The sequence below is a fragment of the Bradyrhizobium sp. SZCCHNS30572 genome (assembly GCF_032484415.1).
In the GTDB taxonomy this organism is placed as follows: Bacteria; Pseudomonadota; Alphaproteobacteria; order Rhizobiales; family Xanthobacteraceae; genus Bradyrhizobium.
Window position 1 is genome coordinate 114,281 of sequence record NZ_JAUESY010000011.1, and the last position, 224,094, is coordinate 338,374.

The 224,094-nt window shown below is 65.8% G+C and carries 212 protein-coding genes and 1 riboswitch (2 of these 213 only partly in view); of the genes, 106 read left to right on the plus strand and 106 right to left on the minus strand.

Going from position 1 to position 224,094, the window contains the following annotated elements; genetic code table 11:
• Positions 1-59, minus strand: the 5' portion of a protein-coding gene (locus QX048_RS29515) for a YbhN family protein (RefSeq protein ID WP_315712684.1). 1,033 nt of this gene lie to the left of the window's left edge; the window shows 59 of its 1,092 coding nt (coding positions 1-59); the start codon lies at positions 57-59; the stop codon falls past the left edge of the window.
• Between the two features lie 370 nt (positions 60-429).
• Here QX048_RS29515 and QX048_RS29520 point away from each other — a divergent pair, with 370 nt between their 5' ends.
• Positions 430-936, plus strand: coding sequence for a ferritin-like domain-containing protein (locus tag QX048_RS29520; RefSeq protein ID WP_315712683.1), 507 nt, complete (start codon positions 430-432; stop codon positions 934-936).
• A 74-nt stretch (positions 937-1,010) separates the two neighbouring features.
• On the opposite strand, the gene QX048_RS29525 is transcribed toward QX048_RS29520, so the two are convergent.
• The gene (locus QX048_RS29525; RefSeq protein ID WP_315738812.1) at positions 1,011-1,445 is read right to left on the minus strand and encodes a hypothetical protein; all 435 of its coding nucleotides are present in this window, start codon (positions 1,443-1,445) and stop codon (positions 1,011-1,013) included.
• A 48-nt stretch (positions 1,446-1,493) separates the two neighbouring features.
• Between QX048_RS29525 and QX048_RS29530 the strand changes: the two genes are divergently transcribed.
• Both QX048_RS29530 and QX048_RS29535 read left to right on the plus strand, forming a co-directional pair.
• Entirely contained in the window at positions 1,494-2,084 is a 591-nt protein-coding gene (locus tag QX048_RS29530) for a hypothetical protein (RefSeq protein ID WP_409999284.1), read from the plus strand.
• An 89-nt stretch (positions 2,085-2,173) separates the two neighbouring features.
• Positions 2,174-2,761, plus strand: a complete 588-nt coding sequence (locus QX048_RS29535; protein ID WP_315753158.1) for a YdcF family protein — start codon at positions 2,174-2,176, stop codon at positions 2,759-2,761.
• 52 nt (positions 2,762-2,813) lie between these two features.
• On the opposite strand, the gene QX048_RS29540 is transcribed toward QX048_RS29535, so the two are convergent.
• The gene (locus QX048_RS29540; RefSeq protein ID WP_315828157.1) at positions 2,814-3,149 is read right to left on the minus strand and encodes a hypothetical protein; all 336 of its coding nucleotides are present in this window, start codon (positions 3,147-3,149) and stop codon (positions 2,814-2,816) included.
• A gap of 184 nt (positions 3,150-3,333) precedes the next feature.
• On the opposite strand from QX048_RS29540, the gene QX048_RS29545 reads away from it, so the two are divergent.
• A complete protein-coding gene (locus tag QX048_RS29545; protein ID WP_315828156.1) occupies positions 3,334-3,597 on the plus strand; it encodes a hypothetical protein in 264 nt (87 codons plus the stop codon).
• A 493-nt stretch (positions 3,598-4,090) separates the two neighbouring features.
• On the opposite strand, the gene QX048_RS29550 is transcribed toward QX048_RS29545, so the two are convergent.
• Together QX048_RS29550 and QX048_RS29555 are read right to left on the minus strand one after the other, a co-directional pair.
• Positions 4,091-4,516: a universal stress protein gene (locus tag QX048_RS29550; protein ID WP_315712676.1), complete on the minus strand. Its 426-nt coding sequence runs from the start codon at positions 4,514-4,516 to the stop codon at positions 4,091-4,093.
• A gap of 53 nt (positions 4,517-4,569) precedes the next feature.
• The gene (locus QX048_RS29555) at positions 4,570-5,112 is read right to left on the minus strand and encodes a histidine phosphatase family protein (RefSeq protein WP_315712675.1); all 543 of its coding nucleotides are present in this window, start codon (positions 5,110-5,112) and stop codon (positions 4,570-4,572) included.
• A 105-nt stretch (positions 5,113-5,217) separates the two neighbouring features.
• Here QX048_RS29555 and QX048_RS29560 point away from each other — a divergent pair, with 105 nt between their 5' ends.
• The 10 genes from QX048_RS29560 (at position 5,218) to QX048_RS29605 (ending at position 20,321) form a co-directional block, all read left to right on the plus strand.
• Positions 5,218-6,645, plus strand: a complete 1,428-nt coding sequence (locus tag QX048_RS29560; RefSeq protein WP_315828155.1) for an FAD-binding oxidoreductase — start codon at positions 5,218-5,220, stop codon at positions 6,643-6,645.
• 97 nt (positions 6,646-6,742) lie between these two features.
• The gene (gene msrB, locus QX048_RS29565; RefSeq protein WP_315712673.1) at positions 6,743-7,246 is read left to right on the plus strand and encodes a peptide-methionine (R)-S-oxide reductase MsrB; all 504 of its coding nucleotides are present in this window, start codon (positions 6,743-6,745) and stop codon (positions 7,244-7,246) included.
• A 295-nt stretch (positions 7,247-7,541) separates the two neighbouring features.
• Positions 7,542-9,344, plus strand: coding sequence for a flagellar hook-basal body complex protein (locus QX048_RS29570; protein ID WP_315712671.1), 1,803 nt, complete (start codon positions 7,542-7,544; stop codon positions 9,342-9,344).
• 44 nt (positions 9,345-9,388) lie between these two features.
• Entirely contained in the window at positions 9,389-11,251 is a 1,863-nt protein-coding gene (flgK, locus tag QX048_RS29575; protein WP_315712670.1) for a flagellar hook-associated protein FlgK, read from the plus strand.
• Positions 11,252-11,266: 15 nt separating this feature from the next.
• Positions 11,267-13,138, plus strand: coding sequence for a flagellar protein (locus tag QX048_RS29580; RefSeq protein WP_315828154.1), 1,872 nt, complete (start codon positions 11,267-11,269; stop codon positions 13,136-13,138).
• A 92-nt stretch (positions 13,139-13,230) separates the two neighbouring features.
• The gene (locus QX048_RS29585) at positions 13,231-14,037 is read left to right on the plus strand and encodes a hypothetical protein (protein WP_315712667.1); all 807 of its coding nucleotides are present in this window, start codon (positions 13,231-13,233) and stop codon (positions 14,035-14,037) included.
• Positions 14,038-14,048: 11 nt separating this feature from the next.
• Positions 14,049-15,677, plus strand: coding sequence for a hypothetical protein (locus QX048_RS29590; RefSeq protein WP_315828153.1), 1,629 nt, complete (start codon positions 14,049-14,051; stop codon positions 15,675-15,677).
• A gap of 52 nt (positions 15,678-15,729) precedes the next feature.
• Complete coding sequence (locus QX048_RS29595; RefSeq protein WP_315828216.1) at positions 15,730-16,920, plus strand: hypothetical protein; 1,191 nt, start codon at positions 15,730-15,732, stop codon at positions 16,918-16,920.
• Between the two features lie 68 nt (positions 16,921-16,988).
• Positions 16,989-18,425, plus strand: a complete 1,437-nt coding sequence (locus QX048_RS29600) for an aspartate aminotransferase family protein (protein WP_315828215.1) — start codon at positions 16,989-16,991, stop codon at positions 18,423-18,425.
• A 345-nt stretch (positions 18,426-18,770) separates the two neighbouring features.
• Positions 18,771-20,321, plus strand: a complete 1,551-nt coding sequence (locus QX048_RS29605) for a flagellin (RefSeq protein WP_315715995.1) — start codon at positions 18,771-18,773, stop codon at positions 20,319-20,321.
• Between the two features lie 175 nt (positions 20,322-20,496).
• Here QX048_RS29605 and flbT read toward each other — a convergent pair whose 3' ends face one another.
• The gene (gene flbT / locus QX048_RS29610; protein ID WP_315715996.1) at positions 20,497-20,922 is read right to left on the minus strand and encodes a flagellar biosynthesis repressor FlbT; all 426 of its coding nucleotides are present in this window, start codon (positions 20,920-20,922) and stop codon (positions 20,497-20,499) included.
• A 388-nt stretch (positions 20,923-21,310) separates the two neighbouring features.
• Between flbT and QX048_RS29615 the strand changes: the two genes are divergently transcribed.
• The 4 genes from QX048_RS29615 to QX048_RS29630 all read left to right on the plus strand — a co-directional run bounded on the left by QX048_RS29615 (position 21,311) and on the right by QX048_RS29630 (position 25,620).
• Complete coding sequence (locus QX048_RS29615; protein ID WP_316171187.1) at positions 21,311-22,858, plus strand: flagellin; 1,548 nt, start codon at positions 21,311-21,313, stop codon at positions 22,856-22,858.
• A gap of 227 nt (positions 22,859-23,085) precedes the next feature.
• Complete coding sequence (locus QX048_RS29620) at positions 23,086-24,657, plus strand: flagellin (protein WP_315715998.1); 1,572 nt, start codon at positions 23,086-23,088, stop codon at positions 24,655-24,657.
• Positions 24,658-25,028: 371 nt separating this feature from the next.
• Positions 25,029-25,394 (plus strand): flagellar biosynthesis regulator FlaF, encoded by a 366-nt coding sequence (flaF, locus tag QX048_RS29625; RefSeq protein ID WP_315715999.1) that lies wholly within the window; start codon positions 25,029-25,031, stop codon positions 25,392-25,394.
• 31 nt (positions 25,395-25,425) lie between these two features.
• Positions 25,426-25,620 (plus strand): hypothetical protein, encoded by a 195-nt coding sequence (locus QX048_RS29630; protein WP_315828151.1) that lies wholly within the window; start codon positions 25,426-25,428, stop codon positions 25,618-25,620.
• Positions 25,621-25,710: 90 nt separating this feature from the next.
• On the opposite strand, the gene QX048_RS29635 is transcribed toward QX048_RS29630, so the two are convergent.
• From QX048_RS29635 to QX048_RS29650, 4 genes are all read right to left on the minus strand, one after another.
• On the minus strand, positions 25,711-26,097 hold the full coding sequence (locus QX048_RS29635) for a hypothetical protein (RefSeq protein ID WP_315828150.1): 387 nt from the start codon (positions 26,095-26,097) through the stop codon (positions 25,711-25,713).
• A gap of 206 nt (positions 26,098-26,303) precedes the next feature.
• Entirely contained in the window at positions 26,304-26,789 is a 486-nt protein-coding gene (locus QX048_RS29640; protein ID WP_315716002.1) for a hypothetical protein, read from the minus strand.
• A gap of 56 nt (positions 26,790-26,845) precedes the next feature.
• Positions 26,846-27,232 (minus strand): flagellar assembly peptidoglycan hydrolase FlgJ, encoded by a 387-nt coding sequence (flgJ, locus tag QX048_RS29645; protein ID WP_315716003.1) that lies wholly within the window; start codon positions 27,230-27,232, stop codon positions 26,846-26,848.
• Positions 27,232-28,356 (minus strand): flagellar basal body P-ring protein FlgI, encoded by a 1,125-nt coding sequence (locus tag QX048_RS29650; protein WP_315828149.1) that lies wholly within the window; start codon positions 28,354-28,356, stop codon positions 27,232-27,234. The genes flgJ and QX048_RS29650 overlap by 1 nt, the downstream gene beginning before the upstream one ends.
• A gap of 269 nt (positions 28,357-28,625) precedes the next feature.
• On the opposite strand from QX048_RS29650, the gene QX048_RS29655 reads away from it, so the two are divergent.
• On the plus strand, positions 28,626-29,039 hold the full coding sequence (locus QX048_RS29655; protein WP_315738785.1) for a flagellar assembly protein FliX: 414 nt from the start codon (positions 28,626-28,628) through the stop codon (positions 29,037-29,039).
• Between the two features lie 14 nt (positions 29,040-29,053).
• On the opposite strand, the gene QX048_RS29660 is transcribed toward QX048_RS29655, so the two are convergent.
• Positions 29,054-29,428, minus strand: coding sequence for a helix-turn-helix domain-containing protein (locus QX048_RS29660; RefSeq protein WP_315716006.1), 375 nt, complete (start codon positions 29,426-29,428; stop codon positions 29,054-29,056).
• 144 nt (positions 29,429-29,572) lie between these two features.
• Between QX048_RS29660 and QX048_RS29665 the strand changes: the two genes are divergently transcribed.
• The 4 genes from QX048_RS29665 (at position 29,573) to QX048_RS29680 (ending at position 34,151) form a co-directional block, all read left to right on the plus strand.
• Positions 29,573-30,184: an NAD(P)-dependent oxidoreductase gene (locus QX048_RS29665; RefSeq protein ID WP_315828148.1), complete on the plus strand. Its 612-nt coding sequence runs from the start codon at positions 29,573-29,575 to the stop codon at positions 30,182-30,184.
• A gap of 228 nt (positions 30,185-30,412) precedes the next feature.
• On the plus strand, positions 30,413-30,778 hold the full coding sequence (dksA, locus tag QX048_RS29670; RefSeq protein WP_170323279.1) for an RNA polymerase-binding protein DksA: 366 nt from the start codon (positions 30,413-30,415) through the stop codon (positions 30,776-30,778).
• Between the two features lie 228 nt (positions 30,779-31,006).
• Positions 31,007-33,103, plus strand: coding sequence for a sensor histidine kinase (locus QX048_RS29675; RefSeq protein ID WP_316194700.1), 2,097 nt, complete (start codon positions 31,007-31,009; stop codon positions 33,101-33,103).
• A 256-nt stretch (positions 33,104-33,359) separates the two neighbouring features.
• Positions 33,360-34,151 carry a 2-keto-4-pentenoate hydratase gene (locus QX048_RS29680; RefSeq protein ID WP_315828146.1) on the plus strand — a complete coding sequence of 264 codons (792 nt, stop codon included), beginning with the start codon at positions 33,360-33,362 and terminating at the stop codon, positions 34,149-34,151.
• A gap of 357 nt (positions 34,152-34,508) precedes the next feature.
• On the opposite strand, the gene flgH is transcribed toward QX048_RS29680, so the two are convergent.
• From flgH to flgF, 4 genes are read right to left on the minus strand one after another with little or no spacing between them, the layout of a single operon-like run.
• Positions 34,509-35,288 carry a flagellar basal body L-ring protein FlgH gene (gene flgH, locus QX048_RS29685; protein WP_315828145.1) on the minus strand — a complete coding sequence of 260 codons (780 nt, stop codon included), beginning with the start codon at positions 35,286-35,288 and terminating at the stop codon, positions 34,509-34,511.
• A 5-nt stretch (positions 35,289-35,293) separates the two neighbouring features.
• Positions 35,294-36,361, minus strand: a complete 1,068-nt coding sequence (gene flgA, locus QX048_RS29690; protein ID WP_315828214.1) for a flagellar basal body P-ring formation chaperone FlgA — start codon at positions 36,359-36,361, stop codon at positions 35,294-35,296.
• A gap of 19 nt (positions 36,362-36,380) precedes the next feature.
• Entirely contained in the window at positions 36,381-37,169 is a 789-nt protein-coding gene (flgG, locus tag QX048_RS29695) for a flagellar basal-body rod protein FlgG (protein WP_315716012.1), read from the minus strand.
• 22 nt (positions 37,170-37,191) lie between these two features.
• Positions 37,192-37,956, minus strand: coding sequence for a flagellar basal-body rod protein FlgF (gene flgF / locus QX048_RS29700; RefSeq protein WP_315828144.1), 765 nt, complete (start codon positions 37,954-37,956; stop codon positions 37,192-37,194).
• A 377-nt stretch (positions 37,957-38,333) separates the two neighbouring features.
• Between flgF and fliL the strand changes: the two genes are divergently transcribed.
• The 5 genes from fliL to QX048_RS29725 all read left to right on the plus strand — a co-directional run bounded on the left by fliL (position 38,334) and on the right by QX048_RS29725 (position 45,153).
• Positions 38,334-38,828, plus strand: coding sequence for a flagellar basal body-associated protein FliL (gene fliL / locus QX048_RS29705; protein WP_315716014.1), 495 nt, complete (start codon positions 38,334-38,336; stop codon positions 38,826-38,828).
• Between the two features lie 20 nt (positions 38,829-38,848).
• Positions 38,849-40,051 carry a flagellar motor switch protein FliM gene (gene fliM / locus QX048_RS29710; RefSeq protein ID WP_315716015.1) on the plus strand — a complete coding sequence of 401 codons (1,203 nt, stop codon included), beginning with the start codon at positions 38,849-38,851 and terminating at the stop codon, positions 40,049-40,051.
• On the plus strand, positions 40,048-40,533 hold the full coding sequence (locus tag QX048_RS29715) for a DUF6468 domain-containing protein (protein WP_315753139.1): 486 nt from the start codon (positions 40,048-40,050) through the stop codon (positions 40,531-40,533). The genes fliM and QX048_RS29715 overlap by 4 nt, the downstream gene beginning before the upstream one ends.
• Entirely contained in the window at positions 40,530-41,300 is a 771-nt protein-coding gene (locus QX048_RS29720; protein ID WP_315716017.1) for a flagellar protein FlbB, read from the plus strand. Before QX048_RS29715 ends, QX048_RS29720 begins: the two co-directional genes overlap by 4 nt.
• A 103-nt stretch (positions 41,301-41,403) precedes the next feature.
• Positions 41,404-45,153, plus strand: coding sequence for a tetratricopeptide repeat protein (locus QX048_RS29725; RefSeq protein ID WP_315828143.1), 3,750 nt, complete (start codon positions 41,404-41,406; stop codon positions 45,151-45,153).
• A 157-nt stretch (positions 45,154-45,310) separates the two neighbouring features.
• Here the strand turns inward: QX048_RS29725 and QX048_RS29730 are convergent, their stop codons facing one another.
• Positions 45,311-45,718: a helix-turn-helix domain-containing protein gene (locus QX048_RS29730; RefSeq protein ID WP_315716019.1), complete on the minus strand. Its 408-nt coding sequence runs from the start codon at positions 45,716-45,718 to the stop codon at positions 45,311-45,313.
• 66 nt (positions 45,719-45,784) lie between these two features.
• On the opposite strand from QX048_RS29730, the gene QX048_RS29735 reads away from it, so the two are divergent.
• A complete protein-coding gene (locus QX048_RS29735; RefSeq protein WP_315828142.1) occupies positions 45,785-46,447 on the plus strand; it encodes a cation transporter in 663 nt (220 codons plus the stop codon).
• A 64-nt stretch (positions 46,448-46,511) separates the two neighbouring features.
• Here the strand turns inward: QX048_RS29735 and fliP are convergent, their stop codons facing one another.
• Complete coding sequence (gene fliP / locus QX048_RS29740) at positions 46,512-47,264, minus strand: flagellar type III secretion system pore protein FliP (protein WP_315716020.1); 753 nt, start codon at positions 47,262-47,264, stop codon at positions 46,512-46,514.
• Positions 47,261-48,328 (minus strand): flagellar biosynthetic protein FliO, encoded by a 1,068-nt coding sequence (locus QX048_RS29745; RefSeq protein WP_315828141.1) that lies wholly within the window; start codon positions 48,326-48,328, stop codon positions 47,261-47,263. The genes fliP and QX048_RS29745 overlap by 4 nt, the downstream gene beginning before the upstream one ends.
• Positions 48,329-48,684: 356 nt before the next feature.
• On the opposite strand from QX048_RS29745, the gene flgB reads away from it, so the two are divergent.
• The 11 genes from flgB (at position 48,685) to QX048_RS29800 (ending at position 58,006) form a co-directional block, all read left to right on the plus strand.
• Positions 48,685-49,092 (plus strand): flagellar basal body rod protein FlgB, encoded by a 408-nt coding sequence (flgB, locus tag QX048_RS29750; RefSeq protein ID WP_315716022.1) that lies wholly within the window; start codon positions 48,685-48,687, stop codon positions 49,090-49,092.
• A gap of 29 nt (positions 49,093-49,121) precedes the next feature.
• The gene (gene flgC / locus QX048_RS29755) at positions 49,122-49,547 is read left to right on the plus strand and encodes a flagellar basal body rod protein FlgC (RefSeq protein WP_315716023.1); all 426 of its coding nucleotides are present in this window, start codon (positions 49,122-49,124) and stop codon (positions 49,545-49,547) included.
• Between the two features lie 16 nt (positions 49,548-49,563).
• Positions 49,564-49,920, plus strand: a complete 357-nt coding sequence (gene fliE / locus QX048_RS29760) for a flagellar hook-basal body complex protein FliE (RefSeq protein ID WP_315716024.1) — start codon at positions 49,564-49,566, stop codon at positions 49,918-49,920.
• A gap of 126 nt (positions 49,921-50,046) precedes the next feature.
• Entirely contained in the window at positions 50,047-50,310 is a 264-nt protein-coding gene (gene fliQ, locus QX048_RS29765) for a flagellar biosynthesis protein FliQ (RefSeq protein WP_008965881.1), read from the plus strand.
• 233 nt (positions 50,311-50,543) lie between these two features.
• A complete protein-coding gene (gene fliR / locus QX048_RS29770) occupies positions 50,544-51,311 on the plus strand; it encodes a flagellar biosynthetic protein FliR (RefSeq protein ID WP_315753134.1) in 768 nt (255 codons plus the stop codon).
• Between the two features lie 12 nt (positions 51,312-51,323).
• A complete protein-coding gene (flhB, locus tag QX048_RS29775; protein WP_315828140.1) occupies positions 51,324-52,403 on the plus strand; it encodes a flagellar biosynthesis protein FlhB in 1,080 nt (359 codons plus the stop codon).
• Positions 52,404-52,558: 155 nt separating this feature from the next.
• Positions 52,559-55,126: a cell cycle histidine kinase CckA gene (gene cckA, locus QX048_RS29780; protein ID WP_316159575.1), complete on the plus strand. Its 2,568-nt coding sequence runs from the start codon at positions 52,559-52,561 to the stop codon at positions 55,124-55,126.
• A 167-nt stretch (positions 55,127-55,293) separates the two neighbouring features.
• Positions 55,294-56,256 (plus strand): Tim44 domain-containing protein, encoded by a 963-nt coding sequence (locus tag QX048_RS29785; RefSeq protein ID WP_315828213.1) that lies wholly within the window; start codon positions 55,294-55,296, stop codon positions 56,254-56,256.
• Between the two features lie 219 nt (positions 56,257-56,475).
• Complete coding sequence (locus tag QX048_RS29790) at positions 56,476-57,180, plus strand: glutathione S-transferase (RefSeq protein ID WP_315828138.1); 705 nt, start codon at positions 56,476-56,478, stop codon at positions 57,178-57,180.
• 59 nt (positions 57,181-57,239) lie between these two features.
• Entirely contained in the window at positions 57,240-57,566 is a 327-nt protein-coding gene (locus tag QX048_RS29795; protein ID WP_315716031.1) for a metalloregulator ArsR/SmtB family transcription factor, read from the plus strand.
• The gene (locus QX048_RS29800; protein WP_315753130.1) at positions 57,566-58,006 is read left to right on the plus strand and encodes an SRPBCC domain-containing protein; all 441 of its coding nucleotides are present in this window, start codon (positions 57,566-57,568) and stop codon (positions 58,004-58,006) included. The genes QX048_RS29795 and QX048_RS29800 overlap by 1 nt, the downstream gene beginning before the upstream one ends.
• Positions 58,007-58,048: 42 nt before the next feature.
• Here the strand turns inward: QX048_RS29800 and QX048_RS29805 are convergent, their stop codons facing one another.
• The 4 genes from QX048_RS29805 to QX048_RS29820 all read right to left on the minus strand — a co-directional run bounded on the left by QX048_RS29805 (position 58,049) and on the right by QX048_RS29820 (position 60,159).
• Complete coding sequence (locus QX048_RS29805; protein ID WP_315716033.1) at positions 58,049-58,273, minus strand: hypothetical protein; 225 nt, start codon at positions 58,271-58,273, stop codon at positions 58,049-58,051.
• Between the two features lie 161 nt (positions 58,274-58,434).
• Positions 58,435-58,914, minus strand: coding sequence for a hypothetical protein (locus tag QX048_RS29810; protein WP_315828137.1), 480 nt, complete (start codon positions 58,912-58,914; stop codon positions 58,435-58,437).
• Positions 58,915-59,057: 143 nt separating this feature from the next.
• On the minus strand, positions 59,058-59,375 hold the full coding sequence (locus QX048_RS29815) for a hypothetical protein (RefSeq protein ID WP_315828136.1): 318 nt from the start codon (positions 59,373-59,375) through the stop codon (positions 59,058-59,060).
• Between the two features lie 103 nt (positions 59,376-59,478).
• Positions 59,479-60,159, minus strand: coding sequence for an alpha/beta hydrolase (locus QX048_RS29820; RefSeq protein WP_315828135.1), 681 nt, complete (start codon positions 60,157-60,159; stop codon positions 59,479-59,481).
• A gap of 116 nt (positions 60,160-60,275) precedes the next feature.
• Here QX048_RS29820 and QX048_RS29825 point away from each other — a divergent pair, with 116 nt between their 5' ends.
• Together QX048_RS29825 and QX048_RS29830 are read left to right on the plus strand one after the other, a co-directional pair.
• A complete protein-coding gene (locus tag QX048_RS29825; protein WP_315828134.1) occupies positions 60,276-61,931 on the plus strand; it encodes a fumarate hydratase in 1,656 nt (551 codons plus the stop codon).
• 416 nt (positions 61,932-62,347) lie between these two features.
• Positions 62,348-63,028, plus strand: coding sequence for a DUF429 domain-containing protein (locus QX048_RS29830; RefSeq protein ID WP_315828133.1), 681 nt, complete (start codon positions 62,348-62,350; stop codon positions 63,026-63,028).
• 130 nt (positions 63,029-63,158) lie between these two features.
• Here the strand turns inward: QX048_RS29830 and QX048_RS29835 are convergent, their stop codons facing one another.
• From QX048_RS29835 to QX048_RS29855, 5 genes are all read right to left on the minus strand, one after another.
• The gene (locus tag QX048_RS29835) at positions 63,159-63,677 is read right to left on the minus strand and encodes a hypothetical protein (protein WP_315756542.1); all 519 of its coding nucleotides are present in this window, start codon (positions 63,675-63,677) and stop codon (positions 63,159-63,161) included.
• Between the two features lie 1,225 nt (positions 63,678-64,902).
• Positions 64,903-65,199 carry a hypothetical protein gene (locus QX048_RS29840; protein WP_315753123.1) on the minus strand — a complete coding sequence of 99 codons (297 nt, stop codon included), beginning with the start codon at positions 65,197-65,199 and terminating at the stop codon, positions 64,903-64,905.
• Positions 65,200-65,319: 120 nt separating this feature from the next.
• Positions 65,320-65,871: a septation protein IspZ gene (locus QX048_RS29845; protein ID WP_315753122.1), complete on the minus strand. Its 552-nt coding sequence runs from the start codon at positions 65,869-65,871 to the stop codon at positions 65,320-65,322.
• Positions 65,872-65,896: 25 nt separating this feature from the next.
• Positions 65,897-66,481, minus strand: a complete 585-nt coding sequence (locus QX048_RS29850; RefSeq protein ID WP_315828219.1) for a hypothetical protein — start codon at positions 66,479-66,481, stop codon at positions 65,897-65,899.
• Positions 66,482-66,599: 118 nt separating this feature from the next.
• Positions 66,600-68,027: a carotenoid oxygenase family protein gene (locus QX048_RS29855; protein WP_315828220.1), complete on the minus strand. Its 1,428-nt coding sequence runs from the start codon at positions 68,025-68,027 to the stop codon at positions 66,600-66,602.
• A 136-nt stretch (positions 68,028-68,163) separates the two neighbouring features.
• Here QX048_RS29855 and QX048_RS29860 point away from each other — a divergent pair, with 136 nt between their 5' ends.
• Together QX048_RS29860 and QX048_RS29865 are read left to right on the plus strand one after the other, a co-directional pair.
• On the plus strand, positions 68,164-68,880 hold the full coding sequence (locus tag QX048_RS29860) for a TetR/AcrR family transcriptional regulator (RefSeq protein WP_315716048.1): 717 nt from the start codon (positions 68,164-68,166) through the stop codon (positions 68,878-68,880).
• Between the two features lie 35 nt (positions 68,881-68,915).
• Entirely contained in the window at positions 68,916-69,221 is a 306-nt protein-coding gene (locus tag QX048_RS29865; protein WP_315828221.1) for a hypothetical protein, read from the plus strand.
• Here QX048_RS29865 and QX048_RS29870 read toward each other — a convergent pair.
• Positions 69,218-69,787 carry a hypothetical protein gene (locus QX048_RS29870; protein WP_409999285.1) on the minus strand — a complete coding sequence of 190 codons (570 nt, stop codon included), beginning with the start codon at positions 69,785-69,787 and terminating at the stop codon, positions 69,218-69,220. The genes QX048_RS29865 and QX048_RS29870 overlap by 4 nt on opposite strands.
• Before the next feature lie 199 nt (positions 69,788-69,986).
• On the opposite strand from QX048_RS29870, the gene QX048_RS29875 reads away from it, so the two are divergent.
• On the plus strand, positions 69,987-70,652 hold the full coding sequence (locus tag QX048_RS29875) for an SET domain-containing protein (RefSeq protein ID WP_315753117.1): 666 nt from the start codon (positions 69,987-69,989) through the stop codon (positions 70,650-70,652).
• A gap of 25 nt (positions 70,653-70,677) precedes the next feature.
• On the opposite strand, the gene QX048_RS29880 is transcribed toward QX048_RS29875, so the two are convergent.
• The 3 genes from QX048_RS29880 to QX048_RS29890 form a co-directional block, all read right to left on the minus strand.
• Positions 70,678-71,295 (minus strand): class I SAM-dependent methyltransferase, encoded by a 618-nt coding sequence (locus tag QX048_RS29880; protein WP_315828222.1) that lies wholly within the window; start codon positions 71,293-71,295, stop codon positions 70,678-70,680.
• A gap of 120 nt (positions 71,296-71,415) precedes the next feature.
• Positions 71,416-71,814: a hypothetical protein gene (locus QX048_RS29885; RefSeq protein ID WP_315828223.1), complete on the minus strand. Its 399-nt coding sequence runs from the start codon at positions 71,812-71,814 to the stop codon at positions 71,416-71,418.
• 27 nt (positions 71,815-71,841) lie between these two features.
• A complete protein-coding gene (locus tag QX048_RS29890) occupies positions 71,842-72,066 on the minus strand; it encodes a hypothetical protein (RefSeq protein WP_315716053.1) in 225 nt (74 codons plus the stop codon).
• Between the two features lie 100 nt (positions 72,067-72,166).
• On the opposite strand from QX048_RS29890, the gene QX048_RS29895 reads away from it, so the two are divergent.
• Both QX048_RS29895 and QX048_RS29900 read left to right on the plus strand, forming a co-directional pair.
• Positions 72,167-72,985, plus strand: coding sequence for a helix-turn-helix transcriptional regulator (locus QX048_RS29895; protein WP_315716054.1), 819 nt, complete (start codon positions 72,167-72,169; stop codon positions 72,983-72,985).
• Positions 72,986-73,051: 66 nt separating this feature from the next.
• Positions 73,052-73,717 carry a DsbA family oxidoreductase gene (locus tag QX048_RS29900; RefSeq protein ID WP_315716055.1) on the plus strand — a complete coding sequence of 222 codons (666 nt, stop codon included), beginning with the start codon at positions 73,052-73,054 and terminating at the stop codon, positions 73,715-73,717.
• On the opposite strand, the gene QX048_RS29905 is transcribed toward QX048_RS29900, so the two are convergent.
• The 3 genes from QX048_RS29905 to QX048_RS29915 all read right to left on the minus strand — a co-directional run bounded on the left by QX048_RS29905 (position 73,695) and on the right by QX048_RS29915 (position 76,745).
• The gene (locus tag QX048_RS29905; protein WP_315828225.1) at positions 73,695-74,930 is read right to left on the minus strand and encodes a GNAT family N-acetyltransferase; all 1,236 of its coding nucleotides are present in this window, start codon (positions 74,928-74,930) and stop codon (positions 73,695-73,697) included. The two genes, QX048_RS29900 and QX048_RS29905, sit on opposite strands and share 23 nt — an antisense overlap.
• 137 nt (positions 74,931-75,067) lie before the next feature.
• Positions 75,068-76,114, minus strand: a complete 1,047-nt coding sequence (locus QX048_RS29910; protein WP_315716057.1) for an HD-GYP domain-containing protein — start codon at positions 76,112-76,114, stop codon at positions 75,068-75,070.
• Positions 76,115-76,322: 208 nt separating this feature from the next.
• Positions 76,323-76,745, minus strand: coding sequence for a hypothetical protein (locus QX048_RS29915; RefSeq protein ID WP_315828226.1), 423 nt, complete (start codon positions 76,743-76,745; stop codon positions 76,323-76,325).
• Positions 76,746-76,967: 222 nt separating this feature from the next.
• Between QX048_RS29915 and QX048_RS29920 the strand changes: the two genes are divergently transcribed.
• Together QX048_RS29920 and QX048_RS29925 are read left to right on the plus strand one after the other, a co-directional pair.
• Positions 76,968-78,479, plus strand: coding sequence for a caspase family protein (locus tag QX048_RS29920; RefSeq protein ID WP_315828227.1), 1,512 nt, complete (start codon positions 76,968-76,970; stop codon positions 78,477-78,479).
• A gap of 228 nt (positions 78,480-78,707) precedes the next feature.
• The gene (locus QX048_RS29925; protein ID WP_315828228.1) at positions 78,708-80,732 is read left to right on the plus strand and encodes a pyrroloquinoline quinone-dependent dehydrogenase; all 2,025 of its coding nucleotides are present in this window, start codon (positions 78,708-78,710) and stop codon (positions 80,730-80,732) included.
• A 15-nt stretch (positions 80,733-80,747) separates the two neighbouring features.
• Here QX048_RS29925 and QX048_RS29930 read toward each other — a convergent pair whose 3' ends face one another.
• Together QX048_RS29930 and QX048_RS29935 are read right to left on the minus strand one after the other, a co-directional pair.
• Positions 80,748-80,999 (minus strand): PilZ domain-containing protein, encoded by a 252-nt coding sequence (locus QX048_RS29930; RefSeq protein WP_315716061.1) that lies wholly within the window; start codon positions 80,997-80,999, stop codon positions 80,748-80,750.
• A gap of 144 nt (positions 81,000-81,143) precedes the next feature.
• The gene (locus QX048_RS29935; RefSeq protein ID WP_409977944.1) at positions 81,144-81,602 is read right to left on the minus strand and encodes a PaaI family thioesterase; all 459 of its coding nucleotides are present in this window, start codon (positions 81,600-81,602) and stop codon (positions 81,144-81,146) included.
• Positions 81,603-81,862: 260 nt separating this feature from the next.
• Here QX048_RS29935 and QX048_RS29940 point away from each other — a divergent pair, with 260 nt between their 5' ends.
• Complete coding sequence (locus QX048_RS29940; RefSeq protein ID WP_315716062.1) at positions 81,863-82,159, plus strand: hypothetical protein; 297 nt, start codon at positions 81,863-81,865, stop codon at positions 82,157-82,159.
• Positions 82,160-82,279: 120 nt separating this feature from the next.
• Entirely contained in the window at positions 82,280-82,525 is a 246-nt protein-coding gene (locus tag QX048_RS29945; RefSeq protein ID WP_315828229.1) for a hypothetical protein, read from the plus strand.
• A gap of 18 nt (positions 82,526-82,543) precedes the next feature.
• Here the strand turns inward: QX048_RS29945 and QX048_RS29950 are convergent, their stop codons facing one another.
• From QX048_RS29950 to QX048_RS29960, 3 genes are all read right to left on the minus strand, one after another.
• Positions 82,544-82,681 carry a hypothetical protein gene (locus QX048_RS29950; protein WP_315828230.1) on the minus strand — a complete coding sequence of 46 codons (138 nt, stop codon included), beginning with the start codon at positions 82,679-82,681 and terminating at the stop codon, positions 82,544-82,546.
• A gap of 183 nt (positions 82,682-82,864) precedes the next feature.
• The gene (locus tag QX048_RS29955) at positions 82,865-83,104 is read right to left on the minus strand and encodes a DUF6894 family protein (protein ID WP_012045383.1); all 240 of its coding nucleotides are present in this window, start codon (positions 83,102-83,104) and stop codon (positions 82,865-82,867) included.
• 1,261 nt (positions 83,105-84,365) lie between these two features.
• On the minus strand, positions 84,366-84,659 hold the full coding sequence (locus QX048_RS29960) for a hypothetical protein (protein ID WP_315716194.1): 294 nt from the start codon (positions 84,657-84,659) through the stop codon (positions 84,366-84,368).
• A gap of 583 nt (positions 84,660-85,242) precedes the next feature.
• Here QX048_RS29960 and recA point away from each other — a divergent pair.
• Both recA and QX048_RS29970 read left to right on the plus strand, forming a co-directional pair.
• Positions 85,243-86,337: a recombinase RecA gene (recA, locus tag QX048_RS29965; RefSeq protein WP_315828231.1), complete on the plus strand. Its 1,095-nt coding sequence runs from the start codon at positions 85,243-85,245 to the stop codon at positions 86,335-86,337.
• A 296-nt stretch (positions 86,338-86,633) separates the two neighbouring features.
• Positions 86,634-87,713, plus strand: coding sequence for a DUF1835 domain-containing protein (locus QX048_RS29970; RefSeq protein WP_315828232.1), 1,080 nt, complete (start codon positions 86,634-86,636; stop codon positions 87,711-87,713).
• On the opposite strand, the gene gcvP is transcribed toward QX048_RS29970, so the two are convergent.
• The 3 genes from gcvP to gcvT form a co-directional block, all read right to left on the minus strand.
• Positions 87,692-90,565 carry an aminomethyl-transferring glycine dehydrogenase gene (gene gcvP / locus QX048_RS29975; protein ID WP_315828233.1) on the minus strand — a complete coding sequence of 958 codons (2,874 nt, stop codon included), beginning with the start codon at positions 90,563-90,565 and terminating at the stop codon, positions 87,692-87,694. The genes QX048_RS29970 and gcvP overlap by 22 nt on opposite strands.
• A 154-nt stretch (positions 90,566-90,719) precedes the next feature.
• Positions 90,720-91,085: a glycine cleavage system protein GcvH gene (gcvH, locus tag QX048_RS29980; RefSeq protein WP_315716067.1), complete on the minus strand. Its 366-nt coding sequence runs from the start codon at positions 91,083-91,085 to the stop codon at positions 90,720-90,722.
• A 9-nt stretch (positions 91,086-91,094) separates the two neighbouring features.
• Positions 91,095-92,243: a glycine cleavage system aminomethyltransferase GcvT gene (gene gcvT / locus QX048_RS29985; protein ID WP_315828234.1), complete on the minus strand. Its 1,149-nt coding sequence runs from the start codon at positions 92,241-92,243 to the stop codon at positions 91,095-91,097.
• Positions 92,244-92,388: 145 nt separating this feature from the next.
• Positions 92,389-92,499, minus strand: a riboswitch (glycine riboswitch).
• Positions 92,500-92,680: 181 nt separating this feature from the next.
• Here gcvT and alaS point away from each other — a divergent pair.
• The 3 genes from alaS to QX048_RS30000 all read left to right on the plus strand — a co-directional run bounded on the left by alaS (position 92,681) and on the right by QX048_RS30000 (position 97,262).
• Complete coding sequence (gene alaS, locus QX048_RS29990; protein ID WP_315753149.1) at positions 92,681-95,377, plus strand: alanine--tRNA ligase; 2,697 nt, start codon at positions 92,681-92,683, stop codon at positions 95,375-95,377.
• Positions 95,378-95,379: 2 nt separating this feature from the next.
• On the plus strand, positions 95,380-96,609 hold the full coding sequence (locus QX048_RS29995; protein ID WP_315828235.1) for a cyclic nucleotide-gated ion channel: 1,230 nt from the start codon (positions 95,380-95,382) through the stop codon (positions 96,607-96,609).
• A gap of 521 nt (positions 96,610-97,130) precedes the next feature.
• Complete coding sequence (locus tag QX048_RS30000) at positions 97,131-97,262, plus strand: hypothetical protein (RefSeq protein ID WP_315828236.1); 132 nt, start codon at positions 97,131-97,133, stop codon at positions 97,260-97,262.
• Between the two features lie 178 nt (positions 97,263-97,440).
• Here QX048_RS30000 and QX048_RS30005 read toward each other — a convergent pair whose 3' ends face one another.
• On the minus strand, positions 97,441-98,079 hold the full coding sequence (locus tag QX048_RS30005) for a leucine-rich repeat domain-containing protein (RefSeq protein WP_315716071.1): 639 nt from the start codon (positions 98,077-98,079) through the stop codon (positions 97,441-97,443).
• Positions 98,080-99,042: 963 nt separating this feature from the next.
• Between QX048_RS30005 and QX048_RS30010 the strand changes: the two genes are divergently transcribed.
• Positions 99,043-100,392, plus strand: coding sequence for a carbohydrate porin (locus QX048_RS30010; RefSeq protein ID WP_315828237.1), 1,350 nt, complete (start codon positions 99,043-99,045; stop codon positions 100,390-100,392).
• A 196-nt stretch (positions 100,393-100,588) separates the two neighbouring features.
• Positions 100,589-101,788, plus strand: a complete 1,200-nt coding sequence (locus QX048_RS30015; RefSeq protein WP_315753104.1) for an adenylate/guanylate cyclase domain-containing protein — start codon at positions 100,589-100,591, stop codon at positions 101,786-101,788.
• A 34-nt stretch (positions 101,789-101,822) separates the two neighbouring features.
• Here QX048_RS30015 and QX048_RS30020 read toward each other — a convergent pair whose 3' ends face one another.
• The 7 genes from QX048_RS30020 to QX048_RS30050 form a co-directional block, all read right to left on the minus strand.
• Positions 101,823-102,215 (minus strand): hypothetical protein, encoded by a 393-nt coding sequence (locus tag QX048_RS30020; protein WP_315716076.1) that lies wholly within the window; start codon positions 102,213-102,215, stop codon positions 101,823-101,825.
• Positions 102,200-102,517, minus strand: coding sequence for a DUF3303 domain-containing protein (locus QX048_RS30025; protein WP_315828238.1), 318 nt, complete (start codon positions 102,515-102,517; stop codon positions 102,200-102,202). The genes QX048_RS30020 and QX048_RS30025 overlap by 16 nt, the downstream gene beginning before the upstream one ends.
• 38 nt (positions 102,518-102,555) lie before the next feature.
• Entirely contained in the window at positions 102,556-103,134 is a 579-nt protein-coding gene (locus tag QX048_RS30030) for a hypothetical protein (protein ID WP_315828239.1), read from the minus strand.
• Positions 103,135-103,243: 109 nt separating this feature from the next.
• A complete protein-coding gene (locus QX048_RS30035; protein WP_315828240.1) occupies positions 103,244-104,908 on the minus strand; it encodes a caspase family protein in 1,665 nt (554 codons plus the stop codon).
• Positions 104,909-104,993: 85 nt separating this feature from the next.
• Complete coding sequence (locus QX048_RS30040) at positions 104,994-106,412, minus strand: TolC family outer membrane protein (RefSeq protein WP_315753100.1); 1,419 nt, start codon at positions 106,410-106,412, stop codon at positions 104,994-104,996.
• Positions 106,413-106,660: 248 nt separating this feature from the next.
• Positions 106,661-107,440 carry an enoyl-CoA hydratase gene (locus tag QX048_RS30045; protein ID WP_315828241.1) on the minus strand — a complete coding sequence of 260 codons (780 nt, stop codon included), beginning with the start codon at positions 107,438-107,440 and terminating at the stop codon, positions 106,661-106,663.
• 84 nt (positions 107,441-107,524) lie between these two features.
• A complete protein-coding gene (locus tag QX048_RS30050; RefSeq protein WP_315828242.1) occupies positions 107,525-107,914 on the minus strand; it encodes a hypothetical protein in 390 nt (129 codons plus the stop codon).
• Positions 107,915-108,238: 324 nt separating this feature from the next.
• Here QX048_RS30050 and QX048_RS30055 point away from each other — a divergent pair, with 324 nt between their 5' ends.
• The gene (locus QX048_RS30055) at positions 108,239-108,784 is read left to right on the plus strand and encodes a sigma-70 family RNA polymerase sigma factor (protein ID WP_315753097.1); all 546 of its coding nucleotides are present in this window, start codon (positions 108,239-108,241) and stop codon (positions 108,782-108,784) included.
• A gap of 2 nt (positions 108,785-108,786) precedes the next feature.
• Complete coding sequence (locus tag QX048_RS30060) at positions 108,787-109,425, plus strand: DUF1109 domain-containing protein (RefSeq protein WP_315753096.1); 639 nt, start codon at positions 108,787-108,789, stop codon at positions 109,423-109,425.
• Positions 109,426-109,437: 12 nt separating this feature from the next.
• On the opposite strand, the gene QX048_RS30065 is transcribed toward QX048_RS30060, so the two are convergent.
• Positions 109,438-110,547 carry a DUF2336 domain-containing protein gene (locus QX048_RS30065; protein WP_315753095.1) on the minus strand — a complete coding sequence of 370 codons (1,110 nt, stop codon included), beginning with the start codon at positions 110,545-110,547 and terminating at the stop codon, positions 109,438-109,440.
• Positions 110,544-111,707 (minus strand): GGDEF domain-containing protein, encoded by a 1,164-nt coding sequence (locus tag QX048_RS30070; protein ID WP_315753094.1) that lies wholly within the window; start codon positions 111,705-111,707, stop codon positions 110,544-110,546. The genes QX048_RS30065 and QX048_RS30070 overlap by 4 nt, the downstream gene beginning before the upstream one ends.
• A gap of 322 nt (positions 111,708-112,029) precedes the next feature.
• Here QX048_RS30070 and QX048_RS30075 point away from each other — a divergent pair, with 322 nt between their 5' ends.
• The 4 genes from QX048_RS30075 (at position 112,030) to QX048_RS30090 (ending at position 116,211) form a co-directional block, all read left to right on the plus strand.
• Positions 112,030-112,599 carry a sigma-70 family RNA polymerase sigma factor gene (locus tag QX048_RS30075; RefSeq protein ID WP_315828243.1) on the plus strand — a complete coding sequence of 190 codons (570 nt, stop codon included), beginning with the start codon at positions 112,030-112,032 and terminating at the stop codon, positions 112,597-112,599.
• On the plus strand, positions 112,596-113,438 hold the full coding sequence (locus tag QX048_RS30080; protein ID WP_315716086.1) for a hypothetical protein: 843 nt from the start codon (positions 112,596-112,598) through the stop codon (positions 113,436-113,438). Before QX048_RS30075 ends, QX048_RS30080 begins: the two co-directional genes overlap by 4 nt.
• Before the next feature lie 75 nt (positions 113,439-113,513).
• The gene (locus QX048_RS30085) at positions 113,514-115,115 is read left to right on the plus strand and encodes a S8 family serine peptidase (protein ID WP_315828288.1); all 1,602 of its coding nucleotides are present in this window, start codon (positions 113,514-113,516) and stop codon (positions 115,113-115,115) included.
• A gap of 469 nt (positions 115,116-115,584) precedes the next feature.
• Positions 115,585-116,211, plus strand: a complete 627-nt coding sequence (locus QX048_RS30090) for a TIGR03809 family protein (protein WP_315828244.1) — start codon at positions 115,585-115,587, stop codon at positions 116,209-116,211.
• A gap of 4 nt (positions 116,212-116,215) precedes the next feature.
• Here the strand turns inward: QX048_RS30090 and QX048_RS30095 are convergent, their stop codons facing one another.
• Positions 116,216-117,589 carry a TIGR03808 family TAT-translocated repetitive protein gene (locus QX048_RS30095; RefSeq protein WP_315828245.1) on the minus strand — a complete coding sequence of 458 codons (1,374 nt, stop codon included), beginning with the start codon at positions 117,587-117,589 and terminating at the stop codon, positions 116,216-116,218.
• 228 nt (positions 117,590-117,817) lie between these two features.
• Here QX048_RS30095 and QX048_RS30100 point away from each other — a divergent pair, with 228 nt between their 5' ends.
• Positions 117,818-118,105 (plus strand): GlsB/YeaQ/YmgE family stress response membrane protein, encoded by a 288-nt coding sequence (locus QX048_RS30100; RefSeq protein WP_315716090.1) that lies wholly within the window; start codon positions 117,818-117,820, stop codon positions 118,103-118,105.
• Positions 118,106-118,145: 40 nt separating this feature from the next.
• Here QX048_RS30100 and QX048_RS30105 read toward each other — a convergent pair whose 3' ends face one another.
• From QX048_RS30105 to QX048_RS30160, 12 genes are all read right to left on the minus strand, one after another.
• Positions 118,146-118,802, minus strand: a complete 657-nt coding sequence (locus tag QX048_RS30105; RefSeq protein ID WP_315828246.1) for a pyroglutamyl-peptidase I — start codon at positions 118,800-118,802, stop codon at positions 118,146-118,148.
• Positions 118,799-119,788 (minus strand): methylmalonyl Co-A mutase-associated GTPase MeaB, encoded by a 990-nt coding sequence (meaB, locus tag QX048_RS30110; RefSeq protein WP_316191366.1) that lies wholly within the window; start codon positions 119,786-119,788, stop codon positions 118,799-118,801. Before meaB ends, QX048_RS30105 begins: the two co-directional genes overlap by 4 nt.
• A gap of 35 nt (positions 119,789-119,823) precedes the next feature.
• On the minus strand, positions 119,824-120,597 hold the full coding sequence (locus QX048_RS30115) for an RsiV family protein (RefSeq protein WP_315828247.1): 774 nt from the start codon (positions 120,595-120,597) through the stop codon (positions 119,824-119,826).
• A 201-nt stretch (positions 120,598-120,798) separates the two neighbouring features.
• On the minus strand, positions 120,799-122,955 hold the full coding sequence (scpA, locus tag QX048_RS30120; RefSeq protein ID WP_315753089.1) for a methylmalonyl-CoA mutase: 2,157 nt from the start codon (positions 122,953-122,955) through the stop codon (positions 120,799-120,801).
• A complete protein-coding gene (locus QX048_RS30125) occupies positions 122,952-123,104 on the minus strand; it encodes a hypothetical protein (RefSeq protein ID WP_315753088.1) in 153 nt (50 codons plus the stop codon). Before QX048_RS30125 ends, scpA begins: the two co-directional genes overlap by 4 nt.
• A 33-nt stretch (positions 123,105-123,137) precedes the next feature.
• Entirely contained in the window at positions 123,138-123,602 is a 465-nt protein-coding gene (locus QX048_RS30130) for a GFA family protein (RefSeq protein ID WP_315753087.1), read from the minus strand.
• 2 nt (positions 123,603-123,604) lie between these two features.
• Positions 123,605-125,467 (minus strand): methylmalonyl-CoA mutase subunit beta, encoded by a 1,863-nt coding sequence (locus tag QX048_RS30135; RefSeq protein WP_315828248.1) that lies wholly within the window; start codon positions 125,465-125,467, stop codon positions 123,605-123,607.
• A 100-nt stretch (positions 125,468-125,567) separates the two neighbouring features.
• Complete coding sequence (gene folK, locus QX048_RS30140) at positions 125,568-126,059, minus strand: 2-amino-4-hydroxy-6-hydroxymethyldihydropteridine diphosphokinase (RefSeq protein WP_315828289.1); 492 nt, start codon at positions 126,057-126,059, stop codon at positions 125,568-125,570.
• Positions 126,060-126,064: 5 nt separating this feature from the next.
• Positions 126,065-126,433 carry a dihydroneopterin aldolase gene (gene folB / locus QX048_RS30145; protein WP_315828249.1) on the minus strand — a complete coding sequence of 123 codons (369 nt, stop codon included), beginning with the start codon at positions 126,431-126,433 and terminating at the stop codon, positions 126,065-126,067.
• Entirely contained in the window at positions 126,430-127,287 is an 858-nt protein-coding gene (gene folP, locus QX048_RS30150) for a dihydropteroate synthase (protein ID WP_315716099.1), read from the minus strand. Before folP ends, folB begins: the two co-directional genes overlap by 4 nt.
• Positions 127,288-127,362: 75 nt before the next feature.
• Positions 127,363-127,770 (minus strand): DUF4332 domain-containing protein, encoded by a 408-nt coding sequence (locus tag QX048_RS30155; RefSeq protein ID WP_315716100.1) that lies wholly within the window; start codon positions 127,768-127,770, stop codon positions 127,363-127,365.
• A gap of 68 nt (positions 127,771-127,838) precedes the next feature.
• Positions 127,839-128,045, minus strand: coding sequence for a hypothetical protein (locus tag QX048_RS30160; protein WP_315828250.1), 207 nt, complete (start codon positions 128,043-128,045; stop codon positions 127,839-127,841).
• Positions 128,046-128,379: 334 nt separating this feature from the next.
• Here QX048_RS30160 and QX048_RS30165 point away from each other — a divergent pair, with 334 nt between their 5' ends.
• Together QX048_RS30165 and QX048_RS30170 are read left to right on the plus strand one after the other, a co-directional pair.
• The gene (locus QX048_RS30165; protein WP_315828251.1) at positions 128,380-129,990 is read left to right on the plus strand and encodes a helicase HerA-like domain-containing protein; all 1,611 of its coding nucleotides are present in this window, start codon (positions 128,380-128,382) and stop codon (positions 129,988-129,990) included.
• A 159-nt stretch (positions 129,991-130,149) separates the two neighbouring features.
• Positions 130,150-131,553, plus strand: a complete 1,404-nt coding sequence (locus QX048_RS30170) for a M20/M25/M40 family metallo-hydrolase (RefSeq protein WP_315828252.1) — start codon at positions 130,150-130,152, stop codon at positions 131,551-131,553.
• A 59-nt stretch (positions 131,554-131,612) separates the two neighbouring features.
• Here the strand turns inward: QX048_RS30170 and QX048_RS30175 are convergent, their stop codons facing one another.
• A complete protein-coding gene (locus QX048_RS30175) occupies positions 131,613-132,824 on the minus strand; it encodes a GGDEF domain-containing protein (protein ID WP_315768141.1) in 1,212 nt (403 codons plus the stop codon).
• A gap of 145 nt (positions 132,825-132,969) precedes the next feature.
• On the minus strand, positions 132,970-134,064 hold the full coding sequence (locus QX048_RS30180) for a trypsin-like peptidase domain-containing protein (RefSeq protein WP_315716105.1): 1,095 nt from the start codon (positions 134,062-134,064) through the stop codon (positions 132,970-132,972).
• Between the two features lie 222 nt (positions 134,065-134,286).
• Here QX048_RS30180 and groES point away from each other — a divergent pair, with 222 nt between their 5' ends.
• The 5 genes from groES to QX048_RS30205 all read left to right on the plus strand — a co-directional run bounded on the left by groES (position 134,287) and on the right by QX048_RS30205 (position 138,082).
• Positions 134,287-134,601: a co-chaperone GroES gene (gene groES, locus QX048_RS30185; RefSeq protein WP_315828253.1), complete on the plus strand. Its 315-nt coding sequence runs from the start codon at positions 134,287-134,289 to the stop codon at positions 134,599-134,601.
• A gap of 42 nt (positions 134,602-134,643) precedes the next feature.
• Positions 134,644-136,266, plus strand: coding sequence for a chaperonin GroEL (groL, locus tag QX048_RS30190; RefSeq protein WP_315828254.1), 1,623 nt, complete (start codon positions 134,644-134,646; stop codon positions 136,264-136,266).
• A 261-nt stretch (positions 136,267-136,527) separates the two neighbouring features.
• Positions 136,528-136,758, plus strand: a complete 231-nt coding sequence (locus QX048_RS30195; protein ID WP_315716108.1) for a hypothetical protein — start codon at positions 136,528-136,530, stop codon at positions 136,756-136,758.
• Positions 136,759-137,008: 250 nt separating this feature from the next.
• Positions 137,009-137,458, plus strand: a complete 450-nt coding sequence (locus QX048_RS30200) for an Hsp20 family protein (RefSeq protein ID WP_315716109.1) — start codon at positions 137,009-137,011, stop codon at positions 137,456-137,458.
• A gap of 90 nt (positions 137,459-137,548) precedes the next feature.
• Complete coding sequence (locus tag QX048_RS30205) at positions 137,549-138,082, plus strand: hypothetical protein (RefSeq protein ID WP_315828255.1); 534 nt, start codon at positions 137,549-137,551, stop codon at positions 138,080-138,082.
• A 108-nt stretch (positions 138,083-138,190) separates the two neighbouring features.
• Here the strand turns inward: QX048_RS30205 and QX048_RS30210 are convergent, their stop codons facing one another.
• Both QX048_RS30210 and QX048_RS30215 read right to left on the minus strand, forming a co-directional pair.
• Positions 138,191-138,970: a class II aldolase/adducin family protein gene (locus QX048_RS30210; RefSeq protein WP_315828256.1), complete on the minus strand. Its 780-nt coding sequence runs from the start codon at positions 138,968-138,970 to the stop codon at positions 138,191-138,193.
• Positions 138,971-139,075: 105 nt separating this feature from the next.
• Positions 139,076-140,728, minus strand: a complete 1,653-nt coding sequence (locus QX048_RS30215; protein WP_315716112.1) for a glycosyltransferase family 39 protein — start codon at positions 140,726-140,728, stop codon at positions 139,076-139,078.
• A 441-nt stretch (positions 140,729-141,169) separates the two neighbouring features.
• Here QX048_RS30215 and QX048_RS30220 point away from each other — a divergent pair, with 441 nt between their 5' ends.
• Positions 141,170-142,090 (plus strand): hypothetical protein, encoded by a 921-nt coding sequence (locus tag QX048_RS30220; RefSeq protein WP_315716113.1) that lies wholly within the window; start codon positions 141,170-141,172, stop codon positions 142,088-142,090.
• 230 nt (positions 142,091-142,320) lie between these two features.
• Entirely contained in the window at positions 142,321-142,737 is a 417-nt protein-coding gene (locus QX048_RS30225; RefSeq protein WP_315716114.1) for a MucR family transcriptional regulator, read from the plus strand.
• 9 nt (positions 142,738-142,746) lie between these two features.
• On the opposite strand, the gene QX048_RS30230 is transcribed toward QX048_RS30225, so the two are convergent.
• Both QX048_RS30230 and QX048_RS30235 read right to left on the minus strand, forming a co-directional pair.
• Positions 142,747-143,172, minus strand: coding sequence for a SufE family protein (locus tag QX048_RS30230; RefSeq protein ID WP_315753075.1), 426 nt, complete (start codon positions 143,170-143,172; stop codon positions 142,747-142,749).
• 74 nt (positions 143,173-143,246) lie between these two features.
• Positions 143,247-143,708 (minus strand): DUF5330 domain-containing protein, encoded by a 462-nt coding sequence (locus QX048_RS30235; protein WP_315753074.1) that lies wholly within the window; start codon positions 143,706-143,708, stop codon positions 143,247-143,249.
• 451 nt (positions 143,709-144,159) lie between these two features.
• On the opposite strand from QX048_RS30235, the gene QX048_RS30240 reads away from it, so the two are divergent.
• The 3 genes from QX048_RS30240 to QX048_RS30250 are packed head-to-tail and all read left to right on the plus strand — an operon-like array spanning position 144,160 to position 147,003.
• Positions 144,160-145,923, plus strand: coding sequence for a PAS domain-containing sensor histidine kinase (locus tag QX048_RS30240; protein WP_315828257.1), 1,764 nt, complete (start codon positions 144,160-144,162; stop codon positions 145,921-145,923).
• Positions 145,916-146,602: a peptidoglycan-binding domain-containing protein gene (locus QX048_RS30245; protein ID WP_315828258.1), complete on the plus strand. Its 687-nt coding sequence runs from the start codon at positions 145,916-145,918 to the stop codon at positions 146,600-146,602. Before QX048_RS30240 ends, QX048_RS30245 begins: the two co-directional genes overlap by 8 nt.
• A gap of 50 nt (positions 146,603-146,652) precedes the next feature.
• The gene (locus QX048_RS30250) at positions 146,653-147,003 is read left to right on the plus strand and encodes a DUF1491 family protein (RefSeq protein ID WP_315716119.1); all 351 of its coding nucleotides are present in this window, start codon (positions 146,653-146,655) and stop codon (positions 147,001-147,003) included.
• A gap of 32 nt (positions 147,004-147,035) precedes the next feature.
• On the opposite strand, the gene QX048_RS30255 is transcribed toward QX048_RS30250, so the two are convergent.
• Positions 147,036-147,989: a DUF2336 domain-containing protein gene (locus tag QX048_RS30255; RefSeq protein ID WP_315828259.1), complete on the minus strand. Its 954-nt coding sequence runs from the start codon at positions 147,987-147,989 to the stop codon at positions 147,036-147,038.
• Positions 147,990-148,387: 398 nt separating this feature from the next.
• Here QX048_RS30255 and QX048_RS30260 point away from each other — a divergent pair, with 398 nt between their 5' ends.
• Both QX048_RS30260 and QX048_RS30265 read left to right on the plus strand, forming a co-directional pair.
• The gene (locus QX048_RS30260) at positions 148,388-148,576 is read left to right on the plus strand and encodes a hypothetical protein (protein WP_315716121.1); all 189 of its coding nucleotides are present in this window, start codon (positions 148,388-148,390) and stop codon (positions 148,574-148,576) included.
• Between the two features lie 19 nt (positions 148,577-148,595).
• Entirely contained in the window at positions 148,596-149,357 is a 762-nt protein-coding gene (locus QX048_RS30265) for a hypothetical protein (RefSeq protein ID WP_315828260.1), read from the plus strand.
• On the opposite strand, the gene QX048_RS30270 is transcribed toward QX048_RS30265, so the two are convergent.
• On the minus strand, positions 149,354-150,253 hold the full coding sequence (locus tag QX048_RS30270) for a LysR family transcriptional regulator (RefSeq protein WP_315828261.1): 900 nt from the start codon (positions 150,251-150,253) through the stop codon (positions 149,354-149,356). The genes QX048_RS30265 and QX048_RS30270 overlap by 4 nt on opposite strands.
• Before the next feature lie 97 nt (positions 150,254-150,350).
• On the opposite strand from QX048_RS30270, the gene QX048_RS30275 reads away from it, so the two are divergent.
• Entirely contained in the window at positions 150,351-151,199 is an 849-nt protein-coding gene (locus QX048_RS30275) for an MBL fold metallo-hydrolase (RefSeq protein WP_315828262.1), read from the plus strand.
• Here QX048_RS30275 and QX048_RS30280 read toward each other — a convergent pair.
• The 5 genes from QX048_RS30280 to QX048_RS30300 form a co-directional block, all read right to left on the minus strand.
• Positions 151,186-152,676, minus strand: coding sequence for an acetyl-CoA hydrolase/transferase family protein (locus QX048_RS30280; RefSeq protein WP_315753069.1), 1,491 nt, complete (start codon positions 152,674-152,676; stop codon positions 151,186-151,188). The two genes, QX048_RS30275 and QX048_RS30280, sit on opposite strands and share 14 nt — an antisense overlap.
• A 108-nt stretch (positions 152,677-152,784) precedes the next feature.
• Positions 152,785-153,288: a CYTH domain-containing protein gene (locus tag QX048_RS30285; protein WP_315828263.1), complete on the minus strand. Its 504-nt coding sequence runs from the start codon at positions 153,286-153,288 to the stop codon at positions 152,785-152,787.
• A gap of 119 nt (positions 153,289-153,407) precedes the next feature.
• Positions 153,408-153,992 (minus strand): DUF1254 domain-containing protein, encoded by a 585-nt coding sequence (locus tag QX048_RS30290; RefSeq protein ID WP_315716127.1) that lies wholly within the window; start codon positions 153,990-153,992, stop codon positions 153,408-153,410.
• The gene (locus QX048_RS30295; protein ID WP_315716128.1) at positions 153,989-154,570 is read right to left on the minus strand and encodes a DUF1214 domain-containing protein; all 582 of its coding nucleotides are present in this window, start codon (positions 154,568-154,570) and stop codon (positions 153,989-153,991) included. The genes QX048_RS30290 and QX048_RS30295 overlap by 4 nt, the downstream gene beginning before the upstream one ends.
• Positions 154,571-154,584: 14 nt before the next feature.
• Entirely contained in the window at positions 154,585-156,864 is a 2,280-nt protein-coding gene (locus QX048_RS30300) for a PBP1A family penicillin-binding protein (RefSeq protein WP_315828264.1), read from the minus strand.
• A gap of 342 nt (positions 156,865-157,206) precedes the next feature.
• Between QX048_RS30300 and QX048_RS30305 the strand changes: the two genes are divergently transcribed.
• Entirely contained in the window at positions 157,207-157,719 is a 513-nt protein-coding gene (locus tag QX048_RS30305; RefSeq protein ID WP_315739849.1) for a YcgN family cysteine cluster protein, read from the plus strand.
• Positions 157,720-157,887: 168 nt separating this feature from the next.
• The gene (locus tag QX048_RS30310; protein ID WP_315753065.1) at positions 157,888-159,471 is read left to right on the plus strand and encodes an MDR family MFS transporter; all 1,584 of its coding nucleotides are present in this window, start codon (positions 157,888-157,890) and stop codon (positions 159,469-159,471) included.
• Between the two features lie 195 nt (positions 159,472-159,666).
• On the opposite strand, the gene QX048_RS30315 is transcribed toward QX048_RS30310, so the two are convergent.
• The 4 genes from QX048_RS30315 to QX048_RS30330 form a co-directional block, all read right to left on the minus strand.
• Positions 159,667-161,406, minus strand: coding sequence for a cell envelope biogenesis protein TolA (locus QX048_RS30315; RefSeq protein ID WP_315828265.1), 1,740 nt, complete (start codon positions 161,404-161,406; stop codon positions 159,667-159,669).
• A 12-nt stretch (positions 161,407-161,418) separates the two neighbouring features.
• Positions 161,419-163,536, minus strand: coding sequence for an OmpA family protein (locus QX048_RS30320; protein WP_316200820.1), 2,118 nt, complete (start codon positions 163,534-163,536; stop codon positions 161,419-161,421).
• Between the two features lie 258 nt (positions 163,537-163,794).
• Positions 163,795-165,387: an MBL fold metallo-hydrolase gene (locus QX048_RS30325; protein ID WP_315828267.1), complete on the minus strand. Its 1,593-nt coding sequence runs from the start codon at positions 165,385-165,387 to the stop codon at positions 163,795-163,797.
• Between the two features lie 46 nt (positions 165,388-165,433).
• Positions 165,434-166,966, minus strand: a complete 1,533-nt coding sequence (locus QX048_RS30330) for a thymidine phosphorylase family protein (protein WP_315753061.1) — start codon at positions 166,964-166,966, stop codon at positions 165,434-165,436.
• A gap of 382 nt (positions 166,967-167,348) precedes the next feature.
• Between QX048_RS30330 and QX048_RS30335 the strand changes: the two genes are divergently transcribed.
• Positions 167,349-167,513, plus strand: coding sequence for a Flp family type IVb pilin (locus QX048_RS30335; RefSeq protein ID WP_315716136.1), 165 nt, complete (start codon positions 167,349-167,351; stop codon positions 167,511-167,513).
• A gap of 214 nt (positions 167,514-167,727) precedes the next feature.
• On the opposite strand, the gene QX048_RS30340 is transcribed toward QX048_RS30335, so the two are convergent.
• The 4 genes from QX048_RS30340 to QX048_RS30355 all read right to left on the minus strand — a co-directional run bounded on the left by QX048_RS30340 (position 167,728) and on the right by QX048_RS30355 (position 172,076).
• Positions 167,728-169,224, minus strand: coding sequence for a porin (locus tag QX048_RS30340; RefSeq protein WP_315753059.1), 1,497 nt, complete (start codon positions 169,222-169,224; stop codon positions 167,728-167,730).
• A complete protein-coding gene (locus QX048_RS30345) occupies positions 169,221-169,571 on the minus strand; it encodes a hypothetical protein (protein WP_315828269.1) in 351 nt (116 codons plus the stop codon). Before QX048_RS30345 ends, QX048_RS30340 begins: the two co-directional genes overlap by 4 nt.
• 60 nt (positions 169,572-169,631) lie before the next feature.
• A complete protein-coding gene (locus QX048_RS30350; RefSeq protein ID WP_315753057.1) occupies positions 169,632-170,633 on the minus strand; it encodes a LysR family transcriptional regulator in 1,002 nt (333 codons plus the stop codon).
• Between the two features lie 468 nt (positions 170,634-171,101).
• Complete coding sequence (locus QX048_RS30355) at positions 171,102-172,076, minus strand: Ku protein (RefSeq protein ID WP_315828270.1); 975 nt, start codon at positions 172,074-172,076, stop codon at positions 171,102-171,104.
• A 255-nt stretch (positions 172,077-172,331) separates the two neighbouring features.
• Here QX048_RS30355 and QX048_RS30360 point away from each other — a divergent pair, with 255 nt between their 5' ends.
• The 11 genes from QX048_RS30360 (at position 172,332) to QX048_RS30410 (ending at position 185,331) form a co-directional block, all read left to right on the plus strand.
• The gene (locus tag QX048_RS30360) at positions 172,332-172,484 is read left to right on the plus strand and encodes a hypothetical protein (protein ID WP_315753054.1); all 153 of its coding nucleotides are present in this window, start codon (positions 172,332-172,334) and stop codon (positions 172,482-172,484) included.
• A gap of 274 nt (positions 172,485-172,758) precedes the next feature.
• Entirely contained in the window at positions 172,759-173,433 is a 675-nt protein-coding gene (locus tag QX048_RS30365; RefSeq protein WP_006614547.1) for a response regulator transcription factor, read from the plus strand.
• A gap of 62 nt (positions 173,434-173,495) precedes the next feature.
• Entirely contained in the window at positions 173,496-174,872 is a 1,377-nt protein-coding gene (locus QX048_RS30370) for a sensor histidine kinase (protein WP_315716143.1), read from the plus strand.
• A gap of 110 nt (positions 174,873-174,982) precedes the next feature.
• The gene (locus QX048_RS30375) at positions 174,983-176,449 is read left to right on the plus strand and encodes a hypothetical protein (RefSeq protein WP_315828271.1); all 1,467 of its coding nucleotides are present in this window, start codon (positions 174,983-174,985) and stop codon (positions 176,447-176,449) included.
• A 106-nt stretch (positions 176,450-176,555) separates the two neighbouring features.
• On the plus strand, positions 176,556-176,825 hold the full coding sequence (locus tag QX048_RS30380; protein WP_315716145.1) for a hypothetical protein: 270 nt from the start codon (positions 176,556-176,558) through the stop codon (positions 176,823-176,825).
• A 138-nt stretch (positions 176,826-176,963) separates the two neighbouring features.
• Positions 176,964-178,067: a c-type cytochrome biogenesis protein CcmI gene (gene ccmI, locus QX048_RS30385; RefSeq protein ID WP_315828272.1), complete on the plus strand. Its 1,104-nt coding sequence runs from the start codon at positions 176,964-176,966 to the stop codon at positions 178,065-178,067.
• 31 nt (positions 178,068-178,098) lie between these two features.
• A complete protein-coding gene (gene ccmE, locus QX048_RS30390; protein WP_315716147.1) occupies positions 178,099-178,617 on the plus strand; it encodes a cytochrome c maturation protein CcmE in 519 nt (172 codons plus the stop codon).
• Positions 178,614-180,593 (plus strand): heme lyase CcmF/NrfE family subunit, encoded by a 1,980-nt coding sequence (locus QX048_RS30395; protein ID WP_315828273.1) that lies wholly within the window; start codon positions 178,614-178,616, stop codon positions 180,591-180,593. The genes ccmE and QX048_RS30395 overlap by 4 nt, the downstream gene beginning before the upstream one ends.
• Before the next feature lie 5 nt (positions 180,594-180,598).
• A complete protein-coding gene (locus tag QX048_RS30400) occupies positions 180,599-181,084 on the plus strand; it encodes a cytochrome c-type biogenesis protein (RefSeq protein WP_316167013.1) in 486 nt (161 codons plus the stop codon).
• 330 nt (positions 181,085-181,414) lie between these two features.
• The gene (locus QX048_RS30405; RefSeq protein ID WP_315828275.1) at positions 181,415-182,758 is read left to right on the plus strand and encodes a HAMP domain-containing methyl-accepting chemotaxis protein; all 1,344 of its coding nucleotides are present in this window, start codon (positions 181,415-181,417) and stop codon (positions 182,756-182,758) included.
• A 569-nt stretch (positions 182,759-183,327) separates the two neighbouring features.
• Positions 183,328-185,331 carry a methyl-accepting chemotaxis protein gene (locus QX048_RS30410; protein ID WP_316200821.1) on the plus strand — a complete coding sequence of 668 codons (2,004 nt, stop codon included), beginning with the start codon at positions 183,328-183,330 and terminating at the stop codon, positions 185,329-185,331.
• A gap of 393 nt (positions 185,332-185,724) precedes the next feature.
• Here QX048_RS30410 and QX048_RS30415 read toward each other — a convergent pair whose 3' ends face one another.
• Positions 185,725-186,444: a hypothetical protein gene (locus QX048_RS30415; RefSeq protein WP_316200822.1), complete on the minus strand. Its 720-nt coding sequence runs from the start codon at positions 186,442-186,444 to the stop codon at positions 185,725-185,727.
• 1,153 nt (positions 186,445-187,597) lie between these two features.
• On the opposite strand from QX048_RS30415, the gene QX048_RS30420 reads away from it, so the two are divergent.
• From QX048_RS30420 to QX048_RS30435, 4 genes are all read left to right on the plus strand, one after another.
• The gene (locus QX048_RS30420; RefSeq protein ID WP_316194734.1) at positions 187,598-189,181 is read left to right on the plus strand and encodes a Do family serine endopeptidase; all 1,584 of its coding nucleotides are present in this window, start codon (positions 187,598-187,600) and stop codon (positions 189,179-189,181) included.
• Between the two features lie 285 nt (positions 189,182-189,466).
• Complete coding sequence (locus QX048_RS30425; RefSeq protein ID WP_315716199.1) at positions 189,467-190,147, plus strand: response regulator transcription factor; 681 nt, start codon at positions 189,467-189,469, stop codon at positions 190,145-190,147.
• A complete protein-coding gene (locus QX048_RS30430) occupies positions 190,131-191,591 on the plus strand; it encodes a sensor histidine kinase (RefSeq protein ID WP_316200823.1) in 1,461 nt (486 codons plus the stop codon). Before QX048_RS30425 ends, QX048_RS30430 begins: the two co-directional genes overlap by 17 nt.
• The gene (locus QX048_RS30435) at positions 191,588-194,545 is read left to right on the plus strand and encodes a bifunctional [glutamine synthetase] adenylyltransferase/[glutamine synthetase]-adenylyl-L-tyrosine phosphorylase (RefSeq protein ID WP_316200824.1); all 2,958 of its coding nucleotides are present in this window, start codon (positions 191,588-191,590) and stop codon (positions 194,543-194,545) included. The genes QX048_RS30430 and QX048_RS30435 overlap by 4 nt, the downstream gene beginning before the upstream one ends.
• Positions 194,546-194,578: 33 nt before the next feature.
• Here QX048_RS30435 and QX048_RS30440 read toward each other — a convergent pair whose 3' ends face one another.
• From QX048_RS30440 to QX048_RS30460, 5 genes are read right to left on the minus strand one after another with little or no spacing between them, the layout of a single operon-like run.
• Positions 194,579-194,821, minus strand: a complete 243-nt coding sequence (locus tag QX048_RS30440) for a formate dehydrogenase subunit delta (RefSeq protein WP_315716156.1) — start codon at positions 194,819-194,821, stop codon at positions 194,579-194,581.
• Positions 194,811-195,659 carry a formate dehydrogenase accessory sulfurtransferase FdhD gene (gene fdhD, locus QX048_RS30445; RefSeq protein ID WP_315768114.1) on the minus strand — a complete coding sequence of 283 codons (849 nt, stop codon included), beginning with the start codon at positions 195,657-195,659 and terminating at the stop codon, positions 194,811-194,813. The genes QX048_RS30440 and fdhD overlap by 11 nt, the downstream gene beginning before the upstream one ends.
• 1 nt (position 195,660) lies before the next feature.
• Entirely contained in the window at positions 195,661-198,540 is a 2,880-nt protein-coding gene (fdhF, locus tag QX048_RS30450) for a formate dehydrogenase subunit alpha (RefSeq protein WP_315768112.1), read from the minus strand.
• Between the two features lie 25 nt (positions 198,541-198,565).
• The gene (locus tag QX048_RS30455; RefSeq protein ID WP_315753040.1) at positions 198,566-200,122 is read right to left on the minus strand and encodes an NADH-quinone oxidoreductase subunit NuoF; all 1,557 of its coding nucleotides are present in this window, start codon (positions 200,120-200,122) and stop codon (positions 198,566-198,568) included.
• Positions 200,119-200,595, minus strand: a complete 477-nt coding sequence (locus QX048_RS30460; RefSeq protein ID WP_315753146.1) for a formate dehydrogenase subunit gamma — start codon at positions 200,593-200,595, stop codon at positions 200,119-200,121. The genes QX048_RS30455 and QX048_RS30460 overlap by 4 nt, the downstream gene beginning before the upstream one ends.
• A 261-nt stretch (positions 200,596-200,856) precedes the next feature.
• Between QX048_RS30460 and QX048_RS30465 the strand changes: the two genes are divergently transcribed.
• Complete coding sequence (locus tag QX048_RS30465) at positions 200,857-201,750, plus strand: LysR family transcriptional regulator (protein ID WP_315716160.1); 894 nt, start codon at positions 200,857-200,859, stop codon at positions 201,748-201,750.
• A 206-nt stretch (positions 201,751-201,956) separates the two neighbouring features.
• Here the strand turns inward: QX048_RS30465 and QX048_RS30470 are convergent, their stop codons facing one another.
• The 4 genes from QX048_RS30470 to QX048_RS30485 form a co-directional block, all read right to left on the minus strand.
• A complete protein-coding gene (locus tag QX048_RS30470) occupies positions 201,957-202,298 on the minus strand; it encodes an antibiotic biosynthesis monooxygenase (protein WP_315828279.1) in 342 nt (113 codons plus the stop codon).
• 114 nt (positions 202,299-202,412) lie between these two features.
• Positions 202,413-202,925, minus strand: a complete 513-nt coding sequence (locus QX048_RS30475) for an isoprenylcysteine carboxyl methyltransferase family protein (protein WP_315828280.1) — start codon at positions 202,923-202,925, stop codon at positions 202,413-202,415.
• Positions 202,926-203,233: 308 nt separating this feature from the next.
• A complete protein-coding gene (locus QX048_RS30480; protein WP_315753037.1) occupies positions 203,234-205,558 on the minus strand; it encodes a PAS domain-containing sensor histidine kinase in 2,325 nt (774 codons plus the stop codon).
• Positions 205,559-205,765: 207 nt separating this feature from the next.
• Entirely contained in the window at positions 205,766-207,079 is a 1,314-nt protein-coding gene (locus tag QX048_RS30485; protein WP_315753035.1) for a cation diffusion facilitator family transporter, read from the minus strand.
• Here QX048_RS30485 and QX048_RS30490 point away from each other — a divergent pair.
• Positions 207,060-207,188, plus strand: a complete 129-nt coding sequence (locus QX048_RS30490; RefSeq protein WP_315716165.1) for a hypothetical protein — start codon at positions 207,060-207,062, stop codon at positions 207,186-207,188. The two genes, QX048_RS30485 and QX048_RS30490, sit on opposite strands and share 20 nt — an antisense overlap.
• Before the next feature lie 74 nt (positions 207,189-207,262).
• Here the strand turns inward: QX048_RS30490 and QX048_RS30495 are convergent, their stop codons facing one another.
• The 8 genes from QX048_RS30495 to QX048_RS30530 form a co-directional block, all read right to left on the minus strand.
• Positions 207,263-208,231 (minus strand): zinc-binding dehydrogenase, encoded by a 969-nt coding sequence (locus tag QX048_RS30495; protein ID WP_315828281.1) that lies wholly within the window; start codon positions 208,229-208,231, stop codon positions 207,263-207,265.
• 137 nt (positions 208,232-208,368) lie between these two features.
• A complete protein-coding gene (locus QX048_RS30500; RefSeq protein ID WP_015665845.1) occupies positions 208,369-208,788 on the minus strand; it encodes a CBS domain-containing protein in 420 nt (139 codons plus the stop codon).
• A gap of 227 nt (positions 208,789-209,015) precedes the next feature.
• Complete coding sequence (gene oxlT, locus QX048_RS30505) at positions 209,016-210,335, minus strand: oxalate/formate MFS antiporter (protein ID WP_315716168.1); 1,320 nt, start codon at positions 210,333-210,335, stop codon at positions 209,016-209,018.
• Positions 210,336-210,578: 243 nt separating this feature from the next.
• Complete coding sequence (gene oxlT, locus QX048_RS30510) at positions 210,579-211,865, minus strand: oxalate/formate MFS antiporter (RefSeq protein WP_315716169.1); 1,287 nt, start codon at positions 211,863-211,865, stop codon at positions 210,579-210,581.
• Between the two features lie 208 nt (positions 211,866-212,073).
• Complete coding sequence (locus tag QX048_RS30515) at positions 212,074-213,573, minus strand: tripartite tricarboxylate transporter permease (protein ID WP_315828282.1); 1,500 nt, start codon at positions 213,571-213,573, stop codon at positions 212,074-212,076.
• Positions 213,574-213,614: 41 nt separating this feature from the next.
• A complete protein-coding gene (locus tag QX048_RS30520; protein WP_315828283.1) occupies positions 213,615-214,109 on the minus strand; it encodes a tripartite tricarboxylate transporter TctB family protein in 495 nt (164 codons plus the stop codon).
• Positions 214,110-214,118: 9 nt separating this feature from the next.
• Positions 214,119-215,117 (minus strand): tripartite tricarboxylate transporter substrate binding protein, encoded by a 999-nt coding sequence (locus tag QX048_RS30525; RefSeq protein ID WP_315828284.1) that lies wholly within the window; start codon positions 215,115-215,117, stop codon positions 214,119-214,121.
• Positions 215,118-215,507: 390 nt separating this feature from the next.
• Entirely contained in the window at positions 215,508-215,645 is a 138-nt protein-coding gene (locus QX048_RS30530; RefSeq protein WP_315716173.1) for a hypothetical protein, read from the minus strand.
• Between the two features lie 483 nt (positions 215,646-216,128).
• Between QX048_RS30530 and QX048_RS30535 the strand changes: the two genes are divergently transcribed.
• Positions 216,129-216,605, plus strand: a complete 477-nt coding sequence (locus tag QX048_RS30535; protein ID WP_315753028.1) for a peptidoglycan-binding domain-containing protein — start codon at positions 216,129-216,131, stop codon at positions 216,603-216,605.
• Between the two features lie 306 nt (positions 216,606-216,911).
• Here the strand turns inward: QX048_RS30535 and QX048_RS30540 are convergent, their stop codons facing one another.
• On the minus strand, positions 216,912-217,454 hold the full coding sequence (locus QX048_RS30540; protein ID WP_315828285.1) for an ATP-binding protein: 543 nt from the start codon (positions 217,452-217,454) through the stop codon (positions 216,912-216,914).
• Between QX048_RS30540 and QX048_RS30545 the strand changes: the two genes are divergently transcribed.
• From QX048_RS30545 to QX048_RS30560, 4 genes are all read left to right on the plus strand, one after another.
• Complete coding sequence (locus QX048_RS30545; protein WP_315828286.1) at positions 217,438-217,881, plus strand: hypothetical protein; 444 nt, start codon at positions 217,438-217,440, stop codon at positions 217,879-217,881. The two genes, QX048_RS30540 and QX048_RS30545, sit on opposite strands and share 17 nt — an antisense overlap.
• 2,053 nt (positions 217,882-219,934) lie before the next feature.
• Positions 219,935-221,071 (plus strand): HWE histidine kinase domain-containing protein, encoded by a 1,137-nt coding sequence (locus QX048_RS30550; RefSeq protein ID WP_410051891.1) that lies wholly within the window; start codon positions 219,935-219,937, stop codon positions 221,069-221,071.
• Between the two features lie 87 nt (positions 221,072-221,158).
• Positions 221,159-221,890: a PRC-barrel domain-containing protein gene (locus QX048_RS30555; protein WP_315828658.1), complete on the plus strand. Its 732-nt coding sequence runs from the start codon at positions 221,159-221,161 to the stop codon at positions 221,888-221,890.
• A 6-nt stretch (positions 221,891-221,896) separates the two neighbouring features.
• Entirely contained in the window at positions 221,897-222,175 is a 279-nt protein-coding gene (locus QX048_RS30560; RefSeq protein WP_316159569.1) for a hypothetical protein, read from the plus strand.
• On the opposite strand, the gene QX048_RS30565 is transcribed toward QX048_RS30560, so the two are convergent.
• Positions 222,165-223,604 carry an IS1182 family transposase gene (locus tag QX048_RS30565; RefSeq protein WP_316241296.1) on the minus strand — a complete coding sequence of 480 codons (1,440 nt, stop codon included), beginning with the start codon at positions 223,602-223,604 and terminating at the stop codon, positions 222,165-222,167. The two genes, QX048_RS30560 and QX048_RS30565, sit on opposite strands and share 11 nt — an antisense overlap.
• Positions 223,605-223,814: 210 nt before the next feature.
• On the opposite strand from QX048_RS30565, the gene QX048_RS30570 reads away from it, so the two are divergent.
• On the plus strand, positions 223,815-224,094 hold the beginning of the coding sequence (locus QX048_RS30570; RefSeq protein WP_315828568.1) for a hypothetical protein. It continues 320 nt past the right edge of the window; the window shows 280 of its 600 coding nt (coding positions 1-280); it begins with the start codon at positions 223,815-223,817; its stop codon lies off the right edge, out of view.

The window sequence follows — 224,094 nt, forward strand, 5'->3', positions numbered from 1 at the left end:
CGCTTCCAGCCGATCCATTTCTTGAAGCCACGCCCAAGCGTGGTCAGCAGGCGCTGCATTCATCCTCCCGGCGGGGCGGTACTAGATCTTGGAAAAGAGGCGAAACCATTGATCGATAGGCGGGCAATTCGTGACAGCTTGTTCCTTATGCTAAAATGCGCGCCTTGTGCAGTCCTTGACACAGCTCAGCTCCGACCCATGCGGCGCAGGTCTGTCACACTCCGGTCACATAGCTGGCGGCCCGTCCGCCTCAATTCGGTCCAACTGGTCACCCGCGCGGTTCACGAGAACCCTCGCCCCTGCGATCGGTTCGGCAGGGCCGGTACGCCGGAACAACCGCCGTAGCCGCCGGTTAGCGCACAGCGAACATGGCGACGATCGGTCGGGGGAGGGACCTGCCATGTTCCGAACCGAGAGGACGTGAAACAAATGGGACTGTTCACCAAGGACATCAAGACGATGAACGATCTGTTCGTTCATCAGCTGCAGGACATCTATTACGCCGAGAACCAGCTCGTCAAAGCGCTGCCGAAGATGGCGGACAAGGCGACGGATCAGAAGCTCAAGCAGGGTTTTCTGACCCATCTCGACGAAACCAGGACGCATGTGAAGCGGCTCGAGCAGGTGTTCGAGATGCACGGCATTGCGCCCAAGGCGGTCGACTGTCCGGCGATCGACGGCATCATCGAGGAGGCCGAGGAGGTCGCCGGCGAGGTCGCAGACAAGACGGTGCTCGACGCCGCCCTGATCAATGCCGGCCAGGCGGCGGAGCACTATGAGATCACCCGCTATGGCAGCCTGATCGCCTGGGCCAAGCAACTCGGCCGCAGCGACTGTGCCGCCGTCCTGCAGAAGACGCTCGACGAGGAGAAGGCGACCGACATGAAGTTGACCAAGCTCGCCGAGACCAGTGTCAATCTGCGCGCCGCGAGCTGATCGCGTCACCTGCCGATGAGACAAAACGCCGCGCGGACATCCCGCGCGGCGTCGTCGCATCCGGATGCCACGCGTCAGCTCTTCCTCAGCGCGAAATTGGCGCCGCAGAACGCCATCAGGGCGCCGAGGCAGAGCGCGGCGAGGCCGGCCAGCACACCCGAGGCCGACGGCACCGGGCTCGGGCCGGAGATCGCCTGGCCGATGCCGGCCAGCATCAGCACGCCGACCACGACCAGGAAGTTGCGCATCCGCTGCGGGATCTCGCCCGATACCGCGCTGTGCATGATGTTGGCGATGAAATAGCCCGAGGAGAAGCCGACGGTGGCGATCAGCCACCAGGCGATCGCCGATCCCGCCGGCATGAAGGCGCCGCTCTCGGTCTGCCACAGGCCGCCGAGATCGAGCCCGTAGCGGGCGCCGAGCATGTGCACGGCCAGCGCCAGCAGCACGCCGGCGGCCATCGCCCCGGCCAGGATCAGGTGGCGCGGAAAATAGATCGTTTCGCTCATGCTCCGCTTGTAGGATAAGGCGCGCGCCACACGCAACAGGACCGATCCATTTCCGAGCGCACCACCACGGCCGGCGATGATGCGATCCGCTACGCCTACAAGGCGTCGCTGATCGGGGCCGCGCACCAGTTCGAGCTGACCGGGCAGGGGCTGTCGTGGCGGTTCGCCGGCCGGACCGGCCTGTGGCCGTACGCCGACATCGCCGCGATCCGGCTGTCCTACCGACCGGTGTCGATGCAGGCGAAGCGTTTTCGGGCCGACATCACCCATCGCGATGGCCGCCGCCTCAGCATCATCTCCGTCTCGTGGCAGACGGCGGCCCTGATGGCGCCGCAGAGCGAGGCCTACCGCGCCTTCATCGTCGGCCTGCATGCGCGGCTCGCCTTCAGCGGCAGCAACGCGCGGCTGACTGCGGGCCTCGGCCGCTTCACCTACGGCGCGGCGCTCGCCGCGATTGCGCTGCTAGCCGTGGCGATGGCCGGGCTTCTGGTGCGCGCGCTCGTCATCGCCGAATGGTCGGGCGCGTTGTTCCTGATCGGCTTCGCCGCGCTGTTCGCCTGGTATGTCGGCGGCTTCATCACCCGCAACAGGCCGCGCAGCTACACGTTCACGGAGATTCCGGCCGCGCTGCTGCCGTGATCACGCAACCTCATCGCCGGTCACCGAATGTGATCATGCAGATTTCGCGCACCATGCCAGAGTGAGCGAGTCGCCTTCGGAGTGGGACGATGCAGGATCGCGCGCTGCGCAGACCGGATGACGCCGAGATCGCCGCGGTCAACGCGCGGCATTTCGCCGATACGCCGCTGCGGCCGGCCGATCTCCTGTTCGTGTTCGGGACCCGCGTCGACGAGGAGCTGCGTGCCGAGACGGCGGTGAAGCTGTGGCAGCAGGGCTACTTCCGCCACGCCATCGTCAGCGGCGGGATCACGCCGGGCGCTGATCTTTCGGAGTGTACGCTGATCAAGGCCGCCATGGTGAGGCGCGGCATTCCGGCCGAGCGCATCCTCGAAGAGCACCACGCCACGAATACCGGCGAGAACGTCGCGCTCGCGCTGCCGGTGATCGACGCCGCGCTCGGCCTCGCCAATGTCGGCAGCGTGATCTGCCTCGGCAACAGCTGGACCGCGCGGCGCTACGCGATGACCCTGCAGCGATACTGGCCCGAGGTGGAGAAGATGCTGCTCACGGTCGACGGCTTCGGCATCCCGCGCCATCTCTGGCACACCCATCCCGAATTCCGCCGTCGCGTGCTCAGCGAATGGGACAAGATCGAACCTTATAAGGCGAAGGGCTTCATCGCGGAGTGGCCGTGACGGGGTCACTCGCGGAATGCTAACGCGCATTGCGAAGCAGAAGCCTCTCGTGTCAGGAGCGCACGCGGATGGAGGCATAAGCCTCATCGGTCCAGCCAAACTCGCGTACGCAAACTATGTCGCAACCTTCCAGCTTGGCGATCGCAGTCGCTTCGACCGTAAAGTCTTCGCCCGCAAGTAACGTTGGACCGCGAGGAGCCGGAATTTTCCTCAGCGTGTGAGAAATCGCGCGGCTGGTCACGACCCCATCAGGGAATTTCAGGACAACGGCATATCTGCGCACTTGAGGGTTCGCAGAGAATTGCTTGGCCAGCTTCGGGCCAATGGCCTTCTTTATGGACGGAGTATCAGCCGCAACGTCATAGATAATAGCGGGCTTTAGTGGCATCTTGTCTCGCGCCAGATAGCACCAATTTGCGTCCCATCCGTATCATGCCACTGGTCGAATGTCGCGTTTGAATCTTATGGGGGGTCTTCGGGCGGCGACGAGGATGTCCGCTCGCGGGCTTGATCGGGAGTCGTCGTTTTGGGGACGGTGCCTTCGACCCGTTGGGTAATTCGTCAGCCTAGGCATGTTGAAAAACGAAGCAGGCATATCAAGGCGTACGGTTCTTCTACTTTGGCACGCCCGACCACGCGATGATGCTCTCGATGAGAACGATACCGATAACAAGCTCATTGGGGTTTACAGAAGCGCTGCCGAGGCGGATGCCGCAAGAAAGCGCAAGCTTCAATTCGAGGGCTTTCGCGACTATCCCGATTGTTTCGTTGTCGACGAATATGTAGTCGATAGGGACGCTTGGAGCGAAGGGTTCGTCACCGGTGCCGCCGGCTGAGTGAGACCGTGGGGTGGGCAAAGACATCGTGTGGCGCAAGCCACGCGATGTTGTGCCCACCAAGCAACTTTCCGCGCAAGACGGTGGGCACGGCGCGTTCAGATAGCACGGACAAACAGGCTGTCTCGGACGCGCCTTTGCCCACCCTACGCACTGTGGTGTTTGTCGCGAACCAAGTTCAATGACTCAATTTTTTGATGCAGATCGGTTGGCCATTGGGGACAGGAGTGCAATCCCAATCCGGACCAAATCCGGTATTCGGCTTAGAATTCGGAAACCAGTAGAAGCTGGAAACGAGAAGGCAAAGCAGAGCGAGGATGAACAGAATACCCAATACGTCACCGCGCCTTGGATAAGGCAGAGGCCATCTCATGAGAGTGTCCTCAGTCCGCATTTCGGTCGGGCAATAGGATCGAGAAACACCCAATGCGATAGCAATAGCTGCGAAGAGGGAATTGTTCTACGCGCAGTATGCGTTGGAGGAGGCCGCCACTCACGGCCTCACCACCAGCACCGAGCACTTCGCGTAGCGCACGACATGCCCGGCATTGCTGCCGAGGAAGTAGGTGCGCATCGCCGGGCGGTGCGAGGTCATCACGATCAGGTCGGCGTTGACCTTGGCCGCCTCCTCGAGGATCTCGTGATAGATGCCGCCCTGGCGTACCGTGTAGCTGATGCGCTCGGCCGGGATGCCGGATTCGCGCGCCACGATCGACAGCGCTTCCTCGGCGGTCTCGCGCTGCTGCGCATCGAAATCGGCCGGGACGTATTCGGCGAGCATCACCGGCGTCATCGGCATCACGTTGAGCAGATGCACCGTGCCGCTCCAGGTCTGCGCCAGCGTGGCCGCGGTGGCGATGGCCGGCTTGGCGAGGTCGGTGTCGGCCAGATCGATCGGCACCAGAATCGAGTTGAACATCGAAGGTCCTCCTCTCTGCCCGCCGGCATTACGCGCCGGACCCGACCTGCCTGTCAATCGACCGAGCCGTGCTTGAGCAGCTTTGGCGTGACGAACCTCAGGAGATGGCCGCGGGTGAAGCTGATGTCGCCCCAATCGTCGGTGTCGAAATCGAGCACCGCGAGTCCCGCGGTCGGCATGTTGCGCATCAGCTCGTGGCGGGCCTCGGAATCGCCCTCGCCGGTCAGCGCCAGCGCCAGCTCGTGCATGCCGGGATTGTGCCCGACGAGCAGGAGCTGCTTCGGATCATGCGCTGCCGCAAGGCGGATGTGATGCAGCATCTGCATCGGCTCGGCGCCGTAGAGCTCGGGAACGGTCTCGACCTGCGGGGGTGGGACGCGGTCCTTCATCGCCGCGAGCGCGAGGTCCCAGGTCTGCTGCGCCCGAACCGCGGTCGAGACCAGCACCAGCTCCGGCACCGGCGGGTGGCTGGCGATGAAATCGCCGATCATGGCGGCATCCTGGTGCCCGCGCTCGTCGAGACGGCGGTCCTGGTCGCGGCCGGTCGGCGCGTCAGTCTCGGTCTTGGCGTGGCGCAGCAGCATCAATCGGCGCATGGAATTCCGTCTCGAATCGTTCAGGCTGGGTCAGCCTGTACCACGTCTCTTTATCGCCATTAAAAGCGTCATGACGTCCGGCGCAGGGTTCGCTAAGAAAACGCCATGAACGAGACTTCCACAAGCGTGAACGATGATGCGGATGCCGCAGGTGCACACGGCCGCACCAGGCTGAATTTCGACCTCGATGTCGACGTCTGCGTCGTCGGGGCGGGATTGGCCGGCTTGACGGTGGCGTCGTGCGCGGCCCGGCAGGGGGCGAGCGTCGCGGTGCTGGAAGGCCGCCAGGTCGGATGGAACGCATCCGGTCACATGATCGGCACGGTCATGCCCGGGTTCGACCTGCCGCTGCCGGATCTGATCGAGCGCGTCGGGCTCGCGCATGCCCGGGCGCTATGGGCGTTGTCCTGGTCCGGTGCCGAGTTCATCCGCGCCCAGGCCACCGCGGCGATGCCGGGCATCGGACTCAGCGAAGGCGCGCTCGAAGTCTCCAATGTCGACGCCGGCGACGCCTTGATCCGCCGCCTCCAGATGCTGCACGAGGATTTCGACACCGAGGTCGAGGGCTGGCAGGTCGAGCGCGTCAGGACCGAGCTCAAGACCGACCGCTACTTCCATGGCGTCCATTACCCCAAGGCGTTCCAGCTCGACGGCCGCAGGTACGTTCACGCGCTGGCGCGGCTCGCGCACCGGGCCGGGGCAAGGATCTTCGAGGACACGCCGGTGGTCAGCATCGACGCGTCGGGCGTGCGCAAGCGCATCGTGACGCCGTCGGCGCGGATGCGCGCCTCGCACATCGTGCTCGCCGGCAACATCCATCTCGGCGCGCCGCTGCAGAAGCTGTCCGATACGCTGCTGCCGGTGTGGCGCTATGGCGGCGTCACCGCGCCGCTCGGCGAGCGGCTGGCTGATGCGATCGCCTTCCGGGGCTCGGTCAGCGACACCGACGGCATCGATCATTTCCGCGTCGTCGACGGCGACCGGCTGATGTGGGCGAGCCCGGAGACGACCTGGGACGCCAGGCCCAGCGGATTTGCCGCGGCGCTGCAGCGCCGGATCCGCACGGTGTTCCCGCAACTCGGCCGCGTCGAGATCGCCGAGACCTTTGGCGGCGTCACCGGCCAGACCGTGCACGGCATGCCGCAGATCGGCCAGCTCCGCAAAGGCCTGTGGGTCGCGAGCGGCTTCGGCCGGCAGGGGCTCAACACCTCGGCGATGGCCGGGCAGTTGATCGCGCAGGCGATCCTCGCTGGCGACGACCGCTGGAAGCTCTTCTCGCCGTTCGAATTGGTCTGGGCCGGCGGCGTCAGCGGCCGGGTCGCCGGCCATGTCGTCAATCTGTGGATCCGGGGCCGCGCCGCCGCGGCCGGGACGCTGGCGCGGCACCGCGAGCGCGTCCGCGCGCAGGAGCGTGTGCGCGAGATCAGGGCGGCCGAAGCGCGGCGCCGGGCGGCCGAGCGGCCCGGCTCGCGGCTGCCGCTGCGGCCGCAGCCGTCCGATCTGAACCGCCGTCCCGACGCCGGGGAGGGCTGACACCTCGCAAGAAAGTGAGCCGTCGCGCCCGCGCCCGACGTAACTTCGCGGGATCCCGTCCGTAGATCCGGTAACCCATCGCCGCACGGAGACGTCCATGATCAACCGCCGCATGATGTTCACCACCGCCGCCGGATTGTTCGGCTTCGCCGCCCTGCGCTGGCTCGGCGGTTCCGCGCCGGCCCGCGCCGCCGAGAAGTTCGAGATCGAGAAGACCGAGGCCGAGTGGCGCGCGCAATTGACGCCGCAGCAATACGAGATCCTGCGCGAGGAGGGCACCGAGCGGCCCTGGACCAGCCCGCTGCTGAAGGAGCATCGCAAGGGCACCTTCGCCTGCGCCGGCTGCGACCTGCCGCTGTTCTCCTCCGACACCAAGTTCGACAGCGGCACCGGCTGGCCGAGCTTCTTCAAGCCGCTCGACAATGCCGTGGCGACCCGCCAGGACAAGACCTACGGCATGGTCCGCACCGAGGTGCATTGCCGCCGCTGCGGCGGCCATCTCGGCCATGTGTTCGACGACGGCCCCAAGCCGACCGGCCTGCGCTACTGCATGGACGGGCTCTCGCTCACGTTCCACCCGGCAAATCCGTCGTCGACCTGACAGGAATTTGCGCCAGAATATTCCGGCTCGTCCGTTCAAGGCTCGATGGGGGTCTTCAGGACGCGCCGGCAGCCGTGACGAGTGGTCGTGCCGGAGCGCGATTTGGCGCGTCCGGCCCGGCAAGAACTGCCGGCTCGGCAATTGTTCACCAGTTTTGACGCCGCTTTTTTTACGTTGTTGTTTTCCAACACGCTGATTTCACAGCATTTTCGCATCTGGCACAGCGATTGCGACAGCTCTCCACGAAACGCGGTGCGGGCCGACCCGCCACCGGCATCACAGTGGAGAGATTGGTATGGGTATCTTCGACGCGATGAACACTTCGGTGAGCGGTCTGTCCGCTCAATCATTCGCGCTGCAGAATATTTCCGGTAACATCGCGAACGCGTCGACCGTCGGCTACAAGGGCATCGGCACCAGCTTCGAAGACCTCATTCCCAACGCGACCAACCCGACGCGCCAGAACGCCGGCGGCGTCACCGCCTTCGCCAAGGCCACCATCACCACCCAGGGCACCGTCTCGACGTCCTCGGTCGCCACCAACATGGCGATCAACGGCGACGGCTTCTTCAACGTGCAGAAGGCCTCCTCGGTCGTCGATAACGTGCCGGTCTTCACCGGCGTCACCAACTACACCCGCCGCGGCGACTTCCAGCTCAACGCCAACGGCAACCTGATCAACGGCGCCGGCTATTACCTGATGGGCGTTGCGGTCGATCCGAAGACCGGCAACGCCACCGGCAACGTGCCGACCGTGCTGCAATTCGCCAACAATTTCGTGCCGGCGCAGGCGACCACCGCAATCCAGTACGCCGCCAACCTGCCGACGCAGCCGAAGACCGCCGCGAGCGGCAACGCTGCGACCGGCACGCTGGTCGCGGCCGGCGGCCTCAACTCGGCCGACCTCTCCAACGTGCCGCTGCCGGTCGGCACCAATTTCTACGCCGACTCCACCGTCACCGGCGCCACCGCCGTGAACAAGGTGCCGGCGCAGATCACGACCTCGACATTGTTGAGCGGCGCCAGCGGCGACTCGATCTCGAGCAATTTCACCACCGGCGACACCATCACCATGACCGGCAGCGCCGGCGACGTCGTCACCTTCACCTTCGTCGCCTCCGGCGCCTCGGGTACCCAGATCAATGTCGGCGACTCCGTCGGCACGCTGCTGGCGAAGATCGCGGCCGTCACCGGCGTGCAGCCGACCATCACCGCCGGCAAGATCACGCTGCATTCCGGCAGCGGCGAGGACTGGAACTTGAGCAGTGCCTCGCCGGGTTTCACCGCGCTCGGCCTCACGTCACCCGTGGCACTGACGCGCACGGCGAGTCCCGGCACCGGCATCGTGATCGGCAACGATCTCACCAACTTCAACAACGAGACGATCTCGGGCGGCGCGGTCACGGCCTACAACTCGTCGGGCACGCCGGTGAACGTGCAGCTGCGCTGGGGCAAGGTCGACAGCTCGACGCTCGGCACGGGCCACAAGGACACCTGGAACCTGTTCTACCAGACCAACTCCAGCGCCACTGGCTCGACCGTGGCCTGGCAGAACGTCGGCACCAATTTCACGTTCGCCTCCGACGGCTCGCTGGTGTCGCCGACGACCTCCAACATCTCCATTCCCAACGTCGTGGTCGACGGCACCACGCTCGGCACCGTCAGCCTCAACATCTCCTCGGGCGCGCTGACGCAATATGCGAGCACGATCGGCTCGGCGACGATCAACCAGATCAATCAGAACGGCTTCGCCGCCGGCCAGCTGCAGTCGGTCGCCGTCAACAACAGCGGCGTCGTCACCGGCACCTTCTCCAACGGCCAGACCATCAACCTGGCGCAGGTCACGCTGTCGCATTTCAACGGCACCAACTACCTGAAGGCGCTCGACGGCGGCGCCTACGAGGCGACCGACCAGTCCGGCCAGGCCATCATCGGCGCGACCGGCAAGATCTCGGGCGGCTCACTGGAAGGCTCCAACACCGACATCGCCGACGAGTTCACCAAGCTGATCGTGACCCAGCAGGCCTATTCGGCCAACACCAAGGTGATCACGACGGCCAATTCGATGGTGCAGGATCTTCTGAACGTGCTGCGCTGATCGCGCTGAGACGTGGCAGTTGAATTGACATAAGGCTACCGAACATGGGTTTGAGTTCTGCCCTCGCCACCGCGATGTCCGGCCTGCGCTCGACGCAGGCCGCGCTCTCGATCATCTCATCGAACGTCGCCAACGCGAACACGCCCGGCTACGTCGCGCAGAACCCGAACCAGATCGAGGTCGCCAGCGGCGGCTTCGGCTCGACGGTGACGACGACGGGCGTCAACCGTCAGCTCGACTTGTTCGTCCAGAACCAGCTCCGCACCGAGACCTCGGGTGGGACCTATGCCAATCAGATGGCCAACATCCTGAGCCAGCTGCAGACCGTGTACGGTACGCCCGGTGGCAGCGGCACGCTCGAGACGGCGCTGAACAATTTCACCACGGCGCTGCAGTCGCTGTCGAACAATCCGAGCAACCAGTCGGCGCAGTCGGTGGCGCTGTCGGCGGCGCAGGGCGTGGCGCTGCAGCTCAACGCGACCACCAAGGGCATCCAGACCCTGCGCACCAATGTCGAGCAGGACATCGGCAATTCGGTCACGCAGGCCAACGCGGCGATCAAGCAGATCGCGACGCTCAACACGCAGCTGCAGGGCCTCGACAGCTCCGACCCGCTGGCGGCGACCCTGCAGGACCAGCGCGACAACGCGATCAACACGCTTGCCAAATATGTCGATATCCGCGTCGTGTCCGACCCGACCAACGGCACGAGCATATTCACCAATTCGGGCATCCAGCTGGTCGGCGCGGGCCTCAGCTCCGAGTTCACCTTCTCGTCGCCGGGGACGCTCGACGCCACCTCGCTCTACAACAGCGATCCGACCAAGACCGGCGTCGGGCAGCTCAACATCAAGCTGTCGAACGGCGTGTCGCTCGACGTCGTGTCGAACAATCTCCTGAACTCGGGTCAGATCGCGGCCGACCTCAAGCTGCGCGACCAGACCCTGGTGCAGGCGCAGACCCAGGTCGACCAGCTCGCGGCGACGATGGCCTCGGCGCTGTCCGACAAGACCACGGCGGGTACCGCGGTGGCGGGACCTCCGGCCGGCTTCGACGTCTCGACCAGCGGGCTGCTGGCGGGCAACACCATCAACCTGACCTACACGGATTCGAGCAACGTCCAGCGCCAGGTCAAGATCGTCAACGTCAACGATCCCGCGGCGCTGCCGCTGAAGAACGCCTCCGGCGCCAACCCGTCCTATGTCGGCGTCGACTTCTCGCTCGGCATGGCCTCGGTGGTGTCGCAGCTCAACAGCGCGCTCGGTGGCGCGCATCTGCAGTTTTCCAATCCCTCCGGCACCACGCTGCGGATCACCGATGACGGCACCAGCCAGGCGGCGGTCAAGGCGGCCTCGGCCACCACCACGGTGCAGACGCTCGCCAGCGGCAACGCCCAACTGCCGGTTTTCACTGACGGCGGCGCGCTCTACACCGGCGCAATCACCTCGACCGGCTCGCAGATGACGGGGCTCGCGGGAAGGCTCAACGTCAACCCGGCATTGCTGAACGATCCGACCAAGCTGTCGACCTACTCGACCTCGCCGCAGACCGCGGCCGGCGACGCGACGCGACCGGACTTCCTGTTCGCGCAGCTCACCTCGGCGACCTTCAGCTACTCGCCAACCACCGGCCTCGGCTCGGCGGCGCAGCCATTCCAGGGCACGGTGTCCGGCTATCTGCAGCAGTTCGTCAGCCAGCAGGGCAGTGCCTCGACGCTGGCGACCCAGCTCAGCCAGGGCCAGGCCGTCGTGGTCAGCACGCTGAAGGAGAAGTTCCAGGGCACGGCGGGGGTCAACATGGACAGCGAGATGTCCAACCTGATCCAGGTCCAGAACACCTATGCGGCCAACGCCCATATCATGTCGGTCGTGCAAAGCATGATGCAGAGCCTGCTCCAGGCATTTTAGTGAGGCGCGTGTAAGATGTCGATCAGCAGTGTCAACTACGGAAATTCTCTGCTCGGCCTGTCCGTGCGGAACATCTCGAACCAGCTCGCGGACCTTTCCACGCAGCTCTCGAGCGGCGTCAAGGCGAACAACTACGCCGGCATGGGCCCCGACGAGGGCTTCGCGATCGCGGCGCGGGCGCAGCTCTCGAACATCTCGGCCTTCACGCTGACGATGACCCACGTCAATACCGTGATCGGCGCGGTCAATACCTCGCTGCAGTCGCTGTCCAAGATTCATGACCAGGTCCAGAGTGGCGCCTCGGCGACGCCGCAGAACCTGACCAGCACCGGCCAGACCACGGGACAATTGACGGCGCTGTCCAACCTGTCGGCCATCACCGGCATCCTCAACACCCAGGTCGGCGATCGCTACATCTTCTCCGGCAGCGCCACCGACCGGCCGGCGATCGCATCGGCCGACGACATCCTGAACGGCACCACGACGCAGGCCGGCCTGAAGCAGGTCATCGCCGAGCGGCAGCAGGCCGATCTCGGGCTCAACGGTCTCGGGCGTCTGAACCTGTCGGCGTCGGCCACGATGCCGATCACGCTGGCGGAGGACGTCGCCGGCTCTCCGTTCGGCTTCAAGCTGAGCGGCGTCACCTCGTCGCTGACCAATGCCACGGTGACCGGACCGTCCGGCTCGCCCGCGGGCATCTCGGTCGATCTCACCGCCGGCAATCCGAATGCGGGCGACCAGATCAGCTTCACCTTCAAGCTGCCCGACGGCACCTCGGAATCGATCAAGCTGACGGCGTCCACCACGACGCCGGCGCCGACCAATACGTTCGCCATCGGCGCCACGCCGGCGGCCACCTCCGCCAATCTCAATGCGGCGCTCAACACGGCGCTGTCGACGCTGGCCAATACCTCGCTGACCGCCGCCTCGGCGGTCGTCGCCGGTGACAACTTCTTCAACACGGCGAGCGCCGTGTCGGGAACGGTGGTCAACAACAAGCTCGCAACGCCGGCGCCGATCACGGGAGCGACGCTGCTGTCGGGCGGGGCGGGCTCCGACTCGATCGCGACCAGCTTTGCGACCGGCGACACCATCACCGTCAACGGGCAGACGCTGACCTTCGTCGCCTCCGGCGCCAGCGGCAACAACCAGATCAATGTCGGCGACAGCGTGCAGACGCTGCTGTCGAAGATCGATACGCTCAGCGGCACGTCGACGCCGTCGACGGTCAGCGGCGGCGTGATCACCTTGCGCACCAACGACGCCGCCGGCTTCTCGGTGTCGAGCTCGAACGCGGGTGCGTTCGGGGCGCTCGGCTTCTCCGGCACAGTGACGGCGCCGACGCCGCCGTTGCGCGTCTCCGGCTCGCCGCTGGGATCGGCGACCAGCCTCGTCAACGGTTCGGCCAACACCGTCGCCTGGTACACCGGCAACAGCGGTCCCGGCTCGGCGCGGTCGAGCGCGAGCATCCGGATCGACACGGCGCAGAGCATTCAGTTCGGCGCCCAGGGCAACGAGTTCGCGATCCGCAACCTCGTGCAGCAGACCGCGGTCTATGCCGCCGTCAACACGCCGCCAGCGGGAGCAAATGCTCCGCAGCAGATCGGTGCGCTCAGCCAGCGCATCGCCGCCAACCTGACGCCGCAGCTCGGCCAGCAGGCGATCTCGGATATCCAGACCGAGTTCGCCAACGCCCAGACCACGATGAAGGACGCCACGGCGCGCCAGACCCAGGCCAAGGCGGCGATGCAGGCCATGGTCGACCAGACCGAGGGCATCTCGCAGCAGGAGGTGGCGAGCCAGATCCTGCAGCTGCAGACCAACCTCCAGGCGTCCTACCAGACGACGGCGATGCTGGCCCAGTTGACGCTGGTGAAATATCTGTAGCGCCCCGGGGGCGGCGGTTAGGTTTTCGTTAACCACGTCTCTTTAGCTTTTGTTCAGATCTGGGGCGAGAGCCTCTTTGTCTGGAGGCGGACGTGAGTGACGGAACCGACGAGCGCATTCATCTGGTGGTCGCGACACCATGCTTCGGCGGCCAGGTGTCGAGCATCTATGCGAGCTCGATCTTCGCCCTGCAGCGCGAGTTGCGCGCCGCGTCCAACGTCGACCTCACCGTCCACATGCGCGACGGCGATGCGCTGATCACCCGTGCCAGGGCCAATCTCGTTACCCTGTTCCTCAACGATCCCTCGGCCACGCATCTGCTCTTCGTCGATGCCGACATCGGCTTCACGCCGAAGCAGGTGTTCCGGCTGATCGCGTCCGGCGGCGACATGGTCGCCGGCGTCTATCCGGTCAAGAAGGTCAACTGGAACAAGGCGCGCCGCGCCATCAATTCCAACCGCATGGACGTGCCGGCGGCATCGCTCGACTACGTGCTGGAGATCGACAATCCGGACCACGTTGCGGTGGTCAACGGCTTCACCCGCGTGCGCTATGCCGGCACCGGCTTCCTGATGGTCCGCCGCCGCGTCATCGAGACGATGATCGCGCATCCGGCCTACGCCCCGCTGCAGTTCTTCCGCGAGCATTCGCAGGATGCGCTGGCCGGCAGTCCGAACCGCTTCGCGCTGTTCGAATGCATGATCGACCCGGCGACCGGGACCTATCTCAGCGAGGATTTCGCGTTCTGCAGGCGATGGACCGATCTCGGCGGCGAGATCTGGGCCGATCTCGACAGCCGGCTCGATCACGTCGGTCCGTCCGTGTTTCACGGCAATGTCGCCTCGCAATTCGCGTCGGCGGTGGCGGTTCCCACCGCCGCCGCGGCCGACGCAGCCTGACGATCCGCGCGATGACCCCGGCGGTAACCCGGTCGCAGATATCCCAATCATCCCGGATCGACCGGCGCGAGCAGGGCGCCGCGACCGGACTGCGCGATCTCTTTGCCTTGCTCGGCGATCTCCTGATCGATGGCGGCGATACCCGCCTGGCGCTCGATCGCCCCTGGGGCCGCAACGTCTATGGCTGCGGTCCGTCGCCCGAACCCGATGTGCTGTGCTTCGCATCGAGCACGGCTTCGCCGATTTCAGAACGCGCCTATGCGCGCGTCGAGCTGGCGCGCGAGCAGCTGATGCATGCGGCGATCTCGCTCGGCCTCGACGCCGCGCTCGACCGGCGCACCGAGGAGATGCGCTGCGAATTGCGCGGATATCTCGGCCTTGCCGACGAGATCGACATCGTGTTCTCGCCGTCCGGCACCGACTCGCAACTGCATGCGCTGGCGCTGGTGCGGGCGGTGCTGGGCGAGGCCGTCACGAGCATCGTCGTCGGCAGCGACCAGACCGGAAGCGGCACCGCCGCGAGCGCCCGGGGACACCATTTCAGCACGCGGACGGCGAACGGTCTGGCGGTGCGGACGAACACGCCGATCGAGGGGCTCTCGGGCGACGCCGTGTCGCTGCCGCTGCTCGAAGGCGCATCGATGCAGCCGCGCGTTGCTATCGATGCCGAGGTGCTCGACAGCGTCGAGGCGCTGGTGCGAAGGGGCCGTGGCGTCCTGCTGCAGGTCATGGATTCCTCCAAGCTCGGCTGGCGCGCGCCGGACATGGCCTGCCTGGACGAGGTGGCGCGGCGCTGGCCGGGGCGCGTGCAGGTTGTCGTCGATGCCTGCCAGATGCGGCTCGGCGCGGCGCGGCTGCGCGATCATCTCGAACGCGGCCATCTGGTGCTCGTCACGGGCTCGAAGTTCTTCGGCGGCCCCGCCTTCAGCGGCGCGCTGCTGGTGCCCGCGGCCGCATCGGCTGCGCTGCGCTGCGGACATCCGATCGCGCCCGGCCTGTTCGACTATGTCAATCGCAGCGATTGGCCGCTCGCCTGGACGGATCTGCGCGCGCGCACGGCGCCGCGCGCCAATATCGGCCAATGGCTGCGCTGGGAGGCCGCGCTGGAGGAGATCGCCGCGTATCACGCCGTGCCCGAGACGTTCCGCCGGATGGCGATCCGGCAGCTCGGCGAGGCCATCGAAAGCCTGCTGATGCTGTCGCCGGTGCTGCGTCCGATCGCCGCCCGCGCGCCTGCGCCGGATGGGAGCGATGGCGAGTTCGGCTTTCCCACCATCTTCCCGTTCGCGCTCCAGCGTGACGGCGGCCCGCTCGGCCTCGGTGAGACGCAGGCGGTGTATCGCGCGCTGCAGCGCGATCTCGGCAGCCGCTTCACTGGACGCGCAGCCGAGATTGCCGCGCGCCAGTGCCTGATCGGCCAGCCGGTGCGGATCGAACGCGCGGGCGAGGCGCAGTCGGCCGCGCTGCGGCTGTGCATCGGCGCGCGCCAGGTGACGGACGCATGGTGCGACGACGTCACCGCGGCCCGGGTCAATCTCGAATCCGACATCGACCGCGTCGCCGACATCGTTGCCAAAACAGAGCTGCTCGTATCGGATCTGAGCAGCCAGGATCTCAGGGACATCTGCAATGCCGACTGATTTGCTCGCGCTGGCCGACGCCACCGACGCAGGATGTGCCGACCGGATCGGCATGGCCAAGCTCGCCAAGGCCGCCTTCGACGGCCAGGACCTGAAACCGATGTGGGCTGCCTTGCTCGCCAAGCTGCTCGACGGCCGCGCGGAGCCGGGCGAGGGGCTCGATCTCGCGCTGATCGCGCAGCTCATCGGCGAGAAATCGTCCGGGCTCGCGATCCAGCACGACGTTCTGCAGTCGCAGCAGCTCTACCGCGTTGCCTGCAACAGCGCGACGCCGCGGCTGCGCGTGCTCGCGCTCGCTGCGGCCACCGACATGGGCAGCAACACGCCGATCGAATTCCTGCTCGAGGACACCGACTTCGAGCTGCTGCTGCTCTATGTCGTTCCGGGCGCGGACCTGCTGGCGCCTTTGCCCGCTCATGACGTCGCCATCGTTATCGCGTCCGATTCCGAGGATTGTCAGCACGCGCTGCGCGAGATCGATGCCGTCGCGGCGCGCTGGCCGCGTCCGCTGCTGAATCCGCCGGAGCGGATCTGGCATCTCGATCGCGACAAGCTGCATGCGCGGCTCGCCGGCATCGACGGGCTCACCATTCCGGCGACCATTCCCGTCGACCGCGAGCGCCTGATCGGGATCGCCGACGAGCGCGAATGGATCACGGACGTCGACCACTCGCTCGCCTTCCCGGTCATCGTGCGGCCGCGCGGCTCGCATGCCGGCGTCGGCCTGGAGAAGGTCGACGAGCCGCTCGAGCTGTCGCTCTATCTCGACGAACGCAGCGAGCAGGAGTTCTTCGTCTCGCGCTTCGTCGACTATGCCAGCGAGGACGGTCAGTTCCGCAAGTACCGCATCGTGTTCGTCGACGGCACGGCCTACGCCTGCCACATGGCGATCGCGCGACGCTGGGACATCTGGTACCTCAACGCCAACATGGCCGGCAGCGAGAGCAAGCGCCTCGAAGAGGCGACCTTCATGCAGACCTTCGACATCGGCTTCGGCCGCCGTCATCGCAGCGTGCTCGATGCGATCGCCGCGCGCGTCGGTCTCGACTATTTCATCATCGACTGCGCCGAGACCAGGGACGGCACGCTGCTGGTGTTCGAGGCCGACAATACGGCCGTCGTCCACAACATGGATTCGCCGGAGGTCTTCCCCTACAAGCCGCCGCAGATGCAGAAGATCTTCGCGGCCTTCGCGGCCATGATCGAGAAGCGCGCCGCGTCGCGGGCGGAGCAGGCGGCGTGACCGCCGGGCTGCGCATCGATCCTGCGTCGCGGACGGCGGAGACGCTCGATCCGCAACATTGGGACGAGATGCGCGCGCTCGGTCATCGCATGCTCGATGACATGATCGACTATGTCGCCGATATCCGCGACCGGCCGGTGTGGCAGCCGATGTCGCCGACGACACGGAAGAGCTTCCGCAGCGCGCTGCCGCATGCGCCGACCGATCTCGCCGAGGTCTATCGCGATTTCAGCGAGCTCGTCGTTCCCTACGCGACCGGCAACGTGCATCCTGGATTCATGGGCTGGGTGCATGGCGGCGGCACCGTGGTCGGCATGCTCGCCGAGATGCTGGCTGCCGGATTGAACGCCAATCTCGGCGGCCGCGACCACGCGCCGATCGAGGTCGAGCGGCAGGTCGTCGACTGGACGCGTCAGTTGTTCGGCTTTCCGGCAAGCGCCAGCGGCATCTTCGTCACCGGCACCTCGATGGCCAACCTGATGGCGGTGCTGGTCGCTCGCCGCAACGCGCTCGGCGCGTCGGTTCGCTCGGCGGGTCTCGGTGAGGAGGGGCGGCGCTTGCGCGCCTACACGTCGAAGGCGGCGCATGGCTGCATCGCCAAGGCGATGGACATCTGCGGACTGGGCAGCGACGCGCTCGGCTGCATCGCGGTGGATGCCGCACATCGCATCGACGTCGGCGAGCTGCGGACCGCGATCGCGCGCGATCGCGCCGCGGGACTGCATCCGTTTCTCGTCGTCGCCTCGGCGGGCACCGTCGATATCGGCGCCATCGACGACCTCGCTGATATTTCCGAGCTCTGCCGTGCCGAGGGGCTCTGGTTTCACGTCGACGGCGCCTTCGGTGCGCTTGCGATGCTGTCAGCGGAGCTCGCACCGAAGCTCGCCGGCATCGAACAGGCGGATTCGATTGCGCTGGATTTTCACAAATGGGGGCAGGTGCCCTACGATGCGGGCTTCCTGCTGGTGCGCGATGGCACCAAGCATCGCGACGCCTTCGCCTCGCCGGCCGCCTATCTGCGCCGGGAAACCCGTGGTCTCGCGGCGGGCGCCGAGTGGCCCTGCGATCTCGGTCCTGATCTGTCGCGCGGCTTCCGGGCGCTGAAGACATGGTTCACGCTGAGGACGTTCGGCGCGGATGCGCTCGGCGCCGTGATCGCGCGAAGCTGCGAGCTCGCGCGCCATCTGGAGGCGCGGGTGCGCGCCGAGCCCGAGCTCGAGCTGTTGGCGCCGGTCAATCTCAACATCGTCTGCTTCCGTTATCGTGCCGACGATGCCGATGCGCTCAACGGCGAGATCGTCGCCGACATCCACGAATCCGGCCTCGCCGCGCCGTCGACCACGATGCTCGACGGACGGCTGGCGATCCGTGCCGCGATCGTCAATCATCGTACCGGGACGAGCGACATCGACCGGCTGATTGCGGCGGTCCTCATGTTCGGCCGCCAGCGCGCGGCCGGTCTCACGCCGTTGATCGAGGTCGATGCGCCGCCGCTGGCGCTCTGAGCGCAAACCGCATCTCGGCGTCGTCCGCTGGTCGATGACGACCGCCGGCAGAATGTCGCGGCGCGTCGAAACCTTTCCAAAGGTGGTTGACGCGTTGTGAACGACGGGCGCGTTTGTTGAATCAACGAGCCTTTTCAAAGGGCGTTCTTGCGCGATGACGCGGCAATGAGCCGCGCCGATGAGCCTGTTCCGCTGATTGAGGCGGCTGCGCACCACAACCCTTCAGCGTTTGTTAGCCACTGCCATTCACCGTGACGCCCGTCGTCCGGGGTCGTTCAAATCGACCTGGGCTGCACCCTGATCTCGAAGGGATCGGGGTTTATTTCACACCAGAAGGGTATGAAAATGTCAGGTATCGTCCTCTCGGCGTCGGTGCGCCAGAATTTGCTGTCGCTTCAGTCGACAGCTCAGCTCCTCGCCACCACCCAGAACAATCTCTCCACGGGCAAGAAGGTCAACTCGGCGCTCGACAATCCGACCAACTTCTTCACCGCCCAGGGTCTCGACAACCGCGCTTCCGACATCTCCAATCTGCTCGACGGCATCGGCAACGGCGTGCAGGTGCTGCAGGCCGCCAACACCGGCATCACCTCGCTGCAGAAGCTCGTCGACAGCGCCAAGTCGATCGCCAACCAGGTTCTGCAGAGCGCGGTGGGCTACTCCACCAAGTCGAGCGTGACCTCGGCGGCTCTGACCGGTGCGACCGCCACCGACCTGCTCGGCTCCAGCTCGACGGCTGTGACCGGCTCGGTCGTGAACAACGACAATACCTCGAGCGCGGTGGCGATCACCGGCTCGACCAAGCTGTCGGGCACGGCGGGCACCGCGTCGAACAACCTCGCCTCCGGCATCACCTCGGGTGAGACGCTGGTCGTCAACGGCACCACCTTCACCTTCATCACCGGCACGTCCTCGACGGGCACCAACATCGGCATCGGCGACAGCGTCAGCAACCTGCTGTCGGCGATCCAGACCCAGACCGGCGTGACCGCGTCGATCACCGCGGGTGCGATCACCCTGACGCCGCCGGCGGCGGGATTGACGCTCTCGGGCAGCACCGGCACCTTGGGCAAGCTCGGGCTGACTGCCGTCGGCGACGGCTTGTCAGGTCAGACCTTGACGGTCGGCGCCACAGGAGGTGGCACGGCGACAAGCATCACGTTCGGTCTAGGGACAGGACAGGTCAAGTCGCTGAACGATCTCAACGCGAAGCTCGCAGCCAACAACCTGCAGGCATCGATCGATTCGTCGACCGGCAAGATCACCCTCAGCACGACCAACGACGCGGCGTCCGCCACGATCGGCGCGATCGGCGGTACGTCGGCTGCATCCAGCCAGGCCTTCAACGGTCTGACGGCGGCGGCTCCGGTGGCGGATGTGACCGCGCAGACGCAGCGCGCGAGCCTGGTCTCGCAGTACAACAACGTGCTGGCGCAGATCAATACGACCGCGAGCGATGCGTCGTTCAACGGTGTCAACCTGCTGAACGGCGATACGCTGAAGCTGACCTTCAACGAAAACGGCAAGTCGACGCTGTCGATCACCGGCGTGACCTTCAACTCCGCGGGGCTCGGGCTGACGACCCTGACCTCGGGCACCGACTTCCTCGACAACAACTCGGCGAACAAGGTCATCGGCGTGCTCACCACCGCCAGCTCCACGCTGCGCAACGAGGCCTCGACGCTGGGTTCGAACCTGTCGGTGGTGCAGGTTCGTCAGGACTTCAACAAGAACCTGATCAACGTGCTGCAGACCGGCTCGTCGAATCTGACGCTGGCCGACACCAACGAGGAAGCGGCCAACAGCCAGGCGCTGTCGACCCGCCAGTCGATCGCGGTGTCCGCGCTGTCGCTCGCCAACCAGTCGCAGGCGAGCGTGCTGCAGCTGCTGCGCTGATCCGCAAGCATCGCATCTCGACGACCAGGGCGGCGGGGGAAACCTCGCCGCCTTTTTATCGGAGGATAAGGTCCGACATTGCTGCGGCGTAGCTTGGCGATCGCGCAAAAATCGGAAGGCCCGGCCTCGCGACTGGCGAGCCGGGCCTTTCGATGTCGGGTGAGGGGGCGAAAGCTCAGGCCGCCGAGCTCACCGGCTTGTCCTGCTGTTCGGCTTCAGCCTGCTCGATCAGCTTCTTCTCGTAGGCGACGAGCTTCTTGGCTTCCTTCAGCGCCTGGTAGAGATCGCCGTTGAGGATATGACCGTTGATCGCCTCGATGATCGGCCAGGCGCTCGGCACCGTGGTGATGATGTCGCGCAGCAGGTTGAAATAGGTGCCGTGATCCGCGTCTGCCCCCGGCGAGATGTACATCAGCTGGACCGCAAGATAGACGAGCTTCGCCGGCGTGTCGGCCGTCTCGGGCGTCAGGATGTCCTTCTCGCGCAGGATCGGAATGTTCTCGCCGTCGATCAGGAGGCGCGCGCGCTGATCGGTGTTGGTGATCACGCAGGAGCCGATGATGATGCGCTCATGCGGCTTCAGTTCGACTTTCAGGGCCATTCTCATTCTCCGTTGCCGCAATCGGCGTGGCGCCGAACCTGCTGCGTCGAGGCCGATGACGGGTCCAGCTGCCAGTCTAGATCGCGCGGGGAGTCTGCGCGCTCGATCGGTCGGTGCGCAGCAATCCTTTCCGATCATGGTTAACGGACGGTAAACGGCCGCGCCCGCCTGGCGAATATGCGGTGTTTTCAAGGTGATCCGCGGCGAATCGCCGATGCGCGGCCGTGCCGATGCCATGCATCGGGGACCGCGAGCGGTCGTGACTTCACTGTTTGTTAGCCGCTCGCATTTACCTTAACGCCCGTCGCCCAGTGGTGCAGTCACCGACGGGCTTCGCCTTGATCCTGAATGGATCGGGCAGTTTGTTTCACACCAGAAGGGTATGAAAATGTCAGGTATTGTTCTCTCGGCGTCGGTGCGTCAGAATCTGCTCTCGCTTCAGTCGACGGCTCAGCTCCTCGCCACCACCCAGAACAATCTCTCCACGGGCAAGAAGGTCAACTCGGCGCTCGACAATCCGACCAACTTCTTCACCGCCCAGGGTCTCGACAACCGCGCTTCCGACATCTCCAATCTGCTCGACGGCATCGGCAACGGCGTGCAGGTGCTGCAGGCCGCCAACACCGGCATCACCTCGCTGCAGAAGCTCGTCGACAGCGCCAAGTCGATCGCCAACCAGGTTCTGCAGAGCGCGGTGGGCTACTCCACCAAGTCGAGCGTGACCTCGGCGGCTCTGACCGGTGCGACCGCCACCGACCTGCTCGGCTCCAGCTCGACGGCTGTGACCGGCTCGGTCGTGAACAACGACAATACCTCGAGCGCGGTGGCGATCACCGGCTCGACCAAGCTGTCGGGCACGGCGGGCACCGCGTCGAACAACCTCGCCTCCGGCATCACCTCGGGTGAGACGCTGGTCGTCAACGGCACCACCTTCACCTTCATCACCGGCACGTCCTCGACGGGCACCAACATCGGCATCGGCGACAGCGTCAGCAACCTGCTGTCGGCGATCCAGACCCAGACCGGCGTGACCGCGTCGATCACCGCGGGTGCGATCACCCTGACGCCGCCGGCGGCGGGATTGACGCTCTCGGGCAGCACCGGCACCTTGGGCAAGCTCGGGCTGACTGCTGTCGGCGACGGCTTGTCAGGTCAGACCTTGACGATCGGCGCCACAGGAGGTGGCACGGCGACGAGTGTCACGTTCGGTCTAGGGACAGGGCAGGTCAAGTCGCTGAACGATCTCAACACCAAGCTCGCGGCGAACAACCTGCAAGCCTCGATCGATACCACCGGCAAGATCTCGATCACCACGACCAACGACGCGGCTTCGGCCACGATCGGTGCGATCGGCGGTACGTCGGCTGCATCCAGCCAGGCCTTCAATGGTCTGACGGCGGCGGCTCCGGTGGCGGATGCGACCGCGCAGACGCAGCGCGCGAGCCTGGTGTCGCAGTACAACAACGTGCTGGCGCAGATCAACACGACCGCGGCCGACGCCTCGTTCAACGGTGTCAACCTGCTGAACGGCGATACGCTGAAGCTGACCTTCAACGAGAACGGCAAGTCAACGCTCTCGATCACCGGTGTGACCTTCAACACTGGCGGTCTTGGCCTGTCGAACCTCACCTCGGGCACCGACTTCCTCGACAACAACTCGGCGAACAAGGTGATCACCCTGTTGAACTCGGCGAGCTCGACGCTGCGGTCGGAAGCCTCCACGCTGGGTTCGAACCTGTCGGTGGTGCAGATCCGTCAGGACTTCAACAAGAACCTGATCAACGTGCTGCAGACCGGCTCGTCGAACTTGACCTTGGCCGACACCAACGAAGAGGCTGCCAACAGCCAGGCGCTGTCGACCCGTCAGTCGATCGCGGTGTCCGCGCTGTCGCTCGCCAACCAGTCGCAGGCGAGCGTGCTGCAGCTGCTGCGCTGATCCACAAGCATCGCATCTCGACGACCAAGGCGGCGGGGGAAACCCCGCCGCTTTTTTTCGCCTGGTTTGGCCGTCCGGCCCGTATCAATACTGGTCTGGAACCGGACGCGAGTGGAGCCAAGGATCGCAACCAGTCGTTAAGCAAGAAATTTAAAGTGCCATTAACCATGTTTTAAAAGTGGGTGGACTAGAACCCCCTGGTGAATAACTAGGAAGGTTTCACACACATGTCCGGTATCGTTCTCTCGGCTTCGGTTCGCCAAAACCTGCTGGCGCTGCAAAACACCGCATCGCTGCTGGCCACGACTCAAAACAACCTGGCCACCGGCAACAAGGTCAACACGGCGCTCGATAACCCCACCGAATTCTTCACCTCGCAATCGCTCAACAACCGCGCGAGCGACATTGCGAATCTGCTCGACAGCATCGGCAACGGTGTCCAGGTTCTCCAGGCTGCGAATACCGGTCTCACCTCACTTCAGAAGCTTGTCGACAGCGCCAAATCGATCGCGAGCCAAGTGCTTCAGGCGCCGACGGGATACACCACCAAGTCGAGCGTGACCTCCGCGGTCATCTCAGGGGCGACGGCGAACAACCTGCTCGGCAGCTCCTCAAACAATTTCGTGACCGGCAGCACGGTCAACAACGACAACCTCAGCTCGGCCGTTGCGATCACCGGATCCACCAGGCTGTCGGGTACGGCGAGCTCGACCTCGAACGACCTGGCGAGCAGCGTCACCACCGGCGATACGCTCGTGGTCAACGGTGTCGTGTTCACCTTCGTGGCCGGCTCGGTCTCGGCCGGTACCAATATCGGCGTCGGCGACACCGTCAGCAACCTCCTGGCTGCCATCGATTCGGTAACCGGAGCCACCGCAACGCCGTCCACGGTGGCAGCGGGCAAGATCCAGCTGGCGACAGGCACGGCGCAGGATCTGACAGTATCGGGCACGGCCCTGGCCAAGCTCGGATTGACCGCCGGCACGACCACACGAAATCCGCCAGCCTTGACAGGACAGACGCTGACAATTGCCTCGACAGGGGGCGGCGTCGCAACGAACATAACGTTCGGCACAGGTGCTTCGCAGATCTCGACGCTGGCACAGCTCAATACGGCGCTCGCGGCCAACAACCTGCAGGCCAGCCTGAGCACGACGGGCCAGCTTACGATCCTCACCACCAACGAAGCGGCATCGTCGACGATCGGCGCGGTCGCCGGCTCTTCGACCGCGGCCAGCATGGCCTTCAACGGCGTGACGGCCTCGACCCCGGTGGCCGACACCAACTCTCAGACGACGCGTGCCGGCCTGATCGCGCAGTACAACAACGTCCTGGCGCAGATCAACACCACGGCGCAAGACGCCTCGTTCAACGGCATCAACCTGCTCAACGGCGACACGCTCAAGTTGGTGTTCAACGAGACCGGACGGTCCACGCTGAACATCACCGGCGTGACCTTCAACAGCACCGGTCTCGGCCTGTCGGCGCTGGTGGTCGGAAGCGACTTCCTCGACAGCAACTCGGCCAACAAGGTGCTCACGACCTTGAACAGTGCATCGACCGCGATCCGCTCTGAAGCGTCGTCGCTCGGTTCGAACCTCTCGATCGTGCAGATCCGTCAGGACTTCAACAAGAACCTGATCAACGTGCTGCAGACCGGCTCGTCGAACTTGACCTTGGCCGACACCAACGAAGAGGCGGCCAACAGCCAGGCGCTGTCGACCCGTCAGTCGATCGCGGTCTCCGCGCTCGCGCTGGCCAATCAGTCGCAGGCGAGCGTGCTGCAGCTGCTGCGCTGACGCGCGAACGTACCGGAATAATATCTCATCGAAGCGGCGGGCCATGCCCGCCGCTTCTGCGTTAGGCTATGCCGAGCGTGCCGGTACTGGTCTCCGTTCGATGTCGGGGCAGTGAGTGAGCTCTGTGAGAACGCCGTTGTTCGTGTAGTTCGCGCCGCTCGGGCGGGATGAACAACGTACGAGCTTCGTCCGGACATTTTGAATCACCGCGTTCGCAAGAAATTAAGAGGTGCACCAAACAAAGCGATTTGCGGTGCTCCGTGACGCTACGAAACAAATTCCGCTAACGGCCGCTAACCATATTTTAAAGGCACACAAAGTACAAAACCTGAGCAGTTTGGTCGTGTCCCTGCGTCAGTCCGGAGTAGTTGATGTCATATGCCGCTCAAGCCTATGCCCGCACGTCGCAGACGACGGCATCACCACGGGAGATCGAAGCTCAGGCTCTGTTGAAAGCGGCACGGCAGCTGCAGGAAGTCCAGGCCAATTGGAACGGCCCTGATCGCAACATGTACAAGGCTCTGCTCTTCAATCGTCGCTTGTGGACGATCTTCATGAGCGCGATGGAGGCGGACGACAATCCGAATCCGCTCGACATCCGCCAGAACATCGCAAATATCGGCGTGTTCGTGATGAAGCAGACGATCGAGATGCAGATGGACCCGGATCCGGCGAAGCTCAAGTCGCTGATCGACATCAACTGCCACATCGCCGCGGGGTTGTCCGGGCGGAGCTGACCGTCGGGGGCAGGGCGGGAGGCGCGTCGTCGTGACCGATATCACCAGCATCCTGTCCGCGTCCTACAAGTCGAACCTGCTCAGTACGGCGCGGCGATGCAACAGCCGAGACGTGGCCGTCTATCCGGCGCTCTATATCAGAGTGGCCCAGATCAAGAACGTGGTCACCGACGCCGCCTCGGGCCAGACCTATCTCGACACCGCCTACGCGATACGGACCCGTTGATCCGGCAAAGCTGCGCGGCTCGATACGGCAACGCCGCCCGGTGGGGCGGCGTGCGGGCGGCGGAATGAAGCGGCCCGGTTCCGCGGGGGCTCAGGCAGTGCGATCGGTCGCCACGACGCGCGGCACGTCCGCCCTCTGCATATCCTTCTGCAGGTCGAGCGTGTTGAAGTAGGCCCGGCGGCGCAGCACGGCCTCATCTGGATATTGGGTCACCACCTGGTCGGTCTTGCGGTTGACCACCTGGAACACCAGAGCGGCAGCGGCGCGATCGTAATAGGCTTGGCGTGACACGGACAGATCGTTTGCGATGTTGACCGGGGTGTCGTTGCGCACGGGGACGCCGGGCTCGGCCGCGGTCACGGTCTGGCTGGGAGGAAGGTCCGTCGGAACAGCGCTCACCACCGCCTGGCTCGACGGCGGAATTATCGGAACGGACGCAGGCGTCCCTACCGGTCTTACGCTGAAATCGGAACTCATGGCAGCCTCCTCATGGCCATCGAGTCAATTCCCAACCCATCCCGCTTGCAACTATGCCGATGACCAATCAACGTTATGTTAGGAAATAGGATGAACGCCGCGTTGTGATTCGTGCCGGCCTTTTAAGCTTATCCGGGCGTTAAACGGCGGCGGCCGCGCGGCCCTCGAGGCGGCGCGGCGATGCAGATAGGGGCTGGCGGTAAGGCTCAGAGCGTCCGGCTGACGGCGAGCGGGGTGAGGTGCCGTGCGCCCGGGGCGGCGCGGCGGCCGCCGGCGGTATAGGTGCTGGGAATGTTCTTGCGCTGAACCTCGGCATTGACGCCGCGCACGATCTTTTCCGAGATCGCGTGCGCCGTCGCCAGCACGGTCAGGTTCACCTGCAGCATGGCGCGAAAGGTGTCGTGGTGACGATGCAGGGTGGCGAGCAGCTCCGGCGCGGTCTGCTTCATGAAATTCTGGCTCGCCTTGAGGCGGCCCACGGTCGTGACGTAGTGGCGGGACAGCTCGGTCTTCTTGGGGCCGAACGCCATGCCTTCGCGCAGCTTGCCGGCGCGGACCAGTTCGGTCTCCTGCTCGATGACCGCGATCAGCTCGCTCATGACGCTCACCATCTCGTCGGCGAGCGCGCGTGCCTCTGCGGCGCTGGTGGCGGCCGTGTAGGTCGTCTTCTTCGCTTGTCCCTGTGCGGTCATTTCATAACTCCCTTCGGCGTGAGCGTTTGCCGCCCACGCGCTCGTCACGCGAACATCTACGCTTTGCCGTTGGCGCCGGAGCTGCTGCCGGCCTGTTGCAGGATGAGAGTGCGGAAGACGTCGTTTGAGATGCCGACGCCGCCGGCCTTGGCGAAGTTCTTGGAATATTGCTCCGTCAGCATCGAGCGCCAGACGCCGGTGCCCGGCGTGTCGCCGAACGGACCTTCGCCCTTCACGCCGCTGGTCATCTGCGAGAACATGCTGTTGAGGAACATGGCTTCGAAGTCGGTTGCCGTCGCCTTGGCCCTGGCCTGTGCCTTGGGCGAGACCTTGGTCAGAGCCGCCGCGAGATCGAGATCGGTGCGCGGCGCGGTGACGGCCGCGGCCGTCGGCATGCTGAGAGCGACGCGGCCATGATAGGAGTCGATGAAGGACGTCGCCATCACATCACCTCGATGTCGGCTTCGATCGCGCCGGCCGCCTTGATGGCCTGCAAGATGCTGATCAGGTCGCGGGGGCCGATGCCGAGGCCGTTGAGGCCGTCGACCAGTTGCTGCAATGACACGCCGTCCCTGACGACCGCGAACTTCTTGCCTTCCTCGGTGACGCCGACGCTGGTGCGCGGCGTGACCACGGTGCGGCCGCGCGACAGCGGATTGGGCTGGCTGACCTGCGGACTTTCGGAGATCGTGACGGTGAGGTTGCCCTGGGCCACGGCGACGGTCGCCACACGCACGTCGCGACCCATCACGATGATGCCGGAGCGCTCGTCGATGACGATCTTGGCGGCGAGATCCGGGTCGACCTGCAACTGCTCGATCTCGGTCAGCAAGGCGACGACGTTGCCCTTGAACTCCGGCGGGATGCTCAGCTGCACCGTCGACGGATCGATCGGCTCGGCAGTCTTGACGCCGAGGAAATCATTGACCGCGGCCGCGATGCGCTTGGCGGTGGTGAAGTCGGCGTTGCGCAGCGCAAGCCGCACGTTGGGCAGCCGGTTCAGCGCGAACTCGATCTCGCGCTCGATGATGGCGCCGTTGGCGATGCGGCCGACCGTCGGCACGCCGCGCACGATCTTGGCGGCCTCGCCCTCGGCCTGGAAACCGGAGATCGCGAGCGAGCCTTGCGCCACCGCATAGACGTTGCCGTCGGCGCCGAGCAGCGGGGTGACGAGCAGGGTGCCGCCCTGCAGGTTCTTGGCGTCGCCGAGCGCGGAGACCGTCACGTCCATGCGCGTGCCTTGCGTGGCGAATGGCGGCAGGTTTCCGGTGACCATGACAGCGGCGACGTTGCCGGTGCGGATGGTGGCGCCGCGGATGTTGACGCCCATGCGCTCGAGCATCGCCTGCAGCGACTGCTTGGTGAACGGGATGTTGTTCAGCGTGTCGCCGGTGCCGTTGAGGCCGACCACGAGGCCGTAGCCGATCAGCTGGTTCTGGCGCACGCCCTCGATATTGGCGAGATCCTTGATCCGCGAGGTCGCATTCGCAGACATGACGGTAGATGCCAGCGCCAGCACCGCGGCGCAGGCGACCTGAAACAGGCGCGTAGTTCGGACGCGTCGCATCCTATGCTCCCCTCGAACTCTTCAAGTGATCACTCGGCCACTCCCATGACCGCATGATCGGCATTAACTATGCGAGGGCCGTGCCACAGCGATGCTCCGGGCTAACTCATTGAAAGAGTGTGAAATGGACTCGAAGCTTTGTCGCGATCCAGGGTTACTCCGGGGGAACGAAGCTGCCGCCCCGGCAGAATTTGCCGGGCCGTTTACGCACCGTTAACCACGGCGGAGCCAATCTCCCGCTCGACACGCGAAGCTTGCGGGAGCCATCGATGCGCATCTACGGACCGAACGGCACGACCCTGGGCTCGTCGACCAGCTCCACGCGGAAGACCTCGTCGAGCGGCTTCAAGCTGCCTGACGTCGGCACCACGCAGGACACGCGCGCGACCCTCGCGCCGAAGCAGACGGCGAACATCGATGCGCTGCTGGCGCTGCAGGGCATCGAGGAGGAGCCGGCGGAGCGCCGCAAGCGCTCGGTCCAGCGCGGCAAGCGCGCGCTCGACGTGCTCGATGATCTCAAGCTGACGCTGCTGTCCGGCAAGCTCGACACTGCGATGGCGCTGCGGCTTCGCGATGCCGCGGCCGACCTGAAGCAGACCTCGGGCGACCCGGGACTGGATGCGATCCTCTCCGAGATCGAGCTTCGCGTCGAGGTCGAGCTCGCCAAGGCCGGGCGGAGCTGAGACGCTTCGCGCGTTCAAGCCGCCTTCGACGGCTGCTGCGCGTCGTAGCGGCGCTGCGCGGCGGTGACCTCCTTGAGATGACGCTCGGCCCAGTCGCGCAGCGGATCGACCGCGGCGGCGAGCGTCAGCCCGAGCGGCGTGATCGAATACTCGACGGTGACCGGGACGGTCGCGATCGCGCGCCGCCGCACCAGGCCGTCGCGCTCCAGGCTCTTCAGCACCTGGGACAGCATCTTCTGCGAAATCCCTTCGATCGACCGCCGCAACTGATTGAAGCGCAAGGGTTCGTTGCGCAGCAGGATCAGGATCAGCACGGCCCATTTGTCGCCGACGCGATCCAGGATCTGTCGCGTTGGGCAGTCGGCCGAATAGACGTTCGCGGCTCTCATCGGTTACTCCGGCGTGACCAGGTGATCTTAAAGTGCGCTCTTAACACCAGCATTCGTTCCGCTATCTAGTCACTATCGGATACCGAGGCGGCTTCGTCCAGACCTCGGATCCGACCTCGTGATCTCGAACATAGGAGTTTCCCCATGAAGATCGCCGTCGCCGGCGCCTCCGGCCGTGCCGGGTCCCGCATCACCGCCGAGCTGGCCAGCCGCGGCCACCAGGTCACCGGCATCGCCCGCAACCCGGACAAGATCGAGAAGCACGCCAACGTCACGGCGGTGCGGGGTGACGCCAACGACCGCGCCGCGCTGGCGAAACTCTGGGCCGGCCATGACGTCGCGATCAGCGCGATCCATTTCTCGGCCAGCGATGTCGAGACCCTGATCGGGGCGGCCAAGGACTCCGGCGTATCGCGTTACCTCGTGGTCGGCGGCGCCGGCTCGCTCGAGGTCGCGCCGGGTGTGCGGCTGGTGACGACGCCCGGCTTTCCGGCCGCCTACAAGGCCGAAGCGGAGAAGGGCGCCGCGTTCCTCGACCGCCTGCGCCAGGAGAAGGAGCTCGATTGGACCTTCCTGTCGCCCTCTGCAATGATCGATTTCGGCCCCCGGACGGGCAAGTTCCGGCTCGGAACGGATCAGCTGCTGGTCGATGCCGACGGCAAGAGCTTCATCACCTTCGAGGACTTCGCGGTCGCGATGGCCGACGAAATCGAGCGTCCAGCCCACCGGCGGGCTCGTTTCACGGTCGGTTACTGAGGCCGTCCACGGCGTCCCGCCGGCTGGGGCCGAATTTGCCTGTGCAACGGCCCGAACGGCGGGGCGCCCGTGCCGATGGAAATATTGTCTGTCACATGAGGCCGCTATATAACGCGGCCGCGAACGGGCGTATTCCGTCCGCCGGTGCCGAAACCGGCGCCAGCACGTACAGATGGGCTGACCTTGGAAAAGTTGAAGAACTACAAACCTTCCGAAAAAGAGCCTTTCATGAACGAACGCCAGCGCGACTATTTCCGCGCCAAGCTGCTGGCATGGAAGGAGGAGATCCTGCGCGAATCGAAGCTCACCCTGCAGGCTCTGCAGGAGGAGAACGTGAACCATCCGGACCTCGCCGACCGCGCGTCGTCGGAGACCGATCGGGCGATCGAGCTTCGCGCCCGTGATCGCCAGCGCAAGCTGATCTCCAAGATCGACGCGGCGCTCCAGCGCATCGAGGACAACACCTACGGTTATTGCGAGGAGACCGGCGAGCCGATTTCGCTGAAGCGGCTCGAGGCCCGTCCCATTGCGACGCTGTCGGTGGAGGCGCAGGAACGCCACGAGAAGCGTGAAAAGGTCTATCGCGACGAGTAGGTCGCGACATTGACCTGAACGAGCGGGGATTGCGGCCGCTTGCCTGGTGCGGCCGCAGCGTCTGTTGCTGAGACGGCGCCGGTGTGCGCGAGGTCGACTCGTCACCTGAGCGGTCTGCGGGCCGGCAATGCCGGCACGACCGCTAGCGCTGTTGTTTTCCAAGCGTCCGGAACTTTTTCGCCGCTGCTGAATTATCGGCGGTTCCATCTCGGAACGCCGCGGGGAATCATGGGCGAGCCGGACATAGCCAGGGGCGCGCTGGCAACGATGCAGCGTTCCTATGGCGCCTTGAGCATCAAGGGGCGCCTCCTTCTCCTGGCCGGCATTCTGTTCCTGCCCTGCGTCGGGCTGATCGCCTATGTCATCGTATCGATGGCGCAATCCGCCGACGCCTCGATCCGGCGCGGCCTGTCCTATGCCGCGCAGACGATCTCCGGTGCCGTCGACGCCGAATTGCGGCGCTACATCGCGCTCGCCGAGGTGCTGGGCAAGTCTCCGGATCTCAGTGCCGCCGATCTCAGCAACTTCGAGGCGGAGGCGCGCCGCGTCGGTGCGGTCAGCGGCGAAGGCTGGATCATCGTGTCGGACGCGAGCGGCCGCATCCTGCTCAACACCGGGGCGACGCCGGGCAAGCCGCTCGGCGAGCGCGCGCCCGAAGGCTGGGGCTCGCAGGAGCGCGCTTTTCAGTCCGGAAGGCCGTCGATCTCCGACATCTTCACCGGTCCCAATTCCGGCGCGTGGGTGGCGACCGTCGATGTCCCCGTCTTCAAGGACGGCAAGCCGTTCCGCTGCCTTTCGATTGCCATGCCAGCCGCGAACTACACCCGGCTGCTGGCCCAGCAGCAGCTGCCGGCCGACTGGCTGGTCGGCATCATGGACGGCCAGGGCCGCTACATTTCGCGCATCCCGAAGAACGCCACCTCGACCGGGCAGCCGGCGTCGGCCGGATGGCGGGCGACTGCCAAGGCTGAGGGGATCGCGGAGTTTCCGTCGATCGAGGGTGATCGGATCATCAACGCCAATGCGCGTCCCCAACTGAGCGACTGGACTGTCGGGGTCGGCATCAAGCAGGCGGCTTTCGCCCAGGCGATCTCCTCGACGGTGCAGACCGCAACCATCGCGGCGACGACGATCTGTGCCCTGGCGCTGCTGCTGGCGGCCGGCATCGGCCGAAGCATCGCCCGGCCGCTCGAAAGCATCGCCGTCAAGCGCGCCATCCCCGGCGAGGCCGCGCCCTCCGATCCCCCGGAGGTCCGGGCGCTCAACGCCCGACTAGCTGCGGCCGAAAAGGCGCAGGCGGAGAGTGCACGCGTCATCCAGGAGAATTTCGGGATGCTCGCCCAAGCCAGGGACGATGCGTCGCGCACGGCCGGGCAGCTCAAACTCGCCGCGAAATACGGACGGCTTGGCACCTTTACCTGGGACGGCAGATCCGGCGCCAGCCACTGGTCCGATGAGATCGAAGAGCTCTATGGACTTGCGCCGGGCACGTTCCCCGGGACCTATGACGCCTGGCTGGCGCTGGTGCATCCCGAGGACCAGGCGCGTGCCGACCGGGACAACAAGCAGGCGCTGACAACCGGGGAGCTCGATTCGGAATGGCGGGTGCCGCTGCCCGACGGCTCGATCCGCTGGATCGAGGCGCGCGCCCGCATGTTGGGTGGCGAGGGCGGCGGCGATCCGTACATGATCGGCGTCAACATCGACGTCACGGCCGCGAAGGAAGCCGACCGCAAGCGCGAACTGCTCGTGCATGAGCTGGCCCATCGCGTCAAGAACAGCCTTGCCGTGGTGCAATCGCTGGCGCATCAGCTGCTGCCGCGGCACGACGCCAAGGTCCGCGATTTCACGTCGCGCCTGCATGCGCTGGCGACGGCGCACACGAGCCTTGCCGAGAACGACTGGCAGGGCGCCGATCTCGCCGCCCTCATCAGGAGTCAGGTCGTGCCGTTCGCCAGCACACCGGATCAACTCGCCACCAGCGGCCCCGCCATCCTGGTTCCGGTCGAGCTGACGACGCAGCTGGCTCTCGTCATCCACGAGATGGCCTGCAACGCCAGCAAATATGGCGCGCTCACCACGCCCGACGGCCACGTCGATGTCAGCTGGTCGTTGGCGCAGGACGCGCTGCATGTTCGCTGGCAGGAAAGCGGTGGCCCGCCGGCAACGGAGCCGCCAGTGGTCGGCTTCGGCAGCCGGCTGCTGACCCGCACGGTCAGGCATCTGCAGCGGACGTTTGCCGAGAGCGGGCTGACCTGCCAGTTCGAGCTGCCCTGGCTCAAGACGCCTGGCGAGAGTTCGGTGGCCGCAACGGAGGCGAGCTGAGCGCCGGTGCGCGAAACGCTGCGCGGCTGGAGTTCGCGCTCCAACGAGGACGCGATCGTCGCCGCTGCGGAAAGTCTGCTCGAACTCGGCATCGTGAGACGTGAAATCGGTTGAACGAGCCGCTTGCGCTGTGGCCGCGTCGTCTCAAATTGTTGATGAAGCTGAGATGGGAGCCCAAAACTCGTTTATAAACAATCCGTTCACCATAGATCCTGCGATGCCGGTTCGGACCGCGGGCCAAGGGAGTTGAAGGGCCATGGGAGCAGACGAGATACTTTCCGCTGCGCGACTGATCGTAGATGCCCGCAAGCAACGGGCGCCCTTGGGGGCTCTTCCGGCTCAGCTTCAGCCGAAGGATGAAGCTGCCGGCTATGAGATCCAGCGCGAAGTCCATTGGCTGCTCGCCGAACAGGCCGATGACTTCGCCGGCTACAAGATCGGCTGCACCAGCAAGGTGATGCAGGACTATCTTGGCATTCCGCATCCCTGTTCCGGCGGAGTGTTCGCGTCCGGTATTCACCAGACAGGTGTCGAACTGCGCACGGCCGACTTCGTCCGCGTGGGCGTCGAATGCGAGATCGCCGTGCGGCTCAAGCACGACCTGCTGCCGTTGGACGCGCCGTTCACCATGGATCGTGTCGTCGAGGCGATCGGCGACTGTCACGCGGCGATCGAGATCGTCGACGACCGTTATGTGCAATGGCAGACGCTGGGCGCGCCGACGCTCGTCGCCGACGATTTCTTTGCTGCCGGCTGTGTCCTCGGCCCGGCGCTCCCACGCGCTGCCATAGCGGACTTGGCCGCGGTGCAGGGCCGTGCCATCGTCAACGGCACCTTGGTCGGCGAGGGCACTGGCGCGGATGTGCTGGGACATCCTGTCCATGCGCTGGCCTGGCTTGCAAATCATCTCGCCGCCAGTGGTGACGGGCTCGAGGCCGGGCAGCTCGTCCTGACCGGCAGCCTGGTCAAGACGATCTGGCTCAAGGCCGGCGACCGGGTACGGATGGAGCTGGACGGCCTCGGTGTGGTCGAGGCGACGTTCGGGTGAGCCGAGGTAGGGCCGGAACGTCTTGAGCTGGGGTCTGTCAGCTCGGGTGTGACAGCCAAAACGAACGCGGCCTCCGGCAGGGGAGCTACCGGAGGCCGCGTATACATCACCCGCCGCGCCTAGGTTCGCATTGGGCAATGTGGGAGCTCGTTTTCAGAGAAGGGCGGCGGCTGCGGGGGTCATGCGCCGTGACCCATATCGCGCTCGGCCATCCCTTGTCCGACCCTCCCGCGCTGGGAGGGATTTCGGTCGTGTGTCCTGGTCCTCGTTTCGATTTGCGCCTTGCGAGGTCATCGCATGGGCGGCTTCCTGAGCGACCGGGCGGGCTCCGCCCGGTCATTGATGCTGAGGTTTGCCTCAGAACGGCAGCAGGATATCCATCACCTGCTGGCCGTAGCGCGGCTGCTGGATGTCGGAGATCTGGCCGCGGCCGCCGTAGGAGATGCGGGCCTGGGCGATCTTGGTGGAGTCGATGGTGTTGTCGCTCTGGATGTCCTCGGGCCGCACGATGCCGGCCACGATCAGCTCGCGGATCTCGTAGTTGACCCGGATCTCCTGCTTGCCTTCGACGACGAGGTTGCCGTTCGGCAGCACCTGCGTCACGACCGCGGCGACGCTGGTGGTCAAGGACTCCGACCGCTGGATCGTGCCCTTGCCGTCCGAGGACGAGGTGCCGTCGGCAGTCAGGATGCGGCCGGGCAGCACCTTCTGCGCCTGCACGCCGAGCGTCTTCGCGCCGATGAAGTCGGTGATGCCCGAATCCTCCTTGTTGGTGCGGCTGCGCTGGGTCTCGTTGGCGAAATTGGCCTTGTCGGAGATGCTGACCGTGACGGTCAGGAGGTCGCCGACCTGACGGGCGCGCTGGTCCTTAAAGAAGGCGCGCGAGCCGTTGCGCCACAGCGAGTTCGGCGCGTAGGACACGGTTTCGGGCTTCGGCATCGGCATCTGCACCGGCTTGTAGCCCGGCTGCGTGGTCGGATTGTCGATCTCCGTCAGCTTCGGCCGCTCGCCAATCTGGCTGAGACGGTCGATCGAGGAGCATCCGCCGGCGATCGACAGCACCGCGAAGGAAACCGAGATCAGCGCGACCCGGCGCAGGCTCGAGACGCCCCGATCATCAAACTTGAACTTCGACATGAAACTTACTCGGCTTTCGGGGTGGCGGAGGTGGGAAGGCGGCTGGCGACGGCGACGGGTGCGGCGATGTCGGCTTCGGAGGTCTGCGCCGGCTTGGCGACGGCGATGTCGACGGAGACCTGGCCGCGACCCGAGACGCGGCCCGTCACGGTGCGCTTGGACTGCAGATTGAGCACGCTGACGACGTCGCCTTCGGTGCCCGACTCCAGCGCCTTGCCGCGCGTGGTGAGATAGATGCCGGCGGTCTGGAAGATCAGCGTGACCGCCTGGTCGCGCTGCACGAGGTCGGGCTTGGCGAGGTCGGTGGTCTTCAGCGCCTGGCCCGCGCGCGCCGGGCGGCGCATCTGCATGCCCACTGCGAGCTCGCGCGTGGCGGGGTCGCCGCCGCCGAGCTCGGCACGCGGCCGCCGCTCGGTCTGCAGGTCGCCTGAGCGGATCATCTCGTTGCGGTCGATGTTGCGGGTCAGCACCACGGCCTCGACGGTTTCGATCGCCGTGCCGGTGTAGCGCAGCTTGGTCGGGCTCGCGCCATTGGCATGGCCGAGCTCCAAGGTGATGTCGAAGCGGCCGCTGCGCGGGTCGAACCGGACGCTGGTCGGCGCCAGCGTGCCCGACGTCGAGGCCTCGAATTTGAGGTCCTGCACCGGCTGGTCGAAGCTGATGCTGAGGTTGGCGGCATCGCCAAGTCCGTTGCGGTGATCGAGCGCCTGGGCCACCGTCGTGCTGATCTCCTTGGCGTCGACGGCGCGCGCCAGCCGCGTGACCGCGACCTCCTTGATGTCGCGGACCTCGATGCCGATCACCTGGTGGGTGCGCAGGGTTGCGATCACCTGCGCGGCCGGCAGCACGCCGGTCGTGCCGAGGTCGGGCGCGCGGTAGACGGCGATGTTGGCCGCGACGCCCGCATTGTCGATCAGGTCGCCGACGCGAACGATGTCGCCGGTGACGTTCACGGTGGAGCGCAGCACGGGCGCCTTGATCTGGTCGTCGGCCTCGCCGGCCAGCGCCGATAGCGCAGTCGAGGCGAGCAGGGCGGCCGCAAGCAGGAAGGGACGGACGGTGCGGGTCATGATGGCGATCTCCCTTCGAACCTCAGCGGAACAGCGCAGTGGTCGACTGCAGCATCTGGTCCGCGGCCGAGATGACCTTGGCGTTCATCTCGTAGGCGCGCTGCGCGGCGATCAGCTCGCTCATCTCGCTGACGACGTCGACATTGGCCTGCTCCAGGCTGCCCTGGGTGATGCTGCCGAGACCATCCTGGTTGGCGACGCCGTCCTGCGGCGGCCCGGAGGAGGGGGTGTCGGTGAACTGGTTGTTGCCGACCGGCTGCAGGCCGGCCTTGTTGATGAAGCGGGTGACCTGGAGCTGGCCGATGATGTTCGAGGTGGTCGAGCCCGGCAGCGTCACCGAGACCTGGCCCTGCGCGTTGACGGTGATGCCCGAGGCGTTCTGCGGGATCGTGATGGTCGGCTGCACCGGGTTGCCCTGGGCGGTAACGATGCGGCCCTGATTGTCCATCTGGAAGGTGCCGTCGCGGGTGTACTGGAAGGTGCCGTCGGGCATCAGCACCTTGAAGAAGCCCTCGCCCGAGATCGCGAGGTCGAGATCGTTGCCGGTCTGCGACAGCGTGCCCTGCGTCATCGAGCGCGGCGTGCCGACGGTCTTGACGCCGCCGCCGATGTCGATGCCGACGGGCAGGATCGTGCCCTGGTCCGACGACTGCGCGCCGACGCGGCGCATGTGCTCGTAGATCAGGTCCTGGAACGCCACCGTCTGCTTCTTGAAGCCGGTGGTGCGCAGGTTGGCGATGTTGTTGGAGATCACCTGAACGTTGAGTTCCTGTGCCGCCATTCCGGTCGCAGCGGTGTGAAGCGCCTGCATGTCACGTCTCCTTCAAGATCTGTCAGGCCGGAACGTCGGCGAGTTTCTCGATCGCGTTCTTGCGCAGGTCGCTCTGGACCTGGAGCATGTTGGCGACCTGGGTGTAGGCGCGCATCACTTCGACCATCTTGCTCATCTCGCCGACCGCGCTGACGTTCGACTTCTCGATGTAGCCCTGCTGCACGGTCGACTTGGTGTCCTGCTGCGGGGTGGCGCCGCCGGCGGCGGCGTAGAGGTTGTTGCCCTGCTTCTGCGCGGCCTGCGGATCGGCGAAGTTCACGATGCGCAGCTTGCCGCGGATCGAGTCGGTGCGGTTGACGCCCTCGACCACCGTCACGGTGCCGTCGGGCGAGATGTTGATGTCGTGGTCGGTCGGCTGAAACACGATCGGACCGCCGGTGCCGAGCACCAGGTCACCGGCGGCGGTGACGAGCTGGCCGAGATTGTTCATGTGCAGATTGCCGTCGCGGGTGTAGCGCTCGCCGGCCGCGGTCTGCACCGTCAGGAAGCCGTCGCCCGTGACGGCGACGTCGAGCGCGTTGCCGGTGCGCTGCATCGAGCCCTGCGAGAAGTCGCGATAGGTGCCGCGGTCCTGGACATAGGACACCCTGCGGGCGGCGCCCGGAAAATTGTCTTCATGCGCGCCGGAGGAGAGATACTCCTCGAACAGCTGCTGATCGGCCTTGAAGCCGTTGGTGTTGACGTTGGCGACGTTGTTGGCAACGACGTCGAGTTGCCGCTCCAGCACCATCTGTCGCGACAATCCGATGAGAAGCGCGTTCTCCACCGGTCGATCTCCCCTCTTAACGAATCCCGTTCGCGGCACCTCTCCCAAGGCGGTCTCGACCGGGTCTTCAACGAACCGTTCAGCTCTCCCAAGCCGGCGGGTTCGCAAGGGGTACAGCGAAAGCCGTGCCACTATGAAAATCGTATTCTTATCAATGAATTAGAGTTTCGATGGCGTCCGAAACGCCCGGCAATAACGTCTCGCTAACCATAATTGCCCGGCAAGATTTTCCCACCGCCTCGGCAAAAGAAAGCTTCCGTTAACCATTGTTACCGTAGCGTTCACTCAACAAAGCGCAGATGCGCTGGGAGCGTTGGTTTCGCGTCATTAAGCTTTCTGGCGGCATCGGCTCGATTTTCCGGAAGGATCCGAAAGCTATGGCCGAGAACGACGCCGGAGCAGGCGAAGGCGAGGAGCAAGCAGGCTCGCCGAAGAGCAAGCTCAAGCTGATCATCATGGTCGTCGGCGCGCTGGCGCTGCTCGGCGTCGGTGGTGCGGCCTATTTCTTCTTCTTCAGCCACAAGAACGACGAGCATCACGCCGAGGCGGCGCCGCCGCCGAAGCCGCCGGCCTTCGTCGAGGTGCCGGACCTTCTCGTCAACCTGGTCGGCAATCCCGGTGACCGCGTCCAATATCTGAAAGTGAAGATCGTGCTCGAGGTGAAGGAGGAGAAGCAGGTCGAGTCGATCAAGCCGACGCTGCCGCGCGTCACCGACATCTTCCAGACGTACTTGCGCGAGCTCCGGCCGAGCGACCTCAACGGCTCGGCGGGCCTGTTCCGGCTCAAGGAGGAGCTCACCAAGCGGGTCAACGTCGCGCTGGCGCCCAACCAGGTCAACGCGGTGTTGTTCAAGGAAATCGTGGTCCAGTAAGGCAAAGAAGCTCAACGATCATGGCGGGCAACGATCAAGTCGACCAGGATGCGATAGCCGCGCAATGGGAAGCCTCGCTCGACTCGGAGGATCCCACAGAGGCCGCGGAAGCCGCAGCAGCCAATGAACTCACCGAATCGATGGCCCTGCAATGGGCCGCGATGGTCGAGGACGGCAGCCGCGATTTCGGCGCCACCAAGAACGGCGGCGAGCGGGTGCTGTCGCAGGAGGAGATCGACAATCTCCTCGGCTTCACCGCCGGCGAGGTCAGTCTCGACGACCATTCCGGCATTCGCGCGATCATCGATTCGGCGATGGTCTCCTACGAGCGTCTGCCGATGCTCGAAATCGTCTTCGACCGCCTGGTGCGGCTGATGACGACGTCCTTGCGCAACTTCACCTCCGACAACGTCGAGGTCTCGCTCGATCGCATCACCTCGGTGCGCTTCGGCGACTACATGAACTCGATCCCGCTGCCCGCCGTGCTCAGCGTGTTCAAGGCGGAGGAGTGGGAGAATTTCGGGCTCGCCACCGTCGACTCGACCCTGATCTATTCGATCATCGACGTGCTGCTCGGCGGCCGCCGCGGCAACACCCAGCTCCGCGTCGAGGGTCGCCCCTACACGACGATCGAGACCAACCTGGTCAAGCGCCTGATCGAGGTGGTGCTGAGCGATGCCGAGCAGGCGTTCCGGCCGCTGTCGCCGGTGCGCTTTACCATCGACCGGCTCGAGACCAATCCGCGTTTCGCCGCGATCAGCCGGCCCGCCAATGCCGCGATCCTGGTGAAGCTGCGGATCGACATGGAAGACCGCGGCGGCAACATCGAGCTGCTGCTGCCCTACGCGACGATCGAGCCGATCCGGCCGGTGCTGTTGCAGATGTTCATGGGTGAGAAGTTCGGCCGCGATCCCGTCTGGGAAGGCCACTTCGCCACCGAGATCGCCAAGGCCGAGATCGCCGTCGACGCCGTGCTCTACGAGGCCGACGTGCCGCTGAAGCAGCTCATGAAGCTGAAGGTCGGCGACACCCTGCCGCTCGACATCCGTCCCGATGCGCTGGTCGCGGTCCGCTGCGGCAGCACCATGCTGACGGAGGGGCGGATGGGGCGGGTCGGCGACCGCGTCGCGATCCGTGTCACCAAGAATTTGCGCAAGCCGAATACGACGCTTGCGATGTTCGAAGGCGCAGAAGGCCAGAACAAGTTGATGGAGGCCCAATGAACCACTCCCTCGGATTGATCATCGAAAGCCTGGTGGCGGTCCTTCTCGTGCTGACCATCGGCTATTGCATGCTGCTGAATTCCAGGCTCAAGCGGCTGAAGGCGGACGAGCATTCGCTCAAGGCCGTGATCGCGGAGCTGATCACCGCGACCGAGATCGCCGAGCGGGCGATCGGCGGCCTCAAGCTCGCGGTGCGCGACGTCAACGACAATCTCGGCAATCAGCTCGCCGCCGCGACGCAGATGTCCGACCAGTTGCGCAAGCAGCTCGCCGAGAGCGACGGCGTGGTGCGCCGGCTGTCGCGCATCGCCAGCGCCGCGCGACCCATCACCTCGCCTGAAGCCGCGCCGGAGCCGGCCCCTGCGCCTGCGCCGGTGCCGGCGATCACGACCGAGCCGGTGCGCGTCTCCAGTGCCAAGGCGGTTGCCGCCGCGGCCCAGGCATTCTCCGAACGTCGAAGGACTGGTGGCCTTGCCGCATGAATGCGTTTCGTAACATCCGCGTCATTCCCGTCGTCCTGATCGCGGTGGCCTGCCTTGCGGTCCTGAAGGTGGCCGGTCTCGTGATCGATGGCGGCTACGTTTTCGACTATGACCCTCACCCGACCAAGCGGTCCTGGGCCCAGGAGAACCTGGGCTATCCGGGCCGCGAGGACAACGACATCGTCACCGGCTCCACGCACGGCGCGCCGAAGGAGAAGAAGGAGGAGGCGCCCAAGCCCGCCGCTCCCGACACCAAGCCCGAGGGCGTGGTGATCAAGCCCGAGGAGAACCAGCAGCAGGTGTCGCCGGCGGAGAAGGCGATCCTCGAGCGGCTGCAGTCGCGTCGCCAGGAGCTCGACGCGCGCGCGCGCGAGATCGACATCCGCGAGAGCCTGTTGCGCGCCGCCGAGCAGCGCATCCAGTCCAAGACCGAGGAGATGAAGGCGATCGAGGGCCGCATTTCCGGCGCGCAGGCCGCCAAGACCGAGGCCGACAACGCCCGCTTCAAGAGCATCGTCACGATGTACGAGGGCATGAAGCCGAAGGATGCCGCCAAGGTGTTCGACCGGCTCGAGATGTCGGTGCTGATCGAGATCGCCTCGCAGATCGCCCCGCGCAAGATGTCGGACATTCTCGGTCTGATGACGCCGGAGGCCGCCGAGCGGCTCACCGTCGAGCTCGCGCGCCGGGCCGGCGCCGACAGGCCCGAGACCAGCGCCGAGCTGCCGAAGATCGAGGGCAAGATCGTGCCTGTGAAGAGCAATTGAGCCGCATGTTTAATGCGCCCTTAAACGCCGGCACCTAGATTTCCGGCGTGGCGGGGCAGGCGTATCCGTCAAGTTGCGGATGTCGAACCGGAAGCTTGTGACCATGGCGCGCACGACTCCCATTGGATTGCGGTCGACGGCCCGCGCACGGGCGCGCGCCGGCCTTGCCCTGCTGTCGGCCATCGTCATTGGTCTGGTGCTGTCCACGGTCGCGGCAGGCGCTGCGCCGGTGCCGGGCGAGGCGAGCCTGTCGGCTCAGGACGGCTATGCGCGGCTGGTGCTGAAATTCGCCGAGGACGTCAGCGCCGACGTCACCACCGCCGGCTCGATTCTGCTGATCAGGTTCGATCGCGCCGCCATCGTTCCGATCGACCGCTGGGTGGATGCGGCGCCCGACTATATCTCATCGGCCCGCGGCGACCCCGACGGCTCGGCGCTGCGGTTGTCGCTGTCGCGCAAGGTCCGCGTCAACACCATGACCGCGGGCGAACGCGTCTTCATCGACCTGTTGCCCGACAGCTGGACCGGCCCGCCGCCGCCGCTGCCGGCCGAGGTCGTGCGCGAGCTCGCCGAGCGCGCGCGCGCGGCCGAGAAGGCGCTGCGGCTGCAGCGCGCCGAGGCGGAATCGAAGAAGCGGCCGCCGATCCGCGTGCGCGCGCTGGTGCAGCCGACCTTCGTGCGCTTCGTGTTCGAGATCCCCGACGGCGTCGGTATCTCCTCGGTGCTCAACGACCAGAAGCTGTCGCTGTTCTTCACCGCGCCGCTGTCCTTCGATCTCGCCGACGCCAAGCTCGTCGCGCCGCCGAACGTCGCCGCGATCAACCAGCGCATCGACGGCAGCAGGACCGTCGTCGAGCTCGGCCTGGTCGGCGAGGTCGACGTTCGCGCCTTCCGCGAGGAGAAGAACTACAACATCGACGTCGCCTATCAGCAGCCGGACAAGAAGGTTTCCGCAGTCTCCTCGGACACGCTGCCGGGCGCCAAGGCGGCCGCGGCCGACAAACCCAACGGCAGCAAGCCCAATGGCGACAAGCCCAAGCAGGCTGCGCAGCCCGAGATCGTGCCGCCGACCTCCGACACCATCGCCAAGGAGATGAAGGCGGAGACCAAGCCGGCGCCTGCGGTCGCGGCGCCGGCCACCGAGCCCGCAGCCCAGCCGGCGCCGTCGGCAGCGGCTGTTGCCGCGCCCGCCGCCGCGAAGGCCGAAGCCGCGCCCGAGGCCGCCAAGCCTGAAGCTGCTGCGCCCGAAGCCGTCAAATCCGAAGCCGCCAAATCCGAACCAGCGAAGCCCGAGGCGATGAAGCCGGAGGCCGGCAAAGCCGAAGCCGCCAAGCCCGTCGAGACCAAGTCTGCCGAAACCAAGCCTGCCGAAACCAAGCCGGCCGAGAAGGCAGCCAATGGAGCCGCCACCCTGGAGGCCCTGCGCGACAGTGAGGGCCTGCGGCTCACCTTCGGCTTCGGCCAGGTCACGCCGGCGGCGCTGTTCCGCCGCGGCGATACGGTATGGATGGTGTTCGATTCGACCAAGCCCGTCGACGTCGAGCCCATCCGCGCCAAGGGCGGCGCCATCATCGGCGAGGTCAACAGGATGTCGCTCGAGAACGGGCAGGCCATCCGGATCCGGCTCAACCGCCCGCAGATGCATTCGCTCGGCAGCGATGACGGCGGGCGCAGCTGGATGCTGTCGTTCGCCGACAAGGGCCAGGCCAATCAGCAGCCGCTGATGGTGATGCGCAACGTCACCGATCCCGCGCTTGCCAATGTGATGGTGCCGCTCGCCAATCCCGGAGCCGGCATGCTGCACCGGGTGACCGACCCGGATGCCGGCGACACGCTGCTGGTCGTGACGGCGCCGCCGCCGATCCGCGGCTTCATCAAGCGCCAGGATTTCGTCGATCTGTCGCTGCTCGATTCCATCCACGGCATCGCGGTTCGTCCGAATTCGGATGACGTCGCCGTCGAGATCGCGCCCGACAAGGTGATCCTGGGCCGGCCGGGCGGGCTGACGCTGTCGTCGATCGGCTTCTCGCCGGAGCGGGCGCCGACCGCTGTCAGGCCGATGTTCGACATCGACGAATGGCAGCAGAACCAGACCCAGCCGTTCGTGCCGCGCGAGGATCTCCTGATCAAGGCCGCGGCCAACGCCGAGCCGGAGCGGCGGGCGCAGGCGCGGCTGGCGCTGGCGCGCTTCTACATGGCGCGAGCGATGTATCCGGAAGCGCGCGGTGTCACCAATCTGATGATCTCCGACGCCGACCCGCGCACCGACGAGACCGCCATGCTGATGATCCACGCGGTGGCGAGCATCCTGATGGGCCGGCCGGACCAGGGGCTCAAGGATCTCGCCACGCCGTCGATCGGGAACAATTTCGACTCCCAGATGTGGAAGGGCCTCGCCTTCGCCCGGCAAGGCAAGTTCGCGGACGCGCGCGAGAAGCTGAAGAACGTCGAGTTCGCCATCGCCTCGCTGCCGCTCGACCTGCAGCGCGTCGTGATCGCTGACGCGATGAAGTCGGCGCTCGAGATCAAGGATTTCGCCGGCGCCGCGAAGCGGCGCGCCGAACTCGACGTGATCGGCGTGCCCGCGGACATGAAGCCCGACATCGCCGTGCTGCGCGGCCGGCTCGCCGAGGCGATGGCGCAGGAGAAGGATGCGCTCGACGACTATCGCTTCGCCGTCAATTCCGACGACCGCATGGCGGCCGCGGAGGCCAAGCTGCTGGAGATCAAGCTTCTGCAGAAGCGCGGCGAGATCAAGCCGCCCGACGCGTTGAAGGAGCTGGAGATCTTGCAGGCGATCTGGCGCGGCGACGCCATCGAGGTGCAGACGTTGCAGATGATGGCGCAGCTCTACGAGGAGGCCGGGCGCTACGCGGACTCGCTCGAGGCCGCGCGCCAGGCCACCCGCCTGATGCCCAACTCCGACTTGGCGCGGCAGGCCCAGGATGCAGCCTCCCGCCTGTTCTCGCAGTTGTTCCTGAGCGGCAAGGCCGACGAGCTTCCGCCGGTCGATGCGCTCAGCATCTTCTACGGATTTCGCGAGCTGACTCCGATCGGCCGCCGCGGCGACGAGATGATCCGCAAGCTCGCCGACCGCCTGGTCGGCATCGATCTGCTCGACCAGGCCGCCGAACTTCTGCAATACCAGGTCGACCACCGCCTCGAAGGTGCGGCGCGCGCCCAGGTCGCCGCGCGTCTCGCCATGGTCTACCTCACCAACCGCAAGCCGGACCGCGCCATCGAGGCGCTGCGCACCACCCGCATCGCCGATCTCGCCGGCGAGCTGCGCCAGCAGCGGCTGCTCTTGGAGGCGCGCGCCAACAGTGACATCGGTCGTTACGACCTCGGGCTGGACATCATCAGCAACATCGGCGGCCGCGAGGCGATCCGGCTGCGCTCCGACATCTACTGGGCGTCGCGGCGCTGGCGCGAGGCGTCCGAGCAGATCGAGCTCTACTACGGCGATCGCTGGCGCGATTTTCGCCCGCTCAATCCGGCGGAGCGCGGCGACATCCTGCGCGCCGTGGTCGGCTATGCGCTCGCCGACGACGCCATCGGCCTCGCCCGCTTCCGCGAGAAATATGCGCCGCTGATGACCGGCGAGGCGGACAAGATCGCGTTCGACGTCGCCAGCAAGCCGGCGAGCGGCTCCAGCGCCGAATTCGCGCAGATCGCGAAGATGGCAGCGAGTGTCGACACGCTCGACGGCTTCCTCCGCGACATGCGGGCGCGCTTCCCCGATGCCACCGGCAAAGGACCGGACGCCGGCAAGGATGCCGCGAAGGCCCCGCCGGAAGCGACCGGCGCCTTGCCGCGCATCCAGGGCGTCAAGCAGGCGATCGCCGGCCGTTGATCTCAACGCCGCACGCGGCGCCGGAGAGCCACCAGATGAGCCGACCAGGCCGAAGCCGAGCTCATCGCGATGCTGTCCGCAATCCGCCCGACGCGCGTCCAGACGAAAGGTCGAGACTGCCTTGCGACGCCGGTGGAACGGCCATTGTCTCGTTCGCTCAGTCAGAGCGATGCGGCGCAAGCGCTTCGATGATGCGGCAGTCGGCAACGGTGCCGTGCTTGCAGCGCCCGATGACATCGGCAAGCTCGTCGCGCAGCGCCACGAGGTCCGCGATCTTGCGTTCGATCTCTGCCAGGTGTTGGCCGGCGATGACGTCGACCGCGTCGCACGAGCGGTCTCGCTGATCGGCGAGGTCCAGCAGGTCACGGACCTGGTCGATGGAGAAGCCCAAGTCGCGGGCACGCCGGATGAAGCTCAGTCGCCCCAGTTGGTCGTTGTCATAAGCTCGGTAATTGCCCTCGGTTCTCGCCGGAAGAGGTAGCAGACCGATCCGCTCATAATAGCGGATCGTTTCGACTTTGGTGCCGGTCCGCTTCGCGAGGTCGCCGATGGTCAGTCGTGACATGGCTTGACCCTATAGTGGCTACAGGGTCCATATAGGACGTCGCATCATCTTGTAAGAGGCGACGATATGCCTGGTTGTCATGACGACTGCTGTTCCTCTTCCCCTCCGAGGGAACTGGACAGCCCCCGCTGGCGTCGTGCGCTCTGGATTGCGCTGGCTATCAACGGAGCCATGTTTTTGACGGAGATCGCAGCAGGCGTGGCGGCCGGGTCGGCCTCGCTGCAGGCGGACGCGATCGACTTCCTCGGTGATACGGCCAACTATGCGATCAGCCTCGGAGTGGCGGGACTGGCGCTGAGCTGGCGAGCGCGCGCCGCCCTTCTGAAGGGCTGGTCGCTCGTCCTGCTTGGCGTCCTTGTCCTTGCCTCCACTGTCTGGCACGCAGTGACCGGCACCCTCCCGGAGGCGAAGGCGATGGGGATCGTCGGCATGCTCGCCCTTGTCGCCAATGCGGGCGTGGCCCTCATGCTCTACCGCTTCCGGATCGGCGACGCGAATATGAGGTCGGTCTGGATCTGCTCCCGGAACGATGCGATCGGCAACGTCGCCGTACTCGCGGCCGCAGCCGGTGTGTTCGGCACCGGCACGGCATGGCCGGATCTCATTGTGGCGGCGATCATGGCCGCGCTTGGTTCGAGCGGTGGCTGGCACATCATACAGCGAGCTCGCATCGAGTTGCGCGGCTCCCCCACATCGCGCCCCGTCGCAAGCCCAATCCGGGCGAACTGATCGAGGGCACGTGTCAATGGAAAGTCACGACCGACTGGCTTTCGCTCACACCGAGAGGTGAAACCTACCCGCCGTAGCTCTGCACCAGGCTGCCGGCCACCAGCGACCAGCCGTCGACCAGCACGAAGAAGATCAGCTTGAACGGCAGCGACACCACGACCGGCGGCAGCATCATCATGCCCATCGACATCAAGACCGACGCGACCACGAGGTCGATGATCAGGAAGGGCAGGAACAGCAGGAAACCGATCTCGAAGGCGCGCTTGAGCTCGGAGATCATGAAAGCCGGCACCAGGATGCGCAGCGACAGGTCGTCGGGCGTCGCCGGCGGCGGCTCGCCGGAGAGGTCCATGAACAGCTTCAGGTCCTTCTCGCGCACGTTCTTCTGCATGAAGCCGCGCAGCGGCACCGAGGCGCGCTGCAGCGCGTCCTCGACGCCGATCTGGTTCTCCACCAGGGGCCGGATGCCGTCATCATAGGATTTCTGCAGCACCGGGCCCATCACGAACGCCGTGAGGAACATCGCGAGCGCGATGATGACCGAGTTGGGCGGCGCGGTCGCTGTGCCCATCGCCGTGCGCAGCAGCGACAGCACGACGACGATGCGCGTGAACGACGTCATCATGATCAGGATCGACGGCGCGATCGACAACACCGTGAGCAGCGCGATCAGTTGGACCGCGCGTTCGGTGACGCCGCCACCGCCGGCGCCGAGATTGATGCTGATGTCCTGCGCAGCAGCACGTCCCGCCAGTAAACCGGCGGCAGTCAGAACAGCGGTGAAGACAACTCTACGCGGGGGAAGCAGCGATCTCACTGAGACGACTTCGGACGTCCGAGCAGCGAGGCCATCTCGTCCTCCAGATTCTCGAAGCTGGTCTTGACCGGCGCGGCCTGCGCCGCAGGCGGCTCGTTGCGCGCGGCCGCCCGGAGCGCCGGGGGACCCGAGGCCGGAGCAGCCGACGGATCGGCTGATGGACGCCGCAGCGCGGCCTCGAGCCGTTGCGCCATCTCGGCCAGATTGGCTTCGGCGCTCGAATCGGCCGCTGCGGGCGGCGGGGCAGCCGGGGGCGGGGGCGGCGGCATCTGGGCCACCGGCGGCAGCGGCGGCGCCGCCGCGCGCTCGACGCGCTCGGCTGCGCGCTCAGCGCTCCGCACCGGCGGCAGCCGGGGCCCCTCGGAAGGGCGCTGCGCCTCGGCCTGACGCTGCGGCTCGGCGGGGCGCAACGGGCGCGGCATCACTGGTTCACCGCGGGCCACCCGCTCGGGGCGCGGCTCCAGGCGGGCTTCGTCTCCGCCGCGCGGTTCTCCACGGACGTCCGCCCGGAGGTCCTGGCGGGGGTCGGGACGGCGCGGAGGAAGCGGTGGTTCCGGCGGAAATGCCGGTGCTGGCTCACGCCGCTCTGCGGCAGTCGGCGCCGTGCGGCGAACCTCATCGATGAACGACGGCCGCATCGGGCGCTGCGGCGACTCCGGCATCTGCAACTCGGCATGCTCGGCGGCCTCGGTCTTCGGCTCGTTGTCGGCCCAGGATGGCGCATCCGGCAGCGGCGCGATGCGAGCCGCCGGCGGCTCGGCACTGATGCCCGGCCGCTGTGGCAATTGCTCGCGCGCCGGCATGGCCCGCACGATATTGGATTCGACCACGATGTCGGTCGGCCCGCCGATCATCAGAAGATGCTCTATGTTATCACGGCGCACGAGCACGAGACGGCGGCGGCCATCGACGGCGGCGGCATCGATCACGGCAAGCCGGGGCATGCGGCCGCGATTCGGGTTGGTCCCGAGACGATTGCCCGCGAATCGACGGACCAGCCAAGCGGCGAGGCCGATCAGCGCCAGCACCGCCACGAATGCAAAAAAGAACGTCAGTGCCTGCATCTCTGTCCCCGGCAAATACCGCGTCCTTTCGAAGTCTTTCGTCTGTCCAACGCATCGCCGGCAGCGAACGGAGCTTCAGAACCGGAACCAACCTGTTAACGCATGACGGCAGGAACTGCCGCTCCGCCTCTTAATAACCCATGAATCGGCCGGGCCAAAACGACTTCTTGGCGAGCCGCGCCGTCCCGGAATGATGCATCGGTCGGCTGGGACCCCGGCAGTTTCCTAAGAATTCGTCAAGACACCGGGATAGTCCCGGTGGGCATCGCACCCTTTCTTAACTCCCTGTTAACCATATGCACGGCAATTTCTACCTACCCAAACCGTCCGGTAGTCGGACACAACCGAGCAGCGCCATGTCCATCAACGATCTCCCCGTGTTGTCGGCGTTGCGGACCAAGATGCAATGGCATCAGGAGCGCCAGCGCGTGCTGTCCGAGAACGTGTCCAATTCGGATACGCCAAACTTCAAGCCGAAGGATCTGGTTGAGCCGAAGTTCGATTCAACCGGCCAGGCGGTCGGCGGCTTTGCGCCGCTGTCGCTGACCCGGACCAGCACCGCGCACATCGCCCCGTCGTCGGGCGAGAGCGCGAGCTTCGACCAGAACCGCAAGGTCGGATTTCAGACGAGGCCCGCCGGCAACGCGGTGAGCCTCGAAGAGGAGATGCTGAAGGTCTCCGCCAACCAGATGGACTACGCCGCGGCGACCTCGTTGTACGGCAAGAGCCTGCATCTGTTGAAGACGGCGATCGGCAAGGGCTGAGCTCGGGTTAAGGACAGAGACCGACAAGCATGGCAAACGACTCCAGCGATTTCCTCCGCTCGATGAGCATCGCGACCTCCGGCCTGCGTGCGCAGGCGGGACGTATGCGCGTCATTTCCGAGAACATCGCCAATGCCGATTCGACCGCTGCCAAGGCGGGCGGCGATCCGTATCGCCGCAAGGTCCCGACATTCACCTCGGCACTCGATCGTGCGCTCGACGCCAAGGTGGTGGCACTCGGCAAGGTGGTGCCCGATCAATCGTCGTTCCGCGTCAAATACGACCCCAGTAACCCGGCCGCGGACGCGTCCGGCAATGTCAAGTACCCCAACGTCAATCCGCTCATCGAGATGACCGACATGCGTGATGCGCAGCGGTCCTACGAGGCGAATTTGAACATCATCGGCGCCACGCGCCGCATGATCCAGCGCACGCTCGACATTCTGAAGACCTAGGACAGGAACGAAAGTCATGGCCTCCCCAATCTCCGCAGCGAATGCCTACGCGAATTCCGCGCGCGTGCTCGACACCGGCGGCTCGAGCGGTGCCTTCGGCAGCCTTGGGCGCGTGCGCGACGTGCTCGGTAGCGGCAACGGCGCCGACAAGGGTGGCCCGTCATTCAGCGCGGTGCTGAAGGACGCGATCGGCAGCGTGATGGAGGCCGGACGCAAGTCCGACAGTCAGGCGGTCGCGATGGCCGCGGGCAAGGCAAACGTCATGGATGTCGTCACGGCGGTCGCCGAAACCGACGTCGCGGTGTCGACGCTGGTGTCGGTGCGCGACCGCGTGATCCAGGCCTATGAAGACGTGATGAAGATGACGATCTAGGCGCAGCTCGTAACGCTTCAGGCCGCCACGTGCCTGATGCGCCCAGGGGATTTGCCGTCTGCCGCGACCGCGCGCGATGAGGCGGGTGCCGGACCGGAGCCGATCGACAGTGAGGAACGACAGGACATGACGGGAGCTGAAACGCTCGATGTGGCGCGCGATGCGATCTGGACCATCGTGCTGGTGTCGTCGCCGCTGATGGTGGTCGGCCTCGTGGTTGGCGTGGTCGTCTCGCTGTTCCAGGCGCTGACGCAGATCCAGGAGCAGACGCTGGTGTTCGTGCCGAAGATCATCGCGATCTTCGTGACGCTGCTGCTGGCGCTGCCGTTCATGGCCGATGCGCTGCATTCGCACATGATGCGGATCTCGTCGCGAATCATCGGCGGATGAGGCAATGTCCGGGGCGGCAGGGCAGGCCTGCGTGAGGGCGCTGCGAGCGGTCGTAAGGAGCAGTGCGGGGGGCGCTGCTGCTTTCAGGCGCGCGCGGGCAGCCTTTCGGGCAAGCTCTTCGCAGGCTGCCTCTTCGCAGGTTGCCTCGTCGGAGGCTGTCTCTTCGGAGGCTGTCTCTTCAAAGACCGTCGTGCCGCACCAGCATGCGGTCGAAAGGGCCGTGACGGCGGACGATGCGCATCGATATATCCTTCCTTCCGGCGCTGGCCGCCGTGTTCATGCTGGCCTTCGCGCGCGTCGGCGCCATGGTGATGCTGTTGCCGGGCCTCGGCGAGGTCAACATCCCCGTCCGCATCAAGCTCGCGACCGCGCTGCTGCTCACGATGATCGTGCTGCCGCTGCATCGTCAGGCCTATCGGGTCGACCTGCAGGCGTTGTCGCCGCTCTTGGTGATGATGGTGCACGAGATCGTGATCGGCATCGTGCTCGGCGCGACGGCGCGGGTGACGCTGTCGGCGCTGCAGGTCGCGGGCTCCGTGATCGCGCAGCAGATGGGACTCGGCTTCGTCACCGCGGTGGATCCGACGCAGGGACAGCAGGGCGTCCTGATCGGCAACTTCCTCACCATGCTCGGCGTGACCCTGCTGTTCTCGACCGACAGCCATCATCTGGTGATCGCCGCACTCAGCGACAGCTACAAGATCTTCGCGCCGGGCGAATTGATCCCGAGCGGCGACGTCGCCTCGCTGGCGACCAAGGCGTTTGCCGCGGCGTTCAAGATCGGTCTGCAATTATCGGCGCCGTTCCTGGTGTTCGGCTTGGTCTTCAACATCGGGCTCGGCGTCTTGGCGCGGCTGATGCCGCAGATGCAGGTCTATTTCGTCGGCGCGCCGCTCTCGATCCTGATCGGCTTCCTGATCTTCGCGCTGGTCCTGACCGCGATGATGGGAACGTTTCTCGGCTATTTCGAAGGCGTCATGCACGAGATGATGCCGCGGTGAGGGGGCCGATCGATGTCCGATGAGGCCGATTCCGAAGACAAAACAGAAGACCCGACGCAAAAACGGCTGGACCAGGCGCTCGAGCGCGGCGACGTCGTCAAGAGCCAGGAGCTCAACACCTGGTTCGTGATCGCCTCCGCGACCTTGGTGATGTCGACCTTCTCGGGCTCGATCGGCACCGCGGTGCTGGTGCCGATGCGCAACCTGATCGCCAATTCCTGGATGATCCACGCCGACGGCGCCGGCCTGCTGGCGCTGGCGCGCAGCCTGTCGTTCGCCGTGATCGCGGCGATCGGCGTGCCGATCCTGATGGTGATGCTGGCGGCGATCGCCGGCAACATGATGCAGCATCGCCTGGTCTGGTCGGGCGAGCCGATGAAGCCGAGCCTGAGCAAGATCTCGCCCCTGGCCGGCGCCAAGCGCCTGTTCGGCAAGCAGGCCGCGGCCAATTTCGCCAAGGGCCTCTTCAAGCTCGTGCTGCTTGGCACGGTCATGGTCATGATCCTGTGGCCGGAGCGGCTGCGCCTCGAATCGCTGCTGCATATGGACGTCAGCGAGCTGCTCGGCGTCACGATCTCGCTGACGACGCATCTGATGGGCTCGGTGGTCGCGCTGCTCGCCCTGGTCGCGATCGGCGACTACCTGTTCCAGTATCGGCAATGGTACGAGCGCCAGAAGATGTCGGTGCAGGAGATGAAGGAGGAGTTCAAGCAGTCGGAAGGCGACCCGCACGTCAAGGGACGCATCCGGCAGATCCGCCAGCAGCGCATGAAGAAGCGCATGATGGCCGCGGTTCCCAAGGCCTCCGTGATCATCACCAACCCGACCCACTACTCGGTCGCGCTGTCCTACGAGCGCGGCATGTCGGCGCCGGTCTGCGTCGCCAAGGGCGTCGACAACATCGCCTTCAAGATCCGGGAGGTCGCCAAGGCGCACGACATCCCGATCGTCGAGAACGTGCCGCTGGCGCGCGCGCTCTATGCCACCGTCGAGATCGACGAGGAGATCCCGGTGGAACATTATCATGCCGTCGCTGAGATCATCGGCTACGTGATGGGGCTGCGGCGCAACCTCTCGGGGCGCCCGCGATGACAACCGATTCGGTCCATGGACGGACCGCAAAATACGGATAAATCATGGAATATCGGCTTGACGGGCTTGCGCTTGACCCGTCGATTCAGGCAGGTGGAAGGGGGAGCCGCGCGAACGGGCTGGGGCTCCCAGCCGACAGGTCGCGTCCCCGAGCCATGAGCGCCGATTCCGACAACGATGGGTTACAGGATCAGGTGAGCCTGCCGGAGCGGCCGCGCCGCAGCGGCAGCATTCTGCTGATCCTGCTGGTGGCGTTCGGCCTCGTCGCGGTCGCGATCGCGCTGATGACGATCGGCCGCGCCCAGGCGCAGCCCTATATTCTCGGCCTGCTGTCGCTGCTCGCCACCGTCGGCCTGTTCAATCTGTTCGCGTTCGCCGCCGGCATCGTCCGCTTCGCCGACAAGGCGACCGACGATCCGGTGTTGGGCGCGATCGCCGATCACGCCTTCGATGGCCTCGCGGTGACCGATCCGCGCGGCCATGTCGTCTACGCCAACGCCGCCTATCTCAACATGACGGGAGCGGCGACCGCGCAGGAGGCGCGTCCCGTCGAGCGTGTCTTCATCGGCAATCCCGATGTCTCCGAAGCGGTGTTCCGCCTGCTCAAGGCGGCGCGCGAGGGCAAGCGGCAGCAGGAAGAGGTACGCATCACCGCGGCCGAAGGCGCGCAGGGGCGCTGGCTTCGCATGCGCGTTCGCCCGCTCGGCCAGACCAAGCGCCACGCCCGCTACGCGGTGTGGTCGATCGCCGACATCACGCGGGATCGCGAGCGCCAGGAGGACGTGTTTCAGGAGCTGCAGCATGCGATCGAATATCTCGACCATGCGCCGTGCGGCTTCTTCTCGGTCAATCCGGAAGGCAGCCTCGTCTACGTCAATGCCACGCTCGCCAACTGGCTCGACTACGATCTCGCCGAGATCGGCTCGGGCGGCCTGAAGCTCGCCGACGTCGTCTCCGGCGACGGCGCGTCGCTGCTGACCTCGATCGTGGCGGTGCCCGGCGAGGTCCGCACCGAGGTGTTCGACATCGACCTGAAGATGCGCGGCGGCAAGACCATGCCGGCGCGGCTCTACCACAAGCTCGCCTTCGGCGCCGACGGCAAGCCGGGCGCCTCGCGCACCCTGGTCATCAGCCGCGCCCGCGACGAGCGCTCCGATCCGGAGCGCGCCGCCGAGGTGCGCTTCATGCGCTTCTTCGACCATACGCCGATGGCAATCGCCACCGTCGACCGCGGCGGCGCCGTGGTCAGGGCCAATGCGCGCTACGCCAAGCTGGCGCAGAGCGTCAGCGGCGACGTGGCCGCGGCGAAATCGATCTTCCGCACCGTCAGCCAGCGCGACCGGCACCTCCTGATCGCCGCGATCAACCAGGCCTCGGAAGGGCAGGCGGACATTCCGCCGGTCGAGGTGATGCTGGAGGGCGCGAAGGAGCGCTTCGGCCAGTTCTTCGTCACCGCCGTCGACGAGGACGAGCGCGAGACCGAGGCCGCGATCGTCTATCTGCTCGAGACCACCGAGCGCCGCGCGCTGGAAAACCAGATCAACCAGTCGCAGAAGATGGAGATGGTCGGCCAGCTCGCCGGCGGCATCGCCCACGACTTCAACAACGTGCTCTCGGCCATCATGATGGCCAACGACTTCCTGCTGAACGCGCACAAGCCGACCGACCCGTCGTTCCAGGACATCATGCAGATCAAGCAGAACGCGACCCGCGCCGCGACGCTGGTGCGGCAGCTGCTCGCGTTCTCGCGCCGCCAGACCCTGCGGCCCCAGGTGCTCGATCTCGGCGACGCACTGTCCGACCTGACGATGCTGTTGCGCCGGCTGATCGGCGAGAAGGTCAAGCTCGACCTGGTTCACGGCCGCGACCTGTGGCCGGTCAAGGTCGACGTCTCGCAGTTCGAGCAGGTGGTCGTGAATCTCGCGGTCAACGCCCGCGATGCGATGCCCGATGGCGGCAAGCTGTCGGTGCGCACCGCCAACGTCTCGGCCGACGAGGTCGCGCAGGCCGCCTACAAGGGCATGCCGGTGGCCGACTACGTCCGCATCGAGATCAGTGACACCGGAACCGGCATTCCGGCCGAGATCCGCGAGAAGATCTTCGAGCCGTTCTTCTCGACCAAGGAGGTCGGCAAGGGCACCGGTCTGGGACTGTCGACCGTCTACGGCATCATCAAGCAGACCGGCGGCTTCATCTACGTCGACAGCGAGGTCGGCAAGGGGACTTCGTTCCAGATCTTCCTGCCGCGGCACATCGTCGTGCCGGAGGTCCAGGCCGAGCCGCACGCGGCCAACGGCGCCGTCAAGGAGCCGGCCGTCGCGGAAGCGTCGAAGCCGCGCGCCGACCTGACCGGGCAGGGCACCATCCTGCTGGTCGAGGACGAGGAGGGCCTGCGGGCGCTGAACGCGCGCGGCCTGCGCTCGCGCGGCTACAGCGTCATCGAGGCGTCGAACGGCGTCGAGGCGATGGAGGCGCTGGACGAGTGCGACGGCGTGCTCGATCTCGTGGTGTCCGACGTCGTGATGCCGGAGATGGACGGGCCGACGCTGCTCAAAGCGATGCGCGAGCGCAATCCGGAGATCAAGATCATCTTCGTCTCGGGCTATGCCGAGGATGCGTTCGAGAAGAGCCTGCCGGAGAACCAGCAGTTCGCGTTCCTGCCGAAGCCCTTCACGCTCAGCCAGCTCGTGGCGGCGGTCAAGGAAACCATGGCGCCGCAATAGGTTACCGGAGTTCCTTGGCAAATTCCTTGGCAAGCCGGCCGGGCGCGTTCATCCCGCGACCCCGCGCCGCAGCCGCGCGGCCTCGTGCCGCCTTCCCTTTTCGCGGGTTGTGCCCATCTTACAGGCATCCCCATTCCGGGGAGTTATGGGAAACACAGATGAGCTTCATGCAGCGCAAAAGCGGCCTCCTCAAGGCGATGGCCGTGGCCCTTTCACTGGCGCTGCCGACGGTGCTCGCCGTCTCGGCGGCCGACGCCCGGATCGGCGGCGGCTCCAGCTCGGGCTCCCGCGGCACGCGTACCTTCTCCGCGCCGCCTCCGACCGCGACCGCGCCGGGATCGGCGTCGCAGTTCAACCGCACCATCACCCAGCCGGGCCAGCCCGGCGGCTTCAACACGGCTGCGCCCGCGCGTGGCGGGCTGTTCGGCGGCCGCGCGGGCGGCCTGCTGGGCGGCCTCGCTGCCGGCTTCCTCGGCGCCGGCCTGTTCGGCATGCTGTTCGGCGGCGGGCTGTTCTCCGGGCTCGGCGGCTTCGCTTCGATCATCGGCCTGATCCTCCAGGTCCTGCTGGTGGTGTTCCTGGTGCGCATGGGGATGGCCTGGTGGCAGCGCCGCAACCAGCCGGCCTATGCCGCCGGCCCGGCGCCGACGCCCACCGACGGCCAGCCGAGCTTGCGCTCGGGCCTGAGCGGCCTTGGCGGCTTCGGCGGTGGCAGCAACACGCCGCCGCTGCAGATCCTGCCGGCCGACTACGAGGCGTTCGAGCGGCTGCTCGGCGAGATCCAGTCCGCCTGGTCGAACGAGGATGTCGGCCGCCTGCGGCTGCTGTCGACGCCAGAGATGGCCTCGTATTTCGAGCGCGATCTCGAGCAGAACCAGGCCCGCGGGGTGGTCAACAAGGTCAGCGCCGTGAAGCTGCTGCAGGGTGACCTCGCCGAAGCCTGGCGCGAGAATGGCGCCGACTATGCCACGGTCGCGATGCGCTTCACCTTGGCCGACAAGACCATCGAGCGCGCCTCGGGCCGCGTGGTCGACGGCTCCGACCAGCCGCAGGAGGTCACGGAGATCTGGACCTTCCTGCGCCACGCCGGCGCCGATTGGCAGCTGTCGGGAATCCAGCAGGTCAGCTGAGCCTGACTTGAGATCCTCATCGGGCGCCGCGGAGCAATCCGCGGCGCTTTTGCTTGTCAACAATTCCCATCCCCCGCGCGAGCCCGATGGCGGCTGTTCCCGGTCGATCTGACGAGCACCGGCGGTGGCAGGCTGCTATACTGCTTCGCGGCGAACGAACACCGCGTCCGTTACGTCGTCCGAGCCGAACGTGTGGGCGCATCACTGCGAGGATGGCCCATGCGTTACGAGCTCTACTACTGGCCCATGATCCAGGGCCGCGGCGAATATGTGCGTCTCGCGCTGGAGGAGGCGGGCGCCGCCTATCGCGACGTCGCGCGCGAGGACGGCATCGCTACGATGACGGCGATGATGGAGGCGGTCAGCGACACGCCGCCCTTCGCGCCGCCGTTCCTGAGAGCGGGCCGCCGCGTCATCGGCCAGACCGCCAACATCCTGCTGTTCCTCGGCAGCCGCCATGGCCTCGCGCCGAAGGCCGAAGCCGGCCAGCTCTGGGTGCATCAGCTGCAGCTCACCGTGACCGACTTCGTGGTCGAGATCCATGACACGCATCATCCGCTGGGGCCGACGCTGTACTACGAGGACCAGCGCGCGCCGGCCAGGAAACGCACCGCCGAGTTCTGGAGCGAGCGGGTGCCGAAATTCCTCGGCTATTTCGAGCAGCTCCTATCGAAAAGCGGTGGCGCCTACGTCACCGGGCGCCGGCTCACTTATGTGGACCTGTCGCTGTTCCAGATCGTCGCCGGCCTGCGCTACGCGTTCCCGAAGCGCATGATGGCGTTCGAGCGCAACATCCCGGGCCTCATCGCGCTGCATGACCGCGTCGCCAGCAGGCCCAACATATCAGCCTATCTCGGCAGCGAGCGCCGCATCGCCTTCAACGAGGACGGCATCTTCCGCCACTACAAGGCGCTGGATGCGTGAGGCGAGGCTCCGCGGCGCCACCCGTTGACAATGTATAAGTGTTTGCTTATACATTCCGCATGACCGTCGAAGCCCAGTTGACATCCGTCATGAAGACGCTTGCCGACCCGACGCGGCGGGCCGTGTTCGAGCGCATCGCGCGCGAGGGGGAGGTGGCGGCCACCGGCCTGGTGCAGGGCTCGCGGGTATCCCAGCCGGCGATCTCACAGCATCTCAAGGCGCTGCGCGACGCCGGGCTGGTCAGCGAACGGCGCGACGGCCGCCACAACTACTACAGCGTCGCGCCAAAAGGGCTGGTGCCGCTGGTCGACTGGCTCGGTCATTACCGCGCATTCTGGCATGAGCGCATTGCCGGCCTCGAGGCACTGTTGAAGGAGACCGAGTGATGGGTGAGGCGCATGCGATCGTGGTGGAGAAGCATCTGCCCCATTCGCCCGACAAGATCTGGCGCACGCTGACCACGAGCGACCTGATCGCGAAATGGTTGATGCCGAACGACTTCGTCGCGGCCACCGGTCATCGCTTCACCTTCCGCACCAAGCCGGTGGGCGACTGGGATGGCGTCGTTCATTGCGAGGTGCTCGCTTGTGAGCCGCCGCATCTGCTGAGCTATTCCTGGAAGGGCGGTTCGGACTCCAATCCGGCCTACGGCTTACGGCTCGACAGCGTCGTGACCTGGACGTTGACGGCGGCCGAGGGCGGCACGCATCTGCGGATGGTCCATGACGGCTTCGTCTTCCCGGGCAACAAGTTTCAGTTCGACATCATGGGACAGGGGTGGAGTCGTATCGGCGATGCCATCACACGTATAGCGGCGGATGCCTGAGGCGCCGCCGCTATACGAAGTTGGCCTGAGGGTGTGGGATCGTCAGGCGAGAATGTCGACGCGGGTGCCCTGGCCGGGCGGCAGCGGCGGACGCGAGGCCTGCTTCTCCGCGGCCGCCTCGTCGCCGGTCTTGGCGGGATTGACGGCCTGGCTCTGCTGCGTCTGGTTCCGCGCCTGCGTGTCTTGGGTCTGCGGCTTGGTCGTCTCGGTCGAGATCGGCGGCGGTGAGGGCGGCGGCGATGACGACGAAACGCTCGAAACGGACATTGTCCAGCTCCTCGCTTGGTGTTGCGACAAGCGTGGCCATCGCTCACGAAAACTTCGTCAATCAGATCGTTCGAATTGTCTGCAACTGTCGGTGGCGCGGCGAATAGTGAACGGGTCGCTGCTGTCGGTGCAGAAACGGCGGGCTGTAGCGTCACACCGGCCTATTGATCCTTGCTGCGGCTGATCGTGATCGAGGACTCGGTCTTGGTTCGGGCGCAGCGCATGTCGAGCCGGCGGTAGCGGCTGGCGACGTCGTCGCCGCGGAAGATCCCGAGCCGGCGGTAACAGCGTGTGACGCCGCGCTGCATGTCGTCCTTCGGCAAGGTGAACACGATCGCCGCCGCGCTCGCCATCAGCTCGATGAAGGCCGGTGTCGGCTTGCGCTCGGATTTTCCGAACAATTGATTGCTGACATTCTTCGATGAGCAGCCGAGCGTGATCTCGCGCGCCTTGGGATGGGCGAGATAGACGGTGCCGGCCGCGGTCTGGCCGATCTTGATGCCGTCGATGCCGTTCTTCAATTCCTTGGCGATGTCGTCGCAGCGATCCGCCCGCGCGGCCTGCGGCAGCAGCGCGCTGCTCAACGCAACGAGAAAAACAAAACCGGCCAAGCGGCCAAATGAGCAAAGCGATGACTGCATTCCAAATACCCCCGCGCCATTGAAGCCTGCGCGCGGAGGCCATGCAAGCGCGATGCGCCGCGGCCGCACAAGATCGTCGGCCGACGTGGCCGCGTGTTGACGGGCCGCGGTCACCTGCCGGCGGCAGCGGCGCGATCGCTTCGTCAGAACCAGCAGCGGCCCGGATGCGACAGCGATACGCCCGCGGCGCGGCGCTCGCAGTCGTTGCCGTAGGTCTGGAAGTTGCAGCCGCACACCGGCATGTAGATGCGCGGGCAGAGCGTCGGCTTTCGGCGGCAGACGCCCATCATGTCGAACCGGCCACACTGGCCGACTGGGAATTCACAGTAGAGACCGGCATTGCAGCGGATGCCGACGAAGCCGCCGCACGCACGGCCGGGACCGACCGCGCCGGCGCTGCCGGGGGCCATGGTGATCAGGGCAAGAGCAATTGTGATGGCAACGAAGAGACCTCGTTTCATGACGCCTCCAGGAGGAAAATGAATAGGTCAACAATCTAAGGTTACATAATTCGGCGACCGATCGCAATCGATCTCGGCGTACGACATTGCGCTGGTCGCGGCGTCATGTTGCGGCGACCTCGCGGGCCGTCTCGATCAGCAGGTCGAACGTCTCGTCGGGTGCGTGCTGCACGACATCGTGCCCGCACGCAAATGCGTGCACGCGCCACGCGGGATCGCTGCGCAGCCGCTCATATTGCGCGGTGAACGGCGTCGCGCTCCATCCGCTGGCGTAGACGAAGGTGCGCTGCAGAGCCGCCGGCGCCGGACTGTGGAGCTTCAGGGCCTGGATGAAGGTCCCGAGCGGATGCGGCCGACGGCGCGGATCGGAGCCTTCGCGCGGCAGCGCCGTCAGCCCGTCATGCCCGGCACGTTCGATCACGAACCGGCGATACGCATCACCGGCGAGATCCCACCATGACTGACCGTTCTCGGGTGCGAAGGCATCGAGATAGATCAGTGCGGCGAGCCTTTCCGGCACGCGGTCGGCGACGCCGGTCGCGACCATGCCACCATAGCTGTGCGCGCACAGGATGACCTCGGACAGATCCTCGATCGTCAGGAGCTCGACGACGTCGGTGATATGGGCGTCGAGATTGACGGCATGGGCGCGGGCGGGCGTCTCCTCCAATCCGCTCAGGGTGGGGGCATAGGCCGCATGGCCGGCTTGGCGGAGCCTGGCGCAGAGCGAGTCGTACATCCAGCCTCCGTGCCAACCTCCTGGAATCAGAACGAAAGTCGCCATGGTCCTCCTCCTCGACGGATGCACCGAGACATGTCTTGCAAGGCTTCAGACGGGTAGCGTATCAGACCTGTCAAGACCGCTTTGGGCGGCCATTTCTAGAACCCCACGAGCTCGCCATGAACGCGCCCACCGCCTTTCCCGACCAGTCCAAGCCCGTCCCGCCCTACAAGCACACGCCGCTGTTTCCGCTCGGGCCGGACACCACGCCCTACAAGAAGATCACCACCGACGGCGTGCGGGTCGAGAAGGTCTTGGGCCGCGACATGCTGGTGGTGTCGCGGGAGGCGCTGCGGACCTTGTCGGAAGCCGCGTTCGGCGAGATCAACCACTTTCTGCGCCCCGGCCATCTGAAGCAGCTGCGCAGCATCCTGGAGGATCCGGAGGCCAGCCCGAACGACAAGTTCGTCGCGCTCGACTTCCTGAAGAACGCCAACATCTCCGCCGGCGGCGTGCTGCCGATGTGCCAGGATACCGGCACCGCGATCATCATGGGCAAGAAGGGCTGCAACGTCATCACCGATGGCGACGACGAGGCGGCGCTGTCGCAAGGCGCGCGCGACGCCTATCTGCGCCGGAACCTGCGCTACTCACAGGTCGCTCCGCTGTCGATGTACGAGGAGAAGAACACCGCCAACAACATGCCGGCGCAGACCGAGATCTATGCCGAGGGCGAGGACGCCTACAAGTTCATGTTCATGGCCAAGGGCGGCGGCTCGGCCAACAAGAGTTTTCTGTTCCAGGCGACGCCCTCGGTGCTCACCAAGGACCGGCTGCTGGCGTTCCTGAAGGAGAAGATCCTGACGCTGGGCACCGCGGCGTGCCCGCCTTATCACCTCGCCATCGTGATCGGCGGCACCTCGGCCGAGCTGTGCATGAAGACGGTGAAGCTGGCGTCTGCGCGTTATCTCGACGCGCTGCCGACCCAGGGCTCCCCGGATGGCAATGCCTTCCGCGACCTGGAGATGGAGCAGGAAATCCACAAGATGACGCAGTCGCTCGGCGTCGGCGCGCAGTTCGGCGGCAAGTATTTCTGCCATGACGTCCGCGTCATCCGCATGCCGCGCCACGGCGCGTCGTTGCCGATCGGTCTCGGCGTGTCGTGCTCGGCCGACCGCCAGGTGCTCGGCAAGATCACCAGGGACGGCGTCTATCTCGAGGAGCTCGAGCATCATCCGGCGCAGTATCTGCCGGAGGTCGAGCAGGCGCTTGGCGGCGAGGTCGTGAAGATCGACTTGAACCAGCCGATGAAGGACATCCTCGCCACTCTGTCGAAGAACCCGATCAAGACGAGGCTGTCGCTGACCGGCACCATGATCGTCGCGCGCGACGCGGCGCATGCCAAGCTGCGCGAGCGCCTCGATCGCGGCGAGCCCCTGCCGGACTACTTCAAGAACCATCCGGTCTACTACGCCGGCCCCGCCAAGACCCCCGAAGGCTACGCCTCCGGCGCGTTCGGTCCGACCACCGCGGGCCGCATGGATTCCTTCGTCGACCAGTTTCAGGCGGCCGGCGGCTCGATGGTGATGGTCGCCAAGGGCAACCGCGCGCCGGCGGTGCGCGAGGCCTGCAAGAAGCACGGTGGCTTCTATCTCGGCTCGATCGGCGGCGCCGCGGCCAACCTCGCCGAGCACTGCATCAAGAAGGTCGAGGTCGTCGAATATCCCGAGCTCGGCATGGAAGCCATCTGGCGCATCGAAGTGGTGGACTTCCCGGCCTTCATCATCATCGACGACAAGGGCAACGACTTCTTCAAGGAGCTGAACCTCGGCTGAGGTCAGGCGGGCGTGATGTTTGTTGCGGCGGCCGGGAGCGATCCCGGCCGTTGGTGTATGGGGGAGGCCCATCTCGCCTGAGCGCGTAGCGTGGCAACCGAATTCGCACGCCGACGGTGCGCTCCCCTCCCTTGCGGGGAGGGGGTGGGGTGGGGGTCCACGAGTCGCGCTCTATCTGATGGGCGAGGAAACGCAGCGCGATGCGACCTCGCTCTCTCGATAGTTTGGTGGTTGATGTGTGTGCGCGCCCATAGCGTTCAGCGCCCGGAGACCCCCACCCCCAACCCCTCCCCGCAAGGGGGAGGGGAGCTCACTGCTGTTGTGGGGCCAGCTCGGCTCCGACTACCGTGGGACTCAGCGTGCGTTCGTGGCAAGAGGAGCACGATGCTGAACGAAGCAACTGGTAGTCTGATGTAATGCACGCCAACCGCATCATCGGTCTCGACGGCTTCTCCCGCGGCTGGGTCGCGGTGTCGATTGCAGGCGACCGGCGCGACATCGCCTTTCCCGCCGACGTTTCGACGGCACTATCGGCTCCTTTTACCCGCGCCGCGATCGACATCCCCATCGGCATGACCGACGACGGCAACAGAACCTGCGACAAGCTCGCGCGCGACAAACTCGCGCCGCATCGCTCGCGCGTGTTCACCGGCGCGCGGCGCTGGCTGTGGGAGAACTACAAGGACCCAGATGAGGCGAACATCGAGGCGTCGCGGCGCGGGCAGACGCGCGCCTCGCGTCAGCTCTGGCATCTCGGCCGCAAGATCATGGAGGTCGACGCCTTCGTCCGTGCGCATCGCGACCGCGATATCCGCGAGGCCCATCCCGAACTGGTGTTCCTGCGTCTCCACGGAGCGCCGCTGCCGTCGAAGAAGACGGAACATGGCGCCAGGCTGCGGCGCGACTTGTTAGTTTCTGCAGGCTTCGCCGCCATCGACGACTGGATGACTCGCGCCCGCATCGGCACCGGTGCCAAACCCGACGACGTCCTCGACGCCTGTGCGGTCGCGCTGGCCGCTCGCGACTGCGCGGGCTGCGTACCGGAAGAAGCTGCGCCGCGCGACGCGCATGGCGTGCCGATGCAGATCTGGTTTTGAGGCGCGGCCCGGCCAAGTTTGTCCCACATCTGCTTCAGCGTGGAGGGCTGGCGTACATGGGGTAAGCGATCAACGGACGGGTTTCCGCTTATCCCTGCATAGGGCTAGGCCGTCGAGTTTCGAGATGCTGCTAGCGGAAATCGCGTGCGTTGAGCGGGTGCTTGTGGTTGGGCACCGGGCCGAATTCGCTGCGTGGTGCAAGAGGGAGCGTCTTTGTTGAGCACTGAACCATGTTCGTGCTGAGATTCAGGTCGCAGTCGTCATAATCCAACGTCACCCGCCGCTTGCAGCTGTTCTTCAGGCTGTACCAGTTGACCCCAGGAGCTTTCGGCCACGCCTTCTCTACCACGCACTGGCTTGGATCTGATTGTGGGGCCGAACTGACTGTCCGCGGCGGTCGAACTACGCTTGATGGTGGCTCGGCAACGGGCTTGGTAATGGGAGTTGCTGCCGGATTCGGCTGCGTTCTGTCCACGCCGAGAATGTCAGCGGTCACATTCTTCGCTGCAGAGCCAAGATCCCGGGAACGAGCGTTTGCCGGTACCGCTCCGATGCGGACAGCGGTAGCGGCCCCGCCATTCGTGGACATGGACTTTCCGTCCGGCTCGAGCGTGTAGTTCCATGTCCCCGCGCTGTTCGTATAGGTCAACACGTTTCCCGAGCAGGTCCACGTACCCTGGACACAAGCCGGGTGTTCGCTGCACAATGCTCTGCCGTCAGGGAGTAGCGTACCTCTGTTGCCACTGCCTGAGTGTCGCCAGTCACCGATAAACTTGGCTGCGCAACTCGATTGCGGAGCGGCCTCTGCCGCGGCGGTACCGGAAAGTAGTACCGAAAGAAGTAAGAGATATCTCATTGTAGTTCCAATGAAGCAGGTTGGACTATGATTACCCAATTCCTAGCTCGAATGTGAGTTAGGTGATCCAATCAGATTCCGATCGCGACCGCAACGATGACCGCTTGAGCCATTGCGGCAGCCGTAGCGATGGATATAGGAAGTCCCCGCCTCACGGTTGATGGCTTCGATGCCTGCCAGGGGTCGAAATACAAACAAGTGCGCGCACTGTCCCGCTGGCCGGACCTCAATGAGGGGGCGCGGCTTCCCTGGGCCATAGGCCAATGTTCGATCCGATTCCAAGGAGCAGGTTCTAAAAAAAATAAATCGCTTGTGATTTTTCCGAAGTCGTGATTTTATCTCGCCATCCCGCCTCACTGCGGAGGGGCGTTGCGCGCGATCGTCACGACACGCGAGGCGGGGAGGCGATGGCCGCGATGGAGCCGCAGCGTGTCTTCGGATACGCGGACGAACGGCTTGGCGCGGACGCGCAGTCGCAGCGTCCTGACACCCCGAAGCTGGTGTCACGTTCGTGCGGTGCTGAGCGCATCGCGCGGATCATGGTGGCCAACAAGCCGGCGCACCAGGGAGACTGCGTATAAGCGTGAAGCCATCGCGCAGGGAAGGCCGGGCGTTTCCGGCTGCACCTGTGGTACCTGCCGCCTGCATTTCTTTCGCAGGCGGGCCGCAGGCGTCAGCCGACGCCTGGCCTTCCCTGCGCCCTCTGCATTTGGAGAGGGACATGCCGATGCATCACTCGGGCGTTATCAGCCGCGAGGCTGCGTCCGCTTGTCCGGGCTGTTTGAGATGTGAAGCGGGACTGCTGCGATTGAAAATCGGTGTCGTCCCGGGCAAGCCATGAGCGCGCGACAGCGCGATCGTGGCGCCGACCCGGGACCCATGCGCCGCGACTGTCGTGACGGGCGAAAAGCCAATTGCCAGCGTGCCTCGAACCACTCCCTGCGGGTATGGGTCCCCGCTTTCGCGGGGACGACAGCGGAGAGTGTCGATGCGACGTGCCCACGCAAAAGAATAGCGATCAGCCCCGCGCGCCGGTGAACGGGAAGCTGCCCATGAAGCCGATGCCCATCTCGCCGGAGATGGTGTCGCCGGCGACCTTGCCCTTGAAATCCAGCGTCAGCGGCATCGGGCTGGTGATGGAGACCTTCCAGGCGACGTCGTCGCCGTTGACGGTGCCGTCGAAGATCTCGGCGGAATCGCCTTCCGCGGCCTGGGTCCCCGTCAGCGTCGCGCCCGAGCTCTTCAGGCTCAGGGTCGCGCTGCGCTCGCCCATGGGCGTGTTCAAGGTCAGATTCCAGTTGCCGTCCACAGCCATCGATCGTTCTCCTGGCATTGCGATTTTGCGGACCTCGAGGCAACGACCTCGAGGATGCGTTCGGCCGCCCCTATAGCGCATCTTTGCGCGTAAGCCCATTGCGGCGATCGGATGCAGCGATCAGGCCCGCGCCGCCCTGAGGCGGTTGGCGACCACGAAGCGGAAGGCCATGAACTGCAGCGCGAAGGCCGCGACCTTGGCGCCGCCCGCGACCACGGTGATGTAGAGCACCCACAGCTTGATGTCGCCGGTCATGGCGACCGCGATCGTGCCGAGACCGAGCGCGAACATCAGCGCCGCCCAGGCATAGCCGGCGATGGTGACGTATTCCGGAATGGTCTCCGACACGATCGGCGGCACGTAGCGCAGCATCCAGCCGCGCTTGAGCATGATCAGCCCGATGGCGAAATGGCCGATCGCGGGCTTGGCGAACATGAAGCGCGGGTCATTGGTCAGCAGCGTCACGCCGCCGAGCACGATGACGAGGCCGACGCTGGCATAGGCCATGAAGCTGAGGTTCACGCCCCTGATGCGCGCCCAGACCACCTGCACCACGGCGACGGCGACCGCGGCGGCGGTGGCCAGCACGACATCATCGGTTGCGATGTACAGGATGAAGAACACCGCGGCCGACAGGAAGTCGGCAATCAGCTTGGCAAACACGATTTTCACGCACGTCTCCTGGAGCAGACCCCGGTCACGAATCTTGGCCGGACATTGCGGCGGCAGTCTGCGCTGCCACGTCCTTTGTTCGGCGGTAGTCAGGATACCAGCGCGTGAAATAAAGTGCACTATTGCGGGCGGCAAAGGCGATGGCGAGGCCGGTCCAATAGGGCAGGCCCGGCACGTAGAGCGTCATCAGGTTGCCGACGATCATCAGCAGCGCCGACACGGTCCAGGCGCCGGTGATGACGTAATTGGCGCGCAGGAAGCCCGGAATCGCCGCGGTTTCCGGCGGTACGGCCTCGAGCGCATATTGCAGCGTGAACGGCGCGCGCAGCAGCATCGAGCCGAGCGACAGCGCGAAAATGCCGCAGTCGACCGCAAGACGCACCGCGGATGCGCTGAGGGTCGGATCGATGAGGCCGAGGTAGGCGGCTACGCTTGCGAACACGATCGCCGAGCCCAGGCCGAGAATCTTGATCGAGCGTCCCTTGACGACGTCGACCGCGACAACGACCAGGCACATCGCCGTGGCCACGGCCAGGCTGAGCGTGGCCGAGACCACCATCATCAGCGCCGCGTAGACGCCGTAGGGCGCAAGGATGAGGAAGATCGTCATAGAAACTCGCCCGGCCAATCTTTACACTGCCAAGATTAGTAGGATCCCGGCGGAGCCGGGTCAAGCAAATCTTGACAGTGTCAAAATTTTGTGAAGCAACATATTTAGCTAAGCTTTATCAATGGCTTGCTTCGTCCGCGCCGACCCAATTGCCGTGGAAGCCATCGGGCACGCGGTGGCCGAGATGAACCAGGGCCACCGGACCGCTGCCGATGTCGGTGGCGTTGAACACGGCGAGGTCGCTGGTGTTGGAGCCGGCACGCCAGACCACGGTCAGCAGCCAGCCGTCGCCCTCGGCGGCATCGCGGCTGCGCGGCACGAATACCGGCTCGGACAGGGTGTCGCCGGCGGGCAGCAGATGCGTCGCCTGGCGCGTGCCGGCGCCGTCGACATGGACGAGGCCGGACAGCGCCCCGAACAGCGGGCCGTCCGGATTGGCGCAGGCGTACCAGCCATGGCCGTTCTTGAGCCCGGCGCGGCGGTCGTCGATGCGGGGGAATTCACCGGTGAGGTCGTCGAGATAGCTCTGGGTGAAACGGTCGGTGTTGCCGGCGAGATCGAAGCTCCAGCGGCACAGCCGCGCGACCGACTTGGCCGGATCGGTCGGACGTCCGTCGGGATGCGGAAACAGCGGCGCTTCCTCGAACTGCATGACGTCGGCAATGATCCGGCTGCCGTCCTCCCAGGCATTCATGATGTGGAAGACGTAGCAGGCGTCACCGCGAAACCAGACGATGTCCTTGATGTCGCCGCTGCGCTTCATCACACCGACATAGGCGCCCTTGTCGGGCTCCCAGGCATAAGGCGGCTTGCCGGACATTGCGCGCTCGATGCTGCCGGTGAGCGGCAGGATTGGAAACAGCACGTGATTGGCCGTGACGATGAAGTCGTGCACCATGCTGGCATAGGGCGCCTCGAAACGATCGAGACGCGTCAGCTTGCCGGCCGCATCGACCGTGCCGTAGGACAGCGCCGGCGTCAGCGGACCGGCGGCGTTGTAGCCGAAGAACAGCAATTCGCCGGTGACCGGATCGGTCTTCGGATGCGCGGTGAAGGCGCCGCGCAGGCGGCCGCCGAAATCGTGATAGCCGCGGGTGGCGAGCGTGCCGGGCTCGATCTCGGTCGGCAGATGCGCCTCTTCGAGCGCGAGCAGGCGGCCGGCATGGGCGATGATGTTGGTGTTGGCAACGCCGCCATCGGTGACCTCGGCTGGCGCGTCCGGCAGCCTGCGGCCGAAGCCGCCGAACAGCGCGCGCCCCGCGCGGCGCTCGGCCTCGAATTTCGGGGTGCGGATCCAGCGGTTGCGATAGGACGCGCGGCCGTTCTCCAGATGGAACGCGTGCAGCATGCCGTCGCCGACGAACCAGTGCGAACCGGGCGAGTCGAATTGCGGATTGGGGCCGTTGCGATAGAGCGTGCCATTCAGCTCACGCGGCAGTTCGCCGGTGACTTTCAGGAACGGCGCGTCGCATTCGAACGGGATCGGCGCGATGTTGTCGCGCGGTGTGGGGCGCTGCCGGACTGTGTCGTGCAACGGTCCGTTCATCGACTGTCCATTCATGGCGCTTCCTTCCCCTTGGATTCGGCTTTATCTTTACGATGTAAAGATAAGGCTACCGGCCGAGCGCCTGCAGGTCAAGGCTAATCTTTACGCTGTCAAAATTGCTTGTATAAGGAGAGGCATGACGAAGATCGAACAGGCAAGACTGAGCAGGCACCGGACGGCTACGGCGGTGGCCCGGACGCGGTCGCGCCGCGCGGTGAGCGCGGGCGAGCCGGCGGCGCCCTATCATCACGGCGCGCTGCGCGATGCGCTGCTCGAAGCGGCCGAGCGCGTGCTGGAGCGCGACGGGCTGGCCGGACTCACCTTGCGCGCGGTGGCGCGCGAGGCCGGCGTGTCGCATGCGGCGCCGACGCATCATTTCGGCGATCTCACCGGGCTGGTCAGCGAGCTCGCGGCGATCGGCTTCACGCGGTTCAATGCGGCGATGAAAGCGGCCGGCGAGCAGCCCGGCACGCCGATCGAGCGGGCGATGGCGCGGGCCCGCGCGTATGTCGCCTACGCGCAGGCCAATCCCGGCATGTACGGACTGATGTTCCGCACCGAGCGTCTGGATTATTCGCGCCCTTCGCTGCACGAGGCCGCGGAAGCCTCGTTTGCCGGACTCGCGGGATCGGTCGCCGCGCGCAGCGAAGGCCCGGTCGGTGACGAGGAATTGTCGCTCGATCAGTCGGCGGCGATCGCCCGCGCCTGGTCGCTGGTGCATGGCTACACGATGCTGCTGCTCGACGGCCGCCTTGCCGACATTCTGCGCCGTTCGCCGCCGGGCACCACGGCCGAATCGCTGCTGGAGGCGATGCTCCGGGCCACCGTGCCGAAGCTGCCGCCGGGCGCGTAGTTCGACGCACCGGAAACCGGGTGGGGGATCATGCGTTGGCAACGCATGGCACGAACCCCACGCGCTCCCTGGAGCAGGGCCAATCCGCGCAAGCGCGCCAGCAAGGTCTCACCCCGGCCGAAAAGGCGGCGGCCAAGGCGCGCGCCCGTCGGGCCGGGCGGCGCTATCCCAACCTGGTCGACAATATGCGCGTCGCGGCCAGGAAGGCGGCAAAGACCAAGACCAGCGGCCGCAAGCGGGCGGCGAAATCGAAGACCGGGAAGGGCGCATCGAAGACGGCGAGCAGGCGCACATCCGCCGTGCGCAAGACCGCAAAGTCCGGACGGAAGTCGGCGCGCTAATTGGGCGGCAACGCCAGATCGACGGCCCGGCCGCGCGTGCCGACGATCTTCACCCTGTCCTTGCCGCAGGCAAAGCCTCGCGCCGTCTGGTCAGCCGCCTGCCGCGCCAGCTCGTTGGCATTGGAGTTGGCGGCAGCGTCGACATAGGCGACATGACACACTGGTCCGGGCGGCAGCCGGGTCACCACCAGCATCGGCTTGTCCTTCGGCCCCTTGCTGCCTTGATCGTCGTTGTCGGCGATCTGCCAGCGCTGGATGATCGCGAACGGCTTGCCGTCAGCCAGCCTCCATTCGACAGCGTTGCCGGCGGAGTTGAACGGTCCGAACCAGGTCTGAGCAGCCGGCTCCTTGGCGGCCGCGCGGACATTGCGCCCCACAGACACCGTCTGGCGAAGATCGCCTTCGTTGACGAGCAGGATCAGGCCGTCCTTGCCAGGGCAGGTCTCAGTCGAGCTGTCATCCTCCTGCTTGCCGCCGATGGTGCGGCAGTCCTTGGCGGCGGCCGATGTATAGGCGCTAGCGATGGTCTCTGCAGCCGCCTGTCCGATCCACGCCGTGCAGAGCATCAATGCGACACTGATTCGTCGCGCCACGACGCGATGTGGGAGGAATTCGGACATGCGAGGGCCCCTGATGACCGGAATTCGTCCTGCGCAGGACGCTGCAAACTGGGGACGGCGCGAAACGGCGGCGGGAAACACCTGACATCGTCGCGAATTTATCCTAGAACGGCGGCCTCGCGAGGTCCATGTCTTCTCATCACTCATGCCTGTCATTCCGCAATCCAAACCCTATCGCATCGGCCGCTCCAAGACGGGGCTTGGTCTGTTCGCCACCCAGCCGATCAAGAAGGGCACCAAGATCATCCGCTATTTCGGTCCGCTCTTGGATTCGAAGAAGGCGGACGAGGACGCGATCGAGAACAAATATCTGTTCGAGCTCGACAAGCGCTGGACCATCGACGGCTCGATCCGAGAGAACGTCGCCCGCTACATCAATCATTCCTGCAAGCCGAACGCCGAGTCCGACGTCAAGCCGCGCAAGAAGAAGATCTTCATCCGGGCCATCAAGAACATCGAGCCCGGCGAGGAGATCAACTACGACTACGGCACGGACTACTTCAAAGCCTATCTGAAGCCGATCGGCTGCAAATGCGACGCCTGCGAGAAGAAGCGGGCCAAGAAGAAGGCCGAGGCGCGCGCCGAGCGGGCGCAGGTGAAGGCGAAGGACGTGCGCAAGGCCGAGAAGAAGGCGAAGAAAAAGGCCGAGAAGCTCGTCAAGGACAAAGCCAAGCAGCGGCCCAAGGCCAGAGCCCAATCGGGCGAGGCGGCTCGCGGCAAAGCCAAAACCCGGCGGCCGGCTGCCGGCAATCGTGGCAGGACCAAATCCACCCCGGCGAAGACGCAGACCAGCCGCGCCAAGGCGGCCTGATCCGATCGGCTCGTGTCCGGATCTCTCAGGACGGCTTCCCGAAGGCCAGCGTCGTCCAGGTGACGCCGGCCGCCCGGTTCTCCGCGCCGAGCGACTCGCCATGCCGGTTGAGCTTGAGCGTCAGCCCGAGCTGCCGCGCGGGCTCAACGATCGTCTCGGCCGCGATCTCGAACATCCGGCGGCCCGGCGGCACCGGACCATGCCGCAACGTCATGATCAGCAGTCCGCCGGGAGCAATCCGCACCGCGATGTTGGGAAGCGCGCGTCGCCGCTGTGCCTCATCGAGATGCATCAGGACGGCGGTCAGCATGACGAGGTCGAACTGCTCGCCACGAGCGGCCAGTGCGGCGAGCTCCGGAAGGCTGTCGTCGATCCAGGTGATCGCCGGCGAGGCATGCAGTTGCATGGCGCCGACGCGCAGTGCTTCGGTCGGCTCGACGGCCACCACCTGATGTCCAAGGCCCGCGAACCAGGCGGCGTCGCGGCCCGTGCCCGCGCCGATGTCGAGCACGCGCGCGGGCGCGTTGGGCAGCAGATGAAGCACGGCGGCATGGACCTGTTCCGACGGGATGCTCTCGTAGCGCAGGAAGAGATCCTCGGCCTCGGTAGCGTAGCCCTCCGTTCCGATCACCTGAGGCTGCATCGCTACGATCTCCCGTCGATCTCCAATTATGCAGAAGAGGCGTTCGCCGCGCATGTCCAAATATCGGTTTGGCCGTGAGCGCCGGGCCGCTCGATCATGAAGCCCGGCGCTCACCACCGGTCAGGCCGTGACCGCGGCGGTGCTCCGGCGCAAGCCCATATACTGCAATTCGGCGAATAGGCCAGTGCCCAGCGCCTGCACTGCGACGAAGATCTCGCCGAGCACGTTCGGTGCGACCAGGCCCGAAAACAGCAGTGCGATGCTGCCGACCGTCCACGCCGCATTGCCGCCGATGACCAGGACGATCAGCGGCCTCGGCGCCACCGGCCGCCAGCCCAGCCAGCCGACGAAGCTCGCGTAGACGACCAGGAACAGGCCGGTCTCGCGCAGCAGCGCGTCGGGCAGTTGCAGCAGCGCCGCCAGCGGCGAGGCGCCGAAGGTGAGCGCGAGCCCGGCAACGCCGCTGAAGGCGGCATCGGCGAGCAGAGCGCGGCGGAGCAGGGCGGACGAGGTGATCATGTCGGGTCTCCTTCGGTTGGGGGCGGTTCAACGGAACCAGGCCAGGAGCTGACGGCGCAGGCGCGCTGGGCGCAGCGAGCGCGCTGCTCTCGTCTCGATCGCGTACACCTGTGCAAAGACGAGGCTGCCCGTGACGTACAGCAGCGGTTCCGGCATGTTGAGCGAGCGCGCCAACAGCGATGTCGCGAGACCCGCCAGCCATTGGCTGGCGGCGGTGAAGGGAAGGGTCTCGAGATTGCGCTGCCTGCTCATCGTCATCTCCTGTGGTGAGGACGATGACCTGCGCCGGGAGGCATTTCGATTACCTGGCAGGTCATGGAGGTGCTGACGTCAGCGTGATAGGTCTTGGCTCATGAATGCACAGCTTGCTTCGGCGCGCGCCGACCGCGCCAGACCCGTTCATGTCGGCGAGCACCTGCGGCAATGGCGGCAGCGCCGGCATCTGTCCCAGCTCGATCTCGCGCTCGATGCCGAGATATCGGCGCGCCATCTGAGCTTCGTGGAAACCGGCCGCGCCGCGCCGTCGCGCGACATGGTCCTCAAACTGGCGGAGCGACTGGACGTGCCCCTGCGCGAACGCAACGTTCTGCTGGTGGCGGCCGGCTACGCGCCCGCCTTTCAGCAGCGCCCGCTGGATGATCCGGCGCTCAAGCAAGCGCGCGAGGCGATGAACCTCGTGCTCAAGGCCCACGAGCCCAACCCTGCGCTCGCGATCGACCGGCACTGGAACCTGGTCGCGGCGAACCGGATGATCGCGCCGCTGCTGTCCGGTGTCTCCGAGCGGCTGCTTGCGCCGCCCCTGAATGTGCTGCGCGTGGCGCTGCATCCGGAGGGGTTGGCGGCGCGGACGGTGAACCTTGCCGAATGGGCCGGCCATCTGCTGGAGAGACTGCACCGGCAATGCGAGGCAACCGCCGATGCCGGCTTGCTCAAGCTTTATGAGGAGCTGAAGTCCTATCCGATCCCCGCGCGATCGGCGCCGCTCGCGGCCGACAGCGTCGCGATCCCGTTGCGGCTTCGGGTCGGCGATGATGTGCTGAGCTTCTTCTCGACGACGATGGTGTTCGGCACGCCGGTCGATATCACGCTGTCGGAGCTGGCGTTGGAGACCTTCTTTCCGGCCGATGAGCTCACCGCGCTCAGGCTGAAGGAGATGGTTACCTCGCCGTGACCCCGCTTGTGTTGGCCGTGCGCGGGTTTATCTTGGGCGCAGCCATGGGAACCCGGAGGCACGCACATGAGCACCTTGAAGCCGCTGATCATCGATGTCGTCTCCGATGTCGTCTGTCCCTGGTGCTACATCGGCAAGAAGCGCATCGAGGAGGCGCTGAAGCTCGTGCCTGACGTGCCGGTCGAGGTGAACTTTCGGCCGTTCTTCCTCAATCCCTGGGTGCCGCGCGAGGGCATCAGCCGCGAGCAGTACCTCACGACCAAGTTCGGATCGGTTGAAGCCTACAAGGGCATCGCAGGCCGCGTGGTCGCGGCCGCGGAGCAGGAGGGGCTGAGCTATCATCCCGATCGTGTCGCCCGTCAGCCCAACACGATCGATTGTCATCGCCTGATCCGCTGGGCCGGCGAGATCGGCAAGGCGCCCGAGATGAAGCAGCGGCTGATGGAGTTGTATTTCCGCGACGGCGGCGATCTGACCGATGTCGAGGTGCTGGTACAGGCCGCAGCGGAGTGCGGGCTCGATGCCGAGGTGGTCCGCAAGATGCTGGCGACCGACGAGGATGTGGCGCTGGTCTCGGCCCAGGCGCAGGAGGCCGCAGAGAAGGGCATCTCCGGAGTGCCGACCTACGTCTTCGCGCAGAAATACGCCGTCTCCGGCGCGCAGGATCCGCAGATGCTGGCGCGCGCCATCCGGCAGGTGTCGGCGGAGGTCAACGCCGAGGCGGCTGAGTAGTCGGCCGGCGCTTTCGGATGGCGCGGACCGCGTGCACGGCGCGGCGTGCCACGGCGAGGCCTTCGCGTCGCGCAGTCAATGCGCCGTGAATAAGCTCGACGACCGGATCGCGCGTATAGAGCGGGATAATCACGTCGCCGATGGCAAGGCGTTCGCGCCAGATCGGGTTGATCATGGGATGGTCGGGACCGGCGGTGGAGTCGGCGGCGTTGATCTTCGGATCCGCGCAAAGGTGCCGCGTCAGGTCGAGCGTCAGCTGGACACCGGGCGAGTATTTCGCGAAGCGCTCGTCGACGCCGAGCTTGAAGAAAAAGGCGCGATCCTGATGCCGCAATACGACGCCTGCGGCGACGGTGGTGTCGCCCGCGATGAGGCTGATGATCTCGCAGGCCTCGTGCTGTGCCAGCGCCGGTGCAGCGCGTCGGATGAACGCCGCGTCGCCGTCGTGCTGGATCAGCGCAGTGCCGCGACGCCCCTTCCAACCGCTCGCCTCCAACACCAGAAAAGTCTCCAGCGCAGTGGAAACGTCGCCGGGAGAGCGCGCGACCTCGAAGCGGACGTCGCCATGCTCGGCCAGCCGATGACGCAGGCGGCGCAACTCCTTCAGCTTTTTGGCGCCGAGCGCATCATGCAGCACCGTGTCGGCGTCCCCGCTCGCATCGAGCAGGGCCCGGTCATAGGATTGCAGCACGCGCGGGCGCAGATCCACGCGACGAAGCGCCGCCTCGAACGCCTGCATCACGGAGCCTGCCAGCGACATGTCTCGCAGCAGCAGGGCGCGCGCGCCTGTTCGTCGCGCAGCGTCGAGCAGTTGCGCCGCAGCCCGCTCCGCGCTCCTTCTGTCGAGCAGCGGCGTGCACAGCGTGCCGTAGGGATGGCCGCTGGCGAGCGCGGGCAGGGGAAGCTTGCAGGCATGCCATAGAGAGGTCGTGGGCATCAGGCCGATGAGACGCGAGGGCTGATCGTCATCCCATGCGCACAGCGCCGATGTTCCGGTGCGGCCGCGTGCCGTGGCGTTCACCGCGCGTTCCCAGCCGGGCAGGTAATAGCCGTTCGGCTCCCGCGCATGCTCCGCCAGATCCTGCCACGCCTGCGGTGAAACGGTATCGAGCGGCACCAGGTCAGCGGCGCGCACGCGTTCGAGCGGACCGGCCTGCTGGTTCCTTGCCGTCGATGAAGCAGTCGCAATCGCGCGATCGATGATCTCGGCCACGTCCCGATGGTCCCCTCGCGGCGCGGACAACCCACACCGCGCGCGACACTAGCGCAAAGCTGACAAGAGACACTTGCCGTTGGCAGACAATTCGAATCGATGCGTTAACGGCCGGTTCAGCACGTCGCCTGATGCGGTCAGCGGATCAGCGCCACCTCGCGGAAGGCGCCGATCAGCGGCTTCTCGAGCTTGCCCTCCATCCCCCGGAGGATCTCGTAGGCCTTCTCGCGCGTCATCATCGGCTTGTAGCTGCGGTATTCGATCAGCGCCGAGAAGATGTCGGAGATGGTGAGGATGCGCGTCAGGTCCGGGATGCTGTCGGCCATCAGCCCATCGGGATAGCCGCTGCCGTCGAGAAATTCGTGATGGTTGCGCACCGCCTTCAGCACTTCGTCGGTGATCGCTGCGTTGTCCTTCAGTGCATCGTAACCGGCCACCGGATGGGTTTCCACCAGCGTACGTTCCTTGACGTCGAGCCGGCCCGGCTTGTCGAGAATGGTGAGCGGGATCTTGGCCTTGCCGATGTCGTGGAACATCGCGGCCATGTAGAGACGCTCCAGATCCGAACTGTGGACGCCGAGGCTCAAGCCGAAATCCACGGTGATGCCGGTCACGAGCAGGCAGTGTTGATAGGTGCCTTCGTGATGGCGGCGAACGGTGGCAAGCCAATCGGACAGACCGTTTTCCGCTATACAGTCGGCGATTCGCTTGCCCGCCCGCCGGGTCTCCTCGACGTCGATCGCTGCACCGCCCAGCACGGCTGCAAACATCGAGGCGATGCAGGACGCGCCGGCAAATGCGGCCTGTCGGTCGTCGACCGCGATGCTCTTGGCCGCAGAACCGGGACGCACATCGAGCAGCTTTCCGAGCAACTGATTGCGGCTCGGCGTGCTCGACAATACACTTGTCGCACCGAGCGCATAGGCCTGGACCGTTGACAGACGGGATTTGTTGTTGGTCAGGAAGATCCGCCGCGGAATACGCGAGAGCCGCTCCGAGATCTCCTTCAATGCGGTGATGTTGTCGACGTGGCGCAGATCGGCGGCCACGACGATCGCGTCGATGTCGCCGCCTTTGAAGTCGGCATCACCGATCAGTTCAGATGTGAGCGAGCAGCGTTCGGCCAGCATGCCGCGAAGCATAGCGAGCTTGGCCGTGTCATCGCCGACGAGGTGAACGTTCATGGAAAACCAGGTCCAGGGTCATTCCGCGTTTAGGCCCCGATGTTCCGCAGGAATTGTTAAATTTGAGCCATTCGTTCGCTGTGCGGTTGCGGATTTGCGTTAGCTAAGAACTAACAATCTGCGACCGGTGCGGTAGCCCGTTCCTGTACGCCCACCGACAGGGCGAGTTCCAGCCGACGTGGCCGATCCAGCTTGTCTTCGGAGGGAATTACTTCGTCGGCAGGACGGCTTTGTAATCTTCAGAAACACAGTCGTCGCCGGTCGCCGCGCGCCGCCGGTCGATGATCTCGTTGTGCCTGATCAAGAGCCGATAGGTCTGGCGCCGGAGCGCGGTCCCACTGGCGGATATGATCTGAGCCCGCACGCAGGCGGTCCATGTATCGCCGGCATCGGCATGTCGGGCGGATGTTGCCTCGACATCACGTGGCAGCGTCGTTGCGACGAAGATCATGTCGAGATTCTTGCGCACGAGAAGCGCGACATCTGGCGCGGCTTCGGGCTGCGGCGGCTCGGGCGCCTTGGCCCGCATGAAGGCCGGCAGGCGCGCATTGCTGTCGGCGGCGCAGCCGATCAGGAGCAGGGCCGAGAGCAGCCCCGAGAGCAGCCCCACGCGTGACGCAATCCGCCGCATGCCGCATCGTCCCCCATTGCGGCGCGCACGCTAGCGAGAGATCGCGGCATTGCTGCGGGAAACTCGTGCAGCAACGATGTCCGGTCGCGGCCGGCGGCAGTCATGCGCGCGCGAACGGCGCCGGCCGTCCGGCATCGTGCTCACCGGATTGTGCTCGTCGGGATGAACCGGGCCGCGAACCGGCTCGACCAACAGGCACGCCATGAGCAGATTGGAGATCCCATGTTTCGGCACGCTCTCAGGGCTGCATTGCTCGCCGGCGGCCTGTTTGCCGGCCTTGCTCCCGCATTGGCTGAAAGCAGCAGGCTGGCGCTGGTGATCGGGCAGTCGGCCTATCGTTCGGTGACGCCGCTGCCGAATCCCGCCAACGACGCCAAGGCAATGGCGAAGATGCTGGGTGAAGCGGGGTTCGACGTGACGACCGCCGCCGATCTGTCGCAGCGGGACCTCAACAGGGAGGTCGGCGACTTCGCCGCCAAGATCGCGGCCAAGGGACCCGACACGGTGGCGCTGGTGTTCTATGCCGGCCACGGACTGCAGATCGATGGCGAGAACTATCTCGTACCCGTGGACGTCGATCCGCGACGTGAAGCCGACATTCCGCTGCAGGCCGTGCGTCTCAACGATCTCCTGAACACGCTCAATTCGGTGCCGAGCCGGATGCGAATCCTGCTGCTCGATGCCTGCCGCAACAATCCGTTTCCCGCCATCAGCCAGAACGCGGGCCGTGGCCTTGCGCTGGTCGACACAAAGACGGGAGCGCCGGGCACCTTCCTGTCCTACTCGACCTCGCCCGGCGCGGAAGCCGAGGATGGCACCGGCGCCAACAGCCCCTATACCACCGCACTGCTGCAGGCGGCGCGGGAGCCGGACCTTCCCATCGAGCAGGCGTTCAAGCGCGTGCGCGTTGCGGTGAACAAGGTCACCGAGGGCCGGCAGACGCCGTGGGATTCGTCGTCCTTGACGGAGGATTTTCGCTTCGTCGGGTCGGCGGATGGGGGCGCTGCCAATGCCGGCCCGCGGCCGGTCGTCGCCAAGCGCAGCGTCGACGAATGGAAGCGCAGCCTGGAGGGCAAGCCGATCGAGGCCGCCAACGAAATCATCGTCGGCGACGGCAGCGTCGAGGCGTATGAGGCCTTCGTGACGCTCTACACCGCGCCGCCCTATGGCCCGCAGGCGCGCGAATGGCTCGACCTCCACAACAGGATGGCAGCCTGGAACGAGGCGGTGCTGATCAATACGGTGGCGTCCTATCAGGGCTTTCTCGACCGCTATCCGAACAGCGACCTGACCCCGACCGCGCGCAAGCTGATCGAGCGCCTGCGCAACCGGCCCGTGGTGACGCCGGTGGTGGCGGCCGCCAATGCAGCGACCCCGGCCGCCACTTCGGCAACCCTGCCGGTCGTGCCGGCCGTTGCCGCGGCAGGCCCGACCTGCCCATGCTCGCAGACGCCTCCGCCGGCTCGGAAGTCTGAGACGCCGAAGCGGGTCGAAGAGAAGCCGGCGAGGAAGCGCGACGAGGACCCTCCCAAGCGCGCCGGCCGCACGCCCCGACGCGACCCTGACGACGATGTCGTCGTCTACGCGCCACCGCCTCCGCCGCGCGCGTATTATGGACCGCCGGTGCGCGTGGTGCCGCCGGTCAGTATCGGGATCGGCATCGGCGGCGGCTATGGCGGTGGCTATGGGCGGGCACCTCAGAACTATCCGACACGGCGCGGCTATGGCTACTGAAGCTGGCTGACGTCTGCGCATCGATGTGGCCGCCCGCAAGGGCGGCCACTGATGTTTGGCGGGGGACGTCCGTTCGGGTCATCCTCTCGGTTCTGCCATTCGTCATCGCTCCTCACCACTCGTCCCGCGGATGCCGCCGCCCGTCCCATCCTGCTCGATCCGCCCGCGAAGGCTGCTTTCATCGTCCCGGTGCGTCGCTTCGGATGCAGTCTGCGGGAGGGAAGGGTCATGTCGTTGCGTCGAGCAGGTGTTTGCGCGGTCCTCGTCGGGAGCCAGTTGACGGTCGTGCCGGCCCTTGGCTGGCAGCACTGGGGCGGCGATGCCGGTGGAACGCGGTTCTCGCCGCTGGCGCAGATCACGCCTTCCAATGTCGATCGGCTGGTGCCTGCCTGGGACTATCACACCGCGGATCTGCAGCGCCGGCCGCCCGCGGCAGCCTTGCGGACCAAGTTCGAGGCGACGCCGATCCTGGTCGAGGACAGCCTGGTGTTCTGCACGCCGTTCAATGAGGTGGTCGCGCTCGATCCCGGCACCGGCGTGCAGCGCTGGCGTTTCGATCCCAAGGTCGGTGACGGGCGGCGCCCGGCCAATCGCTATGCCTGCCGCGGCGTTGCCCATTGGGTGGACGAGCGGGCGCCGGCCGGCGCGGCATGCCGCAGCAGGCTGTTCATGGGCACGGTCGATGCTCGCCTGATCGCCCTCGACGCGCAAACGGGACAGCCCTGCGCCGGCTTTGGATCGGACGGCGAAGCGCGGATCGACATTTCCAAGGATCTGCTATGGCCGGGCGAGTTCCAGATCACCTCGGCGCCGGTGGTGGGCGGGGGTGTCGTGGTGGTCGGCTCATCGATCGGCGACAATGTGCGGGTCGATGCGCCCAAAGGCACGGTCCGCGGTTTCGATGCGCGCACCGGCGCGCTGCGTTGGAGTTTCGATCCGTTGATCCATGACGGCATCGCGGCGGGACATGCGAACGTCTGGGCGCCGATGTCGGTCGACGAGACGCGCGGCCTCGTCTTCCTTCCGACCTCGTCGCCCAGTCCGGATTTCTTCGGCGGTGCGCGTCCGGGTGACAACCGGCATGCCGATTCCGTGGTCGCTTTGCGGATTGAAAGCGGCGAACTGGCCTGGTCGTTTCAGACCACGCACCACGACGTCTGGGATTACGATCTGCCGGCGCAGCCGACGTTGGCCCTAATCGATGCCGGGCAGGGGGCGCGTGACGTCGTCATACAGCCGACCAAGCAGGGCTTCGTGTTCGTGCTCGACCGCGACACCGGCGCGCCGGTCTGGCCGGTGGAGGAGCGCGCAGTGCCGCAAGGCGCCGCCGAGGGTGAGGTTCTATCACCGACGCAGCCATTCCCGACCCATGTGCCGCCGCTGCTCGATCAGCGCTTCGCAGCGGATGATATTTTCAGGGCCGTGCCGCGCGTCCTGGATTCCTCCTGCGACGATCAGCTCGCGCCATTGCGCAATGAGGGTTTGTACACGCCGCCCACGATCCAGGGCACGTTGCTGTTTCCGATGACCGGCGGCGGCGTGAACTGGGGCGGGGCGGCGTTCGATCCCGTCCATCAGATCCTCTACGCCAATGTCAGCCGTGCCATCCACATCGTCCGGCTGATCCCGCGTGCGGAAGCTGACGGGATGACGCCGCCGCGTGGTGTCGATGTCGGGCTGCAGCGCGGGTCGCCGTTCGCGGTGACGCGGGTGGTCGCCATGTCCAAGCTCGGCCTGTTGTGCAACCGGCCGCCATGGGGCGAAATGGTCGCGGTCGATCTCAAGGCCGGCAAGATCCTGTGGCGCTCGACCGTCGGTACCACCGAGGATCGCGCACCGCTCGGGCTGGCGTTCAAATGGGGCACGCCGCTCGTCAACGGCGTCGTGGTCACAGCCGGCGGCCTCGTCTTCACCGGCGCAATGGACGCCTATCTGCGCGCCTTTGATGCTGTCTCAGGTCAGGAGCTCTGGCAGGGCCGGTTGCCCGCGCCGGGCGTCGCCAATCCGATGACCTATGAATGGAAGGGCGAGCAATTCGTGGTGACCGCAGCCGGCGGCCATTCGGAGGCGGGAACGTCGCTCGGCGACAGCGTCGTGGCGTTTCGGCTGGCGCGCGATGGCGAAGGGCCCTCGCTGTGGTCACGGACGATTGATCGTCCGGGCGGACGGTTCGCCGCCGGCTCCCTGCTCGCGGCCGGGGTGCTGGCCGGCCTGTTGGTGGTGTTGTGGCGATGGCGCCTGCGGTGGGTCTAGCCCGCCGCGCCGCTATCAGTCGAATGCCACGCCGATCCGCTTGTCGTGGCTCCAGACTGCGTGGCAGCGCCGCGTGAATTTGTCGGCCGGGATCACCAGCGTGAAGGCTTCGGGCAGACCGACCGGACTGACCACCTCGACCCTGGCGCCGGTGTCGGACATGTTGCGGACCATGCAATCGACCGCGCCGCCGCCGTCGAATGCCAGCCTGCCCTGCTTCAGCACCCGATGCCTCGGTGCAATGCGCTTGTCACTCGTCTCGCTCATGGCCTGTATTCCGGTGCCGGACGGCGTCACCTTTCGCGTCAAAAGCACCTAAAATAAATCAGGCTCGCGTTTCGATCAGATGAATCCGGCGTGCGAAGCCCGGGCCCTCGCCTTCACGTTTCGTTAACCCGGCCAGGCCGCGGATCAGAGCATCGCGAAGGCGCTCGACACCATGGCCACTGGCTTGCCATCGCCGGCGCTGGTCAGTGTGACCCGGCCGAAGCTCATGGTGCGGCCCATCCGCACCACGCGCGCATCGGCCATCACGTCGGCGGAGGCAATGGCGCGCATGAAATGCGTGGTCTGGTCGACAGTGGTCATCGGCCGGTAGCCGCCGCTGGCGGTGACCATCCCGATCACCATCGCGGTATCGGCAAAAGCCATCAGCGCCTGGCCGCAGACGACGCCATTGTCGCGGCAGAGCCGCGGCGAAAACGGCATGCGCAGGATGGCGCCGGCTTCGCCCTGCGGAGACGGCGCGATGTCCTCGACGATCAAGCCAAGATCCTTGATCCAGGGCGCGAACACGTCATCGAGGATGCGCCTCGCGTCGTCGGTGGTGAAGTTCAGGGTCTCGTTCGGCACGCGCGGAGGTCCTTCCATGATCGTGTCATCGACGTGTCTTGGCATCGACTTGCCTCGCCGCGATCGGCGGAGCTGCCGGAATGTTGCCGCAGAGCGGCGGCTTGAAAAGGCCGGAGTTGGAAAACTATGATGATGGCCTGCCGTGGAACAGACGGGAGGTGCGCGCAGACGATGCGGCCGTGAACATCCCGACCTGCGCTCCACCGTTCCGGCACAGTGCCGCGGGCTTGGCGCATGGCGAAGCGATGGTATAAGGCGCCTATACCGGGGAGTAACCAATGAAGAAGCTGATCGTGACGATGGCGGTCGCCGTGCTGGCCGGCTGGGCGGTGCCCGCAATGGCGCAGATGCCCAACATCAACCTTCTCGCCGACGGTCCCTCCAAGTCGCCCGAGGAGAAAGAGGCCGAAGCGGCGCGGGAGCAGGCCTACAGGGACACCATGCGCAAGATTCCGGACGCCAAGACGAGCACCGATCCCTGGGGCAACGTCCGGGCGGCGGAGCAGCCCAAGGCGGCGCCTGCCATGAAGACCACCGCGGCCAAGAAGCCGAAGGCTGTCGGCAGCACCAACTGAGATTTATCGCGCTCGGGTCGGGCGGGCTCTGACCCTTCGGGGCCCATTTGCCGATTGCGGACTCGGATTCCTCGCGGCCCCGTCTATATTGACGGTGTGGCAGCGCGTTGGAGTTCGTCGATGGGGATGCGCCCCCGGGACATTGCCAGCCGGATGGCGGCCCGGCGCCAGAAGGGCGCCGTGGGGGCTCGCGACGGCTACGTTCGCGACACGTTCACGCTGCCGCGCGAGCAAGCGCGCGCCAAGGCCCGTGACTATCTGACCCGCTATCCCAAGGCCGGCTACATGAGCGCGGTCGAAAGCTGGCGCGAGCTTCCCGATGGGGCCATCGAGTTCACGATGCGACGGCTTCCCAGCGCCGATTGAACGATTGCCGCGAGCGCCTCATTCCTTTTCGCCAAGAAGCTTGCGTGTATCGCGATTGATGAAATGAAGCCGCGTGCAGGCCTTGCAGACCACGGTTTCATAGGAGCACGTGGGATCGCCCGGCTTCGGCTCTTCCAGCCAATGCTGCACGTTCATCCCCGTTCGCGGACATTTGAAGATCAGATTACCCATACAAATTTAAATGTCTGCCAAGATGCAGACAGGCATTTTGATCTCGATCAAGTTCGGCTGCCGAAATGACGCGCAGTCAACCTCGTTGACTGCAATCTTAGGTTGCGTCTTTCGCCTGCGACGATCCACAAGAGGTGTGGCGAGCCGTCAGGCCTGATCCAGCGACTCGGCGACGATCCGGATGCGGAAGACCGGCTGCCTTGCCTCGTCGAGCAGCTCCATCTGCCATTCGGAGTTTTCGGCGAGCTTGCGCGAGATGCTGCTGGCCATGTCGGCACAGACGGTGGTCATCTCTTTCCAGGCTGCATTGCGGTCGGCGCACTCGGTCCCATACTCGGACGCGCCTGAGAAGTGGCCGTTGCGGATACGAAAGAAATAGAGCGGCATTGCCAAAACCGGTGAGCCCTGACCGCCCCAGGCCGCTGGGTTTGATGTACGCACCACAAATGGAAGCGCAAAACCCACTCGGATCAATTCCGGTAAAATACGGTCGGTCGCGCTGATCGCTTCGGTTAGGCTGATTGCCGTTGGTGATGTGCGGCGCAACCGGACGAATCGCGGGCCAACGAATGAGCCTCGGACCGCTGCGGTCCGAGGCTCGGCGTCAACGTCGTAGCTTCCCAGCGAGGGCAGTTCGGCAGTGACACGATTAAATTAGTGCGAAATCTGTAGGCGTGCCTTGCGTCAGATCAAGGTTGCAATCTCGATCGGCCGCCGTGGGACGCGCACCTGGCTGTGGTCGAAGATCCGTTCCGGCACGACTGTCAGTCGGTAGGCGATCTGCGTCGCGCCGTCGACCATTTCCAAGAGTTCATCGCAGGCCGGACAACGCCTCTCTCCCGCGGCGTCTTGCTGCGAGTGAAGCTCGATCCTTTGAAGGCCGGCCCTGCAGGACGGGCACGTCACGTCATTTGTTGTCATCGCCAATATGAAGCGCAACGCACGCGATCCGTTCCCCGACATCACGACAATGACGGAGGGAGATGCATCCCGAGCGGAGCTATCAACGTCGAAAGCCCCGGACGTCGTCCGGGGCTTTCTTTCGGCGCGGATGGTTTCAGGGCCGTGCGCCTACGTGTGACGGAGCCTGCAAGTGTCGGAGCTGGCAGGCTGCAAGGGATCGGTCGACGGCACACCAAAGGCGATACACTAGAGGATGTGCGGCGACCATCATCGCAACGAACAAACAAATCCGGGGCTGATCAAAAATCTGCTCAGACGTACGACAACCACGATTCTATAACGCAACCCAAAGTTTATGACAATGGTTTGTGGCTTGAAGATGTCGTGAGCGCCGGCGCGCGTGATGCGGATCACGCGGGTTTTTTCCGGGCCATTCCTCGGGCCGGCATGAGGAGCCGCGCCAATGGCGCGCTAACGCATCCTTGGGCAGGGTCCGACACGGGGGCGTCCGAGGTTCGTCGCTTCATCTGTCGTCCGTCATATGGTGGCCGTCGAGTGCTTGCACGCCACGTGATGCGGAACCTGATGGCCGGCCGCCGCTTGCGCGCGGCTGCGCGTCTGCATCGAAATCGTGCGCCTGCACGCACGACGAGCCGAACAAAAGCAGAAGAGGCGATGGAACTTCGTTCCTCTCAGGAGAACCACGGAATGTGCGATCTACGCACGCGTGTAGGAGTTGGTAGTTTCAAGGAAAAGACCTGACAAGCACGATCGGTCCAACGATTGCGGCGTTGAAGTCGGCGAGGTCTTCGCTGGGAATCCAGTACTCGCGATGCTTGCGGCCGCCGGCCTCGCGCACCTCGTAGGTGTCGATGAAGCCTCGCAGGATCGCAAAGCGCAGCACGTGGCCGGCGCCGCTCGCCGGCACGTTCCAGTCCCGTGCGATCTTCACGGCATAGTCCTCGGTCAGCACCGGGTAGAAGATCGGCTGCTCCGGAAGGCGCGGCGGAAACGCACGCATGCCCGACGCCTCGATCAAGGCAAGCTCCTTTGGGCCGACAGGGCGCCACAGCGTGAGGGTCTGTTCGTTGTTGGATCCGGTCATGCTGGTTCCGAAAATTGGAAGCAGTCTGCGAGGCTCACAGAGAAGGACCAGCAGGATGATGGGACACGGCCGAGACGACAATAACAATTTATAGTTGGGTCGGCGTCTGCCGCTGGTGCGGGAGATGAGGTTGGAGCGCTCGGACAGTTTGGTTTTAATCCGCGTGATCGCCGGTCGGCGGCTGCGCCGCTCGCGCGCATGGCTTCCGCCTCCAGCTGGAATCGGGATCCCTTCGCAGTCGCCGTCATCCAGCATCCCGCATGCCGTACTTCGCTTCCGGGCGCGCTGATCGGGCAGCGCTCCCTCGCTGGTGCTCGGTGCACCGCGCGCCGGCCCTCGGCCTTCGAGCGGCAGGCGTGTCTCCCGCGGGTTGTCAGGGGTTTGTGAAAGAGAGGTGTGAATGTCGAGAAGAACATATTGCGAACAAAGAACGGATAGAGTACATTCACCTCAAGATTGCTGGCCGACCTCGTTAACCGTTTGTCCATCCCGCGAATCCCCGCCATAAGGAGCGCCAATGTCCGCCACCGCCCTGCGTATCGTCGAAGGTTCCTCCATGGATAAGAGTAAGGCGCTCTCCGCTGCGCTGTCCCAGATCGAGCGTCAGTTCGGCAAGGGCTCGGTGATGAAGCTGGGCAAGAACGACCGTTCGATGGATGTCGATACGGTGTCCAGCGGCTCGCTTGGGCTCGACATCGCGCTCGGCATCGGCGGTCTGCCGAAGGGCCGCATCGTCGAGATCTACGGGCCGGAATCCTCGGGCAAGACCACGCTGGCGCTGCACACGGTGGCGGAAGCGCAGAAGAAGGGCGGCATCTGCGCCTTCATCGATGCCGAGCATGCGCTCGATCCGGTGTATGCGCGCAAGCTCGGCGTGAACATCGACGAGCTTCTGATCTCGCAGCCGGATACGGGTGAGCAGGCGCTGGAGATCTGCGACACCCTGGTGCGTTCCGGTGCGGTCGACGTGCTGGTGGTCGACTCCGTGGCGGCGCTGGTGCCGAAGGCCGAACTCGAAGGCGAGATGGGCGAGTCGCTGCCGGGCCTGCAGGCCCGCCTGATGAGCCAGGCTCTGCGCAAGCTGACGGCCTCGATCAACAAGTCCAACACGATGGTGATCTTCATCAACCAGATCCGCATGAAGATCGGTGTGATGTACGGCTCGCCGGAGACCACCACCGGCGGCAATGCGCTGAAGTTCTATGCTTCGGTCCGCCTCGACATCCGCCGCATCGGCGCGATCAAGGAGCGTGACGAGGTGATCGGCAATTCCACCCGTGTGAAGGTGGTGAAGAACAAGCTGGCGCCGCCGTTCAAGCAGGTCGAGTTCGACATCATGTATGGCGAGGGCGTCTCCAAGATGGGCGAGATCCTCGATCTCGGCGTCAAGGCCGGCATCGTCGAGAAGTCCGGCGCCTGGTTCTCCTACGATAGCCAGCGTCTCGGGCAGGGACGTGAGAATTCGAAATCGTTCCTCAAGGCCAATCCGGACATGACCGCCAAGATCGAAGCCGCGATCCGCCAGAACTCCGGCCTGATCGCCGAGCAGATCCTGGCCGGCAACGCCGAGCGCGACGCCGACGCCGACGGCGAGGAGCCGGCGGAGGAGTAGAGGTAAGACGGCAGCGGGTGCCGTGGACGTTGCGTTGCCGACGCTCCGGCGCCCGTTTGCAGATGTGTGGTGTTCTGCCGAAATCTGGGGTTGCTGCATGATCGAATGCAGTGAGCCTGAATTCCGAGCGCCGGATACGATCTTCAGCGCGAATAGTCGAAAGCGCGTGCGCGGGCGAGCGGACCGGATCCGCGCGGCGGCACCGACATTTCCGACACCAGTCCTGGGCGCCGGGAGCCGATCGCGAGCGTGTTGATAGCGTCTTGAGCCAATCAGGTCGTGCCGGAGCCAACAGCATGACGCGTTTGATTCTAGCGGCCGATGATCCCAGCGCCGGAGCGCTTCGGAGAGGCGGCTTTGCCGACCTGGTGGTGCCAATTCTCCATCGTTTCGTATGGGGATCGTTGCCATCAGATGCCGAGTTATCGGCTTATCTCGTCCAGCGCGCCGCGCGACCGAAGCGCGGGCATTGGTTGGATTTCGCCTCGCGTGGCGACTTCATGGCGGTCGGCGGGCGGAGTCAGAGTTTTCTCGAACTTGTCGACCGTTGCGATAGCGTCGAGCTGTGGATGGGGACCCGTCCGAACGACCAGTTGGTGCTGATCTGGCTCTTGGACTATCTGCGCCATCACGCGGAGATCGCGACGAAGATCGTATTGCGGCATGTCGATGTCCCGCTATCCGATGCCCCGGCCGGGCGACTCGCCGGTCGGGCCATTGCCGGCGTAGAGCTTGCGCGTGAGCATCTCGATTTGGGCCATCTGGCATGGCAGGCGTTTCGGGCGCCCACGCCGCAAGCCTGGTTCGATCTGTTGAAGCAGGATCTCAGTGCACTGCCGCAGCTTCGCCGCTGCGTGCAGGAGATGCTCGATGAGCTTCCTGGTGTTGCGACGGGCCTGGGAGCATCGGAGCTGAGAATCCTCGAATTGCTGTCAGCCGGCTATCAGCACCCATTCGACCTGTTGCCGCATCATCGGGATCGCTTTCAACGCCGCGTTTATGACTATTGGGAGGGAGGCGCGTTGCTCGACGGTCTGGCACTGGCGCCGGCGCCGGCAATTTCGGGCCTCGCCGAACGGCCGTTCTCGGTCGAGATGCACGACAGCCGTGAACGCCTCGAGCGCTACAAGGCGAGCACGCTGTCGCTGACGCCGCTCGGCAAGGCGATCCTGGCCGGCGAGGAGGATTTCAGCAGCCATAATCCGATCCGGCGCTGGTGGGGCGGCACCGAATTGATCAACGCCAATCTCTGGCGTTGGCATGCGGTGCTCATCGCTCCGGATCCCGGCACGCCTCACGTCATTGATTGTCGCGAGCCGTGGCGCCCGATCCACTGGAACATGCGTGAGGAGGCTTACTCCGCCGCCTGGGCGTAGTCCGCCACCGGCGGGCATGAGCACACCAGATTGCGGTCGCCGTAGACGTTGTCGACGCGGCCGACCGGACACCAGTACTTGTCGGTGCGCGAGGTGCCCGCGGGGAAGCAGCCCTCGCTGCGCCGGTAGGCCCTGTTCCAATCGTCGTCGGCGATGTCGTGCACCGTGTGCGGCGCGTGGCGCAGCGGCGAGGCCTCGATTCCGAAGCGGCCCTGTTCGACCTCGGCGATCTCCTTCCGGATCGCGATCATGGCGTCGCAGAAGCGGTCGAGCTCCGCCTTGGACTCCGATTCCGTCGGCTCGATCATCAAGGTGCCCGCCACCGGGAAGCTCATGGTCGGCGCGTGGAAGCCGTAGTCGATCAGCCGCTTGGCGATGTCGTCGACGGTGACGCCGCTGCTCTGCTTGAGCGGCCGCGGGTCGATGATGCATTCATGCGCGACGCGGCCGCGCTCGTTGCGGTAGAGCACCGGAAAATGCGCATCGAGCCGCGCCGCGACGTAGTTGGCGTTGAGGATCGCAATCTCGGTGGCGCGGGTCAGGCCGTCGCCGCCCATCAGCAGCATGTAGATGTAGGAGATGGTCAGGATCGAGGCCGAGCCGTAGGGGGCGGCCGAGACCGGCCCGATCGGATGCGCGCTCGCGCCGTCGGTCGCGGGGTGACCGGGCAGGAAGGGCGCCAGATGCGCCTTCACGCCGATCGGGCCCATGCCCGGGCCGCCGCCGCCATGCGGAATGCAGAAGGTCTTGTGCAGGTTGAAATGGCTGACATCGGCGCCGTAATCGCCGGGTCTGGCGAGGCCGACCTGCGCATTGAGGTTGGCGCCGTCGAGATAGACCTGTCCGCCGTGGGCATGGACGACGTCGCAGATGTCGCGGATGTGCTCCTCGAACACGCCATGCGTCGAGGGATAGGTGATCATGATGGCGGCGAGCTTGGCGCTATGCGCTTCCGCCTTGGCCTTGAGATCGGCGAGATCGACATTGCCGCCTGCATCGCAGCCGACCACGACCACCTCCATGCCGGCCATGTGCGCCGAGGCCGGGTTGGTGCCGTGGGCGGAGGAAGGAATCAGGCAGATGGTGCGATGGCCCTCGCCGCGGGCGGCGTAGTAGCCGCGGATCGCCAGGAGGCCGGCATATTCGCCCTGCGCGCCCGAGTTCGGCTGCAGCGACACCGCGTCATAGCCGGAGATCCGGCACAACCAGTCGGTCAGATCGGCGAACATCGTATGATAGCCGGCGGCCTGCGCGCGCGGCACGAACGGGTGCAGGCTGGCGAATTCCGGCCACGTCAGTGGAATCATCTCGGTCGTCGCGTTCAGCTTCATCGTGCAGGAGCCGAGCGGAATCATCGCGCGATCGAGCGCGAGGTCGCGGTCCGCGAGCTTGCGCAGATAGCGCAGCATCTCGGTCTCGGAGCGATGCGCGTGGAACACCGGATGGGTCAGGAACGGCCGCTGCCGCTTGAGCTCGGCCGGCAGAGCCTCGCGCGCTTCCGCCTCGATCGTCGTGTAGGAGAGCTCGCCGCCGAAAGCGCGCCAGACGGCTTCGACGACATCGGCCGTCGTGGTCTCATCGAGCGCGATCCGCAGCCTGCTGCCGTCGCGCCCGAGATTGATCCGCTCGCCTTCCGCGCGGGCGATGATCGACTCGGACTTGGCGCCGGCCTCGACGGTGACCGTGTCGAAGAAGGCCTCGCTTTCCGGCGCAAAGCCGAGCTTGCGCAGCCCTGCAGCCAGCACCGCGGTCCGCCGATGCGCGGTGCGGGCGATCGCCTTCAGCCCGTCGGGGCCATGATAGACCGCGTACATCGCGGCAATCACCGCCAGCAGCACCTGCGCCGTGCAGATGTTCGAGGTCGCCTTCTCGCGGCGGATGTGCTGCTCGCGGGTCTGCAGCGCCAGCCGATAGGCGGGAGCCCCGCGTGAATCGACGGAGAGGCCGACGATGCGGCCGGGCAGCGACCGCTTCAGCGCATCGCGCACCGCCATGTAGGCCGCATGCGGTCCGCCATAGCCCATCGGCACGCCGAAGCGCTGCGCCGAGCCGATCGCGATGTCGGCGCCGAGTTCCCCCGGCGAGGCAATCACGGTCACCGCCAGCAGGTCGGCGGCGAGGATCGCGAGCGCGCCCTTGTCATGCAGCTTGGCAATCGCGGCGCGCGGATCGCGCAGCGCGCCCGTCGTGTCCGGATATTGCAGCAGGCCGCCGAACACCTCGGTGCCGTCCAGATCCTCGGCGGGGTCGCCGACGATCAGCTGCCAGCCGAGCGGCTCCGCGCGGGTGCGCAGCACCGCCAGCGTCTGCGGATGCACGTTCCGATCGACGAAGAACGCCTTGGTCTTCGCCCGCGCCGAACGCTCGGCCAGAGCCATCGCTTCCGCCGCCGCCGTGGCCTCGTCGAGCAGCGAGGCGTTGGCGACGTCGAGCCCGGTGAGATCGCAGATCATGGTCTGGAAGTTGAATAGCGCCTCCAGCCGGCCCTGGCTGATCTCCGGCTGATAGGGAGTGTAGGCCGTGTACCAAGCCGGGTTCTCCAGGATGTTGCGCTGGATCACCGCCGGCATGAGCGTGCCGGAATATCCCTGGCCGATCAGCGAGGTGAAGACCTGATTCCGTGCGGCGAGTGCGCGCATGTGTGACAATGCTTCGGGCTCGCTCAGCGCCGGCTCGAGGGTGAGCGGCGCCGTCTGCCGGATCGTGCCGGGTAGCGTCTGCGCCATCAGCTCCGCCACGCTCTTGGCGCCGACGGTCTCCAGCATCGCCGCGACGTCGCGCGGCGAGGGACCGATATGGCGGCGGGCGAAGCTGGTGGCGGCATCATCGAGCGGCTTGAGCGGCGTGGTCATGAGCAAATCCTCTATGCCTCGTCATGCCCCGCGACGGCGGGGCATCCAGTAAACAGCGACGGCGAGATCGGCAGACCGTAGCCCGGGCGAGCGCAGCGACCCGGGACCGCCGGTCCCGCATCGCTCCGCTCATGCGGGCTACGCACCGCGCGTCTCACGCCGTATGCGCCTTGTAGGCGGCCTCATCCATCAGGCCGCCGAGTTCGCCCCGGTCGGCGATCTTGAGCTTGAAGAACCAGGCCTTGCCGCCGGCGTCGGTGTTGACGAGCGCCGGCTCGTCGACGATCGCCTGGTTGACCTCGACCACCTCGCCGGTGATCGGCGCGTAGACGTCGGAGGCGGCCTTGACCGATTCGACCACGGCGGCGGCTTCCGACTTCTTCAGCGCGCGGCCGACCTGCGGCAGCTCCACGAACACGACGTCGCCGAGTTGGGCCTGCGCATAGTCGGTGATGCCAATGGTGGCTGTGTCGCCATCGATGCTGAGCCATTCATGGTCGGAGGTGTAGAGCGTGGTCATGGACGTCCTTCAGCGCTTGTAGGTGTTGGGAACGAAGGGCATGGCGGCGACGCGCAGCGGCAGGCGTTGGCCGCGCACATCGGCGAACAATGGGGTGTCGAGCGCAGAGAGAGTGGTCGGCACGTAACCCATCGCGACCGGAGCATTCAGCGTCGGGCCGAAGCCACCAGAGGTGACCTGGCCGACCGGCTCGGCTGAATCGGCCGACGCGAACAGCGCAGCTCCCTCGCGCACCGGCGCGCGGCCCTCGGGCCTCAAGCCGACGCGGCGGCGTGTCGCACCGCCATCGAACTGGGCAAGGATCTTGTCAGCGCCGGGGAAGCCGCCGGCGCGCGTGCTACCGCTGCGGCGGACCTTCTGCACCGACCACTCCAGCGCGGCCTCGACCGGGGTCGTCGCCGTGTCGATGTCGTGGCCATAGAGACAGAGCCCGGCCTCGAGCCGCAGGCTGTCGCGGGCGCCCAGTCCGATCGGCAGCACGTCCTTGTCCGACAGCAGCGCTTCGGCGAGCTGCTCGGCCTTGGCGGCGGGAACGGAGATCTCGTAGCCGTCCTCGCCGGTGTAGCCGGAGCGCGAGACGTAGCAGGCGAGCCCGTCGACCGTGCGCGGGCCGGAATCCATGAAACGCATGCCCTCGGCATCAGCGCAGAATTTTGCCAGCACGCTCGCGGCCTTCGGCCCCTGCAACGCCAGGAGTGCCCGGTCGTTCAGCGGCTGCACCTCGCAGACGTCGGACAGCCCGTCGCGCAGCAGCTCGATGTCGGCGTCCTTGCAGGCGGCGTTGACCACCAGCACCAGGTGCTCGCCGAAATTCGCCACCATCAGGTCGTCGAGGATGCCGCCGTCGGCGCTGGTGAACTGGGCATAGCGCTGCCGGCCCGGGGGAATGCCGATGACGTCCTGAGGCACCAGCCGCTCGAGCGCGGCTGCGGCGTCGGCGACTTTGCCGGATTTCGGCACCAGCGCGACCTGGCCCATGTGAGACACGTCGAACAGCCCGGCCGCGCTGCGGGTATGGAGGTGTTCCTTGAGCACGCCGGGCGCGTACTGCACCGGCATCTCATAGCCCGCGAAGGGCACCATCTTGCCGCCAAGGCTGACATGCAGCGCATGGAGCGGCGTTCGCTTCAAAAAAGGGGGGGCAGCCGGTTCAGCCATCGATCAGGGATCCTCGCGCGGTTCCTCGGGACCAGTCCCGAAAAACGCCACCGAAGCCCCATCTGTCGCTGTGCCTGAGAGTATTATCCCGTCGGCGGACGCGTCCCGGTCAAAACCGGACAAGCGTCTCTTTCCAGATGCAGTTGCAGTCGCGAGGGTCCTTTTGCCTGAGAGTTTCCGGGGCGGTTGCTCCTTCGGCGCCGACCCTTGACGTTCAACCAGAACCTCAAAGGCCAGTCTCTCCCGACGCGACTGTCGTCTATGTCCGGGACCAAACACCAGCCCGCGCAAGCTGTCAACGCGTCACGGCGGCTTTCAACCAGCTTTAGGAGCCGTGCAGCAAGCCCATGATGTTTCTGCACAGTTTCTGGACACGCGAAGTCGCCTTGTCTAAAAGCATTGCCGCCGAATTCCCGGACTTCTTCGATTGGATTGCTATGAGCGGCGTCAACGAGATCAGGTCGACCTTCCTCAATTTCTTCGCTGCGAACGGCCATGAGATCGTGCCGTCCTCGCCGCTCGTGCCGCGCAACGACCCGACCCTGATGTTCACGAACGCCGGCATGGTGCAGTTCAAGAACGTCTTCACCGGCGTCGAGAAGCGGCCCTACAACCGCGCCACGACGTCGCAGAAATGCGTGCGCGCCGGCGGCAAGCACAACGATCTCGACAATGTCGGCTACACCGCCCGGCACCACACCTTCTTCGAGATGCTCGGCAACTTCTCCTTCGGCGACTATTTCAAGGAGAACGCCATCGAGCTCGCCTGGAAGCTCGTCACCAAGGAGTTCGGCCTCCCGAAGGACAAGCTGACCGCGACCGTCTACATCGATGACGACGAAGCGTTCGGGCTCTGGAAGAAGATTGCCGGCCTGCCGGAATCGCGCATCATCCGGATCGCCGGCTCGGACAATTTCTGGCAGATGGGCGACACCGGCCCGTGCGGCCCGTGCTCGGAGATCTTCTACGACCACGGCGACAAGATCTGGGGCGGCCCGCCCGGCTCGCCGGAGGCCGATGGCGATCGCTTCATCGAGATCTGGAACCTCGTGTTCATGCAATACGAGCAGCTCGAAGGCGGGGTGCGCAATCCGCTGCCGAAGCCGTCGATCGACACCGGCGCCGGCCTGGAGCGCGTTGCCGCGGTGCTGCAGGGCAAGCACGACAATTACGACATCGACCTGTTCGTCGCCCTGATCCGCGCCATCGCCGACCTCACCAATGCCGACCCGCAGGGCCCGCAGAAGGCGTCGCTCCGCGTCATCGCCGACCATTTGCGCGCCTCGTCGTTCCTGATCTCGGACGGCGTGCTGCCCTCGAACGAGGGCCGCGGCTATGTGCTGCGCCGGATCATGCGCCGCGCGATGCGCCACGCGCAGTTGCTCGGTGCCCGCGAGCCCTTGATGCACAAGCTGGTCGGCACGCTCTCGCGCGAGATGGGCCAGGCCTATCCGGAGCTGATCCGTGCCGAGGCGCTCATCAAGGAGACGCTGCGGCTCGAAGAGACCCGCTTCCGCAAGACGCTGGAGCGCGGGCTGGCCATCCTCGACGAGAAGTCGGCCTCGCTCTCGAAGGGTGACATGTTCGACGGCGACGTCGCCTTCACCCTGTACGACACCTACGGCTTCCCGCTCGATCTCACCCAGGACGCGCTGAAGTCGCGCGGCATCAGCGTCGACCAGGCCTCCTTCACCGACGCCATGGACCGCCAGCGTGCCAAGGCGCGTGCGGCCTGGGCCGGAAGCGGCGAGGCTGCGACCGAGACCGTCTGGTTCCCGCTGCGCGAGAAGCTCGGCGCCACTGAGTTCCTCGGCTATGAGACCGAGACCGCCGAAGGCGCGGTCACCGCGCTGGTCAAGAACGGTGCCGAGGTCGACAGCCTCAAGGCCGGCGAGAGCGGCGTCATCGTCCTGAACCAGACCCCGTTCTACGGCGAGTCCGGCGGCCAGGTCGGCGACACCGGCCTCATGACCGGCGACGGCGTCCGCGTGCGCATCACCGACACCCAGAAGAAGGCTGGCGACCTGTTCGCGCACATCGGCACCGTGGAGCAGGGCACGCTCAAGCTCGGCGCGGCGCTGCAGCTCGACGTCGACCACACCAGGCGCTCGGCGATCCGCGCCAACCACTCGGCGACCCACATCCTGCACGAGGCGCTGCGCCAGGTGCTCGGCGACCACATCGCCCAGCGCGGCTCGCTGGTTTCTCCGGACCGCCTGCGCTTCGACTTCGTCCATCCGAAGCCGATCACCCCGGAAGAGCTCGCCCGCGTCGAGGACATCGCCAACGACGTCGTGCTCGAGAATGCCGAGGTTACGACCCGCCTGATGGGGCTCGACGATGCCCGCGAGGCCGGCGCCCGCGCGCTGTTCGGCGAGAAATATGGCGACGAGGTCCGCGTCGTCTCGATGGGCAACGCCGCGCGTGATCACGGCAATAACGCCCAAGGTTCTAATACATTGGGCTGGTCGGTCGAGCTGTGCGGCGGCACCCATGTCAGGCGCACCGGCGACATCGGCCTGATCGCGGTCACCTCGGAGAGTGCGGTGGCGTCCGGTGTCCGCCGCATCGAGGCGCTGACGGCGCGCGGCGCCCGTGCGCATGCCAACCACAACCTCTCGCTCGCCAAGGCGGCGGCGGCCGAGCTGCGCACCACGGTCGAGGACGTGCCGGCGCGCATCACCGCGCTGATGGAGGAGCGCAAGAAGCTTGAGCGCGAGCTGTCGGACGCGCGCAAGAAGCTCGCGATGGGCAGCGGCACCTCGATCGGCAATGGCTCGCCTGCTGCCGGCGTCCGCGACGTCGGCGGCGTGAAGCTGATGGCGCGCGCGGTCACCGGCATCGAGATGAAGGATCTGAAGTCGCTGGCCGACGACGCCAAGAAGCAGCTCGGCTCCGGCGTGGTCGCGCTCGTCGCAACCTCGGAGGACGGCAAGGCCGGGGTCGTGGTCGGCGTCACCGCCGATCTCACTTCGCGTTTCAATGCGGTCGACCTCGTGCGGGCTGCGTCCGAGGCGCTCGGCGGCAAGGGCGGCGGCGGCCGTCCCGACATGGCCCAGGCCGGCGGTCCCGACGGCTCCAAGGCGGAGGCTGCGCTGGCCGCGATCGAGAGCGCGATCAGCAAGGCAGGCTGACCGTGCCGACGCTCGGGCCGGGCGAGAGCGTTCGCGATCCCGATCTGCGCGACCGGCTGTACGAGCTGCTCGAGCACGACCATCTGCCGAGCACGCACGGCTCGCGCGTCGTCCAGTTCATCGTGCTCGTCATCACGCTCGACGTGCTGGCGGTGGTGCTGGCCTCCGACCCGGACATCGCGGCCGCCATTGGCGGATTGCTGCGAGCGATCAAGGTCTGTTCGCTGATCGTGTTTGCCGCGGAGTATGTCGCTCGGCTCTGGAGCGTGGCGGGGCACATGCCGCGGCGCCAGTCGCCGCACCGGGAGCGGCTCGCCTACGCCTTGTCAGCGCTCGGCCTGATCGATCTCCTGTCCTTCGTGCCGGCCGCGATTGCGCTCGTGCTCGGCGACCGCAGCCTGGAAGCGGTGTGCATCGTGCTGCCGTTCCTCAAGCTGGTGCGCTATTCGCCGGCGCTGCGCTCGCTGCTGTCGGCGGTGCAGGCCGAGCGGCGCATCCTGATCGGCTGCCTCGTCATCCTGGCCGGCGCGGTGCTGCTGTTCGCCTCGCTGCTCTATGCGGTCGAGCGCGACGTCCAGCCCGACAAGTTCGGCACCATCCCGCACGCGATGTGGTGGGCGATCGTGACGCTCGGCACCGTCGGCTATGGCGATGTCGTGCCGGTGACGCCGCTCGGCCGCATCATCACGGTGTTCGCGATCATCTGGGGCTTCGCCATGATCGCGCTGCCGGTCGCGATCATCTCCACCGCGTTCGCCGAGGAGATCAAGCGGCGCGACTTCGTCGTCACCTGGGGCATGCTGGCGCGGGTGCCGCTGTTCTCGCATCTTTCGGCGTCCGAAATCGCCGACATCATGCGGCTGCTGCGCGCGCGCACGATCGAATCCGGCGAGGTGCTGGTGCGGCGCGGCGATGCCGCCTCCTCGATGTATTTCATCACTGCCGGCGAGGTCGAGATCGAGCTGCCGACGCAATGCGTCAAGCTCGCCGACGGCACGTTCTTCGGCGAGATCGCGCTGCTGCACCGGACCAAGCGCTCGGGCACCGTGACGGCGACGCGCAAGACCCGGCTGCTGGTGCTCGACGCGCAGGATTTCCATGCGCTGATCGCGCGGATGCCGGCGCTCGCCGCGCATGTCCGGACCATCGCCAAGGCGCGCATGGCCGATTCCGGCGACCTCGCCCTTGCCGAGCTGTCGCAGGCCGAGCACGACGACCAGACGGACGAGTAGGGGCTGCGCGCGGATTCCGTACGTCGTTGGCGACGGCAGGCGCGCGTCTCATTCCATCTTCCAACGAGTCAAACAGCCGGGCGCGCGCGCACCATCCCGCGGCGCGATTGCACCCAGGAGATGCGGAAGACGTCCGCCCTCGAGAGTGATGAGGGCGCAGGGAATGCCGGGTGAGGGCCTCACCCATGGCCCGCCTGCGGAAAAAAATGCAGGCGGCAGGTACCACAGGCAAAGCCGGTTCATCCGGCATTCCCTGCGCGGCGGTTTTAACGCTTATACGCGATCTCCTCGGTGCACCGGGCTTGTTGGCCACCGTGCGCGACGACGCGCTTCTCGCTCGCCGCCGCGGGGACACCAGCTTCGGGGTGTCAGGACCACGCGACTTCACGTCCGCGAGCGCATCAATCGTCCGCGCATGAAGCGCGCTGATGCCCTCACGTCCACCGCATTGCCGGCCCAACGTTTCGTGACGACGCGTACGCCCCTCATCCAGACCGGAACGTGGAGAGAATAGACATGATTTGCTGATTTTCGGAAGTGGTTTATTTTTGCACGAAGCTCTTGAAACGGGCGATGGCGTTGAAGCTGCTGATGAAATGCGCCGTTCCGGCAAAGGCCGATTTGGGGTGGCCGAGACCAATTTCGTTGCATGAACGGCCGGGACGCTGCTCGTCGGGCAAATCAACGACGACAGGTCACGACCGAATTTGGCCCGATCGCTCCGACACGCCCGGCGCAGCAAGTCGGCGGCCGTCTGCGGCACAATGGCCCTGGCGCTCAAACGTTCGAGACGGCGGCTTGTGACCGTTGCGGACGTTGCAAACGCAAGCGTTACAGGTAAATCGCGCAACCTCGCTCCTTGAGCTCAGCGAACCAGTCCGGGTGGGAAATCGTCGTCACCCAGCGCAGATCGAGCTTTTCGAGGCGTGGAAGCTTGAGCAGCGCTTCCGGCAATGCGGCGACAGGGTTCCCTCTCAAGTCGATCTGCCGCAGCTCCACCATTGAACCGATCTCTTCCGGCAAATGGGTCAAGCTGTTGTTCCTGAGATGCAGCTCACGCAGCCGCGTCAGCTTGGAAATGGTCGTCGGCAGAGTCGTCAGGCGATTGTCGGTCACGCGAAGTTCGAGAAGTCCCGACATCTCGGTAACCGCGTCGGGCAGCCTCTCGAATTCGTTTGCACTGATGTTGAGGTAGCGCAGCCGGGTAAGTCGCCCCAACGACGGCGGAAGCTCTTTCAGCGCGTTGTCGTGCAAGTACAGGAAGTCGCTCAGGCCGACGAGTTCGCCTAGCGCAGCCGGAATCTGCCGCAACAGGTTATGGCCCAGGTCCAGCGTTCTCAGGGCGCGCAGCTCGCCGACCCTGTCCGAGAGCTCCACCAGGCGATTGTCGGCCAGCACGAGCGATTGCAGGTTCGTCCGATCCCAGACATGATCCGGCACGGCGCCGAGCGCCTGTTTCCACAACGACAAGTGCAAGTCCGACGCGTTCCTCACGGCCGGATCATGCCTCGACTTCACCCGGAGACCAAGGGCGCTTCTGGCCCGTCTCGGGCCTTTCGGTCCGCGGCGGAAGTTTACGCTATCAGGGTGCAACTGGAAATAAGCTGGCAGTGACGCCACAAGGCAGTTTTTGACCCGAAGCTGGCTGACCCTCGGCTGACGCGTAACTGGTGTTTACACACTTAAACCGCACAACTGCCGATGCAATTCTGATGGGCTGGATGTCATGGGGATCGATGCCTTGAGAACGGCAATTGCATTGCTGCTTGTTGCCGCTGCGCTGTTAGTATCAGCACGGGCTGAGAACGACAGACTGCGTCAAGTGGTCTCTAACCTCAAAGCCTGCGTCCGCACGTATGCACCGACGGCCAAAGCCGCTGGGGTTGAGACAACAGACGATGCCGTCAATTTCCTGATCGAGACATGCAGCCCACAGCCTAGTCATCTTGCGCCAGAGAACGTGGGCGCGATCCCTCCTGGTCTGCTTCGGGACGCCGTTCGCGATGAGTGGAATGCCCTCGTTCAAGATGCGCAGCCTCGCTAGGAAGTTGCCTCGGCCCGAGAGCTCTCGAACTCGCAGCTCCTCTCCAATGACGCGCGGAGACATCGTGCTTCCAGGCGAGCCGCTCGTGAGCGTAGCGACATACGGACGGCTTCACGTGGTCGGACCTGAACAGCAGATATTCCGCAGTGCGGCATGTGACGCTCATGTCACAGTTACGGTTATACCGACTCCCAAATATAATATGACTATTCAAAGGCGCCTCGGCGCTTGCTAGGATTGCCATCCAATCTCAGGTTGACGAAATCGCCCCTCGAATGGGCGGCGGCCGGGGATTGAGCCGTGGGGAAGCGCGTGCCGGGACGGAGGCTCTGGGCCGGGCGCGACAGAACAACATCCAGAGCCTGGGGACGCTGCGAGGAGCAGGAAAAATGAGTGGGTTTGCGACGACCGCGCGCATGTGCGGCGTAGGGGTTGCTTTGTCTTGTTTGTTGGGTGGCGGTGGTGCGGTCGCGGCCGATCTGCCGATGAAGGCGCCGCCGATTCCCTATGCGGGTGTCGATGATTTCTGGACGCGGCCGTATCTGTTCGGCGATCTCGGCCGGACCAGGCTGAAGGAGCAGGGCATCTCGCTCGCGCTCACGCTCGGCGACGAAGCCGTCACCAATCTGTCGGGTGGCTCGCGCAACACCGCGGCCAATGCCGGGCAATTGTGGTTCGAGGCCAAGTTCGACATGGCCAAGCTCGCCGGCATCCAGGGCGGCATGATCGGCGTGACGCTGGTCGATCGCTTCGGCAAGAATCTCAACAGCGAGGCCGGCATTCCGGCGCTGCAGCTGACCAACGAGGTGTTCGGCCGCGGCAACATCCTGCGCCTCACCGAGTTCTACTATCAGCAGAAGCTGTTCGACGACCGCCTCGTGCTCAAGGGCGGCCGGCTGCCGGTCGGCTCCGACTTCTTCTTCGGCCAGTGCGAGTTCATCAACCTGACCTTCTGCGGCGGCCAGCCGGGCAACATCCAGGGCGGCTACATCTACAACTGGCCGGTGAGCCAGTGGGCCGGCGTCGTGCACTACAACTTCACCAAGGAATGGAAGCTGTCGGTCGGCGTCTACGACGCCAATCCGAACTATCTGACGACGTCGGACGCGGGCGTCTATCTCGCGCCGGGCATTCCGCGCTCGAATCCGGCCGCAGGCGTCTTGGTGCCGGTCGAGGTGGTGTATGAACCGAGCGGTCCGCTCAACGGCACCTGGCGCGTCGGCGGCTGGTATGACAGCGCCTCGACCATCGACGGCGGTCTGCCCGGCATCACCGGCGTGTATGCCGGCGGCCCCGGCGTCGGCGATCAGAACCTCAGCAGCCAGCGCGGCCGCTACGGCTTCTACGAATCGATCCTGCAGCGGTTGACGGTCGAGGGTCCCAAGGCGCAGGGCTGGTACACCTTCCTCAACACCAGCGTCGCCGATCACCGCACCGCGTATCAGGACTACCAGATCTCCTGGGGCGTCAAGCACACCGGCACCTTCTCGTTCCGTCCCGACGACGAGGTCGGCTTCGCGGTCGGCACCACGCATGTCAACTCGGCGGCGCTGACGCCGAATGCGGGCGGCAACGAGGTGCCGATCGAGGCCTGGTATGGCTGGCAGGCGACCGGCTGGATGAACCTGAAGTTCGACGCCCAGTATGTCATCAATCCGGGCGGGCGGGGCTTCAATGGCGCCGGTGTCAAAACCGGCAATGCGGTGGTTCTCGGCCTGCGGACGGTGGTGCACTTCTGATCCTGTGATGTGAGCCGATGGGGCGGGTGTGCAGCATCCGCCCCATCGCGCGAGGCGCGCCCGGCTCACCGAACCGATGAGGAGCCGGCGCATCCTGCCCGTCCGGGTGGGCCGCGATGCGATGACGTCGATTGACTCTTTCGCATTGCGGCACGACATCTCCTGGACCGCGACGCCGAGCCGCCAGGAGATCGCCATGACCGCAACAGACGTCCATCTCGCTCCTGGCCAGCGCCTGGGCGACGAGGTCGTGGACTGGCTCACCAACGGCACCCGCGACGAGCGCTTCATCGACAACATCTTCGCGCAGATGTGCATCCGGCTGCAGCGCGCCGGCATTCCGCTCAAGCGCGCCTCGCTGCACGTTCAGATCAACCATCCGCAATGGCTCGGCGCCCGGATGCTGTGGAGCGACGGCATGCAAGGGGCCGAGATCGCCCGCATCGACTACGACGTCCGCGAGCGGTCCGAATTCATCGGCAGCCCCGGCGCCGAAATCTACGGCGGTGCCGAGGAGATTCGCGAAGATCTGGCGCGCGATCCCAGGCTCGGCCGTCAGCATGCGATCTATGACGAGATGCGGGCGCAGGGCCTGACCGACTACGTCGCCTGGCCGATGTATCACACGCTCGGCAAGCGGCATTTCGTGACGTTCGCGACCGATCGCCACGGTGGCTTCGACCAGGCCGACATCGACGCGCTGCAGCGGCTGCTGCCGGTGCTGGCGCTGGTGAGCGAGATTCGCATCAAGAACCGCCTGGCGCGGACGTTGCTGGAGACCTATGTCGGGCCGCATGCGGCCGAGATGGTCCTGGCGGGAGCGACGCGGCGCGGCAGCGGCACGACGGTGCGCGCGGCGATCATGATCTGCGACCTCAGAGACTTCACCAGGATCTCCGACAACTGGCCGCGCGACGATGTCATCGATCTGCTCAACGGCTATTTCGACGCGATGGTGGAACCGATCACGCAGCACGGCGGCGAGATCCTGAAGTTCATCGGCGACGGCCTGCTCGCGATCTTTCCGCTCACCGAGCCCGCAGCCTGTGCCAACCTGCTGCATGCCGTGACTGGCGCCAGGCAGGCGATGGCGGAGCTGAACGCACGCAACGCCGAGAGCGGCCGGGCGCCGCTCCGCTACGGCATCGGCATCCATGTCGGTGACGTGATGTACGGCAACATCGGCTCGCAGACACGTCTGGATTTCACGGTGATCGGACCCGCGGTCAACATGGCCTCGCGCATGGAGGCGCTGACCAAGCAGGTCGGCCGTCCCGTGCTGATGTCGCGTGCGTTTGCCGAGCTCGTCGAGGGCCCGTTCGCGCTGGAGCGCGTCGGCGAATTTCCGGTACGCGGCTTCAGCGACCCGATCGAGCTGTTTTCGTTCGAGGGGTAGCGAATTCGGGCAGGGCCGTGTCGATCGACTGAGCCTAGCCCAGCCGGGGCGGGTGCCAGAAAACAACATCCGGCGCGAACAAGACGATTGCGATGGCGATGGGCCCTCCGGCAACCAAGATCATGATGATCGCCCGCGACGACAGTCTTTGGGCATGCGGAAGGAAGGTCAGTGCGCGGATCGCTGCTCCGGTCAAGAAGCCTGCTCTCGCAATCGGCAGCAGCGGAATGGCGAGCAGATCGTTGAGTGTACAGGTGCTGTGACAACGATCCGACGCTGGCGACCACCAATGCCGTATCCCGTCGAACGCAGTCAGCAGCACGACGATCAGCGTCGCCACGAGCAACGCCCGCCACGACGGCATTAGAACAGCGATCGCGTAGGAGACGATGCATGCGGCGAGCACCTGCGTCAGGATGTCGAGCATCGTCCGCCCGCGAGTGGATTCTCATCCAAAAAGGGCGCCACCACCTCGCGCGTCTCCGCGCTGGTCACCACCGGCACGATCTCGAAGGTCATGCCGGTGTCGCGGGCGTTGGCGAGAACCCATTGCTGCAGCAGGCGGGCGTCGTCGCATTCCATCAGCTGGAAGCAGCGGTCGAAGTTCGGCTCGATCCAGCTGCCGAGATATTTGAGCCCTTCGGGAAACGTGATGCCGGGATCGCGCACGCGGCGGTAGACCGGAATCGGATCGCGGTCCTTGAAACGTTCGATCACCATGAACAGCATGTGTCCCTTCCTTGTGCCTGCCGCGTCCGGCCGAGCGGTCAATCGAGATATAGCTCCCATGCTGCCGCACTCCGCCGATAGAGCGCTGATGAGATGGGGTGGTCGGCATTGCGCGCTCGCTCGATGAGCTGACGCAGTTCCTCCAGACCGTACGGATTCGCAGCGTCGCAGAACGCGAGGATGTCGCGACATGGGACGGCTGCGATGAAGCCGTTTGGGGCGAGAGCAGCCAGCCCTTCGTCCCAGAACGTATCAATCAGCAAGGCGGATGCCTCGAAATCGCCGCCGCACAGGACCGCGAAGCAGTTTCCGAAAGCTTCGATCCGGAGCGATCGCCGTTCGAACAGGGCCAACAGGTTCGCAACGCCCAGGCGGTGCAGCTCGGCTTGTGTAAGATCAGCGCGGGCCAGATGCCCGTTCTGAACGTATTGGTAGCGATCAGCCGCGTCGACGAGGTAGGCAGCCATCAGCCCATTGTTCAGATCGGTCAGAACCGGCGAGTCCTCAAGAGAAAGCTCGATCTTCGCCGGATCCGATTCGTCCTTCGGAAGCGCGCGCTTCAGATAGGCGAGCGCCTGATTGCAAAACTCTCGATCCCGTTGAGACATGTCGACCACCGTTCATCCGGGCAGCGTAAGCTCGGGCGAGACGCAGGGCAATCCGCGGCTGCGCGACGTGCGGCGGCTCGATCCGGCAACTGCCGGTTTGGTGATTGCCTGACGCGGCTCACCGCCGCCCGGCCATCATCCGGCCGATGCAATTGTTGAACGACATCGTGTTGCCGCCGGCGCCGTTGCGGCCGTATTCCCAATGGCCGGTGGCGGGATTGCAGCGGCCGCCGATCTCGATCGCGCAGCGCTGGCTGATGCTGGTGCAGCGGCCGCCGCCGCTGACGCGCTTCGGCTCCGGCTCGGAGCGCGCCGCCACCGCCGGCTCCTTCTTGCGCGCCGGCTCGTCGCGCCTGAGCGCCTCGTCCGGCTTCTTCGCGACCGGCTCGTCCTTGCGCCTCACGCAATCGCCATCCCCGTCGCGCGCCTGACCGGCGGGGCAGGCGATAGCGACGCAAGCATCGCCGTCGGCGCGCTGGCCTTTGGGGCAGAGCACCGGGCAGACACGGGCCGTCTTCGCCTTGACGGCGTCGAGCGCGTCGAGGCTGGCGAGCTTGGTATCGAACCGGGTGCCAGCCTGCTTGTTGAAGCGCTCCAGCGCCCGGCGCGCGTTGAGATCCCAGGTGCCGTCGCTGTCGGAGGTGCTGCAGCCGACGCGCCGCAGTTCGCTGGCAAGCTCGCGTGCCGGGTCCGGCGGCGCGACCTTGTCCGCGGGCGGCGGCAACGCCGCGACCATCGCGGGCTTGGCTGGCTCGGACGCCGCGGGCGGCTTGTCCGCACGTTGCCCTGACGCTTCGGGCGGGCTGCGCGTGACGTCGGTCGTGGCGGGCGCGGCGACGTTGGCTGCCGCGGGCGCGAGCTTGGCGCGCTGCGCCCTGGCGAGCGCGGCGTAGAATCCGCTTGGATACTTCTCGATGAAGGCATCGAACGCCGCCTCGCTGCCGATGCGCTCGGCGAGCTCGTAGTCGCGCCGCATCGCCGCGTCGGAATCGGCCGCCGCGCTCGGAGCTTGCACGACCGGCACCAGCGCCACGTCGTTGCCGCCGAGCGATCCGTAGACATAGGGCTCCTGGCGATAGCCGGTCGCCTTCAGCACGTCGTCGCGGACGAAGCCGAACGCGCGGCGCAGATCGAGGCCGGGCTTTGGCAGATGCGCCACCAGCGCCGTTGCGAACGGGCTGTTGCTGGCGTCGCCGTCGGCGGCGGTCGACCCGGCCTTGGCCGAGAATGCGATCATCGTGTTCGGGCTCGACGGCTCGACCTTGGCGAGGCCGCGTCCGATGCTGCGCGAGGCGACGCTGCGCTTCATCGTCTTGGCGAACGGATTGTCGCGGCAGGCGTCGAGCACGACGAGGCGCAACTGCTTGGCCGGCTCGATCGCGAACAGCACGCGCTCCAGCGCGATCGCCTCGTCGAGAACGTCGCTGTCCGCCTCCAGCGCGGCATCGGTCGGGATCAGATAGTTGGTGCCGTCGAGCTCGATGCCGTGGCCGGCGTAGTAGATCACCGCGACCTCGGCCTCGCGCGCCCGCGCCCCGAACTCGCGCAAGGCCCGGCGCATCTCCTGCACGCCGAGATCGAGCCTGACGTCGACGCGCTCGAAGCCGGCGTTGCGGAACATGTCGCCGACGAGCTTCGCATCGTTGGCCGGGTTCGATAGCCTGGCGACAGTCTTGTAGGCGGAGTTGCCGATGATCAGCGCGACGCGCTTGTCCGCCAGCGCGGCGGTGCTGCCTGAACTGATGAGAACGAGAACAAGCAACAGGTAACGCAATGCCGTCATGACAGCCCCGGAGTCGGTCGTGCGTCAGACTATCCGGCAATATCGGCAAAGCAAGGTCGTCGGCCTTGAGCGATGACCGCTCGCACTACTGTCCGGAGGGCGTGCGCAGGCCGTGCCAGGCGTCGCGCACCTGGTGGTAGTGCACCTCGGGCAGATAGTCCGGCGTATTCAGATTGAGGTTCTTGACGTCGAGCCGGCCGATCGCGCTGAGCAGCGTATAGGAGGCGATGACGCGGTCGCGCTGCGCGCCGATCAGCCGTGCCTTGGCCTGGATCAGATCGGCCTGCGAGTTGAGCACGTCGACGGTGGTGCGCTGGCCGCCCTGGGCCTCGCGCGACACGCCTTGCAGCGCGATGGTGGCGGCCTTCACCTCGGCCTCGGAGGCGCTGACGGCGACCTTGGCACCCTCGTTGGCAACCCAGGCGCTGACCACCGCAGTTCGCGCCTGGTTGCGGACCTGGTCGAGCACGAGGCGGCTCTGCGCCGCGAGCTCCTTGCTCTGGCGGGTCTGCGACGCCGCCGTGCCGCCGTCATAGATCGGCGCGGTGATGCTGCCGACGATCGAGGCCTGGTCGGTGCCGAAGGTACCCAGCGTCTGATCCGAATCGCGGCTGCGGCTGACACCGCCCTGCAGGGTCACGCTCGGCAGCAGCGCGCCCTCGGCGACCTTGATCGAGGTCGAGGCCACGTCGACGTCGAAGCTCGCCGCGGCCACGGCCGGATTTTCCTTGTTGCCGAGCGCGATCGCGTCCTCGCGGCTGCGCGGCAGCAGGCGATCGATCGGGTCGGCCGCGCGCAGCTGGCCCGGCGCCATGCCGATGACCTGGGCATAGGTCGCCTGGCTGATGGCGAGGTTGACCTCGGCGGCGTTGAGATCGGACAGCCCGCGCGACAGCCGCGCCTCGGCCTGCGAGGCGTCGGTCGGCGTGACGTCGCCGGCATTGAGACGGCGCTGCGTGACCGAGAGCGTCTCGCGCAGGAAGGCGACGTTGGAGCGCTGTGCCTCGACCAGCGACTGGTTGGCGAGCACATTGGTGTAGGCGGTGACGGCGTCGAGCAGCACGCCCTGGCCGACATTGCGCAGCGCCTCGCGGCCCGACTGCACCTGCAGCTCGGCCATGCGGACGCTGTTGGCGGTCCGGAAGCCGTTGAACAGCGTCTGCGTGACGGTGACGCCGATGGTCCAGGGCTTCAATGTCGCGGTCTGGATCGTGTTGTTGGGCAGCAGATTGCGCACCGCCTGCAGGCCGGCGCCGAGGCTCGCGATCAGTTGCGGACGATAGCCGGCGAGCGCCTGCGGCACGTTCTCGTCGGTGGCGCGCTGGCGCGCGCGCTCCGCATTCAGCGCCGGATTGGTCTGATAGGCTTTCGCGAGCGCGGCGGCGAGATCCTCGGCGCGCGCGGGCGAGCACACGACGACAAGGCTGCCCGCGAGGGTCAGGCCGAGGCCGATCCTTCGCACACGCATCTTGCCGACGCCAAATTCTTTGGCTCGACCCACCATCCGACTCCGCCGCGTCTCACTGTCTTAACCAGTTGTTTACCTGTTTAGGGCGGATGGCGGCCACACACAAACCGCCGATGTGGAATCTGGCGGGCTTTTCCATGGTTTGTTGTGGCGTGCTCGCCACAGGCCGTTTGTCGCAGTGCTGCGGCCCGGCGCGCGGATACGCGCTTGGTAAGCGGGTGAGGTGCACCCGGCGACATGAGAGGCGGATCGATTCGTTCAGCTGCGAGTGACCCGCAGCAATCTCAGCGGTTCTTGTTCACCGGCTTGCGCTTCTCGATGAACGCAGCCATGCCCTCGGCGCGGTCTTCGAGCGCGAAGGTGGCGTGGAACAGGTTGCGCTCGACATTCATGCCTTCGGACAGCGGGGTCTCGAAGGCGCGGTTGACGGCCTCTTTGGCCATCGCCGCTGCCGGGCGCGACATCGATGCGATCTTCTCGGCCGCAGCCATCACCTCATCCATCAGCCTGTCGGCCGGCACGATGCGGCTGACGAGGCCGGAGCGTTCGGCCTCGGCCGCATCCATCATGCGGCCGGTGAGGCAGAGGTCCATCGCCTTGGCCTTGCCGATCGCGCGCGTCAGGCGCTGGGTGCCGCCGATGCCCGGAATGGTGCCGAGCGTGATCTCGGGCTGGCCGAATTTCGCGGTGTCGGCGGCGATGATGAAGTCGCACATCATCGCGAGCTCGCAGCCGCCGCCGAGCGCGTAGCCGGCGACCGCCGCAATCGTCGGCTTGCGGCAGCGCGCGACGCGGTCGCCGCCGATCGCGGTGAAGTCGCTCGAGAACATGTCGATGAAGCTCTTGGGCTGCATCTCCTTGATGTCGGCGCCGGCGGCGAACGCCTTGTCGCTGCCGGTGATCACGATGCAGCCGATGGCGTCGTCGGCCTCGAGATCATCCACGGCGGCGGCGATCTCGCGGAAGACGCCGAACGACAGCGCGTTGAGCATCTTCGGCCGGTTCAGGGTGATGATTCCGACCGCGCCTTTGCCTTCGACGATGATGTGCTCGTAAACGCTCATGATCCCACCCCGACAAATCAAAACAGCGGGCAATGTGCCCGCTGGATCGGTGCGCATCAAGTAGGTGCAGCGCCGCGCGGCGCCTCAGATCATGAACATTCGTGCCGCCGAGCCCAGGGTGAGCAGGGTGCCGCAGGCGATGAAGATCTTGCCGATGATCGAGGCCTTGTCCCAGCCCGAGCTGTCGTCATTGCTGACCGTGACCATGTTCACGGTGACGTCCGAGGCCGCTGGCGCATCGCTCGGCGCGGCGTCGGCCGATTCCGCCGCGGGTGCGGCCTGAGCCTGGGCTTCGACCGGCATCGGCGCCGGGAATCCGTCCTGCTTCGCCGCCGGAGCGCTCTCGGAGCCGACCGGCAAGAACGGACTGTAGCTCTGCTGTTCGGCCGCGCGGGCGAATCCAGTGCCAACGAGGCCCAGAACCAACGCGGCGGCAATGATCAATGCTGAACGTCCACTGGCTTGGATCGTCATCGTCGGCTCTCTCCCCATCCCGCCAGCCCAGGCCGGAGTGAGACCCCGACAGATGTCGAGAACGGGGCAGAAAATGGGTATCTTCCTGCCGCTCACGGCAAAAGCTGGGCGGCGCCGCACTTTGCGGCGCGGCCCATTAAACCTGATCATGCACCTTTCGATTCGGTGCTATGGAGCGGTTCCAAGACTTGCCCGGTGGCGTGCTCTCGTTGTGGCGTAACTCGGATGGTTCCGAGGCCAATGTCCGCATCACGAATTAGTGATCAGGATGCCGCGAGAGTAACAAACTGACGATTCGGGCGAATTGCTGGGGGTGGAGCGGAGTTGCGCGAGCGTGACGACGAGTGGACGGGCTGGATGCGCCAGGCCGTCGCCGGTGACGACGAGGCCTATCATCGCCTGCTGAGGGCGATCACGCCGGTGTTGCGCGCAGCATCACGGCGCGGGCTGGCGCGCGCCGGTCAGCCCCCCGACCAGGCCGAGGACATCGTGCAGGAAATTCTGTTGGCGGTTCATCTCAAGCGGCACACCTGGGACGTCCACGCGCCGTTCGCGCCCTGGCTGTTCGCGATCGCGCGCAACAAGCTGATCGACATGCTGCGCCGGCGCGGCCGGCGGGTGTTCGTCGACATCGACGATTTCTCGGAGACGCTGGCCGACGAGCCGCCGGCGCCCACCGTCTCGGCCGGCGAGGTCGAGGCGCAGCTGAAGACCCTGCCGCAGCGTCAGCGCGACGTGCTGCAGTCGATCGCAGTCGAGGCTGCCTCGATCAAGCAGACCGCGGAGAAGTTTTCCATGAGCGAGGGCGCGGTGCGGGTGGCGCTGCACCGGGCGCTCGCAAGCCTCACGGCCAAGCTACGGGATACCTGACCATGGACACCGATCAGCTCATCCGCACCCTCGCGGCCGACAATGCGCAGCGCGCGCAGCCGGTCGGCATCGTGCTGGCGCTGGCCCTGATGGCGGCAACGCCGGTCTCGACCGCGATGCTGCTCATCGGTCTCGGCGTCCGGCCGGACATCTGGCTCGCGGTGCGCAATCCGTTCTTCGACCTGAAGTTCGTCGTCACCACGGCGCTGGCGATCCCGGCGCTGATCATCAGCCTGCATCTGTCGCGCCCTGAAGCTTCGCTGCAGGGCTGGAGCTGGCTCCTGATCGCGCCGATCATCGTCCTCGTCGGCGGCATGGCGGCGGAGATGATGCTGCCGCAGCGCACGCCGATGATGGCGCGGCTGGTCGGCCACAATTCGATGGTGTGCATGAGCGCCATTCCCGTGCTGTCGCTGCCGCTGCTGGCCGCCGCGCTGTTCGGTCTGCGCCATGGCGCGCCGTCGCGTCCGGCGATGACGGGCGCGATCGCCGGGCTGGTCTCGGCGGGCATGGCGGCGACGCTCTATGCCGCGCATTGCACCGACGATTCGCCGCTGTTCGTGGCCACCTGGTACACGGTGGCCGCGCTGATCGTGGCCGGGCTCGGCGCGCTCATCGGCGCGAGGGTGCTGCGCTATTGACCCGGGGGGCGGCTACGCCTGCACCGGCGTCGCGGCGTCCTGGACGCGATGGAAGCGCAGCACCTGCTGCGCGGTGGATCGCCGGAGCCGCTCATAGGTGGCCTTGCAGGCGTCGAGATCGGTCGTCGCGGTGGTGGCGAGCCCATCGCGCATCAGGATGATCGACTTCACCGTAGGCCATGACAGGCCTGCGACCTTGGCGAGGATCATGACGCCCTCGGCGCGGCTTTCGATCATGATGCTCTCGGCGACCGCGACCGGCACGTTGGCCATGGCCGCCACGGCGGCATTGGCCTCGTCGAACTTGCGCTGCTCGGTGAACTGCACGACGAGACGGTCGTCGAGCCGGCCCTCGGCATGCAGTGAGCGCACCAGCGCGTGCGCGATCTCGGTCTGGCTGGTCAGCGCCACCGCGCTCGATCGCGCCCGCCGCCCTGCCGTCCGCACCGCCGAGGAGACCTCCTGCGCGAGCTTCGGGTTTGCCGCCTCGAGCCGCGCCCGGACCGTGGCCGACGCCTTGGCGACCAGCTTCAGATAGAGGTGGCGCGGCAGATTGGGCCGCATGGCGAGGCACGCGGCGAGGTTTTCGTCCAGCGCGGCGCGATCGGCCAGCGTGTCGAGGCTGGCCTCCGAGACGTCGGCGCCGGGATTGCTGACGGTGCTGTGAACGACCTCGTCGTTGCCGCGCCTGAGCAGGATGTCGGTGACGGCGCGGCTCAGCACGCGCCGGAGCGAGATCGCGAGCAGATGCGCCTGGCTCTTGGTCTCGGCTGTGCGGATCAGCGCGGCCTCGTCGAGCCGTTCGGACTTCGACAGCACCGGGCCTGCGACATCGATGGCGTCGTCATCGGCCAGCCGGTAGAGCGTCCGCGGCGGCGCCGACGCCAGCGGCGCCAGCCGCCGCGCGAGCAGCGCGCGGGCCGAGATCTCGATGTGCTCGATCAGGCATTCGAATACGTCGTCGAACAGCGCGACCTGATCATCGGCGAAGTCCGTCGCGCCGTCGACGAACAGGTCCGTCACCTTGCGCAGGGTCTCGACCCGCCGGGCGACGGTGCCGTGCGCGAGCGTGTCCTCGAGCTCATCGAGCAGGCTTTCGTTCGGGGCGGGTTTCGGGGTCATGCCGGGACGGCGCAGGCGCTGGTGACGCGATTGCGGCCCTGCGCCTTCGAGTCGTAGAGCGCACGATCGGCCCGGGCGAGCAGCGAATCGGCGGTCTCGTCGCCGCGCGGGGTGGCTACGCCGGCCGAGAACGTGACCTGCAGGCCGGTCGAAAACGCACTCCAGTCGAGGCCGGCGATGATCTGGCGCAATCGTTCGGCGAGCCGCGCCGCGGCGTCGGCCGGTGCGCCCGGCAGCACCAGCAGGAATTCCTCGCCGCCGTAGCGGCCGAAGCGGTCGCTGCCGCGAATGTTGGCGAAGATGGTGATGGCGAAGGTGCGCAGCACGTCGTCGCCGGTCGGATGACCATGCGTGTCGTTGATGCGCTTGAACCAGTCGAGATCGATCAGCACGACCGAGCAGGGCTGGCCGCCCTGCCGCGCCTGCGCCATCTCCTCGTCCAGCACATCCATGATCGAGCGCCGGTTCAGCGCGCCGGTGAGCTCGTCGATCTCGGCCAGCTCCTCGATGCGGCGATAGGCTTCCTTGAGCTTCTGTCCGCGCTGGTACAGCGTCTCGCGCAGCGCGCTGGAGAAGATGCCGAGGAACATGCAGCCGGCGATGGTGAGGAGGAAGACCAGGAGCGTCGCGAGCCGCTCGAGGCCGCTGTCGTGCGGCATGCCGAGCGGCTTGTCGGTGAGCAGGAACAATCCCGCCAGCCCGATCGCGAGGAACGTCCAGCAGATCGCGCTCTGGCGCGGCGTCGCCCGCAGCGAGGCAAAGGCGACGACGATGTACAGCGTGCACAGGAAGAGGATGCTGACTTCGGGCGCGATGTAGCAGAACGCGACCGTGATCATCATGCTGGCGAGCGATTGCGGCACCACGAGGTAGTGGTCGCGGAAACGGTCGTTGAAGCCGCTCTCCGACAGGGCGGTCCACAGCGCGACGGTCAGAATGCCGGTCGCTGCGTAGGCTGGCGCGATCGTGACCGGGACGGTTCCCGCCTCGGCGTAGATCAGCAGGATGACGGCGTCGATCAGGTAGCATCCGGCGACCAGCGCCAGCATCTGCCGGCGCCGCCCGGCACGACGCGCGCGCAGGTCGCTGGCCGGAGACGGTTGCGCGTCCCCGGCCTCAGCGACATTCGGACTGGGAATAGGCGGTGCCGTCGTGCCCATGTGCTCGCGATTCTTCGTCGTTGGCTTAAAATCTACGTGGGAAAGCATTTAACTTTGGTATCTATGGGCATGGACGAAGAGGCCGCCGGCGTCGTGCTGCGACGGGGAATCTACGGCTTTCAGGGCGTGCAGTTGGCGGGAACGGGCGGAACATGGTAGGCGGGAACCCGCTGGTCACGATCGACCTGGGCGCTGCAGCGAAATCTGCAAGTCTGTGCGCCAACTCACATTTCGGGACGTATCTTTCCGGTATTTTGAAGATTTTTGCGGTTGTGTTCGAACCGCGACGTCAATCCTCCAGACCAATCTTGCGAGACGGCCATTGAGCGTGACAGCAGCGGCGTCAGATGAAACCCTGATTGCCCGGATCGCTCAAGGCGACCGGCTCGCCATGCAGGTGCTGTACGGACGGCACCATGTCAGGGTGTACCGTTTCGGGCTCCGGCTCGTGCGGAACGAGCAGGTCGCGGAAGACCTCATCAGCGAGGTCTTTCTCGACGTGTGGCGTCAGGCCGGCAAGTTCGAAGGCCGTTCTGCCGTCTCCACCTGGCTCCTGGCGATCACGCGGTTCAAGGCCCTATCGGCCCTTCGGCGCCGGAAGGACGTTGAGCTGGAAGACGAGGCCGCGAACGCGATCGAGGATACCTCCGACGATCCGGAGGTCGCGGTCCAGAAGAAGAATACCGGCGAAGCATTGCGCAAGTGCCTGACGGCGCTTTCGCCTGATCACCGGGAGATCGTCGATCTCGTCTACTACCACGAGAAGTCCGTGGAGGAGGTGGCCGAGATCGTCGGAATTCCGGAAAACACCGTCAAGACGCGCCTGTTCTATGCGCGCAAGAAATTGGCCGAACTCCTGAAAGCGGCCGGCATTGAGAGAGGCTGGCCATGATGGCTTTGAGCAAGATGCTGGAGCAAGAGCCCGGAGAGATCGAACTCCTGCTGCCGTGGTACGCCGCCGGCACGCTGAGCGCGCGCGACATGCGCCGGGTCGAGGAGGCTCTTGCCAACGATGCCGATCTCGCCAGGCAGTATGCGGAGATCCAGAAGGAGTATGCCGAGACCATCGCGCTGAACGAAAGCCTCGGCGCGCCGTCGATGCGTGCGATGCAGAAGCTGTTCGCGGCGATCGAGGCGGATCCGGTGCAGAAGCCTGCCGCGCCGCGCGGCTTCAGCGCGCGGCTGATGGATTTCTTCGACAGCCTGTCGCCGCGGACCCTGGCGTGGACCGTCAGCCTCGGCGCGCTGCTGGTGCTGGCGCAGGCCGGCGTGATCGGCGCCGTGCTGATGCGCTCGCAGACTGCGACCTATCAGACCGCCTCGGTCCAGGACAAGACCGCGGCGCCCGAGCCCGCGAGCAGGCCGATGGCCGCGCCGCCGCCGCCGAGCGCCGCTGCGCCGGCCCCGGCGGAGCGGGCGCCCGAGAGCATGACGCGTTCGCGGATGGCCGAAGCACCGGCCCCGGCCGCACCGCTGATCCGCGGCCTTGGACCGCAGGTCGCCGGATCGACCGCGCCCGCCTATGCGCTGGTGCGGTTCGCGCCGGATGCGCGCATGGCCGACATCTCGGCGCTGCTCGACAGCTACCAGGCCTCGATCGTCGAGGGCGCCAAGGGCGGCCTGTTCAAGCTGCAACTCGGCGACCGGCCGTTGTCGAAGGCCGAGGCCGACAGCCTGATCGGCCGTCTGGCGCGCGAGAAGATCGTCAGCCTCGCGGTGGCCGCGCAATAGGCCCGCGCCGTCCGAACGTCATTCGGAGGCTCCATGTCGTCTACTTCGCCGCTCCAGTTCGCCAGATCGGTCGTGATGCTGATTGTCGTCGCAATGCCTGCTTTCGCAGGTGGCGACCGCAGTGCCCATGCCCAGGCGATGATGCGTTCGCCCAACATCAACATCCCGAGCCGGGTGCCGAGCATCAACCCGGGCACCGCGATGCGTGCGCCGCCGCCGACGGCGATGACCGTGCGCCCGACCTTGCCCAATGCGCGATTTGCACCGAACCTGCAGACCTCCTGCGACCCGGCGGATCGCAGCGCCTCGGGTGAATGTCTCGACCGCCGGCCGGTGACGGCGGACGGGCAGGGCCGGCGGTCCCAAGGAAGATTGGACAAAGGCAGGTCCGCCAAGGTGACGCAGCGGGGCGAGCCGAAAGCTGCGGCCGCGGTCGACCCGCGGACCATCGCCAACGAGATCGTCGCCGAAATCGATGACGGGCTCTCGGCCGATCAGGCCGACGCGCTGGCGCGCCGCCATGGCCTGCAGCGCATCAGCTCGCAGCGCTTTCCGCTGATCGGCGCCACAATCGGTCTGTTCCGGATCACCGATCGCCGCTCGGTGCAGGCGGTCAGCCGTGCGCTCGCGGCAGATGCCAGGGTGCGTTCGGTGCAGCCGAACTACCGCTACACGCTGCAGCAGCAGAACGTACCGCCCGCCGAGGGCGATCCCGCGCAATACGCGCTGGCGAAGCTGCGGCTGCCCGAAGCGCACAGGCTGGCCCAGGGCTCCAACGTCACCATCGCAGTGATCGATTCCGCGGTCGATCTCAAGCACCCGGAATTCGCCGACGCGTCGTTCGACGCGTTCGACGCACTCGGCGGTGACGAGGGGCCGCATGTGCACGGCACGGGCATCGCCGGCGTGATCGTGTCGCACAAGCGGTTGATGGGCAGCGCGCCCTATGCACGCATCATCGCCATCCGCGCCTTCGGCATGGCCAAGAAAGGCGGCGGGCCGGAGAGCAGCTCCTATGTGATCCTGAAGGCGCTGGACTACGCGGTTCTGCACGGCGCGCAGATCGTCAACATGAGCTTCGCCGGCCCGAAGGATGCGGTGATCGAGCGCGCGATCGCGGCGGTCGCTTCCAAGGGCGTCGTGATGGTCGCCGCGGCCGGCAATGCCGGGGCCAAGTCGCCGCCGCTGTATCCTGCGGGCAATCCGAACGTCATCGCCGTCAGTGCGACCGATGACAGGGACCAGTTGCTGCCGGCGTCGAACCGCGGCAATTACATCGCGCTGGCCGCGCCCGGCGCCGAGATCTTCCTGCCGGCGCCGGACGGAAAATATCAGATCATCTCGGGCACCTCGTTTTCCGCGGCCTATGTCAGCGGGCTTGCGGCGCTGGTGCTGGAGCGCAATCCGGCGCTGAAGCCGGAAACGGTGCGGACCGTGCTGACCGGGACCGCGCGCGATCTCGGGACCCCCGGACGCGACGATCTGTTCGGGGCAGGGCAGGCGGATGCCTTGGCGGCGGTCCAGGCCGTGGTCTCGCCGCAGGATGCGCCCGCTGCTGCTGTGCCTTCCGCGGGGCTGCAAACGGAGCCCGCGGCGGCCCGCGAGTTGCGCCCGGCGCCGGCCGCGGTGACCGCGGCGTCTCCAGCCGGCGACGCGCTTCGGCCCGCGCAGCAATGACGCCAACGTTTTCGTGAACGTTCCGAAAATCTCCCGCTCGCCTTGAACGTGCAGCGGGGCGATCACGACAGAAAGCATGTGGGAGCGGTGATCCCCTCCCCAAGGCTATATACGGCGCGAGCGCCCATCCACCCCAAGCGCCCATATGGCTCGACCCGTCCGGTTGTCCCCCCGGACGGGTCTTTCATTTTAGGCGAGGTCGAAGCCCGGCAACGTCGATATCCGGCAGTGTCTCGCGCACCCCGAGTCGAACATCCTTGGGTTGTCTAGGGATCCCGTTGGTCGCGTTCGCGCTCCGCGCCTGGCCAAAGCCCGAAAAAACACGGACAAAATTTCCGCACGACTACGGTTTGGCCGCCAAACAACATGGCATTAGCTAGACTTTGTTAACCTTTTCCACAAAATATTCACGTCACGTTGCGTTGATTCGTGCCGAGTGCGTCCGTCCCCTTATCTCACGGGCTCCCCCATGACACATCGACCGGACGTGGCTTGCAGCCGCGAACTGGCTGCACGCTGGTGCGCGCTTGCCGAAAGGCGCCTGGACCATCTCACCGAGCTGTTCCAGAGCGGCCGCTGGCGCCGCTACTACACCGAGCAGTCTCTCCTGGACGATATCCGCCAGGCCAAGGCCGCGGTGCAGACCTGGCAGGCGCTATCCCGCGCCGAGCCCGAGCAGGTGAGCATCGTGCCCAGCCAGAGGCCGGCTGCCGTTGTGGCTGCGCCACCGGCGCCCGCGCGCCCCGCCGAGCCTGAGCCGATCAAACTCCGTCTCCATGAGAATCATCCCATCGAGCGGCGCCCCATTGCGCTGCCGCCTTCGCTCGAAACCATCCTTGCGGAGTCCAAGATCATCGTCGAGCCCGAGATCGAGCTGGCCGCGGATGATCTGGAACCGGACGACGTCATCGAACCCGAGTATGTGGCCGAAGACGACATCGCGCCGGAGCCGACCGTCGCGCCGTCCCGCATCGACATGTTCGCCCTGGAGCAGGCCTTGAGCATCGGCATTCAATCCGACGCCGAGTATGACGAGCCGGTGGTCGATCTCGATGCCATCGAGCGCCGCTATCCAGCGCTGGCGGTCGCTTATTAGTCTGTTACCGGCTGACGGCGTTGCCGTTGACAGTCAGATGGGCAAATCGCTGCGCACCGTCCTGCGTCAGGTCCGATGTCACCGGCTTGATGTGATCGAGCCCGATGACCGCGCCACGGGGCGTGCCGGAGATGATGTTGTTGCTGACGAGCGCCGTGCCCGCGCCCGGCACGACCGAGAGGCCGACGCCGGCCAGAGCGTTGCGGACGACGTTGCCGGAGATCACCACGTCGCGCAGATATCGACCCCAGCCGGCGACGATGCCGTAGGACGGGGCATTCTCGACCACGTTCCCGGTCACCGCGGAGTCCGCCTCGACATAGATGCCGATGCCGGCATCGTCGTCGGGTGCTGTGCCGATCGGCCGCTTCGGGATCAGATTGCGGATGATGTTGCCCTGGACCACCGCGATGCGGCCGCCTTCGTTGAAGTTGCAGACGGAGACGCCGAAGGCGGCACCATCCACCGTATTGCCTGAGATGACGGCGCCCTCGAATGCGAACTCAGAGTAGAGCGCGACCTCGCGCACGTCGCTGACGCTGTTGCCGACGATCTGGATGTTCGAGGCCGAGTTGCCCCGCACTGCCGAGTAGTCGCAGTTCCTGATGCGGTTGCCGCGCACGATCACGTTGCCGGCGCGAAAGGCGTTGATGGCGTTGCCGTACTGGCCCGAGCCGCCGGGGCCGGCCTTGATGTCCGTGATGCTGTTGTCGAGCACCATCGTGCCGTCGTCGCCGATCGCGGTGCGCAGGATCTCGATGCCGTTGTCGCGCGTCCCCTTGATGGTATTGCGCGACACGATCAGCCCGAGGGCATCGAACGACACGATCGCGGTGACCGCGATGTCGGTGAGGACGTTGCCGCTGACGTCGCCGGAAACCTGCTCGAGCCAGATGCCGCTGCCGCCGGAGCGGGTGATCTCGCAATCATGGATCCTGACATCGTTGCCGGCTGCAACGTGAAGCAGGCCGCGCCGCTGGGGCAGGGCAATGCCGCCGCCGTCGAGCGCGACGCCGCTGATGCCGAGGCCGTCAGCGCCTTCTGCTGACAGCATCGACGGGCCGCCACCGGTGAACACGAGCTTGGTGGCACCCCGGACGCCGACCATCTGGCTGCCCCTGGCAAGCCGCAGCATCGAGGTCCTGTAGGTGCCCGGCGGCAGCGCCAGCGGCACCTGGGCGCGCGCGGCCTCGTCGATCGCACGCTGCAGCGCGCGGGTCTGGTCGTCGGGACTGTTGGGCTTGACGCCATATTGCGTGGCGTCGCGGCCGAGTGTGGAGATCAGGAGGGTGGCCTGCGCGGCATCCGCCGGCAGGGCCAATGCCCCGGCGACGCCGGCAGCCGATCCAGCCAGAATGCGGCGGCGATTGACATCCATGGTCAGCGTCTCGCGCAAAAGATGATGTGCGGCCACGACTTAAGCTGAAAGCCTCAATGCTGATGCTGAGGATGAGCGCCTGCGCCCGGGATTGTTGGCGATAGGGTTAAATCTTCACGTCAGATCGCCGCCGGCGGTGGGTTGCCGGTCGAACCGCTGCGCCTCGCCCGAGGGAACCAATGGGACTCGCGGACATTGTTCCCGCAATGGATCGGCGAGGAGAGGGTCATGCATCTGTCAAATGAGAGTCTACTGGTTATTCTGTTCGTGGGCATTGTCGCGGGCTGGCTCGCAGGCCGCGTCATGGAAGGCGGCGGCTTCGGCCTGATCGGCGACCTGATCGTCGGCCTCCTCGGTGCCTTCATCGGCAACTGGCTGTTGCCGCAGCTCGGCATTCATCTGGGTGTCGGACTGGTCGCCGCGATCATCAACGCCTTCATCGGCGCCGTGGTCCTGTTGCTCCTGCTGCGCTTGATCGGTGGGGGATTTGGCGGTCGGCGCCGCTGGAGCATCTGATATCCCGCGCTGACCGTCAGCGGTCATACCACCGTCGGCGTCAGCTCGTGCGACAGGACGCCTGTCGCACGAGCTTGACCAGCTCCGTCAGCATCGCTTCGCCGGCATCGACGAGCCCCTCCAGCGTGATGCGCGAACTGCCGTGCGGCAACGCCGTGCCGGCACGCGGCAAGGGAGGAATGTGGATGAAGGCGGCGAGCCGCGGCCCTTCGGCGGCCTTGGTCGCCTCGATCGCGCGCCAGCTCAGATAGTTGCAGAGATAGCTGCCGGCATCGCGTGAGGCCCGGGCATCGATGCCGGTGGCGCGCGCCGCGCGCAGCAGCCGCGCCATGTGCGGGCCGAACGGCATCGGATGTGCACCGGGGACGATCACGCCCTTGCGCGCGACGTGGCGGTCGGCATCCGGGAAGGTCGTGGTGATCGTGTTGCGGGCGCGCGTCTCGATCCGCAGATAGGACGTTCGCCCGGCGAGGCCGAACATCATGAGCGCATGCGGGCGCCGCTCGGCGATCAGCGCGGGCAGCTCGCGATCCACGGTCGCATAGGTCACGTGAAAAATGTGGCTGCTGATGGCGACGTCATCCAGCGCTGGCCGCCGCAGCTCTGACAACCGCTTCACCAGCGGCATGGTCGGATTGGACGGCGCGCCGGGAAACGGGCCGAATCCGGTGATCAGGACGCGCGGCCGCTCGCTCATGTCAGCATCTCCGCGAGCTGCTCGGCGGCGAGCGCCGGCGCGACGCGGCCCTCGGCGACGTCGCTCTCCAGCTTCTTCACCTTCGCGCGGATGGATGGATCGGTGCGCAGCCGCGCCATCAGGCGCTGCTCCAGCATGGTCCACATCCATTTCACCTGCTGGTCGCGCCGCAGCGCGGCGAACTCCCCAGAGGCGATCATCGCCTTGCGATGATCCAGGACCTTCTGCCACAGCTCGGCGATGCCCGTGCCTGATATCGCCGAATAGGTCACGACCGGCGGATGCCAGTGCTCGGAGCGGGGGCTGAGCAGATGCAGCGCGCCGCGATAGTCGGCGGCGGTGATGTTGGCGCGCTTGACGTTGTCGCCATCGGCCTTGTTGATCGCGATCATGTCGGCGAGCTCGACCAGGCCCTTCTTGATGCCCTGCAGCTCGTCGCCGCCGCCCGGCAGCATCAGGGCGAGGAAGAAATCGGTCATGTCGCAGACCGCGGTTTCTGACTGGCCGATGCCGACCGTCTCGACCAGGATCACGTCGAAGCCTGCGGCCTCGCACAGCAGCATCGCTTCGCGCGTCTTGGCGGCGACGCCGCCGAGCGTGCCCGACGATGGCGAGGGGCGGATGAAGGCGTGCTCGTGATGGGACAATCGCGCCATCCGCGTCTTGTCGCCGAGGATCGAACCGCCGGTGCGCGCCGAGGACGGATCGACCGCGAGCACCGCGACCTTGTGGCCCTGTCCGATCAGGAACATGCCGAGAGCATCGATCGTGGTGGACTTGCCGACGCCGGGCGAGCCGGTGATGCCGACGCGGATCGCGTGCCCCGTCCGTGGCAGCAGCGCCTGCACCAGTTCGCGCGCGGCGGCCTGATGGTCGGCGCGGCGGCTCTCGACCAGCGTGATCGCGCGCGCCAGCGCCGCGCGGCTGCCGGCGCTGATATCGTCGGCCAAGGTCGTGGTATTTGGCGAAGGAGAACGAGAGGACATGCGCCCGTTATAGCGGATGCGAGCGGCCCGGCCAGCTAGTTCTCCTCCGCATCCCCCTTCGGCCTCGCGCCGCCGAAGATCGCCTGCCCCTCCGCGCTGAGATAGGGCTTCAGCGTTTCCCAGGGCACGAAGGCGACATAGTCGCCTTCCGCGTAGGCGCCAACGGCGTAGGGCGGATAGTGGAAGGTGAGGCCCGAGCTCTTGCCGGCCAGCGTCGAGGGCGCGAGCGTGACGGCGCCAATGCCGAGCAGCTTCGGCTCGACGCTCTTCAACCACCACTCGTCAGTGTCGCCGGCGTCGCGCGCCTTCTTCTCTGCTCGCAGCGAGGCGATGATCGCCTTGCTGATCGCGGTCATGGTCGGACCGTTGTCGGCGGTCTCGTTGAAGAACGGGCGGATCGAGATGCGCTTGGCGGCGGCCTTGTCCCAGAGGATGGTGTCGACCGTCCGGTTGGGATGGGCGCCATGCGTGTCCATGTAGTCGTTGCGCAGCACGCTGACATAGCGATCGGCGACCATCGAACGCACCGAATAGTCGCGGCCATAGGTGTAAGGGCCGTCGCGGAACAGTTCCTTGTCCGCCTTGTAGTCCTTGGCGGCGTCCGCGGCCTGCTTGTCCATCCACTTGCGGCCTTCGGCGAGGCAATTCGCGGCGAGCGCCGGATCGGCCTTGATGTCGGCACTCAGCGTGACGCTGGCCTCGGCGGCCTTGGTCTTGATCGACGCATCGGGCTTGGCTTCGGCGGCGATCGCCGGCGAGAGGGTGAGCAGGCCGAACAGGGCGGCGACAAGCAGTTTGGTAGAATACATGAGGCTTGTGATCCGGGTTTGGTTGTCTGTGCGCGCACGTACCGCAAAGGTTCGATCGTGCCCAGATCGAACGCGCGGCGATTGATTACAGCGCGTCAACAGCTCGACGCTCTCGGGAATGGACGCAAGACAATGTCGAGATTCCGGGTTCAAGGCCTTTGGCCTTGCCCCGGAATGACGGTGGGGTGTGACGCAGTCGGACTACTCCGCCGCCTCGCTGTGCCCCAGCCGCGCATTGAGCTTTTGGATCAGCTCCTCGGCGGCGTCGGCGATGACGGTGCCCGGCGGGAAGATCGCCTCGGCGCCGGCCTTGTACAGCGCATCATAATCCTGCGGCGGCACGACGCCGCCGACGATGATCATGATGTCCTCGCGGCCCTGCTTCTTGAGCGCGGCCTTCAGCTCCGGCACCGCGGTGAGATGCGCGGCCGCCAGCGATGAGACGCCGAGAATGTGCACGTCGTTCTCCACCGCCTGCCGCGCCGCCTCGTCGGCGGTGGCGAACAAAGGTCCGATGTCGACGTCGAAACCGATGTCGGCGAAGGCCGACGCGATCACCTTCTGGCCGCGGTCGTGGCCGTCCTGGCCGATCTTGGCGACCAGGATGCGTGGCCGGCGGCCCTCGGCCTCCTCGAACGCCTCGATCAGCGCCTGCAGCTTCTCGGCTTTGCCGGACATGGCGGCGATCTCCCGCTTGTAGACGCCGGTGATGGACTTGATCTCGGCGCGATGGCGGCCGAACACCTTCTCCAGCGCGTCGGAAATCTCGCCGACGGTGGCCTTGGCGCGCGCCGCGTCGATCGCGAGCGCCAGCAGGTTGCCGTTGCCGTCGCCGGCCGAGCGCGTGAGCGCCGCCAGCGCCGCATCGACCTCGGCCTGCCTTCGCTCGGATTTGAGCCGCGACAGCTTGTCGATCTGCAGCCGGCGCACGGTGGAATTGTCGACCTTGAGCACGTCGAGCGGCGGCTCGTCGGTCGGCTTGTACTTGTTGACGCCGATCACCGACTGGCGGCCGGTATCGATGCGGGCCTGGGTCTTGGCCGAGGCCTCCTCGATGCGCAGCTTCGGCACGCCGGCCTCGATGGCCTTGGCCATGCCGCCGAGCTCCTCGATCTCCTGGATGTGGCCCCAGGCCTTGGCGGCGAGGTCACGGGTGAGGCGCTCGACATAATACGAGCCGCCCCAGGGATCGATGATCCGGGTGGTGCCGCTCTCCTGCTGCAGGAACAGTTGGGTGTTGCGGGCAATGCGGGCGGAGAAGTCGGTCGGCAGCGCCAGCGCCTCGTCGAGCGCGTTGGTGTGCAGCGACTGCGTATGGCCTTGCGTCGCCGCCATCGCCTCGACCGCGGTGCGCACGACGTTGTTGTAGACGTCCTGCGCGGTCAGCGACCAGCCCGAGGTCTGGCTGTGTGTGCGCAAGGACAGCGAGCGCGGGTCTTTCGGATTGAAGGGCTTCAAGAGCTTCGCCCACAGCAGGCGCGCCGCGCGGAGCTTGGCGACCTCCATGAAGAAGTTCATGCCGATCGCCCAGAAGAACGACAGCCGCGGCGCGAAGCGGTCGACGTCGAGTCCGGCGGCGATGCCGGCGCGCAGATATTCGACGCCGTCGGCGAGCGTATAAGCGAGCTCGAGATCCTGCGTCGCGCCGGCTTCCTGCATGTGATAGCCGGAGATGGAAATGGAATTGAACTTCGGCATCTTCTGCGAGGTGAAGGCGAAAATGTCGGAGATGATCCGCATCGAGGGCGAGGGCGGATAGATGTAGGTGTTGCGCACCATGAACTCTTTCAGAATGTCGTTCTGAATGGTGCCCGACAGCTTCTCCGGCGGCACGCCCTGCTCTTCGGCGGCGACGACGAACAGCGCCAGGATCGGCAGCACGGCGCCGTTCATGGTCATCGACACGCTCATCTGGTCGAGCGGAATGCCGGCGAACAGGGTGCGCATGTCGTAGATCGAGTCGATTGCGACGCCGGCCATGCCGACGTCGCCGCCGACGCGCGGATGATCGGAATCATAGCCGCGATGGGTGGCGAGATCGAAGGCGACCGAGAGGCCCTTCTGGCCGGCGGCGAGGTTGCGCCGGTAGAAGGCGTTGGAATCCTCGGCCGTGGAGAAGCCGGCATATTGCCGGACGGTCCATGGCTGGTTGACATACATGGTCGGGTAGGGGCCGCGCAGATAGGGCGCGATGCCGGGCCAGGTGTCGAGGAAGTCGATGCCGGCGAGATCGGCCTCGCCGTAGGCTGATTTTACCGGGATGCCTTCCGGCGTCAGCCACGGCTCGGCAGCGCCTGCGGGCGCGGGGGCTGCGATCGGCGCGAACGCGATGTCGGCGAAATTCGGAATCCGGGTCATTCCCTGGCGTCCTCAAACCTGCGGTTTCTCTCGATCAGCTCTTGGATGTTCTTCTTGTAGACCGGATCATTGCGTGGATCCGTTGTCATGCTGCGCGTCCAGAGGCCGTGGACCGCAGTTTCGATGAGCGCGGCCAGCCAGTTGATCATGAGGTGGTCCTCGGACGCTCGCATGTCGCGCGCTCAGTCATGATCCGGATGCTGATGACTGACGATGGACGCCATCTTCTCCGGTCCATAGTTCTGTTGTGTCGTCTGGCTCGGCAGATTGGCGATCGCGACCACCCAGCCAAGTCGCGACTCCGAGCCATATTGTCGCGTCGGCACCACCCGGTCCGGCCGGTCGAAGCTGCCGGTCATGATCTCGATCCGCGGCCCATCAATACGCCCGAAGCCGAGCGGCGTGCCGCAGGCGGGGCAGAAGAAGCGCTCGGCGATCGTGGATGAACGGAACGCGGCGGGCTGACCGCGCGTCCAGGCGAAGTGCTCGCGGTCGATCTCAGCGAACGAGGCGAACGGCGCGCCGGAGGCTTTCTGGCACATCCGGCAATGACAGATGCTGACCTTGTTCGGCGTGGTCTTGAACGCGAAGCGGACGGCACCGCATTGGCAGCCGCCGGTCAGGAGAGGCTTGGTGTCGTCGGTCATGCTCACTCCAGATGCGTATAGGCGTCCTCGAGCGTCTTCAGCGCGTCGCCGCCGGCGAACACGAAGCTGCCGATGCCTGCTTCGCGCAACGCAGCTTCCCGCTCGCCGCCCCGGCCTGCCAGATAGATATGTCGTGCGCCCGCGGCCTGAAGGGCCTTGGCCGCCGGAACCGCGGCGTCGGCATAGACCTTGTCGGACGAGCAGAGGCAGGCGACCGCGGCGCCGGAGGCGCGGTATGCATCTGCGAGCGCGGCCGGATCCGCGCCGCCCTGGCCGTCGATCGCGGCGATGCCGCCGGCCTCGAAGAAGCTGCGGACGAAGGTCGCGCGCGCGGTGAAGTCGGCGGCGGTGCCGATATTGGCGAGGAAGACCGAGGGGCGCTGTCCCTGGCTCTTCAGCAGGCTGTCGGAGCGGTCACGCAGCCGCTCAAATCCTTCAGCGAGGCGGATCGGCGTGAGCGGTGCGAAGCTGAGCGCAGCCTTGGCCGCCAGCGGCGCGGCCAGAGGGGCGACCGCTTCCACGGCGACTTCGGCCTCGTTGAGATTCGGAAACTCGCTGGCGCCGGTCAGCACGTCGCGCCGCTTGGCGATGTTCGCATCGCGCGCCTGCTTCACCGCGGCGACCTTGGTCTGGATGAGGCCCGCCTGCAACGCCGCAACGACGCCGCCGGCCTTCTCGATCTCCTGGAACAGTGCCCAGGCGGCGCTGCACAACTCGCTGGTCAGCGCCTCGATGCCGCCGGCACCGGCGGCGGGATCGGCGACGCGGGCGAGATTGCTTTCCTCCAGCAGCACCAATTGCGTGTTGCGGGCGACACGGCGCGCGAACGCGTCGGGCAGGCCGAGTGCGGCCGTGTGCGGCAGCACCGTCACGGCATTGGCGCCGCCCAATCCGGCCGCGAACGTCGCGATGGTGGCGCGCAGCATGTTCACGTAAGGATCGCGCCGGGTGAGCATGCGCCAAGCCGTCTCGCCCGAGATGAAAAGCGGCTTTGGCGCCAGGCCGCAGGCCTCCTCGATGCGCGCCCACAGCCGCCGCAGGCTGCGGAATTTCGCCAGCGTGAGAAACTGATCGGTGTCGGCGGCGAGCCGGCCATAGATCATGCCGCGCGCGGTCTCGAGCGCGATGCCTTCGGCTTCGAGCGCCCGCAGATAGGCGACGGCGGAGGCGAGCACGAAAGCGAGCTCCTGCGCCTCCGACCCGCCGGCGTCGTGCACGACCCGGCCGTCCGCGGCGAAGAACGGGCCCTTGAAGCCGGCCTCGTGCAGTTGCTTGACCAGCGCGCCCGAGTTGCCGCCGAGCGTCGATGCGTCATGCGAGCTTGCGCCGCGAGCGGCCGCATGCCCGATCGGATCGAGGCCGAACCGGATGTCGCAGGCCGCGGCCTTGATGCCGCGCTGCTTGACGGTGTCGGCGAGAAGCGAGGCGGGCGAGAGCGAGTCGCCGAGGTGCAATTCAATTGCAATCGCAGCATCGAGATGCACGCCATCGAGCGCGCGCGCCACTGCGTCGGGGCTGGCGGCGAGGCCGAAGCCGTGCGCGGCATTCGACCCGGCAAACACCAGCGACAAGCCGGTCGCGCCATTCTCGAGGTCGATCAGCGCCTGCGCATTGGCCTTGGTCGGATCGGGATGATCGACGCGCTGCATGATCTGCCAAGGCGCCGATGGCGCGCGGCCGGCGACCGGCGCGGCATGCTTGGCGCGCGGATAGATCGGCTGGATCTCGAGCCCGTCATAGGTCTTGCCGACCAGCTTCTCGAAGGCCGCGCCCTTCAGCACGCCATCGACCAGCTTGCGCCAGTCCGCCTCGCCGGCCGGCGCAAAATCGGCGGCCAGTCGCAGATCGTCGGTCTCGGTCGTCATGCGGATCGCGTCTCCCGGGCGTCTGTTATCGCGATTGTTGTGGTGCAAAATGCCACGTCAGGACGGCCAAGCCAAACGGTTGTTTGGCCGGAGATGTCAGCTATTCGGCTGACGGCAACGGCCGGATTCCGTCGCGCGAAACGGCGAGCATGGCCTCATCGACGCGGCGGCCGGCAATCTGTCGCGCCGGCACGATCTCGGCCAGGGGTACCAGCACGAAGCCGCGTTCGAACAGGCGAGGGTGCGGCAGCGTGAGATCGGGGGTGTCGATCGCGAAATCGTCATAGGCGATCAGATCGAGGTCGAGCGTCCGCGGACCCCACCGCGTCTCCTGCGCGCGATTGCGGCCGAACATGCGCTCGACCGCGTGCAGAACGCCGAGCAGCGGCCGTGGAGGCATCGCGGTCGCGATCTCGATGCAGGCATTGATGAAGGGCGGCTGCTGCTCCTCGCCCCATGGCGGCGTGATGTAGTCGGACGAGCGCGCGATAAGCGCCGCCGACGCGCGCGCACAGATCTCCGGAATGGCGCGCCGGAACGTCGCCCTGACGTCGCCGACATTGCCGCCGAGAGCAACCAGCGCGCTCGCCATCGCCGTCATGGATGCCGCGAGCGCATCAGCACCACGCCGACATCCTCGAAGATGGCGGCGATCGGCGCATGCGGCTTGTGCACCGTGACCTTGACGGCGCGAATGCGGGCGAAGGTCGACAGGATCGCATCGGCCACCGCGCCGGCCGCGCGTTCGAGCAGGCGGTAGTTGGAGTCCTTGAACGCCGCCGTCGCCGTCTCCACCACGTCGGAATAGGACACGGTGTCGGCGAGGCGGTCGCTGCGCGAGGAGTCCGAAAGGTCGGTGTAGAGCTCGAGGTCGATCACGAAGCGCTGGCCGACCTCGCTCTCATGCTCCATCACGCCATGACGCGCGTGGATGAGAACGCCCTTGATGAAGATCGTATCGGTCATCGCAGTGCCTCGATTGCCGCAGCCACGCGTACGGCCTGAACCGTTTCGGCGACGTCATGCGCCCGGATGATTGCAGCACCGCGCCGAGCCGCAATCAGATGCGCCGCGATCGAGCCGCCGAGCCGCTCCTGCGGCTCCGACGCCACCACGGTGCTGATGAAACGTTTTCGCGACGCGCCGACCAGCAGCGGCAGCCCGAAGCATGCGAATGCATCGAGCCGGGCCAGCGCAATCATGCTCTGCTCCGCCGTCTTGCCGAAGCCGATGCCTGGATCGAGCACGATGTTCCCACGGGGAATGCCGGCCTTGGCCGCGATGTCGAGCGAGCGCGTGAAGAAGCCGATCATGTCGGCGACGATGTCGATCTCCGGATCGACGGCAGCACGGTTGTGCATCACCACGATCGGCGCGCCATGCGCGGCGACGACATCGGCCATCGCGGGATCGCGCTGCAGACCCCACACATCATTGGCGATCGCAGCACCATGGTCCAGCGCGTAGCCTGCAACTTGAGATTTCATGCTGTCGATCGACACGGGCACGCCGAGTGCGACGACCGCGGGCAGGATCGGCTGCAGGCGCGCCAGTTCCTCCTCGGCCGTGACCGGCACCGCGCCCTTGTAGGGCCGGGTGGACTCGGCACCGATGTCGATGATGTCGGCGCCGGCCGCGATCAAGCGCTCAGCCTGCGCAATGGCGCGTTCCGGTGCATCGAAACGGCCGCCGTCCGAGAACGAATCCGGTGTGACGTTGAGAATGCCCATCACCGCCGGGAATGGACGCGAAAGCCAGCTCCGCAGCAGCGGGTGGCTCGACGCGAGGTCCGGGGCGGAGTGCAGCGAAATGGCGCTCATGGGCGCCGCTTTGCGCGGTTGCCACCCTCAAGTCAAGGTGTCGCACTGCACAAGCGCGGTCAATCTAGAGGCTGGTCAATAGCTGATCTTCGGCTCCAGCCGGCGTGCCCTTTCGATGAGCTGGCCGACCGACTTCTCCGATGGCAGGATGCGAACCAGTTTCCGCCGGGTGTTCACCTCCTTGATGTTCTGCGCCAGCCGGGCGGGATTGCGGTGCGCCAGCTCGCGCACGGTGGTCACCCCGGCTGCGCGGACGAGGCAGACCTTGGCCTTGCCCATGCCGGGAATGCGCATGTAATCGGCGGCGTTTGCCCAATCGAGCAGTTGCTGCTCGCTGATGCCGGTCTTGGCGGCGAGCGCCTTACGCCCTTTCACGGTCCGGGCGGCTTCGAGAAATGTGTCGGTGGTCCGGATGCCCAAAGCTTTCAGCTTGGCGGCATAGAAGGTCGTCATGCCTTCGAGTTCGGTGATCGGATATGTCATGATACTCGGCGCGCGCGAAGGTGCTTCAGGTGATATGGCCCGGGCGGTCGGGCTTGGGGCAACCGGGCTCAGGCCGGGTGTGCCTGTCGCGATCGTGCCAACTGATCGGCTTCGATTTGGTCGCGGCCGAACGCAAAAAGTTCACCGGCTGACGGCTGCGGCGCCTGCCATTGCCGTCCATTGCCGCTGAGGAAGTCAGGCCCGATGCCGATGATTTCAGCCACGACTTTACTGACGCCGGCCGTTCTGGCCAGCGGCTCAATCAACTCGTTCATGTGAACCCCGTCTCATCCGGTCCCCCACGACCGGATGTCCTCTCGCTGAATTCATCTTGATCGGACGATCCGTGAATTACAAGCGAGGAGCCGGCTCGGTGCGCGAATCGATTCGCGATCGACGATGAACTGTTGCAGCGATGCAAGACCGGATGTTGAATCCACGGATCAAACGTGCGCATCGCGCAGCACCAATGCTAAGAAGAGTGCGTGCCGTGCGAAGAGGTGAGCACCCTGACGCTGGTTCCAATTCGCGAAACTCAACTATGTTATCGCGCGCGATGCTCCGCACCACGTGTGATGCGAAACATTCTCTCTCGAAAGATGGATCATCATGGCACCATCCGGAAAACCCGTGGCTGATACCGACGACAAGATCTTCGTGGGTGCCGGCGAGCAGCCGGCCTGGTTGACGCTTGCGCTTGCCAATCGCCATGGACTGGTCACCGGCGCGACCGGCACCGGCAAGACAGTCTCGCTACAGGTGATGGCCGAAGGTTTTGCCCGTGCCGGTGTTCCGGTCTTCGCCTCCGACATCAAGGGTGATCTCTCGGGCATCTCGCAGACCGGCGAAGCGAAGGACTTCATCCTCAAGCGCGCCACCGAGCTCGGCCTCACCTATCAGCCCGATCAGTTCTCGACGGTATTTTGGGATGTGTTCGGGGAGCAGGGCCATCCGGTGCGCGCCACCGTTACCGAGATGGGACCGCTGCTGCTGGCGCGGATGCTCGACCTCAACGATGTCCAGGAAGGCGTGCTCAACGTCGCGTTCCGCGTGGCCGACGAGAACGGCCTCGCCCTGATCGACATGAAGGATCTGCGCGCGCTGCTCGACGCGATCATTCCGGAGGCCGGCAAGAAGGGTGCGGATGCGGAGGCCGATCCGCTGGCGCCGATCCGGAAGGCGGCGCAGTCGTTCGGCAATGTCACGCGCGCGACCGTTGGCACGATCCAGCGGCAGTTGCTCGTGCTCGAGAACCAGGGCGGCACGAAGTTCTTCGGCGAGCCGGCGCTGATGCTCACCGACTTCATGAAGACCGACCGCGACGGCCGCGGCATGATCAACATCCTCGTCGCCGATAGGCTGCTGGAGAGCCCGCGGCTCTACGCGACGTTCCTGCTGTGGATGCTGTCCGAGCTGTTCGAGGAGCTGCCGGAGGTCGGCGATCTCGCCAAGCCCAAGCTGGTCTTCTTCTTCGACGAGGCGCATCTGTTGTTCAACGATGCGCCGAAGGCGCTGATGGACAAGATCGAGCAGGTGGTGCGGCTGATCCGGTCGAAGGGTGTCGGCGTCTATTTCGTCACGCAGAATCCGCTCGATGTTCCTGACCGGGTGCTCGGGCAATTGGGCAATCGCGTGCAGCACGCGCTGCGCGCCTTCACGCCGCGCGATCAGAAGGCGGTGGCCGCGGCCGCCGACACCTTCCGCCCCAATCCCAAGCTGGACACCGCCAAGGTGATCACCGAGCTCGGCAAGGGCGAGGCGCTGGTGTCGTTCCTGGAGGGCAACGGCACGCCGGCGATGGTGGAGCGCGTCCTGATCCGGCCGCCGTCGGCGCGCATCGGACCCGTCACGCCCGAGGAGCGCAAGGCGATCATCGCCGCGAGCCCGGTCAAGGGCAAATACGACACCGCGATCGACGCCGAGTCCGCCTACGAGCTGCTGCAGAAGCGGATCAGCGGAACCGCCGCGACGACGGAAGCCTCCTCCGGCAGCGTGCTCGGCAAGATCGGCGACATCGCCGCGACGATTTTCGGCACCAACGTCAAGCGCGGCCAGCTCTCGACCACGCAGGTGATCGCGCGCAACGTCGCCCGCTCGGTCTCCGACAAGGTGGTGGGCGGGATCGCGGCCGATCTCGGCAAGCAGGTCGGCGGCTCCTTGGGCAGTTCGATCGGCCGCTCCCTCGTGCGTGGCGCGCTAGGTGGACTGCTGCGGCGTTGATATGGTGTCGTGTTCCCGGTCGGCGTGATGGCCTTGTCATGTCATCTGCGCCGATTGGGGGGCAGGCGGCATTTGCTGCCTTTGCATGAGGCTGGCCCGGACCGCGCAACGGAGCTACAAGCGGGCCGATAGCCGTTACATGCGAAGGATCCGGTGGCCATGGCCAATGCGCAGCTTCAATCCGTTCTCGACCACATCGACGCCGACTTCGACAATAGCCTGGAGCGGCTGTTTGCGCTGATCCGGATCAAGTCGATCTCGGCCGATCCGGCCTTCGCTGGGGATTGCAAGGCAGCAGCCGACCATCTTGCCAAGGATCTTGCGACGCTCGGTTTCGCCGCCGAAGTGCGGCCGACCGCCGGCCATCCGGCCGTGGTCGGCAAGAGCAACGGCCATGGCGCGGCCAAGCCACATGTCCTGTTCTACGGCCATTACGACGTGCAGCCGGTCGATCCGCTCGAGCTGTGGCATCGGCCGCCGTTCGAGCCCGTGGTCGCCGACCATGCCGACGGCCGCAAGATCATCGTCGCGCGCGGCGCCGAGGACGACAAGGGCCAGCTGATGACCTTCGTCGAGGCCTGCCGCGCCTGGAAGAAGGTGACGGGCGCGCTGCCGCTCGACATCACGATGCTGATCGAAGGCGAGGAGGAGGTCGGCTCCAAGAACTTCGTGCCGTTCCTCGAAGCCAACAAGGACGAGTTCAAGGCCGACTTCGCGCTGGTCTGTGACACCGGCATGTGGGACCCGAACACCCCGGCGATCACGACCTCGCTTCGCGGGCTGCTCTATGAAGAGGTGAAGATCAAGGCCGCCAATCGCGATCTGCATTCCGGCGTGTTCGGCGGCGGCGCGCGCAATCCGATCCGCGTGCTGACCGAGATCCTCGGCGGCCTGTTCGACGCCGACGGGCGCATCACCATCCCCGGCTTCTATGACGGCGTGAAGGATGTGCCGCCGGAGGTCCTGGAGCAGTGGAAGAAGCTCAACCTGACGCCCGAGAGCTTCCTCAAGCCGATCGGCCTGTCGATCCCCGCCGGCGAGAAGGATCGTCTGCTGATCGAGCAAATCTCGTCGCGGCCGACCTGCGACATCAACGGCATCTGGGGCGGCTATATCGGCGAGGGCTCCAAGACCGTGATTCCGTCGCTGGCGCATGCGAAGATCTCGTTCCGCCTCGTCGAGGGCCAGGACCCGCTGAAGATCCGCAAGGCCTTCCGCGACTACGTGTCGGCGCGCATCCCCGGCGACTGCTCGGTCGAGTTCGGCGATCATTCGGCGGGCGCTGCGATCGCGCTCGACTGGACCATGAAGCCGTTGGCGGCTGCCAGGCAGGCGTTGACCGAGGAGTGGGGCAAGGAGACCGTCCTGATGGGCTCAGGCGCCTCGATCCCGATCGTCACCGACTTCAAGAAGACGCTCGGTCTCGATTCACTGCTGGTCGGCTTCGGTCTCGACGACGACAACATCCATTCGCCGAACGAGAAGTACGACCTCAAGAGCTACCACAAGGGCATCCGCTCCTGGGCCCGCATCCTCGCCGCGCTCGCGGAGATGCCACGGTAGTGCAGGCGCGCGTCCGGGCTACGACCGCGACGGCGCTGATTGTTTGCACGAGGCTGAACTCACGCCGCGCTGGCGACCGACTTCGCCGCGAGATCGCCGCCGGCGATCTTGCGCAGCGCTGCGAGATTGGCTTCGGCCGAAGCCAATCGCCAGCAGGATTTCCCGCTCGACTTGGCTTCATACAATGCGGCGTCCGCCGCGAACAGCAGGGCTTCCGGATCGGTGCCGTGCTCGGGCGCGACGGCGATGCCGATGCTGATGCCGATCTGGACATGCGCGCCGCCCGGCAGGGCCATCGGCGAGGTCATCACCTCGATGATGCGCTCGCCGAGCGCCAGCGCGTGGTCGAGCGCAGGATCGCCGGCGAGCACCACGAACTCGTCGCCGCCGATCCGGGCGATGACGTCGCCGCGAGAGGCGGTCTGCCGCAGCGTCCGGCCGACGATCTTCAGCAGCTCGTCGCCTGCGGCGTGACCGAAGGTGTCGTTGACCGGCTTGAAGCCATCGAGATCGAGATACAGGACGGCGAAGCTGCGATCGCCGCCGGCGTCGAGCCTGCTCTGCAGCGCATCGATCAGGCCGGCGCGGTTGCGCAAGCCCGTGAGTGGATCGAGCCGCGCCCGCTCGTCGCTCTCGCGCTTGGCCTGCATGACCGCCACCAGCATCTTGTTGAGCCGGAACGCCGCGCCGGTCATGGCGAGGAAGTAGACCGGCATCTGCAGATACATCGCGAACAACAACGGCTCATGCGACGTCGCGACGCCGGGGATGACGGGGCCGATGCTGAACAGGATCATCGTGCCGACCAGGCGCGGCGCGCTGAAATTGCGAAAGCAGATGCCGCCCACCATGGCGGCCGAGGAGATGCAGGTCAGTGACGCGGCCACCCAGTCGCCGGACGCGAGGCTGATGCCGACGCCGAAGCCGACGCTGGCGCTCCAGGCCACCGACAGCAGGATGTGGATGTCGGTCGGCGTCGCCAGCCGCTCGCGCGCGCGGCGGTAGGCAATCATCATCACGATCAGCCGCGACAGGCAGATCGCGACTTCGAGCACGAACCAGGTGATGAAGAGCGGGCTCGGCGTACGCAGTGCGAGCGCTGCGGCGACAGCAACGGTGTTGATGGCGCCGCCGGCGAACACCGACCAGCAGCCGTAGAGCTCACGCGTCAACGCGCGGCGGATATCTGATGACACCGGATATCCCGGGTCGGCCAGCCAGCGCGTCACGCGCCAGCGTGGCAAACTGAACGCCAAACCATCACCCCGCATTTCAATACCTCCGCGGGGTTGCAATAAGCGCGATAGCACTTAACAGGCGTTTAGAGAGGTATCGGCGTCTCGCTGCATGCTTGATGCACGGTAAAAATTTACTCCACGTGGTACGCGCAGCTAACAACGAACTGAAGTTGAATTCTCAGCCCGAGGTTCTCGCGCGCGCACGTTCTTCGGTGACCGGCGCGACCTCCACCGTCGCATTGCCGAGCGCGCGGTCGCGCTCGAACACGAGACGGACGCGCTGCCCGACCGGTGTGAGGCCGATCAGGTTGCGCACCTGCGTGGCGCTGCGCACCGGCATGTCGTTCGCCTTCACGATGATGTCGCCCTTGCGCAGTCCCGCGCGTTCGGCCGGCGAGCCCACGGTGACGTCGGCGACGCGCGCGCCCTGAATCCGGCCATCGGCCGGCGCATCCAGGTCGAGCAGGGTCACGCCGATGCGGCCGCGATCGACGCGGCCGTTGGCGACGAGCTGCTCCATCACCCGCCGCGCCATGTTGATCGGGACGGCGAAGCCGATGCCGACATTGCCGCCGCCGGGCGAGATGATCGCGGTGTTGATGCCGACCAGCTCGCCGCGCAGATTGATCAGCGCGCCGCCGGAATTTCCGGGATTGATCGCCGCGTCGGTCTGGATGAAATCCTCGTAGCCCTGCTTGCCGAGGCCGGTTCGCCCGAGCGCGCTCACGAGACCCGAGGTGACGGTCTGGCCAAGACCGAACGGGTTGCCGACGGCGATCACGAAATCGCCGACCTCGAGCGCATCACTGTCGCCAAGCGCGATGGCCTTGAGGTCGATGGGGTCCCTGATCTGCAGCAGCGCGATATCGGTGGCGGGATCGCGCCCGACCAGGCGGGCGGCGAATTTGCGGCCATCCTTGGTGCGGATCTGCACTGTCGTGACGTGCTCGACGACGTGATTGGCGGTCATGACGTAGCCGCGCTGCGCATCGACGATGACGCCCGAGCCGGTGGCGCTGATCTGCTTCTCGACCTGCTTGGGGACGTCGAAAAACTCGCGAAACAGCGGGTCCTGGTAGAGCGGATTGTCCTGGCGGACCTTGCCTTCGACCGAGATGTTGACGACGGCGGGCGTCACTTCCTTGACCAGCGGGGCCAGCGTCGGCACCCGGCCTAGCTTGAGATCGGGAATTTGGGCCAAGGCCGGCCCGGTCATCAGGCAAAGCAGAATGGCAGGCGCCAGGACGGCCCGGAGAAAAGGCGGAAGCTGCATCGTGATCCCCAACAAGCGCGATCAGGATTTTTTGGCGACGACAGAACTGGGAAAGCGGCCGGCCCGGTTCAAGAGCCGCACTGGCAATCGTTCCCCGAGAGTGCCAAAAAATTTACGTGACCCTCTTGAACGAAAAGTTCGGCTTTCCTAGGTCGTTGCTCGCTCGGGGGCCTGATGGGACCCGAGGCTTATGACATCGCTGATCTGTAAAGGAGGATGTGCATGCATTTCCGTCCATTGCACGACCGCGTGCTCGTGCGCCGTATCGATGCCGAGGAGAAGACCAAGGGCGGCATCATCATTCCCGACACCGCCAAGGAGAAGCCGCAGGAGGGCGAGATCGTTGCCGCGGGTCCTGGCGCGCGGAATGAGCAGGGGCAATTGGTGCCGCTCGACGTCAAGCCCGGCGACCGGGTGCTGTTCGGGAAATGGTCGGGCACCGAGGTCAAGATCGACGGCAAGGATCTGCTGATCATGAAGGAGAGCGATCTGCTCGGCATCATCGAAGCTCCCGTGGCGGCGAAGAAGGCCGCTTGATTCCCTCAACTGACAGTCATCGAGAGAAAGGAGACGACGAACATGGCTGCCAAGGACGTGAAGTTTTCGACCGACGCGCGCGATCGCATGCTGCGCGGCGTCGACATCCTCGCCAATGCCGTGAAGGTCACGCTCGGTCCCAAGGGCCGCAACGTCGTGATCGAGAAATCGTTCGGCGCGCCGCGCATCACCAAGGACGGCGTGACGGTCGCCAAGGAGATCGAACTGGAGGACAAGTTCGAGAACATGGGCGCGCAGATGGTGCGCGAGGTGGCCTCGAAGACCGCCGATCTCGCCGGCGACGGCACCACCACCGCCACCGTGCTCGCCCAGGCCATCGTCAAGGAAGGCGCAAAGTCGGTCGCCGCCGGCATGAACCCGATGGATCTGAAGCGCGGCATTGATCTCGCCGTCGACGCGATCGTCAAGGATCTCAAGTTGCACGCCAAGAAGATCACCAGCAATGACGAGATCGCGCAGGTCGGCACCATCTCGGCCAATGGCGACAACGAGATCGGCCGCTTCCTCGCCGAGGCCATGCAGAAGGTCGGCAATGAGGGCGTGATCACGGTCGAGGAGGCGAAGAGCCTCGACACCGAGCTCGAGGTGGTCGAGGGCATGCAGTTCGACCGCGGCTACGTTTCGCCGTATTTCGTCACCAACTCCGAGAAGATGCGGGTCGAGCTCGAGGATCCCTACATCCTGATCCACGAGAAGAAACTGTCGGGCCTGCAGACCATGCTGCCGCTGCTCGAAGCCGTGGTGCAGTCGGGCAAGCCGCTGCTGATCGTCGCCGAGGATGTCGAAGGCGAGGCGCTGGCCACCCTGGTCGTCAACAAGCTGCGCGGCGGCCTGAAGATCGCCGCCGTCAAGGCGCCGGGCTTCGGCGATCGCCGCAAGGCCATGCTGGAGGACATCGCGATCCTCACCGGCGGCACGACCATCTCCGAGGATCTCGGCATCAAGCTCGAGAACGTCACCTTGTCGATGCTCGGCCGCGCCAAGAAGGTCGTGGTCGACAAGGAGAACACCACGATCGTCGACGGCGCCGGCGCCAGGAAGGACATCGAGGCGCGCACCCAGCAGATCAGGCTGCAGATCGAGGAGACCACCTCCGACTACGACCGCGAGAAGCTGCAGGAGCGGCTCGCCAAGCTCGCCGGCGGCGTCGCGGTGATCCGGGTCGGCGGCGCCACCGAGGTCGAGGTCAAGGAGCGCAAGGACCGCGTCGACGATGCGCTGCACGCCACCCGCGCCGCGGTGGAGGAGGGCATCCTGCCCGGCGGCGGCGTCGCGCTGCTGCGCGCCACCAAGGTGCTCGACGGCGTCAAGACTGTTAACGCCGACCAGAAGGCCGGCGTGGACATCGTCCGGCGCGCCATCCAGGTGCCGGTGCGGCAGATCGTGCAGAACGCCGGTGACGACGGCTCGCTGGTGGTCGGCAAGCTGCTGGAGAAGGATACCTACAGCTGGGGCTTCAACGCCGCGACCGGCGAGTACCAGGATCTGGTGCAGGCCGGCGTGATCGACCCCGCCAAGGTGGTCCGTACCGCGCTGCAGGATGCGGCCTCGGTCGCCTCGCTGCTGATCACCACCGAGGCGCTGGTGGCCGACAAGCCGAAGAAGGCGGACGCCGCCGCGGCCGCGCCGTCGATGGACTTCTGATCTGATGAAGCCGGGGCTGGCCGCAGCCAGCCTCGGCTGCCTGAAGGAAATATCTACAAACAACTGATCGCTGCCCTGTGCGGTCGTGGATCGGCCACAACGGGCAGCTATCAATCAGGTTGGCGATCGCAGTTCGTCCAGAACCGGCCACAATTGCGTTCAGTGAGCCGGCTGTGATCGGACCGACGGTCGACGGGAGGTGTGGTTGAGCGCTGCCGCGCCGCCCGGTCTCATCAGCAGCGCGAGCTCGCAGGCCCGATCATGCCAGCCTGGCAATACGATCATCCGCCGCCCAACCCGACCTCCGTCATGAGCATGGGCGATCCCCGTCGCTTGACGCGGTTCTTGATCGAGAGCGAGCAACGCGTGGTGGCGCACTGCCAGGCCGTGTTGTCGCGTGGCGACATCGATCAGCGCGAGCGCGACCGGCTGGTCAGCGTGCTGCGGGAGGCGACGATGCGGCTGCAGCGGCTGTCCGCCGTGGCCGCCTGACGGGTTTTGCGCTGCGAAAAAGGCTGCGAAAAAAATCGATCCGTTCCTCTTGAAATGGATGCCGGCTTTTCTAATTCGTCTGCTGCCGCTTCGGCGGCGCCGGGTGCCATCAGGGCCCGGTCGAAATCTGGGCGCTGACCGGTTGTCTGGTACTCAGAAGTCTCTTGGTACTCGGACATCTCCGGGACTTTGAAGTCCGCATCGGCTCGGCGCTCCTTCGTATCCATCTTGCTCCTAGGAGGACTTGGCTATGAGGACCTACGACTTCTCTCCGCTGTGGCGTTCGACCATCGGCTTCGACCGTCTGTTCGACCTGCTCGACGAGACCCAGCGCGCGGTCGAGGACCACTATCCCCCGTACAACATCGAGCGGATCGGCGACGACCGCTACCAGATTTCGCTGGCGCTGGCGGGCTTCGCTCCGGACGAACTGTCCATCACCGCCGAGCACAACGTGCTCACGGTGGAAGGACGCAAGGGCGACAAGGAGACCCGCGAATACCTCTATCAGGGCATCTCGTCGCGGCCGTTCAAGCGGCAGTTCAATCTCGCCGACTACGTGCAGGTGACCAACGCGGCGTTCGACAACGGCCTGCTGCGGATCGAGCTCGTGCGCGAGATTCCCGAGGCGATGAAGCCGCGCCGCATCGCCATCGGCACGGCGCCGGTCGAGAAGATCGCGCAGCAGAAGGCGGCCTGACGCCTTGTTCGAGCTACGGCGCGGGCGGCGTGTCGCCCGCGCCGTTGCAGCATCTGTCTCTGGTGAAAGGAGTGGAAGAGGAGAGACGCCATGAGCGAGCACCGTTTTTCGATCACCGCGGGCAGTGCCGGATTCCATCCGGTCTCGCACTACGAGTCGCCGGCGGACCTGCTGAATGACCGCAAGCTGTCACTGGCCGAGAAGCGGCTGATCCTGTCGTCCTGGGCGTCGGACATGTATGCCGTCGAGTCGCAGCCGGGCCTGCGCAAGATCCCGGGTATCGCCAGGCCGCTTTATCTGGCCGACGTGCTCGGCGCGCTGCGTCAGCTCGACCGCGAGGATCAGCCGCCGCGCCCACGCGGCGGGGCGGCCATGCGCATCGTTCCGCGCGTCGATGTCGAAGCCGATGGCGCCGCGATGGACAGCGCCGCGAGCCGCAGGATGCGGCCCGCCGCCCGCCTGCGGTTCTCGCGCGAGGCCAATGTGCGGCGCTATCGCAAGCTGCTCGCCACCCGCCTTGCCGAGCACGAGCGGCGCTTCGTCGAGCGGCGGCTGGCCGAGGAATTGCAGCAACTGCACGGCCCGTCCGAGCGGCAGGGCATGGCTCGGGCAGGATGCTGCTGACGGGGCACGTCATCGCACGAATAAAAACGCCGCCCGGAATTGGGCGGCGTTTCATTCCGAAAAGCGTAGAGGGTGATGGGTTCAGACTAGCCGATCAGCGGGCGACAATCAATTGCGGTAGCCCGGATTGAGGCGATCGAGCCGGCGCAGCAGCGGCGGCCAGACCAGCTGGGTGGAGCGCAGCTCGACGCGATCCTCGTTGTCGAACAGCTTCGCATTCTTGTCGATGACCTCGTCGCGCACGGGATAGGCCGAGGGACCGAGCGTGCGCGTGCGGACCTGGATCGAGCAGGCACGCTCCAAGTGATACATGCGCTCGAAGGCGGAGGCGACCGAGCGGCCGACCGTCAGGGTGCCGTGATTGCGCAAAAGCATGTGGTTCTTGCTGCCGAGGTCGCGCTGCAGCCGCGGCCGCTCGTCATGGTCCAGCGCCACGCCCTCGTAGTCGTGATAGGCGAGGTCGTGGGTCACGTATTGCGCAATCTGGTTCAGTGGCAGCAGGCCGTCGGCGCAGCTCGACACCGCGACGCCGTCGAGCGTGTGCAGATGGATCACGCAGCCGGCATCCTCGCGGACCTCATGGATCGCGGAATGGATGGTGAAGCCGGCGGGATTGATGCTGTACTCGCTCTCGGACAACTGATTGCCGTAGAGGTCGACCTTGATCAGGCTGGAGGCGGTGATCTCCTCGAACAGCAGGCCGTAGGGGTTGATCAGGAAGTGATGCTCGGGGCCGGGCACGCGGGCCGAGATATGAGTGTCCACCAGGTCGTCCCAGCCGAACAGCGCCACCAGGCGGTAGGCGGCGGCGAGATTGACCCGCTGCGACCATTCGGCCTCGGTCATGTTCGACGGCACTTCCTTGAGGCGCGCTTCGGCGGGCGACATGGCATTCTCCGATTTCCAGGGCTGACCCGAGCCTAGGCGGCCCGCCGCCGCGCGACAAGGCGCGGGGCAGGGGGAGCAGTCATGTCGCGCGGCTGAGCAGGCCGCTCACGGCGCCGGGATCGACAGCAGGCTGGAGATGCTGCGGCCGCGGATGTCGTAGACCCGGGCGAACACGACGTCGTCGCGCTTGATCTCGACCATGACAGGGGCAGTCAGTCCCTTGCAGTAGAACTCGCCGAGCGTCATGGCGAAGTCGGCCGCGTGGCTGTCCCAGCCGATGGTGAAATCGGGGCCGAGCGCGACCTGGGCCGGCCGCTGCGGGCCGCAGACCGCGACCTTCCATTTGTGCCCGATCGGCGGCACCTCCTGGCGCTCGTCGAGCTGCTCCTTCAGCCCGTCGGAGGCCTGCTTCAGCGCCAGCCCCCAATAGTCGAGCATGAATCGGGTGTCGGCCTCGCGCACGGTGCCGGCGATGAAGTTGAAGTGGGTGTACTGATAGGGATGCAGCCGGATCATCTCCGCCAGCGGCAGCAGCAGGCCGAAGCAGAACGCGGCGATTGCCACCGGCTGCCAGCTGCGGCGTTCGTCGGCGTTGAGCCACGACAGCAGCCAGGAGAAGGCGATGCCGCCGAGCAGCGCCATCGGCGGGATCACGAACACGAAGTGGCGGATGCCGTTGTAGAGCGCCGGGCGTTTGACGATCGCGATCAGGATCGGCAGCGTCGCCGCCAGCGTCAGCATCAGCAGGATGCTCTTCCGGCGCGCCGGCACGTCGGGCCGCGACAGCGACATGATCGAGGCCACGACGCCGGCGACGAACAGCGCGATCATCAGTTCGGGCAGTTGCAGCGCGAACAGCGTCGGCAAATACGACCAGGGCATGTCCGGCACCGAGACCAGCGCCCCGTCGAACATCTCCTTCCACGGCTTCTCGAAGAAGTGCGAGAAATAGGTCAGGGCCCGGAACGGGTTGGCCGGTTCGATGATCGACCAGGGCCAGATCAGCCCCATGATCAGGTAGCCCAGGATCAGGCCGGGGATCAGCACATAGAGCACGTGGGCGAAGCGGCGGATCGTCTCGCGCGGCCCTTGCGTGCGGTACTCCTCCAAGAACAGCGGCATGAAGCCGACCATCGCATAGACGACAGCCATGCCGCCCAGGATGCGGGAGCCGATCGAAAAGCCGGAGCCGAGGCCGAGGATCAGGATGGTGCGCGGCGAGGGGTAGGGGTACTCCTCGGCAAGGCGCACGAGACCCATCAGCAGCACCACCATGGCGACCGCGAAGGGGGCGTCCTTCGGGTTCATGAACATGTGGCCGTAGAAGATCGGGCACAGCGCCAGCAGCAGCAGCGCGGCGAGGCCGGCCACCGGACCGCCGATGCGACGCGCCAGGCGCCAGGTCACGCCAAGGCCGATCAGCCCGACGACGGCCCCGACCAGCCGGCGCGTCTCGAACAATTCCAGCGGCAGGATCTTGTGCAGCAGGGCTGCAACCATGTCGAAGCCGCCACCGTACATATACAGGTTGGCGAACGACAGCGCCGCCTGGTCCCTGAAACCGGAGCCGTACATGCGCAGCAACAGATCGGCATATTCGGCATGGGTGTAATCGTCCCAGCCGAGGCCGTAATCCCGGAAGGTCAGTCCGGCCACCACCGCGACCGCGGCAAGCACGAACAGTGCAAGATCGTCATACGTCCGCTCGAGGGACCGCCGCGTCGGGGTCTCAAGAACCGAAGTGGTTATCGTTGTCATGGCTGAGTGTGACCCGGCGTCCCCTGGCGACCCCGCTTCCGCGTTTCAGGCCTGTGTTCCCCGCCTCCGTATAGCGCGTCCCGGCTTCCGAGGTGTCGGAATTATGGGAAGGTATGCTTCTCGCAGCGCAGCGGGGACCCGAATTTCGGCTGCTGAGCGCCATATTGGCACAGTCAAATGAACGCCCGCTGAACCACAGGGGCCGGAAGAGCCCGGGAGGAACCTCAATGAATGCCGAGGGTTGGCCGATGTATATTGTGGCGACATCATGACGATGGCTGCACGGCGGACGAGAACTTCAGCAGGATTGGCCGAACTTCCGCTGCAAATTGTCGCGGATTTGGACTAGAAACCGGATTCAAGGACGCGCGCAACCGCAGCTATCTAATGTGATTTCGGTCGGGACACCGTCCGGAACCGGCGCATTAGGGGATGAGTTCGATGATGAGTGCAATGTTGGCCGCCGGAGCCCTCGCCGTGTTGGCCGGGCTCGGGGCGATCGCCTGGGGAATTCCGGTCAAGGAGTTCAGCGTCGGCAATACGCTGATCCTGTCGGGGACCCTTGGCGTCTGCAGCGGGCTGATCCTGTTCGGACTGGCGGCCGTCCTCAGCGAGCTGAAGGTGATTTCGAGCCGGCTGAGGTCGGGTCCGGGCGCCGAGTCCGAGGCCAAGCCTCTGCAGCTCCCGCTCGGCGCCAGCAAGACCGACTTTGAGACCGCCCCGGTGCCGCCGACGGAGGACGTCTGGCGCGAGGGGGGCTCGCCACGTCCGCGTCCCCGCATGCCGGACCTGTCGTCTCCCCTGTCCTCGGGGTTGTCGTCGTCGCCTCTGTCCTCGTCTCCTTTGTCAGGCTCGCTGCGCGCCTCCGAGCCCTTGCCGGCGCCGGACGAGCCGCCAGCCGAACCCGCCGAGCGGCCCAAGCGCAACCTGCTGTTTGCGTCGTCGTCGCGGCGGGAACGGGAGCGCGCGGAGAAGCGCGGCGCCGAGCCGTTGCCGACGGATTTCCGGTCACCGCCCCTCGGCGCACCGCCGCCCATGCCGCTGGACGAGCCTGCCGCGACCGAGTCGGGCCCGTCGGACGGCTGGTCTCGACCGGAGCGGACGCCGGAGCCTCTGCGCCCGCCGTTCCCGCGGCGCTTGGCGCGGGCCGCGCCGGCCTTCGTCGAACCCGAGCCAACCCCGCCGCTGCCTGAGCCGAAGGACCTGGACGCGCCGGCCGTCAGCATCGTCAAGTCGGGTGTGGTGGATGGGATGGCCTATTCGCTCTATTCCGACGGCTCGATCGAGGCGCAGATGCCCGAAGGGATGATGCGCTTTGCGTCGATCGACGAGCTGCGCACCCATCTCGAAGGCCGGACCTGACGCGGCCGGATCACACGGTCAGGTTGAATTCGGCTGGCGTACGGTACGCAGTACTTGGCGGGTGACAGACTTCTCAAGAAGAAGTCCTCACTATCTTGTTATTTTGCCAGTCATTTGCCCATATTGCTTGCAGAATCGCGAGACAACGCTGCCACTCGGCGCGAGTGATACTTGCGATCGAGGGATACTTTGCGATCGACGGTCGCAGGGCGGAGCGGGATGAGGGTTCGATGACCGAAGCGGTCGGCAAGAGCTTTATCGATCTGACGGCCGACATCGTGTCGGCCTATCTCAGCAACAACCCGACACCGGCGGCGGAGATTCCCTCTCTGATCAGCCAGGTGCATGCGGCGCTGACGCGGGTCGCAGCGGGACGAAGCGAGCCCGCGCCGGAGCCGGCGCGGCCAGCGGTCCCGGTGAAGAAATCGATTCACCCGGACTATCTGGTCTGTCTCGAGGACGGCAAGCGCTTCAAGTCGCTGCGGCGACATCTGCGCACGCAGTACAACATGACGCCGGAACAATATCGCGACAAATGGAACCTGCCGCCGGACTATCCGATGGTGGCACCGAACTACGCGGTCACCCGCTCGCAGCTCGCCAAGAAGATGGGCCTGGGCCAGCAGCGGCCCGAGCGGGAGAAGTAGCCGAACCGATCAGGACGCCGTGGCGAGCGCCTCGCGAGCGTCGGCGCGGATGCGCTCGACCATCGAGCGCAGGCCGTTGGAGCGCTGCGGCGTCAGATGCTCGCGGAACCCGAGTTCGTCGAACACCGCGGGCGCATCGATGGTCATGATCTCCTGCGGAGTCCGCCCGGAATACAGCGTCAGCAGAATTGCGATCAGACCACGAACGATGTGGGCGTCGCTGTCGCCGAGATAGTTCAGCACGGGCACGGCGCCGCTGTGATCGACGTGCTTCGACAGCCAGACCTGGCTGGCGCAGCCCTGCACCTTGTTCGCGGCGGAGTGCTCGTCCTCTGGCATCGGCGCCAGGGTGCGGCCGAGCTCGATCACGTAGCGGTAGCGGTCGTCCCAGTCGTCCAGCAGGGCGAAATTGTCGCGGATGTCGTCGATCGTCATGATGCTCTTCGGTCCCGATGTCGGCCTTCATATAGGCGTTCGGGAGGACGAAAGCGACAGTCGGTTCCGTCGCTTCAGGGCGTCGGCGGCAGATGCCATTCGGCGGCGAGATCGTCGGCCGAGAGCGTATCGGCCGGCGCGTCACCCGGCGGAATCTCCTCGAGCACGGGGGCGTCGATCGAGCCGGTGTGATCGTTGCCGCGCTTGTCGAGACTGGCCGGCTTCACCGGGCCGATGAACTTGTCGGCGCCGGCCGGCTTCTCCGCGGCGTCGGACTTGTCGGTGATGATCTGGTAGATCTTGCGCGCGCCTTCCTGGGCGCGGTGGCCGATTACGGTCGCGGCCTGGCCGCCGACCTCGCAGGCCTGCGGCTGGCGCTTGCAGAACTGGCTCATGTCGGAGACGGCCGCGGTCGCGGCCTGCACGGCTTCGTGCGCATTGATCTGCGGCAGCTTGTCGGCGTCCGGGCTCTTCTCGCGCGGCAGCAGCACCAGCACGAGTCCGAGCCAGAATGCCATCCGAAGCAGAAAGAACATCACGCAACCCCGACCGTGCTGCTGATCTCGCGTGCTCAAGTCGCGCAACGGGATCGCAGCTGATTGTTCTATGTCGCGACTGCTTGCATTGGGCTTAATTGGTTGAGATTTCGCGAAGTCGGGCGCTGGATTTTTTTCGGAGTAAATTTTTCATTGGCGCCGGGCGCACGCGCCGTGCAACCGGCTGTAGATCGCGCCGCTTTCGCAACCGCAGGCCCGGCCGGAAACGATGCATTCACCATCCCGGCCGAATGGCGGGCTCACCGCAGTCTGGCCCTTAGCGTTCGCTTAATGCGAGTCTGACACGGTGACTTCCGACGACAGGGGGCGTCCCGGCGCGTTCTCTTTGTGAGAACCACCGACAGGCCGAGGCGCGAGAGCCGTGAGTGTGTTGAGTATCATCCGCGATTGTCTCGATGCGTTATTGCATCCATCGGCTCGAACTGATGCGATGACGCGCGCGCGCCATCGCGCCTTCATCGCGCCGCGCCTGCTGGGCAGCCTCGCCGCCTTCGCCGTGTTTCCTGCCTTTCTCGCGATGCGCGGTGCGCCGAGCGCGCTCGAGGTCGGCGCGCTGTCCTGGCTGATCGCGCCCATTCTGCTGTCCTGGTATCTGTCGCGCACCGGCCGCTACGAGAGCGCCTGCGCGCTGTCGTCGCTGGCACTGTCGGCGCTGATCATGGCGGTGTCGATCGAGACCGGCGGCATCGAATCCTTTGCCGCGGTGTGGCTGATCGTCGTCCCCCTGGAAGCCTCGTTCTCGGCCTCGCGCCGCGTCGTCGTGTTCTCCGCGGGGCTCGCACTGTGCTGCGCGCTGCTGCTGATCCTCATCGGTCATTTCGGCTGGCTGCCGAAGCCCGAGACCAACCCCGCCTTGCGCACCGGGCTGCTCGCGTTCGGCGTCGCCTCAGCCACGCTCTATGCGGCCGTGCTCGCGTTTGCCGCCGACACGCTCGCGCGCACCAGCGTGACGCTGCTGTCGATGGAGGAGGAGCGCTATCGCCTGCTCGCGCGCAATATGAGCGACGTGATCTCCCGTCACCGCCGCAACGGCGCGGTCATGTTCATCTCGCCGGCGGCCGAGACGCTGCTCGGCGCGCCGGTCGCGCAGCTGCACGGCCACGGCCTGTTCGAACGGGTCCATGTCGCCGACCGGCCGGCCTATCTCACGGCGCTGTCGGAAGCGGCGGGCGGCAGCGAAGCCTCGAGTGTCGAGTTCCGCCTGCGCCGCGATGCGCCGGGCGAGGGCCGCGGCTTTCATCATCCGGTCGATTTCATCTGGGTCGAAATGCGTTGCCGCCCGCTCGACCGCATCGGCGTGGCGCCGGGCGGGTCGGAGCAGGAGGTGGTCGCGGTCATGCGCGACGTCACCGATCGCAAGCTGCAGGAGCAGGCGCTCGAATTGGCGCGCAGCGCCGCCGAGCGCGCCGACGCCGCGAAGACGCGATTCCTCGCCACCATGAGTCACGAGCTGCGCACGCCCTTGAACGCCATCATCGGCTTCTCCGAGATGCTGATGCAGGAGCAGGTGCTGGTGCTGAACGCGGCGCGGCGCCGCGAATATGCGCAGCTCATCAATGATTCCGGCCAGCATCTGCTGTCGGTCGTGAACGGCATCCTCGACATGTCGAAGATGGAGTCCGGCAATTTCGAGCTGACGCCGGAGCCGTTTGCGCCGCGAGTGGCGCTTATCAATTGCTGCAACCTGCTGGCGCTGCGGGCGCGCGAGAACGGTGTCGATCTGTCGGCCGACGTGCCGCAGGACCTGCCGATGGTCACCGGTGATCCGCGCGCCTTCAAGCAGATCGTGCTCAACCTCGTCTCCAATGCCATCAAGTTCACCGAGCGCGGCGGCCATGTCACAGTCTCGGCGGGCGTCGACGGCGCGCGCCTGCTGCTGCGAATCACCGACACCGGCGTCGGCATCGCCGCCGATGATCTCAAGCGCATCGGCGATCCGTTCTTCCAGGCCGGCAAGACCTACCAGCGCCGTCACGAGGGAACCGGCCTCGGGCTGTCGATCGTCAAGAGCCTCGTGACCTTGCACGGCGGCGAAATGTCGATAGAAAGCAAGATCGACGAGGGGACCACGGTCACGATCGCGCTGCCGATCAACTTCGTGGCCGAGGCCGCTGCGGGCGCCACCGTCACGCCGCTGTCACCCTCGCGCTCCGCCCAGCCAGGGCAGGTCATGCAGGTGAAGAAGAGTGCCTAGACGAGCTGCAGAGGATGATCCGGCGCCGCCGCGCCGTCGCAAGCGCGCCGCTGCGGCCGTCGTCGACGTGGCGGAGGGGCGCGGCTGGCTGCTGCGGGCCATGCTCTACAGTCCGAAGGATCTGTTTGCGGGCCTGCTGGCCTGCGCGGCTGGCAGCGCCATCGTCGTCAATGCCGTGTTCCTGCAATCGGGACCGCATCCGGCGCCGATGTTCGGGTCCATTGTGACCATTCCGCCCCATCTGACGAGCTCCAATCCGCTGCCGCGGCCCCGGCCGATGGACATCTCGCCTTTGGATCCGAAGGTGATCGAGACGCGGCCCGCCGAAACCAGGGCGGCGGAGCAGAGGGCGGTCGAGCAACGCGCCACCGAGCCGCGTCCGGATCAGAAATATGCCGATCCTCTGGCCGATCTCGTCCGCTCGGTCAGCGGCGGTCAGGGCAACGTGCCGCGTCCGCAACCGACGCAGCAGGGCGGCAATGTCCGTCGTGTCGCCGCGGTCCAGCGTGCGCTGACCGAATACGGCTATGGCCAGTTGAAGCCGACGGGGATGGTCGGCTCCGACACCCTGGCCGCGATCCAGAAGTTCGAGCGCGAGCGCAAGCTGCCGGTAACGGGCCAGGTGTCGGACCGCCTGGTGCGCGAGCTTGCGATTGTCATCGGTCATCCGATCGAATAGAGCAGGGGCGGCTGCGACGTGCAGCGCGCTTGCACCTGCATCGAACCATCATGCGATTGAAGAGCAGCATCTGGGTGAGCGCCTATCTGCGGCGTTGCCAGTCGGCCGGCGCGTTCAGCGCGATCCGCCACCGTGGCGCGGAGGAAGCCGGCGCGGTCTTCGTCAAGGTCGCGATGATGGATGGCACGGCCCAGCTCTATGTCCCCGCCCCGCAGACCGTCTATGACGACAGCCAGCCGATCGACCGCTTCTTCGTACCGATATCGCCGCAGCCGATCGCGGAAGCGCAGATCGAGGAGCGGCTCGTCAAGGAGCTGCGCTTCGATCCCGACGCCTGGATCATCGAGACCGAGGACAGGCAGGGCCGTCATTTTCTCGATCTCGTGCGCGAGCGTCCCTGATCATCGCTAAGATTCGGGACAGCGATCGCGCGTCAGCGCTTGAAGCCATCGGTCCCCGTGCGCACGATCGGCCTCGTCGCGGTGCCGGCCCGCGCCGTGCTGCCACGGACGTGCTGACGTTCGTCGTCATAGAGCGCCGTGCGATGCTTGGCCCTGATCGCGGCCATCCCGGAGCCGCGCCAGGCCGCCAGCATGATCAGCGCCGCGCGCTCGCTGAGCCGCTCGTAGAAGCGTGACAGCCGAAACACGGTCTGGACGGACTGGCCCATCTCGGGCTTGAGGAACAGCAGTACGCGCTCGAACACCGGCGCCGGCATGCCGAGCGCCTTTGCGGCGCAGGCCAGCGGCTCGCCATGGGGATCGTTGACAACCTCGTGGGTCATGCGTGAGGGCAGGATCAGGCTCTCGCCGAGCTCGATCGTGAACGTCTCGACGTCGGCGTTGAACGCGGCCATCTCCAGCGCCTCGATCGCATGCACCGCGCGGTGCAACGGCGTCGGCGCGGCGGGCCTCAGCGGCGTGGTGGCGAGGTTCTGCAGGATGGCGATGCGTTCGTGCGAGGCGGCGCGCATGAACATCTCGCTGAGCTCGGCGGCATCCTTCGGCTGCATCGACAATCCGGACGCCGCGTCGTCGCGCGGCGGGATCGGAGGCGACGAGCGAAGCGATGCGGGAATGGGGCCGGCGAGCGGCGGCGTCGGCTCGCTCTGCGCCGGGCGCAAGCCCAGCTTGTTCAGGATCTCGATCGGCGTCGCCGGATAGATCGCCAGCCGCGCACGCACCGCCGCACGGGTCGCATCGTCGACGTCGTCGACCAGACGGGAGGCCAATTCGACGAACTGCCGCTCCTCGTCGGCGGAATGCGCGTTCGCCTGGACATAGAGGTCGGTCAGGACGCGCAGCAGAGTGGGCTTGATGTCGACGCCCTCGCGGCGCGAGAGCGTGAGCAACCCGTCGAAGCCGGGGAACAGCGATGATCTTGTCATGTCGGGGTACGCAACTTCGGCAATCGTTGCGCCGATTAGAGCGGAGTTGTTTTAATACGGCGTTAAGGAAAACAATCGGTGAAGATGGGCCGAAATGACCCGGTGAGACAAAGGCGCAACGCTGGCTTGCCTTCTCTCCCGCCGGTGCACGCGATCCGTGTCGGGCGGCCCGCGCATTAATATCCTCTTAACCACGTCCTGATCTTAATCGATCCGTTCGATGATCTCGCCTTGGCCGCGTCACGCGGCCAGCCTGATCTTCGCCGCGCCGAATGCCAACGTGCAGCTTCATGCGCCGGCATTCGTGATCGTCAGTTCTGCGTGCCCTCTTGCCTGCGAAGTTCGGGCGACGGGGAGTTTTCAGGGGGTAAGAACTTCGGGCACGAAAGAGAGTGGACATGGCGACCATCATTGAATTCCCGGCGGACGTTGCGCGTCGCGCGCGGCCTGCCGTGACCGGCGCGCCGCAGGAGGGCATGGGAACGATCCTGATTCTTCCCGTCGTTCGGATCGAGCGCGAGACCACGACCGACGATAGCGGACCCCGCGAGGGCACAGCGCCAAGCCGCCGTCGCCGTCGCCGCTGACAGGTCGGGGGAAAGGGGAATGCCGGCCATCGTGAATCCGGTCCGGCGCGCGCTGCCGGTGTTCGCACTCGTTCTCGTCGGCGGACTGCTCGGCGCCTGCAGCGGCGGCGATTTCGGCCGCACCCGCGCCGACATGCGCAATGACGACATGCACAAATGGATCGGGGCGGAAGCCACCGCCAGCGTCGGCGTCAAGCCGTCGCAGTTCCAACTGACCGACAATGAGCGCCAGCTGCGCGATCTCGCTTATCCGCTGATCGAGCCACCGCATTCGCGCCCTGCCTGGAAGAGCGTGTTCGGCGACTATCAGCCGTCGGCCTCGCCGTGGCGCCAGAAGGTCGTGTTCGACCGCACAGCCTATGGGCGGGCCTTGATCGACGAGCCGCACCGCTCGCACGCCTCGCGCTACACCCAGCTGATCGACGACGTGCGCGACGACATCACCCGCTTCGAGCCGTTCTTCGCGTCGGCCATCCGCGTCATCGATCTCGATCGCAAACGCGATGCCAGCATGAAATACATGACCGAGCTCTCGCCGCGCGAGCAAGCCGATGCCGTCGCGCGCATGCAGGAGAACTCGCTGATCGTGCAATGGGTGCAGATCAGCCTGGAGCAGCGCGTCTCGTCCTACCGCTGGGCCTTGGAGCGCCTGGTGCTGCAGGCGCCCGACGGCATGGCCGCCGAGGCCGATCGCCTGATCCACGAACTGGCGGCTCAGACCGCCAATCCGCCGGTCGCCGCGCGGCCCCTGATCGAACGGCCGCTGACGACGCGGGGCTAGCCCGGCGCGACCTTGCTCCGGCGCCGGCCTGGCTTGGCCGGTGCTCCCTTTTGCCGCCCTGCTGTCGCACGGAGCTTCTGCGGCGCTGCCGCGCGCAGCGTCGCGATCAAGATCTTCAGCGCCTCGGATGGAGCACGCGCGGCGGAGTAGGCGAGTCCGACCTGGCGCTTCAACGTCATCTCGATCTCGCGGACCGCAACGTCGCTTCGGCCGTGCACGACGCCTTCGGGAACGATCGCGACGCCGACGCCGGCTGCGACCAGCGCCAGGGCCCAATCCTCGGTTTCGGCGATGGCGGCGATCTCGCGCGGCCCGCCGCTGCGTCGCGCCAGCGCGCTGTGCTCGCAATGGCAGCGGTCGATCATGGCGACGTCGGCGAGGTCGGCCGCGCGCAGGCGCGGCTTCAGCGTGAGCGGATGCGCAAGCGGCAAAGCCGCGACATAGCGCTCGCTCCACAGCGGCAGGAAATGCTCGCCGTCGCCGACCAGGCTTTTTGAGACGATGCGTCCGTCGGCCCGCTCGGTCGGACCGACGATGTGAAGCCTGAGATCCTCGCGCGCCGTGAGCGGCTTGAGCAGCGCGGTCACGCGCCGGCCGTCGAGGGTGCGCATGAGCCCGAGCTTGAGCGCCTGCTTCGGCGCGCCGTGCCGGAACAGGTTGCGGGCGGCATCGGCTTCGCCGACGATCCGGCGCGCGATCGGCTGCAGGCGCTCGGCCGCCTCCAGCGGCACGACACCCTTGCGGTGGCGGAGGAACAGCTCGGTGCCGAGCTCGGCCTCGAGGTTGGCGATCGCCAGCGAAATCGATGGCTGCGAGACGAAGCAGCGCGCCGCTGCCCTGGTCAGGCTGCGTTCCTCGAACACGGCGGAGAAATAGCGGAGCTCGCGGATATCCATAGGAGCAGCCTATGATGCGTATCACTGATCAATATTTTACTTATCTCTGCCCGGCCCGCAAGGATGCGCCCGATATCGGCAATGAAGGAGAAGATCGATGCGCGTCCACCACCTCAACACCGGCACGATGTGCCCACGCGGCGGCCGGCTGGTGAGCGGCAGCGGCGGCCTGTTCGCGCGCGCCCGCCTCGTCTGCCACTGCCTGCTGATCGAGAGTGATGACGGCCTGGTCCTCGTCGACACCGGTATCGGCACCGGCGACATCGCGGCGCCCGCACGATTGGGGGCACGCTGGGTGAGGCAGGCTGCGCCGCTTCTCGATGCGTCGGAGACGGCGCTGCAGCAGGTAAAGGCATTGGGCTTCTCGCCCGACGACGTCAGGCACATCCTGCTCACGCATCTCGACCGGGACCACGCCGGCGGCATCGGCGATTTCCCGAAGGCCAAGGTGCACGTTCATCGCGGGGAGCATGCGATGGCCGTCGAGGGGTCTCCGGCGCCGCCGCGCGGTCGCTATGTCGCCGGCCAATGGCGGCATCGTCCCGACTGGCAGTTCTACGGCGACGACGGCGAGGACTGGTTCGGCTTTCGCGGTGTCCGCGCTGCCGTGGATCGCAGCGGCGACATCCTGATCGTTCCTCTGCCGGGCCATACCCGCGGCCATTGCGGCGTCGCCGTGCGACGCGGCGACAAATGGCTGCTGCACGCCGGCGATGCCTATTTCTTCCACGGCCAGCTCGATCCGCGGCCACGGATGCCGCTGCTGCTCGGGCTGTTCCAGCGCAAGGGCGATCAGGATCGCACGATGCGGATCGCCAACCAGGAGCGGCTGCGGCGCTTGAAATGCGACCATGGCGACCGGGTCACGATCGTGAACAGCCACGATCCCGTCGCCTACGAGGCGTGCCGCTGCGGTGATCGGGCCGCAGCGCTCATTCCGGCCTGAGCAGGCGGAACGCCTCCTCGAGCAGATGCGGCGTGTGCTTGCCGGTCGAATCGCGGCAGGCGCGTTCGAAATAATCCGCCAGCGCCGGCCGGAATTTTGGATGCGCCGCCTGATCGATGATGGTGCGGGCGCGCTGTTTGGGCGACAGGCCGCGCAGATCGGCGAGGCCGCGCTCGGTCACCAGAACCTGCACGTCGTGCTCGGTGTGGTCGACATGGGTGACCATCGGCACGATGCAGGAGATCGTCCCATTCTTCGCCGTCGAGGGCGTCATGAAGATCGACAGATAGGCGTTGCGGGCGAAGTCCCCGGAGCCGCCGATGCCGTTCATGATGCTGCTGCCGCGCACGTGGGTCGAGTTGACGTTGCCGTAGATGTCGGCCTCGATCATGCCGTTCATGGCGATGACGCCGAGCCGGCGGATCACCTCGGGGTGGTTGGAGATCTCCTGCGGCCGCAGCACGATGCGGTCGCGCAGGAACTCGATCTCGCGGTTGAATTCGATCGCCGCTTCCGAGCTCAGCGACAATGCCGTCGCGGAGGCGAGATCCATCCGCCCCGAGCGGATCAGGTTCAGCATGCCGTCCTGCAGCACCTCGGTGTAGGCGGTGAGATGCGGGAACGGCCCGTCGTCGAGCCCGGCCATCACGGCGTTCGCGACGTTGCCGACGCCCGATTGCAGCGGCAGCAGATTGCGCGGCAGGCGGCCCTGCTTCACCTCGTGCGCGAAGAACTCCAGGATGTGCCCGGCGATCGCGCCGGAGACGTCGTCGGGGGCGGCGAAGCTCGTGTTGCGGTCGGGCGCGTGGGTCTCGACGACCGCGATGACCTTGTCCGGATTGCAGCGATAGGTGGTCTCGCCGATGCGGTCGCCGGGCGCCAGGATCGGGATCGGCTTGCGATGCGGTGGCAGGCGGGTGCCGTAATAGACGTCGTGCATGCCGAGCAGCGCCGGGTTCATCCACGAATTGACTTCGATGATGACGCGGTCCGCCAGATCGAGCCAGGTCTTGTTGTTGCCGATCGAGGTCGAGGGGATCAGCCGCCCGTCGGGCAGGATGCCGGCGCATTCGATCACGGCGACGTCGAGATGGCCGAGAAAACCGAACCACACGAACTGTGCGACATGGCTGAGATGCAGATCGATATAGTCGATGCTGCCGGCGTTGATGCGCTGTCGTGTCGCCGGATCGGACTGATAGGGCAGGCGCAGGTCGATGCCATCAGCCCGGGCGAGCGCGCCGTCGAGCTCGGGCGCGGTGCTCGCCCCGGTCCACACGCCGACGCGGAACGGCTCGCCGCGCGCATGCGCGGCTTCGATCCGGCGCGCCAGCGCGAGCGGCACCGCCTTCGGGTAGCCCGACCCGGTGAAGCCGCTCATGCCGACATGGTTGCCGGGCTCGACCAGCGCGGCCGCCTCGTCGGCCGACATGATCTTGGCGCGCAGCGCCTGTGACATCACCTGCGATGAACTCATCGTGCAAACTCCATGCGCGATCGTTCAGACCGCCAAGTCCGCGCTGTTTAAGGTGTGCCCTCGACGGGTGATTTGACAGGGGTCAAGCCGCAACGGCCCGTGCGTGCATCACAGCCCTGCAAGGCGCGCGCGCCGCAGCTCCCGGACTTTCGCCGCCCGCGAGCGCTCCGTCAGCATGTTGGCCTTGCTGTAGCGCGGGTCGCCGGTGACCTCGTCGCCGACCCAGTCGGGAAGGGTCACGATGGTCGTTTCGGTCGGCAGCTCGATCTCGGCGATGACGACGCCTTCGAGCGCGTCGTGGTAGACGTCGACTTCCCAGACGCCGCTTTCGGCCGGCACATAGTGACGCGTCTTCTCGAGGATGCGTCCGCTGCAATGCGCGAACAGCATCGCGGCGTGGTCCGCGGGAATATCGTACTCGAATTCATCTCGGATCAGGCCGCGGCGGCCGCTCTTCACGCACAGCGTCGTCCGGTTGCCATAGCAGCGAACGCGGACCTTGAGGCCGTCCTGACGTGCGACGAGGCCGTCGCGAAGGCGTTCACTGTGCGTCGCCTGATCCCGCCAAGCATCGGACTTGACGAGAAACTTCCGTTCGATTTCGAGAGGCATGACCTGATGTTGAGCGAAGCGCCGCCGTCCTGATCCATCATAGCAGCGGCGCGCGACAACGACTATGCCACCAAGGATGAAGAGAGTGTTGTCGAATTCGTCTAGGACGTCGTATTGACTTATCGTTTGCCGCGCGGCTTCTCGGCCTTGGCCGGTGCCTCGGTCTGTACGCCGCAGCTTGCCGCTGCAAGGGAGGCCTGCGCCTGCGGCATGAGACCGGGCTCGGCGGCCAGGGCCTTCAGCACGATCAACCCGGTCGTCGTCGGCGAATCGATGATCAGCCGGTCGGCGGCCGTGATCTCCTCGTCCTCGGGCAGGTCTTCGTGCTGCGCCTCGGTCATCAGGTTGAGCTCGATCACGCGCTTGCCGGCGGAGCGGTCGTTGATGGCGTAGTAGGCGATCTCGTTGCGCGTGTAGAACGATACCGACGTATAGGCCTGGCTCACCGGAACCGTGAGCTTGAGCGGTCCGTCGGACAGATCATAGCGGCAGATCGCCATGGCGAACGCCGGATCCATGAACGGCATCGGTGAATTGCCGGGATCGGCCAATGGCAACTGCGTCACGGCGTTCAGCTTGGTCATCGGCGTCAGCCGGGAGTAGGCGTCCTGGGTCGAGATCCGCGGCAGCGCCAGCACGCTGACGAGATGGACCACGCCGCCGAGCAGCACGCCGACCACGACCGTGAACAGCAGCCGGATCATGATGGGCAACCTACTGTCGTGATCGACGGCATCGGTGCGTCGCGCTGCGTGCGGGTCGCGACGCCGACCGGCGTGTCGTAGAGCCGCAGCATCAGCGCGTAGCGCTCGATGCCGCCGGTCGGCAGCCAGTTGCCGGAGCGCGAGCGCGCGGCGACACGAATCTCGAAGGAGCCATCGGCACCTCGTACCAGCTCCTGGCTGGTGAAGCCGTAGCGCTGCAGCGTGTTGGCGACGAGGTGGCCCTTGCGGTCGTAGAGCGTGAGCGTCCAGAACCGGGCGGGTGGCGTGACGCCGCTGACCAGGATGTCGCAGCGCCCGTCGAGCGGCTTCCTCTTGTCGTCCGTGGTGGCGGTGAAGGCCACGCCGTCGCCGGTGCCGATCGGCAATTCGCCATTGCGGGTGATGGTCGCGCGCGCATAGGGGTCGACATCGGCCGTGCCGGTTTTCGGACGCGCCGTCCAGGCGCCGATCGTCAGCGTACCGAACTCGGTGCCGCGGGTCGTCGTCATCCACGTCGCGCCGATGCCGACGCCGGTGGCGATCAGGAGCGTAACCAAGGTGATGAAGAGCAGCCGCACGGGGATCGCTGACGTCAGTTCTTGCGCAGGGCAGGGGTGGTGACGCCGTCGGCCGTTGCCGCGGCGTAGTTCTCAGGGAAGGCCAGCGCGCTCGATGAGACCGGCTTGCCGGGCTTGCGCGGATCGGCAGGCGCGGCCTTCTCGGCGAGGCGCGCCGCATCGTCCAGCATCTTCTCGACCTGAACCAGCACCTCGGCGCCGCGGCGGGTCAGGATCGGCGGCGGACCGGGCTTGATCTCCAGCGTCTTCGGCTGGCCGGCCTGTGCCATCGCGGCGGACGCCGACTGCGGCAGCTTTTCGCCCATGCCGACGCCGGGCAGCTCCTTCACCTCGACGCCCTGATGCGCGGCGACCATGATGTCGTGCCACGTCTGCGCCGGCAGCGAGCCGCCGGTCATACGGTTGGTCGGCGAATAGTCGTCATTGCCGTACCAGACCGCGCAGGTGAAGTTGCCGGTGTAGCCGACGAACCAGGCGTCCCGATAGGCGTTGGTGGTGCCGGTCTTGCCGGCGGTCGGAATGCCGTCGAGTGCGGCGCGGCGTGCGGTGCCTTCGCTGACCACGTGGCTCATCATGCCCGCCATGTCGGCGGCAACCGAGGCCGGGATCGCCTGCTTCGGCTTCGGCCCGTCACGGTCCCAGCGCCAGACCAGATCGCCGGCGCCGGTGCGGACCTCCAGCACGGAATGCGGCGTCACCGCCTTGCCCTTGTTCGGGAAGGTCGCATAGGCGACCGCGTGCTCCAGCACCGTGACCTCGTCGGAGCCGATCGGCATCGACGGGGTGTCGGGCAGCGGCGCCTTGAGGCCGAAGCGCCGCGCGACCTCGATGATCTTGGCGCGGCCGGCCTTCGGACCCTCCTTGCCGCCGAGCGCGATCGACAGTTTGACCGGGACAACGTTGATCGAGCGGGTGATCGCCTGGGTCAGCGTCACCGAGCCGGAATAGGAATGGCCATAATTCTGCGGGCACCAGTTGCCGATGCAGACCGGGCCGTCGACCACGATCGAGGTCGGCTTGAAGCCGTTCAGCAGTGCGGTGGTGTAGACGTAAGGCTTGAACGACGATCCTGGCTGCCGGTAGGCGTCGACTGCGCGGTTGAACTGGCTGGCACCATAGTCGCGGCCGCCGACCATGGCGCGGATGCCGCCGTCGAGGTCGGAGACGACGGTTGCCGCCTGGGTCGCGTGATAGTCGCGGCCGAACTGGCGCAACTGGTTCTCGATCGCCTCATCGGCCGCATGCTGCACGGTCATGTCGATCGAGGTCCGCACCACGAAGACGCGCTCGGTGTAGGATTTCGGGAACGTGTCGACCAGCTTGCGCATCTCGTCGAAGGCGTAGTCGAGGAAGTAGTTCGGCGAGCTTTCGTCGCGGCGGTCGACTGCGAAGGCCGGGTTGCGGCGGGCGCCGAACACCTGGCCCTCGGTCATGAACCCGGCATCGACCAGATTGTCGAGCACGACGTTGGCGCGGGCGCGGGCGGCGGGCAGGTTGATGTGGGGGGCGAACTTGGTCGGCGCCTTGAACAGCCCGGCAAGCATCGCGGCTTCGGCGAGGTTGATGTCGCGCACCGACTTGTTGAAATAGAAGTGTGCCGCGCCGTCGACGCCGAAGGTGCCGCCGCCCATATAGGCGCGGTCGAGATAGAGCTTGAGGATCTCGTTCTTGGTCAGCCGGGTTTCCAGCCAGATCGCCAGGAACGCCTCGTTGACCTTGCGCTCGATGGTGCGCTCGTTGGACAGGAACAGGTTCTTGGCGAGCTGCTGGCTGATCGAGGAGCCGCCCTGGCGGACGCCGCCGGCCTGGGCGTTGGTGACGAGGGCGCGCGCCGTGCCGGCAATGTCGATGCCGAAATGGTCGTAGAAGCGGCGGTCCTCGGTGGCGAGCGTCGCCTTGATCAGATTGTCCGGGAAGTCCTCCAGCGGAATCGAATCATTGTGCTTGATGCCGCGGCTGCCGATCGGGTTGCCGTAGCGGTCGAGGAAGGTGACGGCGAGGTCGGACTTCTTCAGCCAGTCCTCATCGGCAGTTTCCCGGAAGGCGGGGATCGCGAGCGCCAGCATCAGCACCAGGCCGCCGAGCCCGATCGTGGCCGCCTCCGAGAACGGCTCGACGAACACCCAGCGCTTCCAGCCGCCGACATAGAAGCGGTCCATGAACGCCGAATAGCGCTCATACAGCTCGCGGGTGCCGCGCAGGGAGGAGAACAGCGTCGAATCGAAGCGGGCGTCGAGATCCAGGCGGAAATTGTTGATCCGCTTCTTCCAATCGTCTGGAATGATCTGCCGCACGGGAACCCTGGTCGTTTCGAAAGCGTGTCAGCTGGCTTCGAAAGCACTCAGCAAGTGGGGCTGGGGGCCATCGAAGGGTCTTGCGCGATTGTTGCGGCAAACCCATGGCACTGCACAGTCAGCCGCCCGAACCCGAGCACCTGACCCCAAGCCGCGTTGCCGGCGCCGCCGCCGGAGTGACTCAATCATCTATCTAGCCGAGCGGGGGTCACAAACCAATGGTTCCGCTCACAATTTGATGCACAAAGCTAACGTGCCGCCGTCATCGGCAAAGCCCCTTGCGCGGCTCGGGGCCGGGCACCTAGATGGCGGCCACCTCACGCCCTCTTTGAGAATCGCCCGATGACCGCACCGCTCAAACGTCCCTCGGGCCAGGAGGGAATGTTCTGGAAAACCAAGATCTTGGAAGAGATGTCCGAGGCGGAATGGGAGAGCCTCTGCGACGGCTGCGGGCGCTGCTGCCTGGAGAAGCTGGAAGACGAGGATACCGGCGACATCTACTTCACCCACATTTCCTGCAAGCTCTTGGATGCCGGGCTATGTGCCTGCAAGGACTACCCGAATCGTTCCGAACAGGTGTCGGATTGCGTTCGCCTGACACCTGAGAACGTCCGCACGCTGACCTGGCTGCCACCGAGCTGCGGCTACCGCCTCGTGGCTGAGGGGCGCGATCTCTACTGGTGGCATCCCCTGATCTCGGGCGATCCTCAGACGGTCCATGAAGCCGGCGTCTCGGTGCGTGGCCGGGTCGAGGGCACCGAGGACGACGTTCCGGACGACCAGCTCGAGGACCACATCGTGCAGTGGCCGGTGCTGCTGCCGAAGCGGGCCAAGTTGAAGCGAAGGCCGAAATAGCGCGATCACCTCGCACCCGCAGCAAGTCACGATGATGCGACCGTTCCCGTGCTGTCGGAATGCACCCATGCACCCGACCCGCTGCCGCACGGGAAAATTATGCCTTAAGTAGTTCGCCAGACAGCGAATCCGCGCGGCGTCGTCGCGCCCGGGCACGGCATTCATCCCATGAACAAGTTTGATCGGCAGACGCATTACCCTGCCGCGTCCCAATCCCTGCCCGAAGAGATCGCCGCCGAGCTGCCGGCCATTCCGCCGCAGGTTCAGGCGATCGAGGATGCGCCGTCGCTTGCGCCGCCGGTGCCGCTGACCCAGGCCGAGGTGCGCACCATCCTGATGAGCCTGCTGCTGACGATGTTCCTGGCCGCGCTCGACCAGACCATCGTGGCGACCGCGCTGCCGACCATCGGCCGCGAGTTTCAGGACGTCACCAATCTCTCCTGGGTGATCACCGCCTACCTGCTGGCGTCGACCGCGGTGGCGCCGGTGTTCGGCACGCTCTGCGACATCTATGGCCGCCGCTCGATGATCATCACCGCGCTCAGCCTGTTCGTGGTCGGCTCGGTGGTCTGCGCGCTGGCGCCGAACATGCCGGTGCTGATCCTCGCCCGCGGCCTGCAGGGGCTCGGCGGCGGCGGCATCATGCCGGTGGTCCAGACCGTGATCTCCGACGTCGTCAGCCCGCGCGAGCGCGGCCAGTACCAGGCCTATTTCAGCGGGGTCTGGCTGCTCGCCGGCCTGCTCGGGCCGGTGATCGGCGGCTTCTTCGCCGACCATCTGCACTGGTCGATGATCTTCTGGATCAATGTCCCGCTCGCGATCGCGGCGCTCGCATTGCTGCTGCCCAAGATGGGCCGGCTGCCGGTCTATCACCGGCTGCGCAAGGTCGACTGGGCCGGCGGCCTGCTGCTGATGGCCTCGGCCGTCGTGTTCATGCTGGTGCTGACCTGGGGTGGCCACAAGCTGGCCTGGCTGTCGCCGACCCTGCTGGCGATGATCGGCAGCGCGGTGGCGCTCGGCTTGGCTTTCGTCTGGCACGCCAAGCGGGCCGATGAGCCGTTCCTGCCGCTGTCGCTGATGGGCGGCACGGTGGTGCCCTACGGCATGCTGGCGAGCGGCTGCGCACTCGGCGCCCTGATCGGGCTCACGGTCCATCTGCCGCTCTATTACGAACTGGTCTATCATTTGACCCCGAGCCAGGCCGGCCTCGGCCTGATTCCGATCGCGGCGATCTCGACCCTCGGCGCCGCGGTTGCCGGCCGCACCATGGCCCGGGTCAAGCACTACAAGCGCGTCGCCATCGTGGGCACGATCATCGGCACCATCGCCGCCGCGGTCATGACGGTGACGACGCCCTCGCTCTGGGTGCTGATGGCGCTGCTGTCGATCTACGGCATCGGGCTCGGCACGGCGTTCCCGATCTCGGTGGTGTCGCTGCAGAACGCGGTGGACCGCTCCCAGATCGGCACCATCACCGGCGCCATGAACTTCTTCCGCTCGATGATGTCCTCGTTCACGGTCGCGGCCTTCAGCGCCATCCTGCTGATGGCGCTGGGCGCCGACATTTCGCTGGCGGAGGGCGCCCATGGCGCGGTCAGCGGCATCGCGGAAGCCGACATGATCCATGCCTTCCGCTTCGTCTATGCCGCGGCCACCGCGATGCTGGCCTGCGCCTCCGTCTGCATGATGCTGATGGAGGAGCGGCCGCTGGCCGGCCCGTCGCGCAGCGAGGCGGTCGAGCTCGCCGAGTAGGAAAGCAGGGTGGGCACGGCGCCATCACCATCGCGCGTGACGAGAGGGCAAGTCAGCGCCTTTGCATACCCAACGATTCGTTTAGATCATGATGCGATTCCACGGAAGCGCATCATGATCTCATCTCTTTGTTTGAGCATGATCTTTTCGGAAAACCGGTTTCCATTTTTCCGGATCATGCTCCAGTTGGCGCCGCTACTCGCGTGGTTGCACGATCTCGACGTTGTCCTGCCCGCGGGAGCCGTCGTCGGCGGATGACTTGACCAGACCAGCCTCGACGCGGCGGGCGAATTCCGTGGTCGCGCCGCCTGCGAGCTCCTTGGCCTGACTGATCCATTGCTCGCGCTCGATTCGTCCTGCGAACGCCAGATACGAGCCGACCCATTTGGCGTGCTCGGCGGTCCAGGCCGCGATCTGCGCGAAATGCCAGATGCCGAGGCCGTGCAGCCGCGCCTCGTTCTGCTTGCCGATGCCCTTGATCAGCTTGAGATCGTCGGCCTGGCCGCCGCGCGGCGCGACGAGCCCGAGCGGGCGGGCGCCGCCGTGGACGTCCTCGTTCTCGACGGGCGGCATCAGCGCCGGCAGGTGGGCCAGGAGGTAGCTCGCCTCGTCCTCGCTCAGCGGCGCGTCGGCGTGTTCGTCGATGGTGATCGCGCCGGACTTCACCGCGCTGGAATGCGCGGTGTCGAGGCCGGCCGCGAGCAGCTTGGCCTGCGCGATCCAGTGCTCGCGCTCGATCCGGCCGGGAAAGGCCATGTGATGGCCGACCCAGCTCGCATGGTCAGGCGTCCACGCCGCGATCTGGCTGAAATGATGCACGCCGATGTCATTGAGGACGCGCTCGTTCTTGGGTCCGATGCCCTTGATCAGCTTGAGATCGTCGGCGGCGCCCTCGGGGGCGGGCAGGGCCGGCGGTCTGTCGTCGGCCGAGGCCGGGCTCTCCGGGGCCGATGATGCGGCGACCTCGGCGGCAAGCCGTTCGGCCTCGGCGTCGGCGGCAAGGCGATCGGCTTCCGCGCGTGCGGCCGCTTCGGCGGCGAGGCGATCGGCCTCAGCCTTGGCGGTCGCTTCGGCCGCGAGACGCCGGGCTTCCGCCTCGGCTTTCGCAACGGCCTCTGCCGCAAGACAGTCTGCTTCGGCTTTCGCCGCTGCTTCGGCGGCCAAGCGTTCGGCTTCGGCCTTTTCAGCCGCTTCTGCCGCAACACGATCGGCCTCTGCTTTCGCGGCTGCTTCCGCAGCGAGGCGGTCGGCTTCGGCTTTCGCGGCGGCCTCCGCAGCACGGCGCTCGGACTCGGCGTTCGCCGCCGCCTCGGCAGCGAGACGTTCGGCTTCGGCCTTCGCTGCGGCTTCAGCCGCCAGGCGATCAGCCTCGGCCCTTGCCGCGGCTTCCGCGGCGAGCCGCTCAGCCTCGGCCTTTGCGGCCGTTTCGGCGGCTAGACGCTCGGCCTCCGCCCTTGCAGCGGCTTCGGCCGCAACACGTTCGGCTTCGGCTTCGGCTTTCGCGGCAGCTTCAGTGGCAAGGCGATCGGCCTCGACGCTGGCTGCGGCTTGCGCAGCCGGGGATGGGCTGTCCGCCCAAGGACGAGCCGCCGCGGTTGCGCCGGCGAACGCGACGCTGCTTCCAGGCCCGCCCGGCGACATCGCACTGGTGTCACCCAACCCGACATATTCCCTGAGCTGTCCGCCGATGAGGCAGCCGAGCAGATAGGCGCCGACCATCAGCAGGCCGACCTCGAGCCACAGGCCGGCACGTCCGGGCAGCACGGTCAGCAGCGCCATCAGGATCCCGATGACGAGAGCGAGCGTCGCCGGCAGCAGCCAGCTTCTCAGCCAGTCCGGCCGCGGCTCGTCCGACCAGGTGCGCCAGCCGACAAAGCCGCCGATGCCGACGGCGAGGATGATCCAGAACGGAAATGTCGCAAGGTCGTACATCATGATGTCAGCGCCTCACTTGACGACGAATTCGATGCGGCGGTTCTGCGCGCGGCCTTCGGCCGTGTCGTTGGAGACGACCGGCTTGGTCTGGCCGTAACCCTCCGAGGTCATGCGCGAGGTGTCGATGCCGGCGTCGCCGATGTAGCCGACCACCGCCGCCGCCCGGCGCTTGGAGAGGTCCATGTTGTCAGCTTCGTCGCCGACATTGTCGGTGTGGCCTTCGATCGCGATCTCGGCATCCTTGCAGCGCTGCGCAACCTCGACCAGGTGATCGAGCAGCGCCAGCGAGGCGCGGCTCAGCTCGGCGCTGCCGGTGCTGAAGCGGATGCGGCCCTTGGCGAGCAGCCCGTTGAACGCCGGCTGGCACTCCGCGACCGCGAGTGGCGGGCTTTCCGGCTTGACGCCGATCTTGACGTCGTCGAGCTTGAAGCCGCTGCCGACCGCCTCGGCGAGCTCCTTGCGGACCTGCTCGGCCGACTTGTCGTAGATGGCAAGCCCGTCGACCGTGATCGCCGCGTCCTTCGCCGTCAGCGCGCCGGACCACAGCCGCGCCAGCGCCGGGAACGTCGCCTTCAGCGACTGCACGTAATCCTTTGGCGCACCGTCGCCGATCTTCAGACCGTCCTCGACCGTCTCGGTGATGAAGGTCGTTGTGGCGGCGTCGACGAGATCGCGGCGGGCGGCGTCATCAGGCACGTAGCCGCTCAGCATGACACGGCCGTCCTGCTTCTGCAGTCCGAACGCGTAAGGCGAGACCGGGCCGTCGCGGACGTCGATGGACGCGAGCGCGAACGGCGCGGGCAGGGCGCCGGCCAGTTGCTCGCGCACGGCTGCGCCGGTGACGTTGGCGAGTCCGACGCCCCTGAGCGACACCTGGGTGTCGTTGATCTCGGCGCGCCCCTGCGACAGCCTGGCGAGCTGCTGCAGCAGGCTCGCGCTCGCTTTGGCAAGGTCGCCATCCGGGGCGCCGCGGGCGATGCCGATCTGGCTCTTGATCGGCTTGCCGTCGAACTGTCCACTGGCGGAGCCCAGCATCGCATCGCGGGCCGCTCCGCTCGGCGCGAGACCTGTGAGGCTCAAGCCGGTGCCGTCGAACTCCGCCGACCAGCGATAGGGCTTGATTTCCGGCGGCAGAATCTCGGCTTTCGCCAAGCTCAGCCCGGTCGGCAGCTTGCCGATCCCGGACATCGTTTCATCGTAGGCGGCGGTGGAGGGCGCCTCGCCCGAAATCGTGTAGGTGGCGTCGGAGATGACGACGCGGCCCGTGCTCAGCCTGGTAAGCTCCGCCAGCGCATAGGACGTGTAGGCGCCAAAATCGCCAGCAGGCGCGCCACGCGCGATCTGCATGTGATGCATCACCGACGCGCCGGGCCAGGCCTTGATCGCGGCGGCCTCGAGCGCGCGCCTGATATCGTCATTCGGAACGACGCCGGACATCACCAGCGTGTTGCCTTCGCGAACCGCGCTCCAGATGAACGGCTTTGCCTCCGGCGGTAGGATCGCCACCTTGTCGAGCACGGCGCCGCCCGGCAGCTGCCGCGTCGCCGCGACGGCAGCCTCATAGACGTCCGATGAGGCGGCGGCACCTGCGATCGAATAAGCCTTGTCCGCGAGCGCGAACGTGCCGCCATTGAGCTTGGCGGCCTGGACCGATCCATGGCTCGCGATGGCCGCGAAGTCGGCCGGAGCTCCCAGCGCATAGGAGAGGCGATCGACCACTTCACCACCGGACGAACGGACGGCATTGAGCACGGCATTCCGAACGGCGGGCGTCGGCACCGCGCCTTCGAGCACGAGCTGGCCGCCGTTTCGCGTGGCGCGGAAGGCATAGGGCTTCGGTGTCGGCAGCTTGTCGTAGGTGCCCTCGACGAGCCGGACGCCGCTGACCGATGCGGCGTCCTCCAGTTTCGTCGACTGATCGGGACTGAACTCCGGCCCTGCGATGCGAACGTCGCGGCCCGCGACCGTGACCTTGAGGGCCGCGGCTGTGTCGGGGACGGCGGCCGCGACGGCGGCGCGTGCCCGCGGCGCAATGTCGTCCTCGACATCAGCCGTCTTGAAGCTCACGGCCGCGAGCCAGAGCACGGCAACAGCGATCAGTCCCGCCCACCATTTCGATGGTTGATGCATGTGAGAGCCCCTCGTTTCCCCACCTGCGCCCGGTTCACCCGGATCGTTCCGTTGTTATGAACCACGTGTCGAGCCTATCAGAACAGCTCTCGGAGACCAGCCGTCGGCACGTTGTGTGTTTCAATATGCACAAGCTGCGAGAGCGTCGCCGTCTGCGAGCTTCGCACCGCACCTGATGGTCCTCAAGGTGCGATCAAAGTGTGACCGTTCGACGACGAACATCGCAGGCGCGCAGCCTTCGCGGCTACGCCGCTCGCATCACTCTTCCAGCGCCCGGCGCAGGCGGCGGATGATGACGCCGCGGGCGCGATCGTCGGCGGCTTGCTCGATCCGCTCGTGGATGTCGAGCAGCAGGCCCGACATGTCGTTGTGCCAGTCCAGCCGGGTGACCGCCTCCGGCGCCAGCCGCCGCCGGCGCGCGACGTCGAGCGGCGTCGGCACCGCGCTCGTCAGCTCGTAGACGTCGTCGAGCAGGGGGGAGAACACTTTCGCGGTCGGCACGATGCGCTCGGCGACGCGCGCTGCCAGCGCCGCGATCGCGGCATCCTCGCCGTGGGACAGAAACAGGCCGCGCGCAATCGGGCGGCGGGCCGCGATCCAGCGGGCGATCTCGGCGCCGTCGGCGTGGCCGGAATAGTCGTCGATCATGCGGATGCGTGCCGCGACCTTGATCTCCTCGCCCTGGATGCGCACCGCCTTGACGCCGTCCTGCAGGAAGCGCCCCAGCGTGCCGTTGGCCTGATAGCCGACCAGCAGCACGGTGGCGCGGTTGTTCCACAGCCAGCGCTTGAGATGATGGCGGATGCGACCGGCATCGCACATGCCGCTGGCGGCGATGACGATGTGAAATCCGGTCAGCTTGGCGATCGCCTTGCTCTCATCGACCGTCTCGGTGAAGCGCAGATGCGGCGACGACAACAGACGGCCGACATCGCTGCCGCCGTCGAGGCTCTCGGTGTGCGCGCGAAACACCTCGGTGGCGTGGATCGCCAGCGGCGAGTCCAGGAACACCGGCGCGGCCGGAATCTCGCCGCGCTCCATCAGGCCGACCAGATCGACGATCAGCTCCTGCGTCCGCTCGACCGCGAAGGCCGGGATCAATAGCGCGCCCTTGGCCGCCGCCGCGTCGCGCACCTCGCCGGCCAGACGGCCGCGGCGCAGCTCCGGCGTGGTCGGCTCGCGAATCCGGTCGCCATAGGTCGCCTCCGAGATCACGTAGTCGAAGCCCTCCGGCGCTTTCGGGTCCGGCTGCAGCAGCTTGGCGTCGGGCCCGACATCGCCGGAGGCAAGCAACCGCAGCGCCGCGCCATCGGCGCCTTGTCCTGCGAATTCGATCTCGATCGAGGCGGAGCCCAACAGATGGCCGGCATTCCAGTAGCGGGCGCGAACGCCTGGAATGATCTCGGTCCAGGTCTCGTAGGGGACGGCTTGGAAGTATTGCAGCGCCGCGATGGCGTCGGCCTGGGTGTAGATCGGGCTGACCTCGCCGCGGCCGCGCGCGATGTTGCGGCGGTTCAGCGCCAGCACCTCCTGCTCCTGGATGTTGCCGGCATCGGGCAGCATCCATGAGCAGAGATCGATGGTGCCGCGCGTGGCGAAGATCTTGCCGTCGAAGCCCATGCGCACCAGCTTCGGCAGCAGGCCGCTATGGTCGATATGCGCATGCGTCAGCAGCACGGCGTCGATGTCGGCGGGACGGAATGGGAAGTCGCCGTAGTTGAGCTCCTTCAGCGTCTTCTGGCCCTGGAACAGGCCGCAATCGATCAGGAACTGGCTCTTGCCGCTCCGCACCAGATAGCAGGACCCGGTTACGGTATGCGCGGCACCGCAGAAGCGAACGGTCACACTCATGCGGTGGTCTCCCGAGGACGATGGATCGATGCTCGATGACGGTTCATCACGAACGACCATTCGCGCCGTCGGCGAAGCCATAGCCGTGGTTGGCGGCAGCTGCGGCTGCGGCCAGATCATGCTCCGACGGATCGCAGGTGAACACGCGATAGAGTGGTTCACCCTGGTCGACACGATCGCCGATCTTCTTGAACAGCATGATCCCGGAGCCCTTGTTCACCGGCGCGCCGGCGGTACGCGCCAGGCGATTGAGCCGCAGGCAATCGATCGCGGACACGACACCGTCGCGCTCCGCCTTGACGTCGAAGGCGAGATCGCCGAGCTCGCTGCGGCATTCCGGCGGGCCCTGCGCATCGATGATCTTCAGCATCTGCTTGAGCGCCGCGCCGCTGTCGAGCAGCTCGCGCGCCCTGTTGTAGCCGGCGCCGCCGCGCAGCTTCGGATCATATTCGAGCAGATGCGCGGCGAGCCGCAGCGACTTCTCGCGCAGGTCCGCAGGCGCCGACGGCTCGTTGCCCAGCACCGCCATCACGTCGCGGGCCTCCAGCACCGGACCGATGCCGTTGCCGATCGGCTGGCGGCCGTCGGTCGTGATCACCTCGACCTTGAGCCCGAAACGGTCGCCGACGAATTCGAACAGCTTGCGCAGCCGCATCGCCTCCGCGCCGCTGGTGAGCTTGGCGGTCGGCCCGACCGGCAGGTCGAGCAGCAGATGCGTCGAGCCGGCGGCCAGCTTCTTCGACAGGATCGAGGCGACCATCTGCTCGCGGGTGTCGAGGCTGAGCGGGCGCTCGACCGAGATCAGGACGTCGTCGGCCGGCGACAGATTGACGTGGCCGCCCCAGATCACGCAGCCATTGCAGGCCGCAACGATCGACTTCATTTCGTCGGCGCCGACATTCACCCGCGCCAGCACCTCCATCGTATCGGCGGTGCCGGCTGGCGAGGTGATCGCGCGCGAGGAGGTTTTTGGAATGGTCAGGCCGTGGGCGGCGACGATCGGCACCACCACCATCGAGGTGCGGTTGCCGGGTATGCCGCCGATGCAGTGCTTGTCGACCACCACCGGCTCGGGCCATTTCAATTGCGTGCCGGCATTGGCCATCGCGCGCGTCAGCGCCAGCAGCTCGCCGGAGCTCATGAAGCTGGCTGAGCCGATCAGGAAAGCCGCGATCTCCATGTCGGAGTAGCGGTAGTGGGTGAGGTCCTCGATCACGGCAGCGATCGCCTGGTCGCTCAAGGTCTCGCCCCGGATCTTGGCGCGCACCGCTTCCATGCTCTCGGGCGGGGTCGCCGGCGACACCGTCGCCCGCGTGCCGGCCGGCTCGGCGAAGCGCCGCATCGCCGGTTCCGACAGGCCGATCTCGTCGGGGCCGACCAGTGCGTCGTCGTCGGTGATCAGAAGGGTCGCCAGCAGCGTCCGCGAGTTGCAGCGCAGCTCGACGCGGCTGAAGCCGCGGAACACCTCGGGCCGCAACGCCTTCGAGCGGCGGGAGATCACGACCACGTTCTCGCGGCCGGTGTCGAGCGCGACGCTGCGGATCTTGAGCTGGGGACGGGCGGAATCTGTTGTGCTCATAGCGACCAGGATAACCTTTAAGGCGGTCCACGCCATCGCCGTTGACCCAGATCATGACGTGGCATCTGGCGGATAAGCCGAATTTTTTCTGAATGTGTCGGACGAGGATTCAGCGGCTCGGCTTTGCCGCCAACCGGCCGGGGGCCGCGGACTGAGAATAAAGCGAAGCAAGTTCAGTTGCTTGCACTCCGGTTCGGATCTCGGAGGTCGGGCGAGGGCGGGCCTGCGATGGAATGCCGGCTCCGAATCTGGGCCGCGCAGGTACCTCATCGGGTTAACCGATTGTTCAAGCCGATGACGGAGGGTTTCCGGCGGGGCGTCCATCCCGGCCTCGGCGCGCCCTTCCGGCGCGTCAGATGATCGAGCCCGACCGGAGAGGTAGATGCGGCAGTTGATTGCGAGCTTCCTGAAGAATCAGGCTGGCGCGACCTCGATCGAATACGCCATCATTGCCGGCGGATTGAGCATCGTGATCCTGGCGGCCGTCAATGGCCTGGGCTCGGGACTGAGCAGCAAGTTCACCGCGATCAACACCTCGATCAAGTAGAGCCCGCCGGTCAAATTGCCGCGCGATCAAGTCGGCGCGTGATCAACTCATTGGCCGATCAAGTCACAGGCGTCGTGATTGTGCACGACGCCTGCTGCATTGTGCCCCATCCCATTCTGTTGCGTGCGACGCGCCGCCTGTCTCCACGAACGAAGCTTCCGGCGGGGGCATCGCCGGAAGCTCGTCGAGCAGTCAGAGGTTCAACAGTCCAGCTTCAAAAGTTGCGCTGGGCGCGCAGCAGCATGCTCACCGTGTCCTGGTCCTTGAGCTGGTAGATCGCGGCCGGCTTTGCCGTGCTCGTGACGGCCGGAGCAATCGCCGTGCCCGAATATTTCTGGTCGAGGTGGCTGTAGGTCACGTCGGCCGAGAAGGTGAGGCCCTTGACCGGCGTCCATCGGGTGATGAGGCCGATCTGTCCGAGATTGAAGTCGGGATTGCAGGTCGAGCCCGCGGTCAGCATCCCGGTGGCGGCGATGCCGGCACAGATGAGGCTCGATCCCGTCTGGCCATAGCGCACCTGGGCATAGGCGCCATACAGCGCCGTATTCCAGCGCGGATCCCAATTGTGGGTGAAGGCGCCGCGCATGCCCCAGGTCTGCACGGTCGACAGGCCCGTGCCGGTGCCGAACACCGCGTCGCCGACGCCGGCGAAGCCGATGCTCTGATAGGCGCCGGCTACGCCCGTGCTGCCATACATCGAATAGGTCGTGTTGGCGAGGCTCTGGAAGTTGTAGCGGCTCGCGCCGTCGGTGTAGACCGCCTGCAGGTTGACGACGTCGCCTGGACCGGTCGGGATGTTCTTGATCGACAGCGCCAGTTGCGCGGCCCAGCCCCACTTGTCGGAGGGATGACCCGAGGTCTCGGACGCGCCGTAATAGGCGGCATGATTGTCATGCGCGGCGAACGACGCCTGGAAGATGCCCCACGCCTGGTCGACGCGAACCATGCCGATGATGTCGGGAGACACCGTCCCGCCGAAGCTGCTCGAGCCATAATTGCCGCCGAGCACGCCGGCCGCGGTGATGCCCGAGGTGTTCCAGATGTTGGTGGTGAAGAACTGCGTCTGGTCTTCCAGCGAGACCGCGGCGGTGATGCCCTGGCCGAAATCGGCGGTGTAGGTGAACTGGTTGACGCCGTTGTTGGAGCCGCTGCCGCCGACCAGGCCGTCGAAATTGTTGCCAGGATAGTTGGTCCAGGGCGCGTCGAAGGTCGACACGGCCTTGCCCATCGTGAATCCGGCGAACTGGATGAAGGCGTAGTAGACGCCGACGATGCCGCCCGAGATGGCGTCGCCGGTGTAGGACGTCGCGCCGGCGCCCGCACCGCCATAGGAGCCCGAGGTCCAGTTCAGCACGGTCTCGAAATAGGTACGCACCACGCCATATTCGGTCGCGGTGCGCGTATCGATGTTCAGATCCTGGCGCGAACGGGTCTGATAGCGGTTGCTCAGGCGGTTATCGGCGCCGGCCTGGCCTGAATAGGCGCCACCATAGTTGCTGTTGGTCCACAGCGCGGTCTCGGCGCGCAGATAGCCGCCGAGCTTGATGCAGGTGTCGGTACCGGGAATGTAGTAGAAGCCCGTGCCGTACAGCGAGCACACCTTCACATATTCGACGGCTTTGGCCTTCAGTGGAAGATCCGCAGCCTGCGCCGCCGCGGCGGACAATATCACTGCTCCCGTTCCGAGTAGCAGGCCCCTCAACGTCTTCATTTCCCGTTTCTCCGGTTGATGGCGATGCACACGGCCCCCCGCGTGTCGCCCCTGGCTTCGCCAGATTGCCGCTCCCACACCTCTGATTCCGACGGCGGCTCGATCAGCGCGGCCGGCGGAATGGTTGAATGAAGTGTGCATGAGCCAATTTCAATTTGATGAATGCGCTCTGCTTTGTTCGAAGCCCACTCGATCGTCGTTAACACGCTGCTCGCACGCACCAGCATCGACGCAGTCACGCCGCGGTTTTGGCCTCGCGGTGTCGATTTGTTAATGGTGATAATCGTGAATAGGTTAGATGGGAATCCCGAACAATCCCGGTGCACATCGCAAGCTGCGTACATCATGGCGCGTTCGCAGCGCCGCTGCCGACGCGCGATTGACCTCTCCAGCCTCGCAACGCGATCTCAGCGACGGTTGGGCTCGACGTGAATCGACGTTCGATGTGACGTCGCTGCTACCAACCCGCGTGCGTCGTAATCCGCCGCGCGCGACATTGCGTCCAGCGTGACGCCGCTGCGCCAGCGCTTGACGAAGTCGAGAAAGACCTGCAGCGGCATCGGCGGTTGCCGGCGGCTCGGATGGTACAGGAACAGTCCGGGCGTCGCGTAGCGCCAGCCGGGCAGCAGCCGCATTAGCCGTCCGTCGGCCAGATGCGACTCGATCATCGGCTCGACGAGATACGCGACGCCGATGCCGTCGAGCGCGGCATTCAGCGCCAGATCGAAGTCGTTGACGATAAGGGAGCCGTCCACGGCAATCTCGGTGCGCTCGCCGCCCTTTTCGAAGATCCAGGGCTGCAGCGTATCGTCGGCAGGGACCCGATGTCGGATGCAATTATGGGCCTGGAGATCCTCGGGCACGGCCGGCGCGGGATGCGCCGCGAGATAGCCGGGGGCGGCAACCGCAACGAAGCTGCACTCGTCGAAGACGCGGATGACCTTCATGTCGCGCTCCACCCGGTGGCCGGATCTGATGCCGGCATCAAAGCGATTGCGCACGATGTCACTGTTGGTGTCGTCGACAGCCAGTTCGATATGGATGTCCGGGTATTCGGCCAGGAATGACCTGATCAGGGGCCCGAGCCCTCTCACGGCGAACACACGGGATACGGTCAGGCGCAGGGTACCCATCGGCTTGTCGCGGAACGCGTTGATGCTCTCGATGGCCTGGTCGACCCGTTCGAGAATCGGCTGGATCTCCGCCAGCAGGCGCTCGCCGGCCTCGGTGAGGGCCACGCTGCGCGTCGTCCGGTTGAACAGCCTGACGTCCAGCCGTTCCTCGAGGCTCTTGATGGTCTGGCTGATGGTCGGCAAGGAGCAGCCGAGATGAGCGGCCGCCTTGGTGAAGCTCAACGAATCCGCGACGGCTGCGAAAGCGGAGAGCTCGGACAGCTGAACCCGTGCCATCGCTAGGCGTACTGCGCCCGGCGTTGGTCCGCATCGTGCTGAAACATCCACATCCCCCTGATACGCCGCGTCGTGCGGCTGGGACGACTTCGCCAGCGTCGTCCCGACCGATCAGGCACATCAATCTTCCATCAGGAAGCTTACGCCCGGATCACCATCCCGCGCCGCAGAGCTAGGTGCGACGTGATCATTCCGCAAGCATCGAAGTGATGTCGAAACGATCACAAATCCGCGCCTGATCGCCGGACCACCATCGCAGGATCGACTTACCTGACCTAGGCAGATATTTTTTCCACCAATTGGGGGGACGATCGATGCGGTGTCCTTGGTGGATGACCCGCAACACCACGCGCGATGGCGTGCCCACGGCAACAGCTGGAACTCGCCGTAGTCGCGGTCGAGCGACCGTTATGCACAGGGACCCGTGCGCCGCGCGAAGGTTCAGATGTCGTTCGCCGTATCGAAGCCTCAACTGGCCTTGCGTGAGCGTGCGGTGGTTCGTGCCGGCTTCTCCGACTTCTTCGGCTCCTCGGCCTTCTTCGGCTCGTCCTTGGCCTTCTTGCCGCTGATCGGCAGCAGCATCTCGCGCTGGCCTTCGACGCGCTTCTTCGGCTTCTTGGCCTTGGCCTTCGGCGCGGGGGCGCCAGCGGCGGGCGCCTTGTCACCCTCGCTGGCAAGGCTGCGCTTCAGGGCGTCCATCAGGTTGATGACGTTGCCGCTCGACTTCGGTGCAGCCTTGGCGGCGATGGTCACGCCGCTGCGCTTCTTGTTGATGAGCTCGATCAGCGCGGCCTCGTAGTGATCCTCGAAGTTCTCCGGCTGGAAGTCGGCAGATTTCTTCTCGACGATGTGCTTGGCGAGATCCAGCATGTCGCTGGTGATCTTCACATCCTGGATGTCGTCGAAATATTCTTCCTCGTTGCGCACCTCGTAAGGGTAGCGCAGCAGCGTTCCCATCAGGCCCTTGCCGAGCGGCTCCAGCGAGATGATGTGCTCGCGATTGGTGAGCACGACCCGGCCGATCGCGACCTTGTCCATGCTGCGGATGGTCTCGCGAATGACCGCGAAGGCGTCGTGGCCGACCTTGCCGTCGGGGACGAGATAATAGGGACGGATCAGATAGCGGCTGTCGATGTCGGTGCGCGGCACGAACTCGTCGATCTCGATCGTGTGCGTCGATTCCAGCGCGATGTCCTCGAGCTCGTCCTTGGTGACCTCGATGTAGGTGTCGGTGTCGACCTTGTAGCCCTTGACGATGTCGTCATTGGCGACTTCCTCGCCGGTCTCGGCATCGACCCTGCTGTATTTGATGCGGTGGCCGGTCTTGCGGTTGATCTGGTTGAAGGAGACCTTCTCGGACTCCGACGTCGCCGGATAGAGCGCGACCGGACAGGTCACGAGCGACAGGCGCAGAAAACCCTTCCAATTGGCGCGCGGGGCCATGACCTACTCCACTTAACTCCGAACTAACGGCTTGCTCCGAACCGGACTGCTGCGGGCGTCGTTCTCGCGGCAGCCGCGAGGATAACACCCGAGGCTGCGGATTCAACAAGCTGGCCGGCAGATTCTCGGATCGGCGTTAACCCGTCGCAGGGGGCGCCGCCCCGGAACATCATCTGGCGGCCGACGTTGCCAACGGGAGTGCGTGACAGAGCGCTTCACCGCTCGGAATGCGAATAACAGTGAGCTGAGGGCACCATGACAGCCAGACGACCGACGCAGATCGTCGAGACCCCCACCGAAGCGCGGCAGGGCGAGCCTGGACCGTCCGTCCTGGCGATCCTGGCCATCTCCACCGGACTGGCGCTGCTCGTCCTTGGCCTGATCTGGTTCGTGTTCTTCCGCACCTGACGCGAGGACCGTTCGATCCGCTCCATTGCGTGGCCGGGTAACGTCCGTCCGCGTCCCTCAGATCCGCGTTCGAGCCCCGCCATCCGTGCGGCGGGTCTTCTCATGCCCGTCTTTCAGAGCTTATATCCGCCCCAATTCTGTCGGCCCCTGCCGGCGGTCCCGATCGAGATGACCAAAAAGTAACCTGGTCGCTCGGGTTCCGTTCATGCACGGTTCACGGCCTTCCGGTTCATCTTGAGGGCGGAAATCGTGCAGTTCAGCTTTGGAGGCAAGCGTGCGTCTGCTCGTTGTCGAGGACGATCCGGATCTCAACCGTCAGCTCACCACGGCCCTGAGCGACGCCGGCTACGTCGTGGACCGTGCGTTCGATGGGGAGGAAGGGCACTATCTGGGCGACAGCGAGCCCTACGACGCTGTCGTGCTGGACATCGGCCTGCCCAAGATGGACGGCATTTCGGTGCTGGAGGCGTGGCGGCGCAATGGCCGGGCGATGCCGGTCTTGATTCTCACCGCGCGCGACCGCTGGAGCGACAAGGTCCAGGGCTTCGACGCCGGTGCCGACGACTACGTGGCCAAGCCCTTCCACCTGGAAGAGGTTCTGGCGCGCATCCGCGCGCTGCTGCGCCGCTCGGCCGGCCACGCCCAGAGCGAGCTGACCTGCGGGCCGGTCACCCTCGACACCCGCACTGGCAAGGTCAGCGTGTCGGGCAACCCCGTCAAGATGACCTCACACGAATACCGCCTGCTGTCCTATCTGATGCATCATTCCGGCCGCGTCGTCTCGCGCAGCGAGCTGGTCGAGCATCTCTACGACCAGGACTTCGACCGCGACTCGAACACCATCGAGGTGTTCGTCGGCCGCATCAGGAAGAAGCTCGACTGCGACGTCATCCAGACCGTGCGCGGCCTCGGCTACCTGCTGACCCCGCCGCCGGCCGCAGGCGCCTGATCCGTTTCCGGAGCCAGCCATTCGAGGTGGCCGGGCGCCGGCCGTTTCGCTAGTTTGCGGTCATGCGCCAGAGTTCACTTGCCACCCGGTTGTTCCTGTCCGCGACCGCGTGGCTCGTGGTCATCCTCGCCATCACCGGCATCGTGCTGTCCTCGGTGTATCGCAATGCGACCGAGCGCGCCTTCGATCGCCGGCTCAACCTCTATCTCCGCACCCTGATCGCCGAGGTCGCCACCCCCGACGATCCGCCGGACCGCCAATTCCAGTCCTTGGGCGAGCCGCTGTTCGAGCTGCCGCTGTCCGGCTGGTACTGGCAGATCACCCGTACCGACGCCGAGAAGCCGGAGGTACGGGCCTCGCGCTCGCTGTGGGACAAGAAGCTGCCCAAGCTGGAGGAGCAGGGGATCGAGCTGACGGCGGCCGGGATCCGGATCGGATATGTCGAAGGGCCGGAGAACCAGGACCTGCGCATGGTCGAGCGTCCGGTGGATCTCGGCTCCGACGGCAAGTTCCTGGTCAGCGTCGCCGGCGATGCCTCGGAGATCTTCGACGAGACCCGCAGCTTCGACTACTACCTCGGCGGCACCTTCACCGCGCTCGGGATCGTGCTGCTGCTCACGACCATCTTCCAGGTCCGCTATGGCCTCGCGCCGCTGAAACGCATCTCCGAATCGATCGCCGACATCCGGTCCGGGCGCGCCGAGCGGCTGGAAGGGGAGTTTCCGGTGGAGATCGCGCCGCTGGCCCGCGAGACCAATGCGCTGATCGACGCCAATCGCGAGATCGTCGAGCGGGCGCGCACGCATGTCGGCAATCTCGCCCATGCCATCAAGACGCCGCTCTCGGTCATCGTGAACGAAGCGGCGACCCATGCGGCGGACCCGTTCGCGGCCAAGGTGATGGAGCAGGCGGACGTCATGCGCGACCAGGTCGCCCACCACCTCGAGCGGGCGCGGATCGCCGCGCGCGTCACCATCGTGTCCACCGTGACGGAGGTGGCGCCGGCCATCGAGGCGCTGCGCCGCACCATGGAAAAGATCTACCGCGACCGCAGCATCGTGGTCGAGGCGACCGCCGATCCCGCCGCGCGGTTTCGCGGCGAGCGCCAGGATCTCGAGGAGATGGTCGGCAATCTGGTCGACAATGCCTGCAAATGGGCGGCTTCGCGGGTCTCGGTCGAGCTCACCGTGGAGCCGCCGGCCCAGTCCGGGGCCTCGCCGATGCTGCGGATCGTGGTCGATGACGATGGCCGCGGCCTTTCGGCGGCCGAGCGCGCCCAGGTGCTGCGGCGCGGCCAGCGGCTGGACGAATCCAAGCCGGGGTCGGGGCTCGGGCTGTCGATCGTCACCGATCTGGCTGCGCTCTATGGCGGCCGCCTGACCCTGGGCGATGCCCCGACCGGGGGACTGCGGGCGGAGCTGAGACTTCCCGGCGTTTGACGGGGCGGCGAATTTCGCCATCCTAAAGGTGTTCTTAATATCGCGGACGCTATGGTTCGGGCAGGGGTGCGCGATGTGCGCTCTCGCCGTGGAAATTTGCACGCCGGCGCATGGGTCAGACAGCTCACGAGCGGTTAAGGGAATATCTCGGGCAGCTGCCGCCGAACGCGCAGTCGCTCCTGATGCGCGAATTCGAGCGCGCCATCGAGCGCGGCCAGGACGTCGCCGTGGCGACCCTGGTGCTCGAGCAGTTGCGCAAGGTGGTGCGGCCCGTCGCGCCGCCGGCTCCCGCTCCAGCAGCCGACCCGGCGCGGCCCCAACCCGCCATCGAGGTCGCCCGTCCGCAAGGCCGCGACGAGCGCCGCCAGAGCGGCGATGGCCCGCGTCGGCTGTTCCGGCCGCTCGACCCGTTCCTCACCGATTCCACCGGTCCTCTCCGTCCCGGCCAGATCCGCCGTGCCTCGCTGCTGCCGGTCTGGCAGTGGCTCGGTCGCGAAGGCGCGCCGGAGCGCTATGCCGAATTCGAGGCCGCGATGTCGGTCTCCGGCGACAGTTCGCGCGAGGTCGAGATGACCGCACGCAAGCTGCAGCGCGCCGCCGCCGAGGCGCTGATGAACCTCGTCGGCCCCAACGCGACCGGCGACCGCCAGCGCGCGCTGGCCCGCATCGGCGCCCCCAGCGTGATCGAGGATCTGCTGCCGATCGCGCTGGTGCTGCAGAACCGCGAGGCGCTCGACGGCCTCAACGGCCGGCTGCCCGGCATCATCCGCGTGCTCGGCGATTCGCAGATTGCCTCCGTCACCGAAGCCATCAACGTGCCGTCGCTGCAGACGCCCTTGATGCTGCCGTTCGCACTGTCGCTGGTGATGCAGCGGCTCGCCGCGCCCTGGCAGATCATCCGTCTCGCCACCAAGATCGCCGCCTCCGATGACGAGATCAGGGTCGCCGCGACCCCGTTCGGCGTCGCCGTCACCATCGCGCTCAACGATCTCGCCGGTCTCGCCTCGGTGCTGCGCGCCGACATCCGGCGCGGTCATTTCTCCGATCTCGGCGATACGCTGAAGACGCTGCATGACGGCGTTCGCGGCCTGCGCACCGAGCTCGACCTGCGCTCGGATTCGAACTGGGGCAAGCAGCTCACCGCGATCCGCGCCGACATCTCCAATGCCCTGCAATCGGAGATCGACAGCGTGCCTGGCCGCGTCCGCCGCATCCTGCGCCAGCGCGCCGACAAGGACATTCCGGCCGGCGCCGGCGTCGATGGCAGCGAGGTCGAGGAGGTGGCGGCACTGATCGAGTTCGTCGCCGTCTGCCGCAACTATGCCAGCGAGCTCGCGATCAACGAGGTGACGCTGCGGACCTATTCCGATCTGCAGCAATATGTCGAGAAGGCCACCGAAGCGCTGGTGCAGTCGCTGCGCTCGGGCGACGCGCGGGCGCGCGCCTATCGGCAGTCGCAGGTGTCGGCGGCGATCCGCTTCTGTCACGTCCTGTTCGGCAACGACTACGCCCAATTGATGAGCAGGTCGGCCGAGAACGCGATGAACGGCGAGCGAAAATCCTCGCGCGCCGGTTGAGATTTTCTGCTAGTCTGTCGACGTTTTTGATTTTGCAATTTCAGGTTGACCTCGCCCCGGGGCCACGCATAGGTTCCGCCAAGTTCCATCCATTTTCATCAAGACCATGATTTCCGTCATCAACTTCGTCGAGGTCGAGAACCGCGTCGTCCGCGCGACCTATCGCAACCTCATGATCAAGGCCAAGGTCGTGCTCGTCGACAAGACGAGCGGGGCGCCACTTCCCGATCCCGTCACCACCATCGCCTCTCCGGTCCCGGTCGGGTCGCTGCGGATCAGGCTCACCGACCATGTCCGGCCGGGCACCTATTTCCTTATGGCCCTGAACGGGCACGGCAGCTATCTCGCCAAGAGCGCCGAGTTCGAGGTCCCCTAATTACGTAATCCTCCTGAGTTTTTTGGCGCGGACGGCTGCGCTACCACGGCGGCAAATGTGAATTGCCGCCGGGAACGGTGCTGGTTAAAAGCGGCGCGAGGCGCGCCTGCCGGTGGGCGCTGACTGGAACTCTGTCCGATGACTCTCTGGTTCGTGTTCGCCGTGATGACGGCCGCGGCGATCTTCGCCGTCCTGCTGCCGCTCGGCCTGGGCGCGCGGGCCGCGTCTGGCGGTCGCGAGGTCGTCGTCTACAAGGATCAGCTGGCCGAGATCGAGCGCGACGTCGAAACCGGGCTGATCGGCAAGGTCGAGGCGGAAGCCGCGCGGGTCGAGATCGGCCGCCGCCTGCTGGCTGCCGCCGACCAGGAGGGCGAGGCCGCGGGGAAGCCGAGCCTCGGCCTGCGCCGCGCGGCGGCCGTGCTGGCGCTGATCGGCGTGCCGATCGTGGCGCTCGCGGTCTACCTGCCGCTCGGCTCGCCGCAACTGCCGGATTTCCCGCTCACCGCACGCGCGGCGCCGCCCAACGGGACGCAGCCGCTGGAAACGCTGGTGGCGCAGGTCGAGCAGCACCTGCAGAAGAACCCGACCGACGGCCGCGGCTGGACCGTGCTCGCCCCGGTGCTGGCGCGGCTCGGCCGCACCGATGACGCGATTCGGGCCTATCGCAACATGATCACCTATGCCGGCGACGGCGCGGCCAAGCGCGCCGATCTCGGCGAGATGATCACGGCCGCCGCTGGCGGCGTCGTCACTGCCGAGGCCAAGGCGGAGTTCGAGCGCGCCCACGCGCTCGAGGCCGACGAGCCGAAGTCGAACTACTATCTCGGTCTCGCCGCCGAGCAGGACGGCCGCAAGGACGATGCGGCCAACATCTGGCGGGCGATGCTGGGCAAGGCGCCGGCGGATGCGCCGTGGCGGCCGCTGGTGACGGCGGCGCTCGGCCGGGTCGGCGGCGGCGAGGTGCCGGCGCTGCCGAGCGAGGCGATGGCCGCGGCCAAGAGCATGAGCGACGGTGACCGCGAGACGATGATCCGCGGCATGGTCGACCGGCTGGCGGCGCGGCTGAAGCAGAATGGCGACGACGTCGAGGGCTGGTTGCGCCTGGTGCGCGCCTACGTCGTGATGGGCGATCTCGACAAGGCCAAGGGGGCGTTGTCGGATGCGCGGCAGGCGGTGTCCGGCGATGCCGAGCGGTTGCGGCAGCTCAACGAGGGCGTGAAGACTTTCGGCTTGGATGGATGAGCGGCGCTTCCGCCGCCAACGGGATCAAGGGATGACACGCAAGCAGAGGCGTTTGACGATCATCGGCGGGGCGCTGTTCGTGCTCGCGGTCGCCGCAGGGCTGGTGCTCAACGCGCTGCGCGACTCCATCGTGTTCTTCTCGACCCCGACCATGGTCGCGGAGAAGCATATCGGCCCGGGCAAGCGCTTCCGGCTCGGCGGCCTGGTGCAGCCGGGCTCGCTGAAGCGCGGCGACGATCTCGCCGTCAGCTTCGAGGTCGCCGATGGCGGCGCCAAGCTGCCGGTCGCCTACAAGGGCATCCTGCCGGATCTGTTCCGCGAAGGGCAGGGCGTCGTCGCCGAGGGCGCGCTCGATGCCGACGGCGTGTTCAAGGCCGACACCGTGCTCGCCAAGCACGACGAGACCTACATGCCGAAGGAAGTCGCCGATGCCCTGAAGAAGCAGGGCCATTGGAAGGACGATTACGGCAAGCCGAAAGGCGGCGCCAAACCGGGCCCGGTGTCGATGCGTGAGGGCACTGACAAGACCGCGGCGGGAGCGACGCAGTGATTGCAGAGAGCGGACATTACGCCCTGGTGCTGGCGCTTGCGCTGGCGCTGATTCAGTCCACCGTGCCGATGCTCGGCGCGCATCAACGTGACGTCGCCCTGATGAATGTCGGCCGCTCGGCCGCGCTGGCGCAATTGCTGTTCGCCGGTCTCTCCTTCATCGCGCTGATCACGTTGCACGTGACCTCGGATTTCTCCGTCGCCAACGTGTTCGAGAACTCGCATTCGATGAAGCCGCTGCTCTACAAGATCACCGGCGTGTGGGGCAACCACGAAGGCTCGATGCTCTTGTGGGTGTCGATCCTGGCGCTGTTCGGGGCGATGGTCGCAGCCTTCGGCAACAATCTGCCGCTGTCCTTGCGCGCCCGCGTGCTCGCGGTGCAGGCCTGGGTGGCGACCGCGTTCTATCTGTTCATCCTGACCACATCGAATCCGTTCGCGCGCCTCGCCAACCCGCCGATCGAGGGCCGCGATCTCAATCCGGTGCTGCAGGACATCGGCCTCGCCGTGCATCCGCCGATGCTCTATCTCGGCTATGTCGGCTTCTCGATCTCGTTCTCGTTCGCAATCGCAGCCCTGCTCGAAGGCCGCATCGATGCCGCCTGGGCGCGCTGGGTGCGGCCGTGGACCCTGATGGCCTGGATCTTCCTGACGCTCGGCATCGCCATGGGCTCGTACTGGGCCTATTACGAGCTCGGCTGGGGCGGCTGGTGGTTCTGGGACCCGGTCGAGAACGCCTCGCTGATGCCCTGGCTCGCCGGCACCGCGCTGTTGCACTCCGCTGTCGTCATGGAGAAGCGCAACGCGCTCAAGGTCTGGACCATCCTGCTGTCGATCCTGACCTTCTCGCTGTCCCTGCTCGGCACCTTCCTGGTGCGCTCCGGCGTCATCACCTCGGTGCACGCCTTCGCCAGCGATCCGACGCGCGGCGTGTTCATCCTCGGCATCCTCGTGCTGTTCATCGGCGGCAGCCTGACGCTGTTCGCCGGCCGCGCCACCGCGCTGAAGCAGGGCGGCCTGTTCGCGCCGATCTCGCGCGAGGGCGCGCTGGTCTTGAACAATCTGCTGCTCACCGTGTCCTGCGCCACCGTGCTGTTCGGCACGCTCTATCCGGTGATCATGGAGGCGCTCGACTTCAAGCTCTCGGTCGGCGCGCCGTTCTACAACATCACCTTCGGCCCCTTGTTCGCGCTGTTGCTGCTGATGGTGCCGTTCGGCCCGATGCTGGCGTGGAAGCGCGGCGACCTCGTCGCGGCGGCCCAACGGCTGCTCGCGGCCGGCGTCACGGCGCTGGTGGCGATCGCGATCGTCTGGGCCTGGGCGCGCGGCGGCAGCGCGCTGGCGCCGCTCGGCATCGGTCTCGGCGTGTTCGTCATCACCGGCTCGGTCGTCGATCTGGTCGAGCGCAGCGGCGTGGCCCGCGTGCCGTTCAGGACCGCGCTGCACCGGACGGCCGGCCTGCCGCGCTCGGTGTGGGGTACGGCGTTCGCGCATGCCGGCCTCGGCGTCGCGCTGCTCGGCATCGTCTGCGAGACCACCTGGAACAGCGAGCTGATCAGTACGCTGCGTCCGGGCGACGTCCGCAATCTCGCCGGCTACCAGATCAAGTTCGACGGCATGAGCCAGCGCCAGGGCCCGAATTTCAGCGAGGTCGTCAGCACCTTCGTCATCAGCGAGGACGGCAGGCAGCTCAGCGTCCTGACGCCGAGCAAGCGCAGCTTCGCCACCCGCGGCATGTCGACGACGGAAGCCGCGCTGATGACGCGCGGCGTCAGCCAGCTCTACGTCTCGCTCGGCGATGCCACCGCCGACGGCGGGCTGGCCGTGCGCATCTATCACAAGCCGCTGGTGCTCTTGATCTGGTTCGGTCCGGTGCTGATGGCGTTCGGCGGCCTGCTGTCGCTGTCCGACCGGCGCCTGCGCGTCGGCGCGCCGCGGCCGGCGCGCGCCGCGCGCGCGCTGCAGCCGGCGGAGTAGGGCGGATGCGACGCAGTCTCGGCTTCCTCGCGCTCGCGCTGCTGCTGTTGAGCTCGCCGGTGGCGCATGCGGTGCAGCCCGACGAGGTCATGTCGGACACCGCCAAGGAGCAGCGCGCCCGCGCGCTGTCGCGCGAGCTGCGCTGCATGGTCTGCCAGAACCAGTCGATCGACGATTCCGACGCGCCGCTGGCGCGCGACCTGCGCCTGCTGGTGCGCGAGCGTCTCGCCGCCGGTGATAGTGATAATCAAGTGCTCGACTTCCTGGTCGCGCGCTACGGCCAGTTCGTGCTGCTGAAGCCGCGGTTCGAGCGCCAGACCCTCCTGCTGTGGCTGCTGCCGCCGGTGCTGCTGCTCGGCGGTGGCCTGGCGCTGTGGTGGCAGGTTCGCCGCCGCGGCCAGCGCGGCGCGGAGGCCACGCCGAAGCTGACGGCCGAGGAGGAGGCGCGGCTCGCCGCGCTGATGGCGGCCGAGAAGCCGCCGGCGACGTGATGATCCGCTAACGCCACGATCCCCTGCCAGTTAGTTACTCCGTCATGGCCGGGCTTGACCCGGGCATCCACGTGGATCCCAGAGTGCCGGACGACGTGGATGGCCGGGTCAAGCCCGGCCATGACGACGGAGAGAGGCGGGCTGAAAGCGCGCGTGGTGCGAAGGCCGGCTGTCGCGAGTAAGAAGCGTGCGCAGCAAATGAGAACGCGCCGTCGATCCGCAAAACCCCCGTGCTTTCCCGTGCTCCGCACCTACCCGCGCTTTCAGCTTATTTTACCTTTGTCTGGAAGTGTGCGTTGACATTCCGTCTGACGTACCCGGGCAAAGCCGATGTTCTCCAACAGTAATCTGACGATCCGCTTCCTCGTGGGAGGCGTCGTCGCCTCTCTCCTCATGCTGTTGGCGATCGGCGGCGGCACCGGCTTCATCGCGGTGCTCTATCTCAACAACCAGATCACCAGCCTGTCGTCGGACTTCGCCAATCTCAGCGGTCCCGCCCGTGATCATGCGATGCTGATCTATCAGCAGGCGCAGTCGGCGTTCTCCTACTTCCTGATGGCCTGCGCGGCCATCGCCGTGTTCGCCAGCGCCGTCTGCCTGATGACCTATGCCGCCGTGCAGAACGGCATCCTGCGCCCGCTCGCCGCGATGGTCTCGGCCATGCGCGACGTCGCCGACCAGAAATACGACACGCGCATTCCCGGCCTCGGCCTCAGCAACGAGATCGGCCAGCTCGCCGGCGCGCTCGAGGTGTTCAAGACCAACGGCATCGAGCGCCAGCGCCTCACCGCGCGCGAATTGCAGGAGGCGCAGCGCCAGGGCGAGCGCTCGCGCTTTCTCGACGGCCGCATCCATTCCTTCAACGACCTCGTCGCCAGCGTCGTCGGCAGCGTGGCGTCCTCGGCCATCCGGCTGAAGAGCAATGCCGAGACCCTGTCGCGCGCCGCCAACGACACCTCCGCCAAGGCGAATGCGGTCGAGGCCGCCGCCAACCACGCCAATCGCAGCGTCCAGACCGTGGCCGGCTCGACCGAGGAGATGACGAGCTCGATCGGCACCATCAGCCGCCGCGTCTCCGACGCCACCCAGCGCGCCGAGGGCGCGGCCTCGCAGGCCGAGAAGAGCAAGAACACTATCCACGCGCTGTCGGACGCCGCCGAGAAGATCGGCGCCGTCGTCCAGCTCGTGCAGGCGATCGCCTCGCAGACCAATTTGCTGGCGCTGAACGCCACCATCGAGGCCGCGCGCGCCGGCGAGGCCGGCCGAGGCTTTTCGGTCGTCGCCTCGGAGGTGAAGAACCTCGCCAACCAGACCAGCAAGGCGACCGACGAGATCTCGGCCCACGTCGCCAGCATCCAGGGCATCACCGCCGAGACCCGCGGCGCCATCGACGGCATCTCGACCACGCTCAGCGAGATCAGCGCCATCATGTCCGGCATCGAGGTCGACACCTCGCAGCAGCGCAACGCCACCCAGGACATCTCCCGCAGCGTCCAGGAAGCCGCCCGTGGCACCCTCGACGTCTCCAACCACATCGCCCAGATCAGTTCGACCTCGGCCGAAACCGGCCGCCTCGCCTCTGAGGCCCGCGACGCCGCCGGCGAGCTGTCGCAACAGGCCGAGACGCTGAAGCGCGAGGTCGATGCGTTCATCGTGAGCGTGAAGGCAAGCTGATCGGGCGGCTAGCGCCGCACGACAACAGCCAGCCATCATCTCCGCCGTCATTCCGGGGCATTCGCGGCACGCGAATGAGCCCGGAATCCATAACCACGAGCGGTTGTGGTGGCGACGGGCCGTTTCGGCGTATTGCTCCACCAACTGCGAGTCGTGGCTATGGATTCCGGGCTCGCGCTCACGCGCGCCCCGGAATGACGGCGGCGAGAGCGTCGTCCCCGCCATGACGCGAAGCCGTCGCCCAGCCCTCCGCTGTCGTCCCTGCGAACGCAGGGACCCATAGCCACAGGGAGATGCTGTTGTGCGGGATGTCGGACCAGTCTTGTTTCACGACAACCGCCGCGGAGTATGGGTCCCTGCGTTCGCAGGGACGACATCGGAGTTGGTGGAGGCCGCTCGGGTCACACCGGCAGCTGCGAGCCGCGGCCGTCTAACCCGCTATTAGTAAATATCCCCCATCGTGCATACAGCATAGCTGTGAGTCGCCAGCCAGGCGGCCGATGCTGCGGGGCAGGCGCGTGGCGACGTCAGTTCGCCCGCCTGCCGCTCTTGGGGGAGCGGACGAGGACATGATGAGCTTGAAGATCAGGGGGCGTCTCTACGCCGGCTTTGCGGCGCTCATCGTCGCCGGCGCTGTGATGGCGGCCGTGGCGGTGTGGAACCTGTGGGCCGTGCGCGACCAGGTCGCGAGCATGTCGGCGCTGTCGGACGCGACCGCGCGCATCCTGCAGATCTCCAACCATCTGCAGGCGATCCAGCGAGCCAACCTGCGCTACATCCACGACGCCAACGAGCCGGCGCTCAAGGAGGCGGCCGAGCGCGAGGCGGCGGCGACGGCGCTGCTGCAGGCGGCCACCGCCGGCCCGCTGTCGGCGGAGCGGCGCAGGCTCTATGGCGATCTCACTGGCGAGATCGCGCAGATGCAGGCCCAGCGCGCCGCGCTCAGCGAGGCCGTCAAGCAGGTGAAGAGCGGCCGCGCCGCGCTGCTGCCGGGCGGCGAGGACCTCGCCGCCAAGGCCGCCAAGCTGTCGATCGCGGCGCGCATCTCGAAAGAACCGGAGGTCATGACCGCGGTCGCCGACATCGACTCCCGCCTGCAGCTCGTCCGCATCGCGACCTGGCGCTTCCTGGCGCTGCGCGACACCAAGTCCGCCTCCGCCTTCCGCGCCGGCGTCGACAATGTCGAGCAGCGGCTCGCCACGCTGGAGAGCGCGTCGCCGCCGGCGGGCGTGCTGGCCGCGATCGCGCCGGTGAAGGCCTCGCTGGAGCTGAACAAGACCGCGTTCGAGGCCACCGCCGCCGCCGCACTGAAGTCCGAGGACATCTACGCCAACGCGATCGAGCCGCTGATCGCCCGGAGCATCGACACGCTCAAGGCCGCCGAAACGGGCGTGAATGCCGACTATCACGCTTCTCGCGCGCGCGCCGAGGGCGCCATCGACAGCACCATCTCGCTGCAGATGCTGGTCGGCGCCGCCGCCATCCTGTTCGGCTGCCTCGTCGCGGTCCTGATCGCGCGCAGCATCGTCGGCCCGCTGGGGGCGATGACGCGGGCGATGGGGCGGCTCGCAAGCGGCGACGTCGCCGTCGAAATTCCCGGCCGCGGCGCCAGTGACGAGATCGGCGCCATGGCGACGGCGATCCAGGTGTTCAAGGACAGCATGGCCGAGACCGAGCGTCTGCGCGCCGAGCATGCGGACGCCGAAGCGCGGCAGGAGCAGCAGCGCCGGGACGACATGGCGAAGCTCGCGCGCCAGTTCGAGCAGGCCGTCGGCGAGATCGTCGATGCGGTGTCCCACGCTTCGAGCGAGCTCGAGGCCTCCGCCGGCACCTTGACCAGCACGGCCTCGCGCGCCCAGGACCTGTCGACGGAGGTCGCGGTTGCCTCGCAGGAGGCCTCATCCAACGTGCAGACGGTGGCCTCAGCCGCCGAGCAGCTGTCGTCCTCGGTCAGCGAGATCTCCCGCCAAGTGCAGGAATCCGCGCGCATCGCCAGCGAGGCGGTGGCGCAGGCCAACCGCACCAATGAGCGCGTCGGCACCCTGTCGAAGGCCGCCACGCGCATCGGCGACGTGCTCGAGCTGATCAGTAGCATCGCCGGCCAGACCAACCTCTTGGCGCTCAACGCCACCATCGAGGCGGCGCGCGCCGGCGAGGCCGGCCGCGGCTTCGCGGTGGTCGCCGCTGAGGTCAAGGCGCTGGCCGAGCAGACGGCGAAAGCCACCGGCGAGATCGCCCAGCAGGTCTCCGGCATCCAGGCAGCCACCGAGGAGTCGGTCGGCTCGATCAAGGAGATCGGCAACACCATCGGCCGCCTGTCGGAAATCTCGGCCGCCGTCTCCGCCGCCGTGGAAGAGCAGGGCGCCGCGACGCAAGAGATCTCCCGCAATGTCCAGCACGCCGCCAACGGCACCCAGCGCGTCTCACGGAACATCGACGACGTGCAGCGGGGGGCCTCGGAGACAGGCTCGGCGTCGTCGCAGGTGCTGGCGGCGGCACGGTCGTTGTCGGCGGAGAGCGGGCGGTTGAAGCGGGAAGTGAGCCGGTTCCTGGGGTCGTTGCAGGCGGCGTGAGGGGAGTCCAGTGTGTAGCTCCGGCACCAAACCCGTAGGGCGGATTAGCGCAGCGTAATCCGCCATTGCCACGGAGACCGCCGCGCGGCGGCTTACGCCTCCGGCTAAGCTGCCCTACGCATCGCCGTCGACGCGAAGCCGTCTCCAGCCCTACCTTCAACGCTCGTCGTGCGCGATGAAGCGATTCTGCCACCCGGTCCTCCCCTGTCGTTCCGGCGAACGCTGGGACGACGGCGGTGGATGTAGAGGCTGCGCGCGCGACAGTCACCTAAGCCCGGAGAAGCGCAACAACATCCGGGTTCAAATGAGCTTCAGCGATGATCCAGGATATCGCTGCGCTCATCCGGACTACGCTTGCGGGCGCCGCTCAAGAGCCGGGCGCCGCTCAAGAGCTTAGAATGGAATATCGTCATCCAAATCTGATCGTTTTGGCGGCTCAATTTTGGGGCGGGGTGGTTCAATTCGTTTAGATTCTTTGGGCGGCGGTAGCTGCTTTTGCTTGTCAGTTTGCGCTCCGTAGAACAGCCGGCCAACTGCATCAAGCAGTTCTATAATTCTCGATCGCTCTAATACCTCGCCGACGACCCCGGAAACTTCCATAGAGAGAGCTGCGAAGCGATCGAAGCCAGTCCTGGGCTGGTCCACCTCGCTTTGGAGGTCATTCAGTCGGGATATCAACTTCTCGCGTTTGTTGTCTTCAATCTCAAGTCTTCTGAAAATCTCTAGTACCTGATCTAGGTGGTGATGGATCTTCCGTCTAACGTTCTCGTCAAAGCGTACCGAATAGCCCTGTTGGCGTTGACTCCTCCTGATGAGAAGTATGGTCCGGTAGTGCATCACATCTTTGTTGAAGTTCAGGTAGGTATTGTACTCTACGTCTTGAATTGACGGTACTTCCGTCTTGAACTGGCCTTCCAGTCCAAGGGCATTAATTGCCGCTACTACTTGAGCTATATAATCAACGTAGATGATATCCAGTCGGTCATCGTTGTTTGCGGCTTCAAGGCGGCGCTTACACTCCGAATTGAAGAAGGCCTCAAGGCGCAGAAACGCCTCCTCAGGATCATCCGGTAGGTCATCGTAAGGACTAAAGGGACGTCCGAAATCGTTCATTCATCTACCTCGTGGCAGGACGAATTGATCTGCCTTAAACATCGGTGTTGGTATCTTTCGGCGGTCAGTAATTTTGATTGTAATATTTCAATGTTTCAACTGAAAAGGAGTTTGTGCGAGCTTGTGCGGGGAAAAGTCCATTCGCGAGGCCTACGAGAATCCCGTCCCCAAAACAGCGTAAGATTCGGAAAAAAAGATTTCTGGTTCGAAAAAATAAAAATCACCTTGCGTTCTCCCCCAAATCACCCGTATCCTCCACCACGTTCCGTTCCACTGAGGGGGCGTATCGCGATCGTCACGGACGTCGGATGCGGAATGCGATGGACGCGGGCGGCCGCAAGCGGGGTTTTGGCCTCGCCGACGAACGGCGGACTGCGGACGTGAAATCGTGTGGTCCTGGTCGCCCGATGCTGCGGCCAAGCCGGTGGTGATGATCCGCCGGTGACGGGGTCAATGAGCCGGTCCCCGGGGAGATCACGTATAAGCGTTAACACCATCGCACAGGGAGGGCCGGGCGTGTTCGGCCAGACCTGTGGTACCTGCCGCCTGCATTTTTTTCCGCAGGCGGGCCACGGGCGCGGCCAGCGCCCGGCCTTCCCTGTGCCCTCTACGTGAGGGTGCGAGTTTGAAGGGCATGACTCGGGCGCGGGACGCGTCGCGAGGATGTGGAGGCTCGACTCGCGGTTAGTTTTCTCCACATGCTGTTTGATAGTGGGGATCAGGATAGTTGCTCCGGGCGTCATTGCGAGCGCACCGGACGGGTAGGGCGGATGAGCGAAAGCGTCATCCGCCGGGGGCTGGCTCCGGTGCGGGCGGATGTGCGGCGGCTGGATCGGGGCTGTTGGAAAGGCGGCGGGTTACGCCTGCGGCCAACCCGCCCTACGGGGGTTACGACTTTGGTCGGACCGGCCAAAATGATGGCCGCTACGGGGCGGCCGGGACGTGGGCAAGCGCCTGGTCTCGCAAGGCTTTTCCGCCTCGCTCCACCATCTGCGCCATTCCGCCGCAGTGTTCGTGTCCGTCCATTACAGAAGTTTAACGCCGCAGCCAGCACGCCGTAAGGCGGCAGCCCCCATCTTCACTGGCGAACGGGGCGCACAGCCCGGGACCCAAGTTTTAGACCTTGACCAAAATCGCTTGCGGAGAAAACCGTATGACTGACCGTCCGACCGACCTGTCCTCCCTTCCGTCCTATCGCCAGCCCCGGCGCGGGCTGTTCTCGGCGCGCAAGTTCGCGCTGATGGCCTCCGTGGTCGCGGGCCTCGGCGTCGCCGCCTATGGCCTGTCGCCGCAGGGGGCGCCGGTCGATCTGTTCTCGACCTCGGCGCACGCGCAGGTCGCCAACGAGGTCAGCAAGGTCGCGCGCCCGGTCGGCTTTGCCGACATCGTGGAGCGGGTGAAGCCGTCGGTGATTTCGGTCAAGGTCAACATCGCGGAGAAGGTCGCCAAGGACGACAGCGACGACGATACGCCGTTCCAGCCGGGCTCGCCGATGGAGCGCTTCTTCCGCCGCTTCGGCGGTGAGAACGGCATTCCCGGCATGCCGGGTCGCGGCGGCCGCGGTGGCGGTCGTGCCGTGACCGGGCAGGGCTCCGGCTTCTTCATCTCCGCCGACGGCTACGCCGTGACCAACAACCACGTGGTCGACGGCGCCAACAAGGTCGAAGTGACGACCGACGACGGCAAGACCTACAGCGCCAAGGTGATCGGCACCGACCCGCGCACGGATCTGGCGCTGATCAAGGTCGAGGGCAGCACGAACTTCCCGTTCGCCAAGCTCGCCGACGGCAAGCCGCGCATCGGCGACTGGGTGCTGGCGGTCGGCAATCCGTTCGGCCTCGGCGGCACGGTGACGGCCGGCATCGTCTCGGCGGTCGGCCGCGACATCGGCAACGGCCCGTATGACGATTTCATCCAGATCGACGCGCCCGTGAACAAGGGCAACTCCGGCGGTCCGGCGTTCGATGTCGACGGCAACGTCGTCGGCGTCAACACCGCGATCTACTCGCCCTCCGGCGGCAGCGTCGGCATCGCGTTCTCGATCCCCGCCTCGACGGTGAAGAGCGTGGTGGCGCAGCTCAAGGACAACGGCTCGGTCAGCCGCGGCTGGATCGGCGTGCAGATCCAGCCGGTGACGCAGGACATCGCCGACAGCCTCGGCATGAAGAAGGCCGAGGGCGCGCTGGTCGCCGAGCCCCAGGCCAACGGTCCGGCGGCGAAGGCGGGCATCCAGTCCGGCGACGTCATCACCGCGGTCAACGGCGAGCCGGTCAAGGACGCGCGTGAGCTCGCCCGCACCATCGGCGGCATCGCGCCGGGCGCCTCGGTCAAGCTCAACGTCCTGCACAAGGGCGAGGACAAGACCATCAACCTGACGCTCGGCAAGCTGCCGAACACGATCGAGGCCAAGGCCGACACCGGCGGCGACAATGCGAGCCCGACCCGCGGCGCCGACGTGCCGAAGCTCGGCATGACCGTGGCGCCCGCGTCGAGCGTCGCCGGCGCCGGCAAGGACGGCGTCGTCGTCACCGAGGTCGATCCGAAGAGCGCGGCCGCCGATCGCGGCTTCAAGGAAGGCGACGTCATCCTGGAGGTCGCGGGCAAGTCGGTGACCTCGGCTGGTGACGTGCGCGAAGCGATCAACGCCGCCAAGGCCGACAACAAGAACAGCGTGCTGATGCGTGTGAAGAGCGGCGGGCAGTCGCGCTTCGTCGCGGTGCCGCTGGCCAAGGGCTGAGCGAGGGCCAAGGCCCTCACGAGAAGGCCCTTACGAGATGGGAGACCGCCGGCATGTGCCCCCGCGCCGGTGGCTCTTCCTGGGGGCGGGCTTCAAGTTCCGCTCCCGCAAACCTTCCGTTGGACAACGCCCCCCTCCGTCGGAAGGAACTCGGGCGGTGAGGTCCCCCAGCCTCACCGCCCACTTTGCTGCCGATCAACCCCGGGCCCATGCCGCCTTGCACGGAAACGGCGGCCGGTCCATGTAGATGGACATCGAACCGTGACCGCCGCCCCCGTTTCCGCAATGCGCCTCCTGATCATCGAAGACGACCGCGAGTCCGCCGACTATCTGGTCAAGGCGTTCCGCGAGGTCGGACATGTCGCAGACCTCGCCAGCGACGGCGAGGAGGGGCTCGCCATGGCCGACAGCGGGGATTACGACGTGCTGGTGGTCGACCGCATGCTGCCCAAGCGCGACGGCCTGTCGCTGATCGGCGCGCTGCGCGACAAGGGCAACCGGACGCCCGTGCTCATTCTGTCGGCGCTCGGCCAGGTCGATGACCGCATCAAGGGCCTGCGCGCCGGCGGCGACGATTATCTGCCGAAGCCCTATGCCTTCGCCGAGCTGCTCGCCCGCGTCGAGGTGCTGTCGCGCCGCCATGGCGGCCCGGCCGAGGAGACCACCTACAAGGTCGGCGATCTCGAGCTCGATCGCCTGTCGCATCGCGTCGCACGCGGCAAGGACGAGCTGACCCTGCAGCCGCGCGAGTTCCGCCTGCTCGAATATCTCATGAAACATGCGGGGCAGGTGGTGACGCGCACGATGCTCCTGGAGAACGTCTGGGATTATCATTTCGATCCGCAGACCAACGTGATCGACGTCCACATCTCGCGGCTGCGCTCCAAGATCGACAAGGGGTTCGACCGCCCGCTGCTCCACACCATCCGCGGCGCGGGGTACATGATCCGTGACGGCCTTCGGTAAGCTGATCCGCACCACGGCGTTCCGGCTGACGCTGGTCTATCTGCTGTTGTTTGCGCTGTTCGCCGCCTCGCTGCTCGGCTATTTCGCCTGGAACACCCGCCGGCTCATCACCGAGCAGATCTCGACCACGGTCACCTCCGAGATCAGCGAGATGACCGACATCTTCGCCCGCTGGGGCCTGCGCGGAATCGTCGGCGCGATCGAGAGCCGCGCGCTGCGGCCGGGCGCCAATCTCTATCTCATCACCACGCCGACCGGGCAGGCGATCGCCGGCAATGTCGGCTCGCTGGCGCCGGGCGTGATGGGCTCGTCCGGCTGGTCGGAGACGTTCTACCGGCGGCTCGACGACAGCACCGAGCACAGCCATCGCGCGCTGGTCTATGTCACGCAGCTCTCCAGCGGCTTTCGGCTTTTGATCGGCCGCGATCTCGAGGAGCGCCGCCGCCTGTTCGGCATCGTCGCCAAGGCGGCGCAATGGTCAGTGCTGGTCGTGGTGGTGCTCGGCATCGGCGGCGGCATCTTTGTCGCGCGGCGCGTGCTGCACCGGATCGATGCCATGACCGGCACCACGCGGCGGATCATGGATGGCGATCTCTCCGGCCGTCTGCCGGTCGGGCGCAGCGGCGACGAGCTCGATCGCCTGGCGGAAAATCTCAACGCGATGCTGGAGCGCATCGAGGCGCTGATGACTGGCCTCAAGGAGGTCTCCGACAATATCGCGCATGATCTCAAGACGCCGCTGACGCGGTTGCGCAACCGCGCCGAGGAGGCGCTGGCGAAGTCGCGCTCCGAGGACGAATATCGCGCGGCGCTGGAGCGGACGATCGAGGAATCCGACGGCCTGATCCGCACCTTCAACGCGCTCTTGATGATCGCGCGGGCGGAGTCCGGGCAGGCGCGCGGCGACATGGTCGAGTTCGATGCGGCCGAGGTCGCCGGCGGCATCCACGAATTGTACGAGCCGCTGGCCGAGGACAATGAGATGACCTTGCGGGTCAAGGCCGCGGCCGCGCCGGTGCATGGCAATCGCGAGCTGATCAGCCAGGCGCTCGCCAATCTCGTCGAGAACGCGATCAAATACGGCAAGCCGGCGGCGCTGCCGCTCGATGCCGCCGCCGCCGCTGATAGCCGCGAGATCCTGATCGAGGCGCGGCGCGAGGGCGGACAGGTGCTGCTCAGCGTGACCGATCATGGCGAGGGCATTCCCGAGGCCGAGCGCAAGCGCGCCGTCGAGCGTTTCGTGCGGCTGGAGGCGAGCCGCACCTTGCCGGGTTCCGGCCTCGGTCTCAGCTTGGCGTCCGCCGTCGCGACCCTGCATGGCGGCGAACTCCGGCTCGCCGATGCCAAGCCGGGGCTGATCGCGACGCTGGTGCTGCCGGCTGGTGCCGGCGTGCCCGCGAAGCTTGCGGCGCCGGCGCAGGATGTGCCACAGAAGGCCGCATGATCTCATCCGCGCCGGGAAACGCGGACGGGCAGATGCTGGCCGAACGTTTCGTTGCCGGCCCACATGTCCGTGCGCCCGACAAAGCCGAACAGCGCCTCCACGAGTGGCTCGCCGAGCTCGAGCCGTCCTTGGCCGCCTCGCTCCACCAGCTGCTCGCCGACGGCTGGCCGCGAACCATCCTGCTCGGGATTGCCGAGTGCTCGCCCTATCTGTTCGATCTCGTCCGCGCCGACGGCCATCGCCTGGACCGTCTCTTGCGCAGCGAGCCGCAGGCGCATCTCGCCGAGCTGATCGCCCGCACCGGGCGCGAGGTGTTTGCCGCTTCCAGCGAAGCCGAGGTGATGAGCCTGCTGCGGCGGCTGAAATCCGAGGCGGCGCTCTTGATCGCGCTGTGCGACATCGGCGGCGTCTGGCCGGTTATGCAGGTGACGGCGGGGCTGACCGACGTCGCGGTGTCCTCGGTGCAGATGGCGCTGCGGTATCTGCTGCGCCTGGAGACGGTGCGCGGCCGGCTCGCGCCCGTCGATGCCGACGATCCGGAGCAGGGCAGCGGCCTGTTCGTGCTCGCGATGGGCAAGATGGGGGCGGGCGAGCTCAACTATTCGAGCGACATCGACCTGATCGTGTTCTTCGATCCCGAGATCAACTCGCTGGCGCGCGACATCGAGCCGCAGCCGTTCTTCGTCCGCGTGACGCAAGCGATGGCGCGGCTGCTGCAGAGCCGCACCGCGGACGGCTATGTGTTCCGCGTCGATCTCCGGCTGCGGCCGGATCCGGCCTCGACGCAGGTGGCGATGTCGACCGAGGCAGCGCTGCATTACTACGAGCGCGAGGGCCGCACCTGGGAACGCGCCGCGATGATCAAGGCGCGGGTCTGTGCCGGCGACGTCGTCGCGGGCGAGGCGATGCTGGCGGAGCTGTCGCCGTTCGTATGGCGCAAGCATCTCGACTTCCAGGCGCTGACCGACGTCCACGACATGAAGCGGCAGATGCAGGTCTATCGCGGCCACAGCGAGATCGCGGTCGAAGGCCACAACGTCAAGGTCGGGCGCGGCGGCATCCGCGAGATCGAGTTCTTTGCCCAGACTCAGCAGTTGATCGCCGGCGGCCGTCATCCCGAGCTGCGCGTCCGTCCGACTTTGCAGGCGCTCGACGTGCTCACCGCCAGCAAGTGGATCACGGAGCAGGCGCGCGACGAGCTCACCACGGCTTATGAGTTCCTGCGCAGGGTCGAGCACCGGCTGCAGATGATGGCGGACGAGCAGATCCACAGCCTGCCCGACGATGTCGAGGGCGTGAGCCGCTTCGCATGCTTCTTCGGCTACGACAGCCGCGAGCGGTTCGCGACCGATCTGCTGTTCCATCTCGACGTCGTGCAGGGACATTACGCCAGGCTGTTCGAGGGCGATCCCACCGGCACCGTCAGCCTGCCGGCGGTGAACTACGGCGCCGGTCCCGACGAGCCGCGCCTGATGGAGCATCTTGCCGGATTGGGCTTCCGCGATCCGGTGATGGTCGCCAAGACCCTGCAGCAATGGCTGGCGGGCGAGTACCGCGTGTTCCGCACGGATGCGACGCGCACCGCGTTCACCGATTTCCTGCCCGCGCTGATCGATGGCCTCGCGCATGCCGACGAGCCGGATCGCGCCGTCGTGGCCTTCGACCGCTTCCTGCAGGCGCTGCAACTCGGCGGCCGCCTGATCACCCTGCTCGGGCAGAACCGCGATCTCGTGGCGCTCGTCGCGCTCGTGCTCGGGGCGGCGCCCCGGCTCGGCGACATGCTGGCGCGGCAGCCGCGGCTGATGGACGGCCTGATCGATCCGCGCTTCTTCGGCGCGATCCCCGACCGGCGCGAATTGTCAGAGCGGCTGGCGTCGACGCTAAAGGATGCCGGGACCTATGAGGAGTTTCTCGATCGTCTCAGGCTGTTCGGCCAGGAGAGCCTGTTCCTAATCGGCACGCGCATCCTCTCCGGCACGGTGTCGGCGCAGCAGGCCGGCACCGCCTTCGCCGACGTCGCCGAGGGCATCGTGCACACCGTGCATGATCTCGTGACGGAGCGCTTCGCCGCCCAGCACGGCCGCATCAAGGGCCAGGAGACCGCGATCGTCGCGATGGGGCGGCTCGGCGCGCGCGAAATGACGGCTTCGTCCGATCTCGACCTGATCCTGCTCTACGACTTCGACGGCGATGCGCCGGATTCCGACGGCGAGCGCTCGCTGCAGGGCGCGCACTACTTCGCGCGCTTCACCCAGCGGCTGATCTCGGCCTTCACCTCGCGCACCAATTACGGCGTGCTCTACGATATCGACATGCGGCTGCGGCCGTCGGGCCGCGCCGGCCCGCTGGCCTCGCACATCGACTCCTTTGCGCATTACCAGGAGCAGGAGGCGTGGACCTGGGAGCACATGGCGCTGACGCGGGCACGGGTGATCTCGGCGTCGCCGGCGTTTCGGGCCCGGATTGAGGAGATCATCCAGGCCGCGCTGCAGTGTCCGCGCGACAGGAGCGCGATCGCGCGCGACGTCGCCGACATGCGCCGCGCGATCGCGGCCGAGAAGGGCGAGGCCGATCTGTGGGACCTCAAGCACGCCGCCGGCGGCATGGTCGACATCGACTTCGTCGCGCAATATCTGCAGCTCGTCCATGCCGCGACGACGCCGGAGATTCTCGATGTCAGCACGCTTGCGGTGCTCGACAATGCCGAGCGGCTCGGCGTGCTGCCGCGCGCTGAAGCCGTGATCCTGCGTCAGGCCGCGCGGCTGTATCACGATCTGACGCAGATCGTGCGGCTGTGCGTCAGCGACAAGTTCAAGCCGGATCAGGCCGGCGAGGACCTGCTGCGGGTGATGGCCCGGGCGGGCGACGCGCCGGATTTCTCGGCGCTCGAGGCGCGGCTGCGCGAAACGCAGACCGAAGTGCGGCGCGTGTTCACCGCACTCGTGGAGGGATGACCCGACCAGCCGCGCGGTAGGACGGCCGGCCGCCTATGCCTTTTCCTTGGCGACCGCGGCATCTTTCAGCCGGCCGATCGCTTCCTTCACCGCCGGGTCGAGGCCCGCGCCGCCGGCGTCGTGGTGCGCATAGATCGTCTTGAGCATGCGCGGATCCCAGAACTTCTTGATGTGCTCGGCGACGCCGGCGACCTCCTTCTCCTGCCCCTGGCTCTGGAAGAACTTGCCGATCTGGTTGGCCATGTAGACGAGGCGCTCGGAGGGGTTATGCGACATGGGTGTTGTCCGTCTGTGTTGATCGCGCGCCGGTCTCGGCGCTCGCGACGATCCGTTCGGGATGGGTGAAGATTTCGAAGCCGTCGTTGCGGGCCACCGCAATCAGCGTGATGCCGGCGGCCTCGGCCATGCGAATGGCGAGCGCGGTCGGGGCGGAGACCGCGACCATGATGGGTGCGCCCATGGCAGCAGCCTTCTGCACCAGTTCGACCGAGACGCGGCTCGTCAGGATCACGATGCCCTCGCTCGCCGCACAGCGCGTTTGCGCGAGGTGGCCAGCGAGCTTGTCGAGCGCGTTGTGGCGGCCGACATCCTCGCGCAAGCCGACGATGCCGCGCGCGGGAGTCCAGAACGCCGCGGCATGCACCGCGCGGGTCTCGTGATTGAGCTTCTGCAGCGGCTCGATGGCCTCAAGCGCCGCCATGACGTCGCGCGGAGCGAAACGCCGGCCGTCCGGGACATGCGCCGCCGGCCGCACCGCTTCGCTGATCGAATCGATGCCGCACAGGCCGCAGCCGGTGGGGCCGGCGATGTTGCGGCGGCGCTCGGCCAAGCGTTCGGCCTGCGCGTCGGGCAGCCACATCCTGAGCTCGATGCCGTCATCCAGCTCGACGACGTCGAGCGAGATGATGTCGTCGCGGCTCGTGACGAGACCTTCGTTCAGGCTGAAGCCGATGGCGAAGTCGCGGAGGTCTTGCGGCGTCGCCATCATGACGGCCTGGGTGCCGCCATTGTAGGTCAGTGCGACCGCGGTCTCCTCCGGCACGCGGCGGTGGCCCTCGGTGAGGGCTCCGTCGCGCCAGACCAGACGATCCGCGATGCGCACTGCATCGGTCATGCTACTCCGCTGCCTCCACGACCGGGGCGATGCGGCGCGAGTTGCGGGCCTGCTCGTCATAGGCTTTCTGCCAGTCCGACGGTCCGTTGGACTGCGACACCTGCACTGCCGTGACCTTGTACTCCGGACAGTTGGTGGCCCAGTCCGAATAGTCCGTGGTGATGACGTTGGCCTGGGTCAGCGGATGGTGGAAGGTGGTGTAGACCACGCCGGGGGCGACGCGCTCGGAGATCAGCGCGTGCAGCGTGGTCTCGCCGGCGCGGCTGGTCAGCCGCACCCAGTCGCCGTCGCGGATGCCGCGCTGCTCGGCATCGTGCGGATGGATCTCCAGCACGTCCTCGCCATGCCACACCACGTTCTCGGTGCGCCGCGTCTGGGCGCCGACATTGTACTGCGACAGGATGCGCCCCGTGGTGAGCAGGAGCGGGAAGCGCGGGCCGGTGCGCTCGTCGGTCGCGACATACTCCGTGACCACGAACTTGCCCTTGCCGCGGACGAAGCCGTCGACATGCATGATCGGCGAACCCTCGGGATTCTTCTCGTTGCAGGGCCACTGCACCGATCCCATCTCCTCGAGCTTCTGATAGGAGACGCCGGCGAAGGTCGGCGTCAGCGCCGCGATCTCGTCCATGATCTCGGACGGGTGATTGTACTTCATCTCGAAGCCCATCGCCTTGGCGAGACCGATCGTCACCTCCCAGTCGGCCATGCCGTTGAGCGGGGTCATCACCTTGCGCACCCGCTGGATGCGGCGCTCGGCGTTGGTGAAGGTGCCGTCCTTCTCGAGGAAGGTCGAGCCCGGCAGGAACACGTGGGCGTAGTTGGCGGTCTCGTTCAGGAACAGGTCCTGCACGATGACGCATTCCATCGACGACAGCGCCTGCACCACATGCGTGGTGTTGGGATCCGACTGCAGGATGTCCTCGCCCTGCACGTAGAGGCCCATGAAGGTGCCTTCGATCGCGGAGTCGAACATGTTCGGGATGCGCAGGCCCGGCTCAGGGTTGAGCTTGACGTTCCACATCGCCTCGAACTGGTCGCGCACCGCGTCGCCCGAGATGTGGCGGTAGCCCGGCAGCTCATGCGGGAACGAGCCCATGTCGCACGAGCCCTGCACGTTGTTCTGGCCGCGCAGCGGGTTCACGCCGACGCCGCGGCGGCCGATATTGCCGGTCGCCATCGCGAGGTTGGCGATCGCGATCACCGTGGTCGAGCCCTGGCTGTGCTCGGTCACGCCGAGGCCGTAGTAGATCGCGCCGTTGCCGCCCTTGGCGTAGAGCCGGGCCGCGCCGCGGATCGCTTCCGGGTCCACGCCGGAAATGCTGGCGATCGCCTCGGGGCTGTTCTTCTCCAGCGCGACGAACTCGGCCCAGTCCTGGAACTCGCTCCAGTCGCAGCGCTCGCGCACGAAGGTCTCGTTGACGAGGCCTTCGGTGACGATCACATGGGCCAGCGCAGTCAGGATCGCGACATTGGTGCCGGGCAGCAGCGGCAGATGATAGTCGGCCTTGACGTGCGCCGACTTCACGAGGTCGATCTTGCGCGGATCGACGACGATCAGCTTGGCGCCCTGACGCAGCCGCTTCTTCATGCGCGAGCCGAACACCGGATGCGCATCGGTCGGGTTGGCGCCGATCACCATGATGACGTCGCTGTCCTCGACCGAGTCGAAGTCCTGCGTGCCGGCGGAGGTGCCGAAGGTGGTGGCAAGGCCGTAGCCGGTCGGCGAGTGGCAGACGCGGGCGCAGGTGTCGACATTGTTGTTGCCGAAGCCGGCGCGGATCAGCTTCTGCACCAGATAGGTTTCTTCGTTGGTGCAGCGGGACGAGGTGATGCCGCCGATCGAGTCGCGGCCGTATTTGGCCTGGATGCCGCGCAGCTTGTCGGCGGCGAACTTGAAGGCCTCGTCATAGGAGACCTCGCGCCAGGGCTGGTCGATGGTCTCGCGGATCATCGGCTTGAGGATGCGTTCCTTGTGGGTCGCATAGCCATAGGCGAAGCGGCCCTTGACGCAGGAATGGCCGCGATTGGCCTTGCCATCCTTGTACGGCACCATGCGCACGACTTCCTCGCCGCGCATCTCCGCCTTGAAGGCGCAGCCGACGCCGCAATAGGCGCAGGTGGTGACCGCCGAATGCTCCGGCTGGCCGATCTCGATCACGCTCTTCTCGGTCAGGGTCGCGGTCGGGCAGGCCTGTACGCAAGCGCCGCACGACACGCATTCCGAACCGAGGAAGCTCTCGCTCATGCCCGGCGACACCCGGCTGTCGAAGCCGCGGCCGGAGATGGTCAGCGCGAACGTGCCTTGCACTTCCTCGCAGGCGCGGACGCAGCGCGAGCAGACGATGCACTTGGAGGGATCGTAGGTGAAATACGGGTTCGACTCGTCCTTCGGCAGCCAGGCCGGATTGGCTTCGCCGCAGGCGTCGGCGAACACGTGGTTGTCGCCCTGATAGCCGTAGCGCACGTCGCGCAGGCCGACGGCGCCGGCCATGTCCTGCAGCTCGCAATCGCCATTGGCAGCGCAGGTCAGACAGTCGAGCGGATGGTCGGAGATGTAGAGCTCCATCACGCCCTTGCGCAGCTTCTTCAGCCGCTCGGTCTGGGTGTGGACGACGAGGCCCGCGGCCACCGGCGTGGTGCAGGAGGCCGGGGTGCCGGCGCGGCCTTCGACCTCGACGAGGCAGAGGCGACACGAGCCGAACGCGTCGACCATGTCGGTCGCGCACAGCTTCGGGATCTGCGTTCCGGCCTCCATGGCCGCGCGCATGATCGAGGTGCCCTCGGGAACGGTGATGCTCTGGCCGTCGATGGTGAGCGTGACCATCTTTTCGGACTTGGAGAGCGGTGTGCCGTAATCGGTTTCGTGGATGAGCGACATGGTCGGTGTCCTTGTTCCCGATATCTTATTCCGCAGCCTGCAAGCGCGGCTGCTGGGGGCCGAAATCTTCGCGGAAGTGCTTCAGCGCCGAGAGCACAGGGTAGGGCGTGAAGCCGCCGAGTGCACAGAGCGATCCGAGCTTCATAGTGCCGCAGAGGTCTTCGACCAGGGCGATGTTCTCGGCGACGCGCTCGCCGCGGCGGATCTTGTCGATGGTCTCGGCGCCGCGCGTCGAGCCGATACGGCACGGCGTGCACTTGCCGCAGGATTCGATGGCGCAGAACTCCATCGCGAAGCGGGCCTGCTTCGACATGTCGACGCTGTCGTCGAACACGACGATGCCGCCATGGCCGATCAGGCCGTCCTTGGCGGCGAACGCCTCGTAGTCGAACGGCGTGTCGAACAGGGCGCGGGGGAAGTAGGCGCCGAGCGGGCCTCCGACCTGCACCGCACGGACCGGGCGGCCGGTGAAGGTGCCGCCGCCGATGTCGTCGACCAGCTCGCCCAGCGTGATGCCGAACGCGGTCTCGAACAGGCCGCCGAACTTGACGTTGCCGGCGATCTGGATCGGCATCGTGCCGCGCGAGCGGCCCATGCCGAAATCGGCATAGGCCTTGGCGCCCTCGTCGAGGATGAAGGGGATGGCGGCGAACGACAACAGGTTGTTGACGACGGTCGGCTTGCCGAACAGGCCATGATGGGCGGGCAGCGGCGGCTTGGCGCGGACGATGCCGCGCTTGCCCTCGAGGCTCTCCATCAGCGCGGTCTCTTCGCCGCAGACATAGGCGCCGGCGCCGGTGCGCACCTCCAGCTCGAAATTGTAGTTCGAGCCCGCGACGTTGCTGCCGAGCAGGCCGGCCTTCCTGGCGATGTCGATCGCCTTGGTCATGGTCGCGATCGCGTGCGGATATTCCGAGCGCGTGTAGATGTAGCCCTTGGTGGCGCCCACCGCGATGCCGCAGATGGTCATGCCTTCGATCAGGACGAAGGGATCGCCTTCCATCAGCATGCGGTCGGCGAAGGTGCCGCTGTCGCCCTCGTCGGCGTTGCAGATGACGTATTTGCGGTCGGCCGCGGTCTGCGCCACCGTCTTCCATTTGATGCCGGTCGGGAAGCCTGCGCCGCCGCGGCCGCGCAGGCCCGAGGTCGTGACCTCGGAGATCACAGCATCGGGCGTCAGCGTCAGAGCGCGGGTCAGGCCCTTGTAGCCGCCATGGGCGCGGTAGTCGTCGAGCGACAGCGGATCGATGATGCCGCAGCGGGCGAAGGTGAGGCGGGTCTGCCGCTTCAGCCACGGGATCTCCTCGGTCAGGCCGAGCGAGAGCTTGTGCGGCTTGTCGGCGACGATCGCATCGAGCAGGGACGGCACGTCGTCTGCCGTCACCGGTCCGAAGCCGAACCGGCCCTGCGCCGTCTCCAGTTCGACCAGCGGCTCGAGCCAGTACAACCCACGCGAGCCGTTGCGTACGACTTCAATATCGACCTTCCGCTCCAGCGCCGCCTTGTGCAGCGCGTGGGCAACCTCATCGGCGCCGACGGCGAGGGCGCCGGCATCACACGGGACAAAAAGACGCACGCTCATCGCTGGGCCTCCGAGACGAGAGCATCGATCCGGGCTTCGTCGAGCCGGCCGACCAGGCGGCCATCGAGCATGGCCGACGGCGCGGTTGCGCACAGGCCGAGACAGTAGATCGGCTCGAGCGTGACGCGCTCATCGGCCGTGGTGTTGCCGATGGAGATGCCGAGCTTCGCTTCGGCGCGCGCCGCGAGCGCATCGCCGCCGGCGGCCTGGCAGGCCTCGGCGCGGCACAGCTTCAGCACGTGACGACCGGCCTTCTTGGCCCGGAAATCATGGTAGAACGTGAACACGCCGTAAACCTCGGCGCGCGAGAGGTTCAGAGCGGATGCGATCATCGGAATGGCATCCTCCGGCACATGGCCGAACGTCTCCTGCAACGCATGGAGGATGGGCAAGGTTGCTCCCTCCATCCCGCTATGTTGGGCGATGATTTCGGCGCCGCGCGCCGCGTCCCACGTCTCGTACACCGGCGTCATCCTGATCCCGATTCTGCGTTGCAAGCGTTTCGCACATCCAAATTGGAATTGCTCAAGATATCAATAAAGCAGTCCCGTGCTGCGATAGCGAAACGCAATCGAGAGATAGCTAGAAGTTGACGAAAAACAGGCCTTCGCGCGACCGGCTTGCGGCCGCGTTTTACCGTGTCCGGGCCCGCCGCGCCGTGATAGGTTTCTCCGTGGCCCGCACCGCCGAAAACGTGCGGAACTGGGCCCTTCAACCGCTGGAAGGCCGACCTCTTGATTGACAAGCTCGAACTGCTGCTGGCGCTGGCCAAGGAGCGTCATTTCGGCCGAGCGGCCGAGGCCTGCGGCGTGACCCAGCCGACGATGTCGACCAGCATCAAGCAGCTCGAGGAGATCCTCGGCGTTATGCTGGTGCAGCGCGGTTCCAGGTTCCAGGGCTTTACGCCGGAGGGTGAGCGCACGCTCGACTGGGCGCGCCGCATCGTCGGCGACTTCCGCGCGATGCGCCAGGAGATCAACGGGCTCAAGGACAAGCTATCGGGCGAGATCCGGATCGCGGCGGTGCCGACGGTGCTCGGCATGGTGGCGTCGCTGACGACGCCGTTCCGCGCCAAGCATCCGGAGGTCCGGTTCCGCATCATGTCGTGCACGTCGGCCGACGTGCTGGGGCTGCTGGAGAACCTGGAGGTCGATGCCGGGCTGACCTACATCGAGAACGAGCCGATCGGCCGTGTCCGCACCATCCCGCTCTACAACGAGAGCTACCGGCTGCTGACCGCGCCCGACGCGATGTTCGGCGATCGCGATCAGGTGACCTGGCAGGAGGTCGGGCAGGTGCCGCTGTGCCTCCTGACCCCGGACATGCAGAACCGCCGCATCATCGACCGCGCTCTGAAGGCCGCCGGCAACGAGGTGACGCCAACGCTGACGTCGAACTCGCTGCTGGTGCTGTACACCCATGTCAAGACCGGCCGCTGGGCCAGCGTGATGCCGGCCAAGCTCGCCGAAACGCTCGGCCTCGCCGACAAGGTGCGCTCGATCCCGATCGTCGATCCCGTCATCAACTACCAGATCGGCCTGGTCATCCCGCAGCGTGACCCGATGACCCCGCTGATCGCGGCGCTGGTCCAGATCGCCCGCGAGGTCGCGCCCAGCCTGCAGGCGTGAGGCGCGCGTCCGCGGAGTTGCCGCTGGCCCAGCGCCTCAGCACCGGCGGTGAACAATGGCCCAGGCTTGCTTCGCTGCGCTCGCCATGATGGCGTACACGGTCTCCTCTCGTCATTGCGAGCGCAGCGTCGCCATCCAGGTTGCTTCCGTGGCGACGGTCGGCGTCGTCACCGACCTTGCTGGCATCATCGGCAGACTTCGGGCTCTCATGCGGTCGCGGAACCCTGACCTTGCGCGTGGCGCGTGGTCTTCAGCTCATAATGCCCGGCATGGCCGTCATAGCGGCTGAGCAGCTTCCGCGCCGCGGGCGGCACCACCGCCGTGTCATGCGCCGGACCCGCAAAGCGAACCACCGCCGTCTGATCGGCGAAGGTCATGATCGTCACGAATTCGACCTCGTCTTCGAGCGGCCTGCGCAGCAGCTCGATGCTCAGAAATCCCTCGATTTCCCGATCGATGATCCCTGGAAAGATCGTTGACCGCAGCAGGTCCTCATAGGCATCGGCATCCGCCGCCCTGGTCCAGCCGTGCCAGATCCGCTTCAGCATCGCGATGCTCCCTTGGGTACGATGATGGTCACCGAACCCTTGCACGGGCGTCGAGCGTCGGACTTGGTGAAAGTTGCGGTCCGCGCGGCGAACTCGCGGAGCGGCTAGCTCCGCTCAGTACGCCGCAAATTGCTCCCGCATGATCTTCTCCTCCTGCCGGATCCGCAAGGTCAGTGGCACGGCATAGATGATCAGGCCGGCCACGAGCGTGAGATAGGCGTGCAGGGTCAGCGCGTAGCCGATCAGCTCGGGCAGGATGTTGAGGAAGTAGTTCGGGTGGCGCACGATCCGGAACAGCGGATGGGTCACCAGCGCGTGGTCGCGCGCGAGCATCAGCTTGACGGTCCAGAGGCGGCCGAGCAATTGCGACACCACAAGCAGCATCACCGCGCCGAACAGATAGATCACGAACCCGATGATGCTGACGGCGTCGAGCGGCGCATCCCGGACGAGGCCCTCGGCCGTCGCGGCGAGATAGAAAGCGACATGTGCGATGGCCAACCAGCGCGACACGGATGCGCCGTATTCGGTTGCGCCGTCGGCGCGCAGCCGTTTTTCGTTGCGGATCGAGACGCCCAGCATGGCAAAGCGATAGGCGAAGGCGGCAACGATGAAGGCAATGATCACGCGCGGTACTCCAGATCTTGGAGCAACTGCCTTAGTTGCTGACGTGCAGGTGCGTCAATACCACGTTCCGCCAATGTTGCTGACTAGGCACGAAGCGACGTCATGATGCCGTCATCCGCCTGCGTCGGCGTTGCATGTCCGAAGGGCAAGCCGATCGCATGCGTCGGGCATCATCCGTCACGCGAGAGCGCTGTCATGCCTGTGGGGCCTGATCCTGAAGTGCAATCTCTTTGAGATGTGAGTCCGATTTGATGATGTTGCCGTAGGGTGGGCAAAGTGCCCACGCTACGGCAGTACGGCCGCCGCGCTCACGCCGCGACCGAGATGCTCGCCGTGGCCTTGTACGCGTCGCGGGGCAGGGTCACGCGCACGACGGTGCCGTGCTCCAGCCGCGAGCGCAGCCGCATCGAGCCGCCGTGCAACTGGGCCAGCGAGCGGGCGATGGCGAGGCCGAGCCCGGAGCCGTGATAAGTCTTGGTCATCTGGCTCTCGACCTGCTCGAACGGTCGGCCGAGGCGCGCCAGCGAATGCGCAGGGATGCCGATGCCGGTGTCGGCGATGATGAGCACGACCTTGTCCTCGAACACGCGGCTCCGCATCGTGACACGGCCGCCCTCCGGGGTGAACTTCACCGCGTTCGACAGCAGGTTGACCATGATCTGCTTGGTGGCGCGACGGTCGGCGACGACCGGGATGCTGCCTCCGATGTCGGCGTCGAGCACGAGGCTCTTGTCCAAGGCGCGACCGGAGACGACGCGCAGCGATTCCGCCAGCGTCTTGGCGAGGTCGAGCGGCTCCATGTCGAGCTTCATGCGGCCGGCCTCGATCTTCGACATGTCGAGGATGTCGTTGATCACCTCGAGCAGATATTGACCCGAGGTCAGGATGTCGTGGCAGTACTCCTGGTACTTTTCCGAGCCGAGCGAGCCGAACATGCCGCTGCCCATGATCTCGGAGAAGCCGATGATGGCGTTGAGCGGCGTGCGCAGCTCGTGGCTCATATTGGCGAGGAATTTCGACTTGGTCTGGTTGGCTTCCTCGGCGCGGGTCTTTTCCTGCGAGTACTTCTCGGCGAGGTCGGCGAGCTCGATCGCCTGGCGTTCCAGCGCGCTCTGCGAGCGCTGCAAGTCGATGACCGTGGCGCGCAGGCGCAGGTCGTTGTCGACGAGCTTCTGCTCGTGCTCCTTGATGCGGGTGATGTCGGTGCCGACCGAGACGTAGCCGCCGTCCTTGGTGCGGCGCTCGGAGATGTGCAGCCAGCTGCCGTCGTCGAGCTGCGCCTCGAAGGTACGGCCGCCCGGCGCCTGCTGGCTGTGGTCGTGCAGCCGGGTGCGGATCTCCGGCATCTTGCCGACCTCGATGACGGTCTCATAGGAGGTGCCGGGGATCACGGCGGAGTCCGGCAGCTTGTGCAGCTTCTGGAAGTGCGAGTTGCACAGCACCAGCCGGTTGTTGGCGTCCCACAGCACGAAGGCTTCCGAGATCGTCTCGATCGCGTCGCGCAGGCGCAGGTCGGCCTCGACGGTCTTCTCGACCAGGCTCTTCTGCTCGGTGACGTCGACCGCGATGCCGATCAGGTGCAGGCCGGAATCTGAGGTGCCCTGGCTGAGCTCGCAGCGAACCCGCAGCCAGATCCAGTGGCCCTCGGTGTGGCGCATCCGGAAGCTCTGGTCGATCTGGTGGATGTCGCCGGCGACGAGCTGGTCGGCGATCTCGAACAGGTCGATGTCGTCCGAGTTCACCAGCGCGTTGACCTCGCCGAAGGTGAGGAGGTCGGTGCGGTTCTCCAGGCCGAGCATCGCGAACATCGAGTTCGACCAGAAGATGCGCCCGCGCGACAGGTCCCAGTCCCACAGCCCGCAGCGGCCGCGATTGAGCGCGGTGTCGATGCGGCCGCGCACGGCGTCGTTGATCAGGTCGCCCTCGCGGGCGCGGGTCGACTGCCAGTGGAAGGCGAAGCCCAGGATCAGCACGACGAAGCCCGTCGTCGCCGACAGGGTCACCGAGAGCGCGGCGTCCGAGCCCCAGATCGGCTCGAGCTTCTCCTGGATCACGACGACGCGGCCGGGCAGCGCCTTGATCAACTGCGACACTGCGAAGGCCGGACGGCCGTTCGGCAAGGTGATCTCGGTGACCGCGCCCTGCAGGCCGGGCGTGGCCAAGAGCTGCGCGGTCGAGATCAGATCGAGGATGCGGTCGTTCTCGCCGAGCGCGGCGTCGACCGGAACCCGGGCCAGGATGCGGTGGTCGGCGCCGGTGACGATCACGTGGCGTCCGGCCGCCGCTCCCCAGGCGGGGATCAGGTCGGGCAGCAGGCTCTGCAGATGCTCGATGTGGGCGATGCGGTCCGGGCGCGTCGCCAGATGACCGATACGGTCGGCGAGCAGGTCGGAGATCGCGGCCAGGTCGCGCTTGGTCGCGCCGCGCTTCTGACGGCTCTGGTCGAGCACCTGGACGAAGGCGCCGAGACAGATGGTGACGAGAAAGGCGATGATCAAAGTAGGGACAGCACGACGCAATACCGGCTCAGCAGTCAGCAGCCTTTGATAGGCCGGTTTCGCGATCGATTGCGCCAACCCCTTGATGGAATCAGAAGATTGGACGCACGCGTTCGCGGCATGCGCACGCGCCATGCTGTAGACCCCCGAAACTTCTTGGATACCCGAATTTCGAAAGAGCCCCAGCCGCTTCCGAATCAAGTTGATTTGAATCCAGATTTCTCGGGCTGTCGAGAGTCAACGATTTGGCAAAAGCTAATAAATCTTATCCAATGCGGAATTGCCATGGCGAAAAGCCGGCAGAGTGAGTCCGAAGCGGGAACGCAGCATGACGTTCAGGCTTCAGCCGTGCGGCGGCTCGGCGTGACTGATGACGCGCTTGACGCTCGGGAAGGCGCGACGCACCCCGCGCTCGATGTGGTCGACATTGTCGTGCACCTTCAGCACGCTCATCGACGGCGCCGCGCGGCAGTGGAAGTTGACGATCTCGCCGGCCTCGGTGTTGCGGACGCGGACATTGTGCACGTCGTACATGTCGGTCTCGGCGGCGAGACGCTGCAGGGCGGCGGCGATCTCGGCGATCCGCTGCGCCGGCGCGTCGACGCCGAATGGCAGCTCGGGTTCGAGCGGCTCGATATGGGTGTCGACCTCGACGTCGGCGCCGAATTCGTCGCGGATGCTGCGTTCCAGCTCGTGCGCGATCGCATGCGCCGCGAACAGGCTCATGTCGCCGTCGACCTCGAGGTCGATCGCGACGATCAGGCGGCCGCCGACGTCGTGGACGGTGACGTGATGGATCGCGAGGCCGGAATTGCGCGCGATCACCATGATGCGCTCGCGCACGCTCTCGTTGCTGAGCGCGACCGGCACCGTCGTGAAGGTGACGTCGGCGCCGGACAGGCTGGCATCGACCGCGGCCTGCGCATCGCGCTTGATCTCGTGCACACGGTCGATCGGGTAGGTGCGCGGCACCTGCACCGTGGCGTCGACAAAATGCGTTGCGCCGACGAGCCGGACCCGCAGCCGCTCGACATCGACGACGCCGTTGATCGAACGGATCGCGGCGCGCGCCTTTTCGGCCGCGCCCTCTGGTGCACGGTCGAGCAGTGTTTCTACGGTGGAGCGCGCCAGCCGCAGGCCGAGCACCGAGATCATCAGGGCGACCGCGACCGCGGCGGCGGAATCCCCCCACCAGAACCCGAACGCGGTGAGGACCAGGCCGCCGATGACGGCAATCGAGCCGAGCACGTCGGAGGCGAAATGCAGTGCGTCGGCGGCGAGCGCCTGGCTGTGGGTCTCGTGCGCGGCGCGGTGCAGCGCGCGGGCGCGCCAGAAGTTGACGGCGATGTCGACCAGCAGCACCACGAACGGAATCGCCGACAGCGACGGCGGCGGCGCCGCCTCGCGCAGCCGGCTGACGGATTCCACCAGCACGCCGCCGGCCAGCACGTAGAGCAGGGCGATGACGCCGAGCGCCGACAGGCTCTCCAGCTTGCCATGGCCGTAATGATGCTCGTCGTCGGCCGGCCGGTCCGATACCCGAACCACCATCCAGGTGATCACGGTGGCGACGACGTCGACGGCGCTGTGCAGGGCCTCGGAGACGAGCGCGAGGCTGCCGATCAGGACGCCGACGATGAACTTCGCCGCGGCCATGCTGGCGCTCGCCGCGATCGAGATCGCGGCGACACGGGTTTTCCCGGAATCGACATGGGAGGCGGCGTCTCTCATGGCGGCGGATGTAGCAGCCGAGGCCGCACCATGAAAGCCGGGATCGCGCGGTCCATGGGCGCGGACCGCGCGCTGTTTCGAGTGCTTCTAAATCTCAGAAGGTTGCGTTCACAAGGTCACCACGATCTTGCCGAGATGCTTGTTCGCCTCCATGTGCGCGAACGCCGCGCCAATGTCGTCGAAGGCGAAGACGCGGTCGATCGGCAGCCGCAGCGTGCGCTGCTCGACCGCACTCCAGATGTCCTTTTTCACCTCGTCGAAGATCGTACGGATCTCCTCGATCGAACGGGTGCGGAAGGTGACGCCGACGTAGGTGATGCGGCGCGCCGCGTGCAGGTCGAAGTTGAAGTCGGCATGGGTGCCGCCGAGCCGGCCGACATTGACGATGCGGCCGAGGACCTTGGTCGCGGCGAGGTTCTGATTGGCGACCTTGCCGGACACCTGGTCGATGATCAGATCGACGCCCTCGCCGTTGGTCGCCTGCAGCACCTGATCGACCCAGGCGGGATCGCTGGAGTCGATGGCGAGATCGGCGCCGAACTCGTTGAGCCGTCCGCGGCGCATCGCATCGGTCGAGGAGCCCACCACCAGCGAGGCGCCCTTGAGCTTGGCGATCTGCATCGCCATCAGGCCGACGCCGGAGCTCGCACCCTGCACCAGCACGCGCTGGCCCGGCTGCAAAGCGCCGTTGGTAACGACGGCGTTGTGCATCGTGGTCAACGCGATCGGCAGCGTGGCGGCCTCGTCGAAATTCATGTTCGACGGCGCGTGGAACAGACGGCCGTGGTCGGCGAGGGTGTATTCGGCGAACGCGGCGCTGCCCGAGCCCATCACCTTGGCGCCGATCTTCACGCCCTTGGCGTCGGGACCGAGCTCGGCGACCTCGCCGGCCCATTCCATGCCGAGCACCGTTCCGACGCCGCCGGCGGCGCCATGCACATGCCCCTTGGTCATGCCGAGATCGGCGCGATTGAGGCCGCAGGCGCGCACGCGGACCAGGACCTGCGTGCCCTTCGGCGTGGGCTTGGCGATATCGGTGATCGCGGCGCCCTGGGCGCCGTAGACATAGGCTTTCATCGCGAGGAATCCTGTCGGTCAGAATGAGCGGCGACCTTACTGTGCCGCTGTTCTCAGCGCACCGCCTAACAGGCGGCGCGCTGCTCCGACAAGACTCCCTGGGGGATGAACCGGTTCCGCTGACCGGGCTGGACGCGTCAGGCGGCGACCGGAGCTTCCGCTTCGTCGAAGGCGCTGGAGACGTCGCGCATGCTGATGACGCCGGCGAGCGCGAAGTCGACGATGACCGGGAGGTGGCGGATGTGATGCACGTTCATCAGATGCCGCACGTGCTCGAGCGTGTCCTCAGTGCTGCAGGAGATCAGCCGCTGCGGCGAGATCAACTGCGAGACCTTCATGGTGACGCCGGCGGCGCCGTGCTCGGCGATGGCGCGCACCACGTCGCGCTCGGTGAACATGCCGGCGGCGGTGTTGCCTTCCGTGCGGACGACGTCCTTCACGACGAGGGCGCTGACATTGCTGGCGCGCATCAACTGCGCCGCGACGCCGACGGTCTCATTCATTCGCACCGTGATCACGCGCGCCGTCTTGTTGCGCAGGATGTCTCCGACTTTCATGGCACCCTCCCGTTTGTTGTCTTGAACAGAAGGAAGTCTGGTATACGTTATGCCAGAAGTCAATTGGGATCTTGATGTTTTCTGGGCAGATGCCTGGAAAATAAGGTCAGCGATGCTGTCAAATGTATGCTCGGATTGGCATCTGGCATGCACGGCGCGCCAAAAGAAAAAAGAAAAGGAGGCGCATCGGGATGCGCCTCCTGCAGTCGCGGGAAGAAGCGGGTGATTTACGCCGTGGTGCGAACGTCCTGCGCCGCAGGCTGGGTGACCGCCGCCTCCTTGCCGAGGATGAAGGCGCGGCGCAGCGGCTTGATCACGAACAGCGCCATCAGCGCCGCCGTCGCGTTCAGCGCAACGCCGATCACGAACACGGCCTGCCAGCCATACTTGGCGGAGACGAGGCTCGCGAGCGGGACCAGGAGCGAGGCGGTGCCCTTCGCGGTGTAGAGCATGCCGTTGTTGGTCGCGGCATATTTGCTGCCGAACGTATCGCCCGAGGTCGCCGGGAACAGGCTGTAGATCTCGCCGAACACGCCGAAATAGACCGCGGTCGCGAGCACGAACACGATCGGGTTGTGGCCGTAATTCGCCAGCGTCAGCAGCATCAAAGCGGCGGTGCCAAAGGCGATGAACATGGTGTGCTCGCGGCCGATCGTATCCGAGATCCAGCCGAACACCGGACGGCCGAAGCCGTCGAAGATGCGGTCGAGCGAGATCGCAAACGTCAGCGCTGCCATCTGGAAGCCGGCGAGCGACACCGGCTCGTTGGCGATCTTGAAGTCGTGCGCGATCGGGGCGATCTGGGCGGCGGTCATCAGGCCGCCGGAGGCCACCATCACGAACACCAGATACATGATCCAGAAGATCGGCGTGCGCAGCACCTGCGGCGGCGTGTAGTCGATCTTGCTCTGCGGCAGGTTGAGCTGCTTCTTGCGCGCAGGCGCGGCGTGGGTCGGCGGCCGCAGGAAGATCGCGAGCACGAACACGATCAGGCCCTGGCCGATGCCGAAGGTGAAGAAGGCGCTCTGATAGCCGCTTGAGGCGATCATGCTGGCGATCGGCACGACGGTGAGCGCGGCGCCCGCGCCGAAGCCGGCCGCGGTGGCGCCGGCGGCGAGGCCGCGGCGGTCGGGAAACCATTTCAGCGCATTGCCGACGCAGGTGCCGTAGACCGCACCGGCGCCGATGCCGCCGATGACGGCGCCGGCGTAGAGCAGGGTGAGCGAGTCGGCGTAGGAGTTCAGCACCCATGCCAGCGAGATCATGACGGCACCGAACATGATGACGAGGCGCGGGCCGTATTTGTCGACGAACCAGGCCTCGACCGGCACGAGCCAGGTTTCGGTGACGACGAAGATCGTGAAGGCCAGCTGGATCGCCGTGCGACCCCAGTGAAACTTCGCGTCGATCGGATCGACGAACAGTGTCCAGCCATATTGCAGGTTGGCGATCATCGCCATGCAGATGATGCCCATCGCGAGCTGGAGCCAGCGGAAGCCGCTGGACTGTGCCTGGACAGGCGGTGTCGCCTCTGTGCTGGAAACCATGTGTCCTCCCTAACGCGCTCTCTTGGAGGATGCCGCTGCGAGCGCGCTCCTCGTCTGCGCACGAAGTCATTCTGGTATAATATATTCCAGTCTGCAATATGGCCTGCGACACAGGGTGCGACATGTTGCTTTGCAACGAGAGCGAAATCGTCCGCCAAGCAAAAGAAAACGCTCGGCAAAATGCCGAGCGTCGTCAATCTGGAAGCGTCCTTTTTTATTTTTGTTGCAGCGCGAAGGGGCGCGTCAGAGCGTCGATTTCTGCACCACGACCCTCCGCCAGGGCTTGAGCACCGCGATCGCGAGGATCGATGCCAGGATGTTGGCGCCGGCCGCGATGATGAAGACGCGGTCCCAATTGCCTGATGACTGCTGCATGTAGTTCGCGATCGGCACCAGCAGCGCTGCCGTGCCCTTGGCTGTGTACAGCAGGCCGGCATTGGTGGTGGCGAACTTGGTGCCGAACGTGTCGGTGCAGGTTGAGGGGAACAGCGAGTAGATCTCGCCCCAGGCGAAGAACACGAAGCCGGACAGGATCACGAACCACACCGGATCGTGGCCGAGCATGTACAGCGCCCAGATGCCGATGCCTTCCATGCCGAAGGCGATGAACATCGTGTTCTCGCGGCCGATCATGTCCGAGATCCAGCCGAAGAACGGACGCGTCAGGCCGTTCAGAACGCGGTCGATGGTCGCTGCGAACGTCACCGCCGTCATGGTCATGCCGATCAGCGTCACCGGAATGTTGTCGACCTTCCAGTCGCCGGCGATCGGCTTGAGGTTGGCCGTCACCATCAGGCCGCCGGCGCCGACGATCACGAACATGAAGTACATCAGCCAGAAGATCGGCTGACGGATCACTTCGGTCGGGTTGTAGTTGCGGCGGCTCTGGACGAGGTTGGTGTTCTGAGTGACCGCGGGCACCTGGCCTTCCTTGGGCGCGAACAGGAAGAAGGCGAGGATGACGATGATGATGCCCTGGCCGAGACCGAAATACAGGAAGGTGGTCTGGAAGCCGGAGTCGCGGATCATGGCCTGGATCGGCGCGACGGTGAGCGCCGAGCCGGCGCCGAAGCCGGCCGCGGTGATGCCGGCCGCGAGGCCGCGCTTGTCGGGAAACCATTTCAGCGCGTTGCCGACGCAGGTGCCGTAGACGCCGCCGGCGCCGATGCCCGCGATGATCATGCCGAGATAGTAGCCGTTGAGCGAGGTGGCGTAGGCGTTGATCATCCAGCCGATCGCGCAGAGCACGCCGCCGACGAGCACGACGATGCGCGGGCCGTATTTGTCGACGAACCAGCCCTCGACCGGCACGAGCCAGGTTTCGAACAGCACGAACAGGGTGAAGGCCCACTGGATCGACGCGCGATCCCAGCCGAAGGTCTTGGCGATATCTGGGACGAAGAAGGTCCAGCCATATTGATAGTTGGCGATCATCACCATCGCCAGGACGCCAACCGCGAGCTGCGTCCAGCGATAGGCGTCGCTTACTCTTGCAGATGCGGGCGCCCCCGCGTGAGCCAAGTCCGTCATGTTTCCTCCAGGCTGTCTATTCTTGTCCTAACAGCTATGCGGAGTTTGGTATATGATATGCCAATAAACAAGCGGATTCATCGAGCCCGTGCCCGCTGCTAGGCCAGCGATCGATGAAAAAAGCCTGCAGAAGCAAGGCAAATCGTTGCAGCGACAATACGACGCAGCAGAGGATATTTGTAGTTCAACTATTGGAGCAAGGGCGAGTTTATGCGGCGAGCGCCCGCAACCGGTTGTAGCCCTGCTGGATCGCCGACCAGAACAGCGCGATCAACCCGAGCGCCATGATGGCGCCGACCAGCCCGTTGGAGAAGAAGATCGCGAGCGATCCCTGGGATCCCAGCAGTGACTGCCGGAAGGCCTCCTCGGCCTTGTCGCCGAGCACGATGGCGAGCACCAGCGGCGCGAGCGGATAGCCGCACTTCTTGAACAGATAGCCGAGCACGCCGAACACCAGCATCAGCACCACGTCGAACGTGCTCGAGTGCACCGAATAGGCGCCGATGGCACAGAGCACGAGGATGAGCGGTGCGATGATGCTGAAGGGAATGCGCAGGATCGCCGCGAAGACCGGGACGCAGGTCAGCACGACGAGCAGGCCGGCGAGGTTGCCGAGATACATCGAGGCGATCAGGCCCCAGACGAATTCCTTCTGCTCGACGAACAGCATCGGGCCGGGCTGCAGGCCCCAGATCAAGAGGCCGCCGAGCAGCACCGCCGCCGTGGGGGAGCCGGGCACGCCGAGCGACAGCATCGGCAGCAGCGCCGCCGTGCCCGCCGCATGGGCTGCCGTCTCCGGAGCGACGACGCCTTCGATCTCGCCATGGCCGAAATTCTTGCCGCGCTTGGAGAGGCGCTTGGCGATGCCGTAGCTCATGAACGAGGCCGGCGTGGCGCCGGCGGGGGTGATGCCCATCCAGCAGCCGATCAGGCAGGAGCGCAGCGACGTGACCCAATAGGCCGGCATCTCCTTCCAGGTGTGCAGCACGACACGCAGATTGATCTGCGCATTGCCGCCGCGGAAACTCAGGCCTTCCTCCATCGTCAGCAGGATCTCGCCGATGCCGAACAGGCCGATCACGGCGATCAGGAAGTCGAAGCCGTTGAGCAGTTCAGTGACGCCGAAGGTGAGGCGGAGCTGGCCGGTGATGGAATCCAGGCCGACGGCCGCGAGCGCGAAGCCGATCATCATCGCCGCGATCGTCTTGAAGGGCGGCTCCTTGCTCAGGCCGACGAAGCTGCAGAAGGCGAGAAAATAGACGGCGAATTTCTCGGCCGGGCCGAACTGAAGCGCGAAGCCAGCGACCAGCGGCGCGATCAGCGTGATCATGATGACCGCGAACAGCGCGCCGACGAAGGACGAGGTGAACGCTGCCGTGAGCGCCTCGCCCGCCTTGCCCTGCTGCGCCATCGGGTAGCCGTCGAAGGTGGTGGCGACCGACCATGGTTCGCCGGGGATGTTGAACAGGATCGAGGTGATGGCGCCGCCGAACAGCGCGCCCCAATAGATGCAGGACAGCATGATGATCGCCGAGGTCGGCGGCATGCTGAAGGTCAGCGGCAGCAGGATCGCGACGCCGTTGGCGCCGCCCAGTCCCGGCAGCACGCCGATGATCACCCCGAGCACGATGCCGAGGATCATCACCATGATGTTGAACGGTTGGAGGGCGACTGCGAAGCCGTGAAACAGATTGGCGAGTTCTTCCATGCCAGCTTGGTCCTGCAACCCTCAGCGGATGAGCTTTCTTGTTAGAGTCCGAGCCAATCCTCGATCGGCCCCTTGGGGAGGGGGACCATGAACCAGCGCTCGAAGATCAGATAGGTCACGACCGGCATGCCGATGGCGACCGCTGCCACCGTGAGCCAGCCATATTTGCCGAGCCACCGCATGAACCAGGCGATGAAGATCATGGACGCGAGGTAGAGGCCAATGAAGGGCAGGGCGCCGACATAGATCGCCGTCGGCACCACTACGCTCATGACCTGGCGGAGCTGGCCCCATTCGGCGAAGACACGGCCGTCGTCCTCGCGCAGCGTGTTGCGGACATTCATCGCGCTGGCCGCGACGATGAGCAGGCCGACGTAGAACGGGAAGAACCCCGCCCGCGGTCCCTCGGCGCCCCAATTGATCCCCGCCTTCACGCTGCCGATGATCACGATGATCCCGAACAGCGCGATGGCGAGCGTGACGCCGGCCTCGACCGCCTTATGGCTGGGGCCGGCCGATCCATCGTGACTTCTCATGCGAGCCGCTCAGTTCGAGGCCAGGAAGCCGGCTTCCTTCATCAGGAGCTCGTGCCGCTTCTCTTCGGTCTCGACCCACTTCGCGTAGTCCGCACCGGTCATGAAGGTGGTGTTGAAGGCGCCGGTCTTCATGAAGTCCTGCCATTCCGGCGTCTCTCGCACCTTCCTGAACAGGTCGACGTAGTATTCGATCTGGTCCTTGGTGGCCCGCGGCGACATGAAGATGCCGCGCAGCATCAGATATTCGATGTCGAGCCCCTGCGACTTGCAGGTCGGGATGTCCTTCCAGGCCTTGCCGTCGGTGATCGGCTCGTCAAAGCCCATCGGCTTGTCGTCGAACACGCAGAGCGGCCTGACCTTGCCGCCGCGCCACTGCGCCACCGCCTCGATCGGATTGTTGACGGTGGAATCGATGTGGTTGCCGACCAGTTGGACGGCCACTTCGCCACCGCCCTTGTAGGGGATGTAGGTGAACTTCGCGCCGGTCGCCTTCTCCATGGCTACCGTGATGATCTGGTCTTCCTGCTTCGAGCCGGTGCCGCCCATCTTGAGGGTGCCGCCGGCCTGCTTGACCGCATCGACGTAGTCCTTGGCGGTGATGTAGGGCTTCTCGGCATTGACCCAGAGCACGAACTCGTCGAGCGCCAGCATCGCGACGGGAGTGAGGTCCTTCCAGTTGAACGGAATGCCGGTCGCGAGCGGGGTCGTGAACAGGTTCGACAGCGTGATGATGATCTTGTGGGGATTGCCGGCCGACGCCTTGACGTCGAGGAAGCCTTCGCCGCCGGCGCCACCGGACTTGTTGATCACGACCAGCGGCTGCTTCATCAGGTTGTGCTTGGTGACGATGCCCTGGATCGTCCGGGCCATCTGATCGGCACCGCCGCCGGTGCCAGCCGGAACGATGAACTCGACGGGCCGGACAGGCTCCCATCCCGCCAGAGCCGGGATATGCCCTGCCATCAGGGCGATGCCAGCCATAACGGCCACGCGCACGGAACGCTTCATCGACGCTTTCTCCCCTTCATTCCCGAGAGCGCACGGCTTCTTCCGGCCGCTGTGCCCAATCGAACCACCGACCTGTCGAGCCCGCCGGTGTCATCCCCACCGTGACCAGCTTCAGGCCGTCGCCAGCCCCGGACTTCCTTGCCATGCCCATGCAGCCAAAAGTTGTGTTGGCAGCCGGGATCAGGCAGCAAGAGGAGCATCCGCAGCAAATCGACCGATTTGATTTTGGTATGAAGAGGTGACCGACCGCAATTGAGGAGATCGGGTGGGACGCCCACGGGGCCAATATGTCGCAGGTCGCGTGGGGGGGCGCAAAAGCAAAAGCCCCGGAGATCCGGGGCTCTTGGTTGGGCTTCGAGGGTTGCCTGCGCGCGCGAAGCGCGCCGAGCCTCAGAGGCCGAAATAGGGCAGGTCGCCGTTGCGGTTGGCGGCGCGGGCGCTGGTCATCAGCACGCGGTCGAGGGTCGCCAGCAGGCGGCCGAACAGCGACACGGGCTGGACGAGGGGGAGGGCGACGGTCTTGGCCATGGTTTGTCTCCTTCAGTGAGGCGGTATGACGTTCTGACTGAGGAGAATTTACGTATACCAGATGCCAGATACAACGGATTATATTGCATGGCGGTATGAGCGTTTTGCGATGCAGCAGGAATGTGACGATTTGGATTTTCAATCGAAATTTGACTTCGCATGCAGAAAGAGCCGCCCAATGGGGAGCTCTGAGCAGTTGAAGGGTAATTAGATACGCATTCGCGGCTATGCGACGGCTTGCCTGCCGCGGCTGGCTCGCCCACGACGATCCGGGGATCGCGGCCACTGCTGGACACCTCCCAGGTGCGCTCCGATCGCGTGCTCCGCGTGCAACGCGAGGGAACAATGGCGCGGGGCCAGGGAACCGTGCCGCCCGGGCCGCAGTTACCCTGCAATCGCACGGAGCGGCATGACCGGATGTTGATCGTTCAGTTCGGCGCGCTGTATCTCTTCTAGAAACGTATCATCGGCGAAGGAAAGGCCATGCGCGCCTTGATCCTGGCACTGTCCCTCCTAGCGATCGCCGGAAGCGCGCAGGTCGCTCACGCTGGTCTGAGCAGCACACCTCGTGAAGCGTCGGCACCCGCCGATACCGTGATCGCTGCCCAGGACGCCAATCAGCAGGCCGAGAACCAGATCGGCCTCACCAAGGCGAAGCGTCGCGCGGTGCAACGAGGGCTGACCAGGCTCGGGTTCGGCACCAAGATCAACGGGACGTTCGACGAACAGACCCGCGCCGCCCTCGCCCATTGGCAGGAGGAGCGCGGCTACCCCACGACCGGCTTCCTCAATGCCGCCCAGCACAAGGTCCTGATGGACGCGGCCGCCGAGGCTGCCAAATCCGACCGCCAAGCCCGTCGCAGCACGGGACGCGCGCGACATCAGCGCAATGTCGGAGGTCCCATCGGCGCGATCGGCGGTGCGATGCACCGCGTGGTGGGCGGAATTTTCGGCAGGTAAGCGTTCAACCTCGAAAGAGCTGGAGGACGGCCATCGCAACCTGGCACGTTGTAGGACGGTTGTGACCACGATTCGCCGGGCGAACTCATGTTACCAGAGTATGCGCATGGCGGCGTGGATGTCGGGGGATGAAGCAGATCGGATCAACTTGCTTTGACCACTACGAGTCCTCCCACCCCTTGCGGGATGCGGCCTGGCCGGCCGCCGGATACGAAGAGGCTGTCGCATCTTCGGCAGATGTCTGCTGTGGCTCTCAACGACACCGTCGCAATCAATGACCTCTGGGCCCGAAATGGGCCAAGCACGTCACTTCACGTCGCCCAGGTCGGCGGCCTGGCCGAGCCGCGAGTCACCGCTATCAGTCGTTGCGTCGTTGCGCGCACGCGGCAGATAGATCGTGACCGTGGTTCCCTTGCGGAGCTCACTCTCGATCACCGCGACACCGCCGCATTGTTTGGCAAATCTATAAACGCTGGCGAGACCGAGCCCGGTGCCTTTGCCCGGCTCTTTGGTCGTGAACAAGGGCTCGAATGCAACCGCGAGGATTTCAGGCGGCATGCCCGAGCCCGTGTCGGAAACCGCGACTGCCACGTAATCGCCCGAGAGATTGTCGAGCTCGCCGTGCAGCGTCCTATTCATCGTCGATATTTGCACGGTGCCTTCCGCGGTCATGGCATCGCGCGCATTGACGACCAGGTTGATGATCGCCATCTCCAGTTGGGTTGCGTCGCCGCGTACGGGCCAAGCCTCCGATGCGAGGTTGAAGATCAGCTTGCCGATTGTGCCCAGCGACTGCTCCAGCACTCCCTCCATGGCAAGGATCGCCTGATTGATGTCGATGATCGTCACTGAACAGTTCCGGATCTTTGGTCCGGGCGACGATAGTCCCGCCGGTGTCGAGGATCGCCACGATCCAGCCCTCCGGTATCTTCTGCCGCTCCAAGATTACGGCAACATTCGCGGGAAGAATGCCCATCACAAGCGCATACGCGACCTTCCCGTCCCGAAACACGGGCACACCGACGGCGATTTGAGGCTGTCTCGATGTGGCTCCGATATAAAAATCGGAAATCGCAGGTCGGCCGGACTCGAAGATGGTGCGGACCAGGCCTGGGATGCTGGTTCTGGGCAACGGCTGACCGTAGGGGACCATCGTGCTGACCAGGAGTTGTCCGGCCGCGTCCGCGATGACAATTACATTGCCTGTCAGCCACTGCAGCAGTTCGCGCGAGTGCTCGTGAAAGGCAGCAAGATCACCGGACTGCAGGTAGGGTGACTTTGCAAGCACCCGCAAGCTCGACTGGACGCTGAGCAGCTCGCGGTCGACCGCCTGCATCAGCGCGCGTGTTGTGGCCACGGTATTGCGTTCTGCATTGTCGCGTGCCGCAATATACGAGTCGGTGATCAGGTAGCCGGCGACCAGCATTGCCGGAACCGTGCAGACCACGAGGAGCAACCCCAACCAGAACCGAATGGATCGACCACGGTTTTCGACAGGAGGTACGCGCCTGGACATGAACTCTTCACCGATAGAGTTTTGGAAAGAACCTCGCGACAGCCCACCATGCAAAACCCTATGAGCCTAAGGCGGGTTCTATTTGATTTGAGTCAAACGCCTACGATGAGAACGCGGGCCAACGCCCCGCCTCCAGGTATGGGATCGGGAATTTTCGCAGCCTCATGCCTGCCCTCAAGCTGAGGGAAGACCATCGTGTCGGTTCAAAGCAGAACTCTGGAAGGGGCCTTCGCTACTACAATGTGGGATGCTAGCGAAATGTCTCAGATGGGTCCACAAGCGGTCGAACCTCCGGCGACTGTGTCACGTCCGCTGCGTCCCTAATACCGGACATGCCGATACAGGCCCGATCGTCAGCCGTAGGCGGTGATCGCGCGGCTGGCCGTTTGTCCCCCTCTTGGCGGATTTCCACCGGTTAACTTTTCTGAGAGGTGATCTGTATTGATCAGCATGTTGGAGTGCGAGGGTAAAAGCTATTCCCACCGGTCAGTCGCGGGCATCTATCCGGTGACTGGGAGCATCGCGTTCACGTCTGATGCGAGGGAGTACGTCATGAGCCTGTTTTACGAGCCACCATGTCCTAAGTGCCGGAGACCCACAATCTTGGCGCGTATCACGCCCGGTTCGTCTGGTCTTGGTATCCGAACGTTCAAATGCCCCGCGTGTGAGGAAATTCATCAGCGGGTAATCGGATTCGTCGATCCAATGAAATCTCGAACGGTAGAGGGCTGGTTGCGCGGTGAATTGGGAGCGCCGGTGCAGAGCTCCGAGCGTAGCGTGTTCCAAATACACAACTCGACTCTGGAACAAGACAATTCCTTAAATGGAAACTACAAAGCTTGAGAGGTTAGCTCCCGGAGTATCGAGGAGATGCTGTCAGAGCCATAAGGCTTAGGCAGAAATCTGCTTCCCTCCGGTAATCGGCTTCTTTGAACGCATGATGTCCTGAAGTCGCGATGATCTTGATCGGGCCAGCGACCACGCACAAAGTGCGCGAGCTTCAGCCCATCCATCGATCCGGCCATCTGGATATCGGTAAAGACGACATGAATATCCGGGCGCGTTTCTAGGATGGCAATCGCCTCGTCCGCGTTGCTAGCTTTAGCCGCCCTTCGCATCTGTTCCGCCACGCCGAGGGGCTTTTCGGAAGTGAGCACCGCGTCCGCGACTCCGGGCCTCCCCAATTGACGGCCTCACGCGCGCCAATCGGCAAATTATAGGCAATCCAGTCGTCGACGCGAGGATTGCGGAACTGGAACAATTTCTCGTTATGGCTGTTGTCATCCATGATCTCCGGAGTGGATAGATCGAGACGACCTGGGGCAGCAAACCACAATGAAAAGATCATTCACAGCCCTCGGCATTTTCGCGCTTCTGGGAGCGCTGACAGTTGCCTTGCTTGGCTTTGCACCAAAGCTCGAAGCGAGCGAGGTCGCCGCGTTAGCCAAGGGAGACCGGCTGGCAGTGAGAACGGCGTCCGCAAACTGCTCAGCGCAGACGTGGCCTCACTTCACTACATCCTGTCTGCAAAACATGAGTTCAAGCCAAACAATCGTGCAAGCTCGTCTGGTAACGGCCGGCCGCTAAGGCGCCGAAAGCTATCATCGTCCAGCATACGATGGTTCGTCGCGCGCCTGAAGACAATGGCCAGAAAAGTGCCAGCTTGCGAACTGGGGCTTCGCAGAAGTGTCGGCCCGGCCGACGCGAACTCATGACGATGCCGTGAAACGCACTCATCTTCCTCTTTTCCAGGGTATGCATGACCTCCGATTTACCTGAAGTACCAAGAGTCCTCGTTGTCGAGGACGAAATGATGCTGCGTATGCGGGCGGTGGATATTGTGGAAGATGCCGGGTTCTCTCCCGTGCAGGCCGTCGATGCCGACGAGGCGCTCTCTATTCTCGAATCACGCTCTGACATATCGCTCCTCTTTACCGATATTCAGATGCCCGGCAGCATGGATGGGCTCAAGCTTGCTCACGCGGTCCACGACCGCTGGCCGGCCATCAAGATCATTTTGGTTTCCGGCCAAGTTGAGCCTTCCGACGCAGATAGGCCTCAGGACAGCCGCTTCTTTGGCAAGCCGCTAAGCAATGGCCAGATGATCACCGAACTGCAGGCGATGGTCGGTGCGGGCGCACTGACGACGATTCCAGACGCGTCCCTGTTGCCGACAGATAAGAACGGTTACAGCCCGGAAGCAATCGAACTTAAGCGAATATCCGCACAAGAGGCCGCGCTCTCCGCAGAGAATGATAGCCTTCGCTTATTACTTGAGCAGGCCAACATCGATGCCAAGGCCTTGCTCATGCAGTCTTCTATCGATGCAGAGCAGCGCGATGCAGCAGACAAGTTGCAGAAGCTGATCGTGGGCGAACTCCATCATCGCATAAAGAACAACCTCGCAACCGTCAGTGCCATCGCGTCGCAAAGCTTTCGGACCACAACCAGCATCGAGCACGGGCAGAAGGCTATGGAAGGCCGGTTGCTGGCGCTATCGCGCGCCCATGATTTGCTGATGCAAGTCAGTTGGTCGAATGCCAGCCTTACCCGCACCGTGAGCGGCGCAACCGAGCCCTTTGACAGTCAAGGAAACAGACGTTTCCATTTCAATGGGCCAGATATCAAGGTGGCCTCCAGTGCCGTTATTGCCCTCGCAATGACGCTCAATGAACTTTGCACCAACACCATAAAATTTGGCGCACTGTCGACCTCCGCTGGCAGCGTGGAGGTCGCCTGGAAGATAGATGAGGAAAAGCAGCGGCTTTGCCTGACTTGGACGGAACGAGGAGGTCCGCCCGTTCGGCCGCCCACGCGCAGCAGCTTTGGGACGCGCATGATGCAATCCCTCGGTCAGCAGCTCCATGGCCAGGTGCAGCTTTCTTACGAGCCAGCCGGCTTGATCTACTCGCTGGATGTGCCGCTAAGCTCAATCATCGCGAAAGCTTGAGCCATTCCGTCGATCCGGTTCGCAAGACTGTTGAACAGATTCGAGAACTGAGCGCATAAGAATATTACCGATAATCGGATCAACAAAATGATGAAGTTGCAAGCGCTGATAGTGACCATCTTTCTGGCAACCATTGGAGCCACAAGCGCTGAGGCAGAGTGTGAGATCGCCGACGCCAAGCTGGAAGAAGCTATACAACAGAATCCCAAGCTGCGTGGTCCCGCCAATAGTCAGTCGGTACGCGATCTAAGAAGTTTGCGGGATGCTGCATTCACGCTCCGATCCTACGGGCGTCAGGAGGACTGTGAGCGTCTTCTAGCAAATATCCGTGAATTGATAGCCGGGCCGCCAATGGGCTCGTTGGGCGATAATGACGAGGAAGATGCCGATAAACAAAACGCAGCGCGGGAGCCGAGAGCTAAACGCGGAGCGGCGCTGGGCAGTCGTGACAAAAAGGGCGCAAAGCCGCTTTCAAGGATTGATGAACTCACCCCCGGCTTGAGGACGGACGAAATGATCGGCGCGGAAGTCCGCAGTTCCGACGACAAGATCGTAGGCGAGGTTAGAAATATCGTTTTTGGCACGAAAGATGGCCGAGATTACGCGATCGTCGCTTCTGGCGGCTTTTTTACAACGGGAAAGGAAAGCATCGTCGTGCCGATCAAATCGCTCAAGGTGACGCAGGATCGGTCGAGCTTCTTTCTTCCGATTTCCAGAGAGATCGTGAAAGCCGTGCCCCTCATGCCTGATCAGGACTACTTGTGGCTGTCGGATAAAAAGTGGCGTACCCATAATGACGGGTTTTTTCAGGGTCGCTGAGTACAGATGAACAATCTGGGTTCAGACTATAGGTGCGAGCAAACGCCCATGCTCGTCGGCCCCGATCGTCTGCAACGCTTCAATCGTTTCGTTGACCGTAACGTCCGACCATTCGATCTGGATGAAGAAATCTCCAAGATCGTCGTGAAACTCGGATCGTACGCGTTCATCTGGGCAACCTCGCGCAACTGCCTCAGGATGTCCGCTCCGGGTCTTGGTCGTGTAAAAACGGCCTTGCGGACGTCCGTCCTGACCACGAGGACGCGGGCGTTTCTCAGGCTGTGATTGCCGCGATCAACGGCTTGACCCCGACGATGTTCATGACCCGTGTGAGGTTGTAGGCCAGAACCGATAGGGCCTTCTCGGCGGCTACTTTTGGGAGCGATTTAGTGAGGAAGTGCGTCGCTCCCATACGGGCCTTCATCGTGCCGAACGGATGTTCGACCGTCTCGCGCCGCTGGCGCATCGCTTCCGGGTTTGCGTCAAGGCGCTGCTGCACTGCCTCAAGCAGATGCTCGTGCTCCCACCGTGTAATCCGCCGCTCCGGCCCCGGCGTGCACTGGGATTTGAGCGAACAGGTTTGACAGGCTGTGGTCCAGTAGCGCCGCAACACCTTGCCGTCTTCTTCGTTTGTATAGCGATACGGTAATCGCTCTCCAGCTGGGCAGCGATAGGCATCCTGTTCTGGCAAATAGACAAAGTCCTGCTTACCGAAGCGTCCCTCCGACTTAGCATTTGACGTCTGCGGCTTGGGCAGCGTCACCGTGATTCCGGCCTCGTGGCACGCGAGGATCTCTGGGCTATTGAAGTAGCCGCGATCGGCTACAGCGTCGAGCGTCTCGCTCTTGAGAACGGCCTTTGCCTGTTTGGCCATGTTAGCAAGTTGGGCGCGATCTGAACCGCTGTTCGTGACCTCGTGCGTCACAATCAGATGGTGCTCGGTGTCCACGGCGACCTGTACATTGTAGCCGACAACGCCGGAGCCGCGGCCGCTCGTTGCCATCGAGCGGCTGTCGGGATCGGTCAGAGAGATTTGCTGATCGGACGACGCAAGCATCTGCTTCTCATACGCGGCAAGCTTGCCCATTTCCTCCTTCAGCTTCGTGAGCTTCTCGGCAAGTCTCGTCACCTTCGCAGCCAGCGCCTCTGTCGGCTCCTGGCGGTCGGCCGTGTCAAGTTGGCTCAGATAACGCGCGACGCTCTCCTCCAGCTGAGCACGCCGCCGTTGGACCTTTGCCCGTGTGAAGTTCTTGTCTCGGTTGTTCACGGCTTTGAACTTGCTGCCATCGATGGCGACGCTCGCCGTCGCCAGAAGGCCCATCCCACGGCAGAGTTCGACAAAGCGCGCACAGACCATGCGAAGCGCCAGGCCGTTGTCTTTACGGAAGTCGGCGATGGTCTTGTGATCAGGCGCGAGCCGACCCAGCAGCCACATCACCTCGAGATTGCGGCCGGCCTCCCGTTCGAGCCGCCGGCTCGACTGCACCCGGTTCAGATAGCCGTAGATGTAAAGCTTCAGGAGAACCGAGGGGTGGTACGACGGCCGACCGGTGGCTGCCGGCTCCACCCCTTCAAAACCCATCTCAGACAAATCGAGCGCTTCGACAAATGCGTCGATCACGCGAACGGGGTTGCTCTCGTCAATGAAATCATCGAGGCATTCAGGCAACAGCGTCCATTGCCCACGATCCGCCTCTTCAACGAAGCGCCTCATCGATTCCCCCAAAAGAATCACTGGAGAATCATAACAGCCGCGCAGCGTTTTCACACAGCCAGGGTCCTAAGCCGTCGAATTCTCTACGACTGGGACAGGCGTCGTCCAGACGCTCGCGTCGACATTGCAAATCTATCTAGCTAAGATCGACAACTATTGTTGTCCTCAGCTGGTCGATCGAACTGGAAGCGTTGGACGTTGGAGCCGGATATGGACGTCCCGAAAAGGCGCCTCATTTGGGACCTTGTGCAAGGAGGCCTCTCGGAGGAATCCTTCATCGCGCAATTCGGCGCAAATCCGCGAACTACGCCCGAGATCGTTCGCGTCGAGCTTGAGGAGAGTTTGACAGAGAGGTCGACCGATAACCTCAGAGTTGCGCTCATCCTCGCATTTCGGTTTGGTCTCTCGCGGCAATGGGCTCAGTTGCTGTGCAAGCTGATGGGAGAAGATTGGCACCACAGTCACGAAGACATAGCCGGCGCCCTTCAAG

What these genes read in the sequence shown, in the direction of transcription:
- QX048_RS29520 (WP_315712683.1), top strand. Translation starts at nt 430, where the DNA reads ATGGGACTGTTCACCAAGGACATCAAGACGATGAACGATCTGTTCGTT.
- QX048_RS29525 (WP_315738812.1), bottom strand. Translation starts at nt 1,445, where the DNA reads ATGAGCGAAACGATCTATTTTCCGCGCCACCTGATCCTGGCCGGGGCG.
- QX048_RS29535 (WP_315753158.1), top strand. Translation starts at nt 2,174, where the DNA reads ATGCAGGATCGCGCGCTGCGCAGACCGGATGACGCCGAGATCGCCGCG.
- QX048_RS29540 (WP_315828157.1), bottom strand. Translation starts at nt 3,149, where the DNA reads ATGCCACTAAAGCCCGCTATTATCTATGACGTTGCGGCTGATACTCCG.
- QX048_RS29545 (WP_315828156.1), top strand. Translation starts at nt 3,334, where the DNA reads ATGTTGAAAAACGAAGCAGGCATATCAAGGCGTACGGTTCTTCTACTT.
- QX048_RS29550 (WP_315712676.1), bottom strand. Translation starts at nt 4,516, where the DNA reads ATGTTCAACTCGATTCTGGTGCCGATCGATCTGGCCGACACCGACCTC.
- QX048_RS29555 (WP_315712675.1), bottom strand. Translation starts at nt 5,112, where the DNA reads ATGCGCCGATTGATGCTGCTGCGCCACGCCAAGACCGAGACTGACGCG.
- QX048_RS29560 (WP_315828155.1), top strand. Translation starts at nt 5,218, where the DNA reads ATGAACGAGACTTCCACAAGCGTGAACGATGATGCGGATGCCGCAGGT.
- msrB (WP_315712673.1), top strand. Translation starts at nt 6,743, where the DNA reads ATGATCAACCGCCGCATGATGTTCACCACCGCCGCCGGATTGTTCGGC.
- QX048_RS29570 (WP_315712671.1), top strand. Translation starts at nt 7,542, where the DNA reads ATGGGTATCTTCGACGCGATGAACACTTCGGTGAGCGGTCTGTCCGCT.
- flgK (WP_315712670.1), top strand. Translation starts at nt 9,389, where the DNA reads ATGGGTTTGAGTTCTGCCCTCGCCACCGCGATGTCCGGCCTGCGCTCG.
- QX048_RS29580 (WP_315828154.1), top strand. Translation starts at nt 11,267, where the DNA reads ATGTCGATCAGCAGTGTCAACTACGGAAATTCTCTGCTCGGCCTGTCC.
- QX048_RS29590 (WP_315828153.1), top strand. Translation starts at nt 14,049, where the DNA reads ATGACCCCGGCGGTAACCCGGTCGCAGATATCCCAATCATCCCGGATC.
- QX048_RS29595 (WP_315828216.1), top strand. Translation starts at nt 15,730, where the DNA reads ATGGCCAAGCTCGCCAAGGCCGCCTTCGACGGCCAGGACCTGAAACCG.
- QX048_RS29600 (WP_315828215.1), top strand. Translation starts at nt 16,989, where the DNA reads ATGCGCGCGCTCGGTCATCGCATGCTCGATGACATGATCGACTATGTC.
- QX048_RS29605 (WP_315715995.1), top strand. Translation starts at nt 18,771, where the DNA reads ATGTCAGGTATCGTCCTCTCGGCGTCGGTGCGCCAGAATTTGCTGTCG.
- flbT (WP_315715996.1), bottom strand. Translation starts at nt 20,922, where the DNA reads ATGGCCCTGAAAGTCGAACTGAAGCCGCATGAGCGCATCATCATCGGC.
- QX048_RS29615 (WP_316171187.1), top strand. Translation starts at nt 21,311, where the DNA reads ATGTCAGGTATTGTTCTCTCGGCGTCGGTGCGTCAGAATCTGCTCTCG.
- QX048_RS29620 (WP_315715998.1), top strand. Translation starts at nt 23,086, where the DNA reads ATGTCCGGTATCGTTCTCTCGGCTTCGGTTCGCCAAAACCTGCTGGCG.
- flaF (WP_315715999.1), top strand. Translation starts at nt 25,029, where the DNA reads ATGTCATATGCCGCTCAAGCCTATGCCCGCACGTCGCAGACGACGGCA.
- QX048_RS29635 (WP_315828150.1), bottom strand. Translation starts at nt 26,097, where the DNA reads ATGAGTTCCGATTTCAGCGTAAGACCGGTAGGGACGCCTGCGTCCGTT.
- QX048_RS29640 (WP_315716002.1), bottom strand. Translation starts at nt 26,789, where the DNA reads ATGACCGCACAGGGACAAGCGAAGAAGACGACCTACACGGCCGCCACC.
- flgJ (WP_315716003.1), bottom strand. Translation starts at nt 27,232, where the DNA reads ATGGCGACGTCCTTCATCGACTCCTATCATGGCCGCGTCGCTCTCAGC.
- QX048_RS29650 (WP_315828149.1), bottom strand. Translation starts at nt 28,356, where the DNA reads ATGCGACGCGTCCGAACTACGCGCCTGTTTCAGGTCGCCTGCGCCGCG.
- QX048_RS29655 (WP_315738785.1), top strand. Translation starts at nt 28,626, where the DNA reads ATGCGCATCTACGGACCGAACGGCACGACCCTGGGCTCGTCGACCAGC.
- QX048_RS29660 (WP_315716006.1), bottom strand. Translation starts at nt 29,428, where the DNA reads ATGAGAGCCGCGAACGTCTATTCGGCCGACTGCCCAACGCGACAGATC.
- QX048_RS29665 (WP_315828148.1), top strand. Translation starts at nt 29,573, where the DNA reads ATGAAGATCGCCGTCGCCGGCGCCTCCGGCCGTGCCGGGTCCCGCATC.
- dksA (WP_170323279.1), top strand. Translation starts at nt 30,413, where the DNA reads ATGAACGAACGCCAGCGCGACTATTTCCGCGCCAAGCTGCTGGCATGG.
- QX048_RS29675 (WP_316194700.1), top strand. Translation starts at nt 31,007, where the DNA reads ATGGGCGAGCCGGACATAGCCAGGGGCGCGCTGGCAACGATGCAGCGT.
- QX048_RS29680 (WP_315828146.1), top strand. Translation starts at nt 33,360, where the DNA reads ATGGGAGCAGACGAGATACTTTCCGCTGCGCGACTGATCGTAGATGCC.
- flgH (WP_315828145.1), bottom strand. Translation starts at nt 35,288, where the DNA reads ATGTCGAAGTTCAAGTTTGATGATCGGGGCGTCTCGAGCCTGCGCCGG.
- flgG (WP_315716012.1), bottom strand. Translation starts at nt 37,169, where the DNA reads ATGCAGGCGCTTCACACCGCTGCGACCGGAATGGCGGCACAGGAACTC.
- fliL (WP_315716014.1), top strand. Translation starts at nt 38,334, where the DNA reads ATGGCCGAGAACGACGCCGGAGCAGGCGAAGGCGAGGAGCAAGCAGGC.
- fliM (WP_315716015.1), top strand. Translation starts at nt 38,849, where the DNA reads ATGGCGGGCAACGATCAAGTCGACCAGGATGCGATAGCCGCGCAATGG.
- QX048_RS29715 (WP_315753139.1), top strand. Translation starts at nt 40,048, where the DNA reads ATGAACCACTCCCTCGGATTGATCATCGAAAGCCTGGTGGCGGTCCTT.
- QX048_RS29720 (WP_315716017.1), top strand. Translation starts at nt 40,530, where the DNA reads ATGAATGCGTTTCGTAACATCCGCGTCATTCCCGTCGTCCTGATCGCG.
- QX048_RS29725 (WP_315828143.1), top strand. Translation starts at nt 41,404, where the DNA reads ATGGCGCGCACGACTCCCATTGGATTGCGGTCGACGGCCCGCGCACGG.
- QX048_RS29730 (WP_315716019.1), bottom strand. Translation starts at nt 45,718, where the DNA reads ATGTCACGACTGACCATCGGCGACCTCGCGAAGCGGACCGGCACCAAA.
- QX048_RS29735 (WP_315828142.1), top strand. Translation starts at nt 45,785, where the DNA reads ATGCCTGGTTGTCATGACGACTGCTGTTCCTCTTCCCCTCCGAGGGAA.
- QX048_RS29745 (WP_315828141.1), bottom strand. Translation starts at nt 48,328, where the DNA reads ATGCAGGCACTGACGTTCTTTTTTGCATTCGTGGCGGTGCTGGCGCTG.
- flgB (WP_315716022.1), top strand. Translation starts at nt 48,685, where the DNA reads ATGTCCATCAACGATCTCCCCGTGTTGTCGGCGTTGCGGACCAAGATG.
- flgC (WP_315716023.1), top strand. Translation starts at nt 49,122, where the DNA reads ATGGCAAACGACTCCAGCGATTTCCTCCGCTCGATGAGCATCGCGACC.
- fliE (WP_315716024.1), top strand. Translation starts at nt 49,564, where the DNA reads ATGGCCTCCCCAATCTCCGCAGCGAATGCCTACGCGAATTCCGCGCGC.
- fliQ (WP_008965881.1), top strand. Translation starts at nt 50,047, where the DNA reads ATGACGGGAGCTGAAACGCTCGATGTGGCGCGCGATGCGATCTGGACC.
- fliR (WP_315753134.1), top strand. Translation starts at nt 50,544, where the DNA reads ATGCGCATCGATATATCCTTCCTTCCGGCGCTGGCCGCCGTGTTCATG.
- flhB (WP_315828140.1), top strand. Translation starts at nt 51,324, where the DNA reads ATGTCCGATGAGGCCGATTCCGAAGACAAAACAGAAGACCCGACGCAA.
- cckA (WP_316159575.1), top strand. Translation starts at nt 52,559, where the DNA reads ATGAGCGCCGATTCCGACAACGATGGGTTACAGGATCAGGTGAGCCTG.
- QX048_RS29785 (WP_315828213.1), top strand. Translation starts at nt 55,294, where the DNA reads ATGCAGCGCAAAAGCGGCCTCCTCAAGGCGATGGCCGTGGCCCTTTCA.
- QX048_RS29790 (WP_315828138.1), top strand. Translation starts at nt 56,476, where the DNA reads ATGCGTTACGAGCTCTACTACTGGCCCATGATCCAGGGCCGCGGCGAA.
- QX048_RS29795 (WP_315716031.1), top strand. Translation starts at nt 57,240, where the DNA reads ATGACCGTCGAAGCCCAGTTGACATCCGTCATGAAGACGCTTGCCGAC.
- QX048_RS29800 (WP_315753130.1), top strand. Translation starts at nt 57,566, where the DNA reads ATGGGTGAGGCGCATGCGATCGTGGTGGAGAAGCATCTGCCCCATTCG.
- QX048_RS29805 (WP_315716033.1), bottom strand. Translation starts at nt 58,273, where the DNA reads ATGTCCGTTTCGAGCGTTTCGTCGTCATCGCCGCCGCCCTCACCGCCG.
- QX048_RS29810 (WP_315828137.1), bottom strand. Translation starts at nt 58,914, where the DNA reads ATGCAGTCATCGCTTTGCTCATTTGGCCGCTTGGCCGGTTTTGTTTTT.
- QX048_RS29815 (WP_315828136.1), bottom strand. Translation starts at nt 59,375, where the DNA reads ATGAAACGAGGTCTCTTCGTTGCCATCACAATTGCTCTTGCCCTGATC.
- QX048_RS29820 (WP_315828135.1), bottom strand. Translation starts at nt 60,159, where the DNA reads ATGGCGACTTTCGTTCTGATTCCAGGAGGTTGGCACGGAGGCTGGATG.
- QX048_RS29825 (WP_315828134.1), top strand. Translation starts at nt 60,276, where the DNA reads ATGAACGCGCCCACCGCCTTTCCCGACCAGTCCAAGCCCGTCCCGCCC.
- QX048_RS29830 (WP_315828133.1), top strand. Translation starts at nt 62,348, where the DNA reads ATGCACGCCAACCGCATCATCGGTCTCGACGGCTTCTCCCGCGGCTGG.
- QX048_RS29840 (WP_315753123.1), bottom strand. Translation starts at nt 65,199, where the DNA reads ATGGCTGTGGACGGCAACTGGAATCTGACCTTGAACACGCCCATGGGC.
- QX048_RS29850 (WP_315828219.1), bottom strand. Translation starts at nt 66,481, where the DNA reads ATGACGATCTTCCTCATCCTTGCGCCCTACGGCGTCTACGCGGCGCTG.
- QX048_RS29855 (WP_315828220.1), bottom strand. Translation starts at nt 68,027, where the DNA reads ATGAACGGACCGTTGCACGACACAGTCCGGCAGCGCCCCACACCGCGC.
- QX048_RS29860 (WP_315716048.1), top strand. Translation starts at nt 68,164, where the DNA reads ATGACGAAGATCGAACAGGCAAGACTGAGCAGGCACCGGACGGCTACG.
- QX048_RS29870 (WP_409999285.1), bottom strand. Translation starts at nt 69,787, where the DNA reads ATGCTCTGCACGGCGTGGATCGGACAGGCGGCTGCAGAGACCATCGCT.
- QX048_RS29875 (WP_315753117.1), top strand. Translation starts at nt 69,987, where the DNA reads ATGCCTGTCATTCCGCAATCCAAACCCTATCGCATCGGCCGCTCCAAG.
- QX048_RS29880 (WP_315828222.1), bottom strand. Translation starts at nt 71,295, where the DNA reads ATGCAGCCTCAGGTGATCGGAACGGAGGGCTACGCTACCGAGGCCGAG.
- QX048_RS29885 (WP_315828223.1), bottom strand. Translation starts at nt 71,814, where the DNA reads ATGATCACCTCGTCCGCCCTGCTCCGCCGCGCTCTGCTCGCCGATGCC.
- QX048_RS29890 (WP_315716053.1), bottom strand. Translation starts at nt 72,066, where the DNA reads ATGAGCAGGCAGCGCAATCTCGAGACCCTTCCCTTCACCGCCGCCAGC.
- QX048_RS29895 (WP_315716054.1), top strand. Translation starts at nt 72,167, where the DNA reads ATGAATGCACAGCTTGCTTCGGCGCGCGCCGACCGCGCCAGACCCGTT.
- QX048_RS29900 (WP_315716055.1), top strand. Translation starts at nt 73,052, where the DNA reads ATGAGCACCTTGAAGCCGCTGATCATCGATGTCGTCTCCGATGTCGTC.
- QX048_RS29910 (WP_315716057.1), bottom strand. Translation starts at nt 76,114, where the DNA reads ATGAACGTTCACCTCGTCGGCGATGACACGGCCAAGCTCGCTATGCTT.
- QX048_RS29915 (WP_315828226.1), bottom strand. Translation starts at nt 76,745, where the DNA reads ATGCGGCGGATTGCGTCACGCGTGGGGCTGCTCTCGGGGCTGCTCTCG.
- QX048_RS29920 (WP_315828227.1), top strand. Translation starts at nt 76,968, where the DNA reads ATGTTTCGGCACGCTCTCAGGGCTGCATTGCTCGCCGGCGGCCTGTTT.
- QX048_RS29925 (WP_315828228.1), top strand. Translation starts at nt 78,708, where the DNA reads ATGTCGTTGCGTCGAGCAGGTGTTTGCGCGGTCCTCGTCGGGAGCCAG.
- QX048_RS29930 (WP_315716061.1), bottom strand. Translation starts at nt 80,999, where the DNA reads ATGAGCGAGACGAGTGACAAGCGCATTGCACCGAGGCATCGGGTGCTG.
- QX048_RS29935 (WP_409977944.1), bottom strand. Translation starts at nt 81,602, where the DNA reads ATGGAAGGACCTCCGCGCGTGCCGAACGAGACCCTGAACTTCACCACC.
- QX048_RS29940 (WP_315716062.1), top strand. Translation starts at nt 81,863, where the DNA reads ATGAAGAAGCTGATCGTGACGATGGCGGTCGCCGTGCTGGCCGGCTGG.
- QX048_RS29945 (WP_315828229.1), top strand. Translation starts at nt 82,280, where the DNA reads ATGGGGATGCGCCCCCGGGACATTGCCAGCCGGATGGCGGCCCGGCGC.
- QX048_RS29950 (WP_315828230.1), bottom strand. Translation starts at nt 82,681, where the DNA reads ATGAACGTGCAGCATTGGCTGGAAGAGCCGAAGCCGGGCGATCCCACG.
- QX048_RS29955 (WP_012045383.1), bottom strand. Translation starts at nt 83,104, where the DNA reads ATGCCGCTCTATTTCTTTCGTATCCGCAACGGCCACTTCTCAGGCGCG.
- recA (WP_315828231.1), top strand. Translation starts at nt 85,243, where the DNA reads ATGTCCGCCACCGCCCTGCGTATCGTCGAAGGTTCCTCCATGGATAAG.
- QX048_RS29970 (WP_315828232.1), top strand. Translation starts at nt 86,634, where the DNA reads ATGACGCGTTTGATTCTAGCGGCCGATGATCCCAGCGCCGGAGCGCTT.
- gcvP (WP_315828233.1), bottom strand. Translation starts at nt 90,565, where the DNA reads ATGACCACGCCGCTCAAGCCGCTCGATGATGCCGCCACCAGCTTCGCC.
- gcvH (WP_315716067.1), bottom strand. Translation starts at nt 91,085, where the DNA reads ATGACCACGCTCTACACCTCCGACCATGAATGGCTCAGCATCGATGGC.
- gcvT (WP_315828234.1), bottom strand. Translation starts at nt 92,243, where the DNA reads ATGGCTGAACCGGCTGCCCCCCCTTTTTTGAAGCGAACGCCGCTCCAT.
- alaS (WP_315753149.1), top strand. Translation starts at nt 92,681, where the DNA reads ATGAGCGGCGTCAACGAGATCAGGTCGACCTTCCTCAATTTCTTCGCT.
- QX048_RS30010 (WP_315828237.1), top strand. Translation starts at nt 99,043, where the DNA reads ATGAGTGGGTTTGCGACGACCGCGCGCATGTGCGGCGTAGGGGTTGCT.
- QX048_RS30015 (WP_315753104.1), top strand. Translation starts at nt 100,589, where the DNA reads ATGACCGCAACAGACGTCCATCTCGCTCCTGGCCAGCGCCTGGGCGAC.
- QX048_RS30020 (WP_315716076.1), bottom strand. Translation starts at nt 102,215, where the DNA reads ATGCTCGACATCCTGACGCAGGTGCTCGCCGCATGCATCGTCTCCTAC.
- QX048_RS30025 (WP_315828238.1), bottom strand. Translation starts at nt 102,517, where the DNA reads ATGCTGTTCATGGTGATCGAACGTTTCAAGGACCGCGATCCGATTCCG.
- QX048_RS30035 (WP_315828240.1), bottom strand. Translation starts at nt 104,908, where the DNA reads ATGACGGCATTGCGTTACCTGTTGCTTGTTCTCGTTCTCATCAGTTCA.
- QX048_RS30040 (WP_315753100.1), bottom strand. Translation starts at nt 106,412, where the DNA reads ATGGTGGGTCGAGCCAAAGAATTTGGCGTCGGCAAGATGCGTGTGCGA.
- QX048_RS30045 (WP_315828241.1), bottom strand. Translation starts at nt 107,440, where the DNA reads ATGAGCGTTTACGAGCACATCATCGTCGAAGGCAAAGGCGCGGTCGGA.
- QX048_RS30050 (WP_315828242.1), bottom strand. Translation starts at nt 107,914, where the DNA reads ATGACGATCCAAGCCAGTGGACGTTCAGCATTGATCATTGCCGCCGCG.
- QX048_RS30060 (WP_315753096.1), top strand. Translation starts at nt 108,787, where the DNA reads ATGGACACCGATCAGCTCATCCGCACCCTCGCGGCCGACAATGCGCAG.
- QX048_RS30065 (WP_315753095.1), bottom strand. Translation starts at nt 110,547, where the DNA reads ATGACCCCGAAACCCGCCCCGAACGAAAGCCTGCTCGATGAGCTCGAG.
- QX048_RS30070 (WP_315753094.1), bottom strand. Translation starts at nt 111,707, where the DNA reads ATGGGCACGACGGCACCGCCTATTCCCAGTCCGAATGTCGCTGAGGCC.
- QX048_RS30080 (WP_315716086.1), top strand. Translation starts at nt 112,596, where the DNA reads ATGATGGCTTTGAGCAAGATGCTGGAGCAAGAGCCCGGAGAGATCGAA.
- QX048_RS30085 (WP_315828288.1), top strand. Translation starts at nt 113,514, where the DNA reads ATGCTGATTGTCGTCGCAATGCCTGCTTTCGCAGGTGGCGACCGCAGT.
- QX048_RS30090 (WP_315828244.1), top strand. Translation starts at nt 115,585, where the DNA reads ATGACACATCGACCGGACGTGGCTTGCAGCCGCGAACTGGCTGCACGC.
- QX048_RS30095 (WP_315828245.1), bottom strand. Translation starts at nt 117,589, where the DNA reads ATGGATGTCAATCGCCGCCGCATTCTGGCTGGATCGGCTGCCGGCGTC.
- QX048_RS30100 (WP_315716090.1), top strand. Translation starts at nt 117,818, where the DNA reads ATGCATCTGTCAAATGAGAGTCTACTGGTTATTCTGTTCGTGGGCATT.
- QX048_RS30105 (WP_315828246.1), bottom strand. Translation starts at nt 118,802, where the DNA reads ATGAGCGAGCGGCCGCGCGTCCTGATCACCGGATTCGGCCCGTTTCCC.
- meaB (WP_316191366.1), bottom strand. Translation starts at nt 119,788, where the DNA reads ATGTCCTCTCGTTCTCCTTCGCCAAATACCACGACCTTGGCCGACGAT.
- QX048_RS30115 (WP_315828247.1), bottom strand. Translation starts at nt 120,597, where the DNA reads ATGTATTCTACCAAACTGCTTGTCGCCGCCCTGTTCGGCCTGCTCACC.
- scpA (WP_315753089.1), bottom strand. Translation starts at nt 122,955, where the DNA reads ATGACCCGGATTCCGAATTTCGCCGACATCGCGTTCGCGCCGATCGCA.
- QX048_RS30125 (WP_315753088.1), bottom strand. Translation starts at nt 123,104, where the DNA reads ATGATCAACTGGCTGGCCGCGCTCATCGAAACTGCGGTCCACGGCCTC.
- QX048_RS30130 (WP_315753087.1), bottom strand. Translation starts at nt 123,602, where the DNA reads ATGACCGACGACACCAAGCCTCTCCTGACCGGCGGCTGCCAATGCGGT.
- QX048_RS30135 (WP_315828248.1), bottom strand. Translation starts at nt 125,467, where the DNA reads ATGACGACCGAGACCGACGATCTGCGACTGGCCGCCGATTTTGCGCCG.
- folK (WP_315828289.1), bottom strand. Translation starts at nt 126,059, where the DNA reads ATGGCGAGCGCGCTGGTTGCTCTCGGCGGCAATGTCGGCGACGTCAGG.
- folB (WP_315828249.1), bottom strand. Translation starts at nt 126,433, where the DNA reads ATGACCGATACGATCTTCATCAAGGGCGTTCTCATCCACGCGCGTCAT.
- folP (WP_315716099.1), bottom strand. Translation starts at nt 127,287, where the DNA reads ATGAGCGCCATTTCGCTGCACTCCGCCCCGGACCTCGCGTCGAGCCAC.
- QX048_RS30155 (WP_315716100.1), bottom strand. Translation starts at nt 127,770, where the DNA reads ATGACATATCCGATCACCGAACTCGAAGGCATGACGACCTTCTATGCC.
- QX048_RS30160 (WP_315828250.1), bottom strand. Translation starts at nt 128,045, where the DNA reads ATGAACGAGTTGATTGAGCCGCTGGCCAGAACGGCCGGCGTCAGTAAA.
- QX048_RS30165 (WP_315828251.1), top strand. Translation starts at nt 128,380, where the DNA reads ATGGCACCATCCGGAAAACCCGTGGCTGATACCGACGACAAGATCTTC.
- QX048_RS30170 (WP_315828252.1), top strand. Translation starts at nt 130,150, where the DNA reads ATGGCCAATGCGCAGCTTCAATCCGTTCTCGACCACATCGACGCCGAC.
- QX048_RS30175 (WP_315768141.1), bottom strand. Translation starts at nt 132,824, where the DNA reads ATGCGGGGTGATGGTTTGGCGTTCAGTTTGCCACGCTGGCGCGTGACG.
- QX048_RS30180 (WP_315716105.1), bottom strand. Translation starts at nt 134,064, where the DNA reads ATGCAGCTTCCGCCTTTTCTCCGGGCCGTCCTGGCGCCTGCCATTCTG.
- groES (WP_315828253.1), top strand. Translation starts at nt 134,287, where the DNA reads ATGCATTTCCGTCCATTGCACGACCGCGTGCTCGTGCGCCGTATCGAT.
- groL (WP_315828254.1), top strand. Translation starts at nt 134,644, where the DNA reads ATGGCTGCCAAGGACGTGAAGTTTTCGACCGACGCGCGCGATCGCATG.
- QX048_RS30195 (WP_315716108.1), top strand. Translation starts at nt 136,528, where the DNA reads ATGCCAGCCTGGCAATACGATCATCCGCCGCCCAACCCGACCTCCGTC.
- QX048_RS30200 (WP_315716109.1), top strand. Translation starts at nt 137,009, where the DNA reads ATGAGGACCTACGACTTCTCTCCGCTGTGGCGTTCGACCATCGGCTTC.
- QX048_RS30205 (WP_315828255.1), top strand. Translation starts at nt 137,549, where the DNA reads ATGAGCGAGCACCGTTTTTCGATCACCGCGGGCAGTGCCGGATTCCAT.
- QX048_RS30210 (WP_315828256.1), bottom strand. Translation starts at nt 138,970, where the DNA reads ATGTCGCCCGCCGAAGCGCGCCTCAAGGAAGTGCCGTCGAACATGACC.
- QX048_RS30215 (WP_315716112.1), bottom strand. Translation starts at nt 140,728, where the DNA reads ATGACAACGATAACCACTTCGGTTCTTGAGACCCCGACGCGGCGGTCC.
- QX048_RS30220 (WP_315716113.1), top strand. Translation starts at nt 141,170, where the DNA reads ATGATGAGTGCAATGTTGGCCGCCGGAGCCCTCGCCGTGTTGGCCGGG.
- QX048_RS30225 (WP_315716114.1), top strand. Translation starts at nt 142,321, where the DNA reads ATGACCGAAGCGGTCGGCAAGAGCTTTATCGATCTGACGGCCGACATC.
- QX048_RS30230 (WP_315753075.1), bottom strand. Translation starts at nt 143,172, where the DNA reads ATGACGATCGACGACATCCGCGACAATTTCGCCCTGCTGGACGACTGG.
- QX048_RS30235 (WP_315753074.1), bottom strand. Translation starts at nt 143,708, where the DNA reads ATGTTCTTTCTGCTTCGGATGGCATTCTGGCTCGGACTCGTGCTGGTG.
- QX048_RS30240 (WP_315828257.1), top strand. Translation starts at nt 144,160, where the DNA reads ATGACGCGCGCGCGCCATCGCGCCTTCATCGCGCCGCGCCTGCTGGGC.
- QX048_RS30250 (WP_315716119.1), top strand. Translation starts at nt 146,653, where the DNA reads ATGCGATTGAAGAGCAGCATCTGGGTGAGCGCCTATCTGCGGCGTTGC.
- QX048_RS30255 (WP_315828259.1), bottom strand. Translation starts at nt 147,989, where the DNA reads ATGACAAGATCATCGCTGTTCCCCGGCTTCGACGGGTTGCTCACGCTC.
- QX048_RS30260 (WP_315716121.1), top strand. Translation starts at nt 148,388, where the DNA reads ATGGCGACCATCATTGAATTCCCGGCGGACGTTGCGCGTCGCGCGCGG.
- QX048_RS30265 (WP_315828260.1), top strand. Translation starts at nt 148,596, where the DNA reads ATGCCGGCCATCGTGAATCCGGTCCGGCGCGCGCTGCCGGTGTTCGCA.
- QX048_RS30270 (WP_315828261.1), bottom strand. Translation starts at nt 150,253, where the DNA reads ATGGATATCCGCGAGCTCCGCTATTTCTCCGCCGTGTTCGAGGAACGC.
- QX048_RS30275 (WP_315828262.1), top strand. Translation starts at nt 150,351, where the DNA reads ATGCGCGTCCACCACCTCAACACCGGCACGATGTGCCCACGCGGCGGC.
- QX048_RS30280 (WP_315753069.1), bottom strand. Translation starts at nt 152,676, where the DNA reads ATGAGTTCATCGCAGGTGATGTCACAGGCGCTGCGCGCCAAGATCATG.
- QX048_RS30285 (WP_315828263.1), bottom strand. Translation starts at nt 153,288, where the DNA reads ATGCCTCTCGAAATCGAACGGAAGTTTCTCGTCAAGTCCGATGCTTGG.
- QX048_RS30290 (WP_315716127.1), bottom strand. Translation starts at nt 153,992, where the DNA reads ATGATCCGGCTGCTGTTCACGGTCGTGGTCGGCGTGCTGCTCGGCGGC.
- QX048_RS30305 (WP_315739849.1), top strand. Translation starts at nt 157,207, where the DNA reads ATGACCGCACCGCTCAAACGTCCCTCGGGCCAGGAGGGAATGTTCTGG.
- QX048_RS30310 (WP_315753065.1), top strand. Translation starts at nt 157,888, where the DNA reads ATGAACAAGTTTGATCGGCAGACGCATTACCCTGCCGCGTCCCAATCC.
- QX048_RS30315 (WP_315828265.1), bottom strand. Translation starts at nt 161,406, where the DNA reads ATGATGTACGACCTTGCGACATTTCCGTTCTGGATCATCCTCGCCGTC.
- QX048_RS30320 (WP_316200820.1), bottom strand. Translation starts at nt 163,536, where the DNA reads ATGCATCAACCATCGAAATGGTGGGCGGGACTGATCGCTGTTGCCGTG.
- QX048_RS30325 (WP_315828267.1), bottom strand. Translation starts at nt 165,387, where the DNA reads ATGAGTGTGACCGTTCGCTTCTGCGGTGCCGCGCATACCGTAACCGGG.
- QX048_RS30330 (WP_315753061.1), bottom strand. Translation starts at nt 166,966, where the DNA reads ATGAGCACAACAGATTCCGCCCGTCCCCAGCTCAAGATCCGCAGCGTC.
- QX048_RS30335 (WP_315716136.1), top strand. Translation starts at nt 167,349, where the DNA reads ATGCGGCAGTTGATTGCGAGCTTCCTGAAGAATCAGGCTGGCGCGACC.
- QX048_RS30340 (WP_315753059.1), bottom strand. Translation starts at nt 169,224, where the DNA reads ATGAAGACGTTGAGGGGCCTGCTACTCGGAACGGGAGCAGTGATATTG.
- QX048_RS30345 (WP_315828269.1), bottom strand. Translation starts at nt 169,571, where the DNA reads ATGATGTACGCAGCTTGCGATGTGCACCGGGATTGTTCGGGATTCCCA.
- QX048_RS30350 (WP_315753057.1), bottom strand. Translation starts at nt 170,633, where the DNA reads ATGGCACGGGTTCAGCTGTCCGAGCTCTCCGCTTTCGCAGCCGTCGCG.
- QX048_RS30355 (WP_315828270.1), bottom strand. Translation starts at nt 172,076, where the DNA reads ATGGCCCCGCGCGCCAATTGGAAGGGTTTTCTGCGCCTGTCGCTCGTG.
- QX048_RS30360 (WP_315753054.1), top strand. Translation starts at nt 172,332, where the DNA reads ATGACAGCCAGACGACCGACGCAGATCGTCGAGACCCCCACCGAAGCG.
- QX048_RS30370 (WP_315716143.1), top strand. Translation starts at nt 173,496, where the DNA reads ATGCGCCAGAGTTCACTTGCCACCCGGTTGTTCCTGTCCGCGACCGCG.
- QX048_RS30375 (WP_315828271.1), top strand. Translation starts at nt 174,983, where the DNA reads ATGGGTCAGACAGCTCACGAGCGGTTAAGGGAATATCTCGGGCAGCTG.
- QX048_RS30380 (WP_315716145.1), top strand. Translation starts at nt 176,556, where the DNA reads ATGATTTCCGTCATCAACTTCGTCGAGGTCGAGAACCGCGTCGTCCGC.
- ccmI (WP_315828272.1), top strand. Translation starts at nt 176,964, where the DNA reads ATGACTCTCTGGTTCGTGTTCGCCGTGATGACGGCCGCGGCGATCTTC.
- ccmE (WP_315716147.1), top strand. Translation starts at nt 178,099, where the DNA reads ATGACACGCAAGCAGAGGCGTTTGACGATCATCGGCGGGGCGCTGTTC.
- QX048_RS30400 (WP_316167013.1), top strand. Translation starts at nt 180,599, where the DNA reads ATGCGACGCAGTCTCGGCTTCCTCGCGCTCGCGCTGCTGCTGTTGAGC.
- QX048_RS30405 (WP_315828275.1), top strand. Translation starts at nt 181,415, where the DNA reads ATGTTCTCCAACAGTAATCTGACGATCCGCTTCCTCGTGGGAGGCGTC.
- QX048_RS30410 (WP_316200821.1), top strand. Translation starts at nt 183,328, where the DNA reads ATGATGAGCTTGAAGATCAGGGGGCGTCTCTACGCCGGCTTTGCGGCG.
- QX048_RS30415 (WP_316200822.1), bottom strand. Translation starts at nt 186,444, where the DNA reads ATGAACGATTTCGGACGTCCCTTTAGTCCTTACGATGACCTACCGGAT.
- QX048_RS30420 (WP_316194734.1), top strand. Translation starts at nt 187,598, where the DNA reads ATGACTGACCGTCCGACCGACCTGTCCTCCCTTCCGTCCTATCGCCAG.
- QX048_RS30425 (WP_315716199.1), top strand. Translation starts at nt 189,467, where the DNA reads ATGCGCCTCCTGATCATCGAAGACGACCGCGAGTCCGCCGACTATCTG.
- QX048_RS30435 (WP_316200824.1), top strand. Translation starts at nt 191,588, where the DNA reads ATGATCTCATCCGCGCCGGGAAACGCGGACGGGCAGATGCTGGCCGAA.
- QX048_RS30440 (WP_315716156.1), bottom strand. Translation starts at nt 194,821, where the DNA reads ATGTCGCATAACCCCTCCGAGCGCCTCGTCTACATGGCCAACCAGATC.
- fdhD (WP_315768114.1), bottom strand. Translation starts at nt 195,659, where the DNA reads ATGACCGATGCAGTGCGCATCGCGGATCGTCTGGTCTGGCGCGACGGA.
- fdhF (WP_315768112.1), bottom strand. Translation starts at nt 198,540, where the DNA reads ATGTCGCTCATCCACGAAACCGATTACGGCACACCGCTCTCCAAGTCC.
- QX048_RS30455 (WP_315753040.1), bottom strand. Translation starts at nt 200,122, where the DNA reads ATGAGCGTGCGTCTTTTTGTCCCGTGTGATGCCGGCGCCCTCGCCGTC.
- QX048_RS30460 (WP_315753146.1), bottom strand. Translation starts at nt 200,595, where the DNA reads ATGACGCCGGTGTACGAGACGTGGGACGCGGCGCGCGGCGCCGAAATC.
- QX048_RS30470 (WP_315828279.1), bottom strand. Translation starts at nt 202,298, where the DNA reads ATGCTGAAGCGGATCTGGCACGGCTGGACCAGGGCGGCGGATGCCGAT.
- QX048_RS30480 (WP_315753037.1), bottom strand. Translation starts at nt 205,558, where the DNA reads ATGGCGCGTGCGCATGCCGCGAACGCGTGCGTCCAATCTTCTGATTCC.
- QX048_RS30490 (WP_315716165.1), top strand. Translation starts at nt 207,060, where the DNA reads ATGAACTTCGCCGCGGCCATGCTGGCGCTCGCCGCGATCGAGATCGCG.
- QX048_RS30485 (WP_315753035.1), bottom strand. Translation starts at nt 207,079, where the DNA reads ATGGCCGCGGCGAAGTTCATCGTCGGCGTCCTGATCGGCAGCCTCGCG.
- QX048_RS30495 (WP_315828281.1), bottom strand. Translation starts at nt 208,231, where the DNA reads ATGAAAGCCTATGTCTACGGCGCCCAGGGCGCCGCGATCACCGATATC.
- QX048_RS30500 (WP_015665845.1), bottom strand. Translation starts at nt 208,788, where the DNA reads ATGAAAGTCGGAGACATCCTGCGCAACAAGACGGCGCGCGTGATCACG.
- oxlT (WP_315716168.1), bottom strand. Translation starts at nt 210,335, where the DNA reads ATGGTTTCCAGCACAGAGGCGACACCGCCTGTCCAGGCACAGTCCAGC.
- oxlT (WP_315716169.1), bottom strand. Translation starts at nt 211,865, where the DNA reads ATGACGGACTTGGCTCACGCGGGGGCGCCCGCATCTGCAAGAGTAAGC.
- QX048_RS30515 (WP_315828282.1), bottom strand. Translation starts at nt 213,573, where the DNA reads ATGGAAGAACTCGCCAATCTGTTTCACGGCTTCGCAGTCGCCCTCCAA.
- QX048_RS30520 (WP_315828283.1), bottom strand. Translation starts at nt 214,109, where the DNA reads ATGAGAAGTCACGATGGATCGGCCGGCCCCAGCCATAAGGCGGTCGAG.
- QX048_RS30525 (WP_315828284.1), bottom strand. Translation starts at nt 215,117, where the DNA reads ATGAAGCGTTCCGTGCGCGTGGCCGTTATGGCTGGCATCGCCCTGATG.
- QX048_RS30530 (WP_315716173.1), bottom strand. Translation starts at nt 215,645, where the DNA reads ATGGCCAAGACCGTCGCCCTCCCCCTCGTCCAGCCCGTGTCGCTGTTC.
- QX048_RS30535 (WP_315753028.1), top strand. Translation starts at nt 216,129, where the DNA reads ATGCGCGCCTTGATCCTGGCACTGTCCCTCCTAGCGATCGCCGGAAGC.
- QX048_RS30545 (WP_315828286.1), top strand. Translation starts at nt 217,438, where the DNA reads ATGTCGATGATCGTCACTGAACAGTTCCGGATCTTTGGTCCGGGCGAC.
- QX048_RS30550 (WP_410051891.1), top strand. Translation starts at nt 219,935, where the DNA reads ATGCTGCGTATGCGGGCGGTGGATATTGTGGAAGATGCCGGGTTCTCT.
- QX048_RS30555 (WP_315828658.1), top strand. Translation starts at nt 221,159, where the DNA reads ATGATGAAGTTGCAAGCGCTGATAGTGACCATCTTTCTGGCAACCATT.
- QX048_RS30560 (WP_316159569.1), top strand. Translation starts at nt 221,897, where the DNA reads ATGAACAATCTGGGTTCAGACTATAGGTGCGAGCAAACGCCCATGCTC.
- QX048_RS30565 (WP_316241296.1), bottom strand. Translation starts at nt 223,604, where the DNA reads ATGAGGCGCTTCGTTGAAGAGGCGGATCGTGGGCAATGGACGCTGTTG.